This window comes from Agrobacterium leguminum (genome assembly GCF_005144435.2).
GTDB lineage: Bacteria > Pseudomonadota > Alphaproteobacteria > Rhizobiales > Rhizobiaceae > Agrobacterium > Agrobacterium leguminum.
The window spans coordinates 228,196-454,878 of the sequence record NZ_CP120211.1 but is presented as its reverse complement, the minus strand read 5'-3'; the positions used below and the strand labels follow the sequence as shown (position 1 = coordinate 454,878).

The 226,683-nt window shown below is 60.8% G+C and carries 216 protein-coding genes, 1 tRNA gene and 1 riboswitch (2 of these 218 cut by a window edge); of the genes, 95 read left to right on the top strand and 122 right to left on the bottom strand.

The annotated features are described in order from the left end of the window. The 8 genes from CFBP4996_RS02200 to coxB form a co-directional block, all read right to left on the bottom strand. Positions 1 to 480 carry the 5' portion of an SURF1 family protein gene (locus CFBP4996_RS02200; protein WP_031233477.1) on the bottom strand. The gene continues 255 nt to the left of window position 1, outside the view, so 480 of the gene's 735 nt are visible here — the first part of the coding sequence; its start codon is at positions 478 to 480; its stop codon lies off the left edge, out of view. Between the two features lie 10 nt (positions 481 to 490). Then, complete coding sequence (locus CFBP4996_RS02195; protein WP_003521108.1) at positions 491 to 877, bottom strand: DUF983 domain-containing protein; 387 nt, start codon at positions 875 to 877, stop codon at positions 491 to 493. A gap of 248 nt (positions 878 to 1,125) precedes the next feature. Then, the gene (locus CFBP4996_RS02190; protein ID WP_003521107.1) at positions 1,126 to 2,001 is read right to left on the bottom strand and encodes a cytochrome c oxidase subunit 3; all 876 of its coding nucleotides are present in this window, start codon (positions 1,999 to 2,001) and stop codon (positions 1,126 to 1,128) included. Between the two features lie 61 nt (positions 2,002 to 2,062). Continuing rightward, entirely contained in the window at positions 2,063 to 2,680 is a 618-nt protein-coding gene (locus CFBP4996_RS02185; protein WP_003521106.1) for a cytochrome c oxidase assembly protein, read from the bottom strand. 32 nt (positions 2,681 to 2,712) lie between these two features. After that, the gene (locus CFBP4996_RS02180; protein ID WP_003521105.1) at positions 2,713 to 2,844 is read right to left on the bottom strand and encodes a cytochrome c oxidase system small membrane protein; all 132 of its coding nucleotides are present in this window, start codon (positions 2,842 to 2,844) and stop codon (positions 2,713 to 2,715) included. After that, complete coding sequence (gene cyoE, locus CFBP4996_RS02175; protein WP_080852555.1) at positions 2,844 to 3,797, bottom strand: heme o synthase; 954 nt, start codon at positions 3,795 to 3,797, stop codon at positions 2,844 to 2,846. Before cyoE ends, CFBP4996_RS02180 begins: the two co-directional genes overlap by 1 nt. A gap of 386 nt (positions 3,798 to 4,183) precedes the next feature. Beyond that, positions 4,184 to 5,890: a cytochrome c oxidase subunit I gene (gene ctaD / locus CFBP4996_RS02170; protein WP_020809078.1), complete on the bottom strand. Its 1,707-nt coding sequence runs from the start codon at positions 5,888 to 5,890 to the stop codon at positions 4,184 to 4,186. Between the two features lie 16 nt (positions 5,891 to 5,906). Next, positions 5,907 to 6,770 carry a cytochrome c oxidase subunit II gene (gene coxB, locus CFBP4996_RS02165; RefSeq protein ID WP_003521102.1) on the bottom strand — a complete coding sequence of 288 codons (864 nt, stop codon included), beginning with the start codon at positions 6,768 to 6,770 and terminating at the stop codon, positions 5,907 to 5,909. A 443-nt stretch (positions 6,771 to 7,213) separates the two neighbouring features. Between coxB and CFBP4996_RS02160 the strand changes: the two genes are divergently transcribed. The 4 genes from CFBP4996_RS02160 to CFBP4996_RS02145 all read left to right on the top strand — a co-directional run bounded on the left by CFBP4996_RS02160 (position 7,214) and on the right by CFBP4996_RS02145 (position 10,565). Beyond that, a complete protein-coding gene (locus CFBP4996_RS02160; protein WP_003521101.1) occupies positions 7,214 to 7,738 on the top strand; it encodes an invasion associated locus B family protein in 525 nt (174 codons plus the stop codon). An 82-nt stretch (positions 7,739 to 7,820) separates the two neighbouring features. After that, on the top strand, positions 7,821 to 9,236 hold the full coding sequence (gene tldD / locus CFBP4996_RS02155; protein ID WP_080852556.1) for a metalloprotease TldD: 1,416 nt from the start codon (positions 7,821 to 7,823) through the stop codon (positions 9,234 to 9,236). A 204-nt stretch (positions 9,237 to 9,440) separates the two neighbouring features. Next, positions 9,441 to 9,878: a bleomycin resistance protein gene (locus CFBP4996_RS02150; RefSeq protein ID WP_080852557.1), complete on the top strand. Its 438-nt coding sequence runs from the start codon at positions 9,441 to 9,443 to the stop codon at positions 9,876 to 9,878. A gap of 3 nt (positions 9,879 to 9,881) precedes the next feature. Next, positions 9,882 to 10,565: an HAD family hydrolase gene (locus CFBP4996_RS02145; RefSeq protein WP_080852558.1), complete on the top strand. Its 684-nt coding sequence runs from the start codon at positions 9,882 to 9,884 to the stop codon at positions 10,563 to 10,565. A gap of 91 nt (positions 10,566 to 10,656) precedes the next feature. Here the strand turns inward: CFBP4996_RS02145 and CFBP4996_RS02140 are convergent, their stop codons facing one another. Then, positions 10,657 to 10,938: a tetratricopeptide repeat protein gene (locus tag CFBP4996_RS02140; RefSeq protein WP_080852559.1), complete on the bottom strand. Its 282-nt coding sequence runs from the start codon at positions 10,936 to 10,938 to the stop codon at positions 10,657 to 10,659. 119 nt (positions 10,939 to 11,057) lie between these two features. On the opposite strand from CFBP4996_RS02140, the gene CFBP4996_RS02135 reads away from it, so the two are divergent. Further along, a complete protein-coding gene (locus CFBP4996_RS02135) occupies positions 11,058 to 11,435 on the top strand; it encodes a hypothetical protein (RefSeq protein WP_080852560.1) in 378 nt (125 codons plus the stop codon). Between the two features lie 4 nt (positions 11,436 to 11,439). Here CFBP4996_RS02135 and CFBP4996_RS02130 read toward each other — a convergent pair whose 3' ends face one another. Continuing rightward, positions 11,440 to 11,745 carry a pyrophosphohydrolase domain-containing protein gene (locus CFBP4996_RS02130; protein WP_060722994.1) on the bottom strand — a complete coding sequence of 102 codons (306 nt, stop codon included), beginning with the start codon at positions 11,743 to 11,745 and terminating at the stop codon, positions 11,440 to 11,442. 154 nt (positions 11,746 to 11,899) lie between these two features. Here CFBP4996_RS02130 and CFBP4996_RS02125 point away from each other — a divergent pair, with 154 nt between their 5' ends. Beyond that, positions 11,900 to 12,679, top strand: a complete 780-nt coding sequence (locus CFBP4996_RS02125) for a sulfite exporter TauE/SafE family protein (RefSeq protein WP_162935920.1) — start codon at positions 11,900 to 11,902, stop codon at positions 12,677 to 12,679. A gap of 31 nt (positions 12,680 to 12,710) precedes the next feature. Here the strand turns inward: CFBP4996_RS02125 and pdxH are convergent, their stop codons facing one another. Further along, positions 12,711 to 13,331, bottom strand: coding sequence for a pyridoxamine 5'-phosphate oxidase (gene pdxH, locus CFBP4996_RS02120; protein ID WP_080852561.1), 621 nt, complete (start codon positions 13,329 to 13,331; stop codon positions 12,711 to 12,713). A gap of 56 nt (positions 13,332 to 13,387) precedes the next feature. On the opposite strand from pdxH, the gene CFBP4996_RS02115 reads away from it, so the two are divergent. The 4 genes from CFBP4996_RS02115 (at position 13,388) to CFBP4996_RS02100 (ending at position 16,738) form a co-directional block, all read left to right on the top strand. Continuing rightward, entirely contained in the window at positions 13,388 to 13,837 is a 450-nt protein-coding gene (locus CFBP4996_RS02115) for an RT0821/Lpp0805 family surface protein (protein WP_059760835.1), read from the top strand. Positions 13,838 to 14,048: 211 nt separating this feature from the next. After that, complete coding sequence (locus CFBP4996_RS02110) at positions 14,049 to 15,164, top strand: DnaJ C-terminal domain-containing protein (protein WP_080853235.1); 1,116 nt, start codon at positions 14,049 to 14,051, stop codon at positions 15,162 to 15,164. Positions 15,165 to 15,295: 131 nt separating this feature from the next. Beyond that, positions 15,296 to 16,114 (top strand): enoyl-ACP reductase FabI, encoded by an 819-nt coding sequence (fabI, locus tag CFBP4996_RS02105; RefSeq protein WP_003521090.1) that lies wholly within the window; start codon positions 15,296 to 15,298, stop codon positions 16,112 to 16,114. Between the two features lie 30 nt (positions 16,115 to 16,144). Then, on the top strand, positions 16,145 to 16,738 hold the full coding sequence (locus CFBP4996_RS02100) for a histidine phosphatase family protein (RefSeq protein WP_080852562.1): 594 nt from the start codon (positions 16,145 to 16,147) through the stop codon (positions 16,736 to 16,738). A gap of 251 nt (positions 16,739 to 16,989) precedes the next feature. Here CFBP4996_RS02100 and CFBP4996_RS02095 read toward each other — a convergent pair whose 3' ends face one another. Further along, entirely contained in the window at positions 16,990 to 17,250 is a 261-nt protein-coding gene (locus CFBP4996_RS02095) for a DUF1344 domain-containing protein (protein ID WP_003521088.1), read from the bottom strand. Positions 17,251 to 17,290: 40 nt separating this feature from the next. On the opposite strand from CFBP4996_RS02095, the gene CFBP4996_RS02090 reads away from it, so the two are divergent. The 3 genes from CFBP4996_RS02090 (at position 17,291) to ribB (ending at position 19,989) form a co-directional block, all read left to right on the top strand. Further along, positions 17,291 to 17,539, top strand: a complete 249-nt coding sequence (locus CFBP4996_RS02090) for a hypothetical protein (protein ID WP_162935803.1) — start codon at positions 17,291 to 17,293, stop codon at positions 17,537 to 17,539. A gap of 160 nt (positions 17,540 to 17,699) precedes the next feature. Beyond that, complete coding sequence (aroC, locus tag CFBP4996_RS02085; protein ID WP_080852563.1) at positions 17,700 to 18,794, top strand: chorismate synthase; 1,095 nt, start codon at positions 17,700 to 17,702, stop codon at positions 18,792 to 18,794. Positions 18,795 to 18,888: 94 nt separating this feature from the next. After that, entirely contained in the window at positions 18,889 to 19,989 is a 1,101-nt protein-coding gene (gene ribB / locus CFBP4996_RS02080) for a 3,4-dihydroxy-2-butanone-4-phosphate synthase (RefSeq protein WP_003521085.1), read from the top strand. A gap of 175 nt (positions 19,990 to 20,164) precedes the next feature. Here ribB and CFBP4996_RS02075 read toward each other — a convergent pair whose 3' ends face one another. Further along, on the bottom strand, positions 20,165 to 21,355 hold the full coding sequence (locus CFBP4996_RS02075) for a winged helix-turn-helix domain-containing protein (RefSeq protein WP_080852564.1): 1,191 nt from the start codon (positions 21,353 to 21,355) through the stop codon (positions 20,165 to 20,167). A 112-nt stretch (positions 21,356 to 21,467) separates the two neighbouring features. On the opposite strand from CFBP4996_RS02075, the gene CFBP4996_RS02070 reads away from it, so the two are divergent. The 7 genes from CFBP4996_RS02070 to dxs all read left to right on the top strand — a co-directional run bounded on the left by CFBP4996_RS02070 (position 21,468) and on the right by dxs (position 27,770). Further along, complete coding sequence (locus CFBP4996_RS02070; protein ID WP_080852565.1) at positions 21,468 to 22,148, top strand: energy-coupling factor ABC transporter ATP-binding protein; 681 nt, start codon at positions 21,468 to 21,470, stop codon at positions 22,146 to 22,148. Continuing rightward, on the top strand, positions 22,145 to 22,750 hold the full coding sequence (locus CFBP4996_RS02065; RefSeq protein ID WP_080852566.1) for a CbiQ family ECF transporter T component: 606 nt from the start codon (positions 22,145 to 22,147) through the stop codon (positions 22,748 to 22,750). The genes CFBP4996_RS02070 and CFBP4996_RS02065 overlap by 4 nt, the downstream gene beginning before the upstream one ends. A gap of 31 nt (positions 22,751 to 22,781) precedes the next feature. Further along, complete coding sequence (locus CFBP4996_RS02060; RefSeq protein ID WP_080852567.1) at positions 22,782 to 23,345, top strand: biotin transporter BioY; 564 nt, start codon at positions 22,782 to 22,784, stop codon at positions 23,343 to 23,345. Between the two features lie 25 nt (positions 23,346 to 23,370). Continuing rightward, positions 23,371 to 24,306, top strand: a complete 936-nt coding sequence (locus tag CFBP4996_RS02055; protein ID WP_080852568.1) for a histone deacetylase family protein — start codon at positions 23,371 to 23,373, stop codon at positions 24,304 to 24,306. A gap of 2 nt (positions 24,307 to 24,308) precedes the next feature. Next, positions 24,309 to 24,563 carry an exodeoxyribonuclease VII small subunit gene (locus tag CFBP4996_RS02050; protein WP_003503059.1) on the top strand — a complete coding sequence of 85 codons (255 nt, stop codon included), beginning with the start codon at positions 24,309 to 24,311 and terminating at the stop codon, positions 24,561 to 24,563. A gap of 264 nt (positions 24,564 to 24,827) precedes the next feature. Further along, positions 24,828 to 25,751: a pirin family protein gene (locus CFBP4996_RS02045; RefSeq protein ID WP_080852569.1), complete on the top strand. Its 924-nt coding sequence runs from the start codon at positions 24,828 to 24,830 to the stop codon at positions 25,749 to 25,751. Positions 25,752 to 25,850: 99 nt separating this feature from the next. After that, complete coding sequence (gene dxs / locus CFBP4996_RS02040) at positions 25,851 to 27,770, top strand: 1-deoxy-D-xylulose-5-phosphate synthase (protein ID WP_080852570.1); 1,920 nt, start codon at positions 25,851 to 25,853, stop codon at positions 27,768 to 27,770. 42 nt (positions 27,771 to 27,812) lie between these two features. Here the strand turns inward: dxs and CFBP4996_RS02035 are convergent, their stop codons facing one another. Then, positions 27,813 to 28,175, bottom strand: coding sequence for a nuclear transport factor 2 family protein (locus tag CFBP4996_RS02035; protein WP_080852571.1), 363 nt, complete (start codon positions 28,173 to 28,175; stop codon positions 27,813 to 27,815). Between the two features lie 106 nt (positions 28,176 to 28,281). Here CFBP4996_RS02035 and CFBP4996_RS02030 point away from each other — a divergent pair, with 106 nt between their 5' ends. Together CFBP4996_RS02030 and CFBP4996_RS02025 are read left to right on the top strand one after the other, a co-directional pair. Then, positions 28,282 to 29,076 (top strand): helix-turn-helix domain-containing protein, encoded by a 795-nt coding sequence (locus CFBP4996_RS02030; RefSeq protein ID WP_080852572.1) that lies wholly within the window; start codon positions 28,282 to 28,284, stop codon positions 29,074 to 29,076. A 5-nt stretch (positions 29,077 to 29,081) separates the two neighbouring features. Continuing rightward, the gene (locus CFBP4996_RS02025; RefSeq protein WP_059760809.1) at positions 29,082 to 29,390 is read left to right on the top strand and encodes a putative quinol monooxygenase; all 309 of its coding nucleotides are present in this window, start codon (positions 29,082 to 29,084) and stop codon (positions 29,388 to 29,390) included. Between the two features lie 45 nt (positions 29,391 to 29,435). Here the strand turns inward: CFBP4996_RS02025 and CFBP4996_RS02020 are convergent, their stop codons facing one another. Together CFBP4996_RS02020 and CFBP4996_RS02015 are read right to left on the bottom strand one after the other, a co-directional pair. Next, complete coding sequence (locus CFBP4996_RS02020; RefSeq protein WP_080852573.1) at positions 29,436 to 29,807, bottom strand: nuclear transport factor 2 family protein; 372 nt, start codon at positions 29,805 to 29,807, stop codon at positions 29,436 to 29,438. A 75-nt stretch (positions 29,808 to 29,882) separates the two neighbouring features. After that, entirely contained in the window at positions 29,883 to 30,335 is a 453-nt protein-coding gene (locus CFBP4996_RS02015) for an Lrp/AsnC family transcriptional regulator (protein WP_080853236.1), read from the bottom strand. A gap of 119 nt (positions 30,336 to 30,454) precedes the next feature. On the opposite strand from CFBP4996_RS02015, the gene CFBP4996_RS02010 reads away from it, so the two are divergent. After that, positions 30,455 to 31,417 (top strand): nucleoside recognition domain-containing protein, encoded by a 963-nt coding sequence (locus CFBP4996_RS02010; protein WP_080852574.1) that lies wholly within the window; start codon positions 30,455 to 30,457, stop codon positions 31,415 to 31,417. Between the two features lie 184 nt (positions 31,418 to 31,601). On the opposite strand, the gene CFBP4996_RS02005 is transcribed toward CFBP4996_RS02010, so the two are convergent. Beyond that, positions 31,602 to 33,623 carry a methyl-accepting chemotaxis protein gene (locus CFBP4996_RS02005; protein WP_080852575.1) on the bottom strand — a complete coding sequence of 674 codons (2,022 nt, stop codon included), beginning with the start codon at positions 33,621 to 33,623 and terminating at the stop codon, positions 31,602 to 31,604. Between the two features lie 268 nt (positions 33,624 to 33,891). On the opposite strand from CFBP4996_RS02005, the gene CFBP4996_RS02000 reads away from it, so the two are divergent. Next, positions 33,892 to 34,644, top strand: coding sequence for a TlyA family RNA methyltransferase (locus tag CFBP4996_RS02000; protein ID WP_080852576.1), 753 nt, complete (start codon positions 33,892 to 33,894; stop codon positions 34,642 to 34,644). Then, on the top strand, positions 34,641 to 35,891 hold the full coding sequence (locus CFBP4996_RS01995) for a class I SAM-dependent RNA methyltransferase (RefSeq protein WP_080852577.1): 1,251 nt from the start codon (positions 34,641 to 34,643) through the stop codon (positions 35,889 to 35,891). Before CFBP4996_RS02000 ends, CFBP4996_RS01995 begins: the two co-directional genes overlap by 4 nt. Here CFBP4996_RS01995 and CFBP4996_RS01990 read toward each other — a convergent pair whose 3' ends face one another. The 3 genes from CFBP4996_RS01990 to CFBP4996_RS01980 form a co-directional block, all read right to left on the bottom strand. After that, complete coding sequence (locus tag CFBP4996_RS01990) at positions 35,892 to 36,209, bottom strand: hypothetical protein (RefSeq protein WP_080852578.1); 318 nt, start codon at positions 36,207 to 36,209, stop codon at positions 35,892 to 35,894. A gap of 274 nt (positions 36,210 to 36,483) precedes the next feature. Next, positions 36,484 to 37,242, bottom strand: coding sequence for a crotonase/enoyl-CoA hydratase family protein (locus CFBP4996_RS01985; RefSeq protein ID WP_080852579.1), 759 nt, complete (start codon positions 37,240 to 37,242; stop codon positions 36,484 to 36,486). A gap of 10 nt (positions 37,243 to 37,252) precedes the next feature. Further along, positions 37,253 to 39,037 carry an acyl-CoA dehydrogenase gene (locus CFBP4996_RS01980; protein WP_080852580.1) on the bottom strand — a complete coding sequence of 595 codons (1,785 nt, stop codon included), beginning with the start codon at positions 39,035 to 39,037 and terminating at the stop codon, positions 37,253 to 37,255. Between the two features lie 220 nt (positions 39,038 to 39,257). On the opposite strand from CFBP4996_RS01980, the gene CFBP4996_RS01975 reads away from it, so the two are divergent. Next, entirely contained in the window at positions 39,258 to 40,253 is a 996-nt protein-coding gene (locus tag CFBP4996_RS01975; RefSeq protein WP_080852581.1) for a transporter, read from the top strand. A gap of 55 nt (positions 40,254 to 40,308) precedes the next feature. Here CFBP4996_RS01975 and CFBP4996_RS01970 read toward each other — a convergent pair whose 3' ends face one another. The 4 genes from CFBP4996_RS01970 to CFBP4996_RS01955 all read right to left on the bottom strand — a co-directional run bounded on the left by CFBP4996_RS01970 (position 40,309) and on the right by CFBP4996_RS01955 (position 44,032). Continuing rightward, positions 40,309 to 40,824 carry a BA14K family protein gene (locus tag CFBP4996_RS01970; protein WP_020808794.1) on the bottom strand — a complete coding sequence of 172 codons (516 nt, stop codon included), beginning with the start codon at positions 40,822 to 40,824 and terminating at the stop codon, positions 40,309 to 40,311. 223 nt (positions 40,825 to 41,047) lie between these two features. Next, the gene (locus CFBP4996_RS01965; protein ID WP_080852582.1) at positions 41,048 to 41,512 is read right to left on the bottom strand and encodes a BA14K family protein; all 465 of its coding nucleotides are present in this window, start codon (positions 41,510 to 41,512) and stop codon (positions 41,048 to 41,050) included. A 185-nt stretch (positions 41,513 to 41,697) separates the two neighbouring features. Further along, positions 41,698 to 42,780: an FAD-binding oxidoreductase gene (locus CFBP4996_RS01960; protein ID WP_020808792.1), complete on the bottom strand. Its 1,083-nt coding sequence runs from the start codon at positions 42,778 to 42,780 to the stop codon at positions 41,698 to 41,700. 7 nt (positions 42,781 to 42,787) lie between these two features. Then, positions 42,788 to 44,032, bottom strand: a complete 1,245-nt coding sequence (locus tag CFBP4996_RS01955) for an aromatic ring-hydroxylating oxygenase subunit alpha (RefSeq protein ID WP_059760874.1) — start codon at positions 44,030 to 44,032, stop codon at positions 42,788 to 42,790. Between the two features lie 332 nt (positions 44,033 to 44,364). Here CFBP4996_RS01955 and CFBP4996_RS01950 point away from each other — a divergent pair, with 332 nt between their 5' ends. The 3 genes from CFBP4996_RS01950 to CFBP4996_RS01940 are packed head-to-tail and all read left to right on the top strand — an operon-like array spanning position 44,365 to position 47,488. Then, positions 44,365 to 44,973 carry a DUF6656 family protein gene (locus CFBP4996_RS01950; protein ID WP_003521058.1) on the top strand — a complete coding sequence of 203 codons (609 nt, stop codon included), beginning with the start codon at positions 44,365 to 44,367 and terminating at the stop codon, positions 44,971 to 44,973. A gap of 53 nt (positions 44,974 to 45,026) precedes the next feature. Further along, positions 45,027 to 46,004 (top strand): L-threonylcarbamoyladenylate synthase, encoded by a 978-nt coding sequence (locus tag CFBP4996_RS01945; RefSeq protein ID WP_080853237.1) that lies wholly within the window; start codon positions 45,027 to 45,029, stop codon positions 46,002 to 46,004. Positions 46,005 to 46,054: 50 nt separating this feature from the next. Continuing rightward, complete coding sequence (locus tag CFBP4996_RS01940; protein WP_080852583.1) at positions 46,055 to 47,488, top strand: FAD-binding oxidoreductase; 1,434 nt, start codon at positions 46,055 to 46,057, stop codon at positions 47,486 to 47,488. A 13-nt stretch (positions 47,489 to 47,501) separates the two neighbouring features. Here CFBP4996_RS01940 and CFBP4996_RS01935 read toward each other — a convergent pair whose 3' ends face one another. After that, a complete protein-coding gene (locus CFBP4996_RS01935; protein WP_003521054.1) occupies positions 47,502 to 48,020 on the bottom strand; it encodes a glycosyltransferase family protein in 519 nt (172 codons plus the stop codon). Positions 48,021 to 48,307: 287 nt separating this feature from the next. Here CFBP4996_RS01935 and CFBP4996_RS01930 point away from each other — a divergent pair, with 287 nt between their 5' ends. Both CFBP4996_RS01930 and CFBP4996_RS01925 read left to right on the top strand, forming a co-directional pair. Next, entirely contained in the window at positions 48,308 to 49,465 is a 1,158-nt protein-coding gene (locus CFBP4996_RS01930; RefSeq protein ID WP_020810756.1) for a PA0069 family radical SAM protein, read from the top strand. Positions 49,466 to 49,801: 336 nt separating this feature from the next. Further along, the gene (locus tag CFBP4996_RS01925) at positions 49,802 to 50,455 is read left to right on the top strand and encodes a ribonuclease HII (RefSeq protein ID WP_080852584.1); all 654 of its coding nucleotides are present in this window, start codon (positions 49,802 to 49,804) and stop codon (positions 50,453 to 50,455) included. Positions 50,456 to 50,657: 202 nt separating this feature from the next. On the opposite strand, the gene CFBP4996_RS01920 is transcribed toward CFBP4996_RS01925, so the two are convergent. The 13 genes from CFBP4996_RS01920 to CFBP4996_RS01860 form a co-directional block, all read right to left on the bottom strand. Then, positions 50,658 to 52,556 (bottom strand): AAA family ATPase, encoded by a 1,899-nt coding sequence (locus tag CFBP4996_RS01920; protein ID WP_162935921.1) that lies wholly within the window; start codon positions 52,554 to 52,556, stop codon positions 50,658 to 50,660. 246 nt (positions 52,557 to 52,802) lie between these two features. Next, complete coding sequence (locus CFBP4996_RS01915; protein WP_020810758.1) at positions 52,803 to 53,288, bottom strand: F0F1 ATP synthase subunit B; 486 nt, start codon at positions 53,286 to 53,288, stop codon at positions 52,803 to 52,805. Between the two features lies 1 nt (position 53,289). After that, positions 53,290 to 53,931, bottom strand: coding sequence for a F0F1 ATP synthase subunit B (locus CFBP4996_RS01910; RefSeq protein ID WP_059760786.1), 642 nt, complete (start codon positions 53,929 to 53,931; stop codon positions 53,290 to 53,292). 79 nt (positions 53,932 to 54,010) lie between these two features. Beyond that, positions 54,011 to 54,238, bottom strand: a complete 228-nt coding sequence (locus CFBP4996_RS01905) for a F0F1 ATP synthase subunit C (protein WP_003494147.1) — start codon at positions 54,236 to 54,238, stop codon at positions 54,011 to 54,013. Positions 54,239 to 54,310: 72 nt separating this feature from the next. Continuing rightward, positions 54,311 to 55,060: a F0F1 ATP synthase subunit A gene (locus CFBP4996_RS01900; protein ID WP_003521045.1), complete on the bottom strand. Its 750-nt coding sequence runs from the start codon at positions 55,058 to 55,060 to the stop codon at positions 54,311 to 54,313. Positions 55,061 to 55,120: 60 nt separating this feature from the next. After that, positions 55,121 to 55,486: an AtpZ/AtpI family protein gene (locus CFBP4996_RS01895; protein ID WP_080852586.1), complete on the bottom strand. Its 366-nt coding sequence runs from the start codon at positions 55,484 to 55,486 to the stop codon at positions 55,121 to 55,123. A gap of 270 nt (positions 55,487 to 55,756) precedes the next feature. Then, positions 55,757 to 56,920 carry a cell wall hydrolase gene (locus tag CFBP4996_RS01890; RefSeq protein ID WP_035261814.1) on the bottom strand — a complete coding sequence of 388 codons (1,164 nt, stop codon included), beginning with the start codon at positions 56,918 to 56,920 and terminating at the stop codon, positions 55,757 to 55,759. Between the two features lie 282 nt (positions 56,921 to 57,202). Then, the gene (locus CFBP4996_RS01885; RefSeq protein ID WP_020809266.1) at positions 57,203 to 59,122 is read right to left on the bottom strand and encodes a potassium transporter Kup; all 1,920 of its coding nucleotides are present in this window, start codon (positions 59,120 to 59,122) and stop codon (positions 57,203 to 57,205) included. A 15-nt stretch (positions 59,123 to 59,137) separates the two neighbouring features. Then, positions 59,138 to 60,115 carry a magnesium transporter CorA family protein gene (locus tag CFBP4996_RS01880; protein ID WP_162935922.1) on the bottom strand — a complete coding sequence of 326 codons (978 nt, stop codon included), beginning with the start codon at positions 60,113 to 60,115 and terminating at the stop codon, positions 59,138 to 59,140. Positions 60,116 to 60,455: 340 nt separating this feature from the next. Beyond that, positions 60,456 to 61,586, bottom strand: coding sequence for an Mrp/NBP35 family ATP-binding protein (locus CFBP4996_RS01875; protein WP_080852588.1), 1,131 nt, complete (start codon positions 61,584 to 61,586; stop codon positions 60,456 to 60,458). 119 nt (positions 61,587 to 61,705) lie between these two features. Then, entirely contained in the window at positions 61,706 to 62,929 is a 1,224-nt protein-coding gene (locus tag CFBP4996_RS01870) for a CmpA/NrtA family ABC transporter substrate-binding protein (protein WP_080852589.1), read from the bottom strand. A 78-nt stretch (positions 62,930 to 63,007) separates the two neighbouring features. Continuing rightward, on the bottom strand, positions 63,008 to 63,748 hold the full coding sequence (locus CFBP4996_RS01865) for a helix-turn-helix transcriptional regulator (RefSeq protein WP_020809269.1): 741 nt from the start codon (positions 63,746 to 63,748) through the stop codon (positions 63,008 to 63,010). A gap of 211 nt (positions 63,749 to 63,959) precedes the next feature. Beyond that, positions 63,960 to 64,829 (bottom strand): IclR family transcriptional regulator, encoded by an 870-nt coding sequence (locus CFBP4996_RS01860; RefSeq protein WP_162935923.1) that lies wholly within the window; start codon positions 64,827 to 64,829, stop codon positions 63,960 to 63,962. A 71-nt stretch (positions 64,830 to 64,900) separates the two neighbouring features. Between CFBP4996_RS01860 and CFBP4996_RS01855 the strand changes: the two genes are divergently transcribed. Genes CFBP4996_RS01855 through CFBP4996_RS01840 form a run of 4 tightly spaced genes read left to right on the top strand, consistent with a single transcriptional unit; the run spans position 64,901 to position 68,134 of the window. Continuing rightward, positions 64,901 to 65,683 (top strand): SDR family NAD(P)-dependent oxidoreductase, encoded by a 783-nt coding sequence (locus CFBP4996_RS01855; RefSeq protein WP_162935924.1) that lies wholly within the window; start codon positions 64,901 to 64,903, stop codon positions 65,681 to 65,683. After that, positions 65,683 to 66,597, top strand: coding sequence for a 2-dehydro-3-deoxygalactonokinase (locus CFBP4996_RS01850; RefSeq protein WP_080852590.1), 915 nt, complete (start codon positions 65,683 to 65,685; stop codon positions 66,595 to 66,597). The genes CFBP4996_RS01855 and CFBP4996_RS01850 overlap by 1 nt, the downstream gene beginning before the upstream one ends. Positions 66,598 to 66,612: 15 nt before the next feature. Continuing rightward, positions 66,613 to 67,242: a 2-dehydro-3-deoxy-6-phosphogalactonate aldolase gene (locus CFBP4996_RS01845; protein ID WP_080852591.1), complete on the top strand. Its 630-nt coding sequence runs from the start codon at positions 66,613 to 66,615 to the stop codon at positions 67,240 to 67,242. Positions 67,243 to 67,246: 4 nt separating this feature from the next. Then, entirely contained in the window at positions 67,247 to 68,134 is an 888-nt protein-coding gene (locus tag CFBP4996_RS01840; RefSeq protein WP_080852592.1) for an SMP-30/gluconolactonase/LRE family protein, read from the top strand. Between the two features lie 268 nt (positions 68,135 to 68,402). On the opposite strand, the gene CFBP4996_RS01835 is transcribed toward CFBP4996_RS01840, so the two are convergent. Beyond that, positions 68,403 to 69,755, bottom strand: a complete 1,353-nt coding sequence (locus CFBP4996_RS01835) for a putative bifunctional diguanylate cyclase/phosphodiesterase (RefSeq protein WP_003521030.1) — start codon at positions 69,753 to 69,755, stop codon at positions 68,403 to 68,405. A gap of 86 nt (positions 69,756 to 69,841) precedes the next feature. Beyond that, positions 69,842 to 71,461, bottom strand: a complete 1,620-nt coding sequence (locus tag CFBP4996_RS01830; protein WP_162935993.1) for a response regulator — start codon at positions 71,459 to 71,461, stop codon at positions 69,842 to 69,844. A gap of 409 nt (positions 71,462 to 71,870) precedes the next feature. Here CFBP4996_RS01830 and mutL point away from each other — a divergent pair, with 409 nt between their 5' ends. Then, positions 71,871 to 73,703 (top strand): DNA mismatch repair endonuclease MutL, encoded by a 1,833-nt coding sequence (mutL, locus tag CFBP4996_RS01825; protein ID WP_080853240.1) that lies wholly within the window; start codon positions 71,871 to 71,873, stop codon positions 73,701 to 73,703. 139 nt (positions 73,704 to 73,842) lie between these two features. Further along, on the top strand, positions 73,843 to 74,064 hold the full coding sequence (locus CFBP4996_RS01820) for a DUF2093 domain-containing protein (RefSeq protein WP_080852595.1): 222 nt from the start codon (positions 73,843 to 73,845) through the stop codon (positions 74,062 to 74,064). A gap of 193 nt (positions 74,065 to 74,257) precedes the next feature. Here CFBP4996_RS01820 and lpxK read toward each other — a convergent pair whose 3' ends face one another. From lpxK to CFBP4996_RS01790, 6 genes are all read right to left on the bottom strand, one after another. Beyond that, positions 74,258 to 75,304 (bottom strand): tetraacyldisaccharide 4'-kinase, encoded by a 1,047-nt coding sequence (gene lpxK, locus CFBP4996_RS01815; RefSeq protein ID WP_080852596.1) that lies wholly within the window; start codon positions 75,302 to 75,304, stop codon positions 74,258 to 74,260. A 148-nt stretch (positions 75,305 to 75,452) separates the two neighbouring features. Then, entirely contained in the window at positions 75,453 to 76,190 is a 738-nt protein-coding gene (locus tag CFBP4996_RS01810) for an HAD family hydrolase (RefSeq protein ID WP_080852597.1), read from the bottom strand. Further along, positions 76,184 to 77,506, bottom strand: coding sequence for a lipid IV(A) 3-deoxy-D-manno-octulosonic acid transferase (gene waaA, locus CFBP4996_RS01805; RefSeq protein ID WP_003521024.1), 1,323 nt, complete (start codon positions 77,504 to 77,506; stop codon positions 76,184 to 76,186). The genes CFBP4996_RS01810 and waaA overlap by 7 nt, the downstream gene beginning before the upstream one ends. 216 nt (positions 77,507 to 77,722) lie before the next feature. Next, positions 77,723 to 77,962, bottom strand: coding sequence for a DUF4170 domain-containing protein (locus tag CFBP4996_RS01800; RefSeq protein WP_003521023.1), 240 nt, complete (start codon positions 77,960 to 77,962; stop codon positions 77,723 to 77,725). A 61-nt stretch (positions 77,963 to 78,023) separates the two neighbouring features. Next, a complete protein-coding gene (locus CFBP4996_RS01795) occupies positions 78,024 to 78,830 on the bottom strand; it encodes a 3'(2'),5'-bisphosphate nucleotidase CysQ (protein ID WP_080852598.1) in 807 nt (268 codons plus the stop codon). 93 nt (positions 78,831 to 78,923) lie between these two features. Next, the gene (locus CFBP4996_RS01790; RefSeq protein ID WP_080853241.1) at positions 78,924 to 80,270 is read right to left on the bottom strand and encodes a TldD/PmbA family protein; all 1,347 of its coding nucleotides are present in this window, start codon (positions 80,268 to 80,270) and stop codon (positions 78,924 to 78,926) included. 116 nt (positions 80,271 to 80,386) lie between these two features. On the opposite strand from CFBP4996_RS01790, the gene CFBP4996_RS01785 reads away from it, so the two are divergent. Then, positions 80,387 to 82,216, top strand: coding sequence for a monovalent cation:proton antiporter-2 (CPA2) family protein (locus CFBP4996_RS01785; protein ID WP_080852599.1), 1,830 nt, complete (start codon positions 80,387 to 80,389; stop codon positions 82,214 to 82,216). 65 nt (positions 82,217 to 82,281) lie between these two features. Here CFBP4996_RS01785 and CFBP4996_RS01780 read toward each other — a convergent pair whose 3' ends face one another. From CFBP4996_RS01780 to CFBP4996_RS01770, 3 genes are all read right to left on the bottom strand, one after another. Beyond that, positions 82,282 to 83,208 carry a patatin-like phospholipase family protein gene (locus CFBP4996_RS01780; protein ID WP_080852600.1) on the bottom strand — a complete coding sequence of 309 codons (927 nt, stop codon included), beginning with the start codon at positions 83,206 to 83,208 and terminating at the stop codon, positions 82,282 to 82,284. Between the two features lie 188 nt (positions 83,209 to 83,396). Then, entirely contained in the window at positions 83,397 to 83,954 is a 558-nt protein-coding gene (gene rsmD / locus CFBP4996_RS01775; RefSeq protein WP_035259743.1) for a 16S rRNA (guanine(966)-N(2))-methyltransferase RsmD, read from the bottom strand. Further along, positions 83,935 to 85,857 carry a pseudouridine synthase gene (locus CFBP4996_RS01770; protein ID WP_080852601.1) on the bottom strand — a complete coding sequence of 641 codons (1,923 nt, stop codon included), beginning with the start codon at positions 85,855 to 85,857 and terminating at the stop codon, positions 83,935 to 83,937. Before CFBP4996_RS01770 ends, rsmD begins: the two co-directional genes overlap by 20 nt. 71 nt (positions 85,858 to 85,928) lie before the next feature. On the opposite strand from CFBP4996_RS01770, the gene CFBP4996_RS01765 reads away from it, so the two are divergent. Next, positions 85,929 to 86,387, top strand: a complete 459-nt coding sequence (locus tag CFBP4996_RS01765) for a nucleoside deaminase (RefSeq protein ID WP_059760756.1) — start codon at positions 85,929 to 85,931, stop codon at positions 86,385 to 86,387. 50 nt (positions 86,388 to 86,437) lie between these two features. On the opposite strand, the gene CFBP4996_RS01760 is transcribed toward CFBP4996_RS01765, so the two are convergent. The 5 genes from CFBP4996_RS01760 to CFBP4996_RS01740 all read right to left on the bottom strand — a co-directional run bounded on the left by CFBP4996_RS01760 (position 86,438) and on the right by CFBP4996_RS01740 (position 92,642). Beyond that, positions 86,438 to 87,082, bottom strand: a complete 645-nt coding sequence (locus tag CFBP4996_RS01760; protein ID WP_162935925.1) for a hypothetical protein — start codon at positions 87,080 to 87,082, stop codon at positions 86,438 to 86,440. A gap of 201 nt (positions 87,083 to 87,283) precedes the next feature. Beyond that, positions 87,284 to 90,139 (bottom strand): isoleucine--tRNA ligase, encoded by a 2,856-nt coding sequence (ileS, locus tag CFBP4996_RS01755; RefSeq protein ID WP_424243865.1) that lies wholly within the window; start codon positions 90,137 to 90,139, stop codon positions 87,284 to 87,286. Positions 90,140 to 90,539: 400 nt separating this feature from the next. Then, positions 90,540 to 91,520, bottom strand: coding sequence for a bifunctional riboflavin kinase/FAD synthetase (locus tag CFBP4996_RS01750; protein WP_080852603.1), 981 nt, complete (start codon positions 91,518 to 91,520; stop codon positions 90,540 to 90,542). A 47-nt stretch (positions 91,521 to 91,567) separates the two neighbouring features. Beyond that, positions 91,568 to 92,416, bottom strand: coding sequence for a TIGR01459 family HAD-type hydrolase (locus tag CFBP4996_RS01745; protein ID WP_080852604.1), 849 nt, complete (start codon positions 92,414 to 92,416; stop codon positions 91,568 to 91,570). 34 nt (positions 92,417 to 92,450) lie between these two features. After that, positions 92,451 to 92,642, bottom strand: coding sequence for a hypothetical protein (locus tag CFBP4996_RS01740; protein ID WP_080852605.1), 192 nt, complete (start codon positions 92,640 to 92,642; stop codon positions 92,451 to 92,453). 142 nt (positions 92,643 to 92,784) lie between these two features. Between CFBP4996_RS01740 and groES the strand changes: the two genes are divergently transcribed. From groES to CFBP4996_RS01720, 4 genes are all read left to right on the top strand, one after another. Beyond that, positions 92,785 to 93,081, top strand: a complete 297-nt coding sequence (gene groES / locus CFBP4996_RS01735) for a co-chaperone GroES (protein ID WP_004440196.1) — start codon at positions 92,785 to 92,787, stop codon at positions 93,079 to 93,081. Between the two features lie 74 nt (positions 93,082 to 93,155). Next, complete coding sequence (gene groL, locus CFBP4996_RS01730) at positions 93,156 to 94,790, top strand: chaperonin GroEL (protein WP_063947704.1); 1,635 nt, start codon at positions 93,156 to 93,158, stop codon at positions 94,788 to 94,790. Positions 94,791 to 95,462: 672 nt separating this feature from the next. Next, entirely contained in the window at positions 95,463 to 95,897 is a 435-nt protein-coding gene (locus tag CFBP4996_RS01725) for a hypothetical protein (protein WP_035236127.1), read from the top strand. Positions 95,898 to 96,048: 151 nt separating this feature from the next. Next, complete coding sequence (locus CFBP4996_RS01720) at positions 96,049 to 96,495, top strand: DoxX family protein (RefSeq protein WP_003519535.1); 447 nt, start codon at positions 96,049 to 96,051, stop codon at positions 96,493 to 96,495. Between the two features lie 64 nt (positions 96,496 to 96,559). Here CFBP4996_RS01720 and hisG read toward each other — a convergent pair whose 3' ends face one another. The 4 genes from hisG to hisS are packed head-to-tail and all read right to left on the bottom strand — an operon-like array spanning position 96,560 to position 100,289. Next, a complete protein-coding gene (gene hisG / locus CFBP4996_RS01715; protein ID WP_020812640.1) occupies positions 96,560 to 97,252 on the bottom strand; it encodes an ATP phosphoribosyltransferase in 693 nt (230 codons plus the stop codon). Next, positions 97,249 to 98,376: an ATP phosphoribosyltransferase regulatory subunit gene (locus CFBP4996_RS01710; protein ID WP_080852606.1), complete on the bottom strand. Its 1,128-nt coding sequence runs from the start codon at positions 98,374 to 98,376 to the stop codon at positions 97,249 to 97,251. Before CFBP4996_RS01710 ends, hisG begins: the two co-directional genes overlap by 4 nt. Positions 98,377 to 98,392: 16 nt before the next feature. Then, positions 98,393 to 98,761, bottom strand: coding sequence for a VOC family protein (locus CFBP4996_RS01705; protein WP_080852607.1), 369 nt, complete (start codon positions 98,759 to 98,761; stop codon positions 98,393 to 98,395). Between the two features lie 4 nt (positions 98,762 to 98,765). Then, positions 98,766 to 100,289, bottom strand: a complete 1,524-nt coding sequence (gene hisS, locus CFBP4996_RS01700) for a histidine--tRNA ligase (protein ID WP_080852608.1) — start codon at positions 100,287 to 100,289, stop codon at positions 98,766 to 98,768. Between the two features lie 156 nt (positions 100,290 to 100,445). Here hisS and relB point away from each other — a divergent pair, with 156 nt between their 5' ends. The 5 genes from relB to copM are packed head-to-tail and all read left to right on the top strand — an operon-like array spanning position 100,446 to position 102,570. Continuing rightward, on the top strand, positions 100,446 to 100,673 hold the full coding sequence (relB, locus tag CFBP4996_RS01695) for a type II toxin-antitoxin system RelB family antitoxin (RefSeq protein ID WP_059760738.1): 228 nt from the start codon (positions 100,446 to 100,448) through the stop codon (positions 100,671 to 100,673). Then, positions 100,657 to 100,914 carry a type II toxin-antitoxin system RelE family toxin gene (locus CFBP4996_RS01690; protein WP_080852609.1) on the top strand — a complete coding sequence of 86 codons (258 nt, stop codon included), beginning with the start codon at positions 100,657 to 100,659 and terminating at the stop codon, positions 100,912 to 100,914. The genes relB and CFBP4996_RS01690 overlap by 17 nt, the downstream gene beginning before the upstream one ends. 18 nt (positions 100,915 to 100,932) lie before the next feature. Beyond that, the gene (locus CFBP4996_RS01685; protein ID WP_080852610.1) at positions 100,933 to 101,697 is read left to right on the top strand and encodes a hypothetical protein; all 765 of its coding nucleotides are present in this window, start codon (positions 100,933 to 100,935) and stop codon (positions 101,695 to 101,697) included. Positions 101,698 to 101,738: 41 nt separating this feature from the next. After that, positions 101,739 to 102,137 (top strand): hypothetical protein, encoded by a 399-nt coding sequence (locus CFBP4996_RS01680; RefSeq protein WP_279511025.1) that lies wholly within the window; start codon positions 101,739 to 101,741, stop codon positions 102,135 to 102,137. A gap of 58 nt (positions 102,138 to 102,195) precedes the next feature. After that, positions 102,196 to 102,570 carry a CopM family metallochaperone gene (gene copM / locus CFBP4996_RS01675; protein ID WP_035218719.1) on the top strand — a complete coding sequence of 125 codons (375 nt, stop codon included), beginning with the start codon at positions 102,196 to 102,198 and terminating at the stop codon, positions 102,568 to 102,570. 210 nt (positions 102,571 to 102,780) lie between these two features. Here the strand turns inward: copM and CFBP4996_RS01670 are convergent, their stop codons facing one another. Then, on the bottom strand, positions 102,781 to 103,698 hold the full coding sequence (locus CFBP4996_RS01670) for a LysR substrate-binding domain-containing protein (RefSeq protein WP_080852612.1): 918 nt from the start codon (positions 103,696 to 103,698) through the stop codon (positions 102,781 to 102,783). Between the two features lie 81 nt (positions 103,699 to 103,779). On the opposite strand from CFBP4996_RS01670, the gene CFBP4996_RS01665 reads away from it, so the two are divergent. Next, positions 103,780 to 104,823 carry a YeiH family protein gene (locus CFBP4996_RS01665; protein WP_121490279.1) on the top strand — a complete coding sequence of 348 codons (1,044 nt, stop codon included), beginning with the start codon at positions 103,780 to 103,782 and terminating at the stop codon, positions 104,821 to 104,823. Positions 104,824 to 104,838: 15 nt separating this feature from the next. Here the strand turns inward: CFBP4996_RS01665 and CFBP4996_RS01660 are convergent, their stop codons facing one another. Next, complete coding sequence (locus CFBP4996_RS01660; RefSeq protein ID WP_080852613.1) at positions 104,839 to 105,282, bottom strand: hypothetical protein; 444 nt, start codon at positions 105,280 to 105,282, stop codon at positions 104,839 to 104,841. Continuing rightward, positions 105,279 to 105,908 (bottom strand): DNA-3-methyladenine glycosylase I, encoded by a 630-nt coding sequence (locus CFBP4996_RS01655; RefSeq protein ID WP_080852614.1) that lies wholly within the window; start codon positions 105,906 to 105,908, stop codon positions 105,279 to 105,281. Before CFBP4996_RS01655 ends, CFBP4996_RS01660 begins: the two co-directional genes overlap by 4 nt. Before the next feature lie 236 nt (positions 105,909 to 106,144). On the opposite strand from CFBP4996_RS01655, the gene CFBP4996_RS01650 reads away from it, so the two are divergent. Together CFBP4996_RS01650 and CFBP4996_RS01645 are read left to right on the top strand one after the other, a co-directional pair. After that, a complete protein-coding gene (locus CFBP4996_RS01650; protein WP_078051213.1) occupies positions 106,145 to 106,921 on the top strand; it encodes a L,D-transpeptidase in 777 nt (258 codons plus the stop codon). Between the two features lie 263 nt (positions 106,922 to 107,184). Beyond that, complete coding sequence (locus tag CFBP4996_RS01645) at positions 107,185 to 107,844, top strand: outer membrane beta-barrel protein (RefSeq protein ID WP_080852615.1); 660 nt, start codon at positions 107,185 to 107,187, stop codon at positions 107,842 to 107,844. 210 nt (positions 107,845 to 108,054) lie between these two features. Here the strand turns inward: CFBP4996_RS01645 and glcF are convergent, their stop codons facing one another. From glcF to CFBP4996_RS01630, 3 genes are all read right to left on the bottom strand, one after another. Further along, positions 108,055 to 109,356, bottom strand: a complete 1,302-nt coding sequence (gene glcF / locus CFBP4996_RS01640) for a glycolate oxidase subunit GlcF (protein WP_080852617.1) — start codon at positions 109,354 to 109,356, stop codon at positions 108,055 to 108,057. Between the two features lie 3 nt (positions 109,357 to 109,359). Continuing rightward, the gene (locus CFBP4996_RS01635) at positions 109,360 to 110,574 is read right to left on the bottom strand and encodes an FAD-binding protein (RefSeq protein ID WP_080852618.1); all 1,215 of its coding nucleotides are present in this window, start codon (positions 110,572 to 110,574) and stop codon (positions 109,360 to 109,362) included. 241 nt (positions 110,575 to 110,815) lie between these two features. Beyond that, on the bottom strand, positions 110,816 to 112,249 hold the full coding sequence (locus CFBP4996_RS01630; protein ID WP_031234401.1) for an FAD-binding oxidoreductase: 1,434 nt from the start codon (positions 112,247 to 112,249) through the stop codon (positions 110,816 to 110,818). A 110-nt stretch (positions 112,250 to 112,359) separates the two neighbouring features. Here CFBP4996_RS01630 and CFBP4996_RS01625 point away from each other — a divergent pair, with 110 nt between their 5' ends. After that, on the top strand, positions 112,360 to 113,259 hold the full coding sequence (locus tag CFBP4996_RS01625; protein WP_080852619.1) for a LysR family transcriptional regulator: 900 nt from the start codon (positions 112,360 to 112,362) through the stop codon (positions 113,257 to 113,259). An 18-nt stretch (positions 113,260 to 113,277) separates the two neighbouring features. Here the strand turns inward: CFBP4996_RS01625 and CFBP4996_RS01620 are convergent, their stop codons facing one another. Continuing rightward, complete coding sequence (locus CFBP4996_RS01620) at positions 113,278 to 114,507, bottom strand: DUF3422 family protein (RefSeq protein WP_233283553.1); 1,230 nt, start codon at positions 114,505 to 114,507, stop codon at positions 113,278 to 113,280. After that, on the bottom strand, positions 114,429 to 114,977 hold the full coding sequence (locus tag CFBP4996_RS01615; RefSeq protein ID WP_233283516.1) for a hypothetical protein: 549 nt from the start codon (positions 114,975 to 114,977) through the stop codon (positions 114,429 to 114,431). Before CFBP4996_RS01615 ends, CFBP4996_RS01620 begins: the two co-directional genes overlap by 79 nt. Between CFBP4996_RS01615 and CFBP4996_RS01610 the strand changes: the two genes are divergently transcribed. The 7 genes from CFBP4996_RS01610 (at position 114,952) to CFBP4996_RS01580 (ending at position 122,571) form a co-directional block, all read left to right on the top strand. Beyond that, the gene (locus CFBP4996_RS01610; protein ID WP_080852620.1) at positions 114,952 to 115,725 is read left to right on the top strand and encodes a FadR/GntR family transcriptional regulator; all 774 of its coding nucleotides are present in this window, start codon (positions 114,952 to 114,954) and stop codon (positions 115,723 to 115,725) included. The two genes, CFBP4996_RS01615 and CFBP4996_RS01610, sit on opposite strands and share 26 nt — an antisense overlap. 103 nt (positions 115,726 to 115,828) lie before the next feature. Then, positions 115,829 to 117,175, top strand: a complete 1,347-nt coding sequence (locus CFBP4996_RS01605) for a glycosyltransferase family 4 protein (RefSeq protein ID WP_162935926.1) — start codon at positions 115,829 to 115,831, stop codon at positions 117,173 to 117,175. Further along, positions 117,172 to 117,942, top strand: a complete 771-nt coding sequence (locus CFBP4996_RS01600) for an HAD family hydrolase (RefSeq protein WP_080852622.1) — start codon at positions 117,172 to 117,174, stop codon at positions 117,940 to 117,942. Before CFBP4996_RS01605 ends, CFBP4996_RS01600 begins: the two co-directional genes overlap by 4 nt. 273 nt (positions 117,943 to 118,215) lie before the next feature. Then, positions 118,216 to 118,656: an NUDIX hydrolase gene (locus CFBP4996_RS01595; RefSeq protein WP_059760707.1), complete on the top strand. Its 441-nt coding sequence runs from the start codon at positions 118,216 to 118,218 to the stop codon at positions 118,654 to 118,656. 162 nt (positions 118,657 to 118,818) lie between these two features. After that, on the top strand, positions 118,819 to 120,324 hold the full coding sequence (locus CFBP4996_RS01590) for an inorganic phosphate transporter (RefSeq protein ID WP_004432803.1): 1,506 nt from the start codon (positions 118,819 to 118,821) through the stop codon (positions 120,322 to 120,324). A 17-nt stretch (positions 120,325 to 120,341) separates the two neighbouring features. Then, positions 120,342 to 121,079 (top strand): 16S rRNA (uracil(1498)-N(3))-methyltransferase, encoded by a 738-nt coding sequence (locus CFBP4996_RS01585; RefSeq protein WP_162935927.1) that lies wholly within the window; start codon positions 120,342 to 120,344, stop codon positions 121,077 to 121,079. Positions 121,080 to 121,197: 118 nt separating this feature from the next. Further along, positions 121,198 to 122,571 carry a glutamate--cysteine ligase gene (locus tag CFBP4996_RS01580; protein WP_080852624.1) on the top strand — a complete coding sequence of 458 codons (1,374 nt, stop codon included), beginning with the start codon at positions 121,198 to 121,200 and terminating at the stop codon, positions 122,569 to 122,571. Between the two features lie 223 nt (positions 122,572 to 122,794). On the opposite strand, the gene CFBP4996_RS01575 is transcribed toward CFBP4996_RS01580, so the two are convergent. Then, a complete protein-coding gene (locus tag CFBP4996_RS01575) occupies positions 122,795 to 123,088 on the bottom strand; it encodes a YjiS-like domain-containing protein (protein WP_004432794.1) in 294 nt (97 codons plus the stop codon). Between the two features lie 203 nt (positions 123,089 to 123,291). Between CFBP4996_RS01575 and CFBP4996_RS01570 the strand changes: the two genes are divergently transcribed. Then, on the top strand, positions 123,292 to 124,242 hold the full coding sequence (locus CFBP4996_RS01570) for a LysR substrate-binding domain-containing protein (RefSeq protein ID WP_004432791.1): 951 nt from the start codon (positions 123,292 to 123,294) through the stop codon (positions 124,240 to 124,242). A gap of 107 nt (positions 124,243 to 124,349) precedes the next feature. Here the strand turns inward: CFBP4996_RS01570 and CFBP4996_RS01565 are convergent, their stop codons facing one another. Then, a complete protein-coding gene (locus tag CFBP4996_RS01565; protein ID WP_080852625.1) occupies positions 124,350 to 126,788 on the bottom strand; it encodes a DUF1217 domain-containing protein in 2,439 nt (812 codons plus the stop codon). Positions 126,789 to 127,154: 366 nt separating this feature from the next. Between CFBP4996_RS01565 and CFBP4996_RS01560 the strand changes: the two genes are divergently transcribed. After that, a complete protein-coding gene (locus CFBP4996_RS01560; protein ID WP_003503226.1) occupies positions 127,155 to 127,721 on the top strand; it encodes a DUF6101 family protein in 567 nt (188 codons plus the stop codon). A 78-nt stretch (positions 127,722 to 127,799) separates the two neighbouring features. Here the strand turns inward: CFBP4996_RS01560 and ubiA are convergent, their stop codons facing one another. From ubiA to CFBP4996_RS01540, 4 genes are all read right to left on the bottom strand, one after another. Then, entirely contained in the window at positions 127,800 to 128,753 is a 954-nt protein-coding gene (gene ubiA / locus CFBP4996_RS01555; RefSeq protein WP_080852626.1) for a 4-hydroxybenzoate octaprenyltransferase, read from the bottom strand. Positions 128,754 to 128,874: 121 nt separating this feature from the next. Further along, positions 128,875 to 129,675: a MipA/OmpV family protein gene (locus CFBP4996_RS01550; protein WP_031234593.1), complete on the bottom strand. Its 801-nt coding sequence runs from the start codon at positions 129,673 to 129,675 to the stop codon at positions 128,875 to 128,877. A gap of 228 nt (positions 129,676 to 129,903) precedes the next feature. Further along, a complete protein-coding gene (locus CFBP4996_RS01545) occupies positions 129,904 to 131,160 on the bottom strand; it encodes a cyclopropane fatty acid synthase (protein ID WP_080852627.1) in 1,257 nt (418 codons plus the stop codon). A gap of 168 nt (positions 131,161 to 131,328) precedes the next feature. Beyond that, positions 131,329 to 133,653: a Tex family protein gene (locus tag CFBP4996_RS01540; RefSeq protein WP_080852628.1), complete on the bottom strand. Its 2,325-nt coding sequence runs from the start codon at positions 133,651 to 133,653 to the stop codon at positions 131,329 to 131,331. 213 nt (positions 133,654 to 133,866) lie between these two features. Here CFBP4996_RS01540 and purD point away from each other — a divergent pair, with 213 nt between their 5' ends. From purD to CFBP4996_RS01525, 3 genes are all read left to right on the top strand, one after another. Continuing rightward, on the top strand, positions 133,867 to 135,138 hold the full coding sequence (gene purD, locus CFBP4996_RS01535; RefSeq protein ID WP_080852629.1) for a phosphoribosylamine--glycine ligase: 1,272 nt from the start codon (positions 133,867 to 133,869) through the stop codon (positions 135,136 to 135,138). Positions 135,139 to 135,295: 157 nt separating this feature from the next. Then, positions 135,296 to 135,805: a plant virulence effector HPE1-like domain-containing protein gene (locus CFBP4996_RS01530; protein WP_080853245.1), complete on the top strand. Its 510-nt coding sequence runs from the start codon at positions 135,296 to 135,298 to the stop codon at positions 135,803 to 135,805. A gap of 326 nt (positions 135,806 to 136,131) precedes the next feature. Then, entirely contained in the window at positions 136,132 to 137,955 is a 1,824-nt protein-coding gene (locus CFBP4996_RS01525) for a methyl-accepting chemotaxis protein (protein ID WP_020813615.1), read from the top strand. A 57-nt stretch (positions 137,956 to 138,012) separates the two neighbouring features. Here the strand turns inward: CFBP4996_RS01525 and CFBP4996_RS01520 are convergent, their stop codons facing one another. The 13 genes from CFBP4996_RS01520 to CFBP4996_RS01460 form a co-directional block, all read right to left on the bottom strand. Next, the gene (locus tag CFBP4996_RS01520) at positions 138,013 to 138,507 is read right to left on the bottom strand and encodes a 2-thiouracil desulfurase family protein (protein ID WP_080852630.1); all 495 of its coding nucleotides are present in this window, start codon (positions 138,505 to 138,507) and stop codon (positions 138,013 to 138,015) included. Between the two features lie 231 nt (positions 138,508 to 138,738). Then, positions 138,739 to 140,892 (bottom strand): glycine--tRNA ligase subunit beta, encoded by a 2,154-nt coding sequence (glyS, locus tag CFBP4996_RS01515; RefSeq protein WP_080852631.1) that lies wholly within the window; start codon positions 140,890 to 140,892, stop codon positions 138,739 to 138,741. A gap of 100 nt (positions 140,893 to 140,992) precedes the next feature. Continuing rightward, positions 140,993 to 142,930, bottom strand: coding sequence for a DUF2207 domain-containing protein (locus tag CFBP4996_RS01510; protein WP_080852632.1), 1,938 nt, complete (start codon positions 142,928 to 142,930; stop codon positions 140,993 to 140,995). Positions 142,931 to 143,146: 216 nt separating this feature from the next. After that, entirely contained in the window at positions 143,147 to 144,424 is a 1,278-nt protein-coding gene (gene aroA, locus CFBP4996_RS01505) for a 3-phosphoshikimate 1-carboxyvinyltransferase (protein WP_080852633.1), read from the bottom strand. Positions 144,425 to 144,511: 87 nt separating this feature from the next. Beyond that, complete coding sequence (locus CFBP4996_RS01500) at positions 144,512 to 145,063, bottom strand: LemA family protein (protein ID WP_080852634.1); 552 nt, start codon at positions 145,061 to 145,063, stop codon at positions 144,512 to 144,514. A 119-nt stretch (positions 145,064 to 145,182) separates the two neighbouring features. Then, complete coding sequence (locus CFBP4996_RS01495) at positions 145,183 to 145,578, bottom strand: hypothetical protein (RefSeq protein ID WP_233283515.1); 396 nt, start codon at positions 145,576 to 145,578, stop codon at positions 145,183 to 145,185. A gap of 95 nt (positions 145,579 to 145,673) precedes the next feature. Continuing rightward, the gene (locus CFBP4996_RS01490) at positions 145,674 to 146,636 is read right to left on the bottom strand and encodes a glycine--tRNA ligase subunit alpha (RefSeq protein ID WP_020813609.1); all 963 of its coding nucleotides are present in this window, start codon (positions 146,634 to 146,636) and stop codon (positions 145,674 to 145,676) included. Positions 146,637 to 146,716: 80 nt separating this feature from the next. Continuing rightward, a complete protein-coding gene (locus tag CFBP4996_RS01485) occupies positions 146,717 to 147,133 on the bottom strand; it encodes a PIN domain-containing protein (protein ID WP_080852635.1) in 417 nt (138 codons plus the stop codon). Then, a complete protein-coding gene (locus CFBP4996_RS01480) occupies positions 147,130 to 147,360 on the bottom strand; it encodes an AbrB/MazE/SpoVT family DNA-binding domain-containing protein (RefSeq protein WP_035218801.1) in 231 nt (76 codons plus the stop codon). Before CFBP4996_RS01480 ends, CFBP4996_RS01485 begins: the two co-directional genes overlap by 4 nt. 52 nt (positions 147,361 to 147,412) lie before the next feature. After that, on the bottom strand, positions 147,413 to 147,607 hold the full coding sequence (locus CFBP4996_RS01475) for an NfeD family protein (protein ID WP_080852636.1): 195 nt from the start codon (positions 147,605 to 147,607) through the stop codon (positions 147,413 to 147,415). Positions 147,608 to 147,627: 20 nt separating this feature from the next. Continuing rightward, positions 147,628 to 148,494 (bottom strand): S49 family peptidase, encoded by an 867-nt coding sequence (locus tag CFBP4996_RS01470; RefSeq protein WP_020813605.1) that lies wholly within the window; start codon positions 148,492 to 148,494, stop codon positions 147,628 to 147,630. Positions 148,495 to 148,585: 91 nt separating this feature from the next. Beyond that, entirely contained in the window at positions 148,586 to 149,386 is an 801-nt protein-coding gene (locus CFBP4996_RS01465) for a tRNA1(Val) (adenine(37)-N6)-methyltransferase (RefSeq protein ID WP_121490280.1), read from the bottom strand. 6 nt (positions 149,387 to 149,392) lie between these two features. Beyond that, the gene (locus CFBP4996_RS01460; RefSeq protein ID WP_003503261.1) at positions 149,393 to 149,623 is read right to left on the bottom strand and encodes a putative signal transducing protein; all 231 of its coding nucleotides are present in this window, start codon (positions 149,621 to 149,623) and stop codon (positions 149,393 to 149,395) included. 111 nt (positions 149,624 to 149,734) lie between these two features. On the opposite strand from CFBP4996_RS01460, the gene CFBP4996_RS01455 reads away from it, so the two are divergent. The 4 genes from CFBP4996_RS01455 to moaB all read left to right on the top strand — a co-directional run bounded on the left by CFBP4996_RS01455 (position 149,735) and on the right by moaB (position 154,251). Continuing rightward, positions 149,735 to 150,751, top strand: coding sequence for a polyprenyl synthetase family protein (locus CFBP4996_RS01455; RefSeq protein WP_035261923.1), 1,017 nt, complete (start codon positions 149,735 to 149,737; stop codon positions 150,749 to 150,751). A gap of 141 nt (positions 150,752 to 150,892) precedes the next feature. Next, positions 150,893 to 152,788: a tetratricopeptide repeat protein gene (locus CFBP4996_RS01450; protein ID WP_162935929.1), complete on the top strand. Its 1,896-nt coding sequence runs from the start codon at positions 150,893 to 150,895 to the stop codon at positions 152,786 to 152,788. A 6-nt stretch (positions 152,789 to 152,794) separates the two neighbouring features. Next, positions 152,795 to 153,679, top strand: a complete 885-nt coding sequence (locus CFBP4996_RS01445) for a 4-(cytidine 5'-diphospho)-2-C-methyl-D-erythritol kinase (RefSeq protein WP_080852637.1) — start codon at positions 152,795 to 152,797, stop codon at positions 153,677 to 153,679. Positions 153,680 to 153,705: 26 nt separating this feature from the next. Continuing rightward, entirely contained in the window at positions 153,706 to 154,251 is a 546-nt protein-coding gene (gene moaB, locus CFBP4996_RS01440) for a molybdenum cofactor biosynthesis protein B (protein ID WP_162935930.1), read from the top strand. A gap of 234 nt (positions 154,252 to 154,485) precedes the next feature. Here moaB and CFBP4996_RS01435 read toward each other — a convergent pair whose 3' ends face one another. From CFBP4996_RS01435 to CFBP4996_RS01415, 5 genes are all read right to left on the bottom strand, one after another. Then, the gene (locus CFBP4996_RS01435) at positions 154,486 to 155,361 is read right to left on the bottom strand and encodes a dienelactone hydrolase family protein (protein WP_080852639.1); all 876 of its coding nucleotides are present in this window, start codon (positions 155,359 to 155,361) and stop codon (positions 154,486 to 154,488) included. Positions 155,362 to 155,479: 118 nt separating this feature from the next. Further along, positions 155,480 to 156,508, bottom strand: coding sequence for an alcohol dehydrogenase AdhP (adhP, locus tag CFBP4996_RS01430; RefSeq protein WP_004440101.1), 1,029 nt, complete (start codon positions 156,506 to 156,508; stop codon positions 155,480 to 155,482). Between the two features lie 150 nt (positions 156,509 to 156,658). Further along, positions 156,659 to 157,060: an MAPEG family protein gene (locus CFBP4996_RS01425; RefSeq protein ID WP_162935994.1), complete on the bottom strand. Its 402-nt coding sequence runs from the start codon at positions 157,058 to 157,060 to the stop codon at positions 156,659 to 156,661. Between the two features lie 112 nt (positions 157,061 to 157,172). After that, positions 157,173 to 158,678 carry an IMP dehydrogenase gene (gene guaB, locus CFBP4996_RS01420; protein ID WP_065654415.1) on the bottom strand — a complete coding sequence of 502 codons (1,506 nt, stop codon included), beginning with the start codon at positions 158,676 to 158,678 and terminating at the stop codon, positions 157,173 to 157,175. 179 nt (positions 158,679 to 158,857) lie between these two features. Beyond that, positions 158,858 to 159,859 (bottom strand): MBL fold metallo-hydrolase, encoded by a 1,002-nt coding sequence (locus CFBP4996_RS01415; protein ID WP_035263186.1) that lies wholly within the window; start codon positions 159,857 to 159,859, stop codon positions 158,858 to 158,860. A gap of 209 nt (positions 159,860 to 160,068) precedes the next feature. Between CFBP4996_RS01415 and CFBP4996_RS01410 the strand changes: the two genes are divergently transcribed. Next, positions 160,069 to 161,466 carry an MDR family MFS transporter gene (locus tag CFBP4996_RS01410; protein WP_035236057.1) on the top strand — a complete coding sequence of 466 codons (1,398 nt, stop codon included), beginning with the start codon at positions 160,069 to 160,071 and terminating at the stop codon, positions 161,464 to 161,466. On the opposite strand, the gene CFBP4996_RS01405 is transcribed toward CFBP4996_RS01410, so the two are convergent. The 4 genes from CFBP4996_RS01405 to CFBP4996_RS01390 form a co-directional block, all read right to left on the bottom strand. Then, positions 161,467 to 162,207 (bottom strand): RlmE family RNA methyltransferase, encoded by a 741-nt coding sequence (locus CFBP4996_RS01405; RefSeq protein ID WP_080852641.1) that lies wholly within the window; start codon positions 162,205 to 162,207, stop codon positions 161,467 to 161,469. Then, positions 162,204 to 163,832: a Ppx/GppA phosphatase family protein gene (locus tag CFBP4996_RS01400; protein ID WP_004432708.1), complete on the bottom strand. Its 1,629-nt coding sequence runs from the start codon at positions 163,830 to 163,832 to the stop codon at positions 162,204 to 162,206. The genes CFBP4996_RS01405 and CFBP4996_RS01400 overlap by 4 nt, the downstream gene beginning before the upstream one ends. A gap of 216 nt (positions 163,833 to 164,048) precedes the next feature. After that, a complete protein-coding gene (locus CFBP4996_RS01395) occupies positions 164,049 to 164,816 on the bottom strand; it encodes an SDR family oxidoreductase (protein WP_004432705.1) in 768 nt (255 codons plus the stop codon). 11 nt (positions 164,817 to 164,827) lie between these two features. Further along, positions 164,828 to 166,027 (bottom strand): mandelate racemase/muconate lactonizing enzyme family protein, encoded by a 1,200-nt coding sequence (locus CFBP4996_RS01390; protein WP_035236078.1) that lies wholly within the window; start codon positions 166,025 to 166,027, stop codon positions 164,828 to 164,830. A 216-nt stretch (positions 166,028 to 166,243) separates the two neighbouring features. Here CFBP4996_RS01390 and CFBP4996_RS01385 point away from each other — a divergent pair, with 216 nt between their 5' ends. The 8 genes from CFBP4996_RS01385 to atzF all read left to right on the top strand — a co-directional run bounded on the left by CFBP4996_RS01385 (position 166,244) and on the right by atzF (position 177,120). Continuing rightward, a complete protein-coding gene (locus tag CFBP4996_RS01385) occupies positions 166,244 to 166,963 on the top strand; it encodes a FadR/GntR family transcriptional regulator (RefSeq protein ID WP_080852642.1) in 720 nt (239 codons plus the stop codon). A gap of 265 nt (positions 166,964 to 167,228) precedes the next feature. Then, positions 167,229 to 167,338, top strand: a riboswitch (guanidine-I (ykkC/yxkD leader). Between the two features lie 73 nt (positions 167,339 to 167,411). Continuing rightward, positions 167,412 to 168,485, top strand: a complete 1,074-nt coding sequence (locus CFBP4996_RS01380) for a putative urea ABC transporter substrate-binding protein (RefSeq protein WP_080852643.1) — start codon at positions 167,412 to 167,414, stop codon at positions 168,483 to 168,485. A 60-nt stretch (positions 168,486 to 168,545) separates the two neighbouring features. Beyond that, complete coding sequence (locus CFBP4996_RS01375) at positions 168,546 to 169,364, top strand: ABC transporter permease (protein ID WP_080852644.1); 819 nt, start codon at positions 168,546 to 168,548, stop codon at positions 169,362 to 169,364. Next, on the top strand, positions 169,361 to 170,107 hold the full coding sequence (locus CFBP4996_RS01370) for an ABC transporter ATP-binding protein (protein ID WP_080852645.1): 747 nt from the start codon (positions 169,361 to 169,363) through the stop codon (positions 170,105 to 170,107). Before CFBP4996_RS01375 ends, CFBP4996_RS01370 begins: the two co-directional genes overlap by 4 nt. A 163-nt stretch (positions 170,108 to 170,270) precedes the next feature. Continuing rightward, on the top strand, positions 170,271 to 171,086 hold the full coding sequence (locus CFBP4996_RS01365; RefSeq protein WP_170988558.1) for an urea amidolyase associated protein UAAP1: 816 nt from the start codon (positions 170,271 to 170,273) through the stop codon (positions 171,084 to 171,086). 16 nt (positions 171,087 to 171,102) lie between these two features. Next, positions 171,103 to 171,753: an urea amidolyase associated protein UAAP2 gene (locus CFBP4996_RS01360; protein WP_080852647.1), complete on the top strand. Its 651-nt coding sequence runs from the start codon at positions 171,103 to 171,105 to the stop codon at positions 171,751 to 171,753. Between the two features lie 4 nt (positions 171,754 to 171,757). Continuing rightward, a complete protein-coding gene (gene uca / locus CFBP4996_RS01355) occupies positions 171,758 to 175,294 on the top strand; it encodes an urea carboxylase (protein ID WP_080852648.1) in 3,537 nt (1,178 codons plus the stop codon). Then, positions 175,294 to 177,120 (top strand): allophanate hydrolase, encoded by a 1,827-nt coding sequence (atzF, locus tag CFBP4996_RS01350; RefSeq protein WP_080852649.1) that lies wholly within the window; start codon positions 175,294 to 175,296, stop codon positions 177,118 to 177,120. Before uca ends, atzF begins: the two co-directional genes overlap by 1 nt. A gap of 232 nt (positions 177,121 to 177,352) precedes the next feature. Here atzF and CFBP4996_RS01345 read toward each other — a convergent pair whose 3' ends face one another. The 4 genes from CFBP4996_RS01345 to CFBP4996_RS01330 form a co-directional block, all read right to left on the bottom strand. After that, positions 177,353 to 178,141: a transporter substrate-binding domain-containing protein gene (locus CFBP4996_RS01345; RefSeq protein WP_035260854.1), complete on the bottom strand. Its 789-nt coding sequence runs from the start codon at positions 178,139 to 178,141 to the stop codon at positions 177,353 to 177,355. A gap of 123 nt (positions 178,142 to 178,264) precedes the next feature. Beyond that, positions 178,265 to 178,921, bottom strand: a complete 657-nt coding sequence (locus CFBP4996_RS01340; RefSeq protein ID WP_004432660.1) for an amino acid ABC transporter permease — start codon at positions 178,919 to 178,921, stop codon at positions 178,265 to 178,267. A 5-nt stretch (positions 178,922 to 178,926) separates the two neighbouring features. After that, complete coding sequence (locus CFBP4996_RS01335) at positions 178,927 to 179,730, bottom strand: amino acid ABC transporter ATP-binding protein (RefSeq protein WP_080852650.1); 804 nt, start codon at positions 179,728 to 179,730, stop codon at positions 178,927 to 178,929. After that, entirely contained in the window at positions 179,727 to 180,350 is a 624-nt protein-coding gene (locus CFBP4996_RS01330; protein ID WP_080852651.1) for a DUF1989 domain-containing protein, read from the bottom strand. Before CFBP4996_RS01330 ends, CFBP4996_RS01335 begins: the two co-directional genes overlap by 4 nt. 419 nt (positions 180,351 to 180,769) lie before the next feature. On the opposite strand from CFBP4996_RS01330, the gene CFBP4996_RS01325 reads away from it, so the two are divergent. Continuing rightward, a complete protein-coding gene (locus tag CFBP4996_RS01325; RefSeq protein WP_080853248.1) occupies positions 180,770 to 181,948 on the top strand; it encodes a M24 family metallopeptidase in 1,179 nt (392 codons plus the stop codon). An 85-nt stretch (positions 181,949 to 182,033) separates the two neighbouring features. Here CFBP4996_RS01325 and CFBP4996_RS01320 read toward each other — a convergent pair whose 3' ends face one another. The 8 genes from CFBP4996_RS01320 to pxpB form a co-directional block, all read right to left on the bottom strand. Next, a complete protein-coding gene (locus CFBP4996_RS01320; RefSeq protein WP_004432652.1) occupies positions 182,034 to 182,447 on the bottom strand; it encodes a VOC family protein in 414 nt (137 codons plus the stop codon). Between the two features lie 47 nt (positions 182,448 to 182,494). Next, positions 182,495 to 183,661 carry a M24 family metallopeptidase gene (locus tag CFBP4996_RS01315; RefSeq protein ID WP_121490303.1) on the bottom strand — a complete coding sequence of 389 codons (1,167 nt, stop codon included), beginning with the start codon at positions 183,659 to 183,661 and terminating at the stop codon, positions 182,495 to 182,497. Positions 183,662 to 183,761: 100 nt separating this feature from the next. Further along, positions 183,762 to 184,400 (bottom strand): GntR family transcriptional regulator, encoded by a 639-nt coding sequence (locus CFBP4996_RS01310; RefSeq protein ID WP_035260012.1) that lies wholly within the window; start codon positions 184,398 to 184,400, stop codon positions 183,762 to 183,764. Between the two features lie 12 nt (positions 184,401 to 184,412). Continuing rightward, positions 184,413 to 185,654: a Zn-dependent hydrolase gene (locus CFBP4996_RS01305; RefSeq protein ID WP_080852653.1), complete on the bottom strand. Its 1,242-nt coding sequence runs from the start codon at positions 185,652 to 185,654 to the stop codon at positions 184,413 to 184,415. Then, positions 185,651 to 186,598: a hydroxyacid dehydrogenase gene (locus tag CFBP4996_RS01300; RefSeq protein WP_080852654.1), complete on the bottom strand. Its 948-nt coding sequence runs from the start codon at positions 186,596 to 186,598 to the stop codon at positions 185,651 to 185,653. Before CFBP4996_RS01300 ends, CFBP4996_RS01305 begins: the two co-directional genes overlap by 4 nt. After that, positions 186,595 to 187,239 (bottom strand): GntR family transcriptional regulator, encoded by a 645-nt coding sequence (locus tag CFBP4996_RS01295; RefSeq protein WP_004432638.1) that lies wholly within the window; start codon positions 187,237 to 187,239, stop codon positions 186,595 to 186,597. The genes CFBP4996_RS01300 and CFBP4996_RS01295 overlap by 4 nt, the downstream gene beginning before the upstream one ends. After that, entirely contained in the window at positions 187,236 to 188,207 is a 972-nt protein-coding gene (locus CFBP4996_RS01290; protein WP_080852655.1) for a 5-oxoprolinase subunit C family protein, read from the bottom strand. Before CFBP4996_RS01290 ends, CFBP4996_RS01295 begins: the two co-directional genes overlap by 4 nt. Further along, positions 188,204 to 188,929, bottom strand: a complete 726-nt coding sequence (gene pxpB / locus CFBP4996_RS01285; RefSeq protein ID WP_080852656.1) for a 5-oxoprolinase subunit PxpB — start codon at positions 188,927 to 188,929, stop codon at positions 188,204 to 188,206. The genes CFBP4996_RS01290 and pxpB overlap by 4 nt, the downstream gene beginning before the upstream one ends. A 174-nt stretch (positions 188,930 to 189,103) precedes the next feature. Here pxpB and CFBP4996_RS01280 point away from each other — a divergent pair, with 174 nt between their 5' ends. The 6 genes from CFBP4996_RS01280 (at position 189,104) to CFBP4996_RS01255 (ending at position 195,040) form a co-directional block, all read left to right on the top strand. Then, positions 189,104 to 189,877 carry a LamB/YcsF family protein gene (locus CFBP4996_RS01280; RefSeq protein WP_080852657.1) on the top strand — a complete coding sequence of 258 codons (774 nt, stop codon included), beginning with the start codon at positions 189,104 to 189,106 and terminating at the stop codon, positions 189,875 to 189,877. Between the two features lie 15 nt (positions 189,878 to 189,892). Further along, the gene (locus CFBP4996_RS01275) at positions 189,893 to 190,747 is read left to right on the top strand and encodes a D-amino-acid transaminase (RefSeq protein WP_080852658.1); all 855 of its coding nucleotides are present in this window, start codon (positions 189,893 to 189,895) and stop codon (positions 190,745 to 190,747) included. A gap of 333 nt (positions 190,748 to 191,080) precedes the next feature. Beyond that, on the top strand, positions 191,081 to 192,061 hold the full coding sequence (locus CFBP4996_RS01270; protein ID WP_080852659.1) for a TRAP transporter substrate-binding protein: 981 nt from the start codon (positions 191,081 to 191,083) through the stop codon (positions 192,059 to 192,061). A gap of 82 nt (positions 192,062 to 192,143) precedes the next feature. Next, positions 192,144 to 192,677, top strand: a complete 534-nt coding sequence (locus CFBP4996_RS01265; RefSeq protein ID WP_080852660.1) for a TRAP transporter small permease subunit — start codon at positions 192,144 to 192,146, stop codon at positions 192,675 to 192,677. 3 nt (positions 192,678 to 192,680) lie between these two features. Continuing rightward, on the top strand, positions 192,681 to 193,982 hold the full coding sequence (locus CFBP4996_RS01260) for a TRAP transporter large permease (RefSeq protein WP_059760613.1): 1,302 nt from the start codon (positions 192,681 to 192,683) through the stop codon (positions 193,980 to 193,982). A 131-nt stretch (positions 193,983 to 194,113) separates the two neighbouring features. Then, a complete protein-coding gene (locus tag CFBP4996_RS01255; protein WP_080852661.1) occupies positions 194,114 to 195,040 on the top strand; it encodes a dihydrodipicolinate synthase family protein in 927 nt (308 codons plus the stop codon). Positions 195,041 to 195,213: 173 nt separating this feature from the next. Here CFBP4996_RS01255 and CFBP4996_RS01250 read toward each other — a convergent pair. After that, positions 195,214 to 195,290: transfer RNA gene (locus tag CFBP4996_RS01250), tRNA-His, on the bottom strand. Positions 195,291 to 195,606: 316 nt separating this feature from the next. On the opposite strand from CFBP4996_RS01250, the gene CFBP4996_RS01245 reads away from it, so the two are divergent. Together CFBP4996_RS01245 and CFBP4996_RS01240 are read left to right on the top strand one after the other, a co-directional pair. After that, positions 195,607 to 199,395 (top strand): ATP-binding protein, encoded by a 3,789-nt coding sequence (locus tag CFBP4996_RS01245; protein ID WP_080852662.1) that lies wholly within the window; start codon positions 195,607 to 195,609, stop codon positions 199,393 to 199,395. Positions 199,396 to 199,473: 78 nt separating this feature from the next. Continuing rightward, entirely contained in the window at positions 199,474 to 201,138 is a 1,665-nt protein-coding gene (locus CFBP4996_RS01240) for an ABC transporter permease (protein ID WP_162935931.1), read from the top strand. A gap of 310 nt (positions 201,139 to 201,448) precedes the next feature. Here CFBP4996_RS01240 and CFBP4996_RS01235 read toward each other — a convergent pair whose 3' ends face one another. The 5 genes from CFBP4996_RS01235 to CFBP4996_RS01215 form a co-directional block, all read right to left on the bottom strand. After that, the gene (locus tag CFBP4996_RS01235; RefSeq protein WP_004432617.1) at positions 201,449 to 202,261 is read right to left on the bottom strand and encodes an ABC transporter permease; all 813 of its coding nucleotides are present in this window, start codon (positions 202,259 to 202,261) and stop codon (positions 201,449 to 201,451) included. Positions 202,262 to 202,265: 4 nt separating this feature from the next. Continuing rightward, positions 202,266 to 203,174 (bottom strand): ABC transporter permease subunit, encoded by a 909-nt coding sequence (locus tag CFBP4996_RS01230; protein ID WP_004432616.1) that lies wholly within the window; start codon positions 203,172 to 203,174, stop codon positions 202,266 to 202,268. 11 nt (positions 203,175 to 203,185) lie between these two features. Further along, the gene (locus tag CFBP4996_RS01225) at positions 203,186 to 204,343 is read right to left on the bottom strand and encodes an ABC transporter ATP-binding protein (protein ID WP_080852663.1); all 1,158 of its coding nucleotides are present in this window, start codon (positions 204,341 to 204,343) and stop codon (positions 203,186 to 203,188) included. A gap of 165 nt (positions 204,344 to 204,508) precedes the next feature. Then, entirely contained in the window at positions 204,509 to 205,606 is a 1,098-nt protein-coding gene (locus tag CFBP4996_RS01220; RefSeq protein ID WP_004432613.1) for a polyamine ABC transporter substrate-binding protein, read from the bottom strand. 152 nt (positions 205,607 to 205,758) lie between these two features. After that, positions 205,759 to 207,174, bottom strand: a complete 1,416-nt coding sequence (locus CFBP4996_RS01215) for a helix-turn-helix domain-containing protein (RefSeq protein ID WP_080852664.1) — start codon at positions 207,172 to 207,174, stop codon at positions 205,759 to 205,761. Between the two features lie 256 nt (positions 207,175 to 207,430). Between CFBP4996_RS01215 and aceA the strand changes: the two genes are divergently transcribed. Then, positions 207,431 to 208,720, top strand: a complete 1,290-nt coding sequence (gene aceA / locus CFBP4996_RS01210) for an isocitrate lyase (protein WP_004432607.1) — start codon at positions 207,431 to 207,433, stop codon at positions 208,718 to 208,720. A gap of 84 nt (positions 208,721 to 208,804) precedes the next feature. Then, positions 208,805 to 209,062: an SMc00767 family acetate metabolism repressor gene (locus CFBP4996_RS01205; protein WP_004432604.1), complete on the top strand. Its 258-nt coding sequence runs from the start codon at positions 208,805 to 208,807 to the stop codon at positions 209,060 to 209,062. Positions 209,063 to 209,127: 65 nt separating this feature from the next. Here CFBP4996_RS01205 and CFBP4996_RS01200 read toward each other — a convergent pair whose 3' ends face one another. Both CFBP4996_RS01200 and CFBP4996_RS01195 read right to left on the bottom strand, forming a co-directional pair. After that, the gene (locus tag CFBP4996_RS01200) at positions 209,128 to 209,451 is read right to left on the bottom strand and encodes a hypothetical protein (protein ID WP_080852665.1); all 324 of its coding nucleotides are present in this window, start codon (positions 209,449 to 209,451) and stop codon (positions 209,128 to 209,130) included. A 142-nt stretch (positions 209,452 to 209,593) separates the two neighbouring features. Continuing rightward, complete coding sequence (locus CFBP4996_RS01195) at positions 209,594 to 210,466, bottom strand: LysR family transcriptional regulator (RefSeq protein ID WP_080852666.1); 873 nt, start codon at positions 210,464 to 210,466, stop codon at positions 209,594 to 209,596. An 85-nt stretch (positions 210,467 to 210,551) separates the two neighbouring features. On the opposite strand from CFBP4996_RS01195, the gene CFBP4996_RS01190 reads away from it, so the two are divergent. After that, positions 210,552 to 210,899 carry a hypothetical protein gene (locus CFBP4996_RS01190; protein ID WP_080852667.1) on the top strand — a complete coding sequence of 116 codons (348 nt, stop codon included), beginning with the start codon at positions 210,552 to 210,554 and terminating at the stop codon, positions 210,897 to 210,899. Positions 210,900 to 211,008: 109 nt separating this feature from the next. Here the strand turns inward: CFBP4996_RS01190 and CFBP4996_RS01185 are convergent, their stop codons facing one another. Then, complete coding sequence (locus tag CFBP4996_RS01185) at positions 211,009 to 212,193, bottom strand: BaiN/RdsA family NAD(P)/FAD-dependent oxidoreductase (protein ID WP_080852668.1); 1,185 nt, start codon at positions 212,191 to 212,193, stop codon at positions 211,009 to 211,011. A 123-nt stretch (positions 212,194 to 212,316) separates the two neighbouring features. On the opposite strand from CFBP4996_RS01185, the gene CFBP4996_RS01180 reads away from it, so the two are divergent. The 6 genes from CFBP4996_RS01180 (at position 212,317) to CFBP4996_RS01155 (ending at position 220,899) form a co-directional block, all read left to right on the top strand. Beyond that, positions 212,317 to 213,753, top strand: a complete 1,437-nt coding sequence (locus CFBP4996_RS01180) for a glutamine synthetase family protein (RefSeq protein WP_035260676.1) — start codon at positions 212,317 to 212,319, stop codon at positions 213,751 to 213,753. A 12-nt stretch (positions 213,754 to 213,765) separates the two neighbouring features. Next, the gene (locus CFBP4996_RS01175; RefSeq protein WP_080852669.1) at positions 213,766 to 215,052 is read left to right on the top strand and encodes an NAD(P)/FAD-dependent oxidoreductase; all 1,287 of its coding nucleotides are present in this window, start codon (positions 213,766 to 213,768) and stop codon (positions 215,050 to 215,052) included. 136 nt (positions 215,053 to 215,188) lie between these two features. After that, positions 215,189 to 216,664: a glucose-6-phosphate dehydrogenase gene (zwf, locus tag CFBP4996_RS01170; RefSeq protein ID WP_080852670.1), complete on the top strand. Its 1,476-nt coding sequence runs from the start codon at positions 215,189 to 215,191 to the stop codon at positions 216,662 to 216,664. A gap of 10 nt (positions 216,665 to 216,674) precedes the next feature. Further along, positions 216,675 to 217,373: a 6-phosphogluconolactonase gene (gene pgl, locus CFBP4996_RS01165; RefSeq protein WP_020812896.1), complete on the top strand. Its 699-nt coding sequence runs from the start codon at positions 216,675 to 216,677 to the stop codon at positions 217,371 to 217,373. A gap of 125 nt (positions 217,374 to 217,498) precedes the next feature. Continuing rightward, positions 217,499 to 219,319: a phosphogluconate dehydratase gene (gene edd, locus CFBP4996_RS01160; protein WP_080852671.1), complete on the top strand. Its 1,821-nt coding sequence runs from the start codon at positions 217,499 to 217,501 to the stop codon at positions 219,317 to 219,319. Positions 219,320 to 219,534: 215 nt separating this feature from the next. Then, on the top strand, positions 219,535 to 220,899 hold the full coding sequence (locus CFBP4996_RS01155; protein ID WP_080852672.1) for a metallophosphoesterase: 1,365 nt from the start codon (positions 219,535 to 219,537) through the stop codon (positions 220,897 to 220,899). A gap of 102 nt (positions 220,900 to 221,001) precedes the next feature. Here the strand turns inward: CFBP4996_RS01155 and CFBP4996_RS01150 are convergent, their stop codons facing one another. The 7 genes from CFBP4996_RS01150 to CFBP4996_RS01120 all read right to left on the bottom strand — a co-directional run. Continuing rightward, entirely contained in the window at positions 221,002 to 221,301 is a 300-nt protein-coding gene (locus CFBP4996_RS01150; protein ID WP_080852673.1) for a type II toxin-antitoxin system RelE/ParE family toxin, read from the bottom strand. After that, positions 221,298 to 221,561 (bottom strand): type II toxin-antitoxin system ParD family antitoxin, encoded by a 264-nt coding sequence (locus CFBP4996_RS01145; RefSeq protein ID WP_059760587.1) that lies wholly within the window; start codon positions 221,559 to 221,561, stop codon positions 221,298 to 221,300. The genes CFBP4996_RS01150 and CFBP4996_RS01145 overlap by 4 nt, the downstream gene beginning before the upstream one ends. A gap of 127 nt (positions 221,562 to 221,688) precedes the next feature. After that, positions 221,689 to 222,045, bottom strand: a complete 357-nt coding sequence (locus CFBP4996_RS01140; RefSeq protein ID WP_035236048.1) for a hypothetical protein — start codon at positions 222,043 to 222,045, stop codon at positions 221,689 to 221,691. A gap of 239 nt (positions 222,046 to 222,284) precedes the next feature. Then, entirely contained in the window at positions 222,285 to 223,373 is a 1,089-nt protein-coding gene (locus CFBP4996_RS01135; protein WP_080852674.1) for an ABC transporter ATP-binding protein, read from the bottom strand. 20 nt (positions 223,374 to 223,393) lie between these two features. Next, positions 223,394 to 225,049: a beta-galactosidase BglA gene (bglA, locus tag CFBP4996_RS01130; protein WP_080853250.1), complete on the bottom strand. Its 1,656-nt coding sequence runs from the start codon at positions 225,047 to 225,049 to the stop codon at positions 223,394 to 223,396. Positions 225,050 to 225,086: 37 nt separating this feature from the next. Beyond that, positions 225,087 to 226,247, bottom strand: a complete 1,161-nt coding sequence (locus CFBP4996_RS01125) for a carbohydrate ABC transporter permease (protein WP_080852675.1) — start codon at positions 226,245 to 226,247, stop codon at positions 225,087 to 225,089. Position 226,248: 1 nt separating this feature from the next. Next, positions 226,249 to 226,683, bottom strand: partial view of a carbohydrate ABC transporter permease gene (locus CFBP4996_RS01120; protein ID WP_004432574.1) — the 3' end only. It continues 579 nt past the right edge of the window; 435 of the gene's 1,014 nt are visible here — the last part of the coding sequence; its start codon lies off the right edge, out of view; it ends in the stop codon at positions 226,249 to 226,251.

The following is a 226,683-nucleotide window of genomic DNA, read 5'->3' as shown; positions in this document are numbered from 1 at the left end:
GGCGATATCGTTATCAGGCAGCAGCGAGGACGGTTTTGCAACCAGCGGCGCGCGCGAAAGGCCGGTGATCGTCACCGCACCGGCAACCTGCCCGTCGGGCCGTTTGGCCGGTTCCTTCATCTCGAAGGGGACGAAGCCGCGATTGACGAAGAGAATGCGTCCATCGGCGAGCGTCAGCGGCGTATAGATGTAATAGCCGGTTTGCCCCTGATGGGTGGCGAAGAAATGCCGCTCGCGGGCATGATCGAAGGTGCCGGAAAGACTGACCGTGCGGTATTCGATATCGCCGCCGCTTTTCGCGATCGCCTCTATGTCGGAGAGCGGCACCGGGCTCGCGCTCCGCCGCTCCTCGATATCGGCAATCAGCGCCTCTTTCCAGTAGAGACGCTTCACCTGCCAGGTGCCGAGCCCGAGAAGAATGGCAAGCGCCAGCAGCACCAGCGGCGCGGCGAACCAGACCCGCCTTTCCGCCGCCTTCATGTGGGAAACATCATTCACGATCAAGCCTGCCTTCGCTTGCATTGTTGCGGTATTGCAGCGCAATCATGATCCCTTTCAACTTGCGCAGCAGCACGAGGGAGACAATCACCGTAAACGGCAACCATAGCATGACATGCACCCAGACCGGCGGCGCAAAACGCTGATCGAACCAGAGCGCCAGCCCGACGACCAGAAAACCGACGATCAGCATGACGAAAACCGCCGGGCCATCGCCCGCATCGGCAAAACCGTAATCCAGTCCGCAGGCGCTGCAGGCGGGTTTTATGGTCAGAAAGCCGTCGAACAGCCGTCCGTTGCCGCAGCGCGGGCAGCAGCCTTTGAGCCCGACCTTGATGGGATCGACCGGCGCGAAATTGCCGTTTGATGGTTCAGACATGACGACCTCCCGCTTCCGCCTGCAAACCGCCCTGTTGGAGAGGGTTCAGGCACGAGGGCAGCAACCGCTGCCCGTGAAGTGTCGACGGAGGCCCAATCTCCCTCCTCCGTCATCCCCGGGTTTGACCCGAGGATTTGCACACTACCGATCTGGATTCCCGGGTCGAGCCCGGGAATGGCGCCGGGCGTGCGGGAAGCTCGCCCTCGACATCAGGGCGGCGATTTGCCGCCCCTCCATTATCGGTGCAATCAGCCGTGCAGCGGCGCGCCCCAGCCACCCCAGATATAGATGGCGAAGAACAGGAACAGCCAGACGACGTCAACGAAGTGCCAGTACCAGGCAGCCGCTTCGAAACCGAAATGCTGCTTGGGCGTGAAACCGCCGCCAACGGCGCGGAACAGGCAGACCAGCAGGAAGACCGTGCCGACGAAGACGTGGAAACCGTGGAAACCGGTGGCCATGAAGAAGGTCGCGCCGTAGATCGAATTCTTGAAGTCGAACGGCGCGTGCATGTATTCGTAAACCTGCACGGTGGAGAACAGGACGCCGAGCGCGACGGTGAGCAACAGACCGGTGATCAGGCCCTTGCGGTCATTATGCAGCAGGGCATGGTGCGCCCAGGTGACGCAGGTGCCCGACAGAAGCAGGATGACGGTGTTGTAGAGCGGCAGGTGCCAGGGATCGATCACCTCGATGCCCTTGGGCGGCCATTGGCCGCCGGTATATTCGAGGCGCGACGCCTGAATGGCCTCGTGCGGGAAGAGGCTGGCATCGAAATAGGCCCAGAACCACGCCACGAAGAACATCACCTCCGAGGCGATGAACATGATCATGCCGTAACGCAGGTGAAGCGAGACGACGCGGGTGTGGTTGCCCTCATGGGCTTCCTTGATCGTGTCGGACCACCATGCGTACATGGTGTAAAGAACGATGACGAGGCCGATATAGAACAGCCAGGGATTGGCCAGTTCCGCGCCGAACAGCTTGAAGGAGCCGCCCGACAGGTAACGCATGTAACAGACGCCACCGAAGGTCAGGATGAAGGCGCCGATCGAGGCCAGAAGCGGCCAGGGGCTTGGATCGATAATGTGGTAGTCGTGGTTCTTCTGATGCGTATCTGCCATTGCGACAATCCCCGAATGTCTCTTCCCTGATCCGGCCTCGGATAAAAGGCCAGATCTCCTCTCACAATTTGCTTTCGCCAGATGAAGTCTTTACCGGCAAGGACGCAACCGGTTTTTCGGTTTTGGCCGGATAAAACGTATAGGACAGCGTTAAAGTATGAATGCTCTTGGTCTCGCGCGCCGTGGCGATGTCAGGATCGACGAAGAACACCACCGGCATCTCCAGCGTTTCACCCGGCTGCAGCGTCGTTTCGGTGAAGCAGAAGCACTCCACCTTGTTGAAATAGGCGCCGGCTTCCATCGGCGTGACGTTGAAGACCGCCGTGCCCGTGGTCGCCACGGGTGAGCGGTTCGTCGCCTTGAACGTCACCTGCACCGTTTCGCCGATCTTCGGCGTGACCTTTTTGTCGACCGGCTGGAAATCCCAGTTGAGGCCGTTCGACGTATTGGCATCGAAGGTGACGTTGATGGTCTTGTCGAGGATGACGTCGGAATATTGCTCGACGCGCTGGGTGGTGCCGTTATAGCCGGTGACACGGCAGAACAGCGTATAAAGCGGCACGGCGGCATAGGCCATGCCGATCATGGCGCAGAAAAACACCAGACAAAGCACGAGGATGGAGCGATTGCTCACCCGCTGCCTGCCGGTCCCTGCCGTCTGCGCTTCCATATTCGCCATCTCCTCCTCCTCCTCTCCCCTCGATCAGCGCGTCAGTGCGAGCCGATCTTGATGATGGTGATGATGTAGAACAGCACCACCAGGCCGGCGAGCAGAACGCCGAGCGCGATGTTTCGCCCACGTCTCGATTTTTTCTGCGCCGCGCTCAGTTCCACCGTTTCCATCACAGGACTCCCGACATGACGGCCTTCAGGGCCGGCGCGAAATGATCGGCCAGAAGGCCGGAGAAAATCGCAAAAAGGTAAAGCACCGAATAGGCGAACATCTTCTTGGCCGGCAGCATCTTCTCGTCGCCCTCAGGCATGCGCCGGACATCGAGCGAACAGTAGACGAAGATCGCGCTCAGCACGGCAGCGAAAATGCCGTAGCCGGCGCTCGCAAGACCGGTGAAATAAGGTGCTACGGCCGCCGCCGCGGTCAGCACCGCATAAACGATCATCTGGTTCTTGGTGGAGCGTTCGCCGACCACGTTCGGCATCATCGGAATGCCGACGGCGTCGTAATCGCGCATCTTGAACAGCGCCAGCGCCCAGAAATGCGCCGGTGTCCACAGGAAGATGATGAGGAACAGGATGATGCTGTCCAGCGAAACGCCGCCGGTGACGCAGGCCCAGCCGAGCATGGGCGGGAAAGCGCCGGCCGCACCGCCGATGACGATGTTCTGCGGCGTCGAGCGTTTCAGCCACATCGTATAGATGACGGCGTAAAAGAAGATGGTGAAGGCGAGCAGGCCGGCCGAGAACCAGTTGACCGCAAGGCCGAGAATGACCACCGAAAAGGCCGACAGCGTCAGCCCGAAGGCCAGCGCCTCGCGCGGCGCGATGCGGCCGGACGGGATCGGCCGTCTGGCGGTACGGCTCATCACGGCGTCGATATCGGCATCGTACCACATGTTGAGCGCACCGGATGCGCCGGCGCCGACGGCGATGCAGAGAATGGCGATGATGCCGAGCACCGGGTTGATTTCACCCGGCGCCAGCACGAGGCCCGCAAAGGCCGTGAAGACGACGAGCGACATGACGCGCGGCTTCAGCAATTCGAAATAATCGCGCGCGCCGGCTTCCGAAAGTTCGGAGCCCTTCACGCCCAGCATGTCGCGATTGTCGATAATGCTCATTTCCTGTCCTGTTTCCTTCGAACGCCGCGTGAAGCGACGTCCCCTGCACCGGCCCGAAAACGAATGTGATTTCCGGCATGCGCGATGCGTCAATTCATGGGTCCCGAACGTCCTGACATGAGCGGCGCCGGGTAAAACCGATGCCATTTTCCGGCTTTTCGCCGCACCCTGCCGCCATTCGTCTGCGCTTGCATTTCATAAAGGCCAGATTTGGCATTTATCACGTCCGGGGCATGTATCACGTCGGACGGCAGGCATCGCTTGGACAAAATGTCACGCGGCAGAAGAGACTGCCCGTTCGGGAAACGGCACGGACCGAACCGCGCCGTCCCTCATTTTCAGCGCCGGGAATTCGCAGGCCCTGCCCGCGCCTTCCGGCCCGCGCATCAGCGAATGCGCGGCAGCTGTTCCCACTGGTGGTAGGGCGGCGGCGAAGACAGTTGCCATTCGAGCGTCGTCGCACCTTCACCCCAGGGGTTGTTGCCGGCGATCCGCTTCTTTGCGAAGGCTTCCCAGACGCAGAAGAGGAAGATCAGCACGCCGACGGCCGAGATGTAGGAACCGTAGGAGGATACCATGTTCCAGCCGGCATAGGCATCGGGATAATCGATGTAGCGGCGCGGCATGCCGGCAAGACCGAGGAAGTGCTGCGGGAAGAACACGAGGTTCACGCCCACGAACATGACCCAGAAATGAAGCTTGCCGAGGAATTCGCTATACATGTAGCCGGTGATCTTCGGGAACCAGTAATACCAGCCGGCAAAGATCGCGAAGACCGCGCCGAGCGACAGAACGTAGTGGAAGTGCGCCACCACGTAATAGGTGTCGTGCAGCGAACGGTCGAGACCGGCATTGGCGAGCTGGACGCCGGTGACGCCGCCGACCGTGAACAGGAAGATGAAGCCGATCGCCCAGACCATCGGGGTCGAGAAGGTCAGCGAACCGCCCCACATGGTCGCGATCCACGAGAAAATCTTGATACCCGTCGGCACCGCGATGACCATGGTGGCGAAGACGAAGTAACGCTGCGCTTCGAGCGACAGGCCGACCGTGTACATGTGGTGGGCCCAGACGATGAAGCCGACGGCGCCGATGGCGACCATGGCATAGGCCATGCCGAGGTAACCGAAGACCGGCTTCTTGGAGAAGGTGGAGACGATGTGGCTGATGATGCCGAAGCCCGGCAGGATCAGGATGTAGACTTCCGGATGGCCGAAGAACCAGAACAGGTGCTGGTAAAGGATCGGGTCACCGCCGCCTTCCGGCGAGAAGAATGCCGTGCCGAAGTTACGGTCGGTCAGAAGCATGGTGATGCCGCCCGCCAGAACCGGCAGCGACAGCAGCAGCAGGAACGCGGTGACGAGGACCGACCAGGCGAAGAGCGGCATCTTGTGCAGCGTCATGCCCGGGGCGCGCATGTTGAGGATGGTGGTGATGAAGTTGATCGCACCGAGGATCGACGACGCGCCCGAAACGTGCAGCGCGAAGATCGCCAGATCCACCGCCGGCCCCGGCATGCCGCTGGTCGATAGAGGCGGATACATGGTCCAGCCGCCACCGACACCGTAGGCGCCCGCAGGGCCCTCGACGAAGAGCGAGAGAATGAGAAGGATGAAAGCCGGAACGATCAGCCAGAAGGAGATGTTGTTCAGGCGCGGGAAAGCCATGTCCGGAGCGCCGATCATGATCGGGATCATCCAGTTGGCGAAACCGCCGATCAGCGCCGGCATGACCATGAAGAAGATCATGATCAGTGCGTGCGCGGTGGTGAACACGTTGAACATGTGCTTGCCGCCATCGATGGCGGCGTCACCCTCGAAGCCGTAAACCATGGACGCCAGACCGTGGAAAATCTGGATGCCCGGCTCCTGAAGCTCCATGCGCATGACGACGGAAAGCCCGCCGCCGACGATGCCGGCGATGATCGCGAAGATCAGGTAGAGCGTGCCGATGTCCTTGTGGTTGGTCGACAGGAACCAGCGGGCGAAGAAGCCCGGCGTATGGGAATGATGCGCATCATGCGAGTGATCGTGCCCATCATGTGCGGAATGACCATGCGAGTGATGATCGTCGTGTGCGGAAGGTCCAGCCATTGTCCTCACTCCAGAGTCAGTTGGTTTCGTTGGCGGCAACGTCGACGGTGCGCGGAGCGCCATCGACAGAGGCCATCAGCGCCCGGTTCGCGCCGCTAAGGTCAGAGGCGGCGGCGGTGAGCCAGGTGTTGTACTGCTGTTCGGAAACCACCCGAATGGCGATCGGCATGAAGGCATGGTCCTTGCCGCAAAGCTCGGAACACTGGCCGTAATAAAGGCCCTCTTTTTCCGCCTTGAACCAGGTTTCGTTCAGGCGGCCGGGAACGGCGTCGATCTTGACGCCGAAAGCCGGCATGGCGAAGGAATGGATTACATCCGTCGGCGCGGCGGTGACGAGCAGGCGAACGGTCTTGCCGACCGGAACGACCATTTCATTGTCTACCGCCAGAAGACGCGGATAGCGGGCCCTGTCTTCCTTGCCCGCGGCGGCGCGATCCTGGTCCTTCAGCATGTAGCTGTCGAAGGAAACCGGCTCGGCGCCTTCGGCGGCCGTATATTCATAGCTCCACAGCCATTGCGTGGCGGTCGCCTTCAGCGTCACGTCGGGGTTTTCCGGCTGCGTGAGCTGCGCGTTCAAGAGATTGAACGACGGGAAAGCAAGGAACAGGAGAATGAGAACCGGCGCCAGCGTCCAGACCACCTCGATTGCCGTGTTATGGCTGGTCTTGGAAGCCACCGGATTTTTCGCGGCGCGGAATTTCAGGGCGACGACGATGAGCAGCGCAAGAACGAAAAGCGTAACCGGAACAATGAACCAGAGCGTATATTGTTCAAACCAGCGTATTTCGTGCATGATCGGCGTGGCGGCCTCCTGCATGCCCATTTGCCAATGCACCGGCTGATCGGCGTGGGCGCCGACAGCCGTGAGCAGACAGGTCATCCCCGCCAGTGCTGCGTAAATCCTATTCGTCACGGTACCCTCTCCCTCACGCGTCTGATCTAGATCAATCACAGACGCAGAATCCATGCTTATGGTACTAACTTCAAACCACAGTTTGTCCTCTGCCGCAATATGCGTCGGGACACGGATGCGCCCCAATTTTGCCATTGGTCAATCCACGGCGACTTTCTCTCACCCCACGCCTCACCGGACCGGCCGAACGCGGTTTCAAACAGCCCAAATGCGACAAAGCCCCTTCTCACAGCCGGTTTTGCCGCCAGTTTCATCGCCGGATAATGAATGTCGCGCCGGGCAAATCAGACGCCCATACCGCAAGACAGGTCCTATTTCCGCCCAACTCCGCTGGAATTGAAGGCCTGAGGCTTTTTTTTCCGGATTATGGCGTCAAAATAGCCGCACTGATTCGAATCCCAGAGGTATCCATGCGTCTTTCCCCGCTCGCGCGCACTTTTCTTGCCGCCGCCGGTCTTGCCATCATCGCTCCCGCCGCTGCGGCGCTGGCGCAACAGCAGCCGCCCGGAACGCCGAAGTCGACGCACGGAGCATGGTCTGTCATCTGCGACAAGCCGGCGGGCGCGTCCGAAGAACAATGCGCACTGATGCAGAACGTGATCGCCGATGACCGCCCGGAAGTGGGGCTTTCGGTGGTGGTGCTGAAGACGGCCGACCGCAAGTCGCGCATCCTGCGCATCCTCGCGCCGCTCGGCGTGCTTTTGAAGGATGGCATGGAGCTTTATATCGACAATAATAATATCGGCCGCGCCTATTTCACCCGCTGCTTCTCCGAAGGCTGCTATGTGGAAGTGGATATCGACGACGAGCTGCTGAAGGTTCTGCGCGCCGGCAAGAATGCGGTTTTCGCGCTGCGCGAAGCCGTGGATCAGGATCGCGTCGGTATTCCGATCGAGCTTTCCGGCTTTGCCGAGGGCTACGACGCGCTTCCTTAAAGTCTGCCATTGCCGGACAGCCTTGCGTCCGTCCGCTCCAGTGCCTAAATCGGTCATTGAACGATAATGACTGGAGCCTCCCATGACCGACGATCTTGTAAAACTCTTCGATTGCGACGAAACGCAATTGCGCAAGCTCGTCGGCGAGGCGCTCGCCGGCGCTGACGATGGCGAGCTTTTCATCGAACATGCCCAGGCCGAATCGCTGACTTTCGATAATGGCCGGCTGAAGGGCGGTTCCTTCAACACCGATCAGGGTTTCGGCCTGCGCGCCGTCGCCGGCGAAACGGTGGGCTATGCCCATGCGGGCGAGCTGTCGCAGGGCGCGCTGAAACGTGCTTCCGATGCGGTGGGTGCGGTGACCAAAGGTTATTCCGGCTCCTATGCCGCAGCACCGCAGCGCACCAACAAGAAGCTCTACGGCGACGAGAACCCTATCGGCAGCCCGAGCTTCGAGGAGAAGGTGAAGCTCCTCACCGATATCGACGCCTATCTGCGCGATAAGGACGACAAGGTCCGGCAGGTGACGGCGACCATTTCCGCAAGCTGGCAGGTGGTGGACATCCTGCGGGCCGACGGCCATCGCGTCAGCGATATCCGGCCGATGACCCGCATCAATGTTTCCGTCGTGGCGGGCGAAGGCGACCGGCAGGAAAGCGGCTCCTACGGCATTGGCGGCCGCGTCGGCTTCAGCGATTTCATCACCACGGAAAACTGGCAGCACGGTGCGGATGAAGCGCTGCGCCAGGCGCTCGTCAACCTCACCGCCATCGACGCGCCGGCCGGCACCATGGATGTGGTGCTCGGTTCCGGCTGGCCGGGCGTGATGCTGCACGAGGCGGTGGGCCACGGTCTGGAAGGCGATTTCAACCGCAAGAAAACCTCGGCCTTCGCCGGCCTGATGGGCGAAATGGTCGCCGCCCCCGGCGTGACCGTGGTGGATGACGGCACCATCGACAGCCGCCGCGGCTCGCTGACGATCGACGATGAAGGTACGCCTTCCGGCTACAATGTGCTGATCGAGAACGGCAGGCTGGTCGGTTACATGCAGGACCGGCAGAACGCCCGGCTGATGGGCGCCAAGCCCACCGGCAACGGCCGCCGGCAGGGCTACGCCTATGTGCCGATGCCGCGCATGACCAATACCTACATGCTATCAGGCGACAAGACGTCGGAAGAGATCATCGCCTCCGTGAAGAAAGGCATCTATGCCGTTTCCTTCGGCGGCGGCCAGGTGGATATCACCTCCGGCAAATTCGTGTTCGGCTGCACCGAGGCTTACCTCATCGAGAACGGCAGGATCGGCGCGCCGGTAAAGGGCGCGATGCTGATTGGCAACGGGCCGGATGCGATGAAGCGCGTCTCGATGATCGGCAACGATTCCAAGCTCGATACCGGCATCGGCAATTGCGGCAAGGCCGGACAATGGGTGCCGGTCGGCGTCGGCCAGCCGCATCTGCGCATGGACCAGATCACCGTCGGCGGTACGAAGGCTTAGTTCCGCGGCACATGGCGCGGTCGCGGGAGACGTCGAACCTGCCGTGACAGTCCTCGCCCGCAGCGTCGCCATCCTGTCAGCCGAGAACCCCACACATGGCTGCCATGATGAGGTTTCCTCTGGCATGCGGCCGGTAAGACGGTAAGATCATCCCTCATGGCAGGCCCCTCCTCCCACCCCCGGGCCTGCGCGGCAAAGGAGACCATGACCATCATACGAAATGCCCTCGTTCCTGAACTTGCCGTCAGCGACTGGCAGAAAAGCCGCGCCTTTTATTGCGACCTGATCGGTTTTCATGTGGTCTATGAGCGCCCCGAGGAGGGTTTCACCTATCTGGCGCTGGGGGATGCCCAGCTGATGATCGACCAGATCGGCGCGACCCGGACATTCGTGACGGACAATGCCGCGCTCGAATTTCCGCTCGGCCGCGGCATGAACCTGCAGCTCGCCGTTCCCTCCCTGCAACCGATTCTCTCCCGGCTGGAGCGATCCTCGATCGAGCTCGTCATGCCGCTGGAGGAAAAATGGTACAGGCGCGGCACGGTCGAAGTGGGCAACCGGCAATTCATCGTCGCCGATCCGGACGGTTATCTGATCCGTCCGTTCGAGAGCCTCGGCGAACGCCCCTTCCGGTTCGGTTAAGCCATGCTGCCTTTTCTTCCGCAGGCTGTGGTTTTCGACATGGACGGATTGCTGATCGAGAGCGAGAGGCTCTATCGCGATTCATTTCTGGCGGCCTCGGATGAAGGCGGCCACGGAATGAAGGTCGAGACCTATCAGAAGGTCTGCGGCAGCCCGTGGGACGTCATCACCGGCACCATCTTTGCCGATTATGGCGCGGATTTTCCCATCGACAGCTTCCGCGACGCCTGGCTCCGGCATCTTGGTGTGATGATGGCTGAAGGAGTGGCGCTGAAGCCGGGCGTCATCGACATTCTCGATCTGCTCGACCGGCTCGATATCCGCCGCGCCATCGCCACCTCGTCGCGGCACGATTCGGTGACGCGCCATCTCGGGCCCCACGATCTTCTCAGACGTTTCGACACCATCGTCGCACGCGGCGACTATACCGAACCGAAACCCGCACCCATGCCCTATCTCACCGCAGCCCGACGGCTTTCGCTCGATCCGGGCCGCTGCCTTGCGCTGGAGGATTCCTATTCAGGCGTGCGCTCGGCGACATCGGCGGGCATGATGACGATCATGGTGCCGGACGTGGCGCCGCCGACCGAGGAAATGCGGGAGAAGTGCATTGCCGTTGCAAGCGACCTTCATGCGGTGGCAGGCCTTCTGCTGAGCGGCATCAAGAAAGGAAACTCAGTGAACTGATCCATGTTCCGAATCTAGGAGATGGATCATCCGCCTGAATTTGCCGTTAGTTAGATGAGACGTATCATATGAGAGGTCTTTCACGTTTCCTTTACACCAAATCATTTATACCGACGTGTTGAAGCCTTCTTAGACCTTCCAAAGCCGATATCCTTATCTCTGGATTTTCCTCTACGGCTCGTCCATACCAATATCTGGCTGCGTGCAAATCTCCGCTCTGCTCGTAGCACTCCCCAAGCTTTTCGCCTAAATATCCGCCATCGAGAGACGGATCTCCATCAGCCATAAACAAGTATATTTTTATCGCGTCCACAACGTTGCCAGTGTCAGTCAATTCTTTCGCACGCTGCTCCAGCCAGTTAAAATCAAACATTTGCTTTTCCGTGCATCACTTCATAGGCCATATAAAATTCATCTTTGTTTTAAAGCAAAGCAACTGGTTTCATATAAACGATCTGTAAGACAGCCGCCGCCGGAGATAAAGAAACCCCTATGGTCGACCTCCCTGCTCTCATCGCAACGCTGATACTGCTCGTCCTTTCTGCATTTCAGATTGCGCTTGCCGCAGGCGCGCCGCTCGGCCACTTTGCCTGGGGAGGGCATCATCGTGTCTTGCCTGTCAGACAAAGGACTGCAAGCGTCTCAGCCCTTGCGATATACGCCCTTGTCGTATCCTTTGTGGCGCAAAGCGCTGGTTGGACAACAATCTGGCCGGAAGGCTGGATCGAGCCCACTCTCTGGATCATCACATGCTATCTCGCCGTGAGCGTCGGATTGAATGCGATGTCGAAAAGCCGCGCAGAACGACTGGTGATGACACCGGTGGCTGCCGTGCTCACAGCTCTGTTCCTTACTCTGGTGCTTTCATAACGTGTCACGCCCCCGGCCTGAAACGCCACTTACGCTCGATCGCTCCTTCAATATCGAGACCGTTATAATGGGCCAGCAACAGCACATGGCCGAGCAGATCGGCGGTTTCGTCGGCTAGATCCCGCTTCATCTCCTCTTTGCTCCTGCCCTTGATGCGCCCCCGTCCTGTCAGCCGATTCCAGGCCTGTGTGACCTCGCCAACCTCTTCCTGAAGCTTCAGCATGTACCAGTCCGGGTCGCGGAATATTCCGTTTTCAGCGGCATATTTTTGCGAGGCCTCTTCAAACCGAGGCATCATGTCAGCAAACATTTGTTCATCCTTTGTTCATGCGCTACAACTCTAATCATGATTCTCTGACGGCGTCGACCCGTCAGGGCGTCACGCAGCCATGAACTGAAATTTCCGCGACATGTACATGCAAGCGGGATAGAGAAAAGATATTCGAACAACCGTGCCATCGCCCATGTCCCACCTCGATTTTTTCTCGTCCCTCATCACCGCGCATAGTCCGACGCTGCTCGCCATGTTTGCGGGCGCCGCCTTTCTGGCCGGCCTTGCCCGCGGCTTTTCCGGTTTCGGTGCGGCGCTCATCTTCATCCCGCTCGCAAGCGCCATCGTCGGGCCGCGTGTCGCCTCGGCAGTGCTGCTGGTGGTGGACGCCGTGCTGACGCTTGGCATGATACCGCCCGCATGGCGCATGGCGGACCGGCGCGAAGTCTTCATCATGGCGGCCGGCGCCTTTGTCGGCGTGCCGCTTGGAACCATGCTGCTTTCCAACGGCGATCCGCTGACGCTGCGCTGGATCATCTCCGCCGTGGTCGTGATGCTGCTGTTGTTTCTGCTTTCCGGCTGGCGTTACAGCGGTCGACCGAAGACGCCGCTGACCCTCTTTACCGGGTTTCTGGCCGGGCTGTTTTCGGGGGCTGCGCAACTGGGCGGTCCGCCGGTCGTCGCCTATTGGCTCGGCGGCGCCCTCAAAGGCGCCTTCGTGCGCGCCCATGTCATCTTATATTTCGCGATCTCGACCGTGATCTCCACCGGCAGCTATTTCGTCAGCGGCCTGTTCACCGCCGATGTCTTCGTCTTTTTCCTGCTCGCCCTGCCCTTTTACGGGGCCGGGCTTTATGCCGGCGCGCGACTGCACGGGCTTGCCGACGAGGCGGCGTTCCGGCGCATCTGCTATGGGCTGATCGCCATCTCCGCCGTCATCGGCCTGCCGCTGTTCGATTCGCTGCTGAAATAGGCAGGCCGTAAATGGCCTGCCCTGACCGCCCTTACGGATACATGCGGACCTTGGACCATGCACCGTCAGGCGTCTCGCGGCGGAATTCGATGCGGTCATGCAGGCGGAACTTGCGGTCGTGCCAGAATTCGATGCTGAGCGGCCGGATGCGGAAGCCTGACCAGTAGGACGGACGCGGAATATCGCCGATGGCATATCTGGCGGTATATTCCGCCACCGCCTTTTCCAGCGCGAAACGGCCTTCCAGCGGCCGAGACTGCTTGGAAGCCCAGGCGCCGATGCGGCTGCCGCGCGGACGCGAGGCGTAATAGGCATCCGCCTCCTCGTCGCTCACGATCTCCACCTCGCCGCGCAGGCGCACCTGTCGCCGCAGGCTTTTCCAGTGGAAACACATGGCCGCTTTTTTCTGGCCGAGGATCTCCTGGCCCTTCTGGCTTTCGAAATTCGTGTAGAAAACAAAGCCGCGGTCGTCGACGCCTTTCAGCAGCACCATGCGCACATTCGGCAGGCCATTTTCGTCCACGGTGGCAAGCGCTACCGCGTTCGGATCGTTGATTTCGGAAGCCGTTGCATCCTTCAGCCATTCGGCAAAAAGCGTGAACGGTTCATTTTCTTCCGTGAAGTCACTGGATGTTAACCCCGTTTCCGACATATTGACTAAAATGCTCCCGAGCTGATTTGGACCCCAGAGATGATCTCTGGTGAAAGATGGTGACCGTCATAGCAAAGTCGAACAGTCGAACAAAGAGCCTCCTTTCGTCGGTAGCGGAAGTTTCTGCCGTCGTGTCAATGCTTGTGGTGCTGAGCGGCTGCGTCAGCCTCGACCTGTTCGGCGGCGACAAGGTCGACCGCTCGCTTTCCACGGCCTCCATTCCCAACCAGCCGAACAATGCGCCGCAGACGGACGATGCGACGATCCGCAATGCGGTGACGTCGGCCGATCTCGCCAAGCTCGCCGACCAGCCGCTGCCCTGGGCCAATGCCGCCACCGGCAGCGCCGGCGTCGTCACCGCCATTCACGAAGACAAATCCAGCGGTTTCGTCTGCCGCGATTTCAGGACGACGCGCCACTCCTTCGAGGGCGTTGCGAGCTATTCGGGACAGGCCTGCCTGTCGGAAACCGGCGAATGGCTGCTGACCCGCTTCGAGCAGAAATAATCTGTTTACCCTTAAATATGGAATAGAGCCGGCCCGGGTGCGGCGCGCTTCCTCCGTAAAGGAGTGATTAGCAACTTATTGCAACAGTCGACGTTGATTAAACCGAGGGCGTGCAGGCGAATGATCGCGGGCATCCCTTTTCGGAGGGGTTAGTTTCAGGATTGCGCCATGAAGGGCGGCAGCGCCTGAGCCAACGTAACTGGTGTTTCGCATGCGCGATCCATATTCGATCCTCGGCGTAAAACGTGACGCCCGCCACGAGGAAATCAAGGCCGCCTGGCGCACGAAGGCGAAAACCGTCCATCCGGACGCCAATCGCGACGATCCCGACGCCTCGGCGCGATTCGCCGAGATCGGGCAGGCCTATGATCTTCTCAAAGACCCGAAAAAGCGCGATCTCTACGATCAGGCCCGCAGGGCGGCCGAAAAGAAACAGCGCGGCGAAACCATCATGCAGCAGCGGGAAGCCGCGCGCGAGGCCGCCGAGCGCGCCAAGGCCGCCGAAAAGCTGATGGAGGAACTGGCCCGTGCGGACGCCCGCAACCGGGCGCAGACCGGCCAGAAAACCGACGCCAAGGCGGAAACCGCCGAAGATATCGTCGAACGGATTTTTGGCGCGGAAGCACAGAACGATCCCAAGGTGCAGCAGGCGGCCGAAGCGGCAAAGGCTGCCGCGGGCACCGCAAAAAGCGATATTCCGGGTGCCGGCGAGACCGCGCAGCCCGGCGCCGCCGATGACAGGACAGCGCCCGCATCGCTCGCCGCCAATCTTTTCAGCGCTCTGGTGCGCCGTTTCCGCACGCCGCAGCCGGCTGCCGAAAAAGCGCCGGACATCACTGCGGAGGCCACCGTCACGGTCGCCGATCTGCTGGAGCACAAGTGGATTACCGTGTCGCTTGCCGACGAACGCGAGGTTCGCTTCCAGCTCGAAGCCGGCATGACCGACGGACATGTGGTGCGATTGAAGGGACAGGGGCTGAAGCTTCCCAACATGGCGCGCGGCGACCTTGCCGTGACATTGCTGACCGCCCGTGACGACGCCTTTTCCCTTCGTGGCTTCGATATTCACACGACGTTGCCGATATCGCTCAGCGACGCGGTTCTGGGGTGTGAAACGAAAGTCAGGACACCGCTCGGTGAGGAAAACATCACCATTCCGGCCTGGTCCGGCTCGGACCGTGCGCTGAGGCTTACCGGCAAGGGCCTCGCCGACGGCAAGGGCGGACAGGGCGATCTCGTCATCGAATTGCGCATCGTTCTCTTGGAAAAGCCGGATGAAAAGGTGACCGACCTGATGCGGCACATGCGCGAAGGCCTTTATTTGTGAAAGTTTTGCGAATAGCCGGGACAACGCACCCTTTGTTACGCTCCCTAACAGTTGATGATCTTTGGCAATCTTGAACAGGATTGCAGCCTATGCCATAGGCAGGACCGATCAAAAGTACTAGGGAGCATAAAATGGCTCAGGCATCCGGCCTCATGGCTGGCAAACGCGGCCTCATCATGGGTGTCGCCAATAATCGTTCCATCGCTTGGGGCATCGCCAAGGCCTGTGCCGACGCGGGCGCGGAAGTTGCGCTGACCTGGCAGGGCGACGCGCTGAAGAAGCGTGTCGAGCCGCTGGCGCAGGAACTGGGCGCCTTCATGGCCGGTCACTGCGATGTGACCGATCTCGAGACGATCGATGCGGTTTTTGCCGGGCTGGAAAAGCACTGGGGCAAGATCGACTTCGTCGTGCACGCCATCGCCTTTTCCGACAAGGACGAGCTGACCGGCCGTTACCTCGATACCAGCCGCGACAATTTCAACCGCACCATGGACATTTCCGTCTTCTCGCTGGCCGCCGTTGCCAAGCGTGCCGAGCCGGTCATGAACGACGGCGGCTCGATCATCACGCTGACCTATTACGGCGCCGAAAAGGTCATGCCGAACTATAACGTCATGGGCGTGGCCAAGGCTGCTCTCGAGGCCAGCGTGCGTTATCTCGCCGTCGACCTCGGCAATCGCGGCATCCGCGTCAACGCCGTTTCCGCCGGCCCGATCAAGACGCTTGCGGCCTCCGGCATCGGCGACTTCCGCTACATTCTGAAATGGAACGAATATAATGCGCCGCTGAAGCGCACCGTTTCCATCGAAGAAGTCGGCAAGTCGGCGCTGTACCTGCTGTCCGACCTTTCGACCGGCGTGACCGGCGAAATCCATCATGTCGATTCCGGTTACCACACCATCGGCATGAAGGCGGTGGATGCGCCTGACATTTCGGTGGTCAAGGACTAAGCCTGAAAAGTGTAAGAACGGGGTATCGCCTTGCTCGTCTATGTGATCCGGCACGGACAAACGGACTGGAATGCGATACGCCGGCTTCAGGGCCAGAAAGACATTCCGCTCAACGATTTCGGCCGCCAGCAGGCGGTCGGTAACGGCAAACTGCTTGCGCATCTGCTGGGAAAACAGGCCACGGATTTCGACTATGTGGCGAGCCCGCTCGGGCGCACGCGCGAGACCATGGAACTGATGCGCGGCGCGATGGGCCTCGATCCCAAGGCCTATCGTACCGACGATCGCCTGATCGAAGTTTCCTTCGGCGACTGGGAAGGGCAAACCCTGCCGGAGCTGAAAAAAGAGTTCCCGGACCGGGTGAAGGCGCGCAAGGCCAACAAGTGGGATTTCATTCCCCCCGGCCAGGATGCCGAAAGCTATGAAATCCTCTCCTGGCGCATCGGCGCATGGCTTTCCTCCGTCGAGGTTCCGACGATATGCGTCTGCCACGGCGGCGTCATCCGCTCGATCTTCCGGCTGGTCTCCGGCATGGACAAAGACGAGGCGTCAAGGACGCAAATTCCGCAGGACCGGATTTTGAAAGTCGAAATCGACAGGAACAGTGCGGACTGGGTTTCGTGAGGGATCATAGGGCATAACCCTCTGCGTCGTCCTACTCGAGCAGCCTGTATATTTAGCGCAAAGGCCGCCGCGTATTTCTTCTCCCCGCCGGGGAGAAGGTGGCCCGAAGGGTCGGATGAGGGGGCAACGCCAGCGATAGATCGCACCCTTGCCCCCTCATCCCGCTGCCGCGGACTTCTCCCCGACGGGGAGAAGAAACAAGAGGCATCCGCTCGTTTCACAACGGAGGTTTTCGCGTGAGGGGCTGGTGCTTACTGCACGACCTGAAGATCGTCGACCACGCGTTTCCCATCCACTTCCGTGTAGAAAACCACGACCTTCACGCCCGCTTTCAGACCTTCGAAATTGAACTCTTCCGGCACGCGATAGGTCTTGCCGTCGTTGAGCGTAATGCTCAGCCCATTCGCATCGATCTTGCTGATCGTGCCTTCCACGTCGACGCTCTGGGCGTAGCCGTTGATGGGCATCAGGAGGTTGGCGGTGGCCAGAAGGGCGGCAATCATCATACGCATCGATCTAGCTTTCGTGGATTTGCGTGAAAACCTTACATGCATGAAGAATTGCCTTTCGAATGTGGCGGAAATTGCCCGCAACCATGACATTTTCGGCCCAATTGATGAACGGATTTGGGATCGTGTTCAAGCCGTTAGTGATTTTTACACCGCATTTCCCGGCAATATTGGAAAACTCCGGATTAACGTGGAAAACGACGGCGCTTTTACATTTTCGTCATTTCGAAAAACGTCTCCGGCGGGCGCGAATCGCCCCGTTGCCCTCATCCCCGTGCTATCCCAGGAATGAGGGCACGGACATGCGCGTCTCCAGTCAGGACGCCGTGTCCTGCACTTATACCGCCGCAGCGAAAGAAAGGCTTTTGCCTTGCCCGGATTTTCCACTAAGACAAATCCGCTTGTTTTAAACGGCGCTCACCGCAGGCGCCCTGTTTTCCGGTTTTGAAAATATGTCGCATAACAGTTTCGGTCATCTTTTCCGCGTTACCACCTGGGGAGAAAGCCACGGGCCTGCACTTGGCTGCGTGGTGGATGGTTGCCCGCCCGGCATCCGCTTCACCCTTGCCGAGGTGCAGCACTGGATGGACAAACGCAAACCGGGCCAAAGCCGTTTCGTGACCCAGCGCCGCGAGGATGACATCGTCAAGGTTCTCTCCGGCGTGATGCTGGATGAGGACGGCGAGACGATGATAACCACCGGCACGCCGATTTCCATGCTGATCGAAAACACCGACCAGCGCTCCAAGGATTACGGCGAGATCGCCAAGCGTTTCCGCCCCGGCCATGCGGATTTCACCTATGACCTGAAATACGGTATTCGCGACTATCGCGGCGGCGGACGTTCTTCCGCGCGTGAGACGGCGGCGCGTGTCGCCGCCGGTGCAATCGCCCGCAAGGTGGTGCCGAGCCTCAATGTGCGCGGCGCGCTGGTGCAGATCGGCAAGCACAAAATCAACCGCAACAACTGGGATTGGGATCAGGTCGACCAGAACCCGTTCTTCTGCCCGGATGCGGCCATGGTGCCGGTGTGGGAAGAGTATCTCGACGGCATCCGCAAGGCGGGGTCCTCCATCGGGGCCGTCGTCGAAGTGGTGGCGGAAGGGGTTCCGGCCGGTATCGGCGCGCCGATCTATGCCAAGCTCGATCAGGATATCGCCTCCAGCCTGATGTCGATCAACGCCGTCAAGGGCGTGGAGATTGGCGAAGGTTTCGCCTCCGCCGAGCTTTCCGGCGAGGAAAATGCCGATGAGATGCGCATGGGCAATGATGGCAAGCCGATCTTCCTCTCCAACCATGCCGGCGGCATTCTGGGCGGCATCGCGACCGGCGAGCCTCTCATCGCCCGCTTCGCCATCAAGCCCACCTCCTCCATTCTGACGGAGCGTCTTTCCATCGATACCGATGGCAACAATGTGGATGTGCGCACCAAGGGCCGCCACGACCCCTGCGTCGGCATCCGCGCCGTGCCTATCGGCGAAGCGATGATCGCCTGCACCGTTGCCGACCATTATCTGAGGGATCGCGGCCAGACCGGCCGCCGGTAGAGAACCGAAAAGTGCGAAGCGGTTTTCGGAAAATCCGATACCGAAACAAAAACGGAGAGCAACGTGCCGTTGCTCTCAAATAAGGGATATCGCCATGGCCTATGACCAGAAACGCGTCGTGGACGCCATCCGCGCTTTCGAAGCCGGTGAAATCGTTGTCGTGACCGATGATGACGACCGTGAGAACGAAGGCGATCTGATCATTTCGGCGGTTCACTGCACACCGGAGAAAATGGCGCTGATCGTGCGCCACACCTCCGGCATCGTCTGTGCGCCCATGCCGCGCGAGGAAGCCAAGCGGCTGAACCTCAACGCCATGGTGGCGGAAAATGACAGCGCGCATACAACGGCCTTCACCGTCAGCGTCGATTTCAAGCACGGCACCACGACCGGCATTTCCGCCGACGACCGCACATTGACGGTGCGCAACCTTGCCAATCCCAATGTCGGCGCTTCCGATTTCACCCGGCCGGGCCACATCTTCCCGCTGATTTCCCGCGAGGGCGGCGTCTTGATGCGCTCCGGCCATACAGAAGCGGCGGTCGATCTCTGCCGGCTCGCCGGCCTTCCGCCCATCGGCGTCATCAGCGAGCTGGTGAATGACGACGGCACGGTGATGCGCGGACCGCAGGTGCTGGATTTCGCTGAAAAACACGGCATGAAGCACGTTTCGGTCGCCGATCTCATCGCCTATCGCCAGCGCAAGGAAACGCTGGTGGAGATGGAATCCTCCTTCACCATCGAAACGCCCTTCGGACCCGCCAAGGCGCAGACCTATTCCCTGCCCTGGGACCCGATGCAGCATATGGCGGTGATTTTCGGCGATATCAGAGACGGCATCGATATTCCCGTGCGCCTGCACCCGGAAAATGTCGCCGACGACGTGTTCGGCGACCGCCAGCCGGTGCGGCATTACATGCAGAAGATCGCCGAGGAAGGCCGAGGCGTCATCGTCTATCTGCGTGAAGGCTCGGTCGGCGTCGGCCAGGTGGCCGGACGTCGCAAGGCGCGTGATCCCGACGAGGCGCATGCGCAGGCCCGTTCGCGCGAAAACGAATGGCTGGAAATCGGCCTCGGCGCGCAGATTTTGAAGGACCTCGGCATCAGCTCCATCAAGCTGATGACCACGCGGGAGCGGCATTATGTCGGCCTTGAAGGGTTCGGCATCAAGATTTCGGCGACGGATATCGGCTGATTTAAGGCACTGAAAGTGCCGTCACCCCGGACCCGATCCGGGGTGCAGCACGATCAAGCCCTTGATCGTGAGAGACTCTTTCGCCGCACAGACGTGCGGCGGCTGGATGCCGGGTCATCCTCGGGCTTGTTCCGGGGACCGGCATGACGGAAGCAGACTTGGTGCGAATATGGCTCTAGTCCCGCCAACCCTCCAGATAGTTCACACTCTCAACCCCGGTAAACTTCGCCAGCCTCACCAGTTCCGCGTCGAGCTTCTCCAGCCGACCGGCCGAAGCACGCACGCCGGGCTCCAGCCACAGGCGGCGCACATCCAGCGTGCCGCGCTTGCGATCCGCCTTCATGTCGATGCGGCCGATCAGCCTGTCACCCTCCAGAAGCGGGAAGACATAATAGCCATATTGCCGTTTCGGCTCGGGCACGAAGACCTCGATGCGATAATAGAAGCCGAACAGCCGCTCCGTGCGGTTTCGGTCGCGCAGCAGCGGGTCGAAGGGGCTGAGAACACGGACGCGGGCGGAAGGTTCCGGCACGTCGGTCAGGTCGGCGGTGAAATCGGCAAAGGCAAAAGACGGGCGGGCATTGTCCCCGTCGCTGGAGAGAAGCGAAACCTCGCAGAGTTCATCGCGATGGTTCTTGACCCAATCCCTCGCCTCCTGCGGGGTGACGAGATCGAAAAAGGCGGCGATTTCACCGTGGGTGGCGAAACCCAGCCGTTTCAGCGCCTGCCGGCAGGCCCAGTCGACAAATTCGGCGTGTTCTACCTCGGTTTCATGATGCTCGCCGGGAATCACCCGTTCGGCGAGATCATAGACCTTCTGGAAGTTCACGCGGCCGGCAATCGCGAGCTTGCCGGTGTGCCAGAGATATTCGAGCGCGGTCTTGGAGGGATGCCAGTTCCACCAGCCGCCGGACTGGTGCCCCTCCTCCTTCAGCTCCCGCGCCAGAACCGGACCGGTGGCGGCAATGCGCTCCAGCGTTTCGCCGAAAGCCGCATCGAAGCCCTCGCCGTGCCATTTGCGCCAGCGCTCCTGAATGATCGGCTCGCGGCGGCGGAAACGGTGTTTCCAATAGGGATAAAACTCCGTCGGCAGGATAGAGGCGTCATGCGTCCAGTGTTCGAAAAGCGCCCGGTCCTTTTCCAAAAGCGTGGTCAGATGGCCGCGCCTGTAGGTCTGGTTGCGGGAGAAGATAATCTGGTGGTGGGCGCGCTCCACCGTGCCGATGCTGTCCACCTGCACGAAACCGATATCGGTGATGAGCTGCAGCAGGTCGCTCTTGGAAAGAGCCTTGCCGGGCGGAGAGGAAAGCCCCTGCCGCGCCAGAAAAATTCGTCTTGCCGCTTCGTTTGAAACCTTGATCACCATGGTGCAGAAGGTATGACGGCTTTTTCCGGATTGCAATGTTCTTTTTTTGTTCCTTGTTTCACTTCTGTTGATGACGGGGTATAGAACCGGAAAAGAGCGCGAGGATCTAAGCTTGGAAATCCGTTTTAACGCCGCCGGCGTCGCTTTCGAGGGCCGGCAGGCCCTGCAGCCGCTGTCTGTGACATTGACGGAACGGCGCATCGGCGTGATCGGCCTCAATGGCTCCGGCAAGACCACCTTTGCCCGGCTGATCAACGGGCTGAACAAACCGAGCGAGGGCAAGGTTTCGGTGAACGGTCTCGACACCGTGAGCGACGCCAAGGCGGTCTTGCAGGCGGTCGGCTTCATCTTCCAGAATCCGCAGAACCAGATCATCCTGCCAATCGTGCGCGACGATGTCGCCTTCGGTCTCAAGCGGCTCGGCCTCGGCAGGGCGGAAACCGACGCCAGGGTCAAAGCCGTCCTTGCCCGGCTCGGCATCGCTCACCTGGAAGATCGACGCGCGCACGAAATCTCGGGCGGCGAATTACAGCTTGCGGCGCTGGCGGCGCTTCTGGTCACCGAACCGCAAATCCTCATTCTCGATGAGCCGACCAACCAGCTCGATCTCAAAAACCGAGCCACCGTGGAAAAGACCATGGCGGCGCTGTCGCAGGCGCTGATCGTCATCACCCACGATCTGCCGCTGGTTGCGGGTTTCGACCGGGTGCTGGTTTTCCATGAGGGCGCGCTGGTGGCCGACGCCGCCCCCGAAGAAGCGGTAGCGCGCTATCTGGAGGTGGCATCGCGATGAAATCGCTGCATGTCGAAGGCACCGGCTGGCTCTACCGCGTCTCGCCGCGCCTCAAACTCCTGACGCTTATGGGTTTCAGCATCGTATTGTTCCTCACCCGCGATCTGCCGGTTCTCGCATGCGCGACGGTTCTGGCCGCCCTTATTCTGGGCGCTACCCGGCTGCCCTTCAAGGATATCGGCCTGCGGCTGCGGCCGGTGATGCTGACCATCTTCCTCGTCGCCGCCTTCAGCTATCTCCTGCTTCCGGCCCATGATGCCAGTGTCAATCTTTTGCGGCTGACGGCGCTGGCGCTGCTTGCCACCGCCGTCACCGTCACCGTCAGCATCTCGCAATTCATGGACGAGATCGCGCTTGCCGCCGCCCCGCTGGAAAGGCTGGGGCTGGTGAAGGCCGCCGATATCGGGCTTTCGGTCGGGCTCGTCGTGCGTTTCGTGCCTGAAATCGTCAACCGTTACCATGCGGTGCGCGATGCGCACCGGGCGCGCGGCCTGCCCGTGCGGATGGCCACCATCATCGTGCCGCTGGTGATTATGACGTTGAAGGATGCCGATGCCATTGCCGACGCCATTGACGCGCGCGGTTTCAGAGGCCAAAGCTGACGGCCAGATAACCATCCGGAGTTTCCGAGCCATGACGACCCGCGACCTTGTGCTGATTTCGCTGTTTTCCGCCATCATCATCGCACTCGGGCTTCTGCCGCCGATCACGCTCGGTTTCATCCCCGTGCCGATCACCGCGCAGTCGCTCGGCGTCATGCTGGCCGGTGTCGTGCTGGGCGCGAAACGCGGCACGCTCGCGGTTCTGCTGACGATCCTGATTGCCGCCATCGGCCTGCCGGTCCTGTCGGGCGGACGCGGTGGTCTTTCCATCTTCACCACGCCGACGACGGGCTTCCTGATCGGCTGGATCGCAGCTGTCTTCGTCACCGGCACGCTCTCGGAAAAACTCGTCAATCGCGGCCAGTCCGCTCTCACACAGGGCATCGGTTTCTTCGTCGCCAGCCTGATCGGCGGCGTGGTCGTGCTTTATGCTTTCGGCATCGCCTATCTGGCGCTGGTCGTCGGGCTTGGTTTCGAAAAGGCCTTCATGGGCTCGCTCGCCTTCATTCCGGGCGATGCGCTGAAGGCCGTGCTCGCGGCCCTTGCCGGCCGCGCCGTAATGGCCGGTTATCCGCTTCTGCCGCAGCGCGCCTGAACGGACTTTCTTCGGGAGGAAAAGAATGGCGACGCGTTTATACGAACATCCGATCTTCCTGGAGCATATCACGCCATCCGGCCACCCCGAGCGGCCGGACCGCCTGCGATCGCTGAACATCGCACTCGAACATCCGAATTTCGAGCGGCTGGAACGCAAAGAAGCCCCGCAGGCGAATGAGGATGCGGTGCTGCTGGCGCATCCGGAGGAGCATCTGCTTGCCATCATGCGGCAGATCCCCGAAGAGGATGGCGAGATCAACCGCGTCGAAGCCGACACCTACGTCTCGCCGAAAAGTCTGCAGGCGGCGCTGACCGGCATCGGTGCTGCCATGGCGGCGGTGGATGACGTGTTTACCGGCGCTGCCGACAATGTCTTCGTCGCTGCCCGCCCGCCCGGCCACCATGCGGAAACCGCAAAGGCCATGGGCTTCTGTCTTTTCAACAATGTGGCGATTGCCGCCCGCCATGCGCAGAAGGCGCACGGCGCGGAGCGCGTCGCCATCATCGACTGGGACGTGCATCACGGCAACGGCACGCAGGATATCTTCTGGAACGACACATCCGTGCTGTTCTGTTCCACCCACCAGATGCCGCTTTACCCGTGGAGCGGCGACAAAAACGAAACCGGCGTGAAGAACAATATCGTCAACGCGCCGCTTTCGCCCAACACCGGCAGCGAATATTTCCGCGAGGCCTTCAAATCCCGCGTGTTGCCGGCGATTGCCGATTTTTCGCCCGATCTCATCCTCATCTCCGCCGGTTTCGACGCGCATCACCGCGATCCGCTGGCGCAGATCAATCTGGTGGGCGAAGATTTCGACTGGGCAACCGGCCGGCTTCTGGAAATGGCCGATAAATACACATCGAACCGGGTCGTCAGCCTGCTGGAAGGCGGTTATGATCTGGAAGGGCTGGCGGAATCGGCAGCCATGCATATTTTGAGAATGATGAAGGGTTGAACATGACGGAAAATGCCAACACAGCCGATGTCAGCGGTTATTCCTTCGAAAAAGCCGTCGCCGAGCTGGAAAGCATTGTCGCTCGCCTGGAACGCGGAGACGTGGCGCTGGACGAATCCATCGCCATCTATGAGCGCGGCGAAGCCCTGAAGAAGCATTGCGAAACGCTGTTGAACGCTGCCGAAAAGCGAATCGAGAAAATTCGCCTCGACCGTGCGGGCAAGCCGCAGGGTGTGGAGCCGCTGGACGGGGAGTGATTTTCTCCCTCCTCATTCCTGTGCTTGTCACAGGAATCTAGCCAGACCAAGTCCTTGGGCTGAAAAGACTCTTATCGCCGCGCAGACGCGCGTCGGCTGGATTCCTGTGACAAGCACAGGAATGAGGGAGGCTGTAGGTCAAGCCGCGTTCAATTCTCTCCCGCGCATCCGGTGACAATGCACAAACACAGCGTTCGACATCCCGATACTCCCCCTCTCCGTCCGTTATGCTAAACTCCCGCCAGACGATACGAGGAGCTTGCGATGTCCTTTTTTCCCGGTAACGATCCCGTCGCGGGTGATGCTTTTGCCTGCGACGCCATCGAGAACCTCATCATTCCACGCACGAGCGACATTGGCGGCTTTGCCGTGCGCCGTGCGTTGCCGACCCGGCAGCGGCGTCTCGTCGGCCCCTTCATCTTTTTCGACCGCATGGGCCCGGCGATCCTGAAGGCCGGTGAGGCGCTCGACGTCAAACCGCATCCCCATATCGGGCTTTCCACCGTCACCTATCTGTTCGACGGCGAAATCAAGCATCGCGACAGCCTTGGCACCGAGCTTGTCATCCGCCCCGGCGACATCAACCTGATGACGGCCGGGCGTGGCATCGTGCATTCGGAACGCACGCCGGAAAACCTGCGTGGCCACCCGCTTTCCATGTCCGGCCTGCAGACCTGGCTTGCCCTGCCGGAGCATATGGAAGAAATCGACCCCGCCTTTGCCCATACTGCGAAGGAAGACATGCCGCTGATCGATATCAAGGGCGCTTCCGGCCGCGTTGTGATCGGCGAATTCGAGGGTCTCACCTCCCCCGTTTCGGCCTTTACCGATACGCTCTATGTCGACCTGACGCTGGAGCCGGGGATAAAATTTCCCTTCTCCGCCGATCACGAGGAGCGGGCGATCTATATTCTGTCCGGCTCGCTCGATGTGGCGGGCGATATCTTCGCCGCCGACCAGTTGCTCGTTTTCCGGCCGGGCGACGACATCACGCTGCAGGCCGGCAGCAATGGCTGTCACATCATGATCTTCGGCGGGGCGGCGCTCAATCAGCGCCGCTACATCTGGTGGAACTTCGTTTCGTCATCAAAAGAACGCATAGAGCAGGCCAAACAGGAGTGGAGAACCGGACGCTTCGATATCGTTCCCGGCGACGAAGAAGAGTTTGTCCCTTTGCCGGAAGGTTGAAATTCTATAGAAGTGTACGACATGCAGGAATGGACCGTCGGCTTTCCCGATGAAAGACGCTCCGGTGCCCCCTGCTGACCACGAGAAAAGGCCGAACGATTGACCGGAATGCCCCAGACCCCACTGCTCGACCGGGTGAATTTCCCCTCCGATCTCAAGGAGATCGACGATCGCGACCTGCCGGAACTGGCACGGGAACTGCGCGACGAGATGATCGACGCGGTGTCGAAGACCGGTGGCCATCTGGGTGCCGGCCTTGGCGTGGTGGAATTGACCATTGCCATTCACAAGGTCTTCAACACGCCCGAAGACCGGCTGATCTTCGATGTCGGCCATCAATGTTATCCGCACAAGATCCTGACCGGCCGGCGCGACCGCATTCGCACGCTGCGGCAGGAAGGCGGGCTTTCCGGTTTCACGCGTCGTGCGGAAAGCGACTATGACGATTTCGGCGCGGGCCATTCCTCCACCTCCATTTCCGCCGGTCTCGGCATGGCCGTGGCGGCGGGTCTGGATCAGAGCGACCGTAAGGTGATCGCCGTCATCGGCGACGGCTCGATGTCGGCGGGCATGGCGTTCGAAGCGCTCAACAATGCCGGCGCGCTCGATGCGCGGCTGATCGTCATCCTCAACGACAACGACATGTCGATTGCGCCGCCGACGGGCGCGATGAGCGCCTATCTGGCGCGCCTCGCCTCCGGCCGCACCTATATGGGCTTCCGCGATTTCGGCAAGAAACTGACGGCCTATCTCGGCAAGACCATCGACCGCGCCATTACCCGCGCCGTGACCCATGCGCGCGGTTACGTGACCGGCGGCACGCTGTTCGAGGAGCTTGGTTTCTATCACATCGGCCCAATCGACGGTCATTCCTTCGATCACCTGCTGCCGGTGCTGCGCAATGTGCGCGACAACCAGAAAGGCCCTGTCCTCATCCATGTGGTGACGCAGAAGGGCAAGGGTTATGCGCCGGCGGAAGCCGCGGCCGACAAATATCACGGCGTCAACAAATTCGACGTCATCACCGGCGCGCAGGCGAAAGCCAAGCCGAATGCGCCGAGCTATACCAGCGTCTTCGCCGAAGCGCTGATCCAGGAAGCAACGCTCGACGACAAGATCATCGGCGTCACCGCCGCCATGCCGAACGGCACGGGCCTCGACAAGATGGCCGAGCTTTTCCCGTCCCGCACCTTCGATGTCGGCATTGCCGAGCAACATGCCGTCACCTTTGCGGCGGGGCTTGCGGCTGATGGTTACAAGCCGTTCTGCGCGCTTTATTCCACCTTCCTGCAACGCGGTTACGACCAGCTGGTGCATGATGTGGCGATCCAGAGCCTGCCCGTGCGTTTCCCCATCGACCGCGCCGGTTTCGTCGGTGCGGATGGGCCGACCCATGCCGGCTCCTTCGATACGACCTTCCTTGCCACCCTGCCCGGCATGGTGGTGATGGCGGCGGCCGACGAGGCCGAGCTGAAACATATGGTGCGCACGGCAGCGGCCTATGACGAAGGCCCGATTTCCTTCCGTTACCCGCGCGGCGAAGGTGTGGGCATCGAGATGCCCGCACGAGGCGAGATTCTTGAGATCGGCAAGGGCCGCATCATCAAGGAAGGCACCAAGGTTGCGCTGCTCTCCTTCGGCACGCGCCTTGCGGAATGCCTGGCGGCGGCCGAAGACCTTGAAGCGGCCGGCCTTTCCACGACGGTCGCCGATGCACGCTTCGCCAAGCCGCTCGATCTCGATCTCATCCGCCAGCTGGCCAGCCATCACGAGGTGCTGGTGACCATCGAAGAAGGCTCCGTCGGCGGTTTCGGCGCACATGTTCTGCATTTCATGGCGAGCGCCGGCCTGCTCGACCATGGCCCGAAGGTCCGGACGCTGACCCTGCCCGACCAGTGGGTGGAGCAGGCAAAACCAGAGACCATGTATGCCAATGCCGGCCTCGACCGGGCCGGCATCGTTTCCACCGTGTTTAATGCGCTCGGCCAGCGTCAGGCCGGCGTCGGTTTCGCCGGCTGACACGATTGCCGGGACAGGAGGCGGGACGATCCCGCCTCTTTCTCAGGATGCAGCGCCGTCGAGAAAACCGACGACATTTTCGATCCGCCCCTCGGCATTCAGGCTGACGACGTCGGTACCACCCGCAACATCGTCCCCCTCAGGCGAAATCAGACGCCATGAGAAACGGGTGAAGTTGCCGTGGCCGTCCGGGGTGCCTGTGAGCACGAAACGATATCCCGGAAACTTCTGCCGCGCCGCCTCGATCATCGCAGCGATCCCCTGCTGCCCCTCACCCTGCATCAGCGGATCGACATAGCGCGTATTTTCTGACCACGCCTGACCGACGAGATGCCTGCGGCGTTCATTGTCCTCTTCGTTCCAGGCTGCGAGATAGGTTTCGGCGATTGCGAGATGCTGCGTCATGATTGCGCTCCTTCTGGTTGACGGCCCAAACATGCCGGCGGTCGGGAAGCGGAACAATTACCTCAGAGGTAATCGCATTGCCGCTCTCTTCTGCTAGGCTGCGGGCATGACACATCATCGAGAACATGTCGGCCAGGTGCTGAAGGAATGGCGTGCGCGCCGCAGGTTGAGCCAGCTCGATTTGGCGATGGAGGCGGATATATCCGCGCGCCATCTGAGTTTCGTGGAAAGCGGGCGATCATCCCCCAGCCGCGAGATGCTCGCGAAACTGGCGGAGCAGCTTTACATGCCCGCCCGCGCCGCCAACCGGCTGATGCTGGCGGCCGGTTATGCGCCTGTTCATTCCGAACGGCCGATGGATGCGCCTGATATGGCGGCGGCCCGGCAGGCGGTCGAAACTGTGGTGCATGGGCATATGCCCTTCCCCGCCCTTGCCGTTGACCGGCACTGGAACGTCGTTCTCGCCAATAGGGCGATCACATCGCTTCTGGCCGGCGTTTCCGAAGAGCTGCTTCGCCCGCCGCTCAACGCCTTGAGGCTGAGCCTGCATCCGCTGGGCCTGAGTTCGCGCATCGTCAATCTTGCCGAATGGCGTCATCACCTGCTGGAACGCCTGCGTCGTCAGGTCGAAGAGACGGGAGACGAGGTGCTTTCCCGGCTGCATGCGGAGCTTGCGGCCTATCCTGCGCCAAAGGTCCCGCCGCATGCGGCCGGGACCGATCCGCTGGCCATACCGCTCCAGCTTCGCGATCCGTCATCGGGCGCAGTCCTGAGCTTTATTTCAACCACCACGGTTTTCGGAACGGCCACAGACGTCACGCTGTCCGAACTGGTGCTGGAATGTTTTTACCCCGCCGACGCGGCAACCCGCGAAGCACTGATGCAAGGCACCAAGGAGTAAGACCCGTGCACACCACCTATCTCATCGGCTTTCAGGTGCGCCCCGGCCAGCGCGAGCGCTTTCTCGAATTGCTGAATGCGCTGCTCGACGCCATGCGGCACGAAAAGACCTTCGTGAACGCAACCCTGCACCGGGACGGTGAAAACGAGAACCGCTTCCTGCTGCACGAGACCTGGAGCGACCATCAGGACGTCATCGACGTTCAGATTCACCGGCCCTATCGGCAGGCATGGCACGATGCCCTGCCCGAGCTTCTCGACGCCCCGCGCGATATTTCCGTCTGGCACCCCATGCGGGCGGATCACGCCGCATAGCGACACGGACGATGGGAAAGCCGCGCGCCTATCCTTTGCGCGGCGCTAGGATTTTCGCGACAATATCCGCGGTTCGCCGATTTTGAACCAGGCCCTGGCGATCCTGTCGTTCTCAACTTCATAGATGCAGGCAACGTCGACCTCTCCCTTTCCTTCCGGAAAGTTCCGGGTGACCGTTTCATGGTCGATGACGACATTGCCAACGACAATGCGCGTCAGCAGTTTCCCATAGAGATCCGGCTCCTTGAAGCGCTCGATGTGGCGTTCTCGAATCTCTGCCGCGCTTCCTGCCAGAAGCGTCGCCGGGAAAGCGTAATACTGGCAATCATCCGCCCACCAGAGCATGAAGGCATCGATGTCACGGGCATTGTAGGCCTCAAGCTGCTTTTGTACCGGCAGTTCGATTTCACTATTCAAAACGCACCTCTTCAAAAAACGACATGGCGAAATGACTTCCTAGACGAGTGAATGTCCCGCATTGAAGGGCTCCGGTTAAAGCCTGATGGCCGTTTCCTCTTTCGCCGTCTTGATGACGACCATGGTGACAAAGCGCGCGACATTGTGCTGGTCGCGGAAGAGCCTGTCGCACAGGGCGTCGAATTCTTCCATATCCCGCAGGCGCAGCATCAGCACGACATCGGTTGCGCCGGTGACGGCATAGGCCTGCGACACGGCCTCTTCGGCACTCGCAATATCCAGAAAGCGGCGCATATGCTGCTCGCCGTGCAATTTCAGCTCCACCGTCACCAGAGCCTTGATCACCCGTCCCGCCTTTGCGGGGTTGAGGATCGCCACGATGCGGTCGATCACGCCAGACTTGTGCAGCCGCTGCAGGCGGCGCAGGCAACTGGATGGAGACAGCCCGACTTCATCGGCCATATCCACATTGGTGCGCGACGCATCGTTCTGCAAAAGGTTCAGAAGTTTTCGGTCGATCCGATCCATGCCGGCAGCATATCGCGCACCGCCATATTTGCAATAAAATTGCATGAAACTGCAATCTTTGACCGCAAATGCGAAGGGGCCGGGATTAGTGAATGGGAACAACCTTCAGGGAGTCTCACATGTCACTTTTCCTGCCCGTCTGGCAAAAAACGCGGGAAACGCTTGCAATCTATTGGGTGCTTGTGCGGATCACGGTTCCAATCGCCATTCTGACCGAGCTGTTGTCGAGGATGGGCGCGATCGAGGCGGTGGCGCCTGCCTTTGCGCCGGTCATGAACCTCGTCGGGCTGCCGCCGGAGCTTGGTCTTGCCTGGCTGACCGCAATGCTGGTCGGCATATGGGGTGCGGTGCCGCTCATCTTCACGCTTGTGCCCGCATCGTCACTCACCGTTGCGGATATCACCGTTTTTTCGGCACTCATCCTGTTCGCCCATGGCCTGCCCATCGAACAGAAGATCATTGAAAAAGCGGGACCGGGCATGATCGTCACCACGGCGCTGCGCGTCGGCGGCGGATTGTTGTATGCCTTCATGCTGCATCACGTTCTGGAGGCGATGGGATGGCTGTCCGCGCCGGTAACCCCCGCCTGGATTGCGATGAGCGCCACGCCTGAATGGACCGCCTATTTCCTCGGCCTCGGGGAAACCATGGTCTGGATGCTCGTCATCCTGCTTGCACTTTCCCTTTGCCTTGAAATCCTAAGACTGACGGGCCTGCTGGCGCTGATGATGAAAGCGCTCTCGCCCCTGCTGCGTCTTGCGGGCATTCGCGGCGAGGCCGAACATCTCACCGCCATCGGCTTGTTCCTCGGAATTTCCTACGGCGCCGGCTTCCTGATCCGTGAGGCGCAATCGGGGACGATCTCGCCGCGTCAGGTGTTTCTGTCCTGCGTGTTCATGGGTTTTGCCCATAGCGTGATCGAGGACACGCTCGTGGTGATGTCGCTTGGCGCGGATGTCTATGGCGTTCTGGCCGGGCGGCTTGTTTTCGCCATTGCCGCGACCGCCGGCATTGCCGCCCTGCTTCACCGCCTGTCGGATGAGCTGTTCTTTGCGCGGATGTTCCGACTACAGGGCACATAGAGCATTTCCAGGAAAAGTGGACCCCGGTTTTCCGTCCGGAAATGCGCCAAAACAAAGAGTTAGAGTGTTTTCGCGATTCGAAGAAAAGCGAAAAAACTCTAAGCGGCGTTTCCCGTCTGAAAAGACCGATGCAAAAAGGGGGCCTTTCGGCCCCCAATCCATAGGTTCAATCAGAAAGCCCGGCTCAGAACTCCGTCCAATCCTGATCCTTGGCAGCCGGCGCTTCGGCGGCACCGCCGAAGGCGCGGGCGAGGCTCTGGCCAAGGGCACGGGCCGGCGAGGCGACAGGCCTTGCGGCTGCGGAGGCCGATTTTACCGGCGCCTTGCGGGCCGGTGCGGCCGGCGCGGGCTGGAAAGCGGGTCTGGCGGAAGACTGGCGCGGCGCGGAATAGCCGCCGGCACTGGCAACGGCAGCGCGTGCGCCATCCATTCTGAACTGGCCGAGCAGGCTGTTCAGCGCTCCCGCTTCGCGGGCCAGCGAATGGCTGGCGGCGGTCTGCTGTTCCACCATGGCGGCATTCTGCTGGGTGCCCTGGTCCATGGTGTTCACGGCCGTGTTGATTTCCTGCAGGCCGGTCGCCTGTTCGCGGGCAGCGACGACGATGGCGCTGACATGGGCATTGATCTCTTCGACTTCCGCAACGATGAGTTCAAGAGCCTTGCCGGTCTCGTCGACCAGATTGACGCCGTTTTCCACCTGCTGGCTGGAAGCGCCGATCAGCGTCTTGATTTCCTTGGCGGCATTGGCGGAACGCTGGGCGAGTTCGCGGACTTCCTGAGCAACCACCGCAAAGCCCTTGCCAGCATCACCGGCGCGTGCTGCTTCGACGCCGGCGTTCAGCGCCAGCAGGTTGGTCTGGAAGGCAATATCGTCGATGACGCCGATGATATTGCCGATTTCGCCCGAGGACTTCTCGATTTCGCGCATGGCGGCGACCGCCTTGCGAACCACGACACCGGACTTTTCCGCACCGGCGCGGGCGCGCTGGACCAGATTGCCGGCATCTTCCGCGCCGCGGGCGCTATCGCGCACCGTGGTGGTGACTTCTTCCAGCGCTGCGGCGGTTTCCTCGATGGAGGCCGCCTGCTGCTCGGTGCGGCGCGACAGGTCGTCGGCGGCGGAGAGCATTTCCGAAGCGCCGGCATTGATCGCGGCTGCGTTCTCGCCGACCGTGCGCAGCGCCTGCTGGAGTTTTTCGACGGCGCTGTTGAAATTCACTCGAACCGGATCGATGGCGGGCGCAAAGGGCGTCTCGATGCGATAGGAAAGATCGCCATCCGCGAGAGCGGCAAGGCCCTTGCCAAGCTCGGCGCTGGCAAAAGCGCTGGCGGCTTCGTCCTTGGCCTTTTCTTCCTCGTTGCGGCGGCGTTCAGCCTCCGTCGCGGAGCGCATGCGGTCGGTCTCGCCGGCAAGGCGGGATTTTTCCAGCCCGGCTTCCTTGAAGACCAGAACGGCCTTCGCCATCTTGCCGACTTCATCGCCACGATCCGTGGCGGGAACTTCCGTCGTCAGATCGCCATCGGCAAGCCGGCTCATCGCCGCCGTCATGCCAACGATGGGCGTGACGATGGAGCGCGACAGCGCCCAGATCAGGGCAACGGCGAGAAGACCGGCAACGGCGCCGCCACCCAGAAGCGCATATTTCAGGTTCAATGCGGCTGCCTGCTGTTCTGCCGCGTAAGCGGTGGACAGGCCGTTCAGCTGCTCCTTGATCTTGGCGGCGGAGGCGCGGAAGCCATCGAGCTGGCCCTTGGCCTGATTGCGGCCGATCTCGATGATTTCGGAAATCGGCGCTTCGGTCGTCTTGCGTGCGGCGATCTGCGGTTCCGCCAGTTCCTTGAAGAACACGGTGGCGGATTTCTGCATGTCGTCGATGGATGTCAGAATGTCCGGCCGGCCGACAGCCAGCGCGCGGGCTTCGTCCAGCTTCTTCAGCATCAGGTCGCGCTGGGCGAATACATCGTTGTAGGTGCTGTCGCTGCGGAACAGCAGGAAGCCGCGCTGATTGACGGCCTGCTCCAGCATGGCTGCCGTAGCACCATCCACGGCCTGGATGATATCCTTCGTGCGGTTGTTTTCGATCGTGACACGCTCGCTCCCCAGCGTCTGCCAGAATACGACCGCGGAAGCGAGCAGGCACACGCTCATCAAGGCACAGAAGGTGGCTATGAGCTTCAGATTGATGGGGAGGTTTTTAAGCGACATCGCAAACTCTCTCGGCGACCCGATGCCTCGAAGCAAGCGTCTGCGCTGCAACGGCCGCAATTTTGTGGATGGGAGGAGATGCCGTCATGGCAGGTTCCGGTGGCCGCACGGGCCTTGTGCACAAAGTGCAATACAAGCCTTTATATTGGATTAATCGAACATTCTGACTTTGCGGTGCAACATCAATGGGCGACAGCGGGCATCGCCGGCCCGTTTCAGCGATAAATCGCTTGCATCGGCGGAGTTTGGCGGTCATTGACACGGGACCATGTCCAAAACATCTGAAAATGAACGGCTTGACCAGCTTCTCGTGTCGCTCGGCCACTTCGCCAGCCGCTCGCGTGCGCGCGACGCGGTTGCGCGCGGCACCGTGAGCGTCAACGGTAAAACCGTCACCAAACCGAGCCAGACCGTCGCCGGCGATGCCGAAATCGCCATCAGCGATCCCGCGCAGGCCTATGTCTCGCGCGCAGCGCTGAAGCTCGTGGCCGCGCTCGATCATTTCCGGCTCGACCCGTCTGGCCATGACTGTCTCGATGTCGGCGCTTCGACCGGCGGTTTCACCGAGGTGCTGCTGGAGCGCGGCGCAAAACACGTCACCGCCATCGATGTCGGCCACGGGCAGATGCATGCCAGAATCGAGAACGATCCGCGCGTGACCAATCTGGAAGGGCTGAATGCGCGCTTCCTGACGACGGATGATATCGATGACCGGCCCATCGGCTTCATCGTCTCCGATGTGTCCTTCATTTCGCTGAAGCTTGCGCTTGCGCCGGCACTCGAGCTTGCGGAAGCGGGCGCGCTGGCGGTTCTGCTGGTGAAGCCGCAATTCGAGGCGGGGCGCGACGCCATCAGCAAGGCCGGGCTGTTGAAAGAACCGGAAACGGCACCTGCCGTGGCTGCCGAGCTGGAACGCTGGCTGACCGAGGACATGGGCTGGAAAAGCCTCGGCCTCATTCCCTCGCCGATTTCCGGCGGCGACGGCAATATCGAATTTCTTCTCGGAGGCGAAAAGCCATGAGCACACAGACCGTCACCATCAAGAGCCTCGGCGCGCAGGGCGACGGCATCGCGCACTGTCCCGACGGCCCGGTCTATGTGCCCTTCGCGCTGCCCGGCGAAACGGTCGCGATTGCGAAGGTGAAGGATCACGGCACCGTCATGTCGATAACGGAAGCCTCGGCGGAGCGCCGTGAACCGGCCTGCCGCCATTTCGGCCCCGATGGCAAGAACGGCACCTGCGGCGGCTGTTCGCTGCAGCATCTGTCCGACCAGCCTTACCATGCCTACAAGCGGGAGCTGGTGGTTTCGGCACTGAAATCGAAAGGCCTGACGCCGCCGGTGGACGATCTCGTCATCTGTCGCCCCGGCGAGCGCCGCCGCGCGGTGTTCGCCGCCCGCAAAACGGAAAAGGGCCTGCTGCTCGGTTTCAGCCAGGCGAACAGCCATCACATCGTCGCCATCGAGGAATGTCCCGTCACCTCGCCCGGCATCGTCTCGCGGCTGGACGCCATCCGCGCCATCGGGCTTTCCATGGTGGCGAATGCCGAACCGTTCCGCATCACCGTTCTCGAAACGCTCTCGGGTCTCGATATTTCGGTCGAAGGCATCAAGTCGGTCAGCGACAAGCAGCGGCGCACACTCACGGAAACGGTGCTTGCCATGCGCGGCATTGCCCGTGTTTCGCTCTCAGGTGAAATCCTGATCGAACCGCAAAAGCCGATCATCGAATTCGGCGGCGTTGCGGTTTCCCCGCCGGCCGGCAGTTTCACGCAGGCGACGAAACAGGCGGAAGACGCCATGGCCGAGCTGGTGCTTGGCCATATCGGCAAATCGAAGCGCATTGCCGATCTCTTCTGCGGTTCCGGCACCTTCGCGCTGAGGCTCGCACGCATCGGCAAGGTGCATGCGGTGGAAGCGGAAGACAAGCCATTGAAGGCCGTGGACTTCGCCGCCCGCAACACACAGGGCCTGAAGCCGGTGAGCGTCGAGAAACGCGACCTCTTCCGCCGGCCGCTGATGACAAGCGAACTGAAGAATTACGATGCTGTCGTGTTCGATCCGCCGCGCGCCGGTGCGGAATTCCAGTGCAAGGAACTGGCCCGCAGCACGGTGAAGAAGATCGTTGCGGTGAGCTGCAACCCGCTGACGCTTGCGCGCGATCTTACCATCCTCACGGAAGGCGGCTATCGCATCACCCGCGTCACACCGGTCGACCAGTTCCTCTGGTCGCCGCATGTGGAAGCCGTGGCGACGCTGGAGAAATAATCACCAGGCCGTATCGACCGTGCCGTTACCGACCACGCCCGAGCAGCGGCAGGCGCCGCCCACACGGCCCCGCTCGATGGGGCAGACATAGGGCCGGCGGCGATTGGCGCTCTCCGGCGGGGTGATGACGCAGACGAAACGGGCGCGGCGCTGGCGGTCGCGGCCGGAATAATAATCCGAGCCATCGTCTTCGGTAATGACGGATTGCGCCAGAATGACATTGCTAGCGGAAGCCGCCGGAGGGCGCGTTATCGCCGCCGCTTCGGTGACAGTGGCGGCGCAGAGGAAGATGGACAGGGCGAACACGACGTGACGCATGCGGGTGGCTTTCGGGCGTAGAGCTTGTACGATCCGGTCTTGGTCGGACCGATTTGATCGACCATACATAATCCGCCTTCGCAAGCACAGTGGCTTCAAACTTTCGACGATGCCGCCGGCTTCTTCTCCCCGTCGGGGCGAAGGTGGCCCGAAGGGTCGGATGAGGGGGCTACGTTGCCGAATATCTTTACCCTCGCCCTCTCATCCCGCTGCCGCGGACTTCTCCCCGGCGGGGAGAAGAAACAAGCGGCGGGCTTCCCGATTCCCGCGGCACTCAGCGACGCATGAATGCCTCGAAGGCGGCGCGCGCTTCGGCGCTTTGCAGCTGCGCGATGAAATGGCGGCCTTCCTCTTCGATGCGGGCGAGAAGATCGTCCGGATTGCCGCGAACCAGATCGCGGGCGATCTTCAGCGCCTGCTGCGGTTTGGCTGCAAGCCGGGTGGCAAGCGCCAGCGTTTCGCTCTCCACATGTTCAGGGGCGACGACTTTCCAGATCATTCCGGCCTGCAATGCCTGCTCTGCGGAAAAACCTTCGCCCATGGCAAGCAGCGCAAAGGCGCGCTGGTGTCCCATGAGTTTCGGCACGAGCAGGCTGGAAGCCGCTTCCGGCACCAGAGCGAGATCCACGAATGGGGTCTTGAACAGGCTGCGGCTGGAGGCGACCGTCAGGTCGCAATGCAGGTTCAGCGTCGTGCCGATGCCGATGGCGAGCCCGTCGACGCCGGATACCATGGGCTTTTCGAAAGCGACGAGCGCTTTCAGAAGCTCGAGCGCGGCAAGCTTGCCCTTTCCGCCCGACATGGCGAAGGCCAGAAAATCGGCCATGTCGTTACCGGCGGAGAAGCAGCCTTCCGTGCCGAGAAAGGCGACGACGCGAATTTCCGGGTCCGCATTGGCGGCATGCAGGGCGTCTGCCATGCGCAGATACATGGCATCGGTGATGGCGTTTTTCTTGTCCGGCCGGTTGAAGCGGATGGTCAAGACTTCCGGCGCATGGCCGACGCGCTCGACGAGAATGTGTTCGTCCGACATCTGAGCCTCCTCAAGCCAATACGGTGCGGGCGGCGGCAAGGCTTGCCGCGCCTGATATAACGCGGTCCTTCAGCGCCACCGTTTCCGCCAGCAGATTTTCCGCAGCAAAACGGCAAAGGGCTGCGCGATGTCCGCCCCTGCCATCGTCGACGGCGGCCAATGCGCCCTTGGCGAGATAGGCGCCAGTGAGCGCCAGGCCGAAGAGGCGCTGATAGGGCGTCGCGCCGGCGAGCGCGGTTTCGGTTTCGCCCGCCTTGATGCGGTGCAGCAGCCAGTCGGTCGCCGTCTCCAGATCGCCAAGGCTCGCTTCGAGATAACGGCCGGTCTCGCCGAGATCGGCGCGGTTCGACGCGGCTGTACGGGCGGCGATCTCGCGCAGTTCGGCGATGAAACCACGCACCTGCGCGCCTTCGGAGAGCGGCAGCTTGCGCAGCACCAGATCGATGGCCTGAATGCCGTTGGTGCCTTCATAGATCGGCGCGATTCGGGCATCGCGCAGATAACGCGCCGCGCCGGTTTCCTCGATGAAGCCCATGCCGCCATGCACCTGAATGCCCATGGAGGCGACATCGACGCCGGCATCGGTGGAGAAGGATTTGGCGATGGGTGTCAAAAGGGCAGCGCGCTCCTGCCAGTGAGCGCGCTGCCGGGCGTCTTCAGTCGCATGCGCCATGTCGATGGCGTGCGCGCAGCTGAAGGAAATCGCCCGCGACCCTTGAGTGAGCGCCTTCATCGTCAGAAGCGTTCTGGCGATATCCGGGTGCTCGATGATCGGGCTCATGCCGGAGCCTTGCCAGCCGGGCGCCTTGCCCTGCGTGCGCTCCCTGGCATATTCGATAGCCTTCTGGGTCGCCGCTTCGCAGATCGCCACGCCCTGCATGCCGACCGCAAGGCGGGCGTTGTTCATCATGGTGAACATGCAGGCGAGACCCTTGTTCTCCTCGCCGATCAACCAGCCGAGAGCGCCCTTCCCTTCGCCGAATTTGCCGTCGCCGAAGATCATCGTGCAGGTGGGCGAGCCGTGAATACCCAGCTTGTGCTCCAGAGAGTGGCAGAACAGATCGTTGCGGCTGCCCGGCGCGCCATTGTCATCGGGCAGGAATTTCGGCACGAGGAAAAGCGAGATGCCGCGCGTGCCGGCCGGCGCATCCGGCAGGCGGGCGAGAACGAGGTGGATGATATTGTCCGCCGCATCGTGTTCGCCCCAGGTGATGAAAATCTTCTGGCCGAAAATACGGTAGGTGCCGTCTCCATTGCGCTCCGCCCGGGTCTTCAGGACGCCGAGATCCGAACCCGCATGCGGCTCGGTGAGGTTCATCGTGCCGGTCCATTCGCCGGAGACGAGTTTCGGCAGATAGGTGCGCTTGAGGTCATCGCTGCCGTGGGCAACAAGGGCTTCCACCGCGCCCATGGTCAGCGTCGGCGCCAGCGCAAAGGCCATGGAGCCGGAATTCCACATTTCGAGCGCGGCGACATTCAGCATATGCGGCAGGTTCTGGCCGCCGAATTCTTCCGGCGCCGTCAGGCTGTTCCAGCCCGCTTCCGCCCAGCGGCGGTAAAGATCGGCCCAGCCATCCGGTGTCGTCACCTTGCCGTCGGTAAGCTTTGCGCCCTGACGGTCGCCGATCTCAGCGAGCGGCGCGACCTCTGCGGTGGCGAAACGGCCGGCTTCGTGCAGAATGGCATCGACCAGATCTTCCCCAAGGTCTCCCAGCGCACCCGTCGACAGCGCGTCTTCGAGACCCGCTACATGTTTGAGTGTAAAGGCGATATCGTCCACCGGCGCGCTATACATGCTGCCTCCTCCCGAAGCTCTGGCATCTTGCTACTGCCTTCGGGCTAAATGATTTTTACGTAAACGTCAATTTGAAAATTCCCGTCATTTCGGCGGGATTGTTATAAAACTGTCATATGAATTTGCTCAGCATGCGCTGAAAGGCGCCTCGCCGCCGCCGCTCCCACACCGGAACGACGGACGCCTCCCTCCTCCCATCCAGCCGGTCAGGACTGCCACGATGGATCTCGTAACGCCCGTTATTCCCGGCCTTGTCTGGGCCTATCAATTTCATCCCGGCACGGCCCCCTGCCGGCGGCTCGCGCCCGACGCCGGCTTTCACGAAATGGCAGAGTGCGAAGGCTTCTTCTGGCTGCATCTCAACCTCGCCGATCAGCGTGTCGCGGGTTTTCTCGAGACCATCGACGGTCTCGATCAGGCAGCACGGGCAAGCCTCACCACCCATGAGACGCATCCCTCCATCGTGGTCGATGAAAAATCGCTTTACGGCACGCTTGTCGATTTCCAGCGGGAATTCGACAAGGAAACGCGCGATTTCGGCTGGCTGCATTTTGCGGTGAGCGACCGTTTCATCATTACGACCCGCCTGCAGCCGCTGCATTCGGTGGACCGGCTGAAAGCGGCGGTCGACAAGAATTCCAACCGCTACCTCACGCCGTCGCATGTGTTCGAGGGGCTGGTGGCGGAATTCCAGCGCTCGCTCATCAATCTGGTGATGGAGACGACGGAAGAACTGAACGCCATCGAGGATATGGTCTATGACAGCGAGAACCGTGACGAACGGCGGCGTCTTGCCCCACTGCGCCGCACGGTGGTTCGCCTGCACCGGCATCTGCGCACCGTGCTGACCCTGATGCGGCGGGCTTCGGCCGCCGATGATGACGAGATGCCGAATGGTTTCGAGGATGTCGCCTCGCGCCTGATGGGCCGTCTGGAGGCTGTCGACCACGATGTCTACGCCCTGCAGGAGCGGGCAAGGCTGCTGCATGAAGAAATCGATTCCAAACTCTCGTCGGAAACCAACCGACATCTTTATATCCTGTCGCTGATGACGGCATTCCTGCTGCCGCCATCGCTGGTCACCGGTTTCTTCGGCATGAATACGGATGAGCTGCCGTTTACCGTCGGCACGGGCGGCACGCTGTCGGCCAGCATCTTCATCATGATTTCGGTTGCGCTCGCCTGGTTCGTGCTGAAGCGCGCGCGGATCTTGTGACAGCAAAAAGCCGCCCGGTGGCTACCGGACGGCTCTTTCGATTGAAGCGGCTCTATCAGCCGTAAGGCGAATAGCAGGGCTGGCGCGGGCCGTGATACGGCTGGAACGTGTTGCTATAGGCATCGTAGGAACGATAGCGGCCATAGCACCAGTTCACATGCGCGCGGCTCATGCCGCCACGATAGACCGGGCGATATTCGCGATAGACCGGGCGCGGACGATATTCCGGTACCGGGCGGTAAACTTCACGCGGCTGCGAGAGTGCGCCGCCGATGATCGCACCCGTCGCAAAGGCTGCGAGCGGGAACCAGTAACCGTCATGGTGACGATAGCCCGGACGGTAATCGCGATAACCACGGTGGCCGCGATACCAGCCGCGACGATCGCCCCAGCCGTCGCGATCACGCCAATATTGCACGTTCACGATATTCTTGCTGGCATCGTTGCCTGCGGTCTCAACGCTCTTCGGCGCGATCGGCAAAGGCATTGCTGCTTCCGCCGGAACAATCGCTCCCGCAACCACAATCGCAGAAAGACCGACAGCCAGGATATTCTTCATATAGCTTCTCATCTGACTTCCTCCATTCACGACGGTCAACAGGCCGTTCTCCGTGAATAATAACACTTTTTTATTCTCATTCGGCCAGTTTTTCGGTCTGGCTGGAACATTGCAGGTTGCAGGCTAGGCGTTTTCGCCTGAACCCAGCATTAACGATCCCATCACGCTTCGTTTACCCGATCCGGCAGCGGCAAAACAAAAGCCCGGATCAAAATCCGGGCTTTCGAAAGTCCTGTCAGCGGCTGTAAGGCGATACGCATATGCGGCGCGGACCGCTGCTCGGCTGATAGCTGTTGTCGTAAGCGCGGTAGGACCGCCAGCGGTTCTGGCACCAGGAAACGTGGCTGCCGCCATAGGTCGGACGCGGCTGCTGCATGGCGCCGCCGATGATCGCACCGGCCGCGAAGGCAGCGAGCGGGAACCAATAACCATTGTGATAACGGTAACCCGGACGACGATCGCGATAGCCGCGGTGACCGTTATAATAGCCGTCACGCGGGGGGCGCGGGCGATACATGCGGTCGCCATGCCTGCGGTCGTATCGGCGATCCCATTCACGGTACTGCACCGGCACAACATTGTCGGTCGAAACCGCCGGCTTGGGCATCGGCACAGGGACCTGGAACGCCTGCGACGGCGTAAAGCTGGTGAGGAACACGATCATCGCCGTGGCGACACTCGTTGTCCGGAAATTCATCATGGTCTTCCTCCGTTTGCTTCAGCGCGTTGGACCCGCGCTTTTTACCCACTCGCTCTTGTCGGAGATATGGGGCAGCCCCGTTTCATGCCCGAAAAGAATTCGATGACGTGCAAACGAGTTTAGAGAAATTTGGTTCCAAGACAACCATCCGGTGAAAGACCGATAAAATGAAACGCCTGCTCGTGTCAGGCTTCCACCTTTACGTCGGTCAACGGGCGTGAGCAGCAGGCGAGAATATAGCCTTCCTCGATTTCCTCATCGAGAATGCCGCCATTGTGGTTCATCTCCACCTCGCCGGAAAGCTTCAGCACCCGGCAGGTGCCGCAAATTCCCGATTCGCAGGCCGCCCCGATACGGACCCCGGCGGCGCGCGCCGTCATCAGAACCGTCTGGCCGGGCTGGCAGGGCATTTCTTTACCGGAAAGGGTGAAACCCACCATAGACAGCGCTTCGCCATCCGCACCGGTAAGCACGGCTTCACCAACAGTGACCGGCGCGGCCGGCGCGAAGCTTTCCTGATGATAGCGGCTCATGTCGAAGCCGGAGGCATCGAGCATCGAGCGGACGGCGGCCATGAACGGCTCCGGCCCGCAGCAGAAGACGGTGCGCTCCATGAAATCATGCGCGAGCAGCGCGATCTTGGCCTTGTCGACCATGCCCTTCAGCCCGGACCACAGATCGGTGCGGCCGCATTTCTCGACAATGAAGCCGAGAGACAAGTTCGGCATGAAGCGGGCGAGATATTCCAGCTCGTGACGGAAAACGATATCGCCGGGGGTACGCGAACAATTGATGAAGGCAATATCGCTCTGCGGCGCGCGGTCGCTCATGTCGCGCACCATCGACATCATCGGCGTGACGCCGGAGCCTGCCGAGATGAACAGATATTTGTCGCCGGGATGCTTGACGTAGGAAAAGTCGCCGAGCGGCCCGAGCGCCCGGATTTTCATGCCGGGCTTCAGATTGTCGAACATCCAGCGCGTGCCGATGCTGTTGGCCTGCGCCTTGACCGTGACCGACAGCGCATAGGGCCGCGACGGGCTGGAGGACAATGTGTAGGTGCGGTAAAGCGGCTCCTTGCCCACCGGCAGTTCGAGCGTGACGAACTGCCCCGGCAGATAACGGAACCAGTTCTGATCCTCCGAGCGGAACAGGAACGTCATCACATCAGGCGTCTCGGGCGTCACCGAGATGCACTCCAGAAGCTGGAGCTTGTCGCTCCATGGCTTCATCTCGTCAATATGCTTATAGGTCACAACCATATTCATCTTCGCATCACGCTACAGCCGAAAGCCGGGCCTTATCGCCGGAGAGCCGGTCGACCATGAAATCGGAGTACCAGTTGACGAACTGCATCACGCCGCCCTCGTCCTCCATGGAATAGGGGCCGGGCTCGTAGGCCGGGGAACGAATGCCAAAGGCATTTTCCTCGACGATGCGGCGGTCCTGGTCGTTGGTCTCGTTCCAGACGTGGGTGAGGTCCTCGAGATCGTAATCCACGCCTTCGACGGCATCCTTGTGCACCAGCCATTTGGTGGTGACCATGGTTTCCGTGGCGCTGAGCGGCAGCACCCGGAAGGAAATGGTGTGGTCGCCGAGGAAGTGGTTCCAGGTCGTCGGGTAATGGAACAGGAGCAGCGCGCCGATATGGCTGATGCTGACATCGTCAGACAGCGGCCGGCGCACGGCGCGCTTGCCGGACATGGTGTAGCTTTCCGCCTCGCCGATCAGCGGCATGCGGGCGACGCGGAACTGGCCCTTGGGGTCGATCTTGAAACGGCTCGGCAGGCCGGCGGCCTCGCAGCGCGCCCAGTGGCCGCCGATCTCGGGATCGCTCGCACCGCCGTCCGTTCCCGTCACGCTCGGGTTTTCGGGATAGGTGCGGCAGAGTTCCGGATGGTTGGCGGCGCAATGGTAGCACTCGCGGTTATTTTCCCAGACGAGCTTCCAGTTGCCCTTTTCGATGATCGTGCTCTCATGCGCGACCTTCGCTTCCCAGATGCGGTGCGGCGCCATGTAACTTTCGACTTCCTTGCGCATGGGCTCGAAATCGGCCGGCTGATCGGCAAGGCAGATGAAGACGTAACCGGCGACGGTTTCGCAGGCGACCGGCTTCAGACCGAAATCGCCCTTGTCGAACTCTTCTCCCATGTGACGTGCAAACAGCAGCTTGCCGTCGAGATCGTAGGTCCACTGGTGATAGGGACAGACGAGGCGGGCAGACTGGCCCTTCTGCGTAGTGCAGACGCGCGAGCCGCGATGGCGGCAGGAATTGTGGAAGGCGCGGATCTGCCCGTCGCGACCGCGAACGATAACCACGGAATAGGCGCCGACCTGCACGGTGAAATAGCTGCCGGATTTCGACACTTCGCAATCATGGCCGACAAACAGCCAGTCGCGATACCAGATGGTTTCCATATCCAGCTTGAAATAATCCGGGTCCGTGTAGAAGGGCTGTTCCAGGCTGAAGCCTTCGCGGCGGTTTTTCAGCTGGCGCAATACGGTATCACGCAATTCCATGGCCAAATCCTCGATCAAACCGCCCTGCCCGACACCATTTGCGGGGTTGCGGAAGCATGTACTCATCTAAACACCGGCGCTCATTTGCGGCAGCACAAACAGCGACATTACCTTCCGCATTGGCGACAAATTGCGACATGCGCAATTCGCCCTCTCAGCCCATTCCGCTGGGAAATCCGACAGCTATTCAGTGACGGAAATGACGTCGCAATATGACGCATGATGGCGCGCGTCCTGCTCCCCACCCATTAAAAAACGGGGGGTGCGGCGCAACGGAGTATTAACGCGCCCTAAATTATCTTGCCGGATCGACAGCAACGAGGGTGTTCCCGGTGGAGAAGGCGACACGCATACGCTATTTCGATGCGAGCAGGCATTCGGTCACACCGATACGCTCGAAGACCGCGCATTCCGATTTCCTGCGGACAGGGCGCATCAGCCGTTATGAAGAACGATGGCTGCCGAAAGAACGCGTCTATTACAGCCATGACGACGTCGCTGCGCTGACCGGGCGAAAGCTGGAAGCTGCCGCCGATGCCACCCACAGCCGCCTGAACGGCTTTCACCAGTCCATCCGTTTTCCGAAGATGGTTTTTCACCATCTGCTCAATGACCGGCCGCACCTTGGCTATTGTCACGTCACGGCGGCGAAAACCAGCTTCGATGCCGAGCGCCATGTGCTCTGGTCCTTCTATTTCGCGAATTTCTTCGCCGAGCTGAGCGGGGCCGAAAACTTCTTCGAAAATATCGATGCGCGCTATTCGAGGATGTATTTCGCCGTCGCCATCAACGCGCTTCCCGATCAGGAACTCGCCGTCGATACCTCCGTGCATCGCGGCGGCCTGCTGTTTCAGACCCACGATCCGCGGGTGGCGCTGAAAAACGTGCTCATGCTCGGCGCGCGGTCCGAGGAGATGCGCAGGATCATCAAGGCGATATAAAACTTTCCATAAGCCTCTGAAATACGCTATTGACCGCCCTGAAAGGCAGCATCATGGCGCGTCATATCGATATAGACAACGAGCGGGAAACGGCCCTGCAGGCATCCGTGGCGGAGCTTGCCGCCGGCCAGCCCATCGCCCTGCCGACGGAAACCGTCTACGGCCTTGCCGCCGACGCCACCAATCCGGCGGCGATTACCCGCATTTACGAGACAAAAGGCCGGCCGCAGTTCAACCCCCTGATCTGCCACATGGCCGATATCGCCATGGCCGAACGTTACGCCGTCTTCGACCCCATACCGCTGAAGCTGGCAGAAGCCTTCTGGCCCGGCCCGCTGACGCTGGTGCTGCCGCTGAAACCGGCAAGCGACATTCATTCGCTGGCGACAGCCGGTCTCGATACGGTCGGCATTCGTGTGCCGCAGGGTTTTGCCGGCGATCTGATCCGCCGGTTCGACAGGCCGCTCGCCGCCCCCAGCGCCAATAGTTCCGGCAAGATCAGCCCGACAAGTGCCTCCCATGTGGAGGCGGATCTCGGCCAGAAGATCAATCTCATTCTCGATGGCGGGGCGGCCGCTGTCGGCGTCGAATCCACCATCGTCAAGGTGGAAGAGGATGGCCGGGTGCGGCTGCTTCGTCCCGGCGGCATCGTTACCGCGGACATAGAACGCATTGCCGGCAAACGGCTTGAACGGCCGAAAAAAGCCGCCGCCGCCATTGAAGCGCCGGGAATGCTGGCCTCGCATTACGCGCCGGGTGCTGCCGTGCGCCTTCACGCCACATCGGTTCTGCCGGGCGAAGCGCTGATCCGCTTCGGCGGCATCGCCATTGCCGGCGAAGAGACGGCGCGCACCGTGCTCGATCTCAGCCCTTCCGGCGATCTTTCCGAGGCCGCCGCCAATCTGTTCGATTATCTGAAAGCCGCCGATGCGAGCGGCGCAGACATGATCGCCATCACCACCATTCCCACCCATGGTCTCGGAGAGGCGATCAACGACCGCCTTTCCCGCGCCGCCGCGCCGCGAGGCTGACGGCACCCAATCCTTTCGCCCATGTTTCAAAAGACAGCGAGACGCCGCCCATGACGACCACCGCCATCCCCTCCTCCGACATCCTCGACCGCTTTACCGCCATTGTCGGCGAAAAGAACGCGGTCCGCGACCCGGCGGAAATGGCGCCGCGCCTCGTGGAAAATCGCGGGCTTTATCGCGGCGCCTCGCCGCTGCTCATAAAGCCCGCTTCGGTCGAAGAGGTTGCCGCCATCCTGAAGCTCGCCAGCGAGAGCGGCACCGCCATCGTGCCGCAGACTGGCAATACCGGCCTCGTGGGCGGCCAGACGCCGCGTGCCGAAGGAACGGACATCATCCTGTCGCTGGAGCGCATGAACCGCGTTCGCGATATCGATCCGGTCGCCAATATCATCGTCGCCGATGCCGGCTGCATTCTCGATGACATCCACAAGGCTGCTGATTCCGTGGAGCGGATGTTCCCGCTGTCGCTCGGCTCTCAAGGGTCCTGCCGCATCGGCGGCAATCTCGCCACCAATGCCGGCGGCACGGCGGTGCTCGCCTATGGCAATATGCGCCAGCTTTGCCTTGGGCTGGAAGTAGTGCTGCCGACCGGCGAAATCTGGAACGGGCTGCGCCGGCTGAAAAAGGACAATACGGGTTACGATCTACGCGATCTCTTCATCGGTTCCGAAGGCACGCTTGGCGTCATCACGGGTGCGGTGCTGAAGCTCTTCCCGAAACCGCTCGGCCATCAGGTGGCCTTTGCCGGTCTCAGCTCCACCGAGGACGCGCTGAAGCTGTTCGAGATGGCCTCCAATCTCTGCGGCACGGCGCTCACCGGTTTCGAACTCATGCCGCGAATCGGCGTCGAATTCACCGCCCGGCATATTCCCGGCGTGCGCGATCCCCTGGAACAGCCGCATGAGTGGTACGCGCTCATCGATATTTCCACCTCCGACTCGGCCGAAACGGCGGATAGCATGATGCAATCGCTGCTGGAGCGCGGTTTTGAGGCCGGGCTGGTTCAGGATGCGGTGATCGCCGCGTCCGAAGCGCAGCGGCAGGCGCTCTGGCACATGCGCGAAAGCATGTCGGAGGCGCAGAAACCCGAAGGCGGCTCGATCAAGCACGATGTTTCCGTTCCGGTGTCGAAAATACCCGAATTCATGGCGACGGCGGAAAAAGCGGTTCTTGCCGCCATACCCGGCGCCCGCGTCTGCGCCTTCGGGCATCTGGGCGACGGCAATATTCACTACAATATTTCCCAGCCGGTGGGTGCCGACAAGGCAGAATTCATTGGCCGCTGGCGGGACATGAACGAGATCGTGCACGGCATCGTGCTGTCGCTCGGCGGTTCCATTTCGGCCGAACACGGCATCGGGCAATTGAAGCGCGATGAACTGGCCGCCATCCGCCCCGGCATCGAAATGGAACTGATGCGACGCATCAAGCACGCTTTCGACCCCGCCGGCATCATGAACCCCGGCAAGGTTCTGGCCGGGTAAAGCGGCCCCGAGGTTAGGCCGAGGCCCGCAGCGCCCAGGCGGGCACCATTTCCGCATTCAGCCGGCGCGGTTTCTGCGCGCCGACAAATTGCGTCAGGCTCATGCCCGATTTCGCAATCGACACCGCATGCTTCTTTGGCAGAAGATACCCGTGTTCCAATGGCGGAATACGCCGCAGCATACGGCTGAAGACATTGCGCCGGTGATAGCGCGAGGGCGAGAAACGCGCCGGCTGCGCGCAGATCGCCACATATTCGAGAATCTCGTCGATCCAGCCCGCCTGCGGGCGCGCGCCCGGCTCGATCAGAAGCAGCCAGCCGCCGCGTGCGGACTTCACGACGTCTTCAATGTCCCACTGCCCATAAAAACGGCAGCCGGCGGCATCGGCGACGCGCGACGATCCATCGCGCGAACCGTGATCGAGAATCACAACATCGCTTACAAGCCCTTCCACGGCCCCGGTTACAAGCGCAGACAAGGTGTGCGCCAGTTCCGGCTCGTGATCCCGGCATTCCATTATGACTGTCAACATCTGCATAGCTCTAACGCATCGCACAATAAATTGCCACTATGCTCATTGCGGTAAAATCCAGGGCTGTCCTTGCCACAGACCGCGCAGTCTCCAGACGTGGCCGTGCCTGTCGCGCTCACATCCATCTCTGGAGAACGAGCCGAATTTGCAATTTTGTTCTTGTATTGTTCTCACTCCTGATGTAGGAATTTAATCATTCGGAAGGCGGTTGAAAGCCTGTCCGGATGGAAACGGTTTAGGGCGTTGAGCGTGCCTTGAGAGGCGTGCGGCGTCCTGGGAGCATCCAGATGAGAAACCATACGCTTTCGGGGCAGGCTGCCTTCCAGCCGAGCCATATGCCGGATATTGCCAATGCGTTGGCCGATGCATCCGGCCTGCGCATCGAGATCGACCGTCGTCGCGGCCGTGGCGCCGGGCTGAATCCGGATGGACGCTTCGAGACCCTGCAGCACGAAGTTTTCGACGATGGCTGGCAGACTCTCGAGGACATGCCGGAATTCCGCACCGAAGTGCAGGTGGAAAAGCCGCGCAGCATCATCACCCGCAATGAATCGCCCGACATCCCCTTCGACCGCTCCATCAATCCCTATCGCGGCTGCGAACATGGCTGCATCTATTGTTTTGCGCGCCCTACGCACAGCTATATGGGGCTTTCGGCCGGGCTGGATTTCGAAGCCAAGCTCTTCGCCAAGCCGGATGCGGCAAAGCTGCTTGAACGGGAACTGGCGAAGCCGGGCTACAAGCCGCGGGTGATCGCCATCGGCACCAATACCGATCCCTATCAGCCGATCGAGCGCGAATGGCGCATCATGCGGCAGATACTGGAAGTGCTGGCCAAGGCCGATCATCCCGTCGCCATCGTCACCAAATCGGCGCTGATCAAGCGGGATATCGATATTCTGGCGCCCATGGCCAAAAAGGGGCTCGCCAAGGTCGGTATTTCCGTCACCACGCTGGACCGGAAGCTCGCGCGCAACATGGAACCGCGCGCCGCCACGCCGGAGAAGCGGCTGGAAGCCGTCAAGGCGCTGACAGAGGCCGGCATTCCCGTGGCCGTGATGATGGCGCCTGTCATCCCGGCGCTCAACGATCATGAGATCGAGCGTATTCTCGAGGCCGGCAAGGCCGCCGGCGCCACCGAAGCGTCTTATGTGCTTTTGCGTCTGCCGCTGGAGGTGAGCCCGTTGTTCCGCGACTGGCTGCTGCGCAACTATCCGGACCGTTACCGTCATGTCATGTCGCTGGTGCGCTCCATGCGCGACGGCAAGGACTACGACGCGGAATTCGGAAAACGCATGAAGGGCGCCGGCCCCTATGCCTGGCAGATCGGCAGGCGTTTCGAGATGGCGACGAAAAGGCTTGGCCTCATCCGCCGCGGCATCCACCTGCGCGACGATCTCTTCGTGCCGCCGGGCGGTGCAGGCGTGCAATTGTCGCTGCTTTGAAAGACCGATGCTGAAAAGAACTCCGCCTGATCCAAGCACCATACGGAACGTGCGGCGATATCAGGCAGAATATGACAGGGAGCGGCCGCCTCTTTTTTGGACCGGCCACACTCCCACGAAATGCCCGGTGGGTTTTCCCTGGCCCGCCGGACATCGCCCCCGGAACCGCCGCCTCGCGTGCGATCGTTTTTCCTCCGCCGCCCCGTTGGAGGATCAAAGGTCATGATGACCTTCGGGGCACGGTGAGCCACGCCCCTTGACCCCGGCTCACCGCGCCTGTCATCGCCCGCTTCCGGGGGCTTGCAGGAGATCGGGTGTGTGTGCCAGTTTCGCCGCATGAAACGCACGGCCACACCCGATTCTCCTGCTCTTTTTGATCTTGCCGATACCGGTCCGGATTTTTCCTTCGAACTGGAAGCGAAAAAGAAGGGCCTCTGGCCCGTGGCCGGCACGGATGAGGCAGGCCGGGGACCTCTGGCCGGACCGGTGGTTGCGGCAGCCGTCATTCTCGATCCGGACAATATTCCCAAGGGGATGGACGATTCCAAGAAGCTGACGAAGCAGAAACGGGAAAGCCTGTTCGTACAGATCATGGAAACCTCGATCGTATCCGTCGCCTCTTCCGGCCCCGGCCTGATCGACAGCATGAATATCCTGCGCGCCAGCCTCGACGCCATGCGCCGCGCCGTGCTCGGTCTCGAAATTTCCCCTGCCCTCGTGCTGGCCGACGGCCGCGACCGTCCGCCCGGCATCGCCTGCGAGGCCAAAACCGTCATCAAGGGCGATTCCCGCTCCCTCTCCATCGCCGCCGCCTCGATCATCGCCAAGGTGACCCGCGACCGGATGATGGAACGCGCGGGTGTGGTGCATTCGTCCTACGGCTTTGAAGGCCATGCCGGTTACGGCACGCCGGCCCATCTACGCGCTATAGAAAGCCACGGGCCCTGCCCGCTGCACCGGATGAGTTTCAGGCCGCTGAAGCGGGATTGATTTTGGCGGGGTAATCAAGGTTAAGCCATAACACCCACTATGAGGCCGAGAGTAGCAAGACAACTTTGAGTAGCTAGACTAATAGCACCGGCCGCTTGGCAGATGCACGGCCTCTACAGACCGAACTCAAAGCGCATTTTTCAACTCCTCAGAACCGACGTGTTAGCTCCAGGCCTGTCACCAGCCCGGAACATCCCTGGTATCAAGATTTTTTCTCGCTCATACGATCCGTCAAAGCTTTGAGAACAGATGCTGATTTGACCGAGAAGTGCTTACCGAGGTCGACGATACTCTCACTCGCAAGAGATTCCTGGAAGAACCGCTTAATCTGCGGTTTCGTTGGACTACCCTTGGATTTTGTAAGGTCCGCAATAACCGCAACTGCTTCGCTATCCACAAGATCTTCGATTTCAGTTATGTCGCTCTGGATGTCACTGAGTGTGAGAATACGCGAAACAGGGATTCCGTACTCCAATACATATCTGTCACGCTCAGACTTGCCCTGCTTATCGCCATCAAGCAGAAAGAGAAAGTCCAGGTTCCAGCCGACGTTCATCGCAGCAAGCGCTCCGAACGTTCCTGCGCCCATGCCCGGCATCAAAGGTAGACCAGAAGTTTTTAACAGTTTTGCAGCATATCTCAAGATGTAGTAGTCCGACCTGCCCTCCAGAATCACCGCGGACTTTTTGATATCAAAGCGCGATGGAACAACCTCAAGCCTATCCAAGATCGGCTGAAAATAACTTGTTTTGCTCGGGTTCTTATTCACGAATGAACGATAGGAATTCACTTGAATGTCTAGCGATTCATCATCGAGGGATATGGCGTCGAGGACGGAGTCAGTCGGCGTATCTGCCCGGTTTGTCACAATGTAAGTCTGCTCCAGCCATTTGGGTTCTATCATGTAGTGGCTGTGGGTGGTGTATGCCAGAGCATGGGTTCCCTTCGCGATCGCCGGGAAGCAGTCGATCAGCTTTTGCTGGGCTGCCGCGTGTAGGTTAGACGCGGGTTCGTCAAACAAAAACAGTAGTGGACGCGTTGTTGAACGAGCGACGCGGAACTGAGTGAACAACATGAAGGCAAAGAACCAGCGAAAACCCAGCGACCGGTCGTTGACAGCAAAGCGCCGCGTTCCATCTCGCACCTTAAACTGAATATAAATGTCGTGCTCTTGCGTCTTTGTCAAAGCGCCTTTCGCGTCTTCTTTTTGTCCCTCGTCCAGACCGAACGTGATGACGACCTCTTTGCCTTTGGCGTCTTCCCCAAAAATCTTGTTCCAACGGCCGAAGACGGTCGACGTGACGGTTGAGCTAGCGCGGTCCATAACATGCTGAATCTTCTCACCATCATCGAGTCCAGCCCAACTTGCGAGAAAGTTTACCCAAGTGGTGATCAGGTCCTCGTGGCGCACGCGCCTGACGATGTCCTTCTCAATCGTGTAACCTTTGCCGTCATAATCAAGAATGTCCTGAAATACAGTTTTGTAGAATTTGTCGAGAGGCTTGCCGCGATCTGTGAGATAGATGCGCTCTGGGAAGTCGAAGACAAATGTCGGGAAATACGAAATATCTGGGGTGTAACCATACATCAGCAATTTGAGCTCGTGCTCTTCAGCGTCGGTCGGCCTCCGCCACTTTCGTTGGGTTTTTCCGCGAACCCAAAATGGGGTCCGAAGGCTGAAGTAGGTCTGCTGAAAATCGCCGTCTTTGAACCGTTGCTGCCGCTCAAAATTGATTTCGTCCGGAAATTGGTCGGGATCGAGATGTAAGTTTTTCTTGTTTAGGGCTTCGGCAATAATTGCCTTTTTGTCCCTCTCGTCTACCGATACTGTCGCAGCAACAGAAACGTCACCGCTGAAGTTGGAAAGTTGATGGCGGGGAACTCGGTCCTTAAAAGGAACCCCCACTCCTTTTTCTCCGCTAAGAAGCTGGCTCGTGGCACTTTCAGGTGAAAAACTGTGAATGGCTTCGAGGATGGTTGTCTTGCCGCTTTCGTTTAGGCCAACGAACGCAAAAACCGACGCGTTCGCGAAACCCTGCAGTTCCACTGTGGTGTCCTTGATACCCTTGAAGTTCTTAATTCGAAATCGTTTGTATTTCACCAGCGCGCCCCTTCACTGCAGAATTGATCGAGCCTAGAATAACTGTTGGTGCGAATACAAGACGGGCAGCGATATTGCCCACTACTGATAGTCCTTTGATCAAGCTGCTCGCACGTGAATAGCCCGACGCAAAAGGAGCTGCCAATTATGGCCCCGGCGACACATCCCAAACCAACCTCCAGAGCCCAAACAAAAAACCCCTCTCGGCTTGCGCCGGAGGGGCTTTGAACAATACCGAGATAAATCTCAGTTCAGCTTCGACTTCACTTCGCCGATGGTGGCGGTGAAAAGCTTGGCCTTTGCGGCGGCGGTGGTCTTTTCGGCAATGAGCTTCTCGGAAGCGGCAATGGCGATATCCACGGCGGCGGCGCGGACGGCGCCGATGGCGTCGTCTTCGGCCTGCTTGATCTTCTGTTCCGAAAGGGCCGTGCGGCGGGCGACGAATTCTTCCGTCTTCTGCTTGGCTTCTTCCGTCAAGGCTGCTGCCTCGCGCTCGGCGGCGGCAACGATACCTGCGGCTTCCGCCTCGGCTTCCTTACGCTTGCGCTGATATTCGGCCAGCAGGTGCTGGGCCTCTTCGCGCAGGCGCTTGGCTTCGGCCAGCTCGTCCTGAATGTTCTGCGCGCGCTCGTCCAGAGACTTGGCGAGCATGCCGGGAACCTTGAGATAGGCAACCAGAACGAAGAAGAGGACGAGACCGACGAGAGCGAAAAATGATGCATCAAATGCCATATCAGGCTCCCTTCACGTTCGAAGCGGCGGCAATCGCTGCCTTGACGTCCGTGTCCTTGACCTTGGCGCCGACCAGCTGGTCGACAATCGCGGTCGCGGTTTCTTCGGCGATTGCGCCGACATCGGCGAATGCCTGTTCCTTGATGCCGGCAATGCGCTTTTCGGCGGCGGCGAGCTTTTCGGCAAGACCGGCTTCGATAGCGGCGCGGTCGGCATCGGCCTTCGCCTTTGCGGCGTCACGGGCCGCAGCGCCGATGGAGCCTGCCTTGGCGCGGGCTGCCGCGAGTTCTTTTTCATAGGTTTCGACGGCAGCGTCGGCTTCGCTTTTCAGCCGTGCCGCTTCATCGAGATCCTGTGCGATGCGTCCGTGACGGTTTTCGAGAATGCCGCCGACGCGCGGAACGATGACCTTCTGCATGAGCAGGTAGAAAAGGCCGAACGTGATCGCCAGCCAGAGAACCTGCGATGCATAAGTAGACTGGTCGAACGGCGGGAATACGCCGGAAGCGCCGTGTTCGGCGCCGTGCGCCACACCGGTTTCCGTGTGCGTGGCTTCCGGTTGCGGCTGGCCGACAGCCGGAGTTTCCGTATGCGTTTCACCTACGGTCGGTGCTGACTGGGCATAAGCCTCGGTCACGAACATGCTCACCTCCAGGGGTACTGCAAATGCGAAGGATCACGGCACGCCATTTGCGGGCCGTGATCCAGACCTGATGCCGATATTAAACAGCGAACAGGAGAAGGAGAGCAACGAGCAGCGAGAAGATGCCCAGAGCTTCCGTAACGGCGAAGCCGAATACCAGACGGCCGAACTGGCTGTCGGCAGCAGAGGGGTTGCGCAGTGCGCCGGACAGGTAATCACCGAAGATACGGCCGAGTGCGAGGGACGTACCAGCCATGCCGAGGCATGCGAGACCTGCGCCGATGTACTTTGCTGCTTCCGCTTCCATGTGAGACTCCTTGAGATATTGGTTGTTGCGGCTGTTTTTGACGCCCGTTGCCGGGGCCAGCGACTTTACTTCTCAGTGACCACCATGCACGGCGTCGTTCAGGTACATGCAAGTCAGTACCGCGAAGACATAAGCCTGCAGGAAGGCAACGAGAAATTCGAGAGCGGTCATGGCGACCGTCATGATGAGAGGCAGGACAGCACCGCCGACACCGAGCGCGCCGAGCGCGCTCATGGAGGCGACGAAGCCTGCGAAAACCTTGAGCGTGATGTGGCCGGCCAGCATGTTCGCAAAAAGACGAACCGAAAGGCTGATCGGGCGCGACAGGAACGAGATCATTTCAATCGACGCCACAAGCGGCAAAAGCGCCTTGGGAACGCCCGAGGGGGCGAAAATGCCGAAGAAATGCAGGCCATGCTTCCAGAAACCGTAAACCAGGACCGTGCCGATGACGAGGCAGGCGAGCGCGAAGGTGACGATGATCTGGCTGGTGACCGTGAAGAAATACGGGAACATGCCGAGAAGGTTCGCCGTCAGCACGAACATGAACAGCGAGAATACGAATGGGAAGAACACCATGCCCTTCTTGCCGGCGCCTTCGCGCAGCATGGAGGCGATGAATTCATAGGACATTTCAGCGACGGACTGCATGCGGGTCGGGATCAGACCGCGGTTCGACGTTGCGAAATAAAGGAAACCGGAAGCGGCAGCCACGGTCGCGACCATGAAGAGCGACGCATTGGTGAAGGAAAAATCGACGCCGCCAATTTCGATCGGAATGATCGGCTGCACCAAGAACTGATGGGTCGGATCGTTTGCCACCGGCTGCCCTCTTTACCTGTCGCCGCCTGTCGCGGCATCTCAACTGCAAGAAAAAACAGCTTAAACGCCGCCTTTTCCACCCTCGTCTCGTCTGTCCGCCTTCTCCAGCAGCGGCGGCTTGGCCACCGCGCCGGTCGAGCGCAACACATTCAATACGCCTGCGCAGAAACCGAGAAGAAGAAGAACGATCATCCCCCACGGCGTCGTGCCGGCAAAATAGTCCAGAAGATAACCCAGCATAGCGCCGACCACGATGGCCGAAATGAACTCCGATGAGAGCTTAACCGCCATCGCAAAACCCTTTCGGGTTTCCGCAGCGTTGGTCTCCGCCCTCACTTCCGCCTCATCCTCCGCCTTCACCTTCGCCAACTCGTCAGCAAGGCGCTTGCGGCGCTCGTCCAGACTATCGTCACGGTTGCCAGTCATCTTAAAATCCCACCCATTTTCTCCGTTCCAGCCATGCCAGAACCCTTTGGAGTTGTAAACGGTGACGGATTAAGCCTGTTCCAGCCCGCTCTGAAGTCGCGCGCAACATAGTTTTAGGGGCTTCTCTAGTCAAGGCACTGCGAGCGGTTGTTTTGACACAAATTAATCATGCAAAAACAACAGCTTGACATCAAATCGCGGTTTGGCGGCGATGTTTCACCGGGGAATCGGCATTTTTGACACGCAAAATGCGATAAATCGGCGGTGGTATCAGCTCCAGCCGCCACCATAGGTACGGTAAAAGACGTGCAATCCGATTCTGCCGACCTTCTTCATCGTGCGGCCCCAGGCGGGACGCACATAAACGGCGTGATAATGGGTTGCCGAACCCACTTCCTTCATCCAGATTTTGCCGGCGGTGGTGGCCATGGCCACTTCGCGCGCCATTTTCCAGTGGCGTTCGGAATTCACCCGGTCCTTGATATTGTCGCAGGCGAAGGAAAACTGGCAGCGGTTACGCCAGTCCTTGTTCTGATAGACGACGCCGCAGATGGTTTTCGGATAGGCGGGATTGCGCACGCGATTGAGAATGACCTGCGCCACCGCCGCCTGCCCCTTCACCGATTCTCCGCGCGCCTCGAAATAGATGCCGGAGGCGAGGCATTGCTGTTCGGCTGCGGAAAACACGGTGGCGGGCAGCGGGGTGGCTGCCCAGGCGTGGTCGTCCTCGGCGATCTGCGGCACGAAACGGCCGGCCTCGGGCTTTTTGAGAATGGCGTCGAAGGGCGACTCGCGGGCGAAATCCGGTTCGGCCGGCGCATAGGCCGTGGCGAGAATATCCGGCGTGCGATTGGTGATGAGCTCGGCCAGCATCGGCGAGACGCTTCTGTCCGCCTTCTTTTCCTCACGACGGAAATAGAAGGAGGCAAGTTCCACGTCCTTGCCGCGCTTCGGCTTGACGAAAGCGGTGCGGTCCTTGCGCTTCAGCGGCTCGATATCCAGCATGCTGGTGCGTTGCAGGACGGAACCGGCGGTGAAGGCTTTGGGCGGCTGCATGATTTCGGTGGCGACGATACGGCCCTTCTTGGCGGCGCGATTGACGCGCTCGCTGTCGGGCGTCGTTGCCTCGCCCTTCTTGTTGGTGACGAAGGCGACCTTGCTGCCATTGGGCAGGGTCATGCCGCCGCCCTGCAGCGCCGCCTCCCCTGCCGCATCGTTAAAGGTGAGCGAGGCATTGTGCACCGAGCCCGCCGGAGAGGCCGTCAGCACCATGCGCCATTGCTCGCCGCCATTATCAAGACCGGCCAGAAGCGAGGCCAGATCCGCGCGCGCAGCGAGGGAGGGAAAAACGAGCCAGGCGGCAAGGCCGAAGACGACGGGCGAGGTCCATTTTGACGCCCACCCCTGAAGGGACACGGGGGACCGACGACGCATTACTCTTTTCGAACGCAAAACCAGCACTCCGAACACCGACAACCATATTTGCTACAGGTGTTCGAGAATCTCTTATTAACCTTGATGCTTGGTTAACGCCGCGCGCGGACGCGGCTTCACGTTAATGTGTAACCATCCTCTAATGCCGTGGCGTGGAGTCGCGTTCGCATGTGCCGATCATAACTGTCCCGCAGGGCATCTCCACATCCGTCATTCCGGCCCAAGGCCGGTATGACGGAAAGAAGGAGACCGCCCAGCTAAATTGAGGGCATGCCCACGTCGTCAGACGACGACGTGCGAACCCAGTTCCACCACGCGGTTGGCCGGCAGGCGGAAATAATCGGACGGGTCGGCGGCGGTTTCGGCCAGCGCGATGAACAGGCGGTTCTGCCAGCCCGGCATGCCCGATTTCGGATCCGGCACCAGCTTGCGGCGGCCGAGATAAAACGAGGTCGACATGATGTCGAACTTGTAGCCGGTGCGCCGGAGATAACCCAGCGCCTGGGTGACGTTCTGGGTTTCCATGAAGCCGAAATGCAGTTCGACCACGACAAAGCGCTCACTCATCTTCGTCAGCGTATAACGATCTGCGGGATGAACGCGGGGCTGGTCTTCGGTGCGGATCGTCAGGATGACGTTCTTGTCGTGAAGGACGTGGTTATGCTTGAGATTGTGCAGCAGTGCGGCCGGGGCTGCTTCCGGATCGCCGGTGAGGAAGATCGCCGTGCCGGGCACACGCACCGGCGCATGGGCGCTTTCCTTTTCCACCGAGGCGATGAAAGCCTTCAGCGGCACATCGATGCGGCGGGTCTTGGCGAAGAGGATTCTCGAACCGCGCTGCCAGGTGGTCATGATGACGGTGAAGGCGATTGCCAGCAGCACCGGCACATAACCGCCATCGTGAATCTTCAGGAGGTTCGCGCCGAGGAAGATCAGCTCCAGCGCCAGAAGCGGGGCCAGCACGGCAATGGCCAGCCAGACCGACCATTGCCAGCGCTTGCGCACGAATTCGAAGAACATCAGGCTGGTGACGACCATCGCGCCGGTGACGGAAATACCGTAGGCGGTGGCCAGCGCATCCGAACTCTTGAAGGTGAGCACCAGCGCCACGACGCCGAACAGCAGGATGGTGTTGACGGCCGGCAGGTAAATCTGCCCGGTATTGGTTTCCGAGGTGAAGAGGATTTCCATGCGCGGCAGGTAGCCGAGATGGATCGCCTGACGCACGAGCGAAAACGCACCTGTTATGACCGCCTGGCTGGCGATGATGGTGGCGGCGGTGGCCAGAATGACGGCCGGCAGGATCGCCCATTGCGGGAACATCAGATAGAAGGGATTGGACATCGCCGCCGGGTCTTTCAGCACCAGTGCGCCCTGCCCGAGATAATTCAGCGTCAATGCCGGGAAAACCAGACAGAACCACGCCCACTGGATGGGACGGCGGCCGAAATGGCCGAGATCGGCGTAAAGCGCTTCCGCCCCGGTGATCGTCAGGAAAACCGCACCAAGCACAACGATGCCGTAGAAGCCTTCACTGGCCAGAAACTCCACCGCATGCCACGGGTTGAAGGCGAAGAGGATGCTGAAATCATCGGCGATATGGAGGAGACCGGCCAGACCCATGACGATGAACCAGACGGCGGTGATCGGCCCGAAGAATTTCGCCACCGTGCCCGTGCCGTGGGACTGGATGGCGAAAAGGCCGATGAGAATGCCGACGGAGATCGGGATGATGAAGGCGTCCATTTCCGGCGTGACGAGCTTCAGGCCCTCCACCGCCGAAAGCACCGAAAGCGCCGGGGTAATCATGGCATCGCCCAGAAACAGCGCCGCACCGATGAGGCCGAGCACGATGAGAACGCCGCGATGGGTGCCCGCCGTCTTCATCAGCAGCGCCAGCAGCGACAGCGTGCCGCCCTCGCCGTCATTGTCGGCGCGCAGCAGCAGGGTAATGTATTTGAAGGTGACGATAATGGTCAAAGACCAGATCATCAGCGATGTGAGGCCGATGACTTCTTCCTGCGTCACGCCATCATAGGCGATGGGCCGCAGGGCCTCACGGAAGGCGTAGAGCGGGCTGGTGCCGATATCGCCATAGACGACGCCGATGGAACCAAGGATCGCGGCGTAAAGCCCCTTGTTCTTGTGCTCGTCATCCGCATCCGGTTTCTCGGCAACATCCTTGTCAGCGATCTGGGACATGATGATCCTGGCTCCTCAGAGCCAGCCCTTCCAACGAAAAAAGAGAAACGGGATGATGGCGGACATCAGCATGATGACGAGCGCGAGCGGATAACCGAATGTCCAGTTCAACTCCGGCATGAGCTGAAAGTTCATTCCGTAGACAGAGGCCACCAGCGTCGGCGGCAGGAACACCACCGAAGCGATGGAAAAAATCTTGATGATGCCGTTCTGCTCGATGTTGATGATACCAAGCGAGGCGTCCAGCAGGAAGGTCAGATTGCCGGAAACGAAGGAGGCATGTTCGTTCAGCGACTGAATATCGCGCCCGATCGACTTGCCCTGCTCCCGCGCGCCCTTGTCTTCGCGCACCTGATCGCTGGTGGACAGAAAGGTCTGAAGGCGCGCCAGAGATGCAAGGCTCACGCGGACCTTCGATATCAGCCGGTGATAGGCGGCGATGTTGCCGAGGCGGTCTTCGAGATAGCGCGGCGCCTTGCGTTTGGAACGAGCCTGGCTGCCGAGAATGTCGGCGGCGAGATTGTCGATCCCCGTAACCGAGTTTTCGAGAATTTCCGCCGTGCGGTCGACGATGGTTTCCAGCAGCTTCAGGAGCAGCGCCGCGCCGCTGCGCATCTCGTGCGGAACGCGGGTGATGGCGGCAATGAAGAGATGGAAGGATTTCGGCTCGGCGTAACGGATCGTCACCAGACGCTTGCCGGCAAGGATGAAGGCGACGTCGGTGAGACGGGGATCGTCCGAATCCGCCTTCCACACCAGGGAGGCGGTCATGAAGACATTGCCGTCTTCCATATAAAGCCGGCTGGAGGGTTCGATATCCTTCAGATCTTCGCGGGTGGGCAGATCGAGCCCCAGCAGCTTTTCCACATGCTGCTCTTCCGCCCTGTCCGGATTGACGAGATCGATCCAGACGATGTCGTCGGGAATCTGTCCGGAGCCGTCGTCTGACGACAGGCTGATCGCCTCGCAATTGGTGCGATAGGCTTTTATCAATCCGTTTCTCCGCTCCACATTGCAGGCTTCAGCCGCAATGCTGCTTAACATATCCTGTTTGCGCTCGGCAAACCCTTGGACGACACTTCAGGGAACGCCGGAACGAGCGGGATTTTCACAATCTCGCCAGCCCGATGGACCAAGAGCCAAACGGCGCAGGCGTATGCGCCCAAAGCGAGATGCAATCAAGCAATATTTTTTCTCGACAGCATTGCAGGCGAAGCATTTCTGCAGTTCAAATCCGGAAAGCCTGCCCGATACTGGCGATTAATCTTCTGTTTTCAAAGGATTATTCAAATCGGTCAGACACCTGCCCGATTTTGTGTCCATGATTGCCGCACTATTCGAAAACGATCTTCGGCGCCGCTTTTCTCTCGCCCGCACCGATGCGGGCCCAGACTTTTTCGGCAATATCGCGATAGATCGCGGCCTGCGGGCCATTGGGCTCGGCGGCGACGACCGGCGTTCCGGCGTCCGACATTTCGCGGATGGAGATGGTGAGCGGCACTTCGCCGAGGAAGGGCACGCCGATCCTTTCGGCCTCCGCCTTCGCGCCGCCATGGCCGAAAATATCGTAGCGCGCGCCGGTATCGGGCGCGATGAAATAGCTCATATTCTCGATGACGCCGAGCAGCGGAACCTCCACCTTGCGGAACATGGTGATGCCCTTGCGTGCGTCGATCAGCGCCAGATCCTGCGGCGTGGAAACGATGACGGCGCCGGCGAGCGGCACCTGCTGGGCGATGGTAAGCTGCGCATCGCCGGTGCCGGGCGGCATGTCCAGCACCAGCACATCCAGTTCGCCCCAGGCCACTTCGCGCAGCATCTGCATGAGGGCGGACTGCACCATCGGCCCGCGCCAGATCATCGCGGCTTCCTCATCCACCAGAAAGCCCATGGACATGACCTTAAGCCCGTAATTTTCCATGGGAAGGATGATGCGGTCTTCCTGCTGCTGCGGGCGGCCGGAAATTTTCAGCAGTCGCGGCAACGAGGGGCCATAAATATCGGCATCGAGCATGCCGACCTTGAGGCCGAGCGACTGGAGGCCGAGCGCCAGATTGACCGCGGTGGTCGACTTGCCCACCCCGCCCTTGCCCGAGGCGACGGCGATGATGGCCCGCACACCCGGTACGCCCACCTTCGACGAGCCGGGCTGTTGGGCCGGCCGGCCGGTTGCGGCGGCGGGGCGCGCGGGTGCGGGTTGCTGCTGGCCGGGCTTGCGGTCGGCCGTCAGCGCCACGACTGCGCCAACGATACCTTCCACGCTTTTGGCCGCCTGTTCGGCGGCAAGCCGCAACGGCTCCATCTCCGCAGCCTTGTCGGCCGGGACAGTGATCGAGAAATAGGCCTTCGCATCGGCGATGAAGATTTCCGAGACCATGCCGAGTGCGACGATGCTCTTGCCGCTGCCGGGATAGATCACCGTTTCCAGCGCCTTTTCCACCTGGCTCCTGCTGACCTCTGCCATATTCCTGCTCCGCTTCATCATCCGACCGGGTATTGCGTGCCATCCATAGACAAGCCGGAGCGCTTCGCCAATGCCAAAGCGCGACAGTCCGGCATTCGCGACGATTTAACGCTGCGGTTTCAGATTTCGTCGTCCATCTCGAGCGTTTCCGGATCGAAAACATGGCCGTCGAAAAAACAGTCGGGGCCGAGCACCAGACCCGTGCGGGATGCGCCGACATGAACAGGCTCACGCAGCGTGCCCTCGAGCTTCAGATTAGCGCCCGGCACCGGCACGAAAAGCGGCTTCATCGCCTTGCGGAAAATATCCGGCCGGTAGGCGTTGCGGGCCGCCTCCACCATGGCGGGATCGAACCGGTAATCGGCGGAAACCTCGCCCCAGCGCAACATCTGGCTGAAGAACCACAGGGCCTGGCTCTGCCAAGGGAAATTGGCGGCCTTGGCGCTGGTCACGAAAAACTCCTGAAAACGCTGCATGTCCCGCTGCGAGGTGGAAATATAGCCCGTCAGCGCCGGCAGCAGGAATTCGCCGTTCTCATCCATATATTGAGGGGCGGCGAGGATGCCGGCCAGTTCCTCGATATTGGCGGCATTGGCGCACCATTCGCCGGCACGGTAAAGGGCACGCAACAGCCCTTCGAGAAGGGCGGGATTGTCCTCCGCCCAGCGCTTCTTCGTAGCCAGTATCTTTTCCGGCGCATTATGCCAGATCAACGCCCCGGTGGTGACGATCCGGCCGGCGCCGCCGAGCACCACGGCGCTGCCCGCCGGTTCGGCGGTACAGAGCGCATCGACCTTGCCGCTTTCCAGGAGCGCCGGCATCGCCTTCGGCAGGGCCTCGACGATTTCCATATCCCGGCCGAGCAGCACGCCGCAGCTGCCGAGCAGGTAACGCAGCGCATAAAACGGCGTGGAGACGATATCCTCGACCGCAAAGACCGGCGGATTTTTCCCCGCCGCCCGGCGCGCGGCGCAGACACGGGCCATGGCGCGTCCAAAAGCCGCCGGGTCCGGCAGCTTCAGCCCTTCGCGGTAGAGTTCGTCATAAAATCCGTGAGAAACGGTCGTCGCCGATCCACCGAGGGAAAGCGTGAAAACGCCGACAATATCGGCCGGCAGATCGTCGAGGCCGACAGCGGAGCCGACCGGAACCGGGGCGGGCAGATGTGCGACGTGAACGCCATCCTCGCCAAGCGTCGCAAGCACGGCGCGGGCGGACTGTTTTCGGAAAAGTTCGAGTTCTATGCCTTCATCGGCAGCAAAGCCTTTTTCGGCAGCGGCTATCAGCACGGCGCAATCGATAGTCGGAGAAAATCCTGCTTTTACCTTATGCCGTTCCGGCAAACGATTTCTCCTTTCCGGTGATTCGAAAAGAGGATCGCCCAGGAAGCGGTTTATCACAATGATAAAATTAAGATTTCGCTATTTTATCAAGCCGACCCGCAGCGCTTTTGCGACGGCCTGGGTGCGGTTGACCGTGTCGAGTTTTTTCGTCGCGCGGTTCAGGTAATGATTGATGGTATGTTCCGACAGCATCATGATTTCAGCGATTTCGGCACTGGTCTTGCCGGCGGCGGTCCAGTTCAGGCAGTCGATCTCCCGCTCGCTCAAGGTTTCGGGAACCCTGAGATCGAGGCGACGGATTTCAGACAGCCGGGCAAAGACATGGCTGGAAATGTAAAAAAGCTCCGCAAGCCGGCTGGCGGGCACAGCCGTCTTGTTGCCGGAAAAGGATACCGCGCCCCGTCGCATGGTGATGTCGTGAACGGGAAACCAGACCGAATTGATCATCTCGAACCGTTCGAAAAGGTTGATTACGGTTTTCTTGGCGATTTCTCCGTCGCCTCTGACCAGAAAATCCATGGAGACGGAAAAGGGGACGGTCGATTTTTTCAACTGCGCCATCACCCGGCTGGTCTGGAGCATGCCCTCTTCATCGTAACGCTGCAGAAGCTCGGCCGGCCAGCTGGTGATGATCGTATATTGCGACAGTTCGCTCGCCACTTCCGAAGACAGGTCGAGCACCATGAAAGCCTTGAATTCCCAGGCCTCCGTCAGCCGTTTCAAAAACCGGAATATATCGAATTGCGTGTTGAGATCGGCGATCTCGCGAACGCAATCAACACCAATCGACTGAACGGCGGCCGTCTCTGTTTTCTGCATCAAAGCTGTTCTTCGAGAATGAGAAAATGCCGCCGCAAAGGCCCGCCCTTGCCCGGAAATTGTTGCGGATGTTACTCACCAAAACGATTCATGCAAACAAAAGTTGAAAACTTAATTCAGAATAGTCGAAAATAATATCGAACGCATAAGAATGGGTGCATGGCCGGCGGTTCGGCACGGGAAAATCCAGGGACTGCGTGCCCTGTTTTCTTCAACCATCCGCAACCGGGGATAATCTGCAGGCAAGGTCGTCGGAAATCCTGTCGGCGGTCTCGCGCACCAGGGGGGCCCATTTGCGGAGCTGTTCCACATCCACGCGATAGGCCGGACCGGTGACGGAAATCGCCGCGCGAAAATTGCGGCCGGGCGCCCGGACCGGCGCGGCGACGCAATGAATTCCGATCTCGTGCTCCTGAAGGTCGAACCCGTAGCCATTGTCGCGAATGGTCGCCACCTCCGCCATCAGCGCTTCCGGCGTCGTGACCGTGCTTTCCGTGAAGCGATGAAAATCCAGTTCCGCAGCCAACTGCGCCAGATCGTCGGCGGAGAGCAGCGACAGCGCCGCCTTGCCCACGCCGGTGCAATAGGCTGGCGAGGTTTTGCCGACCTGCGAATGCATGCGCAATGTGTGCCGGCCCTCCATCTTGTCCAGATAGGTGACCTGTCTGCCGTTCAAAACGGCAAGATGCACCGACTCCTGCGTCACCTCCTGCAAGGCCGCCAGATGGGGGGCCGCGACGCTGCGCAGGTCGTTGCCGCTCCATGCTTTCGCGGCCAGTTGCAGCAACCTCAGCCCCACGGCATAGGTCTGATCGGCAGCGTGATCGACAAGGCCTTCGGCAACGAGATGGGCGAGCTGACGGTGAACCGTGCCGCGCGGCTGGCCGCAGGCTTCGACCACATCGGTAAAGCGCATCGGTTTTTCAGCAAAGGCGATCAGCTCAAGCAGCGAGACAGCCTTGCCGAGCGTGCCCGTCTCAACTCCGGTTTTCCGTTGCGTCACCGGAACCGCATCAGGCTTTTGCCCATTGGGCTTTTTATTATCGGGCATGGCAACATCCACCATCATCTGCCTTGACATAAGCGTGACGCCAAGAGAATAATTCCATTTAGTAAAATCTAGTTCCAAATAATGGAACAATCAAGCCTTTCATGGACGAGATGACGCCGATGACGCAAGCCCAATTTCCGGACCTCAAGGATGCGGGCGTGCTCGTCACCGGCGGCGGTTCCGGCATCGGGGCATCGCTGGTGGAAGCCTTTGCGATGCAGGGCGCGAAGGTTTCGTTCATCGATATCGCCGAAGAGCCGAGCCTGGCGCTCGTCAAGCGGCTTGCGACAACGGCGCCGCATCCGGTCCACTTCTTCAAGACCGACCTTCGCGATATTGCGGCGATCGGAAAGACGGTGGAGGCGGCGGCTTCCGCCACCGGCGGCATCAAGGTGCTGGTCAACAACGCCGCCTGGGACGACCGCCACGACATAGACACGGTGACGGAAGCCTATTGGGACGCCAATCAGGCGGTCAATCTCAAGCAGATGTTTTTCACGGTTCAGGCAGCCCTGCCCTATCTGCGGCAGGCGAAGGACGCCTCCATCGTCAATTTCTCGTCCATCTCGTTTCTGCTCAACATGGGCGAGCTGCCCTCCTATGCGGCGGCCAAGGCCGGCATCATCGGGCTGACGAAAAGCCTTGCCGGACGGCTGGGGCCGGAAAATATCCGCGTCAACACGCTGCTGCCCGGCATGATCGTGACGGAGCGGCAGAAGGAACTATGGCTGACGGATGAGGGCATTGCCGCCACCACCGCGCGGCAATGTCTGAAACGCACGCTCGTCGCTGCCGATCTGGCGGGCCCGTGCCTGTTTCTCGCATCATCGGCATCGGGCGCCATCACGGCGCAATCCATAATCGTAGACGGAGGCCTCCTATAATGTCCGAACCCGCTTTCATCGCCGTCGACTGGGGCACGACCAGTTTCCGGCTCTGGCTCATGAGCCGATCGGGCGCGGTACTGGCGGAGCGCAGAAGCACGGAAGGCATGACCACCGCCATGCGGACCGGTTTTGCCGATGTGCTGCAATCGCATCTCGACGCCATCGGCGCGCCGGAAGGTTTGCCGGTTCTCGTCTGCGGCATGGCAGGCGCGCGGCAGGGCTGGGTCGAGGCGGGTTATATCGACGTGCCGGCATCGCTTTCGGCGGTTCTCGATGGGGCGGTTCGCGTGCCGGGCCAGGCGCGGGATGTGCGCATTCTGCCGGGACTGGCACAGCGGGATCAAAACGCGCCCGATGTCATGCGCGGCGAGGAAACGCAATTGCTTGGCGCTCTCGCTTCCTCGGATGCCGGTGAAAAACTCGTCTGCATGCCCGGCACCCATTCCAAATGGGTGACCGTGAAGGATGGCGGCGTGACGGGTTTCGCCACGTTCATGACCGGCGAACTTTTCGAAGTCGTCTCGAAACAGACGATCCTTTCCCATGCGGTGGCCGAGGCCGAAGCCTTTACCGGCGAGCATGCGGCTTTCACGGCGGCGGTGCGCGACATCTATGCCAATCCGCAGCTTGCGACCAATCGCTTTTTCACCCTTCGTTCCGGCCAGTTGCTGCATGGCCTCACCGCCACCGACGCCAAGGCCAAGCTTTCCGGCATCATGATCGGGCTGGAAATCGCCGGCGCGCATTCCACCGCCCGGCGCGAGACGCCGGTGGTGCTGATCGGCTCCGGTGCGCTCGGCGCGCTTTACGAAGGCGCCTTCACCGCCCTTGATATCCACTATACGGTCATCGATGCAGACGAGGCCGTGCGGCGCGGATTGCTGGCCGCTGCAAATGCCATCTGGCCATAAGAAGAAAGATCGACCATGCGTATTCCCTTCCCTTCCATCAAATATCCGCTGATCGCCATCCTGCGCGGTCTGAAGCCCGAGGAAACCGAGGGCGTCGTCGGCGCGCTGATCGAAACCGGCTTCCGCGCCATTGAAATTCCGCTCAACTCGCCCGATCCGTTCCGCTCCATCGAGATCGCCGCGAAGATGGCGCCCACCGATTGCCTGATCGGCGCTGGCACCGTGCTCAGCGTGGAAGACGTGGCCTCGCTGGATGCGGCCGGCGGCAAGCTGATGGTGAGCCCCAATGCCGACGCCGATGTGATCGTTGCCGCGCGCGTCAAGGGCATGGTGACGATGCCGGGTGTTCTCACCCCCACCGAGGCGCTGGTGGCCGCGAAGGCCGGCGCGACGGGTCTCAAATTCTTTCCCGCCAGCATCATCGGCCCCGCCGGCATCAATGCGATCCGGACGATCCTGCCGAAGGATCTGGTGATCGCCGCCGTCGGCGGCGTCTCGGACAAGAATTTCGCTGAATATACCTCGGCCGGTATCGTGGCTTTCGGGCTTGGCACCAGCCTCTACAAGCCGGGCATGACGGCGGCGGAGGTGCGCGAACGCGCCACTGTCACACTTTCAGCCTATGATGCAGCCATCGGAGGATAAGAGCTTGGCGACTGTTTTTCCCTTTGCCGGACGTGTTCTGGACGAGACGCCGATGCTGCTCGGCGAAGGCCCGACCTTCGACCCCGCGACCGGCACCGCCTGGTGGTTCAATATTCTCGAGCGGGAACTGCATGAGCTGCATCTCGCCTCCGGCCGCAAGACCGTGCACGCTTTGCCCTTCATGGGCAGTGCGCTCGCTAAGGTCAGCGACAGCAAGCAGCTGATCGCCTCCGATGACGGGCTTTTCCTGCGCGACACGGCAACCGGCGTGCTGACGCTGCATGCGGAGCTGGAAAAGGACCTGCCCGGCAACCGCTCCAATGACGGGCGCATGCATCCTTCCGGCGCGCTGTGGATCGGCACCATGGGCCGCAAGGCGGAGACCGGTGCGGGCAGCATCTATCATGTCGCGAAGGGCACCGTGACCAAGCTGTTTGCCGAGATCAGCATTCCGAATTCGATCTGCTTCTCGCCCGATGGCGCGACGGGATATTACGTCGATACCAAGGTGAACAAGCTGATGCGGGTGCCGCTCGATGCCGACACCGGCCTTCCCGCAGGCAAGGCTGAAGTCTTCATCGATTCCACCGGTATCAAAGGCGGCATCGACGGGTCGGTCTGCGATGCCGAAGGGCATATATGGAACGCCCGCTGGGGCGTGGGCGCTGTGGATCGTTACGATACGGACGGCAATCACATCGCCCGATATGAGGTGCCCGGCGGACAGACGACCTGCCCGGCCTTCATCGGCCCCGACGCATCGCGCCTTCTCGTCACCTCGGCGCGCGAACATCTCGACGACGACGCCATTGCCGCCAATCCGCAGCACGGGTTGACGTTCGAGCTGGGGGTTGAGGCGAAGGGCCGGTTCGAGCCGCTTTACAGGCTCTAAGGCGCGGCGCAGGCCGCACGCAACAAAACGTGGAGAGCCTTCTGGCAAGGGTTGTTCCCGAAACAACCTCCCTCATTCCTGTGCTTGTCACAGGAATCTAGCCAGCCCAAGTCCTTGGGCTGAAAGGAGTCGTTTCGCCGCGCAGACGCGCGTCGGCTGGATTCCTGTGACAAGCACAGGAATGAGGGTTGTGGGGATGCGCCGGCGCACACAAGCTTGGCCGAGATGCAGTTTTCTCCAACAAGCGTCACGGCCAAGCCGTACCGCCTCAGGAAATATCCGACAATATCTCGCGGTAATTCTCGTGCAGATAGCGCTGGGTCGCGGCGGCATCGGCGGGGCGGCCGTAGAAATAGCCCTGCCCCATGGCGCAGCCGAGCGCGCGCAGCTTTTCCTCTTCCGCCCGTTCTTCGATCCCTTCGGCCACGACTTCGAGATCGAGCCCTTCGCACATGGCGACGATGGCCTTGATGATATGTTCGGAAGGGCGGTCGCTGCTGATGCGCGAGACGAAGGCGCGGTCGATCTTCACCTTGTCGAAGGTGAAATCGCGCAGGCGGCCGAGGCTCGACTGGCCGGTGCCGAAATCGTCAAGAGAAATGCGAACGCCGGCGCTCTGCAACTCGCTGATGATGCGCTGGGCGGTATCGGCGGAAGTCATCACAGCCGTTTCGGTGATTTCAAGCTCCAGCCGGTGCGGATCGAGGCCGACACGCGAGAGGATGGAGAGAATATTGTCCGCCGTGCTGGGGTCCATCAATTGCGCGGAAGAGAGGTTGAAGGACAGGAAGAGTTCACGCGGCCAGAACAGGGCCGCTTCCGCCGCCTTTCGGAGCAAAGCTTCCGACAGCGCATCGATGAAACCGCGCTCTTCGGCCAGCGGCACGAAAACAGCGGGCGATACGAAGCCGAGGTCCGGATCGTTCCAGCGGGCCAACGCCTCGAAACCGATGACCTTCGCCTCTTCCAGCCTGACGATGGGCTGGAAATGCACGTCGATGGCATCGGTGATGATGGCGTTTCTGAGCGCCTGTTCGAGCTGCGTCGCCCGCTTCATCTCCTGCGCGATCTCGCGCGAATAGACCGTGATCTGGCCGCGGCCACGTCTCTTGGAGCGATAGAGCGCCGTCTCGGCGCTTTTCAGCAAATCCTCGAATTCATCGCCGGCGAAGGGATAGATGGCGAAACCGAAGGAAGAGGACAGGCGAACGTTACGGTCGCCGAGATCGTAAGGGGCCGAAAGCACGTCCTTGATCATGTTGCCGATGCGCTCCGCGCCGGTGCGCTCGAACACCAGAGGCAGCACGAAGGCGAATTCGTCGCCGTCATGGCGCGTCACGACCGCGCCATCGGGAATGCAGGCCTTCAGCCGGTGCGCGACCTGGCACAGGATTTCATCGCCCGCCTGCACGCCGAACAGATCGTTGATGGGTTTGAAGCCGTCTATATTGGCGATGCCGACCGTGAAAGGCGCCGGATCGCTGGAGCGCTCGCTGGCAAGCATGCGAATCTTGTCCCGCAGACGGTAGCGGTTGCCGAGCCCCGTCAGCGGGTCGCTGTAGGCCATCGCCTGCAGCTCGTTCTGGCTGACCTGCAACGTTTGCGGCTCTGCCCGTTTCATTCCTGCATCTCGTGAATCCTGTGTCGACCGCGCTCACAATGCAGGGCAAGTATTAAAAAAGCCATAGCCTCCCGACAAAGGCAATGTCAGGCCTGCAGCCGCAGGACATCCTTGCCGAAAAGCCGCAGGAAAACCGCCTCGACCATATCCGGGCTGACGGGTTTCAGAAGCATGTCGTCCATGCCCGACGCCCGGCATTTGTCGAGATCGCCCTCGAAAGCGTGGGTGATGACGCCGACGATGGGAATGTGCTTCTCGCCGCAAAGACCGCGCATGCGGCGCGCGACTTCGAAGCCGTCGATATCGCCCAGCGTCGTGTCGAGCAGGACGGCGGAAGGCGGCTGTTCGGCAAAGAGACGCAGCGCTTCCTCGCCCGAGGTGGCGAGCCGCCAGGAAAGCCCAAGGCCCTCGAGTATCTGCGAAAAGACGATCTGGTTGACCCTGTTATCCTCGACGAGAAGTATCTCGCAGACGCCGCCGGTCTTGAGGATTTCAGGCAGGTCCTCCGTCATGATCTCCCAGTCCTCGTCGGCGGTTTTCTCCTTCGGGGACGATTGCAGCCCGGCCGCAAGATAATGCAGCAGCGAAGCGTCAATCTCCTCTTCCTCGATGGTGACGACGGGCAGATCATGCGCGGCGGCAATATCGAGGCAAGCGACGCTCATCTGGGCGTCGACAACGACCACATCGATGCTCACACCGGCGGAGGTCGCGACGTCGATGAAGGCGCGCTGCTCGTCCTCGCTCGTCACCGCCGCATGGTCCATGCCGCCAGCCGTCAGCCGGCGACCGGCGGCTTGCGCAAAGCGTCCGTTTTCAGAGACGATCAGCACCGCCTTGCTTTTTAAAACCCCGCCGCGATTGTCCGTTTCTTCGTCCTTGCCATAGGTGGAGGCGACGAAAGGGACATGTTCGAGCGAGGGGATGACGGGCGTGCCGTTGGCGTCGATGGTGGCGAGAGCGGTCACGTCCTCCATCGTCGTCACCAGGAAATATCGGCCGGGCCTGCCCACACGCTGCTTGCGGGTGATGGTCAGCACCTCTTCGCCGTTCAGCCGCCGCACCCTTTCGGGGATGACGCTCGGCGTGCCGCTATCCAGCACCATACGATCGGCAATATCGATCCGTCCGGCGACCTTGCGCGAGTGGAGATCGAAAACGGTGCGGCCGAGAATGCTCTCGGGGCTGGTTTCGACCAAAGCGCAGGCGGATTTGTTGACGGCGGCATAGGCCATGTTCCGGTCCTTGACGAAGACGGGAAACGGCAGATTGTCGAGAATATCCTCGATGAGCTGCACGCGCTCGAGGTCGATGCGCCATTGCTCTTCACGTTTCTTCTGTTCGGAAATATCGGCAACCACGCTGATGCCGAGGCCGGACGGCAGGCGGTTCATGACGAAGCGCAGGAAGCGTTCTCCCTTCAGCCGCTCGGTTTTTTCCGATCTTTCCTTCCAGTGCAGCGCCAGCCGCTCGCCGATCCATTCCTCCCGGCCGAGCGGGCGGGCATTGGCGGAGAGGCTTTCCGCCTCGAGCAGATAACAATCGTAAAGCGCGCTCAGATAGTCGCGCAGCCGCGCGCCCGGGCCGATGACGGCCTCTTCCAGCGGAAAAAAGCTCAAGAGTTTCCGGCTTGCGAAAATAATGTGATCGTTCCGGTCGTAAACGACGATCGCCGCGCCAAGCGCGTCGCAAAGGGCATCAAGCATCACCGTATGAACGCCCGCGCCAGAGGACGCCAAATCACTCAACTGCAAACTCCCGCCTGTTTTTCAGGGGTCAGGCTTATGTTTCTAGTGGAATCGTCCAGGGCAAATGCCGGGATGAAACGAAAAATTCCGAAAAAGAGACATCAGGGTTTGCAACTTGAAGCAGTCTTGAGGGGAAGATGACGCTCACCCATATTCGACGTCACACACCGCCCGGCGAAGGCGGCCCCGTTCCTGCGGTCATTTCAAGCCGCCTCACCATAATCAAGGCCGATTAAAGGCGGATTAACGCTTAACGCCATGTTGACGGAAATGATCGAATGCCGGACAGGCCGCAAAACATGTGCAAATTTCCGCAGTTCGAGTTTTTTGCTTTCGAAGCCACGGCGAATCCGCGAAAATGACGATCATGGCCATCAAGCAGCTTTCAGAAACCCTCATCAACCAGATCGCCGCCGGCGAGGTCATCGAAAGACCCTCCAGCGCCACGAAGGAACTGGTGGAAAACGCCATCGACGCCGGCGCGACCCGGATCGAGATCGCTACGGCGGGCGGCGGCAAGGGGCTGGTGCGGATCACCGACAACGGCTCCGGCATGTCGCCCGCCGATCTTGAGCTTGCGGTTAGGCGTCACTGCACCTCGAAGATTTCCGATACGCTGGACGATATCCGCACGCTCGGGTTTCGCGGCGAGGCGCTGCCCTCCATCGGCTCGGTCGCCAAGCTGACGATTACCAGCCGCCAACAGGGCGCGGAACAGGGTTCGGTGATTTCCGTTACCGGCGGTAAGGTGTCCGATGTGCGGCCCGCCGCCTCGAATGCCGGCACCATCGTCGAGGTGCGCGACCTGTTCTTCGCCACGCCGGCGCGGCTGAAATTCCTGAAGACGGAACGCGCCGAGGCGGCGGCCATCACCGAGGTCGTCAAACGGATGGCGATCGCCTTTCCGCATATCCGTTTCGTGCTCTCCGGCACCGACCGCTCGACGCTCGAAATCCCTTCGACCGGCGACGATCACCTTGCCCGCATGGCGCAGATTCTCGGTGCCGAGTTCAAGGACAACGCCATCGAGATCGATGCCGGGCGCGAGGATGTGACGCTGACCGGTTTTGCCGGCGTGCCGACCTTCAATCGTGGTAACTCGGCGCATCAATATGTCTTCGTCAATGGCCGCCCGGTGCAGGACAAGCTGCTTTTATCCGCCATTCGCGGCGCCTATGCCGAAACCGTGCCGCATGGGCGATATCCGGTCGCGGTGCTGTCCATTACGCTCGATCCCGCCTTTGTGGACGTGAACGTGCACCCGGCAAAATCCGACGTGCGTTTCCGCGATCCCGGCCTCATTCGCGGGCTGATCGTCGGCGCGATCCGGCAGGCGCTGACGCGTGACGGCGACAGGGCCGCGACGACGGGTGCAAGCCAGATGATGAACGCCTTCCGCCCCGGCTACAGCCCGTCCGGCCTCCGGCCCTCGCCTTCCATGGCAGCCCCCGCTCCGTGGTCCGCCGCCACCTCGCCCTCCCGCCCGCTTGCGGTTTCAGGCGGGGCGCAATTTGCGGAGGCGGTGCAGTCACGCTTTTCCGACATCACCATGCCGACGGCGCGGGCCGAGCCTCGGGACACTGACGAGACCGCCGCAAGCCCCTCGCCGGAACCTGTGCTTTATCCGCTCGGAGCCGCGCGGGCGCAGCTCCACGAGAACTACATCATCGCGCAGACGGAAAACGGCCTCGTCATCGTCGACCAGCATGCCGCGCATGAGCGGCTGGTGTTCGAACAGATGCGCAATGCGCTGCATTCCAGGCGGCCGCCTTCGCAGGTGTTGCTCATCCCCGAGATCATCGACCTGCCGGAAGAGGATTGCGACCGGCTGATGGATCACGCCGCCGGTTTCGATGCGCTGGGCCTCGTCATCGAGCGTTTCGGGCCGGGCGCGGTCGCCGTTCGCGAAACGCCCGCCATGCTGGGCGAAGTCAATGTGCAGGGGCTGGTGCGCCAGCTTGCCGACGAGATTGCCGAATGGGACGCCGCCTCCACGCTTGCCAACAAGCTGGAATATGTCGCGGCCACCATGGCCTGCCACGGCTCCGTGCGTTCCGGCCGGCGCATGCGGCCGGAGGAGATGAACGCGCTTCTACGGCAGATGGAAAACACGCCGGGTTCCGGCCAGTGCAATCACGGCCGTCCGACCTATATCGAACTGAAACTTTCCGATATAGAACGGCTCTTCGGCCGTAGCTGACGCCGCAAGCAGGCGGGGCTGGCCTTGCGCCGCGCCGGGCTATATAAATTTGAGATACTGGAGCACCCAATTGTTCAGGAAAACGCTGCGCCGTTTCGGACTGGGTGCCCTGACGGGACAGAGCAGGAGACGAAAACGGATGAACAGATTTGAAGGAGGCGGCAACCGCCTCGCCGTCATCGAATATCTCGACAGTGACTTCCGCATCGTCCAGACCGGTTCGCACGTCATCTGCGCCATCACCGGCAAAAGCATCCCGCTCGATGAGCTGCGCTACTGGAGCGTGGCGCGGCAGGAGGCCTATGTGGATGCGGCGGCTTCACTGGAAGCCGAAAAGAAGGCTGGCAATTTGCCGGCGTGAGTTGGGAAGCGGCGCGTTGAGTATAGTGCGTGTGCCTCCCCTCATCCCTGTGCTTGTCACAGGGATCCAGCCAGCCCAAGTCCTTGGGCTGAGAAGACTCTTCCCGCCGCGCGGACGCGCGCCGACTGGATTCCTGTGACAAGCACAGGAATGAGGAGAAGTGGGTGCACGGGGGTTTATCTTCTTCGGTGCTCTAAACCGACGTCCGCGCATTGTCCCGCAGCAGGCGCGCACGGCAGTTCCTCACCGCCGTATCGATGATCGTCGCGGCGGCGTTAGGGTCGTCGAACACCATGTCGATTTCGATCACCAGGCTGTTCCACAGCAATTCTTCCGCCCGGCCGTGGTGCCCGTTAAGCCGCACGGCGTCCTTGGCCGTCGTCACCAGTTGCAGGTTGTCTTTGCCGGCGTCCTGTAGAAGATCGGCAATTTCGTCATCGCTGAAATGATGATGATCCGGGAAAGAGCGCTGCAGCACGATGTCGCCGCCGAGCGCCTCGACGGTTCGATAAAACTTGGCCGGATCGGCGATGCCCGCATAGGCCAGCACGCGCCTTCCCCTGAAATCCTGCGGCTCCTGCGGCGTGATCGCCGCCACGAAGACGGGTTTGGCAGCCTTTGCCGCCTGCCGGACCAAGGCATCGGCCGCATGGCCATTGCCGACCTTCAGGAGCCCGGTCATGTGCCGCATCTGTTCGGCAAGCGGCGCTCTTACCGGACCGCCCGGCACGAGATGGCCGTTGCCGATGCCGCGCATCGTATCGATGACGACAAGCGCATAATCCAGCGTCAGGCGTGCGCTCTGGAAACCGTCATCCATGATGATGAGATCGACGCCCTCCTTCACGAGCCGGTGTGCGCCTTCCACCCGCTTGCGGGAAATGACCGTGACCGCCTCTCGCGCCAGGAGCAGCGGCTCATCGCCGACATCGGCCGAGCGGTGCTGTCCGGGATCGACAAGCGTGGTAACGTCGAGCGTGCCGCCGTAACCGCGGCTGAGAAATCCGGGTTTCAGGCCCTTTGCGACGGCAGCTCTCGCAATTGCCATCGCCGTCGGCGTCTTGCCGGCGCCGCCCACGGTGAAGTTGCCGATGCAGATGACCGGAACGGCAACGCCTGCCCTCTTCGCCGTTCGCATCCGCCGGCCGGCGATCTTGCCGTAAAGAAGCGAGAAAGGAGACAGGAGCCACGCCTGCCAGCCCGCTTTCTGCCACCAGAACGGCGGCGCTTCAGAAACCATCTATTCCCGCTCCCGGCCGCGTCGCCCACGGCATTCCGTTCGCCCGTCACATATCAGGAGGTTGTTTGCCAGAAAAAACCGTAAATTGCAAAAATGGAATAAACGGGTTTCATGGAGCCACACCCGCCCCGGCGGAAATCCCACCGGTTCAGAGAGCCCGCTCCGGCAAAAGCGCTTCGAGCGCGGTGATGTCGTCGAAACAAAAATCGGCATCGGCGCCAAGGCTTTCGCGCGAGCCTGTTCCCGTCAAAACAGCGATGCGCAGACCGGCACCGGCATTCTTCGCCATATGCAGATCGTGATTATTGTCGCCGACCACCGCCACACGCTCCGGCGGAAAGCCTATCGCCTCGCAGAAACCGAGAACCATGCCGGGCTGCGGCTTGGTGCCGTAACCGCTGTCATATCCCGCGACGAAATCGACGTCCTTTTCGAAACCGAAGCGGATGGCCGTCTGGCGGATGGAATTTTCGTTGTCGCTGGAGGCGATGCCGAGCTTGTAACCGCGGGCCTTCAGCCTTGCGAAAAACGCCTTGAGATCGGTCACCGGCACGGATTTATCCGCCGCCTCGGTAAACAACCGGTCGAGGCGCGCCGTCAGTTCCCCGACATCGCAGGGCGAGCCGGCGGCAACCAGACCGGCGGCGATTTCCGCCGTATTGCCGGCGGCCAGAAGGCTGTCCGGCACCACATGACCGGTAACGGGGTCCATGCCGCAGGCGGAAAGAAGCCGGTCGGCAAGAACGGGATCGCCCTTGGCGGCAATCGCCGCAAGCTCGCGGTTCACCGGACCCCAGCTGGCGTCATAGCCGAGAAGCGTGCCGTCCTTGTCGAAAAGGACTGCGGCAATCGATTGCGCCGCGTTGAGTTCGATATCCGCTACCATGAACCGATGGCGCTCCGCGGTTGCAGCTTGGCGGAAACGGTGAGCGGATTGATATAGGGTTCCAGCGCCTTGACGGTGGAGGACAGCGCGCCGCGCATATCCTGAATGACCCGGTTGCCCGCATCGATCATCTTGTAACGCTCATTGTCGTTGACTAGCAGATAATGCACCGCCTTGGCCAGCATCTCCACATCGCGGATGATACGACCGCCGCCGGCGCGGATCAGCTTCTGATAGGCCTCGCGGAAATTCTGCACATGCGCGCCAGAAAGGACGGCGCAGCCGAGCATTGCCGGTTCCAGCGGGTTCTGCCCGCCCTCGGCAGTCAAGGAGCGACCGACGAAGGCAAGCTCGGTCAGCCGCAGGTAAAGCCCCATTTCACCGATGGAATCGCCGAGGAAAATATCGGTTTCCGGGGTGATCACGTCATTGCGGCTGCGGCGGGCGACCGAAAGATTCATGCCCTTCAGCATCGCCTCGACATCGTCGCCACGCTCGGGGTGGCGCGGCACGATGATGGTCAGTTGCCCATTGCGCGACTTGATCGCCGCATGCACGGTGGCGGCAGCCTTCTCCTCGCCGTCGAAAGTGGAGATGGCGGCCCATGTCTTGCGATTGCCGACCTGCTTGCGATAGCTCTCCAGAAGCGCCTCGTCGCAGGGCGGCGGGTCGGTGTCGCCCTTGAGGTTGCCTGAAATCACCACCGGCCAGGAGCCGAGATCGCGGAAGCGTTCGGCATCGAGATCGGACTGCGCAACTACCAGCGCCAGCTTGGAAAACAGCGATTCAGCAATGTCATGCCGGGCTTTCCAGCGGTCGAAGGAACGGTCGGAGAGGCGCGCATTGACCCGGATTTGCGGAATGTGCCGGCGCTCCAGCTCCATCATCGTCACCGGCCAGATTTCCGATTCAGCGGTGATGGCGGCATCCGGCGCCCAGTAGGTCAGGAAGCGGTTGACCGCGATCTTGATATCGAGCGGCACATATTGGTGGATCACATCGTCGCCGAGCCGCGTGCGGGTCAGTTCGGCCGAGGTGACGGTGCCGGTGGTCAAAAGCACGAAGATATCGCGCTTGCGGATTTCGCGGATCAGCGGAATAAGCGCCAGCGTTTCGCCCACGCTTGCGGCATGGAACCAGACCAGCGGCCCGCGCGGGCGCTCGGCGCTGGCATAACCGAAGCGTTCGAGCCGACGGCGCTTGTCTTCCTTGCCCTTCGCCGCCCGGTAAGAAAGATAGGGCTTCGCGAACGGATAAGCGGCGATACCGGCAATGCGGTAACCGGAAAGAGCGAAACGTGCGATACGGCTGCTCATGACATTCTGCCCTTGATCATTCCGCGCAATGCCCTTCCCCTGTTTTTGGTTGTTATCGCCGCCTACTTCTTCTCAAATTGCGTCATTTTTTGTCATCGGAAACGAAAGCGCGATCACATTTTCTCGCCCCGGTATTCCCGGCCTGCGCCGCTCGCGCAGGAATCACGGGAAAACTCGCTTTCACCCAATAGTATTACAACGCAAGGGCAAAAGGACTCAAATTTTGTCGTCCGGATTGAGAAGACGGTGCATATGCACGATAAAATAACGCATATGGGCGTTATCGACAGTCATCTGCGCCTTGGACTTCCATGCGGTGAGCGCGGAAGCATAGTCCGGATAGATACCGACGATATCGAGCGCCTTCAAATCCCGGAACTGAACATCCTGAAGGTTTTCCAGTTCGCCGCCGAATACGAGGTGCAGCAGCTGTTTCTGTTTGCCAGATTCCGTCATGTCTTTGTCTCTTTCTTAAACTCTGAGAGAGGCATTCATCTGCGGGATTTCCCGGCAAACGTCAACTGTCAGACAGATGTGAAAACGCTTTCAAAAGTGCAGGCAGCGCATAATCTGCTGCGGCGCACAATGCGGGGTGGTTCACCTGCTGGCGATTATACATCAGAGGTTTTCCATCGAGCCCGACCAGCCGGCCGCCGGCCTTCTCCAGAATGAGGTCGGCGGCGGCGAGATCCCACTCGTGCGAGTTCGCCTTGACCAGCGTTCCGTCGATACGGCCATCCGCTACCATGGCCAGCCGGTAGGCGAGCGAAGGCACGTGCGGAATGCGCTTGACGCCGCCCCGCACCTCTTCCGGCAGATGCGCGATCACGTCTTCGGGCGCCGCCAGATGGAAGATGCCGGCGTTTTCGCGCGCGGCAAAAACGGGCGCCCCGTTTTTCAGCGCTTCGCCGCCTTCAAATGCGGTGAACTCCTCAGCAAGCGCCGGGGCGACAAGGGCCGCGACCACCGGCCGGCCCTCATGCACCACCGCGACGCTGACGCACCAGGTATCCCGGCCGCCGATGAAGGCGCGGGTGCCATCGATGGGGTCGACGACGAAGACGGTGGAACGGGAAAGCCTGTCCGTATCGTCATCCGTCTCTTCGGAAAGCCAGCCGTAATCCGGCCGGGCGGAGCGCAGGATGGTTTCGAGGATTTCATTGGCGGCGTAGTCTGCCGCGCTGACTGGCGAAAGCCCGCCATTCTTCCACCAGACCTCGGGATCCTTGCGGAAGAAACTAAGGGCCGTCTCGCCCGCCTTGCGGGCGGCTTCGAGGACCAGCCTCAGATCGGAGGCCCAGCGGGCCTCAGCCATATCGTTCATTTTGCCGTCTTTTCCGCGCGCCTCACACGGCGCGCCCGTTTTTCTCTTCGCACTTGCACACAAAGTGCCGGCGAAAACAACCCGCAGGCCGTCTCACTTGCCCGCGATCGTCATGCCTTCGATGGCGAGCGTCGGGGCGGCGATGCCGTATTTGCGGTCGATATCGTTAGCCGGCGTGACCCGCATGAACATGTCCTTCAGGTTCGAGGCGATGGTGACCTCGGAAACCGCGAAGGTCTTTTCACCATTCTCGATCCAGAAACCGCTCGCCCCGCAGCTATATTCACCCGTGATCATATTGGCGCCGTGGCCGATCAGCTCGGTGACGTAGAAGCCGGTTCCGACCTGTCTCAGCAGGTCATCCGGCGAGAGATCGCCCGGCTCCAGCGCCAGATTGGTGGAAGCCGGCGAAACCGCCGTGCCGCCACGCACGCCGCGACCGTTGGTTTCAAGGCCGAGTTCCCGCGCCGCCGAGGTGGACAGGAACCAGTGCTTGAGAACACCGTCCTCGATCATCGTCATCTTCTCGCCGCGCACGCCCTCGCCATCGAAGGGACGCGAGGACGGGCCGCGCACGATCTGAGGATCGTCGGTGAGATAAAGGCCCTTTTTCAGAACCTGCTGGCCCATTTTATCGCGCAGGAAGCTGGTCTTGCGGGCAACCGAAGCGCCGTTGATGGCGCCGGCAATCGCACCGACAAAACCGCGGGCGATGCGGGGATCGAAGACCACGGTGATGTTGCTGCCGGTATCGACCTGACGCGGGCCGACACGGCGCACCACTTTTTCACCGGCGCGACGGCCGATTTCTTCGGCGGCATCGAGATCGGCATAATAAAGGCGGCTGTCGAAATCGTAGTCGCGCTCCATCTTCGTGCCTTCGCCGGCGATGACGCTGACGGAGCGGCTGAAGCGGCTGCCCATATAGCTGCCGGAAAAACCGTGCGAGGTGGCAAGCACGAGGCCGCCCATGCCGCTCGATGCGCCGGCGCCGGAGGAATTGCTGACGCCCTTGACGGCCAGCGCCGCCTCTTCCGAAGCAAGGGCCGCCTCACGTAGCTGATCCGCCGATACTTCCGTCGCATCGAAAAGCTGAAGATCGTCATAGGAAGTGGCCAGCCGTTCCTGGTCCGCAAGGCAGGCAAAGGGGTCTTCCGGCGAAACCTTCGCCATGGCCACGGCCCGCTCCGCCAAGGTCTTCAGGTCGAAACCCGGATTAGCCGAAACGCTCGCCACCCGGCGGCCAACGAAGACGCGCAGGGAAAAATCGTCGCTTTCGGAGGATTCGGTGCTTTCCACCTTGCCGAGCCGTACGCCGACCGATTGCGAGCGGGAGCGGACGACAACGGCATCCGCCTCATCCGCACCGGCGGCTCGGGCAAGATCGACAAGCTGGCTGGCGCGATCGAGAAGTTTGGAAGAATCTATTTCTGAGGACATGAGTTGGCCTTTCATTCCTGTTCCATTTATTGTGCCAGCAACCCCGCATCAAGGGCGAAACGCCGGTTTCTCCATTCGGACGGTATTGTCGCCACCCTATTCGAAAGTCCGCCCGCATGACCGAGCACGACGCTCTCTTTTCCGAACCCCTGCTGCTTCTGGCCGGCGCGGTCATCGCGGCCTCGGTTTTCCGCAAGCTCGGGCTTGGCACCGTGCTCGGTTATCTGGTGGCGGGCATCATCATCGGGCCGTTCCTGCATCTGGTCACAGATGCGAAGGACATCTTCAACGTCTCGGAACTGGGCGTGGTTTTCCTGCTCTTCATCATCGGTCTCGAACTGAAGCCGTCGCGCATCTGGCAGATGCGGCGCGATATTTTAGGGCTGGGGATGGCGCAGGTGCTGGTGACGGGCAGCGTGCTGGCGGCGATTGCCTGGTGGGCAGGGCTGATCGACTGGCGCGGCAGCCTCGTCGCCGGTTTCGGCCTTGCGCTTTCCTCCACCGCCTTTGCGCTGCAAATCCTTGCCGATGACGGCGACATGAACACCCGGCACGGCAACCGGTCCTTTTCGATCCTGCTGTTTCAGGACCTCGCCATCGTGCCGCTTCTTGCTCTCGTCACCATTCTTTCCAACCGGCCGGATGTGCCGACGGATTCGATGGTGTCCGATCTCATCGCCTCCGTCGTTGCCGTGGCCGGCATGGTGCTGGCCGGGCGGTATCTTCTGACGCCGATGTTCCAGATCATCGCCCGCACTGGTGCGAGGGAGGTGATGATCGCCGCCGCCCTCTTCGTCGTCATCGGCGCCGCCGCCATCATGGAGGCGGTGGGCTTGTCGATGGGCATGGGGGCGCTGCTGGCGGGGCTGATGCTGTCGGAATCCTCCTACCGGCATGAGCTGGAAGCCGATATCGAGCCGTTTCGCGGCCTGTTTCTGGCGCTGTTCTTCATGGCAGTCGGCATGTCGCTGCATATCCATATCGTCTATGAGCATATTCTGCTCATCCTGATCGCCGTGCCGGCGATGATGGCGGTGAAGGCGGCGCTGATCTATGGCCTCTGCCGCATCGCCGGCTCGTCGCGTTATGCATCGAGCCGCATCGCGCTGCTTCTGGCGCAGGGCGGCGAATTCGGCTTCGTGCTCTTCACCACCGCTGCCGCCTCCGGGCTGTTTCCGCAGGCGACGGCCTCGATCCTCGTTGCCGTCGTCACGCTTTCCATGGCGCTGACGCCGCTTCTGGCGGTGATTTCACGCCGGCTGACGGCGGAGGATGCGGAAGAGGACAAACTGGAAGAGGATTTCGACGGGGCGGGCGCGGATGTGCTGATGATCGGCTTTTCCCGCTTCGGCCAGATCGCCTCGCAGATCCTGCTCGCCGGCGGGCGCGACGTGACCGTCATCGATAGCTCGGCCGACCGCGTGCGCCAGGCCGCCCGTTTCGGCTTCCGCATCTTTTTCGGGGACGGCACCCGCAAGGACGTGCTGATCGCCGCCGGCATCGAGCGGGCCGATCTCGTTGCGGTCTGCACCCACAAGAAGGAGGTGACCGACCGCATCATCGATATGATCCAGTCGGAATTTCCGAGCGTGCGCATCTATGCCCGCTCCTATGACCGCGTGCATTCCCTCGACCTCAGGAAAAAGGGCGTGGAATATGAAATCCGCGAGACGCTGGAATCCGGCCTCCTGTTCGGCAGGCGCATTCTGGAGGGGCTGGATATGGACGGCGAAAGGGCGCTGGCGATTGCCGACGACATTCGCGAACGCGATGAGGAGCGGTTGCAGCTACAGGCCGTGGAAGGCCTCGCCGCCGGCCGGCAGATGCTGCACAACAAGCCGGTGCGCGAGGTGAAGCCCGAACCGCTGATGAAGCCGAAGACCAAGGCGGAAAAGTGGGAAGAAGAAGAGGATGCGGAGGACAGCGAGACGGAAGTTTCGCTTTGAGACGAGTTAAAATACTGACTGGGAGCGCACCGCTTGTTCCATAGTGTACACTCAAGCGGTACCGCTCACGCCTCCACGCCCTGCCCGCGATGAAACAGTTCCACCTGCATGTCGATCTGCCGTTTCAGATCGTCCTTGATGCCGGCCGATGCGCTCAGCACCTCTTCGGACTTCAGGAAATCCAGCACACCGAAACGGTGCACCGGCGGGCGTAGGAAAATATGCGGCGGGCGTAACCTCAGTTTCAGGGCAATCGCCGCCTGCATCATCAGCTGGCTGGCGCCGAACAGGCTGTCCAGCCGGTTCGGCATGGTGGTTCCGTCGCCTTCCGGACCGCCGACGACATCGACGCCGATGACGATATCGGCGTGGTCCAGCAGATGCTCATAGGGCACCGGATTAAAAATGCCGCCGTCGATCATGATGCGGCCATCGATACGCACCGGCATGAACAATGCGGGAATGGCGGCAGATGCGGCCAGCGCCTGGATGATCTCGCCGCGTTCCACCACCACTTCGGTCTGGGCGTAATAATCCGTGGCTATCACTTTGAGCGGAATGGCAAGCTCGGAAAAATCCTTCGGCAGAGCCTGCGGCATCAAGGCGTGCAGGATGAGTTCGAGGTTGAACTGCCCGAGGCGAAAACCGTCCACCGCATGGCGCATCGATGCCGGGCCGAGGCTCCAGAGCCGGTTGGCGACCGAGCCTTTTCGTCCCATCAGTTCAAGCGTGTATTCACGGATTTCCCGGCCGGTCATGCCGGCCGCCATGCCCGCGCCGATGATGGAGCCGATGGACGAACCGGAAATCGCAACAGGTCGGATGCCGAGTTCGTCCAGCGCCTCGATGACGTTGATGTGGCAGATGCCGCGTGCGCCGCCGCCGCCGAGCGCCAGCCCGAAAGTCGGCTCATGGCCGCCCGCGCCGTCACCTTCGAGAACCTCTTCCCCGGCGCGGACGATCGTTATGCTCTCGTTTACACCCTGCTCCATGCGAATACCCAAATTCTTTCCACGGCAAAGACTCTGCCTATTGCGCAAACAAGACAAGACCGTGGCGTGACGGGAAGGTGTTCCTGTTAGAGCGTTTTCGCTTTTCTTCGAATCGCGAAAACACTCTAACTCTTTGTTATGTCGCATTTCCGGACGGAAAACCGGGCTCCACTTTTCCTGAAAATGCTTTAGGGCTCGTAACGGTAGAAATGCATTTTCGTATCGCCGAAGATGCGGCTTTCGAGCGGTTTGAAAACCGGATCGACCTTGACCGTCACATCGCCGCGCTCTTCGAGAATGGCGAGCGCGCCGGGGTTCAGCCAGCCGCCGCCATGGGCGGCCGCGAAAGCCTTCTCACCATGACCGTAGCCATAGGGCGGATCGGCGAAGAGAAGATCGAAGGGCTCGATATTGTTGACGCCGCCGAGCTTGGTGGCGTCACGCCGCAGGATACGGGCGCGGCCATGCAGACCCAGCGCATCGATATTTTCCCAGAGCAGCCCCCTGCCCTCCACGCCGTTTTCGACGAAGAGCGCGACGCGACAGCCGCGCGAAAGCGCCTCCAGACCGACCGCACCGGTTCCGGCGAAAACATCCAGAACGCGCGTGCCATCCAGACTTTCCGGATAGGCATGGCTCAGAATATTGAAGAGGCTTTCCCGCGTCCTGTCGATGGTCGGACGAATGGAATTCGATTTCGGCGCGGCCAGACTCCGGCCGCGGAACTCACCGCCTACGATCCGCATTACGTGTCATTCCCCTGCCTCCAGAAGGTTTGCCACCCGGGCCTTTGCCGCCCGGCTTGCCGCCGCCGGGACCACCGGGGCCTTTGCTCTTGCCTGAGAAACCCGAGCGTTCGCCACGCTCGCCCGATTTTCCGAAAGATGGCTTGCCGAATCCGGGTTTACCGGCCGGCTTGCCGCCACGGGGCTTGTCTCCCGCCGGGCGCTCGCCGCGTGGGCGGTCACCGTCTTCACGGGGCCTGTCGCGGAACGGACGATCACCGAAAGGTTTTTCGCCACGTGGGCGGTCGCTGCGCGGGCGGTCACCCTCTTCGCGCGGCTTGTCACGGAACGGACGGTCGCCGAAAGGTTTGCCGCCGCGTGCCGGGCGGTCACCGAAGCTCTTTTCGCCGCGCGGACGGTCGCCACGCGGGCGATCACCTTCTTCACGCGGCTTGTCGCGGAATGGCCGGTCGCCGAACGGCTTTCCGCTACGTCCACCGCGATCACCAAAACTCTTTTCGCCACGCGGACGGTCGCCGCGTCCGCGACCACCTTCTTCTTCGCGGGGGGAATCCGAACGGATCCACTCGCCCTCGGCATCCGCATGCCGCACGACGTTGCGCCGCGCTTCGTCTTGGGCGGAAGGCTTCTTGAAGAGGTTTTCGGCTTCCGCGCGGGCGGAAGACTTGCGCTCCTTGCCGTCACGGGTGGGCCTCGCACCGGGCGCCATCCAGACATTGGCCGTGCGGCTGGTGCCGGCAGCCTGGCGTGGGCGGCGGTCGTCGCCTTCATCCTCGCTGCGGCCCTTGGCGCCAAATTTCCCGGCGGGCTTGGAGCCGAACTTGCCGGCAGGCTTGTCGCCGCGCTTGGTGTCGAGCCTTCCGAGCGCCTTTTCACGACGGTCCTCGGACTTGCCACTCTTTTCGAAGCGCGGCTTGCCTTCCGGCGCATCGCTCTTCGCCCATTCGGATTTTACGGGCCGCTTCGGCGCGTCGTCTTCTTCATCCTCAACGGGCGCATTGTAGATCGGCGCGTCAAAATTCGCGCCGGCCTGTTCGATCAGACGCGGGCCGAGCTGGTCGCGCAGCATACGGCCGCGCACTTCCAGCACCTTGCCTTCAGCGAGATCGCCGAGCTGGAACGGACCGTAGGAAACGCGGATCAGGCGGTTGACCTCGAGACCGAGCGCGCCGAGCACGTTCTTGATTTCGCGGTTCTTGCCTTCACGCAGGCCCATGCTGATCCAGACATTGTGGCCCTGGGTGCGGTCGAGCGTGGCATCGATTGCGCCGTAGAGCACGCCGTCGACGGCAATGCCTTCCTTCAGCTTGTCGAGCGCTGCCTGATCGACCTCGCCATGGGCGCGCACGCGGTAGCGGCGCAGCCAGCCGGTGGTCGGCAGTTCCAGCACGCGGGAAAGTCCACCATCGTTGGTGAGCAGCAGCAGGCCTTCGGTATTGATATCGAGGCGGCCAATGGACAGAACGCGCGGCAGTTCACCGGGCAGATTGTCGAAAACGGTCGGGCGGCCTTCCGGGTCGGAATTGGTCGTCACCAGACCGGCGGGCTTGTGGTAAAGCCACAGGCGCGTGCGCTCGGCGCCGCGAATCGGCATGCCGTCAACTTCGATCTTGTCGGACAGCGTGGCGTTCACCACCGGCGTATCCAGCTTGACGCCGTTCAGCGACACGCGGCCTTCCATGATCATGCGCTCGACATCGCGGCGCGAGGCGACGCCTGCGCGCGCCATGATCTTGGAAATGCGCTCGGGCTTGGAAGCGCCAACGGTTTCCGGCACCGCGGCGGCCTTTGCCTCGGTCGGTTTCTTTTCGCGCTCTGCGGCGGGCTTGCCGGGGCCTTTCGGCTTCCTGTCGCGGCTAAATGTCTTGCCGCCGTCACGCTTCGGCTTGTCTTTAAAAGTCATTTGCTGTTTGCCTGTTGTTTGGGCTGTCCTATCAGGTCCAAGCACAAGGGTTAAGAGGAAATTGAAACGCAATGGCCGAAAGGACGCATTTCATGGAGCTGGCGCTTTCGGAGGCCCGTGCCGCGGCTAAGCGGCAGGAGGTTCCGATCGGCGCGGTATTGGTTATGGACGGCCGCGTCATCGCCCGTTCCGGCAACCGCACCCGTGAATTGAACGATGTGACGGCTCACGCCGAAATCGCCGTGATCCGCATGGCCTGCGAAGCGCTGGAGCAGGAACGCCTGCCCGGCGCCGATCTCTACGTGACACTGGAGCCCTGCACCATGTGCGCGGCGGCGATTTCATTCGCCCGTATCCGCCGACTCTATTACGGCGCGCGAGACCCGAAGGGCGGCGCAGTGGAGAGTGGCGTGCGTTTCTTCAGCCAACCGACATGCCACCATGCGCCGGATGTCTATTCGGGACTGGCGGAAAGCGAAAGTGCGGAGATCCTGCGGCAATTTTTTCGCGAGAAACGTCTCGACGATTGAGCGACCGGCGGGAGGCGCAAGCTTTCCCGCGGGCCATCAGCCATTCGTTATTACTGGAAGGGATTCCACCAGCTCTTGCCGGTATTTGCCACGGCCGCTTCTTTCTTGCGGCGCTTTTCCTTCTTCTGCTCCGGTTCGCCGAGATCGGTCAGCTGATCCTGCGGAACGCTGCGATATTCAGCCGGCGGATCGGTGAGGAACTTGCGCTGGGCGTTGACGACGGAACCGCCCTGGGCATCGGCCTTGGCCTTGCGGAAGGCTTCCCATTTCTGGGTTTCGGTCATCTGGCCGGCCGTGCCGTTGCCGGCGAGCAGCGGCGAACGATAATGCGGGTTGTTCTTGTTGGCGTCCGCCTCTTCGCGCAGGCGTTCGCGGGTTTCTTCCGGCGATTCGACCCATTGCGGATTGTTTTCACGGCTCGCCATGTTCTGCTGCGGCGTGGCCAGCTGTTCGGCACGGGCCTGGGCGGGAACGACGAGGCCCGGGCGGGGGCTGTATTTCAGGTTACGCTTTTCCTGGTCATTGCCGGTGATCGAGGTCGCGTTGCCAAGATCGTCGACAAGCTGTTCCGCCGCCGTCTTGCCCGTGCCGTAGGTCGGGCTCGTGCACGCGCCGAGCAACACGCCTATCGTCGTGATGCCAACAACCGTGCGAAACATGCCCAAACCCTGCGCATTACCCTGCATCGTCTTCATTGAAACCCTTCCAGCCGTCCGTCCCACTTCGCCAGACATCGTCTTTCGGCAGGCGGCAGCCCGCATTGCCGTGCAAATCCGGCCATTTTCAGGCAGGTGTACCGGATGAAGAGGCAAAGCGCAATTCATCCGGTCATTTTCATCGCACATCGGCCCGAAACCCGGAATCGGGTTTCGACAGGAACGATGCGCAGTTTCGGATCATCCGAGAGCTGCAAGCTCTCGCAGCGCGGCCGCATCGCGAGCGGAAACCTCCGGATAGGCCGGATCGGAACCGACATCGATGGTGATGCGCCAGGAACGGGCGCATTTTGCGCCTTCCGCCAGCTTCTGCTCGACCACGACCTTTGCCACTTCCGGCAGGCGGAAGCCATCTGCCGGGCCTTCATCGCCCACCACCGAGATGGCCGAGGTGATGCAGATTTCGGCGAAATCCTGCCCCTTCAGCGCCGCCAGAAGATCGGCGTCGGCGATGTGCACGACAGGGGCTGCCTCAAGCGAAGAGCCGATACGCTTTTCACGACGTTCCACTTCCAGCGCGCCGGTGACGACCGTGCGGACCTTGCGGATTTTTTCCCACTTCGCTTCCAGCGCATCGTTTTTCCATTCCGCCGGGATTTCCGGGAACTGGACGAGATGCACCGATTCCGCATCCGGGTAGCGCGAAAGCCACGCCTCTTCGGTGGTGAAGGGCAGCATGGGCGCGAGCCACGAGACGAGGCAATCGAACAGCTTCGCGATGACCGACAGGGCCGCCCGGCGCTTCAGCGACGACGGCGCGTCGCAATAAAGCGTGTCCTTGCGGATATCGAAATAGAAGGCCGAAAGCTCGACATTGGCGAAATCTACCAGCGCGCGGGCGATCTTCTTGAACTCGAACCCGTCATAGCCTTCACGCACGACACCATCCAGTTCGGACAGGCGGTGCAGCACCAGCTTTTCCAGCTCCGGCAGATCGTCATAGGCGATCTCCTCGCCCTTGTAATGGGCAAGGGTGCCGAGCATCCAGCGGATGGTGTTGCGCAGCTTGCGATAGGCATCGACATTGGTCTGGATGATGGCCTTGCCGAGGCGCTGGTCTTCCCAATAATCCGTGGTCATGACCCACAGGCGCAGGATATCCGCGCCGGCGTCCTTCATGACTTCCTGCGGCGAGACCACGTTGCCCTTGGACTTCGACATCTTCTCGCCCTTCTCATCCATGGTGAAACCATGGGTGACAACGGCGTTATAGGGCGCACGGCCGCGCGTCGCGCAGCTTTCGAGCAGCGACGAGTGGAACCAGCCGCGATGCTGGTCGGAACCTTCCAGATAGACATCCGCCGGCCATTTCATGTCCGGGCGGTCCTCCAGCGTGAAGGTGTGGGTGCAGCCGCTGTCGAACCACACGTCGAGAATGTCCATGACCTGCTGCCACCGGGCATGGTCGTGGTCATTGCCGAGGAAACGTTCCTTGGCGCCTTCGGCGAACCAGGCGTCCGCACCTTCGGCCTCGAAGGCCTCGAGGATGCGGGCGTTGACGGCCTCATCGATCAGGACTTCACCCTTCTCATCGGCGAAGACGGCGATCGGCACGCCCCAGCTGCGCTGGCGCGACAGGACCCAGTCGGGCCGGCCTTCGATCATGGCGCGCAGGCGGTTCTGGCCGGAAGCCGGAACGAAGCGGGTGTCGTCGATGGCGCTCAGCGAACGCGAACGCAGCGTCGTGCCGTCGCCCAGTTCCTTGTCCATATAGACGAACCATTGCGGCGTATTGCGGAAGATGACCGGCTTCTTGGAGCGCCAGCTATGCGGATAGCTGTGCTTCAGACGGCCGCGGGCAAACAAATTGTTTTCCGCGATCAGCGCCTTGATGACGCGGTCATTGGCATCGCCCTTCTTGCCGTTATCGTCCATGACGCGGGCAGCGCCGCCTTCGGCGGACGGGCCGAAACCGGGGGCATCTTCGGTGTAGAAACCGTCATCGCCAACCGGGAACGGGATGGCCGACGAAACGCCGCGCGCTTCCAGCTCACGCTGATGCGCGGTCCAGACGTCAAAGTCCTCGCGGCCGTGGCTCGGCGCGGTGTGCACGAAGCCCGTACCGGCATCGTCGGTGACGTGATCGCCTTCGAGAAGCGGAACCGGGAAATCGTAGCCGAGCGACGCCAAAGGATGGGCGCAGGTGATGGCGGCCAGCTCTTCGGTTTTCACGTCGCGAACGAGCTTGAAGGTCAGCTTCGCCTTGGCTGCGGCCTCATCGGCGAGCTTCTTGGCGAAGATCAGCTTTTCACCTGGCTGCGGACCGAAATCGTTCTGCGCGCTTTCGACTTCGTAGAGGCCATATTCGACCCGCGACGAAAACGCGATGGCGCGGTTGCCGGGGATGGTCCACGGCGTGGTCGTCCAGATGACGATAGAAACTTTTTCATTTGGCCAAGTGAGAGTGGCAGCTAGACGCCCCGCCATTTCTTCTGCGGATATTCCATGAACCTCAGCCTGTTTGGGTCTTGCAACACTGACAACCGGGAACTTCACCCAGATCATGTCGCTCTCGACATCGGCATATTCGACTTCGGCTTCCGCCAGCGCCGTGCGTTCGACCACCGACCACATGATCGGCTTCGAGCCGCGATAGAGCTGGCCGGTGCGGGCGATCTTCAGCAGTTCGCCGGCGATGCGGGCTTCGGCGTGGAAGTTCATCGTGGTGTAGGGGTTTTCAAAGTCGCCCTCGATGCCGAGGCGCTTGAACTCTTCTGACTGAACCTTGATCCAGCCGGCCGCGAAGTCACGGCATTCCTTGCGGAATTCGTTGACCGGAACCTCGTCCTTGTTCTTGCCCCTGGCGCGATAGGCTTCCTCGATCTTCCATTCGATCGGCAGGCCGTGGCAGTCCCAGCCGGGAACGTAATTGGCGTCGTAACCGCGCATCTGGAACGAGCGGGTGATGACGTCTTTCAGGATCTTGTTCAGCGCATGGCCGATATGGATGTTGCCGTTGGCATAGGGCGGGCCGTCATGCAGCACGAATTTTTCGCGGCCGGCGGCGGAGGCGCGCAGGCGTTTGTAGAGGCCCATTTCCTGCCAGCGCTTCACCGTTTCCGGTTCCTTCTGCGGCAGGCCGGCGCGCATCGGAAAATCCGTCTGCGGCAGATAGAGGGTGGCGGAGTAATCCAGTTTTTCTGCGGTGTCGCTCATAATCGTACCGTTGTTGCGCGCCGTGTCGGTCGCGCCGTCTCAATTTCAAAGAGGGCAAATACGGAAAGCGCCATGACCAAAGTCATGACAAGCGCCAAAATCCCGGACCTTCCGGCTCGTCAGAGCGGGCGGAAGGCCGGGCCAATAATTCGGCCAATCTGAGTTTTGAACATCAACCGGTATTGGGACATGGCCGGTTGTTTATGCGGTTTTCCGGCAAAAAGGAAGAGAAAAGCGACGGCAATATCGGCCGGAACAGAGGCTGACCGGCCTTACCCGGTCAGAACGCGATCCTGGCGTCCAGTTCGCTGAGCGGGCGCACGCCCGATAACATCGCCCTCGCCTCTTCTTCATCGCGCCTGATCTGGGCGACGAGCGGATCGAGACCGTCGAATTTCAGCTCGTCGCGCAGGTGCCCGAAGAAGGAGACCGAACAGACCTCGCCATAAAGATCGCCGGAAAAATCGAAGACGAATGTTTCGAGCAGCGCCGCACCGTTTTCGGTGACGGTCGGGCGGTAACCGAAGCTTGCCACGCCATCGCGGATCGAACCGTCCGGGCGGCGGAACCGCACGGCATAGATGCCCGCCTTCAGTTCCGTTTCCGGCGCCAGCGCCATGTTGGCGGTGGGATAACCCAGCGTGCGGCCGAGCTTCTGGCCACCGATGACTTCGCTTTCCACCGTGAAGCGATAACCGAGCAGGCCTGCGGCACCCGCCACATCGCCTTCGCACAGAAGCGAGCGGATCCGGCTGGAGGAGACGACATCCGCGCCCTCGTCGCGGAAGGCGTCCACCAGCGTCACGTCGAAGCCATGGCGTTTGCCGGCCTCCATCAGAAATGCCGGGCCGCCTTCGCGGCCTTTGCCGAAATGAAAATCGAAGCCGGTGACGACAGCGCTGGCGTGAAGCCAGTCGACCAGAATGGACTGGACGAACTCCTCCGCCGAGCGCTGCGAAAATTCCCGGTCGAAGGGATATTCGATGACGGAGCGGAAACCGATGGCCTCAAGAATGCGCGCCTTCAGCGGCGCGGGCGTGAGGCGAAAGACCGGCGTATCGGGACGGAAGACGGAACGGGGATGCGGCTCGAAGGTCAGCACCAGCGCGGGAACGCCGCGGGCTTCCGCCAGCTCCAGGGCACGATCCAGCACAGCCCGGTGGCCGCGATGCACGCCGTCGAAATTGCCGATGGCGATGACGCCGCCGCGAAGAGCTTCCGGCAGCGGCTCCTTTTTTTCATTGCGGTGAAAGACGGTCATGGCAATCGATCCATTCCTGCGCCAGCTATTCCTTAGGCAAGACGTCCTCAGGCGAGACGGGGCATCCACCAGCCGGGAGCAGCACCCTGCCCCTTGAGATAGGCGTTGAGAAGCGCCTCGTCCGTCTGGCCGTTCAGCGTATATTCGGCAGCGTGAATGCCGCCGCTGATATAAAGAAGGTTGAGACCGCTCGCAATCGCGCCCTTCACATCCGTCGGCATGCCGTCGCCGATGGCGAGCACGCGATCCTTGGCGAAGGCGCCGCGCACTTCTTTGGCCGCCGCAAGGCAGGCTTCATAGATCGGCGCATGCGGCTTGCCGGCAATGCGGACCTCGCCGCCGAGCTGTTCATAGTAAGCGGCCATGGCACCGGCGCAGGGAATGATGCGCTCGCCGCGCTCCACCACCAGATCGGGATTGGCGCAGATCATCGGCACGTTGCGGGCAATGAAGCCCTTGAGCATTTCGGTATAATCTTCGGGCGTTTCCGTCTCGTCGTCAAAGAAACCGGTGCAGACCACGGACTGCGCTTCCGCCTCGCCGACGCGCTCGACATCGAGACCGTCCAGCAGCGGCAGATCCCGCTCCGGGCCGAGCAGGAAGACTTTTTTCGGACCTTCCGCGATCAGGCCGCGGGTGACGTCACCGGACGTGATGATACGGTCATAGGCCTCATCCGGCACGCCGAGAACGCGAAGCTGGGCGATGACGCCGGGAGCGGGGCGCGGCGAATTGGTGATGAGCACCACCGTCTTGCCGGCCTTGCGCGCTTCCCGCAGCGCAACCGCCGCATCCGGAAAGGCGTTGACGCCATTGTGCAGCACGCCCCAGACATCCGAAAGAATAACGTCGAACCCAGCCGTAATTTCGCCGAGAGTGAGAATGCGATGGGCCATGAGATGCTTTCCGGATGCGAGAAGAGGGTGAGCGTCACATCGCAAAGCAGGACGCCGATGGCAAGGAAAAAAGCGCCGCCAGACCGGTCTTTGGCCCGCCTGACGCAGCATGAACACAAATGCCCCTTAGATGCGATGCGGCCGCAACGGGCAAAAAGAACGACGTCGCCGCGCGCATCCGCGCATGGGAAATTTCTGTCATGGAACGCTGATAACCATAAGCCATGAAATTTTTCAGACAGGGCGTTCTTGACTCCGGCAGAAGCCCTCCTTATCTCGGTTCCGCTGGCACTCGATAAAGGAGAGTGCTAACACCCATCAGGCGAGTTCCAAAAGCTCGCGCAGTCATTTGATCGAGGGATTAGACAATGACAAGCACCAATTTCCGCCCGCTTCACGATCGCGTCGTCGTTCGTCGCGTTGAGTCCGAAGAAAAGACCAAGGGCGGCATCATCATTCCCGATACCGCCAAGGAAAAGCCGCAGGAAGGCGAAATCGTCGCCGTCGGTTCCGGCGCACGTGACGAGGCCGGCAAGGTCGTCGCTCTCGACGTCAAGGTTGGCGATCGCGTTCTGTTCGGCAAGTGGTCGGGCACCGAAGTCAAGCTCAACGGCGAAGACCTTCTGATCATGAAGGAAGCCGACATCATGGGCATCATCGGCTGATTTCAGTCGACCCATCGTTTCCTTAAATTCCAAGCCGGACCCGATCCGGCCATTCGAAACCAGGAGTTTTGAAAATGGCAGCCAAAGAAGTAAAATTCGGCCGCACAGCACGCGAAAAGATGCTCAAGGGCGTCGACGTTCTTGCTGATGCAGTAAAGGTCACCCTCGGCCCGAAGGGTCGTAACGTCGTTATCGACAAGTCCTTCGGCGCTCCGCGCATCACCAAGGACGGCGTTTCCGTCGCCAAGGAAATCGAACTGGAAGACAAGTTCGAGAACATGGGCGCACAGCTCGTTCGCGAAGTTGCCTCCAAAACCAACGACATCGCCGGTGACGGCACCACCACCGCGACCGTTCTGGCCCAGGCCATCGTTCGCGAAGGTTCCAAGGCAGTTGCTGCCGGCATGAACCCGATGGACCTGAAGCGCGGTATCGATCTGGCCGTTGCTGAAGTCGTCAAGGACCTTCAGGCCAAGGCCAAGAAGATCAACACGTCTGAAGAAGTTGCGCAGGTCGGCACGATCTCCGCAAACGGCGAGCGTCAGATCGGTCTCGACATTGCTGAAGCAATGCAGAAGGTCGGCAACGAAGGCGTCATCACCGTTGAAGAAGCCAAGACCGCTGAAACCGAACTCGAAGTCGTCGAAGGCATGCAGTTCGACCGCGGCTACCTGTCGCCCTACTTCGTGACCAACCCGGAAAAGATGGTTGCGGACCTCGAAGACGCCTACATCCTTCTGCACGAAAAGAAGCTCTCGAACCTTCAGGCCATGCTGCCGGTTCTCGAAGCCGTCGTTCAGACCGGCAAGCCGCTCGTCATCATCGCTGAAGACGTCGAAGGCGAAGCCCTTGCAACGCTCGTCGTCAACAAGCTGCGTGGCGGCCTCAAGATCGCTGCCGTCAAGGCTCCTGGCTTCGGCGACCGCCGCAAGGCCATGCTGGAAGACATCGCCATCCTGACCGGTGGTACCGTCATTTCCGAAGACCTCGGCATCAAGCTCGAAAACGTTACCCTCGACATGCTCGGCAAGTCGAAGAAGGTTTCGATCTCCAAGGAAAACACCACGATCGTTGACGGCGCCGGCCAGAAGTCCGACATCGAAGGCCGTGTTGCCCAGATCAAGGCCCAGATCGAGGAAACCACCTCCGACTACGACCGCGAAAAGCTGCAGGAACGTCTTGCCAAGCTCGCTGGCGGCGTTGCCGTTATCCGCGTCGGCGGTTCGACGGAAGTCGAAGTGAAGGAAAAGAAGGACCGCATCGACGACGCTCTCAACGCGACGCGCGCTGCCGTTCAGGAAGGCATCGTACCGGGCGGCGGCGTTGCCCTGCTGCGTTCGTCCACGAAGATCACCGCAAAGGGTGAAAACGACGACCAGGAAGCCGGTATCAACATCATCCGCCGCGCTCTGCAGGCTCTGGTTCGCCAGATCGCAGACAACGCAGGTGACGAAGCTTCCATCGTTGTCGGCAAGATCCTCGAGAAGAACGAAGACAACTACGGCTACAACGCCCAGACCGGCGAATATGGCGACCTGATCCAGCTCGGCATCGTCGACCCGGTCAAGGTTGTTCGTACGGCTCTGCAGAACGCAGCTTCGGTTGCTTCGCTGCTGATCACCACCGAAGCCATGATCGCAGAGCTTCCGAAGAAGGACGCTCCGATGCCGGCAATGCCGGGCGGCGGCATGGGCGGCATGGACTTCTAATCAGTCCTGTCACCGGAATAAGGAAAGGGCGGTCTTCGGATCGCCCTTTTTCTTTGCCGCCCATGCCCTTTAAGGGGTCCGGCGTCGCAAGCGCGCCCGACGGGCGGCATGGACTTCTATTCAGTCCTGTCACCGGAATTAAGAAAGGGCGGTCTTCGGACTGCCCTTTTTCTTTGTCGTGCCTGTGTGATTGACGAAAAGCGGCGCATCTTATCCTCGCTCTTGCGAGAGATGCCTCATGAAATCAACAGGTTGCATAATTCTGAAGGCCGAAAGCGGAAAGGTTCGTGTATTGTCCCGTTTTGGAACAGGCATGATTTTATCCGGCTATTTTTTGCAGCCCTATGCAATAATGGGGCACATTCAAGAGCGAATCACCGCCCCATACGGGGCCGATTTCCACTCGGACCGGCTTATAAGTGCGCTATTTAGTTGTGCTTTTTCGCATGTCTCGCGATTTTGAAGAAGAAATACATAATATTTTTGATTTTCTCACTGGCTGGTTGTTGTAGGTAGGGGAAAATAAACTATAAGTCACCCCCCGTAAGGGTTCCGCGACGGGGCGGCCAGCATTGAAGGGGTTTCGATGCCTGGCAAACACGTTCGACTGCGGGTGGCGGTAAAGGTTCAACCTGGCAGTGGCGCTTGAAGTGGCGGCGCTGGCACGTGTTCATGCGGGGGCGCGATTTGTTTGAAATATCAAGACGCAACGATGCTCTGCCTGCGGCGGTAACAACCACGCCCGATCCCCGGACCCTGTCACATTTCTTCATGTCGGAGGAGTGGAGCAGCGATCTTTCCAGTGGCGTCATCCGGCTCGGCGAACACGCATCGTTCATGCACGGGCTGCCGCCGGGCGAGTGCGGATTGCTCAGCCTTGTCCGCTGTTACGACCGCGCTGACCACGCCCGCGTTCTGGAACTTTTCGAGCAGGTTTCCACCGCACCCTCACGTTTCTGTTTTTCAACCGGCCTCTCCATCTTGCCGGCGATGCGGCAGCCGGTCATCTGCATGGGTGAATCTTCCGGCTTCGAAGACGGCCAGCAAGGGCGCATATCAGGGCTTTTCCTGTTTCCGCGCTTTGAGGATATTCGCTTCGCCGCCTGAACATAGCGGGACAGACGCTCAGTACCGTTCACAAAATGAAGACGATTTGTCTTCTATTGTTCATCTTTATGGGCGGATGATTTTCGGTCATTGATATCTCCAGACATTGCAGTTCAACCGGCGACACGCCGACTATTTACCGGAGATATCCATGTCCAGCAGCCAGAACGTTCTCGTTCTCATCGCCCGTATTCTGCTTTCCTTCATCTTCATCACCTCGGGCTTCAGCAAGCTCGTCGATCCGGCCGGTACGGCCGGCATGATCACGGGTGCCGGCCTGCCCGCCGCAACCGCACTTGCCTATATTGCAGGCCTGTTCGAACTCGTTGCCGGTCTTGCCATTCTCGCTGGTTTCCAGACCAAAATCGCTGCCTGGGCGCTTGCCGTCTTCTGCGTCTTCACCGGTCTGGTGTTCCACAGCGGCACCGTTGCCGTTCCCGGCTGGCCTGAGCCGGCTCTTGGCTGGATCAACACGCTGAACGGCATCATGATGGTGAAGAACATCACCCTTGCCGGCGCTTACATCCTGCTTGCCGCCTTCGGCCCCGGCGCCTATTCCGTCGACGCTAAGCGTGGCGCGGCTGTGGCTCACGCCTGAGCCAGACAGATCGACCAATAAAAAAGCCGCCGGATCGCTCCGGCGGCTTTTTTGTTTTACGTCGTCAGACCGCAGCCCTGATGCGCGAGGCGATTTCCTGAACCGCCGCATCGCCCTCATGTTCCGGCTTGCGGGCACGCACGAAGCAGGCTTCCGACCGGACGATGATGCCGTCCGAGAGGATTTTCAGGTGGTTGGCCTTCAGCGTCGAGCCGGTCGAGGTGATATCGACGATGATATCCGCCTGCCCCGCCGCCGGCGCACCCTCGGTCGCGCCAAGGCTTTCGACGATGCGATAAAGCTGAATGCCGTGCTGGCGCGAAAAGAACTGCTGCGTCAGACGCCAATATTTGGTGGCGATGGCGAGCCTGCGGCCATGACGGGCGCGGAATTCCGAAGCGACATCGCCGAGATCAGCCATGCTGTCCACATCCAGCCAGATTTCAGGCACGGCGACCACGACGTCCGCATGGCCGAAACCGAGTCGGGCGCAGAACTCCACCTGTGCATCGGCATTGGTCAGCCCTTCGCGCACGAGGTCCTCTCCCGTCACGCCGAAATCCACGGTGCCGGCGCCGATTTCGCGGGCGATCTCGGAGGCCGAGAGATAGGCGATCTCGATATCGTCGCGCCCTTCAATGCGGCCGCGATAGGAGCGGTCATTGCCGACGGCCGCGACTTTCAGCCCGGCGCGTTCCAGAACAGCGGAGGCGTCTTCCTTCATCCGGCCCTTGGAGGGCAATGCGATGGTGATCATGGCTTGTCGCTCCCGCGCACCGTTTCGATGCGATCCAGCCAGAGCGAGAAGCCCACGGCCGGGATTTTTTCCTGTGCGCCGAGCAGGGTCAGCAGCCGGTCGAAACGGCCGCCGCCGGCCAGAACGCTGTCTCCGCCCGCTTCCACCACCTCGAAAACGAGGCCGGTGTAATAATCGAGCGGACGACCGAAGGCCGCGCCATAAGTGACGGTTTCGAGATCGACGCCGGCATTGGCAAGCGCTGCGACGCGTTTATCGAAAGCGGAAAGCGCGCTATCCAGTTTCAGTTTCGCCTTGGCGGCAAAATCCGCCAGAACCTGCGAGGCCTGCGGCAACGGCGCCTTCAGGGCCAGGAACTGTTTGAGCAGCGCGAAGCTTTCATCCGGCAGGCGCGTGGCGGCAAGCGCCAGTTTTTCCCGCAGGCGGCGGGCGATTTCCTGCGGCGCGCGGCTGGCATTGGTGGAATAGCCGGTTTCCTGCATCACCGTATCGAGATAATCGACCAGCACCGTCTCGTCGCCCGTTGCCAGAAGGCCGGCGACCCGGGCATCGAGGCCGGTCATCGGCTTGGGATGCACAAGGCTTTCCAGCAGCGCGTCGAGCTGCGCCATATCGCCGAATGCCTGCACCAGCCGCTTCTGCCAGCCGAGCGGCAGGCCAAGGGCGGCAACCACCGCCTCGAACACCTGCTGGTCGCCCAGCGTGACGGCAAGCGCCCGGCCCGGCAGCAGGCGCTGCAGAATGCCGGTGGCGTCAATGACGGCACGGGCATCGGCGGCGGCGATATCGGTATCGCCGAGATCCTCGATGCCGGCCTGATAAAACTCGTTCGCGCCCTCGCGGCGCTGGCGGAAGACTTCGCCGAGATAGGAATAACGCTTCGGCGTGCCGGTCGCCGTCTCGATATGGCGCAGACAGACCGGGATGGTGAATTCGGGGCGCAGACACAGGCTCTCGCCCGTTTCACTCTCGGTCATGAAGATACGGCGGCGCAAATCCTCGCCGGCCATATCCAGAAACGGTTCGGCGGGCTGGATGACGGGCGTGTTCACACGGCTCGTGCGGCGCGCGGCGAATTCTTCCAGTAGCTCTCCGGAAAATTCCGGCATGTCGATCAGGGGCATGGAACGGTACTTTTCGTCACGGTTCGAGCGGCTGCATCATTTCGATGCGGTTTCCGAAGGGATCATGGACATAAAACCGGTGATACCCTTCAAGCGGCTCATCCTCAACCACATGGCAGCCTGCTGTTTCAAGTGTTTTTCGCAAGGTTGCCATATCATCGACCAGAAAGGCCGGATGGGCTTTCTTCGCCGGGCGGAAATCCTGCTCGGCGCCGAGATGCAGTTTTATCGAACCCCGGCTGAACCAGCACCCGCCGCGCACGGCCAGATTGGCGGGCTTGGCCTGCTCCGCAAAGCCGAGCAGGCCGCCATAGAAAGAGCGCGCCTCATCTTCACGGCCCGCCGGCATCGCCAGTTGAACATGGTCGAGCGCGAGGATCGCCATCGCCTTAACGCCCTTCGGCGGCGCGGCGAACGTCCTCTGCCTGATGCTCCAGAATCTCGCGGACCTTCGCCACCAGATCCGCCTCCAGTACGGTGACCTGCGCCACACGCGCCTCGCGCCAGCTGGCATTGTCCTCGATCTCGCCGGACAGGCGCTTGCCTTCGATCAGATCCTTGATCTGCACTACACCTTCGGCGCGCTCGTCACCACCCTGGATGATGGCGATGGGGGAGCCGAGACGGTCGGCATATTTCAGCTGGTTCCCGAATTTCTTCCAGTTGCCCTGATACATTTCGGCGCGGATGCCCTCGGCGCGCAACGCCTGCGTGAAGCGCTGGTAACGGCCCATGCTTTGCACATCACCGTCCATGACGGTGATCAGGACAGGTGCGAGCGGCTTGACCTGACCGAGCTTGCCGAGGTTCTTCAGCGCCGTCATCAGGCGCGAAACGCCGATGGAGAAGCCTGTGGCCGGAACCGGCTGGCCCATGAAGCGCGAAACGAGGCCGTCATAACGGCCGCCGCCGCCGACAGAGCCGAATACGACCTTTTCACCCTTTTCATTGGTGACGTCGAAGCTCAGTTCGGCCTCATAGACGGGGCCGGTATAATATTCGAGGCCGCGAACGACCGAGGGGTCGATCTTGATGCGCGTCGCATCGTAACCGGCACTGGTGACCAGAGCGCCGATGATGTTCAGCTCCTCAACGCCTTCCTCACCTTTCGAGGTGCCCGCGACCAGTTTGGCCAGATCATCGGCGCTTGCCGCATAATCCTTGATACCGACGAAAAACAGCACCTTTTCGATCTGCTCCTCGCCAAGACCAGCACCCTTGGTGAAATCACCGGACTCATCCTTGCGGCCCGGGCCGAGCAGCAGCTTCACGCCTTCCGGACCGAACTTGTCGAGCTTGTCGATGGCGCGCAGCACGTTCAGCCGACGACCGGCATTGTCCTCGCCGCCGAGGCCGATGGCTTCCATGACGCCGTCGAGCACTTTGCGGTTGTTGACGCGGACGACATAGTCGCCGCGCTGAATTCCGAGCGCTTCCAGTGTATCGGCCATCATCATGCACATTTCGGCATCGGCCTGCACACCGGCGGCGCCCACCGTATCGGCATCGAACTGCATGAACTGCCGGAAGCGGCCGGGGCCGGGCTTTTCATTGCGGAAGACATAACCGGCGCGATAGGTGCGGTAGGGCAGCTGGATTTCGTTGAAATTTTCCGCGACATGGCGGGCGAGCGGCGCGGTCAGATCGTAGCGCAGGCTCATCCATTGGTCGTCATCGTCCTGCAGCGAAAACACGCCTTCGTTCGGACGGTCGCTATCGGGCAGGAACTTGCCGAGCGCGTCGGTATATTCGAACAGCGGGGTTTCCACCGGATCGAAACCGTAAAGCTCATAGACCCTGCGGATCTTCTCGATCATCTCATTGGTGGCATGAATATCGGCAACCGAGCGATCCACGAAGCCGCGCGGCAGGCGGGCTTTCAGTTTCTGAGGCTTTTTTGCTTTTTCGCTCATGGGGCCGATCCGATATTTTCCTGAAATCAAGCCGGTGTATTAGAGGATGAAGCCCGGTGCGGCAAGCCGCAAAGGCTCCGGTTTTACTGGCTCACGCAGCCAAGCGGGCTATATGGGATACATGTATCCCAATTCGGATCGGGAAGGACGCGACCCATGAGCAAACAGACGGCCATCCGCCTGCCTGATGAGACCTATGAGCGGCTGAAGGCGCTGTCCGAGCGCACCGGCCGCACATCCGCCTATTACATCCGCGAGGCGATCGAGAAACATATCGAGGATATGGAAGATCTCCATCTCGCCGAGGAAGCGACGCGGCGCATCCAGCGTGGAGAATCGAAGGTTGTAAGCGCCGAGGAGTTCTGGCGTGATCTGGACAATTGAATATCACGCGCTTGTCCAGAAAGAGATGCGCAAGATAAATCCGGAAACGCGCCAGCGAATCCGGAGTTTTCTGCACGAACGATTGGCGGCACTGGATGATCCACGCCAGACCGGCACCGCCCTGCAAGACTCCGAGCGTGGAAATTTCTGGCGCTACCGGGTGGGCGATTACCGCATCATCTGCGATATACAGGATCACAAGCTCGTCGTGCTGGTGGTCGAAATCGGCCATCGCCGTTAAATCTACCGTTAGGCATTCATGATCCTCGAAGCCCTGCAATATGCCGCCACGCGCGCGGTCACGCCGAAAGAATTCCGGCCGCATATCCATTATTCCGTGAACCTCTGGGCGCGCGCCAACCGCTGCGCCAAAGCCTGGGCGGAGCATGAAAACAACAGCCGGCAATTCGTGCTGCAATCGGCCCGAAAGCTGAAGCAGCGGCGAACGGCGGTCGTGCTGGGGTCTGGCCTGCTGCGCGATGTGCCCTATGATGCGCTGGTGGCGATGTTCGATACCGTCGTGCTGGTCGATCTGGTGCATCTCGCCAGCGTGCAGGCGAAGCTGCGCCTCAATGCCAAAAAGAATGTCCGCATCGCCAACCGCGATCTTTCCGGCTTTGACGATGTTCTTGCCGGCCGGCCGGCGGAACCGCTCGATTTCCTGCGGCGGGTGCCCTATCTCGATCTCGTGGTATCGGCCAATCTCCTGTCACAGATCGGCACCGGCGCACGCCACCGGCTGGAGCGGGAAAAGATCGCAAATGCCCCGGGCGATCTTCTGCCGAAGCTCATTCACACCCATCTGGAAGCGCTGGCTGGCCTGCCCTGCAAGGCCTGCCTGATAACGGACACCTCCTTCGACGTCATCGGCAAAGACGGCAACCTGCACCAGCACGAAGACCTGCTGCATGGCATCGTTCCTCCTGCCCCCGCCGCCGCATGGGAATGGCCGCTCGCCCCGTTTGGCGAGGAAAGCAGGGATTACCGCATCGTGCATCACGTCATCGCGTGTGAACTGACCTGATCGTCATGCTTATTCCATAATTCCAGCGGTAAATTCACGCCATGTCCCAGGTGGTCCGTACATTGATGTTTCTTGCCTGCCTGCTATACGGCGCAATGCCGGCGCAGATGGCGATGAGCATGCCGATGGCCACGGGCATGGCAGCTTCCTCGCAGTCGCCGATGAAACATGACGATGTCCATTCGCATCGAGCCACGGATCGGGACCAAGTGTCTCAGGCGCATGCGGAAAATGGGGCTCATGGAGCGGGCACGGGCGGTTGCTGCCCGCATGGTGGCGATGCCGCACATCCCGGTTCCTGCGCCGCCTGCCTGATCGTGGTTCCGCGAACGATCTTCGCCGATAGCGGCCGGATGGCATTCGCCTATCCGAAGCCGCAGCGCGGCATCGTCTTTGACGGCAAGGCTTCCGCGCCGCCGCTGCCGCCTCCCCGCGCCTGACCCCAGATTTTTTCAGACCCATCTTCGAAAAATCCGTCAGACACAGGAAGGATAATCCATGTCTATCAAGACCATCACGCTCGCCGCCGCTTTCGCAACCGTCTTCGCCATGCCGCTTTTCGCACAGGAAGCGGGCGGCCATGCCGGACACGACATGTCAAAAGGCACTATGAGCGACAGCGCTTCCACCAAGGCCTTCATGGAAGCCAGCAAGAAAATGCATGGCGATATGGCCATCGATTATAGCGGCGATGCCGATGTCGATTTCGTGCGCGGCATGATCCCACACCATCAGGGCGCAATCGATATGGCCAAGGTGCAGCTGGAATACGGCAAGGACCCGGAAATCCGCAAGCTGGCCGAAGAGGTCATCAAGGCGCAGGAAGGCGAGATCGCCATGATGAAGGCCTGGCTGAAGTCCAAGGGCAAGTGATTGATGCTGACGGAGGCGGAACGCCGGTTGCGGCGCTCCCCTTTCTTCTCCCCGCCGGGGAGAAGGTGGCCCGAATGGTCGGATGAGGGGGGCAAGCTCTCGGTCTATCTCTACCCTCGCCCCCTCATCCCGCTGCCGCGGACTTCTCCCCCTCGGGGAGAAGAAACAAGCGGCGGCCTTCCCATGCCAACGGTGCCACTCGCAACTCTGCTACAACCCCGCGAGACCGGACTTGTAGTCCTCCGAGGCCGCACGGCTGAGGCGCTCCAATTCCATGGCCGCCCGGCTGGTATGGCGCTCCTTGTGACGCAGCAAAGCGAAGTTTCGGGCAGGCAGATCGATGCCGGCACGGACCAGCAGCCCCTGCCGCAGAAACAGCGAGGCGACGGAGGCGGAAACTGCCGTAGCCGCACCGCCGGAGCGTGCCGCCATCACCACCGCCTCGTTGGACGGCAGTTCGAGCATGACCGAAAGCTCGCCGGGGTCCACGCCCATCTGCCGCACCGCCGCCTCGAAGGCGGAGCGGGTGCCGGAGCCCTGTTCGCGCAGAACCCATGAGGTGCCGTAGAGCATATCGAGCGCGGTGAGATAACGGCCATCCGCGAAAGGATGCGCCGAACCGGTGACGACCAGCAGCTTGTCTGACACGACGGGCTGCACCATCAAAGCCGGCTCATCGATCCTGCCTTCGATGAAACCAACCTCGGCCAGACCGTCGAGCACGGCCTGGGTAACCGTCTTGGTATTCCCGATATCGAGCCGCACGGTCACGCCCGGATAAAGTTTTTTGAACTGCATCAGGATCGGCGGCAGCCAGTAGCTTGCAATGGTCTGGCTGGCGCAGACGGTAATTTCGCCGCGCGTCAGCCCGCCCATTTCGGAGAGAATTAATTCCGCATTGCGCACACGCGCCAGCGTCGCCTTCGCTTCACCCAGAAACGCCCGGCCGCTTTCGGTCAACTCGATGTTGCGGCCAACCCGGTGAAAAAGCTCGACATTGTAAAAGGCCTCGAGATTCTTGATGGCGGAGCTGACGGCGGAGGCGGTCAAACCGATGGCTTCGGCGGCCCTTGTGAGGTGCTCCCGTTCGGCAACGGCGATGAAAATGCGGAGCTGTTCGAAGGTCATGGCTTTTCATTCGATTTTATCGAATAATATATGCCATATTATTTGATAGAATAAAACAGGCCGCTGCGGCATTGTCTGGCCATGGCACAACATCGCACCCTCGCTCATCCCTTTCAGTTCTCGCTTCGCTGGCTCACCCCGCTTCTACCGGGCATTCTCATCTGCGCGGCGGTCAGCTGCGCCGCCATTCTGGCGGAGCGCTTTCAGGTGCGGCTTGCAGGTCATGCATGGCTCGGCGATCTCGTGCTCGCCATTCTGATCGGCACGCTGCTACGCTCACTGGTGTCTCTGCCCGCGGTCGCCTCAGCCGGCATCAAATTCAGCGCCAAGACCCTGCTCGAAATTGCAGTGGCGCTTCTCGGCGCATCCTTGAGCCTTTCCATCCTCAAAGGTGCCGGCGGTTTGCTGATCGGCGGCATTGCGCTGATCGTCGCGCTGTCGCTGATCGTCAGCTATGCCGCCGGGCGGATGCTTGGTCTGCCGCCCAAGCTTGCGACGCTGATCGCCTGCGGCAACTCCATCTGCGGCAATTCTGCCATCGCCGCTGCCGCGCCCGCCATCGGCGCCAAGCCGGAAGATGTCGCCGCCTCGATTGCCTTTACCGCGGTTCTCGGCGTCGCCGCCGTGCTGCTGATGCCGTTTCTGCCGCAGCTTCTGGGTCTCGACGCCACCCAATATGGCATTTTCGCCGGCCTGACGGTCTATGCCGTGCCGCAGGTTCTGGCCGCAACCGCCCCGCTCGGCGCAATCGCCGTGCAGACTGGCACTATCGTCAAGCTCATCCGTGTGCTGATGCTGGGACCTGTGATCGCCGCCCTCTCCGTCATCCATGGCCAGTCCGGCACGGAGCGCCTGAGATTGCAGCAGATGGTTCCGTGGTTCATCATCGCCTTCGTGCTGATGATCATGGCCCGGTCCTTCGGCCTCATTCCCGAGGCTCTGATCGGCCCTGTCGCCTCACTCTCCAACATTCTCACCATCATGTCGATGGCGGCGCTGGGCCTTTCGGTCGATATTCGCAGCCTTCGCCATGCCGGCGGCAAGGTCATCGTCGCCGCCAGCCTGTCGCTGGTGCTGCTGGGCGTTCTGAGCTTCGGCCTGATTGTGCTGACCCAGGCGGCTTAAACAAAAGGCGGGCTGTTATTTCCCGGTGCTGACCGTCAGCGTGTAATGTGCGCCAAGACCGCGGCGCGGCGATCCCAGGATGAGCGTCGGGCGGATCAGCCATTCCGTATCCGCCTTCGGCGTCAGGGTTGCGACCTTGCCTTCGGAATCGCTGAAGAAGATCGCGTCCTCATCCGGCGTCGAAAAATCGAAGACCGCCATCAGCACGAATTCGCTGGAGGCGGCAAGCTCGATCTTCACCGTCTGCCCGGCCTTCACCTTCAGGCGATAGACATCGCCGCGCCCGCGCCGTGTCCAGCCGTCAAGCTTCAGCGGCCCGGCTGGCGGCAGCGCCACCTGCTTCAGCCTTTCGCCGTCATCGAGCCAGATACCGTCGACATTGCGGCCCTCCGCGAAGGAAGCATGCGGCACGGCGGCCACGGCCATGGTGAGAGCCAGAAGAAGGGAGATTACCTTCATGGACGTACAAACTCCCGCCGCATGGCCTCTATCGGCTGGCGGCAATGACAGCCTTCGATATGGTCGTTGACCATACCCATGGCCTGCATGAATGCATAGACGGTCGTCGGGCCGACGAAACTCCAGCCCCGCTTCTTCAGGTCCTTCGAAAGACGGATGGAGGCGGCGCTGGTGGGGTTGGCCCTTAACGTCGCATAGTCCAGCTTTTGCGGCCTTTCTGCGGCGGCCGGTTCGAAACCCCAGAAATAACGGGCGAGCGAACCGAATTCATCGCGCAACTCCATGGCGCGGCGGGCATTGTTGATGGTCGAGACGATCTTGCCGCGATGGCGGATGATGCCCTTGTCGGCCAGGCAACGCTCGATATCGGCCTCACCGAATTCCGCCACTTTTTCGAATTCGAAATTGGCGAAAGCGAGACGGAACGCCTCGCGCTTGCGCAGAACCGTCAGCCAGGAAAGGCCGGACTGGAAACCTTCCAGACAGATCTTCTCGAAAAGGCGGCGATCGTCGGTGACCGGATAACCCCATTCCTCGTCGTGATAACGGCTGTAATCCGCAAGCCCCTGCTGCCAGAAACACCGCACAAGGCCATCCGCGCCCGTTTCAAGTCCCGCTTCATTCATTCCGCAACCACCCTTTTCCGCTCCCGCCCGTGACCGGTTCAGACCGGGCACTTACCACTCATTCACCACGTTTCAAAACCGGGTGCTAACCTTAAATCCAGCTTTCCCTAATCAAGCGCTTTTTAATGAACAGCCATTTACGATTCGCTGGCGTCAAGGTGCGAACGTGTCCGGCAAAGCGGGCGAACAGTCCCGCAAATCCATAGTTGCGACATCCCGCAGAGAGAGTCCACCCGATGACGATGAAGTCCGTTTTTCTGGCGCTGAGCCTCGTTTCCACCTTTGCCGCCCCGGCCGCCATGGCCAATGAGCGTTATCGCGAGCGCCCGCCCGTCGTCGTCAGCCCGGACCTTTCGGCCCCCTGGGTCACCCAGCTCGGCGGTCGCGGCAATGTGCGGCCCGTGGTTTATCCGCGCGCGCCTGCCGCACGCCAGCCGTTCTTCCAGCAGCGCCAGGCCGCCATGCCGCAGCGCCCCAGCTCCGGCGTCACATCGCAGCGCCCGGCCCGGGTGCAGAATGCCGCCGTCCGCCCCAACGCGCCGGTGCGCACCCAGATCGCGCCGCAATTCCTGCCGCAGATCGTCACCTATCCGACCGATGAGAAACCCGGCACCATCGTCATCGATACGCCGAACCGCTTCCTCTATCTCGTTCTCGCGGATGGCAAGGCCCGGCGGTACGGCGTCGGCGTCGGCAAGCCCGGTTTCGAATGGGCCGGCACCCACAAGGTAACCCGCAAGGCGGAATGGCCGAGCTGGACCCCGCCGAAGGAAATGATCAGCCGCGAGGCGAGGAAGGGACACTACCTGCCGGCCTTCATGGAAGGCGGCCCGGCGAACCCGATGGGCGCGCGCGCCATGTATCTCGGCTCGACGCTTTATCGCATCCACGGCACCAACCAGCCGTGGACGATCGGCAGCAACAATTCCTCCGGCTGCATCCGCATGCGCAACGAGGATGTCACCGATCTTTACGAGCGCGTCAACGTCGGAACGAAGGTCATTGTGATATGACAGCAACGGTTCAGCCTTTCCGGCCGCTTCAGGGCCGGTGTGGCGGCATATCCGCTTGAATTGCCGCCTTGCGGCGGTACAATCCGGCTCACTTCATTGGAATGAAACTTGGCGGGGGACGCCAGGAGCCGGACCTCTCTCAGGGGGATGATGGAACGGCCTTAAAACGGGTGGTCAACTGACCGCCCGTTTTTCGTTTCTGTCATTCAAATGTTATCAAAAAACGGTTTGGTGAATTACTGATATCAATCTGGATTCACTTCATGCCGCGCCATAGTTTATTTGTTTGCGCCCTGCTGTTCAGCGGCGTTTCCTTCTCTGCCGCAATCGCGGGCGAATTTGAAATTTCCGGTTATGGCGGCTGGCAAAGCGCGCCGCACAGCGATGTGAAGGTTTCCGATGGGCCGGATTTCCGGGCCGGATGGGAAGGCAAGTCGTTTTCCAATCCGCCCTATTGGGGCGTGCGCGGCACCTACTGGTTCGATGAGGGCCAGCTGCGGAATTTCGGCATCTCGCTCGATTTCACCCATGACAAGGTCTATGCCGACGACCAGACGCTTGCCCGCTCGGGCTGGTCGCATTTCGAATTCACCGACGGCCTGAACCTTCTGACGCTCAACGCGCTCTACCGTTTTCCGCTGGAATCGCTGCCGATCACCCCTTATGTGGGCGCCGGCGTCGGCATCAACGTGCCGCATGTGGAAGTATATCGCCCGTCAGGCAAGACCTTCGAATACCAGTTCGGCGGCGCAACCCTGCAGGCGCAGGCCGGCCTCAGCTACCGCATCACCGACAACTGGTCGACCTTCGTGGAATATAAGGGCACCTACTCCTTCGTCGACGTCGATATCGACAATGGCGGCTCGTTGAAGACCGATATCATTACCAATGCGGTGAATTTCGGCGTGGCGTATAAGTTCTAACTCTCTTCCCTCATTCCTGTGCTTGTCACAGGAATCCAGCCGACGTGCGTCTGCACGGCGGGGAGAGTCTCTTCAGCCCAAGGACTTGGGCTGGCTGGATCCCTGTGACAAGCACAGGGATGAGGAGGGGACAAAGAAAACCCTCACGACCCAATCTTTGCGGCACACGTTGTGGCGTGCTTGATCAGTGCGTTATGAAACCACCACGCTCTAAACCGAAAGCCTCGCCGGTTTCGGCCCGCCATAGGCCCAGTCCAGCAGCTCCACCGTGTGCAGGATAGGCATATCCGTGCCGGTTCCGATCTGCGTGATGCAGCCGATATTGCCGGTGGCGATGACATCCGCCCGGGTGGCCTCGATATTCTTCACCTTGCGCGCCTTGAGTCTGGCGGAAATCTCCGGCTGCAGGATGTTGTAGGTTCCGGCCGAGCCGCAGCAGAGATGCCCTTCCGCCGGATCGCGCACGGTAAAACCCGCCGCCTTCAGGAGTTGTTTCGGCGCAAGCGTGATCTTCTGGCCATGCTGCATGGAGCAAGCGGAATGATAGGCGACCGTCAGACCCTGGCTTTGCCCTTGCGGCAGATCGAGGGTGGCGAGATATTCGGTGATGTCCTTTGCGAGCGTCGAAACCCGCGCGGCTTTTTCGGCATAGGCCGGATCGAGCCGCAGCATGTGGCCGTAGTCCTTGATGGTGGTGCCGCAGCCGGAAGCGGTGATGATAATGGCGTCGAGACCGCCACTTTCCATCTCGCGCGTCCAGACATCGACATTGCGCCTTGCCGAGGCGAGCGCCTCTTCCTCGCGCCCCATATGATGCACCAGCGAACCGCAGCAGCCCTCCCCCTTCGGCACGACGACCTCGATGCCGAGCCGCGCCAGCAGGCGCAACGTCGCCTCGTTGATACCGGGATCGAGCACCGGCTGAGCGCAGCCGGTGAGGATCGCAACGCGCCCACGCTTCTCGCCTTCGGCCGGCCGCTCTCCCGGACGGGCTGACGCGGAGGCCGCAGGCACGGCGGCGGGAGCGAGAGCGAGCATGGATTGCAGCGGCGTCAGCGCCGGAACTTTGGCAAGCAGACCGGAGAAAGGCCGCGCCAGCCGGGCCAGATGCAGGGCCAGCCGGAAACGGGCGGGATGGGGCAGGACGGCAACCAGAAGATTGCGGATCAGCCGATCCATGAAGGGGCGCTTGTAGGTCTGTTCGATATGGGCGCGGGCATGATCGACCAGATGCATGTAATCCACGCCGGAGGGACAGGTGGTGGTGCAGGCAAGGCAGGAAAGACAGCGGTCGATATGGGTGACGACCTCGCGGTCTGCCGGGCGGCTGTTTTCCAGCATATCCTTGATGAGGTAGATGCGGCCCCGCGGGCTGTCCAGCTCGTTGCCGAGCGTGACATAGGTGGGACAGGTGGCGGTGCAGAAGCCGCAATGCACACATTTGCGCAGGATTTTTTCGGATTCCGCCACATGCGGATCGGCCAGTTGTTCGGGCGTGAAGGATGTTTGCATGGTTCAGACGGCCCTTTCCATCGTTACGGCCATCTTGCCGGGATTGAAGATGCCCGCCGGATCGAGCTTCTCCCTGATACGCGCAGAAAGCAGCGCTTCCGCCGCTGGGCGCGGCTCGAAGGCAGCAACCTTAGCGCGCACCGCATCGCTTGCCCTCACCAAAGTTGCGTGGCCGCCGCCGAGCGCCCGGATCGCGCCGCGCAGCAAATCCGCCTCGGGATCCGCCTCCATCTGCATCCAGACGAGGCCGCCCTGCCAGTCGTAAAAGGCGTCGATGCCCGCTTCCATGCGCAGCGCCGCGACAAGCTGATGACCCACCGAAGGCGCGACCGATACTTTCCACAAAGGCTTTGCCGCCTGTCCGGCATAGGGCGCGACATCGCGCACCTGCCGCCATAAAAGCCTGCTTTCCTCACCCTCCAGCAGCGCCCACGGCCCGACCCGGTCCATGACGGAAAGGAGTTTGGCCGTGCGCGCCTCCACCGAGGCGGAGAGCCCTTCCAGCCGCAGGATAGTCGCCGGGCCGTCCGGCAATCCGCCATCGATGAAACGGGAACGAACGCTTTCCGGCAGATGCGCCGCGCCGGAAACCTCGACGCTCATCGCCATCGCCGCCGCCATGATGCGCGTCGCCGCTTCATCGTCGAGACCGGAAACGACCACGGTTTTTTCCGCAGGCGGTTTCGGCAGCACGCGGAAGGTGACTTCGGTGAGGAAACCGAGCGTGCCGAAAGACCCGGCGAGGAATTTCGACAGATCGAGCCCGGTGACATTCTTCATCACCCGGCCGCCGGCCTTTATGACCTCACCGCTGCCATTGACGAAACGGATACCCAGCAGGCTGTCACGAGCCGCACCGGCCACATAACGGCGAGGGCCGGAAACATTGGCGGCGAAGACGCCGCCAATGGTCGGTTCACCTTCGGTGCCCATGATCGGGCGGTGATCCATCGGCTCGAAGGCCATCATCTGGCGGTTTTCAGTGAGAGCCGCTTCGACGGTGGCGAGCGGGGTGCCGGCCTTGACGGTCATCACCATTTCGGCGGGCAGGTAGGAGACGATGCCGTTCATGGCGCGGGAAGAGAGTGCTTCATCTGCTGCGACAGCATTGCCGAAACCGGAGCGGGTGTTGCCGCCGATGATTTTCAGCGCAGCTTTTCGGGCGGCGTGGTCGCGGATGATGTCGGCGACCTGGGTTTCTGCGTAGGGGGTCAGCATGGGGCGGCGGGCTCCGGGCATGGGACAGCGACGTTTGCGCGAGGGATACCCCCCTCTGCCCTGCCGGGCATCTCCCCCACAAGGGGGGAGATCGGCAAGAGGCTGGCGCATCGTTTCAATCGCACCGTTCGAGAATTGAGCGGGAAGTCGCGGCGAGTCGATCTCCCCCCTTGAGGGGGAGATGCCCGGCAGGGCAGAGGGGGGTAAACCACACCCACCATCGTCACAAAACTTACACCCATCATCCCCTCCCCTCCAGCGGAAACACCTTGGAAGGGTTCATCAGCCAGCCCTCATCGAAAGCCGCGCGCACCGCCATCTGCTGGGCAAGATCGGCCTCGCCATACTGGTGGCGCATCAAATCCCGTTTTTCGATGCCCACACCATGTTCGCCGGTCAGACAGCCGCCGGCATCGACGCAGAGCTTCAATATTTCATTGCCTGCCTCTTCAGCGCGGGCCGCATCCTCCGGATCGTTGGCGTTGAACAGGATAAGCGGGTGCATGTTGCCATCGCCGGCATGGAAGACATTGGCGACGCGCAGGCCGAGGCGGTCGGTGATTTCGCTCGTCTTTTTCAGCACATAAGAAAGCTGGGAGAGCGGCACGGTGCCATCCATGCAGATATAATCAGCGATGCGGCCGGTTGCGCCGAAGGCGGATTTGCGGCCTTTCCAGATCGCCGCCGCCTCCATGGCCGACTGGCATTCCTTCACCGTCTTCACGCCATGTTTTCGGGCAATCGCCACGATGTCGGCCAGCATGGCGTCCATTTCCGCCTCGGAGCCTTCGACCTCGACAATCAGCAGCGCGCCGACATCCAGCGGATAGCCCGCTTTGGCAAAAGCCTCGCAAATTTCGATGGCTGGCTTGTCCATGAATTCGATGGCGACCGGGATGATGCCCGCGCCGATAATATCGGCCACGCAGGAGCCGGCCTCCTCCGACGTCTCGAAGCCGAACAGCACCGGTCGCGCACCTTCCGGCCTGGCGATCAGCCGCACCGTCGCTTCCGTCACGATACCGAGCTGGCCTTCCGAGCCGCAGACGAGGGCGAGCAGATCGTAGCCGGCGGCATCGAGGTGCTTGCCGCCCAGCTCCAGCACTGTGCCATCCACCAGCACCATTTTCACGCCAAGCAGATTATTGGTGGTGACGCCGTATTTCAGGCAATGCGCGCCGCCGGAATTCATGCCGATATTGCCGCCGATGGTGCAGGCAAGCTGCGAGCTGGGGTCCGGTGCATAAAAGAAACCTTCCGCGCCGGCCGCATCGGAAATGGAAAGATTGGTGACGCCCGCCTGCACCCGCGCCGTACGGTTATAAAAATCCAGTTCGAGGATCGAAGCCATCTTGGAAAGGCCGATCACCACCGCATCCTCCTGCGGGATCGCGCCGCCCGACAGGGAGGTGCCGGCGCCGCGCGGCACGACCGGAATACCGTAACGGTGGCAATATTTCATCACCGCCGCCACTTCTTCCGTCGTTTTCGGCAACGCCACGGCCAGCGGCAGGCGGCGATAGGAAACGAAGGCATCGGTTTCGAAAGGCACAAGTTCGCGCGGTTCGTGCACAAGACAGTCCGCCGGCAAAATATCCTTGAGGTCCGCTATGATGCGGTCGCGGCCTGCGACGACTTTCGCGCGCGGCTCCAGAAACTTGATCGGCTGCGTCACCGCCCCTCCTCCATGCCATCTCACCAACTGGTATTCTTTCTTTACCACTTTGAAACGACGCAATCAAATGTTATGGATTTTTTCCATTCCGGAAACAATCGAGGGCAACTATGACAAATCTGGGCGATCTAGAAGTCTTCGCAAGCGTTGCCGCCTCCGGCAGCATGTCGCTGGCCGCAAGGGAGCTTGGTTATTCGCCCGCCGTCATTTCCAAGCGCATCAAGCGGCTGGAAGAAAAGCTCGGCGCGCGGCTTTTCCAGCGCACCACACGGCAAATCTCGCTGACCGAAGCGGGACAGGGCTTTTACGAGCGGGTGCTTGCCGTGCTGGAAGGGCTGGAGGAGGCCGAGGATTTCGTGTCCGGCCGGGCCAACACCGTCAACGGCACGCTGAAGGTTTCCGCGCCGACCTCCTTCGGGCGCATGCATATCGCGCCGCATCTGAAGGGTTTCATGGAGCGGCATCCTGATCTTTCGGTCAATCTGGTGCTGAGCGACGAATTCATCGACATCATCGAGGGTGGTTACGATCTGGCCATCCGTATCGCCGATCTCAATTCCTCCAGCCTCGTGGCTCGCAGGCTGGCGCCAGTGCGCCGCGTACTCTGCGCTTCGGCGGAATACGTTGCTACCCATGGTATGCCCGCGACAATCGAGGATTTGAAAAAGCACCGCTGCCTGCCGGCTCATAATAACGATGTCTGGCGGCTGGAAGGACCGGGCGGCGCGATGAGCATTCGCCCGGAAGGGATGCTCATTACCAATTCCAGCGAGGTGATCCGCGAGGCGGTGATATCGGGGCTCGGCATTGCGCTGCGCTCCACCTGGGATATCAGCCATGAATTGCGCAGCGGCAAGCTGGTGCAGGTTCTGCCGGGTTATGAGGGATCACGAAACGTCACTCTCTCGGCGGTTTATCCGAGCCGGCAGTTCCTGCCTGCGAAAGTGCGGCTGTTCATCGATTATCTGGCCGGGCTCTATGGGCCTTCACCCTATTGGGAGCAGGGTTGAGGGAAATGGTATTACCCCTCAGTGCCCGCCCTCGGCATGGGAGCGGCGGATGCGGCGCACCACCCACCAGACGCCGAGAACCGCGAAAGGAACGGAGATGCCCGTGACGACGGCAGGGTCGAGCGGCAGCACATCATGGCTGATCGCCTTGGTGAGATAACCGATCAGACCGACGACATAATAGGAGATGGCGGCGACCGAGAGGCCTTCGACCGTCTGCTGCAGGCGAAGCTGCATGGCGGCGCGCTTGTTCATCGTGTTCAAGAGCACCGTATTCTGCCGTTCCAGCTCCACGTCGATCCAGCTTCGGACGAGCGCCGTGGCGCGATAGAGCTTGCGCGACAGGTTGGCCTGCCGCTCCTCCACCGACTGGCAGGTGCGCATGGCCGGCGCCATGCGCCGTTCCAGAAAGCTGCCCATGGTCTCGTGGCCCTGCACCGGGGTTTCCGCAAGCGCCCGGATGCGTTCGCGCACGATGCCGTCATAAGCGCGGCTGGCGCCGAAACGATAGAGGCTGAGCGCGGCATTCGCTTCCAGTTCGGCCGCAAGCCGGGTCATTTCCGCCAGCAGCGCATCGGCCTCGTCGCGCGCGCCGTTTTTCATGCGCTGGGTAATACCCGTCAAACCATCTTCGATGCGGCGGATTTCCGGCGAGAGCGTCTGCGCCATCGGCAGACCGAGCATGGCAAGGGTGCGATAGGTCTCGATATCCAACAGCCGCTGCACCAGCGCGCCGCGGCTGTAATCGCTCAAGCCCCGGTCGATCACCAATATCTGCGTCAGCCCGTCGCGATCCTGCCGGAAATCGGTGAGGATCGCCGCCTGACCGTCGCGCACGTCGCTGTGACAGAGGCTGGTCGGCTCGAAGATCGTCTCCGCCTGAGACGCCACGCCATTTTCCGGGCGGATTTCCAGCCGCACGCCCGAGATCAGCGAGCCGGGCGGCGAAAAGCCGTCGCCGAAGGGATCGCCGGCAATCTCGCCGCCAAATTTTTCCGGCGCGGGGCCATCCCAGAACCAGGTCGAGAATTCAGTATGCCGCTCCCAGCGCAAGGTCCCCTGCCCCCAGGGCATGGCATGGTGGCGGGCATCGCGCTCCGGCGGCGCAACACCGCGGCTGCGCGACATTTCCGCGATGACCGAGTGGTGCACGGCCGAACCGCCATCCATCATGAAGGCGAGCTGGACGATGATGCGCGAGGGTGCGAGAAGCACCGTCGGCCGCGCATGAACCTCCCCGAGCGCCAGCGATCTTTCCGGCGCGCTTGCGAAAGCAAATCTACCCTTGGCCATTGCAATATCGTCCCCGCCTGTTGCGCCGGTTTCATTAGAGCATTTCCAGGAAAAGTGGACCCCGGTTTTCCGTCCGGAAATGCGCTAAAATAAAGAGTTAGAGTGTTTTCGCGATTCGAAGAAAAGCGAAAAAACTTTAAAACATCGATCACGATGAAAACACCGCAATCGAAGCCGCTGTCATTGTTTTGATCCACCTGGCGGAAAAATCCGCCATCGTCACCCTGTCCTGCTGCTGCTGCTTTAACAAAAGCCAATTCGAAATGGCAGATGCCGTGTTGCCGCAGGCATGGCACGGATGAGGCGTGGAACTGGATAGAATATTTGACCAGTGCGATGCTTCGCTGATAATTTGCCCCCATCGAAATACGGGGCGGGATTTCGCCGGAGACTTCTGCGATGGACGAAACGCTTTTTGCGCGCATCGAGCACAGCCGCACATCGCAGGAGGTGATCTTACGTTTCGAGGAACTGATTCTCGACGGTATATTGCGCGATGGCGACAGGCTGCCCGGCGAGCGCGAACTGGCGCAACGCCTCGATGTCTCGCGGCCTATCCTGCGGGAAGCGCTGAAGGAGCTTGAGACCCGCGGCCTTCTTACCAGCCGGCATGGCGGCGGCACCTACGTCGCCGATATTGTCGGCCCGGTCTTTTCCGATCCCTTGAGCGCGCTGATCACCCGCCACAGCCGGGCGACACGGGATTTCCTCGAATATCGCCGCTATATCGAAGGCATGACCGCCGAACTTGCCGCACAGCGGGCGACGGAACCGGACAGGCACAACCTCGCCGCCATCGTGGACAGAATGCGGGAAGCGCATGAGGCGGGCCGTTTCGAAGAGGAGCTTGCGGGCGATGTGGAATTTCACAACGCCATTGGCGAGGCGGCGCATAATATCGTGCTGATGCACACGTTGCGCTCCTGCTATCGGCTTCTGAGCGACGACATCTTCTACAATCGCCATCTCATCTTCACTATCGCGGGCGCCCATGACGAGGTGCTGAGACAGCATATCGCCATCCACGATGCGATTGCCGCCGGCGATCCGGCCGCGGCAAGGGCGGCGGCGGAGGCCCATATCGACTTCATCGTGGAGACGACAACCAAGGCCCACCAGGCGCGGGAATGGGACCGGATTTCGCGCCTGAGGCAGCAGCAGCGCAGCAGCTGAAAACGCCCTCCGGCGAAATGCGGCACCCGGTTTTTTCATGTTTTGATGGAACCTTTTGTGCTCTTTGGTCTTTTTATCGGGTTAATTGGAAAAATTTACCAAGATGGGACCCATGACGACCACGAGCGAAACTGAACGCTATCCGCGGATAGCTCTCATATCGACGCATGGCTATGTCGCCGCGCACCCGCCGCTGGGTGCTGCGGACACCGGTGGACAGGTGGTTTATGTGCTTGAGCTTGCACGCAAACTCGGCCAGCTCGGTTATACTGTCGATCTTTACACCCGCCGCTTCGAAGACCAGCCGGAATTCGATGAGGTTGATGAGCGCGTCCGCGTGGTGCGCGTTCCCTGCGGCGGGCGGGATTTCATTCCCAAGGAATATCTGCACCGCCACCTGATGGAATGGTGCGAAAATGCGCTGCGTTTCATCAAGAAAAACGACCTGAATTATTCTTTCATCAACAGCCATTATTGGGATGCGGGCGTCGCCGGGCAGCGGCTGTCCGAAGCACTGAAAATCCCGCATCTGCACACGCCGCATTCGCTCGGCATCTGGAAAAAGCGCCAGATGGAGACAGACTATCCGGAAAAGGCCGATACGTTCGAACTGGAATTCAACTTCAGGGAACGTATCCAGCACGAGCTTATCATCTATCGCAGTTGCGATATGGTGATCGCCACGACGCCGGTGCAGCTCGACGTTCTGATCGAGGATTACGGTCTGAAGCGCAAGCACATCCACATGATCCCGCCGGGTTATGACGACAACCGTTTCTTCCCGGTTTCCGATGCGACGCGGCAGATGATCCGGCAGCGTTTCGGTTTCGAGGGCAAGACGGTGCTGGCGCTCGGACGCCTTGCGACCAACAAGGGTTATGACCTGCTGATCGACGGTTTCTCCGTGCTTGCCGAGCGCGAACCGGAAGCCCGGCTGCATCTGGCCGTCGGCGGCGAGAATATGGACGAGCAGGAAACCACGATCCTCAACCAACTGAAGGAGCGGGTTAAAGCGCTCGGTCTGGAAGACAAGGTGGCCTTTTCCGGTTACGTCACGGACGAGGATCTGCCGGACATCTATCGCGCCGCCGATCTCTTCGTTCTCTCAAGCCGCTATGAACCCTTCGGTATGACAGCGATCGAGGCGATGGCGAGCGGTACGCCCACCGTCGTCACCACCCATGGCGGGTTGTTCCGGGCCATCAGCTATGGCCGCCATGCGCTGTTTGCCGATCCTTTCGACAAGGAAGACCTCGGCATCACCATGATGAAGCCGTTCAAACATGAGCGGCTTTACGGTCGGCTTTCGCGCATGGGGGCGCACAAGGCGCGCAGCCTGTTCACATGGACCGGCATTGCCCAGCAGCTTCTCGCCCTTGTGGAAGGCAGGACCATGATGCCGGTTCTGGAAGAAGCCGATTGGGCCGAACCATGGAACGACGGCGATTGAGACCGCTTCGCCTTTTTTCCACCGATCTCGACGGAACCGTCGTCGGCGATAACGACGCCACGCGCCGGTTCCGTGATTTCTGGCACTCGTTGCCGGAGGGTCAACGTCCCCTTCTGGTTTTCAACAGCGGCAGGCTGATCGACGACCAGCTTGCGCTTCTCGAAGAGGTGCCGCTGCCGCAGCCGGACTACATCATCGGCGGGGTCGGCACCATGCTTCACGCGAAAGAGCGCAGCGAACTCGAAAGCGCCTATAAAACTTCTCTCGGAACCGGTTTCGATCCGCAGAGGATCGGTGACGTGATGGCCGGCGTGCCGGGCGTGACGATGCAGGAGGAGCGCTATCAGCACGGCCTTAAATCCAGTTGGTTCCTGCATGGTGCTGATGATGCCGCGCTTGGCGAGATCGAAGCAGCGCTTGTGGCCGCCGATATCGATGCCCGCATCGTCTATTCCAGCGACCGCGATCTCGACATATTGCCGAAGGCCGCTGACAAGGGTGCCGCGCTTGCATGGTTATGTGGACAATTGCGCATCGGCCTCGACGAATCAGCGGTCGCGGGCGATACTGGCAACGATCGGGCGATGTTCGAATTGAATGATATTCGCGGCGTGATCGTGGGCAATGCATTGCCGGAGCTTGTCTCACTGGCGGGTCTCGACAATCGTTTTTTCCAGGCGCGTGCGACGGAAGCCGACGGCGTTATCGAAGGCCTCCGGCATTGGGGATTAAATCCCGACAGACGCAATACCGGCAATTATTCATAGCGGTTTTGCGTTTCAGGACGTGAAAGCAGACAGAGACGGTATTGCCGCAATCGGCTGTTTGGCCGGGAAGCCGCCCGGTCGAAGCCCTGTTCGCACATCTTCCGCATTTTCCGGGCTTACAGGCTTCATCCGCATGAAGACAGTAGTGGGTTATGGGTCATGAGGGATTGGCGGAATTTACGGGATATCTATATTAGCAATTATCATTAGCGGGCAAAGAAGGACCTATTCGGATTGAAGATTTTGAATCGATTGGCGACAGATGTTGGCTTGATGTTGCGCAGACCGCCGCGACAGCAATATGCGGCGCTGTGCTATCGATTGTCCAAGAAGAATCCGGAGCCGGAAGTATTGCTGCTGACCAGCCGGGATACGGGACGCTGGGTCATTCCCAAGGGCTGGCCCATGGCCAACAAGAAGGCCCATGCGGTGGCCGAGCAGGAAGCCTATGAGGAAGCCGGTGTCAGAGGCACGGTGGAAAAGGCGCCCTTCGGTTATTACGAATACGAGAAAAAGCTGAACAGCGGCGTCAACGTGCCGTGCAGGGTTCAGGTGCATCTGCTCGAAGTTTCGGAGATGCAGGAAAGCTTTCCCGAAAAACAATCCAGACGGCTGGAATGGGTCAGCCCCCAGGAGGCGGGAAAACGCGTCAACGAGCCGGAATTGAAAGCGCTGATGCTCGCTTTCGACAAACGGATGACGCATTCGAAATAGCGCGCCCGCCCCGAACGTGGCAATGTGCAGTTTGTTTTTCCAACATGGCTTTTATCGTCTTTCCTTTTGGAAAGATGTGCGAGATGTAACAGTCTTTCTGTAAAATTGCCTTCAACCTGCGACACTGCCGGACGAAAGGGAATGCTGGCAAACGAGGTCTGAATGGCAATCAAGCCGCCATCGAATATGAAACCGACGCTCGACAAGGATCTCGACAAGATTACCCGTGTCGAAGAGGCGACGCTGCATGTCACGCAGCAGCTTGCCGGCCTTGGCGCGGGGTTCATGTTCGTTGTCCTGGCGGCCATCTTCGCCGGCGTCTTCGTCACCGGCACCGCGGGCTCGGTCATCATCATCGCCGCCGTCGCCATCGGCGCCTATATGGCGATCAATATCGGCGCGAACGACGTTACGAACAATGTCGGCCCGGCGGTTGGGGCCAAAGCCATGCCGCTTGCCGCCGCCCTCATCGTCGCCGCCATCTGCGAGATTGCCGGCGCGCTGATCACCGGCGGCAATGTGGTCGAGACCATTTCCAGCGGCATCATCAACATCGAGACCATTCCCGACAGGACCGCCTTTTCATGGGCGATGCTGTCGGCGCTTCTCGCCGCCGGCCTTCTCGTCAATATCTCGACATGGACGAAGGCACCGATTTCCACCACCCATACGGTGGTGGGCGGGGTTGCGGGTGCGGGAATGGCCGCCTATGGGGCGAAGGCGGTCGACTGGCTTTCGCTCGGCAGCATTGCCTTCGCATGGGTACTGGCGCCCTTCATCAGCGCCATCATCGCCGTCGCCATCCTTGCTTTCATCAAGGAATTCATCATCTACCGCGAGGACAAGCTTACCTCCGCCCGGCTGTGGGTTCCGGTTCTCATCGGTTTGATGGCGGGCGTCTTCACGGCCTATCTTATCTGGGTCGGATTGCGGCAGCTCATGCATGTGTCGCTTGGCCATGCTAGCCTCACAGGGCTGGTGACCGGGCTCGTGGTCTGGCGGCTCTGCGTGCCGATCATCCGCAAACAATCGGAAGGATTGGAAAACCGCAACCAGTCGCTTCGAATCCTGTTCCAGTGGCCGCTGGTTCTCGCCGCCGGCCTGATGTCCTTCGCCCATGGGGCGAATGACGTTTCGAACGCCATCGGGCCAGTCGTTGCCATCGTGCGGGCCCTGCATGACGAGGCGGTGAGCACGTCCGCCCGCGCACCGATGTGGGTGATGCTGGTCGGCGCCTTCGGGCTTTCCTGCGGTATTCTTCTTTATGGCCCGCGCCTTATCCGCCTCGTCGGTGAGCAGATCACCAAGCTCAATCCGATGCGCGCCTTCTGCGTTTCCGTGGCCACGGCGCTCACCGTGCTCGTTGCCTCACGCTTCGGCCTGCCGGTCAGCACCACCCACACGGCAATCGGCGCGGTGTTCGGCGTCGGTTTCTTCCGCGAATGGTACACGCAATCGTCGCGGCGGCGGCAGGAGCTCGTTCAGGCTGGTGACGGCAGGCCCCGCCGGTCCGAAAGATATGCCGACAATCCTTCCGAGATACGCCGCCGTTATCTCGTCCGCCGCTCCCACTTCATGACGATCATCGCCGCCTGGCTGGTCACCGTTCCCTCCAGTGCAGCGCTTGCGGCGCTGCTTTACTGGCTCATGTCCTCCCTCTTTCTCTGAACCTGAAACAGAATCCCATGCGCGCCAATTTCCGGATGCAACGCCTGTATATCGAAGCCAGCCTTGCCGAAGGCGTCGCGCAGGAGGCGACGGGCGAACAGTTCAATTATCTCGCCAACGTGCTGCGCATGGCCGACGGTGCGGAAATCCTGCTGTTCAACGGTCGCGATGGCGAATGGAAAGCGAAACTTGCCTTTCCGAGCCGCAAGAAGATCGTGCTCGTCCCCCTCGAGCAGACACGGCCCCAGCCGAACGCCCCGGACCTGCATTATCTTTTTGCGCCGCTGAAAGTCGGGCGCATGGATTATCTGGTACAAAAGGCGGTGGAGATGGGCGCCGGCCTGTTGCAGCCGGTGATGACGCAGCATGTTCAGGGCAAGATTCACAACACCGAAAAACTGCGCGCCAACGCCATCGAAGCCGCCGAGCAGTGCGGCATACTGTCTCTGCCCGAGGTGGCCCAGCCGGTGAAACTGAAGGACATGCTCGAGAGCTGGCCCCACGACAGGCGCATCATCTATTGCGACGAAGGCGATGCGGGGCAAAATCCGCTGCCGATCCTGCAAGCCGTCACGGAGCGCAAACTTGCCCTGCTAGTCGGCCCGGAAGGCGGATTTTCCGAGGAAGAAAGGGAGCTTCTGCGCAGCCTTGCTTTCGTTACCGCCATTCCGCTCGGGCCGCGTATCCTGAGGGCCGATACGGCCGCCGTCGCCGCGCTCGCGGTCATTCAGGCGGCGATCGGCGACTGGAATTGAATGGCCCCATTGCGCTTCATGCATCTTTAAAAGAAATTCATTTGCCTCCGGATACGATCCGGCCCTATCTGCCAATCATATGCCTCGCCGCAACAGAGACGTCATAACAAGGTAAGCCATGGCACGCGACACGACCGACCAGACCCCCCTCTCCTCCGTCACGGAGCTTACAGATTATCTGGCGGGCGGTTGCAAAGCTGAAGCCGACTTCCGCATCGGCACCGAACATGAAAAATTCGCGTTTTTCCGCGAGGATAACAGTCCCGTTCCCTATTTCGGCGAAGCCAGCATTTCCGCGCTTTTGAAGGGCATGCAGGAAAAGCTCGGCTGGGAGCCGATCATGGACGGCGGAAACATCATCGGCCTTGGCGAGCAGCACGGCATGGGCGCCATCTCCATCGAGCCGGGCGGCCAGTTCGAACTATCGGGCGCGCCGCTCGAAAACCTGCACCAGACTTGCAAGGAATCCAACCAGCATCTGGCGACGCTGCGCGAAGTGGCCGAGCCGATGGGCATCCGTTTCCTCGGCATCGGCGGCAGCCCGCTGTGGAGCTACGACGAAACGCCGCGCATGCCGAAATCGCGTTACGCGATCATGACGCGCTATATGCCGAAGGTCGGGACCAAGGGTCTCGACATGATGTACCGCACCTGCACCATTCAGGTTAATCTCGATTTCTCCTCCGAAGCGGACATGCGCCGGAAGATGCGCGTTTCCATGAAGCTGCAATCGCTGGCGACAGCGCTCTTCGCCTCCTCGCCCTTCACCGAAGGCAAGCCGAACGGTCTTCTTTCGTGGCGCGGCGATATCTGGCGCGACACCGACAATCGCCGCTCGGGCGTGCTGCCCTTCACCTTCAGCGATGACTTCGGCTTCAAGGACTATGTGGAATGGGCGCTCGACGTGCCGATGTATTTCATCGTGCGCGACGGCAAATATCATGATTGCACCCATGTCACCTTCCGCCAGTTCATGAACGGGGCGCTGAAGGGTGAAATCGCCGACTGGCAGCCGACCATGGGCGACTGGACGAACCATCTTTCCACCCTGTTCCCGGATGTGCGCCTGAAGCGCTTTCTGGAAATGCGCGGTGCGGATGGCGGCCCGTGGAGACGCATCTGCGCCCTTCCCGCTTTCTGGGTCGGCCTTCTTTACGATGACGAGGCGCTGACCGCTGCCGATGCGCTGACCGCCGGCTGGAGCTTCGACGAGGTCATCGCCCTTCGCAATGCCGTTCCGGCCAAGGGTCTTTCCGCCGAGATCGCCGGCAAGCCGCTTCTCGGTCTCGCCCGCCAGGTGCTCGACATTTCCCGCACCGGCCTCAAAAACCGCAAGCGCCTGAACGGCGAAGGTCAGGACGAAACCGTGTTCCTGTCGTCGCTGGATGAAGTTCTTGCCAAGAAGACCACGCTCGCCGAAGACCTGCTTGCGCTTTACAACGGTCGCTGGGGCGGCTCCGTGCTGCCGGTGTTCGAAGAATATCAGTATTGAGGCAGTGCCGCTAAAATTGCGCCGCCATTAAAAAAGCCCGGCGCGGCCGAGGGGCCTGACACCGGGCAAAGGCAGGGCTATTGGCAAATCACCCTGCGGGGAAAACTTTTCCGTTCGAAAGCAATTCCGGCGGCTGGAGGTCTGCCGGAATTGCCCGAACATTCTGGAACGTTTTGGCGCATTTCCGGACGGAAAACCGGGGTCCACTTTTCCTGGAAATGCTTTAAACGGTCTTGAACCGGGTCACCGCGCGGTTGCGTGCGGCGCGGGTCAGATGGGCGGTCGGATCCTCGAGCAGGCCGGTATTGAGCGCATCCCTCACATCCGAGCGCGCCAGACCGATATCGGCCAGAAGGCGGTCATCAAGTTCCGTGAGACCATTGGCCACGATACGATTGTAGATGCGCTGCAAGAACGTTTTGACGCGGAAAGCAAAGAGGCCGGCGACACGACGAAGCGTATCGTTCTGCCTGGAGGTTGCGAGTTCCAGTTCCATTCTCCGTTCTGCCGTGCGCATGACACTTATCCTTTCGTAACGGCACGATGCGGCACCGCCCCCGGCGCACCACGCGCGAGAAGCTGCCTCGGGTTGGGGGCCTGACATTTTGCCGGCCCGGGGTTGATATTGATTTGCTGGGTGTCAAAATGTCGCAAGACTATTGATCAGTCCAACGAATGTTTCTAATGTGAGGCATCAATCATTCTGATGGATGGCCATCCATGTCCGCACCTCTCGACATAGACCAGCTGCATACCTTCATCGCCATCGTCGATACGGGCAGCTTCACCAAGGCCGCAGACCGCGTTTTCAAGACGCAATCCGCCGTTTCCATGCAGATGCGACGGCTGGAAGAACGGATCGGCAAGCAGCTTTTCGCCAAGGACGGGCGCGGCAACCGCCTGACGGCGGAGGGTGAAAAGCTGATGAATTACGCCCGCCGCATCATCCGCCTCAATAATGAGGCGATCGCCGCCTTCGACGACAACCGGCTGGAGGGCATGCTGCGCATCGGCACACCCGATGACTATGCCGACCGCTACATGCCGGAGATTATCGGGCGCTTCGCCAAGACCCATCCCAATGTCGAGCTTTATATCGTCTGCGAACCTTCGGTCAGCCTCGCCGAAAAAATGGCGCGCGGCGAGCTGGATATCGCGCTCGTCACCCATAATCCGCGCGCGCGCTCCTCGGATGTGGTGCGCACCGAGCCGCTCTGCTGGGTCGCTTCCGCCAACCATCCGCTGAAGGACGATGCACCCGTGCCGCTCGCCGTTGGGCGGCGCGATTGCCACTGGCGCCAGCTTGCCTGTTCGGCGCTCGACGCCGATGGGCGGGACTATCAGGTCCTGTTCACGAGCTGGTCTTCCACCGTGGTCGCCGCCGCCGTTCTGGCGGGCATGGCCGTCTCGGTGCTGCCGGAATCGGCGCTGCGCACCGGCATGAAGGTTCTGACCGCCGCGGACGGCTTCCCGCCCCTGCCGCCAGTGCAGATCGGCCTGATGAAACGGCCGGGCCTCTCCCCCTCGCTGGTGAACGCCATCACCGACCACATCACCGCCTGCCTCGACAATATTTCGCCGATGAGCGTTGCCGACGAAATGGACAGCGATGTGAAGACCTACCCCAAGATGCCGCGCCTGCGCGCCGGGCACATGCTGCCGGGGTGGTAAGAGGATAGTACAAATCCCGGGGATGACGTCGCGTATGCGGAAGGCTTTGTCATCAGCCTCAAGCCGGCTAACCCCGCTCCTCCCGTCGCTCGTTCGCGCTTTCTCTGCTACCGCGCCCGCAGCGTGGCAACCGCCAGCAGCGTATCGGCGCTGATGCCCACCGAACCGCTGCCGTTGAAGAGCGTCATGATCGGATCGGTGGTGTTCTGCTGATTATCGTACATGATGGTGAAACGGGCGACCATCTTCTTGACCTTTTCCGGATCCTGAAAATCCTCAATGTCGAAGTATTTCTTCATCATCGTCACCTGCGTATCGACCTCGGCATTGGCGAGTTCGTCCGGAATCCCGAAAGTGGTGTTGATGAAGCTCTGGAGCGCCGTGTCGGCGAGGATCGAGTAATAGGACGTCGTTCCGGCCGCCATGCGCTGGAAATAGAGCGCCAGGCGCACACCGGCATTTTCTTCGCCCGCCTGCGTTTCCAGCGTCTGGGTGAGATAATTGTCCAGCGTCTCGTAAAGGCCGCGCCGGGTCTGGATCAGGCTGCGGTCCTCGTGAAGAAGCGTACCGTCGGTATTGAAGTTGAAGGCGGTGACGAGGCGGCGGAAGACCGGATCCATCTCCTTGTTGACGTAGCTGTCCTTGTCATCGAGCTTCGAGGTGAAGGCCTTTTCGAGCTGTTCCTTCGTCACGCTTTCGGGATCGATCCCGAGCGATTCCATCGCGAATTTCGTCAGGCGATCGTTGCTCAGGAATTCCTTGAGCGTCTTGATCTTCTGCATCTCGGCGGTGAAATATTCCGATTCCTTCGTCGCCGTTTCCTTGTCCTTTTCCGTGCCGAAAGCCGATTTTTTCTTGATGTAGTCGGCCGACATGGTCTGCATCTCGATTTCCGACTGCGCCAGAACCGGTGTGCCGACGCTGCCATCGGAGGCGAAGTTGAACAGCTCCGCCAGCTTGACATAACGCTCGTCTTTCAGCGTGTAGACGAAGCTCTTTTTATCCTGCAGATCGCTGGTGAGGACCTTGCGGATATCGGCGGAATTCACCTTGGTCGGATCGAGGCCGACGGCTTTCAGCGCATAGGTATAGACCGCGCTGCTGTCGATGAAATCCTTGACGGATGTGACGCTGGCTATATCGCTCTTGAACAGCTTCAGCGCCTTCTCGTCGGCGGCATCATCCTTGTCGTTATAATAGGTCATATAACCGCTGGTGGTGGTCGCGGTCTGTGCCGTCGTCTGGGGTGTCGTGCCGTCTGCCAGCGTTCCGTCGGTCTGGAAATTGAAGGCATTTCTCAAGGCGATATAACGCTTGTCGTTCTTGCCGACGGTCGCGATGTAGTTGCTCGGATCGCTCAGATCGCTGGTCAGGATATTCTGGATCGTTGCCGTGACGACTGTGAGGTCGTCAAGGTCGAATGCGGTCCTGATATAGTTGAGAAGCCGGGTATCCGAGGTCAGTTCGGTTACGGTCTTGATCGAACCGATCTTCGATTCGAAATAATCCCGGTTCAGCGTGGCGACGGTCGGCGTCACACGCGGGGCGCTGCCGATATAGGCATCCGTCAGGGCCTTGAGATTATCCGCCGTCTGCGCCTGACCGGCGGTCACCGTGCCGTCGTTCTTGAACTCGAAGGCGGTGGCGAGCTGCGCCATCTTGTTATATTGCGTGACGGTGCTGGTGAGCGTCGTCTGCTCGGCCTTGATGGCGGCGAGCTTCGCTTCCCACTCACCCTGCGGCGGCAATACCGCCTCAAGCTGGGTCAGCTGGTCCTGGCGCGTCACCTTTTCCGCCTCCAGCTCCGTGCGCTCCTCGGCCGTCAAACCGGTGTCGGCGAGTTCGGTATCGATTGCGGTAATTCGGGCAGTGACCTGCGCGTGCAGCTCGATATTGCCCTTCATCGTCAGTTTTTCGACCGCGTCATTATAGGCCGTGCCGTATTTCTGGTTGATGTAGCTGTCGGGATCGTTGATGTCGCTCGTCATCAATCCCTTGATATGGGCATAGGAATAGGTCTTCTCATCGATGCCGAAGACCTGAAAGATATAGGCGCGGGTGCGGTCGTTGCGCAGCAGCTGATCGACATTGGTTACCGTGCCGACAATCGCCTTGTAATACCGGGTCTCTTCCGCAAGGCTGTCATCGAGATCGGTTATCGACGTATCGTAAAGCCCGATCATCTTGTCGAGCTGCGCTTCCGTCTGAACCGTCTTCGTCGATGTGGTGAAGTTGAAGGCTGCGGCGAATTCCCGATACCGCTCGTCGGTGAGCTTGTTGGCGAAGCTGTTCTGGTCGTTCAGATCGCTTTCCAGCACCTTTTTCATGAAGGCTTTGGCATAGGTCATCTCGCCGAGACCGAAGGCATCCATGGCATAGGAATAGAGCTGGTAATTGTCGAGGAACTCATCGACGCTTTTCACATTGCCGATGTTTTCCTTGTAATATGTCGTCTGCCGCTCGATGAGCCCCTGCTGCGACACGCGCGACAGGCTTGCCTTCATATCGCGGTTGATGAGGTCGTAGCTGAGATAAGTCGATACCATCCGAATGCCCCCTGGAGACCCGCGCGTCGCTTCAGACGCCGAATGCTCCGGTTTTCAATCCACCCATCGCGCCTCCATCGGGACGCACGGCAAGCCTTTGCCTGACTATGCGGGAGACGCCTTGCCCGGAGCTTGAAAGAGCACAATTTCGGCCGGGATAAAAACCGCATTGTCCCGATCTCTTTTACCTAAGCGAAACCATGCCACAGTGTGTTTTGCTAACCATTTGGGAATGCAAAGTTTTCTTAACCGCGATTTTTAAGCAGTCTCGAACATGCGGCGGATATTCTCCCGACATCAGAGGACGAAAAGTCCCGATGAGAAGACCGGAAACCGGCTCTCAGGTAAAACAAGGGTAGAATAAACATGACCAAGACCGTTCTGAAGCCCGACTGGGCCGTCGCCACTCTCAGACTCGACCCGGCACGTTTTCCGCAACAGGTCACTTATGGAAAAGGCAATGGCGCGACCGATGTCGCCGTCACTCTCGATGAACGGGGCGCCGTTCTGAGAAAGGTTCTGTCCTCTTCCGGCCTGCCTTTGTCCTTCGCTTTGCCAGCCCGCGCCTTCAAGGGCGTCGCCGCCCGCGCCATCGACCATGGCGACGGACAGGTAACGGTGACGCTGGAGCTGCACCACGACGATCCGGACCTCTGCGTTCCGCTTCTCGTCGCCCACGATCTCTGCGATATCGCCGCCGACTGGCGCAGCTGGTCCGAGGCCTACCGTATTCCCATGCTGATGGTGGAAGCAGATGGCGTCGCCCGTCCGCTGGAAGAACATCTCGGCAAGGTGCGCACCCAGAATACCCGCCCGCGCCGCCGCCATTCCTATTTCGCGGAACGCCGTCCCCGCTTCCTCGTTCGCCGCTCCACCGGTTCGCTGGGCATGAGCATGAAGATCGAGGGCAAGGAAATCATCGCCCGCAGCTGATAATCTTCAGCCAGACAAATCAAAAAAGCCCGGCGCGGATGACGCGGCCGGGCTTTTTCATTTCGTGTTTTCACAGGTTTACGCCAGCAGGAGCGGCAGGATGAGGCCCGCGAAAATCAGCACGCCGACGCGGTTGTTGGATTTGAACAGCACGAGGCACTGATCGACATCGTCGATATTCAGCACCCAGACCTGCCGGAACAGCATGATGGCCGCGGCGGCAAGGCCGCTATAGGCAATGACGTTAACACCCGCGATCCAGAACGACAGGAACATCATGGCAAGGGCTGTGCCATAAAGGAAAACCAGCCAGCGATGTGTGTTCTCTCCAAACAGCAGGGCGGTTGAACCGATGCCCACGGCAGTGTCGTCTTCCTTGTCCTGATGGGCGTAGATTGTATCATAACCGATCGTCCAGGCGATGGAGCCGACATAAAGCAGGACAGCCGGCCAGGCGATCGATCCGAACTGTCCCGCCCAGCCCATCGGCGCACCCCAGGAAAAGGCAAGGCCGAGGAAAAATTGCGGCCAGTTGGTGAAGCGCTTGGCGAAGGGATAGATCGCCACGAAGATCAACGAGAATATGCCGGTGGCGATGGCGAAACTGTTGAACTGCAGGAGCACGACAAGCCCCGCAAGCGCCTGCAGGACGATGAAGAGCTTGGCCTGCGACCGGCTCACGCGGCCTGAAGGCAGCGGCCGCGAACGTGTGCGCGCCACGGCCATGTCGATCTTGTGGTCAGCCAGATCATTATAGGTGCAACCCGCGCCGCGCATCGCCACCGATCCGATGAAGAACAGCACCAGATGCCAGATCAGCGTCGCCCAGGAAAAGCCGCCGCTCGCCATCGCGACATTTGCCGCAAGGGCTGCGGACCAGAAACATGGCCACATCAGCAATTGCCAGCCGATGGGGCGATCCCACCGGGCCAGCTGCGCATAGGGCCAGAGGGGCCTCGGCAAAATCCGATAGACCCAATTATTGGATGGCGCGTCGGAGACGCGATCTGACAAATCGCTGTGGTGAACCATGGGATGGTTCTACAGCATCGGCGGGAAAATCGGAATGGATTTCAGCACCCGGCCGCACACGCAGAAAAGCCCCGCAGCGGTTTCGCGACGGGGCTTTGCAGGACGATATCTCGGCTATTTGTCAGGGTAGCGAGAAATTGAACTTGTAGCTCGCCTGAACGCCGATGATGAACTGGTTCTTCGAGCCGCGCTCGCGCACCAGCGAACTGTCGGCGGCATCGCCGGTCAGGCGGCGATATTCCGCAAACGAGCCGACTTCGGCGTTTTCGGTGACTTTCCAGGTGATCGCGGCGCCGATGCCGGCGGAATGCAGGCCGCCGCCCGGGCTATAGGGCGATGGCGCGCCGGCAGCCGTCTGCGCGGCACTTACACCGTAATAACGCTCATTGTATTTGCTGCTCACCCACGTCGCGCGCGGCCCGGCGGAAATCTGGATGCCGGGGGCGATATCGGTGAAGGCATCGACGGCAACGTCGCCGACCACGCCGCTATGGCTGCGGATGCCCTGACGGACTTCGCCGCGAACGCGCAGCCAGTCGGTCGGATAGGCCTCGGCGAAACCGCCGAGCTCGCCGCCGCGCTTGATACGGGTCATGCCCTTCAGATCGGACGAGTCGCCCTCGTCGCGCGGGGATACCAGCTTTCCGGCAAGACCCATACTGATCGGGCCATTGTCCAGAAGCGAAATCGAGGCGCTGTCGTTGCGCGAGGTGAAACGCGCGCCCTGGCCCTGACGGCCAAGCGAAATGATGGGCGAGAAGCCGAATTCATTCTTGTTGTCGCCCTGATATTTCGGCGCGGTGAAACCCGCGCCGCCGAGCTTCAGATACCAGTCGCCGGAAAACCAGCCTTCCGCATGGGCATTGCCCACGGCAAAAAGCGACAGAACACAGGCGGCGGCGGCCGCTGATGGCTTGAACATGAAAGAACCCCAGAAACGCAATACAGACAGGTGTCCGTAGAATTAGAGGGATTGTCTTTCCATTCCATTAACCAGCGCGGCATGAAAACAGGCGACGAATTCCCCGTCGTTCCGACCCTGAACCGGAAGCCAGTCAACGCGGCTTTCCCGCGGCGGGAGGAGTCCTTTCAGCCCAAGGACTTGGGCTGGCTGGATGCCGGATCAGGTCCGGCATGACGGAGAAATACCTTAGAACGTCACCTTCTCCAGCGGCGCGCGCGTCTTCTCGAATTCCAGCAGCTTCGCCTCGTTCCGCGCAATGTAGTCGCGACTATGCGGCACGGCATCGCGATCCTTGGCGAGCTGGATTTGGAGAATGTGGAAATTTTCATGGGTGAAGGCCATTTCCGAGCCCGCCAGATAAAACTCCCACATGCGGAAGAAACGCTCATCATAAAGCGCTACCGCTTCCGCCCTGCGCGCCACGAAACGCTCGCGCCAGTGGCGAAGCGTATGGGCGTAATGCATGGGCAGGATTTCGATATCCTTCACCAGCAGCCGCGATTTTTCGATGGCCGGCAGCACCTCGGCAAGCGAGGGAATATACCCGCCGGGGAAAATATACTTTTCGATGAAGGGATTGGTCGCCAGCGCCGGATAGGGCTGGCCGATGGAATGCAGCACCATCACGCCCTTGTCGTCCAGCACCTCCGCCACCTTGTCGAAATAATCGCGATAATGGGTCGGCCCGACATGTTCGAACATGCCGACGGAGACGATGCGATCGTATTTCTTCGAGGCCGGCAGGTAGCGATAGTCCTGCAATTCGAAACGGACATTTGCCGCAAGGCCGCGTTTGGCGGCGCGGTCGCGGGAAACGCGCAGCTGTTCTTCGCTGAGCGTGATGCCGGTCACATCCGCACCGGCGCTTTCGGCAATATACATCGCCATGCCGCCCCAGCCGGAGCCGATTTCCAGCACGCTCTGGCCCGGCTCGGTCATCAGCTTGGCGGCGATGTGCCGTTTTTTGGCAACCTGTGCCTCGTAGAGACTGATGCCCGGCGGATTGAAATAGGCGCAGGAATATTGCCAGTCCTCATCGAGGAAGAGATCGAACAGCTTGGCGCTCAGATCGTAATGATGGGCGACGTTGCTCTTGTTGTGGTTGACCGGCAGATGCATCTTGATGCGGGCGGCGATGATGCGCGCCATGCCGCGCCAGATCATGCCGAAGGATAGGGCCTCGCTCAGCGTATTGCCTTTGACCAGCGCCAGAAAATCGTAGATGTCGCCTTCCGCGACCTTCGCCCGGCCTTCCATATACATTTCAGCCAGCTTCAGCGCCGGATCGGCGGCGATCTCCTGCATGGCGGCTTCGTCGGTGAAGTCCAGAACCACCTTTTTTCCCGCGCCGTTGCCGAATGTGCGGCTGCCGCCCGGGCTGTTGACGGTGAGATCACCGGTCTTGATTATCTTTTCGAGAAGAACGTGCAGAGACGACGCCATGGCACCCCCAATTGCTAAGTCTCACTTATCAATTTCGCTGACCGTATTCCTTTCGGCACAAGTTTCAAGATAGTCTTATTTCAAAAAAATTGAACGATTTCATCAAGCAAAAAGCCCCGCCGGGGTGTGCGGCGGGGCTTTTTGGTAAAAAATCATTTCAACCGCAGGTCAGCGTCGCTTCATGGCTTCAGCCAGAGCGGCGGCAAGCGCACCACCGGTTTGCGACCCCTCGTTGCGCTCTTTCGGCTTGGATGTCGCGTGCCGCATGGCGCTGGCATTGCCCTTCTCGCGCATCGGCTGCGGCGCTGCCTCGCCGCCATCCTTGCGCATGGTGAGACCGATGCGCTTGCGCTTCACATCCACTTCCACGACACGCACCTTGACGACATCGCCCGCCTTCACGACCTCATGCGGGTCCTTCACGAAACGGTCGGCGAGTTGCGAGACATGCACCAACCCGTCCTGATGCACGCCGATATCCACGAAGGCACCAAAGGCAGCGACATTGGTGACGGTGCCTTCCAGCAGCATGCCCGGTTTCAGATCGGTGATCTCGTCCACCCCCTCGGCGAAGGTCGCGGTCTTGAAGCTCGGGCGCGGGTCGCGGCCGGGCTTTTCCAGTTCGGCGATGATGTCTTTCACGGTCGGCAGGCCGAATTGCTCGTCGATGAACTTCTTCGGATCGAGCGCCTTCAACGCGGCGCTGTCGCCCATCAGCGAGCGCAGATCGCGACCGCAGGCGGCGACGATCTTTTTTGCTACGCCATAGGCTTCCGGGTGAACCGAGGAAGCATCCAGCGGTTCCTTGCCGTTCGGGATGCGCAGGAAGCCGGCGCATTGCTCGAAGGTGCGCTGGCCGAGGCGCGGCACCTTCAGCAGTTCCTTGCGGCTGGCGAAGGGGCCGGTCTGGTCGCGATGGGCGACGATGGCATCGGCAATCGAGCTGCCAAGGCCGGACACCCGCGCCAGAAGCGGTGAAGAGGCGGTGTTGAGATCGACGCCGACGGCATTCACCGCATCTTCCACCACGGCATCGAGCGAGCGGCTGAGACGGCCCTGATCGACATCGTGCTGGTACTGACCGACCCCGATGGATTTCGGCTCGATCTTCACCAGTTCCGCCAGCGGATCCTGAAGGCGGCGGGCGATGGAGACGGCGCCGCGGAGCGAAACATCGAGATTGGGGAATTCGGCGGCTGCCCGTTCAGAAGCGGAATAGACCGAAGCACCCGCCTCCGAGACGATGACCTTGGTGGGCTTTGCGCCTGAAGCCGAAGCCGGCATCTGCGCCAGAAGGTCGGCGACCAGCTTTTCCGTCTCGCGGCTGCCGGTGCCATTGCCGATGGCGATCAGTTCGACATTGTGCTTGCGGATAAGCAAGGCGAGTTCCGCCTGCGTGCCGCGCACATCGTTCTTCGGCGGGAAGGGATAAACCGTTGTGGTGTCCAACAATTTGCCGGTGCCATCCACCACTGCCACCTTGACGCCGGTGCGGATGCCCGGATCGAGACCCATGGTGGCGCGGGAGCCGGCCGGTGCGGCCAGCAGCAGATCCTTGAGATTGCGGGCGAAAACATGGATCGCCTCTTCTTCGGCACGCTCGCGCAATTCGCGCATCAGATCGAGCGAGAGCGACATGGAAAGCTTCACCCGCCAGGTCCAGCCTGCCACTTCCATCAGCCATTGGTCGGCGGGGCCGGCATTGCGGATATCGAAGGCGGCGGCGATGGTGCGCTGTGCGGGTTTCACCGGTGAGGGATCGTCCGCATCGACATCGATTGTCAGCGTCAGCACTTCCTCGTTCCAGCCGCGCAGCATGGCCAGCGCCCGGTGGCCCGGCACCGTCGCCCAACGCTCGAAATGATCGAAATAGTCGGAGAACTTCTCGCCCGACGCCTGCTTGCCATCCACCACCTTGGCGCGGAAGGTGGCGTTCTGGCGCATGTAATCGCGCAGGCGGCCGAGAAGATCGGCATTTTCCGTCATGGTTTCCGCCACGATGTCGCGCGCGCCCTCCAGTGCCGCCTTCACATCGGCCACCTCGCCCTGAACATAAGCTTCCGCCAGTTTCGCCGGATCGGCGGCGCGGTTATCCCAGATGGCTTCTGCGAGCGGGCCGAGACCGCGTTCGCGGGCGATTTCCGCGCGGGTGCGGCGCTTCGGCTTATAGGGCAGATAGAGGTCTTCCAGCTCCGCCTTGGTGCCTGCCTGCATGATCTTGACCATCAGTTCATCGGTCATCTTGCCCTGACCGGTGATGGAATCGACGATGGAGGCGCGGCGCGCATTAAGTTCGCGCAGATAGACAAGACGTTCCGAAAGCGTGCGAAGCTGGGTGTCGTCCAGTCCTCCCGTCACTTCCTTGCGGTAACGGGCGATGAAGGGAACGGTCGCACCCTCGTCCAGCAGCGCCACCGCCGCCTTTACCTGATCGGGGCGGGCGTTGATTTCGGTGGCGATGAGCGAGGCGAGGCGGGCATTGTCTGCGGTCATAGGGGACTCTTGGGGGTTCTCTGATGTCACGTCTGGAGCGGCGAACATAATGTCTGATTGTGGCGTGACAACAAGAGGCGGCAACGATTCCACAGGAAAGGCGGCGTTCAAGGGAAAGACGGGCATTTGCGGCGCTTTCTCCTTGACCTTTCGCCCCCCTGCCCTTAACGCCCGTCCCACAAGGTTACTGGCGAATTTGCAGGGGTATTGACCATGAAAGTTCTGTTGATCGGTTCCGGCGGACGCGAACATGCGCTGGCGTGGAAAATCGCCCAGTCTCCCCTGCTCGATGAGCTTTATGCCGCCCCCGGCAATCCCGGCATTGCCGACCATGCGACGCTGGTGGCGCTGAAGGTGGAAGACCATGCGGCCGTCATCGCCTTTGCGAAGGAAAAGGCAATCGACTTCGTCGTGGTCGGCCCGGAAGCGCCGCTGGTTGCCGGTCTTGCGGATGATCTGCGCGCCGCCGGCATCGCCACTTTCGGACCCTCGAAGGCAGCCGCCCAGCTTGAGGGCTCCAAGGGCTTCACCAAGGATCTCTGCGCGCGCTACGATATTCCGACCGGCGCTTATCAGCGTTTCAAGACCTCTGAACCGGCCAAGGATTATGTTCGTCAACAGGGCGCGCCGATTGTCATCAAGGCGGACGGGCTTGCCGCCGGCAAGGGCGTGACCGTGGCGATGACAGAAGCGGAAGCGCTTGCCGCCATCGACGACTGTTTCGACGGCGCTTTCGGCGCGGCCGGCGCCGAAGTGGTGGTAGAGGCCTTCCTCGATGGCGAGGAAGCGAGCTTCTTCTGCCTTTCGGACGGCAAGACCGCGTTGGCGCTCGCCACCGCGCAGGATCACAAGCGCGTCGGCGATGGCGATACCGGCCCGAATACCGGCGGCATGGGTGCCTATTCCCCCGCTCCTGTCATGACACCGGCCATGGTGGAGCGCACCATGAAGGAGATCATCGAGCCGACGATCTCGGGCATGGCCAAGGATGGCAATCCCTTTTCCGGCGTGTTTTTTGCGGGATTGATGATCACCGCCAAGGGCCCGGAACTGATCGAATATAACGTCCGCTTCGGCGATCCCGAATGCCAGGTGCTGATGATGCGCCTGAAAAGCGATCTGCTGCCGATCCTCTACGCCACCGCCACCGGCACGCTGGACAAGGTTGAGGCGGAATGGCGCGACGACGCGGCGCTGACCGTCGTTCTCGCCTCGAAGGGTTATCCCGGCGCTTACGACAAGAACACGCCGATCGCCCATATTCCCGAGGCCAGCGAAGAGGCGAAGGTGTTCCATGCCGGGACGGCGCTGAAGGACGGCGGGCTGGTGGCGACGGGCGGACGCGTGCTGAACGTTACCGCCCTTGGAAAGACCGTCACGGAAGCGCAGGTACGCGCCTATGCGCTGGCCGACAAGGTGGAGTGGGAAAACGGCTTCTGCCGCCGCGATATCGGCTGGCAGGCCGTTGCGCGCGAGAAGGCCTGATCCTTAAGGCAAACGGGATTGGATGCGAATATTTCGTTCAATTTTTACCAAGTTTGCTGACCCGATGGAAACGAAACAGCGGTAATACTTGCCGGAACATTGAATGGCGCATTGTGTCTCGATCACGAGGCCGCGCCGTCATTTCGGGGGTTTTTCGATGCGTCGTCTTTTTCTGACAGCGATTGTCGCGCTGACCGGCGGGTCGGCGATGGCGTCTTCCATCGAATATATAAACGGCGTTCATGTGGCCAATGGCAGCTTCATTCGTCGCGATTGCGCGGGCTGCAAGCCCATGAAGGGCAAGGCCGTGGCGCAGGGTTATGCCGTTCCCTCCATTGAGCCGGGCACGCAGCACACGGAAATGCGCGAAGTCGACGGCAAGCGCACCCTGCTGCGCACCGAAGCCTGGCTTGGCGGCGCGCCCGTCACCTTCGTCAGCACCAATCCCGCATGGATGGCGGAAACCTCCAGCACCGCCATCGCGACCTATGACGACGCAGAACCCGTGGCACATCCCGCTGAGACGGTTTCGACACCGGCCGGCATCGACGTGACGACGACCACGGCAGCCGTCAAGGAAATCTCCACCGAAAACTCAGCCGAACCGGCCAGCGCCTCGGTGATCGGCGCCCCCCAGTTCCCGGATTTCAAATTGCGCGGCAATTGACCGGCCGATGACGCATTTCATGACGAACGTCAAATAATCGCGTCTTCGCTGCATTCCCGAAATGGCACCGCAACCATGTGGGGAATATTGCTTTTCCCCCCGCCTATTCTGCCTGTCGGGCCTGATAAAGCTTTCGCTAATTAAATATTTATTCAAATTTTTAGCCGCTAAGTGCGTCTATAGTGCGATGCAGCACAGGATGAGGCCACGGCGCGGACACGCGCTTTTCGGCCCTTTTATCGCGCATCATGCGCCTCTCCCTTCTCCGAAACATCGGTACCGCGCGGCGTTTTCAGGCGCGCGATCCCAAACGCTTGTGAGCGCCCATGAAGAACCTTTCCATTTCCCGTCAGTTGATCGTTCTCGTGGTGGCCCTGATGGCCGCCTTCGCCGTGGCGACGTTTTACCAGCTGAAATCCGCCACCGACGCTATCTATGAGGAGCGCTACGGCATGCTGCGGACGCAGGTGCAATCGGCGATCTCCATCCTGCAATCCTTCCACGACAAGGAAAAGGCCGGAACGCTTTCGCGCGACGAGGCCATGAAACAGGCTTACGCCACCGTCAGCGCCATGCGCTTCACGCCGGACGGCTATCTGTTCGGTTACGACTACGACGTGACGATGAAGTTCCACCCCGATGCCAAGCGCGTCGGCGAAAGCTTCAAGGGCAAGCCGGACAGCAAGGGTTTCGCCTATCGCGACGAGCTGGTGCGGCTTGGCCGCAATGGCGGCGGCCAGACGGATTTTTACGGTCCGAAGCCCGGCATGGAAGGCAATGACTACGCCAAGAGCTCCTATGCGCTTGCCTTCGAACCATGGCAGGTGGTGGTCGTGACCGGCGTTTATATCGACGATCTGAACGCACAGGTGCGCGGCGAGGTGATGAAGGCGCTGTCCATCGGTGCCGCCATCTTCGTGCTGGCGCTTGCCGCCGCCTTTTACGTCATCCGTGGCATTTCGAAGCCGCTTGGCGATATTCACCGTGCGCTCGGTGAAGTGGCCAATGAGAACGTCTCGCTCGCCATTCCCCATACCGGCCTGACGAACGAAGTGGGCATGATGGCGAAGGCCACCGCCTCGCTTCAGGACAAGGTGCGCGAGCGCCATGCCATGCAGCGCCGTGAGGAAGAACAGCAGCGGCAGCTCAATGCGGAGCGCCAGAACAATCTCGACATGCAGCGTGACGAGGCGGAATTGCAGGCGCGTGTCGTCACCACCATCGGCGAGGCGCTGGAAAAGCTGGCGGGCGGCGATCTGACCGTACGTTGCGGCGATCTCGGCAACCGCTACGCGGCGCTGCGCGACAATTTCAACGAGGCCCTGATCCATCTCGACGCCGCCATGGCCAAGGTGAACTCCAAGAGCATCGACATCGGCGGCTCCAAGGAGGAAATCCGCAAGGCCTCCAACGAGCTTTCGCAGCGCACCGAACGGCAGGCTGCCAATCTGGAAGAAACCTCGGCCGCTCTCGATGAATTGACGGTTGCGGTGCGCCAGACGGCGGAAGGGGCGGCCGACGCCGCCAAGCGCGTCACCACCGTCAGCTCCGAAGCCATGCGCAGCGACCGGGTGGTGGAAGAGGCGATCACCGCGATGAGCGGTATCGAGCAATCTTCCGACCAGATTTCCAACATCATCGGCGTGATCGACGACATCGCTTTCCAGACCAACCTTCTGGCGCTGAATGCCGGTGTGGAAGCGGCGCGCGCCGGTGAGGCTGGCAAGGGCTTTGCCGTGGTGGCGCAGGAAGTGCGCGAACTGGCACAGAAATCCGCCGCCGCCGCCAAGGAGATCAAGGACCAGATCGCCCGCTCTTCCGCCCAGGTGGAAAACGGCGTGCGCCTTGTCGGCGAGGCCGGCGATGCGCTGAAACGCATCTCGGATCAGATCAAATCGGCAAACGAAATCGTCAGCAAGATCGCCCATTCGGCCGCCGAACAGGATACGACGCTGCGCTCGATCTCCTCGTCGCTCAACCAGCTCGATGTCGCCACCCAGCACAATGCGGCGATGGCGGAAGAAACCACGGCTTCGGCGGAAGCGCTCGCCGTCGACACCGAGGAACTGCTGAACCTCATCCGCGGCTTCCGCGTCTCTTCCGGCCACCAGCTTCATGGTATGGCAGAGCAGATGCGTATGGCGGGGTGATATGCCTCAGGGCTATCGATGGAAACCGGCGCCGGGGGAAACTCCGGCGCTTTTCTTTTAACGGGTCAGCGCATCCAGCCGGTCGATATCGGCAGGTGAAAATACGGCAATACCGGCTTTTTCGAATAGCGCCGCCGTCACACCATTGCCCGCGTGTTTGACGCCGGAAAACGAACCGTCATAGATCGCAACCGAGCCACAGGACGGGCTGCCATCGATCAGAAGCGCGTATGTGCAGCCATTGGCCCTGGCGAAGGCCAGCGCCCTTTCCGCGCCGGCGATAAATTGCGCCGTGACATCGCCGCCGGTCACTTCCAGCACGCGGGCGCGGCCTTCCAGCACATCGACACCGGAGGCACCCTTCTCGATTTCCGCCGGCGGGCGCGGTACGGACATACCGCCCGCCATTTCCGGACAGATCGTCACCATCCTGCCCTCCTGCCGCCAGCGGTCTATCGCCGGGTGGGAGAAGGGTTTGCCTCTGCCGTCGTAACGGACCGGCTGGCCGAGGAGGCAGGCGCTGATGAGGATTTTGGGGGTCATGTCGGTCAATCTAAAACGATCCCGGCAAGCGTGGAAGCCGAAAATACCCCCCTCTGCCCTGCCGGGCATCTCCCCCTCAAGGGGGGAGATCGGCAAAAGGAAGGCTCCCCGCTAAAATCGCGACATTAGAGGTGATCGAGAGGCTGCCGCGATTCGATCTCCCCCTTGAGGGGGAGATGTCCGGCAGGACAGAGGGGGGTGAACCGCGCACACTGACATGTACGGCTACCCCAACGCCCCTCACCCCGTGATCTTCGAGAAATCCGCAACCGTTCCGGTCGCCTCGCGAATAGCCTTCAGCAGCGCCAGACGGTTTGCACGGATGGCCGCATCCTCGTCATTGACGAGCACATCCTCAAAGAACTTGTCGACCGGTGCGCGAAGTGTGGAGAGCGCCTGCATGGCGGAGCGGAAATCCTCGCCCGCAACAGCCTTCGCAGCGTCGGCAGAAGCCGTCCTGATCGCCGCATAAAGCGCCTTTTCGGCATCGAGCTTCAACAGCTCTTCCGAGACGCCATCGGCCACCACGGTGCCCTTCTTTTCTTCCGCAGCCAGAAGCTGGGTTGCACGCTTGGCGCCTGCCAGAAGGTTACGGCCATCCTCGCCGGTGATGAAGGCGGTGAGCGCCTCGACACGGCGGGCGATCATCAGGAGATCGTCGGATTCCGGCGTCAGGACGGCGTCGATCAGATCGTAACGCGCGCCGAGGTCGCGCAGATAGACTTTCAGGCGGTCATGGAAGAAGGAGAGAAGGTCCGGGTCCTTCGCAACGCTCAGCAGCGGAAGCCGCACGTTTTTCTCAAGCAGAATACGTACCACGCCCAGCGCCGCACGGCGCAGCGCGAAGGGATCCTTGGAGCCGGTCGGCTTCTCGTCGATGGCCCAGAAACCAACGAGTGTATCGAGCTTGTCGGCCAGAGCGACCGTGATCGCCACCTTGTCGGCTGGCAGGCGGTCAGAGGGACCCTGCGGCTTGTAGTGGTCTTCGATGGCGGCGGCAACGCTTTCGTTTTCGCCCTGCAGCGCCGCATATTTGCGGCCCATCAGGCCCTGAAGCTCGGGGAATTCGCCGACGGCTTCTGTGCGCAGGTCCGCCTTGGCCAGCACCACGGCGCGGTCCACCAGATCGGCATCGGCACCGACAACCGGGGCCAGCGCCTTCGCCAGTTCGCGGATGCGGGCGACGCGCTCACCCTGCGTCCCGAGCTTGGCATGGAAGGTAACGTTGAGCGCATCGAGCTTCGCCATGCGCTGATCGAGCGGCTTCTTGAGATCGAGGCCGAATTTCGCAGCCGAATCTTTCAGCGTTTCCAGATCGGGCAGATCGCCCTGGTCGCGGTTCCAGAAGTGGCGGGCATCCGACAGGCGGGCGCGCACGACCTTGCCATTGCCGTGGATGATTTCCTTGCCGCCATCGCTCGCCTCGATGTTCGAGATCAGGATGAAGCGATTGGATAGACCCTCTTCCGCACCCTGATTGCGGGTGACGAAACACTTCTGATTGGTCTTGATCGTGAGGCGAATGATTTCCGCCGGGATCTGCAGGTAATCTTCCTCGAAGGTGCCCATCAGAACCTGCGGCCATTCGACGAGGCCAGAGACTTCTTCCAGCAGGCCTTCATCCTCCACCAGTTCCAGACCGTTGGCGAAAGCGAGATCCTTGGCGTCGTGCAGGATGATATCCTTGCGGCGTTCGGCATCGAGAATGACCTTCGCCTTTTCGAGGCTCGAGACATAATCCTCGAAACGGCGCACGGTGATCGGGCCGGGTGCATGGAAACGATGGCCATAGGTGACGTTGCCGGCGACGATGCCGTCGATAGCGAAAGGAATGACCTGGGTTTCGTCATGTTCGGGGCCGAACAGGCAGACGATGGATTGCAGCGGCCGCACCCAGCGCAGGCTTTCCGAGCCCTTGCCTTCTATACCGGCATAGCTCGAACCCTTCGGCATGGAGGCCGGGCCGGAGCGCATGGATTTCGGCCAGGGAAAGGAGCGGATGATGCCGGGCATCACTTCCGCGATGATCTCTTCCGCCGGGCGGCCGGGCTTGTTGATAATGGCGATGTAGAAATCGCCCTTCTTCGGGTCGGAAACGACCTGCGCTTCCGAAATGTCGTTGAGGCCAGCGCCGCGCAGAAAGCCCTCGATGGCCTTTTCATTGGCGTCGGTGCGCGGGCCCTTCTTTTCCTCGCGCACATCGGCGGAGCGGGCGTTGAGGCCGCGAATATCCAGCGTCAGGCGGCGCGGCGTCCAATATTCGCGCGCACCCTCATAGGTCAGCCCTCTCTCCACCAAGGCATCGGTGACGAGTTTCTTCAGATCGCCCGCCGCCTTGCGCTGCATGCGGGCGGGGATTTCCTCGGAGCGGAGTTCAAGCAGAAGATCGGGCATGGGATCAGGACTTTATCTGTTGTCGGACGTTTGCGGTCGGCTTAGCAAGCAACGCGGCAAAAGTCACCAAGGCATTCGGTTAAATTACCGCCGGCGGGCGTTACCAGCCGCCACCACCACCACCGCCGCCGCCGGAGCCGGAAAAACCGCCGCCGCCACCGCCCGAAAAGCTGGAGCCGGACGAGCTGACAGGCTGGGGAATGGTCGAGGCGATAGTGTTCGCCATGGAGGTGGAAAAGCCGCCGATCCTGTCGCCAAAGGTTCCGTAATTGCTGCCCGCATACCAGCCGGGCGCATAACTTGCAGCAGCGGCACCGGCGGCAGCCGTGGCAAGCCAGGCCTCGAAGGTGCGGCTCCACGGTTTTTCGACGCCGAGCGCCACGGCATAGGGCAGCAACGTCTCGAAATGCTGCGGCGACATGGCGGGCGCGCCGGCCATGTTCATCCGGTCTTTTTCCGCCAGCGTCAGATAGGTTCTAAGCCCTTCGATGCCATCCATCAGCTTGCGGCCGAGCGGCGTCGGCGCGCCCATCAGGAACAGGAACAGCGCGTTGGTGAGCACGATGCCGCCAATGGCGGCCAGCGCCAGCGACTTGGTGTCATGCGTCACATCCAGCAGGATTTGCGTGGCGATGCCGCCGATGGCGGAAAAGGCCACGAAACCGGCAAAGGCCAGCATGACGATGCCGCCGATCCGCTTGCGCAACGGTGCGCCGCGCGAGAATTGGCGGCCGATGCCGATCGACAGGATGCTGAAGAAGAAGGCGAAAAAGCCGAAGACCAGCACGGCGGCAATGGCGCTTTCATCCAGATCGCCGAAGATCAACGTCGCGACGATGAGGGCGATACTGAGGAAGATGCCGAAGACGATGTAGCCGGCATTGCTGCGGTAATATTTGCCGCGATGTTCTTTCTCTATCGCTGCGCGGAACTGTTTTCCGACCTTTTCGACTTCCGCACCATGGGCCTTGTCGATGGTCAAAGTCTCGCCCGGACTGCCGATGGAGGCAAGCAACGTTTTCTGGCCGGTCGGCAGATCGGTAGCGGCTGCCTTTTCCGTGCGGCGAATGACGATGGCGTTCTTGAGGTCTTCCAGAACGACATAGCCTTTGACCGCAAGATCAAGGGCCGAGGCAGAGAGCGCTGTCCAGCCGGCACCCGAAAAACCGCGATTATCGACATAGTTGACCAGAGCGGGCGAAAGCCCCTCCGGCGCATCCCAGCGCGGCACGACCACACCCTTCGCCGGATCGCGGCCGACGGCGAACCACGCCCGCAGGTAATAGAGCAGCACGGCGAAAAGCCCGCCGCCCGAAAGCAGGATGGCGAGATTATCCCGCAGCCACCAGCCCGCCTCCTGCGAGGTGTCAGGCGCGGCAATCGCACCCTTGGGAAGCTTGACGGCGACCGTCATGCCCTCGCCAACCGTAAACGGGCGGGTGGAGGCGAAGAACACCTCGTTGCCTTCGTTCAGAATGCGCGCATCCTTGCCCTTCGCGCCAAGCGGACCGGTGAAGACGGCCGTATCGGTGGCCCTGACGCCCTGCGGCAGCGTGATGGTGGCGGAAATCTCGCCCATCGGGAATTGCCAGCTATTGCCGGTGACATTCCAGGTCAGCTCGTCATAATCGCTGAAATAGCGAATCTGCCGGGCGGTGGTATAGGTGATCTGGAAGATATGCTCGCCGGTCGGCAGAAAGCGGTCGGCGCTGCCGGTATAGATGCGGATGCCGCCATCGATAGTTTCGGTGCGCCAGTTTTCCGGCGCGCCATCGCGCTCCACCGAAACGACGTTGAAATCCACCTTGGTGCGGCGGTTATTCGCATCCAGCGCATAAAGCGGGAAATCGCGGAAGATGCCGCGTTTGATGTTCTGGCCTTCGGCGCGGGCGGTGATGGTTTCCGTCACCGTCAGCTTGCCATCCGCCGCCACCTCGACAACGGAATGGTAGGAGCGGATGAATTCCTCCGCGAAGGCCGGGAAGGCCGCGCCCAGGAAGACGAACAACGCGAGAAGTCTTGCGGCGATGGTCTTCACGGGCGGTTCTCCTTAAGGGAATGGAGCGTTTCCGGTTTCAAGTGATGATGCGCAGCACGGACATTCCGTCATACCGGTCCCCGGATCAAGTCCGAGGATGACCCGGTATCCAGCAGCTGCGCGTCTGCGCGGCTTGAAGAGTCTTTCGCGATCAAGGACTTGATCGCGCTGGATTCCGGCTCAAGGCCGGAATGACGGAAAACCAATACCGTTCTTCTAATGTTGCGGCTCGGCAGCGCTTTCCTTTTCCGTGTACTCGACGCCGAGCGAGGCGAGCTCTTTCCAGTAAGCCGGGTAGGTCTTGCCGACGCAGGCCGGATTCTGGATGGCAATGCCGCCGATCTTCAGCGCCGCCAGCGCAAAGCTCATGGCGATGCGGTGGTCGGCGAAGGTATCGATGGAGGCCTTGACCGTCTGGCCCGCAAGAGCCGGATCGGCATGCACGATCAGGTCGTCGCCTTCCTCATGTGCCAGACCGTTACGGATTTCGTTGAGGCCGAGCGACACGGCGCGGATACGGTCGCATTCCTTGACGCGCAGATTGGCGATGCCGACGAAACGCACCGGTGTCTCGTTGAAGGCGGCGAGAACCGCGATGGTCGGAATGGCGTCCTGCATCTGCGAACCGTCGATTTCGGCAGGCAAATGCGGAAACTTCGCCATGACCTCATAGGCCTTGGCATCCGGCTGGGTGAATTTATCGGCCGGCGTGCCGATATCGATTGCGCCGCCGGTCAGAAGCTCGGCACCCCAGAGATAGGTGGCGGCGGAGGCATCCGGCTCGATGTGGAAATCGGTCGCCGTGTAACCCGTCGGATGCACGCGCCAGATGGCGTTACTCACCCGCTCCACCTTCGCGCCAAAAGCTTCCATAGCCGATGTGGTGAGATCGATATAGCCCTTGGCGCCGATTTCCTCGCCCTTGAGAATGATATCGACAGGCTTGTCGCCGCAAGCGGCCGCCATCAGAAGTGCCGACACATATTGGCTGGAGAGGTTGGCATCGATGGTGACGCTGCCCTTCGGGAACCCTGTGCCCTTGCCGCAGACGGTGACGGGCGGGCAACCGGTGGGCGCTTCCGCCTCGACACCGAGGGAGCGCAGGGCTTCCACCAGCGGCATGATCGGGCGTTTGCGCATGTGCTCGTCGCCATCGATGATGACGGCGCCATCCACAAGTGCTGCGGCAGCGGTGAGGAAGCGCGTGGCGGTGCCGGCATTGCCGAGGAAAAGCGGCTTTTCCGGCTGCTGTAATACACCTGTGCCTTCCACCACGAAGGTGGTGGCATCAGGCTCGGTTACCTTGACGCCCATCTCGCGCAGGGCTTCGGCCATATAAAGCGTGTCGTCGCTTTTCAGTGCGCCGGTCAACCGGCTTTTGCCCCTGGCAAGACCAGCCAGGAGAAGCGCACGATTGGTGATGGACTTGGAGCCGGGCGGCTCGACCTTGCCGGAAAGCGGGTGGTCGGGCGGGGTGATGGTCAGTTCGATCATGATTGTCGTCTTGTCAAAGAATGCGGCGCGGGGCCGGATTATCGGAATTTGAACGGAAGGTTTTAAGCCGCCGGGGGAACAGTGCGCTTAGAATTTCACTGTCGGCACGGCGCGGTCGGCCGGGTTGTCGATCTCGAAATAGGGCGCCTTGGCAAAACCGAACTGGCCTGCGACCAGATTGGAGGGGAAGCTTTCCACCTTGACGTTGAGATCGCGGGCGGCGCCATTGTAATAACGGCGCGACATCTGGATTTCGCCTTCGATGGTTTCCAGCGAACGCTGCAATTCCAGAAAGTTCGTATTGGCCTTGAGATCGGGATAGGCTTCGGCAAGTGCAAAGAGTTTACCGAGCGCCTGCGACAGCAGCCCTTCCGCCTGGGCGCGACCTTCGACATCGCCGGCCGGCACGGCCTGCGCCCGGTTACGCAGGTTGATCACCTCCTCGAAGGTGCTCTTTTCATGCGCCGCGTAACCCTTCACGGTCTCGATGAGGTTAGGAATGAGATCGGCGCGGCGCTTCAGCTGCACGTCGATGCCCGACCACGCCTCTTCCTTCATCTGCCGCGCCTTGACAAGGCCGTTATAGATGAAGACGACATAAAGCGCGATTGCCGCGATGATTGCCAGCGTGATGAACATGAATTGCGATTCCCAGCTTCGATGCGCGCACGATAGCCGCTCATCGCCGCAAAGTCATGGGGCTTCGCTCATTCTGTCGGTTTTTGCCGGGAGGATAAAACCGCGACCAGTGCTGCGCGTCATTTATTGTAGACGGTGCAGTATAATCGCAGACCGGATGTTTTCCTTACAAAAACGGTGTGTGAGGCAAGCCTGTAGCCGCGTTCGGCCCAATAGTCCTTGTTCTCACCCAGATGATTCCAGCCGTCTATTCTCCAGTCGAGCATTTTCGAGTTTTGCGTGTAGTGCATGCGGACAAGCGCGCTACCGACATCGAGCGTCCGTTGGCCGCTGTCCTTGCAATCCATGCGGGTGACGATCATTCCGAAACTACGCAGCTTGTCTGCTCGGCGAAAGGCATCATTGCCGCTCATCCATTCAGTCGTTTCGGCAGCCGCAGCGTTGCCGAGGAAACATGCAAGCATCAATACAGGCAAAAAAACTAAGCTTCTAATATTCATAATCAAATCCATCACGATGTTTCACATAACCAATCAACACAAAATAAAAGGCCGTCAAGAACGGCCTTTCAAATTCATTAGAAGCTTCGGCTTGAATCTGCCTTCAAAAATCAGGCGGCCCTGTTCCAGTTCAGCCCGCCCGCATCCGTCAGCAGGAAGGCTTCGCCGCAGGCTTTCGCCAGCGTGCGCACGCGCAGGATATAGCTCTGGCGTTCCGTGACCGAAATTACGCCGCGTGCATCCAGAAGGTTGAAGACGTGGCTGGCCTTGATGCACTGGTCATAGGCCGGAAACACGCATTTGTGCAGGCGCTGATTGTCGTTATCACCGGGCGCACCGGCGGCGAGAAGCGCCTGGCATTCCTTTTCGGCGTCGATGAAATGGCGATGCAGCATGGCGGTGTCGGCAAATTCGAAATTATGGCGGGAATATTCCTGCTCGGCCTGCAGGAAAACGTCGCCATAGGAAATCTTCTCTTCGCCTTCGCGGCCGTTGAAGTTCAGGTCATAGACATTGTCGACGCCCTGAACATACATGGCGAGACGCTCCAGACCATAGGTCAGCTCACCCGCGACCGGCGAGCACTCGATGCCGCAAACCTGCTGGAAGTAGGTGAACTGCGAGACTTCCATGCCATCGCACCAGCATTCCCAGCCGAGACCCCAGGCGCCGAGCGTCGGGCTTTCCCAGTCGTCTTCGACGAAGCGCACGTCATGCAGCAGCGGATCGAGGCCGATTGCCTTCAGCGAACCGAGATAGAGTTCCTGAAGGTTGGAAGGGTTGGGCTTCAGGATGACCTGATACTGGTAATAATGCTGCAGGCGGTTGGGGTTTTCGCCGTAACGGCCGTCGGACGGGCGGCGCGAGGGCTGCACATAAGCGGCCTTCCAAGGCTTGGGCCCAAGCGCGCGCAGCGTCGTCGCCGGATGAAACGTGCCCGCGCCCACTTCCATATCGTAGGGCTGCAGCACCGCGCAGCCCTTGTCGGCCCAGTAATTATGCAGCGTCAGGATCAGCGCCTGAAAGGAACGCTTCGGGTTCATATGGTCGGGAACATCGGTCATTGCAGTCATCGCGGCGTTAGGAGGACAAGTAAGCATTGACTTACTTCGGATGCGGACACGTGCCACGGCATGGCGTGAGGGTCAAGGTTTTATGCGTGGAGACGGGCGGTGAACGGGTTGACGATCTTCATCCGCCCGTCAACGGTAAGACCGTCATGCATGTCTTCCGAGAGGAATACGGTGCTTTCAGCCTCCAGGGCTGCTGCTACCATCAATGCATCATAGAAGGCGAAGTTATATTTATCGACAAGATCGACGGCGCTCGCATTTAACTGCACATCGAGTTCAACGACTGTCACAGCCATTCGACGGAGACCATCCAGCGATCTGCGGATTTCGCCCCATTTTTGAGGCCACTTCCGCCGGACTACACTGGCAAACTCATTGAATGCCTGAACGCTCGTCACATAAGGTTTCGAAACGATCTCTTGGACCTTGGATGACCGTTCGTCATCCAGAAAGGCGTAAATGAAGATATTCGTATCGAGAAAGGGCAAATGGCTCAACGCTCATTTGCCTCTTCGCGGTCGAATTTCCAGCCGGGTGGAAGCTGCCAACGCTGAGCGCGAATATAAGACAGTATCTTTTCGCGCTCCTCCTGCGAAATAGAAGCAGGCGGTTCCTGTGTCGGCACAGAAACATCCACCTCGTCGCCTTCCTTGATGTGCAAGGCTTCCGCGACATCCGCCGGAATGCGGACCGCAAGACTATCGCCCCATTTCGTGACACGCATGACGGTCTCCTTACTCGAAAGCGACTATCGCAAATTCTGCGTTACAGAAAAATTATGTCTCATCCTCGCGCTTCACCCGGTATTCGCCGGTTTCCGGGTCCTTGATCAGCGTGCCGATGGCGCCGGTCTCGCGTTCCTTCTCGCGCTGTTTCGATTTCGCCGAGAGCTTTTCCGCATCGCGGACGAAGCGGCGGTATAGGATGACGGATCCCACCACCAGAAGAAAAATTGTAATGAGCTGCGCCATAAGGCTTTATTCCCGAGACATCATAGACCGAAACGCGACCACAATGCCTTTTCTTCGGCAACTTCCGCAAGCCCCGAGACGGCGCCTGCGGCCAGCCTTTCGGCATTCACGTCCAGCGCCGCATTCACGCCCGGCACCTTTTTGCCGAACAAAGTGCGCCCGCCGCTGACGAGCTGGAGCTTGACCTTCTCACCGTAACGGCGGCGCAGAACCTCGCGCATGTCGCCCAGCCCGTCGATCAGGCCGAGGTCGAGACCGCGCATGCCGGTCCAGAACAGGCCGGAGAAGATCGCCTCGTCGCCCTTCAGTTTCGAGCCGCGACGCATCTTGACCATATCAATGAAAACATTGTGGATTTCGACCTGAAGCGACTTCAGGTAATCGATATCGCCTTCCTTTTCCGGCTGGAAGGGATCGAGGATGACCTTGTTCTCGCCGGCCGTATAGACACGGCGCTCCACGCCGATCTTCTTCAGCATTTCCGGAAAACCGAAACCGCCGGAAACGACGCCGATGGAACCGACGATGGAGGTAGGATCGGCAATAATCTCGTCGCCGGCAAGCGCGATCATGTAGCCGCCGGAGGCCGCAACGTCCTCCACGAAGATCAGGACTTTCTTTTCCTTTTCCTCGGCGAGCTGGCGGATGCGGTTATAGATCATCCGCGCCTGCACCGGCGAACCGCCGGGCGAGTTGAGCGAAATGGCGACGGCCGGAGCATCCTTGACGGCGAAGGCCTTTTCCAGAAGCGGCGCATAGGAGGCGAGATTGAGGGCGGGGCGGAACTGGTTGCCGCCGGCCATGATCGCGCCATGCATGCGCACCACCGGGATGACGAGCTCTTTTTTACGAAAGCGTTTCGGCACCAGATACTTCAGAAAACCCACGACTCAATCCTCGCAGCATTTATCCGTTCGTCAGGGATGTATGTATCGCCCCGGAAAACACAATGGTTTGCGACCGGCGGAACGGCGATATTTATGACGCGGGCCGGATTGCCCTTACATTACGCGAATAGGCGGCGCGGCCATTGTTCAGGTCATCCACGAAGGGGGTGAAGGCATGGCTGCCGGTCTCATGCATGATGAGCGGCGCGCGAAAGGACAGCCGCGCCCGCGAACCCTTGATGGCGGTGACGAGCATGCGCACCGCATCCTCGCCAGGGCGCGGATGAATGAGGGTGATTTCGAGACCGCCGAAACGGCTGCCGCAGGCGGCGATGATCTCCGCCACCGATTGCGGCCTTGAAATCAGGGAAAGCTGCCCGCCCGGCACCATGATCGCGCCCGCGGTCCTGATCCAGTCTTCGAACAGGCCATCCGTCATGGCATGCGCTTCGGCCTTCAGGGCATCCGGCGTGCGGCGGTCGCCCGCATCGTTATAGGGCGGGTTCATGATGACATGATGGAAATGCTCGTCGGGCAAACCCGCTTCGGCGCGTGCTTTCGCCCGCAGGGTCACATCGGCTTCGCGCACGCTGACGCGGGCAGAAAAAGCAGCATTCTCAGGCAGTTCGAGGCTGCGGCGGGCAAATTGCGCCATTTCCGGCGAGCGTTCGTACAGCGTCACCTCGGCCTTTGCGAGCCGCGCCGCAACCGCCATGCCCGCAGCTCCCGCGCCCGCGCCGAGATCGGCTATCCGGCAGGCACGCTCATCCGCCACCAATGACGCCAGAAGCATGGCGTCCATGCCGGCCCGGTGCCCCCTGCCCTTCGGCTGGAGGATGTGAAACCGGCCCCGGTGAAAGGCGTCGATCGTTTCGGAAATGCCGTCGCCCACCGCCGTTCAAGCCTCTTCGTTGCGCAACTCGTCGCCGAGTCCGGCATCGATGAGAATGCGGCGGGCCTGATCGGCCCGATCTTCCTCCACCAGAAACCTTCGCGGCAAAAGACCGAGCGATCCTTCCAGAATGCTCATCGCCTGATCGGCGATGAGGCAATGGATGCCGGCATCCTTCATCAGGCTTTCGGCGAAGGAGAGCAGCACGGCATCGTTGGTACGGATCAGTTCACGCATGGATAGACCTTAAATTCCCATCTTTTTGAATGGCTAGCGGCAATTCGCCCCTTGCCGCGCAAGGCGTCAGTTTTTATTGTCGAATTCAAATTCGAACTGGAGTCCTGTCCCTTGGGCGTCGTCATACCGCTTGAAGAAAGCAAAAACAAACTCGCATCCGTCAAGCCGCTTGTCGACCTGACCCGCCCCGACATGGAACGGGTGAACCAGCTTATCCTTTCCAAGGCCGGTTCCGATGTCCAGATGATACCCGAGGTGGCCAACCACCTCATCTCTTCCGGCGGCAAGCGCCTGCGGCCGATGCTGACGCTCGCCTCGGCCTCGATGTTCGGTTACGAGGGCGACAACCACATCAAGCTCGCCACCAGCGTCGAATTCATGCACACGGCAACGCTTCTGCATGACGATGTGGTGGATGAAAGCGATCTGCGCCGCGGCAAATCCACTGCCCGCACCATCTGGGGCAACCAGGCGAGCGTTCTCGTCGGCGACTTCCTGCTCGGCCAGGCCTTCCGCATGATGGTGGATGTGGGCTCTCTCGATGCGCTCGACGTGCTGTCCACCGCCGCCTCGGTGATCGCCGAGGGCGAGGTACTGCAGCTTTCGGTCGCCAAGAACATGGAAACGACCGAAGACGATTATCTGCAGGTGATTCGCGCCAAGACGGCCGCCCTTTTTGCGGCGGCGGCGGAAGTCGGCCCGATCGTCGCCAAGACCGACAAGGCGACCCGCAGCGCGCTGAAATCCTACGGCATGAATCTCGGCCTCGCCTTCCAGCTCGTCGACGATGTGCTGGACTACGGCGGCAAATCCGCCGATCTCGGCAAGAATACCGGCGACGATTTCCGCGAAGGCAAGATCACGCTGCCAGTCATCCTCTCCTATCGTCGCGGCACGCAGGATGAGCGCGCCTTCTGGCGCAACGCCATCGAAAAGGGTGAAAGCAGCGATGAGAACCTTGAAAAGGCGCTGGGCCTGATCACCAAATACAACGGTCTTGGCGATACGATCGGCCGCGCCACGCACTACGGCACCATCGCCCGCGATGCGCTCGCACCGCTGCCGCAGAGCCCCTGGAAAGATGCGCTTCTGGAAGTGATCGACTTCTGCATCGAGCGTCTGAACTGACGCCGCAGGCCGGGCGAACGGCGGATGGAAAAGACCATCCGCCCAGGGTTCCGGGCCAGCTTCTCCGCAAGGTGTGATTGTGGCCGGGGCCATAATTTCTTGCGGCGTTGCTTCAAAAAAGCCATTCTATCGTGACCAACAATGGAAACTGATTTTTCCGTGCTTCTGCACAAAGGCAAAGGTTCCCTCATGCGGCGTAAACCAGCACTCCGTCTTCTCTGCAGCGCGGCTCTTGCCGCTGCTCTCGCAATCGGCGCGGCTGCAAGCCCCGGCTTTGCGGAGACGAAGGCGACACCGGAAGACAAGGCCGTTACGTTCGATCCCGGCAAGGTGAACACCTTCTCCGGCGCCTTCCTCGCCGGGCGCAATGCCGATGTCGATCAGGATTATCCCACCGCGATTTCGCTTTACAAAAAGGCGCTGGAATTCGACCCGGCCAATACGGAAATCCGCCAGCGGCTGATGATCGCCGAACTTCTGAGCGGCAATTTCGAGGCCGGCGCCAAGATCGCCGATTCGATGAAGGACGATACCTCGGTGGAGCGCGTGACGACCATCGTGCGCGGTCTCGACGCCATCAAGGACAAGGAATTCGCCAAGGCCGAGAAGATCCTGAAATATACCGGTCCGAACGATCTCGACCGCATGGTCAACACGCTGTTGACCGCTTGGGCGCGCGCCGGCTCCGGCAAGCCGAAGGAAGCGCTGGCGCTGGTCAACAATATGAAGGGCCCGGGCTGGATTTCGATCTTCCAGAAATACAATGCGGCGGCCATCGCCCTTGTTTCCGGCAACAACGAGGCCGCCCGCAAGAGCCTGAACGAAGCGGTGACGGACCGCGAAGGCGGGGCAACCGCCTCCGATACCTATATGCGCGCTGTGATGGCGCTTGCCCGGCTGGAGGCTTCCGCCGGCAACAAGCAGAAGGCGCTGGATGCGATTGCGGTCGGAGACACTTTCGCGCCGAATTACGCGCCGCTGAAAGCGCTTCGCCAGTCCATCGAAAACGGTGAAAAGCCGGAGCAGCAGATCACCAATGCGGTGGAAGGCGCCGCCAGCGTCATGTTCTCCATCGCCGGCGCGCTGAACCGCGAAGGCGCCGAAGAGATCGTGACGCTTTATCTGCAGACGTCGCGCGCACTCGATCCGAAGAGCCCGGATACGCTCATCCTTCTCGGCGGCCTTTCCGAAGCGCTGAAACAGCCTGACCGCGCCATTGCCTTCTATCGCGAAGTGCCGAAGGATTCGCCGATGTATCGCATCTCCGAGCTGCAGCTCGGACTGACGCTTGCGCAGACCGGCAAGGTGGATGAGGCGCGCAAGCATCTCAAATCCCTGCTCGAATCCGATCCGAAGGACATTCGTTCCTATCTCGCCTATGGCAGCGTGCTTTCGGACGCCAAGGACTACAAGGCGATGGCCGAGAACTACGACAAAGCCATCGAGGTAATCGGCTCCGTGCCGCAGAAATCCGACTGGTCCGTCTTCTTCCAGCGCGGCATCGCCTATGAGCGGCTGAAAGAATGGGACAAGGCCGAACCGAATTTCAAGCGGGCGCTGGAGCTGAACCCGGAACAGCCGCAGGTTCTGAACTATCTGGGTTATTCCTGGGTGGACAAGGGCATCAATCTCGATGAAGGCATGAAGATGATCAGCCGCGCCGTCGAGCTTCGGCCGAATGACGGTTATATCGTCGATTCGCTCGGCTGGGCGCATTATCGCCTCGGCGCATTCGATGAAGCCGTGACCGAACTGGAGCGGGCGATCGAACTGAAAGCCGGCGATCCGACCATCAACGACCATCTGGGCGACGCCTATTGGCGGGTCGGCCGCAAGATCGAGGCGGTCTATCAGTGGAACCGCGCATTGATCGGCGACAGCGACGACGTGGACAAGGCCAAGGTGAAGGAAAAGATCGCCAACGGCCTGCCGCCGGTGGAAAAGGATGCCGAAAATACCGCCAAGAAGGACGTCGCGCCGGTGCCGCCGGCTCCTCCGGCACCGGCACCGGCTGCCACTCCGGACAAGAAATCCTGACGCCGCATGCGCGGGCATGACGTATCCGGGGCCACCGAGACCATCGAGGCGGCCCCGGCCAAGATCAATCTGGCGCTGCATGTGACCGGCCAGCGAGCGGATGGGTATCACCTGCTCGAAACGCTGGTGACCTTTACCGAAGCCGGCGACACGATCCATATTCGCGACGCCGATGCCGACAGTTTCTCCATCTCAGGCCCTTTCGGCAATCTTTTGCGCGCGGGCGATGGCGGCGATAACCTCGTCACCCGCGCCAGGGACCTGTTGCGCGATGCGCTTGCATCGACAGGTCAACCTGTACCCCCGGTCGCCATTCATCTTGAAAAGAACCTGCCGGTGGCTTCCGGTATCGGCGGCGGCTCGGCGGATGCGGCGGCGACGCTGCGGGGGCTTTTGCGGCACTGGCGTGCCGGGATCGCACCGGATACGCTTGCATCCACGGCGCTGACGCTCGGGGCGGATGTGCCGATGTGCCTTGAAAGCCGATCCCTGATCGCGCGCGGCATCGGCGAGGACATCGAACCGCTCACCGATCTGCCGGAACTGGCGATGGTTCTGGCCAATCCGCTGAAGGCGGTCTCGACGCCGGAGATTTTCCGGCGATTGCAGAACAAGACCAATCCGCCCCTGCCTGCCTCTGCGACAATCGGCTGGATGGATTTTCTCGCGCAAAGCCGTAACGATCTGCAACCACCGGCCCAGGCGCTTCTGCCGGAGATCGGAGAAATCATTGGGTTGCTGTCGCAGGAGGGTGCTGCGCTTGTGCGCATGTCCGGTTCGGGGGCAACCTGTTTCGGGATTTTTCATTCCCTTGAAGCGGCCAGGAAAGCGGAAACATCGCTTCGAAAGAAACGCCCCGGCTGGTATTTTCAGGCGACGCGGACCATTTGAAAACCAGACACTTCGAGGATAAGGCCATGGCAGGCGAAAGACCCTTCATTCCCCTTGGCATTGCGGTTTTGACCGTTTCGGACAGCCGCACGCTGGAGAACGACAAATCCGGCGATACGCTCGTCGCAAGGCTGGAGGAAGCGGGCCACAGGCTCGCGGCCCGCGCCATCGTGCCCGATGACAAAGCAGCGATTGCCGGCACCGTGCGCGACTGGACGCTCGCTGAAAGCGTGGATGTGGTCATCACCACCGGCGGCACCGGTTTTACCGGCCGCGACGTGACGCCCGAAGCGCTGGAGCCGCTGTTCGAAAAGCGCATGGATGGGTTTTCCGCCCTTTTCCACCGCATCTCCTATGACAAGATCGGCACCGCCACCATCCAGTCACGCGCGACCGGCGGCGTGGCGAATGCAACCTTCATCTTCGTGCTGCCCGGCTCGCCGGGTGCGTGCAAGGATGCGTGGGACGGCATTCTGAAAGCCCAGCTCGATTATCGCCACCTGCCCTGCAATTTCGTGGAGATCATGCCGAGGCTCGACGAGCATTTGAAGCGTGGGGCTGGGGGCGTTTAGATCAGCGGACCGGAGGTGCGTGGGGCTTCACCCCCTCTGCCCTGCCGGGCATCTCCCCCTCAAGGGGGGAGATCGGCAAGAGGCCCGCTTGTCGCTTCATTCTCAAGCTTCAAGATGGACGAGACATCGCCGCAGATCGATCTCCCCCCTTGAGGGGGAGATGCCCGGCAGGGCAGAGGGGGGTGAAGCCCCACGCACCTCCGGTTCGCAGACAATGCCCGCCCAAAACCCCCATCACGCCAGATATTTCTTGAAGAACTCCGTCGTCCGGCCCCAGGCGAGATCGGCAGCCGCCTTGTCGTAGCGCGCCGAGGACGTGTCATTGTTGAAGGCGTGGTTGACGCCGTCATAGACGAAGATTTCAAAGGTCTTGCCGTTTTCCTCCAGCGCCTTCTTATAGGCGTCGATGCCGGCATTGATGCGCTCGTCGAGACCCGCATAATGCAAAAGGAGCGGCGCCTTGATGGCCGGTACATCGGCCGCCGGGGCCTGCTGGCCGTAATAGGCGACGCCGGCATTCAAACCTGCCGATTTGGTGGCGAAACGGTTGACCAGCCCGCCGCCCCAGCAGAAACCGACAGCACCGACCTTGCCATTCGCCCCCTGCCGGGCCGCAAGCCATACCCGGCCCGCTTCGGCATTGGCGACGGTCGCGTCCATGTCGAGACCGCTAAACATCTGCCGCGCCTTCTCCTCATCGGCGGGCGTGCCGCCCTGCGGTGAGAGGAAATCGACCGCAAGCGCCCGGAAACCGGCGAGCGCCACCCGTCTTGCCACGTCACGAATATGGTCGTTCAGACCACGGTTCTCGTGGATGACGATAACCGAGCCGATGGGGCCGGAAACGGATTTCGGTGTAACGAGGTAACCCTTCATCTCGCCGCCGGGGGCGGGATAGGTCACCTCCTCGGCGACGATCCTGTCGTCATCGGCCGCGATGACAGCCGCACGGGCGCTGTTGGCCGAAAGAAGCGGGGCGATGGCGGCCGCCGCCGCGCCCGACCCGGCCAGCACGGTGAGCTTTTCCATGAATTTGCGGCGATCGAGGCTGAGATGGGTATATTCATCGTAAGCGTCGATCATGGCCTGCGTGATCTTGGGCTTGTCCATCGCTCTATCCTCCTTGAACGCACGGATGCGGAAGGATAGCGCAGATCGCCCCGCGGGGAACGCGGCGGGGGCAAGCGGCGCCACACATTTACGTGAGCGCCGCCAGCCAGTTTTCACATCAGGCGGCGAGGTCCACGACGATACGGCCGTCGATCTTGCCTTCTTCCATGCGGTGGAAAATATCGTTGATGTTTTCGAGCTTGTCCCAGGAGAAGTGGGCCGCCACCTTGCCTTCGCCGGCGAAGGTCAGCGCTTCCTCCAGATCCTGTCGCGTGCCGACGATGGAGCCGCGCACCGTGATGCGCTTCAGCACCGTGTCGAACACCGGAATGGAGATGAAGCCCGGCGGCAGGCCGACAAGCGCCATGGTGCCCTTGGAGCGCAGGAAACCGTAAGCCTGCTCCATGGCCTTGGGCGACACCGCCGTCACCAGCGCGCCGTGGACACCGCCGGTCGCCTTCTGCACCTGCTCCACCGCGTCAGGCGCGCGACCATTGACGACGACATCGGCTCCGAGTTTTTTCGCAAGCGCCAGCTTGTCGTCAAAAATATCGGCGGCAACGACATGCATGCCCATGGCCTTGGCATATTGCACGGCCATGTGGCCAAGCCCGCCAATGCCTGAAATGACCACCCACTCACCGGGCCTGACTTCGGTTTCCTTGAGACCCTTATAGACGGTGACGCCGGCGCAGAGCACCGGTGCGGCTGGGCCGAAGTCGAGATTATCCGGCAGGCGGCCGACGAATTTCGGATCGGCGAGACCGTATTCGGCAAAGCTGCCATTGACGGAATAGCCGGAATTCTTCTGGCTCGGGCACAGCGTTTCCCAGCCGGTGCGGCAGGGAATGCAGCATCCGCAGGCGGTGTAGAGCCAGGGCGTGCCGGCGCGGTCGCCTTCCTTGATGCCTGTGACGCCAGCGCCGATCTTGGCGACATAACCGACGCCTTCATGGCCGGGGATGAAAGGCGGATTGGGCTTGACCGGCCAGTCGCCGGTTGCGGCGTGCAGGTCGGTGTGGCAAATGCCCGTCGCCTTGTAATTGATGAGAATTTCACCGGGGCCGGGATCCGGTATCGCCACTTCCTCGATGGTCAGCGGTTTTCCAAACGCGCGGACGACGGCTGCCTTCATTGTCTTAGCCATGACATACTCCCTAATCTCTGCTCGCCTGAAATCCTCGACGGCGAGGCAGAGATTAACGGGGATGGGGTGTCATGGAATTGACCCATCGCAAATCGGAGCATTTTGCAAGGCGGGATTGTCTCACTTATGAGGCAACCTCACGGTGCTGATTTACTCCAGCGCCAACCATATGGCGAGCCATGCCCACAGGCAGACGACCAGCGCAAAGCCGATGCCGAACAATGCGCCACGCTGACGCAGGCGGTTGCTGGTGACGTGGATATAGGAATGGGCATAACGCGAGAGCACGAACAGCCATGCCAGAACGACGGTGACGATATTGTCCGCATCCGTGATGTAGAGCAGCAGGCAAGCGATGTGAAACAGCACCGGCAGTTCGAACTGATTGGCGATGTTGCGGTTCACCAGATGGCTTTCGCGCGCCTCCTCGCCCCGGTCGCGCAGCTTGATCGCCGATTCGCGGTCCTTGAAGGTGTATTTGTTGCGCCGGACGATCAGAAGCCCGTAAAGCCAGAAGACCAGAAAGACATGGGCGATCATCGGCCAGAACATTGCGGTCGTGGGTGACATGCTTTCTTCTCCAATCATGAAAACGCTCCCCGATCCGGCATGAATCGGGGAGCGCCAAATACTCAGTATCCTTTTACGGATTCGCCTCGAAAGATCAAACCGCGCCGGGGTAGTTCGGGCTTTCGCGGGTGATCGTCACGTCATGGGCGTGGCTTTCGCGCAGGCCCGCGCTGGAGATGCGAACGAAGGTGGCGCGCTCCTGGAATTCCTTGATGTTGCTGCCGCCGACATAACCCATGGCAGCCTTGAGGCCACCTGCCAGCTGGTGCAGGACGCCGGAAACCGGGCCCTTATAGGGAACCTGACCTTCGATGCCTTCCGGAACGAGCTTCAGCGTGTCGCGCACTTCCGCCTGGAAATAACGGTCGGCGGAACCGCGCGCCATGGCGCCAACGGAGCCCATGCCGCGATAGGCCTTGAAGGAACGACCCTGATAAAGGAACACTTCGCCCGGGCTTTCATCCGTGCCGGCCAGCAGCGAGCCGATCATGACGGCGGAAGCGCCGGCGGCGATTGCCTTGGCCAGATCGCCCGAGAACTTGATACCGCCATCGGCGATGACGGGGATATCAGCCGCATTGGCCACTTCGACCGACGACATGATGGCCGCAAGCTGCGGAACGCCGACGCCGGCGACGATGCGGGTGGTGCAGATGGAGCCGGGGCCGATACCGACCTTGACGCCATCGGCGCCGGCATCGATCAGCGCCTTGGTGCCGTCGGCGGTGGCGACATTGCCGGCGATGATGCGAACCGAGTTCGACATCTTCTTGACCTGCGAGACGGCATCCAGCACGCGCTGCGAGTGGCCATGCGCGGTATCGACGACCAGAAGGTCGACGCCGGCATCGATGAGACGCTCGGCGCGCTCGATGGCGTCAGCACCGACGCTGATGGCGGCAGCGGCGCGAAGGCGGCCCTGCGCATCCTTGGTGGCGTTGGGGTTCAGCTGCGACTTCTCGATATCCTTGACGGTGATGAGGCCGACGCAATTGCCCTTGGCGTCCACAACCAGCAGCTTTTCGATGCGGTGCTTGTGCAGCAGGCGGCGCGCTTCCTGCTGATCGACGCTGCTTTCCTTGACCGTGACCAGATTTTCGCGGGTCATCAGTTCGTAGATTTTCTGCTGCGGATCGGAGGCGAAGCGCACGTCGCGATTGGTGAGAATGCCAACGAGACGGCCGTTCTTGTGGCCGCCAGAACCGCCGTTTTCAACGACCGGAATACCGGAAATGCCATGCGCCTTCATCAAGGCCTGTGCTTCCGCAAGCGTCGCATCCGGGCCAATGGTGACCGGGTTGACGACCATGCCGCTTTCGAACTTCTTCACCTGCCGTACTTCTTCGGCCTGTTCGATGGGGGTGAGGTTGCGGTGGATGACGCCGATGCCGCCGGCCTGGGCCATGGCGATGGCAAGGCGGCCTTCGGTAACCGTATCCATGGCGGAAGAGAGGATCGGCAGGTTGAGATCGATATCGCGGGCGATGCGGGTGGCGATATTCGTCTGTCCCGGCATGACTTCGGAATGTCCGGGTTGCAGCAACACATCGTCAAATGTGAGAGCGTCCAAACCAGTGGGTGTTTGAATGATGCGTGCCATGACCAAATTCCTTCATACTGAAAATGCGTGGCCGTTCCGGAACGAAAAGTTCACCCCGGCGCCCTGCAAGGATTGCTTGGAAGTTGGCGAGGGCTGGTAACACGTTCATGACAGGAAGGGAATAGAAAAAACCCGGAATTGCCTTCCGGGCTTTTTCTGTTGCTGCATTGCAGCAGATATCAGATGTCGAACTGATAGGATTTCGGCACGAAACGATAGCCGGTATCCAGCTTTTCGGCGTAACCGACCGCCGGGAAAGGCATGTGATAGCCAAGGAAAGGCAAACGGTCGGTGGCGATCATGTCATAGACCTTCTTGCGGGTCGCGGCGGCTGCCGCCTTGTCCATGTCGAACTTCACCTCCCAGTCTGGCTTTTGCAGGGAAAGGACGAAATGGTTGGCCGTATCCGCCGTCAGGATGAGTTGTTTGCCTTCCGATTCGACACGGAAGATCATGTGCCCCGGCGAATGACCGAAGGCCGCCACGCCGGTGATCCCGGATACGACACTGGCGCCGTCGCCAATGAAGGTCGCCTTTTCCGCCAGCGGCTTGACGTTCGTGAGAACGCCCTTGTGACCGCCTTCGGCAGGCGTGCCGACGCGCTTCTCATCCGTCCAGAAATCATACTCCGCCTGGCCGAACACGTAGCGCGCCTTGGAAAAAGCCGGAGCGCCCTTTTCCATCAGGCCGCCAATATGGTCGCCATGCATATGGGTCAGCACCACCACGGTCACATCTTCCGGCGTATAACCGGCGGCCGCCATGCCTTCGATTAACCGGCCATTGCCCGCACCGCGCCCGGCCTCACCGAAACCGGTATCGAACAGCACGAGATCGGTGCCGGTATTGACGAGGACCGGCGAGAAGGAATTGACGAATTGCTCCTTCGGCAGAAAATTGTCTTCCAGCAATTTTCCGACCGTCTCGGCCGACTGGTCGGTGCCGAAGGTCTCGCCGGGATTGGGGGCCGCGCGCGCGCCATCCTTCACCACCAGCACTTCGAAATTGCCGAGCTTGAAGCGATTGGTTTCAGGCGGCATCGCGTGTTCTATCTCCATGGAGGTTTGCGGCTGGTTGGTCTGGGCCGTTGCCGTGCGCGCCATCAACAGCGGCGCACCGAGAACGCTTGCGCCCGCCGCACCGATGAGGCCGCGTCTGCTCATGCTCAAGGATTGGGTCATTATCTTTCTCCCGATATCGCCAACTGGCCGTGATCGCCAACTGAACCATGCCAACGGACAATAGAGCGAGAAAGTTGCAAGAAAACCGGCCTCACGCAGGTTTGATCGGAACTTGAGAAATTGATAATTAACGTGTTGGCAAGCCCGCTTATCAGGCGTAGGAGGAACGGCGATATCCTTTGTCGCAGCGGAAAGCCGCAGGCAGCCTCATGAACCGCATCATTCCCCTCATCCTGGCAGTCGCTCTCTTCATGGAGCAGATGGACTCCACCGTCATCGCCACCTCGCTGCCGGCAATTGCCGCCGACCTTCATGTCGGCCCGATCACGCTCAAGCTCGCATTGACGGCCTATATGGTGGCGCTGGCGATCTTCATTCCGATCAGCGGCTGGATGGCCGACAAATACGGCGCGAAGAAAATCTTCCGTTTCGCCATCGGCGTCTTCGTGGTGGGGTCGATCTGCTGCGCGGTCTCGTCCTCGGTGTTCGAATTCGTGCTTTCGCGGTTCCTGCAGGGCATGGGCGGGGCGATGATGACGCCCGTCGGCCGCCTCGTGCTTTTGCGCACGACCAAGCGCAGCGAACTCGTCTCCGCCATGGCGCTGCTGACAATTCCGGGGCTGGTGGGACCGCTGACCGGCCCGCCCATCGGCGGTTTCATCACCACCTATTTTTCATGGCACTGGATTTTCCTGATCAATGTACCGATCGGCGTCATCGGCATCTGGCTCTCGACGATCTTCCTGCCGGAAATCGAAACCACCAACCCGCCACCCATGGATGGCAAGGGCTTCGTGCTGTCAGGCATCGCCGCCTCCGGCGTGGTGTTCGGCCTCTCCGTCGTCAGCCTGCCCGCGCTGCCGCCCGCCATCGGCATTGCCTCGACGATCATCGGTTTTATCTGCGGTTTTCTTTATCTGCGCCACGCCGCGCGCCACCCTGCCCCCATTCTGGATTTTCGCATATTCCAGAACGCGACCTTCCGGGCGGCTTCCGTCGGCGGCACCGTTTTCCGCATTTCCACGGGCGCCATACCCTTCCTGATGCCGCTGATGCTGCAGATCGGTTTCGGGCTTAACCCGTTCCAGTCGGGCATGATCACCTTTGCCGGCGCAATCGGTGCGATCACCACGAAATTCATGGCCAAGCGGGTGTTTGCGGCAACCGGATTCCGCTCGACACTGATCGGGGCCGGCATCGTCGGCGCCTGCACCACGCTCGCCAACAGCTTCTTCACCCCGGAAACGCCCTATCCGCTGATCATGATCTTCCTTGTGACAGCGGGATTTGCCCGGTCCTTCTTCTTCACCGGATCGAACGCGCTCAGCTATTCCGATATCGAGGACAGTCAGGCCAGCCAGGCGACCTCGATGGCGTCGGTGCTGCAGCAGATCAGCCTGGCGCTGGGCGTGGCTTTCGCCGCCTCCATTCTGGAAGTCAGCAGCATGATGTCGGGTACGCATCTGCAGCTCGCCGATTTCCACATCGCCTTCACCATCGTGGCGCTGGTATCGCTGTTCGCCATCGTGCCGATCATCCGCATGGACGGCAATGCCGGGGCGGCCGTCTCCGGCCACCGCGGCAAGGTCTCACAACCGGCGGAGTGATCAGTCTTCGGAAGCCTCTTCGGCTTCCGCATCGACGTGCGGCTCGCTCTTGCGGCCCTTGAAGTGCTTGGCAAGCAGGAACATTTCCACCGATTCCGAGCGTGAGGACGCCGGCTTGATGTGCAGAACCTGCTTGAAGTTCTTCTTCAGCATATCCAGCAATGCCTTTTCCGTGCCGCCCTGGAAGGTCTTGGCAAGGAAGTGACCGCCTTCTGCCAGCACCTGAACGGCGAAATCGGCCGCGACTTCGCACAGATGCATGGTGCGGATATGATCGGTCTTCTGGTGCCCGGTGGTGGGCGCGGCCATGTCCGACAGCACCAGATCGGGCGTGCCGCCAACGGCCTCCATCAGCTTTTCCGGCGCGCTCGGATCGAGGAAGTCGAGCTGCAGGATTTTTACGCCGGGGATGGGATCGATCTCGAGAAAATCGATAGCCGCGACGCGGATATCGTCCTCGGTGGAATCCGTCACCTTCGACGCGATCTGCGACCAGCTGCCGGGGGCGGCGCCAAGGTCGATGATGCGGCGCGCGCCTTTGAGGATCTGGTGCTTGTCGTTGATTTCCAAAAGCTTGAAGGCGGCGCGGGCGCGATAGCCTTCAAGCCTGGCGCGCTGCACATAGGGGTCGTTGATATGACGTTCCAGCCAGCGGCGCGACGAGGCCTTGAGCTTGGTCTTCTTGACCTTCTGGCCGATCTTGCGGCCGGTGCGGTTGTTGCTTGTCGGCGCCTTGCTCATGTCAAACCTTCCGTCCTGTCCTGCCGTGTCATCTGCATGCGCCTTATGCGGTTGCGCCGCCATGCGCCGTCATCCGCCATCATATCCGTCAGCAGGCCTTCGCGAAGACCGCGATCCGCCACGCGCATGCGGCGTGCCGGCCAGCGGCGGCGAATGGCCTCGAGAATGGCGCAGCCGGCCAGAACCAGATCGGCCCTGTCAGGCCCGATGCAGGCATTGGCGGCGCGGCCCGCGAAATCCCAGGCCAGAAGCTTGTCCTGCATCGCCGTCACCTCGGCATCGGAAAGCCAGAGGCCATCCACCTTGCGGCGATCGTATCGTGGCAGATCGAGATGGACGCCGGCAAGCGTCGTGACCGTGCCCGAGGTCCCGATCAGATGAAAATCCTCGTGATGGGTTTGCGGCGCGAGAGGCGGGCAATGGAAGGCATCGAGCAGCCCTTCGACTTCCCGCACCATGGCGGCGAAGACGTCCGGCGTCACATCGCGCCCGCCATGACGTTCCGAAAGCGTGACGACGCCGACCGGCAACGAGGTCCAGTGGGTGATGTGATTGGCGAGCCGGTTCGAGCGGTTTTCCCCGACCTTGATGACAGCGATTTCCGACGATCCGCCACCGATATCGAACAGCACGACCGAACGCGCCTCGCGCCCAACGAGAGAGGCGCAGCCAGACACCGCAAGGCGGGCTTCCGTCTCGCGGCTGATGATTTCGAGCTTCAGTCCCGTTTCCCGCGTAACCCGCGCCAGAAACTCTTCGCCATTCGACGCAGCGCGGCAGGCCTCGGTCGCGATGAGCCGCATGCGCCTGATCGGACGACCGGAGAGTTTCGCGGAGCAGACTTTCAGCGCCTCGACAGCTCGATCCATGGCGTCGTCAGAAAGCCGGCCGCTCGACACCAGCCCCTCGCCCAACCGAACGATGCGCGAAAAGGCATCGACGACCCGGAACTGGCCGGGCCGCGTCGGCTGCGCAATCAATAGGCGGCAATTATTGGTGCCGAGATCGAGCGCGGCATACATATCCGCCGGCGGCTCCTGGCCATGCTCATGCTGGCGGCCTGCATGGCGCGCGGATATTTCAGATTGCCGGTGCGGTTCCTGTCCGGCCCCATTGGCGCGACCATTCTGCTTGCCGACGTGTTTCGGCGCATGGGTGGGAACCAGCGGACGGCCCTGTGGATCGCGGCTGCGCGGATCGCGGTGACCACGCTTGCGGTGGCGCGACTTTCGCCCTGCGCCCGGCGGCACGGAGGATGGATTGGCAGCGTCTGTTGCGGCTGGAGCCTGCGTCTGCACGGTGGAAGCTGGGGCAGCCTGCTGAGACGCACCCTTGCCGCGAGAGCGCCTGCGGCGCTTTCTCTTGCGCGGCTCGGCATCCGGCTCAAGAGCCGATACGTAGGAGGAACCGGCCGGAACATCCGCGGCAACATCATGCGACAGCACAGCAGCGTCACGGGGCTGACCGTCACGCTTGTGTTTCTTGCCACGGCGGGATCGCTTCGCTTTCCCTTTGTTCGCCACCGACGCCCCTTGTTCCGACGGCTTTGGGCCGTTTCCGGGGTCGATCACTGTCTTGTCCATTTCGCCGCGCACAAGCGTAGACGCTATGCTGCTGGCTTTCATAAGGTTTCGTTGGGCGGACAATACCAGCGCAAGCGATTTTAGCCAAATGGTTTTTGCCGGGCGGCGTGTGGCAAAGGCTCACACGTCACCAAGGTTGCGTGACGCCCGCGCCGAATGCACGCTTCATCGATAGGAGTTTCATGTTGCTCCTCCGCTCGTTTGCTTGAGCCCGTCACGCTCTCCCCAAGCGTGACGAAACCAATTGCGGGCGCTCGCCTACAACACGGAGATCATGCCGCCATCGGCATAGACGATCTGGCCATTGACGTAGTCGGACGCGGCGGACGCAAAATAGATGACGGTTCCCGCCAGTTCTTCCGGACGCCCCCAGCGCCGCGCCGGCGTACGCGCCTTGACCCAGGCGTCGAATTCCGGGTTGGCGAGCAGGGCCTCGTTCATATCGGTGATCATGTAGCCGGGGCCGATCGCATTGGCCTGAATGCCCTTTTCGGCCCACTCAGCCGCCATGGCCTTGGTCAGCATCTTGATGCCGCCTTTCGCCACGGTATAAGGCGCAACCGTTGCCCGGGCGAGTTCGGAGGTCAGCGATCCGATATTGATGATCTTGCCGGAACCGCGCTCCGCCATTCGCCTGGCCGCCTCCCGGCCGACGAGGAAGGCCGACGTCAGATTGGTGTCGATCACCCTTCGCCAGTCGGCGCTCTCCAGCTCCAGCATAGGCTTGCGGAACTGGATGCCGGCATTGTTGACGAGGATATCCACCCGGATACCGTCCCGGTCGAACCGCTCGAAGGCTGCGATGACAGCGGCTTCGTCGGTCACGTCGAACGCCGCGGTCAGCACCTCACGACCTGTCGACCGCATCGCCGCAGCCGCCTCTTCCAGTCGGGTGGCGTCGACGCCATTGAGGATCACCCGGGCGCCGGCATTCGCCAGCCCCTCGGCAAAGGCCCGCCCCAAACCACGGGACGAACCGGTGATCAGCGCCGTCTTGCCGCTCAGATCGAATAGTGAAACGCTCATGACGATTCCCCTCAGAGTTCAGAGACGCGGACGGAGAGATCCGAGCGTTCGAAGAAGGACGGTTGCAGTTCAGTGCCGAGACCGGGGCCTTCCATCGGATAAACGAAGCCGCCCTCGATACGCGGAACCTCCGTCACCAGTTCGCGATACCAGCCCTTGTAAAAAGCGCGCACGCTTTCCTGGATAAGCGTGTTGGGCTGCGAAAAGCTCATGTGGATGGCGGCGGCGAACCCGACCGGGCCGATGCAGTCATGCGGGGCAAAAGGCCGGTGATAGGTTTCCGCCATGGCCGCGATCTTGCGGCCCTCGGTCAGGCCGCCCGTCCAGCACAGGTCGGCCATGACGACATGGGCGGCGTCGCGGTCGAGATAGTCCTTATAGGCAAAACGGGTGCCGAGCGTTTCGGAGGCGCAGGTCCACACATCGGTGGAATGCGCGTATTCGGCAAGCGCCTGCGGCGAATTCATCCGTATCGGATCTTCGTACCATGTGGGCTTGAACGGCTCGAGCGCCCGCGCGATCTGCTTGGCAACCGGCAGGTTCCACAGCGAATGGAACTCGACCATGATATCCATCTTGTCGCCGACGGCCTTGCGGATCAGCTCGAACGGCTTGATCGCCGTCTTCATCTGTTCCGCCGTGATGAACAGGCCGCGGTTTTCCATCGCCGGAGGATCGAACGGCCAGATCTTCATGGCCGTGATCCCGTTCGACAAAAGGTCTTCCGCCAGTTCGCCCGCCCGGTTCATGAAACCGTCGAGGTCTTCGTAAGGACCGGCTTCCTCACCCAAATTCCAGGTATCGACCGGCTTGATCTTCTTCGTCCGCACATAGCGGCTTCCGGCGCAGGTATTGTAGACACGCATCTTCTCCACGCAGAGCCCGCCTAGCATCTGGTGGACAGGCTGCCCACATACCTTGCCGAAAATATCCCACAGCGCGATGTCGACTGCGGAAGCCGCACGGTGTTCCGCCCCCGTCGAGGCATGGGCCATCGGCAGGTTGAGCATTTCCCGGTGAAGGGCTTCTATATGAAGCGGGTTACGGCCCACCAGCCGGCTTGCCAGCGTATCGTGGATGTGGGCTTCGACGGCCGCCGCCCCATAAAAGGTTTCGCCGAGGCCGGTAACGCCCTGATCGGTCTCCACATGCACCCAGAGAACATTGGAGAACTCTTCTGCTCGAAAAGTCTTGATCGCAGTTATTTTCATCATTGCTTCCGTTCAATCCGCCCGACTTTCGCCAAGCCGCCATTTCAGCGGGAAAACCGCAGAGACAAAGGAAATCCATCGATCGCATACGAAGCATGCGGCCCTGTTTCTCCATCGAAGTCTGACTGACGTTTCTTTCCGCCCAATTTTTATGGCAGAATTTCTGCCAGTCTCGTATAATCCTGTCAACCAAAAATGCGAAAGTAATGTTCCGAAATGACAAAAGCTGTAGGACAGGTTTACGAAGAAGATATAGGCCTCGTTGAACGGGCCATTGTCGATGTGCGCGCCTATATGCGCGAAAACCAGCTTCGGCCGGGCAGCCCCATGCCCAGCGAAACGGCCATGGCCGCCAAGCTCGATGTTTCCCGATCCGTGACGCGGGAGGCCTTCCGTGCCCTTGCCGCACTCGGGATCCTCGAGGTCAGCTCCGGCCGCCGGGCGCGGGTTGCGGCACCGGATGCGATACCGCTCAGCATGATTCTCGACCATACCGTGGCAACGAAGCAGCTCAGCATTCAGCAGGTTCTGGACGTGCGGCGCACGCTTGAGCTGCGCATGGCAAGCCTTGCATCGCTGCGCCGTACGGACGCCCAGGCGCGGGAGCTTCTCCAGATCGTGGAAGACATGTTCAACGCGCTCGAAACACCGGAGGCGTTGATGGAGCTCGACATTCGCTTCCACGAACTGATCGCCCAGGCTTCGGGCAACTCTCTTTATGGAATCATCGTCGGCTCTTTCCGTGTCGTAACGCAGCAGACCTGGCATATCGGCTGGCGCAGCCGCGCCACTCTGGAGAACCGCACGGAAAACATCCGTTGCCACCAGAGGATCGCTGAAGCGATCAGCCTCCAGAATATGGAGATGGCGGAGGCCGCCATGACCGAACATTTCGACTCGGCCGTCGGCGTCCTGCTTCGGGCGGGCGTCAACTGACGAAGCCATGTGATGGGCATCGCCTGTCGCCGCAACCGGACGCCGTCCAGTCATTGCTCGCATCTGCGCGATCTAAACAGGCGTTACCATCCGACGAGACTGCCATCGTGATGACGCCAGAGCGGATTGCGCCAAGCTGCGCCTAAAAAATATGCTTGGAAGCCCATCGGCAAGAACACAAATCAGGCACTCTTCTTCGCATTTTGGCGAAATCGCGCGGCAAAGCCCGAAATCCAATCTGGCACGCGGTTTGCTTCGTTTATTCCGAGTTGGCCGCTAGGGTTCCGGTGCAGGTTTGCATGACTGGTCCGAGAGCAGCCACTGTGCGAGGAGAAATCTCGCACGGATGCACGGCGGGACAAAAGCCCGGGAGACCTCGTTAGCCAAGGGATTGGCGGCGTTGGTCTATGCCGATCCCTTTTTGAGAACAAGCAAAAGGGGAATACCAATGCAGACTTTCAGAACAATCATCTCCATTTCCGCGCTGGGGGGCCTTCTTGCGCTCCCGCTGGTTTCGACAGCGGATGCTGCGCCCAAAAAGGATTTCAAGGTCGCCTGGTCGATCTATGTCGGCTGGATGCCCTGGGGCTATGCCGCCGACCATGGCATCGTCAAGAAATGGGCCGACAAATACGGCATCAATATCGAGGTCACGCAGTTCAACGACTATGTGGAATCGATGAACCAGTATACGGCGGGCGCCTATGACGCCGTGACCCTGACCAACATGGACGGCCTGTCGATTCCCGCTGCCGGCGGCGTCGATACAACCGCCGTCATCGTCGGCGACTTCTCCAACGGAAACGATGCCGTCATCCTCAAGGACAAAAAAGACCTTGCCGAGATCAAGGGCCAGAACATCAATCTCGTGGAGTTCTCCGTGTCGCATTATCTGCTTGCACGGGCGCTCGAAACCATCGGCTCATCCGAACGCGATGTGAAAGTCGTCAATACGTCCGACGCGGACATGGTCGCCGCTTACCAGACACCGGAGGTTTCCGCTGTCGTAACGTGGAATCCACTGGTTTCGACCATTCTCCAGAATTCCTCGGCCAACAAGGTTTTCGACAGTTCCAAAGTCCCCGGCGAGATCATCGATCTGATGGTCGCCCATACCGATGTGCTGAAGGATAATCCCGATTTCGGCAAGGCGCTCGCGGGCATCTGGTACGATACGATGAAGGTGATGACCGCCGAGAGCGCGGAAGGCAAGGCGGCGCGCAAGGCGATGGGCAAGGCATCCGGCACGGATCTTGCCGGTTTCGAAGCCCAGATGGCGGCCACCAAGCTGTTCGACAAGCCGGCGGACGCGGTCGCCTTCACGGCTTCGCCGGACCTGCCGAAGACCATGGACCGGGTGCGGCACTTCCTGTTCGACAAGGGCCTGCTTGGCAACGGCGCGTCATCGGCGGACGCAATCGGCATCGCGTTTCCGGATGGGGCCGTCCGAGGTGACGCGTCCAACGTCAAGTTCCGCTTTACGACGGACTACATGGCCGAAGCGGCCAAGGGAATGCTCTGAGGACCAGCCGCACCGCGCCCAGGCGCGGTCTTCCACCCTGCCATCACCCCGGAGTTTCCCATGCGCTGGATCAATTCGCGTCCTTCGAACGGCGCCCGTCTTGGACTTGCCGTCCTGCCCTTTGCGGCCGTGCTGATCGCTTACACGGTCGGCTCGGCGGCACGGCTTGCCGAAAACGCCAATGACAAGCTTCTGCCGGGCTTTGCCGGCCTTGCCGACGCCATCAACCGGCTGGCCGTCATCCCCGATGCCCGCACGGGTGATATTCTTCTATGGACGGATACGGCCGCAAGCCTCGTCCGCCTGTTTTCGGGACTGGGGATAGCGACCGCGATGGCGTTGGCCATCGGCATGCTGATCGGCATGCTGCCTTACGCACGATCGCTGCTTTCGCCTTTCGTCGGCGCCATTTCCATGGTGCCGCCGCTGGCGCTTTTGCCCATCCTTTTCATCCTGCTCGGCCTTGGCGAAATTTCCAAGATCGCACTCATCGTCATCGGTGTGGCGCCCGTGATGATCCGCGATCTGGCGCTCAGGGCCATCGAACTGCCGCGCGAGCAGATCATCAAGGCCGAGACGCTCGGGGCAAACTCATGGCAGATCGCGCTGCGCGTGGTGCTGCCGCAGGTCCTGCCGCGGCTCATCACCTGTCTGCGTCTCCAGCTCGGACCGGCCTGGCTTTTCCTGATCGCGGCGGAAGCGATTTCGTCCGATGCGGGGCTCGGTTATCGCATCTTCCTCGTTCGTCGCTATCTCGCGATGGATGTGATTTTTCCCTATGTCATCTGGATCACGCTTATCGCCGTGCTGACCGACTGGCTGCTGGACCGGCTGCGGCTTGCCGTCTTTCCCTGGTCGGCAACGGAGAACAAGGCATGAGCACGCTCACCATCGACAATGTCTGGAAGGAATATGGCGACCAGATCGTGCTCGAGAATGTTTCGCTCGAGATCGAATCCCGCGCGTTTGTCGCGCTTGTCGGTCCGTCCGGCTGCGGCAAGACCACCTTCCTGCGCATGATCCTCGGCCAGGAGCGGCCGAGCCGCGGCACGATTCTTCTCGACGGCAAACCGCTGCCCGACGAACCGGGACCGGACCGCGGCGTCGTGTTCCAGAAATATTCGGTGTTTCCGCATCTGACCGTGCTCGGTAACGTCCTGATCGGCAAGGAACTTGCCGCGTCGCCCGTCAGCGGCAGGCTGTTCGGCGCCGCCCGCCGGGCCGCGACCGACGAGGCCCGCACCATGATCGCCGATGTCGGCCTTTCAGGGTCGGAAGACAAATATCCTGCCCAGCTTTCCGGTGGCATGCAGCAGCGCCTGGCGCTTGCCCAGACGCTGCTGATGCGGCCGAAAATCCTGCTGCTCGACGAACCCTTCGGCGCACTTGATCCGGGCATTCGCGCCGAAATCCACCAGCTGATGAAACGGCTGTGGAACGAAGCGCAGATGACGGTGGTGATGGTGACGCACGACATGCGCGAGGCCTTCACGCTTGCCACCCGCGTCATCGCTTTCGAGCGCCCACGCGACCGCCCGGAGGAAAAGCTGCGCTATGGCGCAACGGTCACCCGCGACATTTCGATCTGGCCGCCGCGCCGGGCCGGCGGCGTCGCCGCCTGAAACGATATGCATCAGGGCCAAGCCCTGATGTCGACTGCGCAGTTGCGGATAGAGGGGCGGCTCAAAACCCCTGCCGGAATTGCTTCCGACGGCCCGCCGGGACGACCCGGCAAACAAGGGCAGACACCGGGACGACCCGAACTCAACCGCCATGGAGCACCTTATGCACCAAAGACGTTCGCCCGAAGAAATCGCCGCCAACCGCGCCCGTTATGAAGATCATCAGAAAAAGGGGCTGGAATTTGCGCCCAAGGCACTGCCCGGCTTCAGCCTCCTGCCCGAACCCACGCTCGACGAAACGAAAATCCTTGACCGCGAAATCATTCCCGGCGGCTGGTACTGGACGACCAGGCTGCGCAGGGAAGAGGTGCTGCGCATCAGCCTCAACCACGGCTTCTCTTCGATTGCGCTCATCGCCTGGAATGCCGCCGACACCTCGGAACGCATCAATCTGCCCGACACGATCAAGGTGCAGTGGACCACGGGGCTTTCCAAAGGCCGCGTCATCTTTTCCGACATGGGGCGTGTGATGTTTTCGATTACCGAGGACAGTTCCGGCGCGCATGATTGCCTTGTCGGCGGCTCGAACGCGCAGAGCAACGCTCGTTATGAGGGCGAACATCTGCGTGACACCCGCGATAACTTCATCAAGCTGGCGATGAAGCTCGGCCTCGACCGCCGTGACATTCCGGCCGCGCTGACGCTTTTCGCACCCGTGCGTGTTGATGCCGAAGGCCGGTTTTTCTGGAACCCGGCCCTCCTCAATGGCGGGGACTATGTTGAGCTGCGTGCGGAAATGGACATGCTGGTCGGTTTTTCCAATTGCCCGCATCCGCTTGATCCCAACCCGGCCTATGCGCCGAACCCGGTGACGGTCACCCGCCTTGCGGCCGCTCCGGTTGCCGCCGACGACCTGTGCCGGACCGCCACCGCCGAGGCCGTGCGCGGTTTCGAGAACAACGCGCTTTCCAACCTTTGAGCCGGGAGAAACGAACATGACCGATTTCATTGAAACCGTTTCGTCGCGCACATGTGAAAATGCAGCGCAAAACCACTACGTCCCGGCTGAAAAACCCTTCTCCACCTTCATCAGCAAGGGCGCCACGGTTCGTATCGAAGACACTTACGGCCAGCAGGCCATCGATACGCTGTTTTACAACGCTCGAGACTTTTCGGAACGCTATTCCAGTCAGGATACGGTGCGGGCGCAGGGCGCGGCCTATATTTCGACCGGCACGAAAATCATGTCGAGCGAGGGTCGGGTAATGCTGACCGTGACCGCCGACAGCTGCGGCCGTCACGATACCTCCGCCGGCGCCTGCTCCTGCGAAAGCAACACGGTGCGTTTCGGCCACGGGACGAAATATCTTCATGCCTGCCGGGACAATTTCGTCGCCGAGGTCGCCAGATACGGCATGGGCAAACGCGATGTCGTTTCCAATATCAACCTTTTCATGAATGTGCCCATTTCGCCCAATGGCGGCATGACCATCGTGGACGGCATTTCCTCGCCCGGCGACTACGTCGAACTGGTGGCCGAGATGGATGTGTTGCTGGTCATTTCCAACTGCCCGCAGATCAACAATCCCTGCAATGGTTTCGATCCGACGCCGATCCGGGTGCTCGTTTGGAACGGGAAGGATTGAGCCGATGTTCAAGAAAGTCCTCATCGCCAATCGTGGCGAAATCGCCGTCCGCGTCATCAGGACGCTGCGGGACATGGGTATTGCCTCCGTGGCGGTCTATTCCGATGCCGACCGCTTCGCCAGGGCGGCATTGACGGCCGACGAAGCGATACGCCTCGGGCCAGCGCCCTCCGCAGAAAGTTATCTCGATGTCGAAGCGGTGATTGCCGCCTGCAAAAAGACGGGCGCGGAAGCAGTCCATCCCGGTTATGGCTTTCTTTCCGAAAATATCGGCTTTGCCGAAAGGCTGGCGGCTGAAGGCATCGTCTTCATCGGCCCGACACCGGAAAACATCGCCGATTTCGGCCTGAAGCACACCGCCCGGGAACTGGCGCAGAAAAGCGGTGTGCCGCTGCTTCCGGGCTCCGGTCTGCTTGGCTCGGTCAAAGAAGCGCTCGCCGCCGCGGAAGCCGTCGGTTATCCGGTCATGCTGAAATCCACCGCCGGCGGCGGCGGCATCGGCATGCAGCTCTGCGCCGACGACGCCGCACTGAGAGCGGCCTTCGAGAGCGTGCAGCGCACGGCGAAAGCGAGTTTTGGCGACGCCCGCGTCTATCTGGAACGGTTCGTGGCGAAGGCTCGCCATGTCGAAGTGCAGATATTCGGCGACGGCAAGGGACGGGTGATTGCGCTTGGCGAACGCGACTGCTCGCTTCAGCGCCGCAACCAGAAGGTCATCGAGGAGACACCCGCCCCTGGGCTTTCCGATGAGGTTCAGGCGCGCCTGCACGCGGCCGCCGTCTCGCTGGGAAAACAGGTGAATTATCGCTCCGCCGGCACGGTCGAGTTCATTTACGATCCGGCCCGCGAGGAATTCTATTTCCTGGAGGTCAATACGAGGCTGCAGGTGGAGCACCCGGTGACCGAAGCCGTCTTCGGCATCGATCTGGTGGAATGGATGATCCGTCAGGCCGCCGGCGACGATGTCCTGACCGGCGCAGAGGAGCTGATACCCAAGGGGGCGGCCATTGAGGCGCGTGTCTATGCGGAAATGCCGCATGCCGATTTTCGCCCGAGCGCCGGTCTTCTGACCGAGGTGGTTTTTCCCGAAGATGTCCGGGTCGACGGCTGGATAGAGACCGGCACGGAGGTAACGCCTTCTTACGATCCCATGCTGGCCAAGATCATCGTCACGGGGGCGGATCGCAACGCGGCGATCGCCAGTCTCGACGACGCCCTGTCGCACACCGCGATTTCAGGCATCGAGACCAACCTCGACTATCTCAGGGCGATTGCCGGCTCCAGCCTTTTCCGGACCGGCAATGTCGCGACCACGGCGCTGAAGGATTTTCCCTTCGTGCCAGATGTCGTCGAGGTCATTGCACCGGGAGCGCAATCGAGCCTTCAGGAACTGCCCGGCCGTCTCGGCCTGTGGCATGTCGGGGTGCCGCCGAGCGGACCGATGGACGAACGTTCCTTCCGTCATGCGAACCGGCTGGTCGGCAATCACGACCACACCGCGGCTCTGGAAATCACCGTTTCCGGTCCCGTGCTCAAGTTCTTTGCGGATGTGACGGTGGCGCTTGCCGGCGCGGAAATGCCGATGAAGTGCGACGGCGAACCCGTTCCGCATAACACCCCGATCACGGTCAAGGCCGGGCAGACGCTTACCATCGGCCAGATCGGCGGGGCGGGGCAGCGGGCCTATCTGGCGGTGGCCGGCGGTTTTGACGCGCCGGTCGTGCTCGGCTCGCGCGCCACATTCGGGCTTGGTCAGTTCGGCGGCAACGCCACCGGCACCTTGCGCGCCGGCCACGTTCTTCGCCTCGCCCGCGTCCCCCAGGCCGATGCGAAAGCCGCCTCCGAACCTGCCGACCTGACCCGCGAATGGTCGGTGGGCGTGCTCTATGGGCCCCATGGCGCGCCGGATTTTTTCCTTGAGGACGATATAGAGACCCTGTTTGCGACCGAATATGAGGTGCATTTCAATTCCGCCCGCACGGGTATACGCCTCATCGGCCCTGCGCCGAAATGGGCGCGCGAGGACGGCGGGGAAGCCGGGCTTCACCCCTCAAACCTCCATGACAATGCCTATGCCATCGGCGCCATCGATTTTACGGGCGACATGCCGATCATTCTCGGGCCGGATGGCCCGTCCCTCGGCGGCTTCGTTTGCCCGGCGGTGATTGCCGCGGATGAGCAATGGAAGATGGGACAGTTCAAACCGGGCGACAAAATCCGCTTTCATCCGGTCGCGCGGGCGGAAGATCCCATTGCCGGTCCCGTCGTCAAACGCATCGGCGAAGATGCCGGCTCCCCCATTCTCGGCCATCGCGACGATGGCGAGGTTCCGGTGGTTTATCGTCGGCAGGGCGATGACAACCTGCTGGTCGAATATGGGCCGATGCAGCTCGATGTCAGCCTGCGCCTTCGCAGCCATCTTTTGATGCAGGCGGTGCGGGAGGCCGGCGTTCCCGGCCTGATAGACCTGACCCCCGGCATCCGCTCGCTGCAAATTCACTACGATGGATCGCATGTGACGCGTGGCCGGTTGCTCGGCCTTCTTTCCGAAATCGAAAGCGGCATGCCTTCCGTTCACTCGGTGAAGGTGCCGAGCCGCACCGTCTGGTTGCCGCTGTCGTGGGACGATCCGGATGCGGCGCTGGCGATGCGCAAATATCAGGAGCTGGTGCGCCCCAATGCGCCCTGGTGCCCCTCGAACATTGAATTCATCCGCCGCATCAACGGTCTGGATGACGAACAGGCCGTAAAAGACAAAATCTTCGACGCATCCTATCTCGTCATGGGGCTTGGCGATGTCTATCTCGGCGCCCCGGTTGCCACGCCTCTCGACCCGCGCCACCGCCTCGTCACGACAAAATATAATCCGGCGCGCACGTGGACGCCGGAAAACGCCGTCGGCATCGGCGGCGCCTATATGTGCATCTACGGCATGGAGGGACCGGGCGGTTATCAGCTCTTCGGGCGCACCATCCAGATGTGGAATACGTGGCGGCAAACCCCGGTCTTCGGCAAGGACAAACCCTGGCTGCTCGATTTCTTCGATCAGGTCCGTTTCTTTCCCGTCAGCCACGGCGAATTGACCGAAGCCCGCGCCGCCTTTCCCCATGGGGGTTATCCCGTCCGTATCGAAGAGGGCGAGTTTTCCTATGCGGATTACGAGGCGGAGCTTCAGAAGAATGCCGCCGCAATCGGCGCATTCAAGGCAGGCCAGCAGGCCGCCTTCGAGGCGGAACGCCAACGCTGGAAAGATCAGGGGCTCGACAGTTTCGTTGTCGATGAAGGTGTCGGTCCCGGCCTCGGGGGCGATATTCCCGACGGCTGCTTCGGCATTGAAAGTGCCGTGCCGGGCAATGTCTGGAAGGTGCTGGTGGAAAAAGGGCAGAAGGTGGCAGCCGGAGAAACGCTCGCCATCATCGAATCCATGAAGATGGAAATCACCGTCAACGCGCACGCCGCGGGCAAGGTGCGCGATCTCCGCGCCGGGCCGGGCCGCAATGTCAGGGCCGGCGACGTGCTGGTCGTTCTGGAGGCCATGTAATGTTGCCGATCATTCTCGATATCGCCTCGCTGAAAGCCGCCTATGCAAAGGGGCTGAGCCCGCTCGATCTCGTCGAGGAGATAATTCTTCGCATCGAGGCGTCGGACGATCCGGCGATCTTCATAACGAAGACGCCGGACGAGGATCTGCGCGCCGCCGCCCGCGACCTCCTAGCCCGCGCGCCCATGGCCAACAGCCTGCCGCTGTGGGGCGTGCCTTTTGCCGTCAAGGACAATATCGACGTGGCCAACCTGCCGACGACGGCCGCCTGCCCGGCCTTTGCCTACCGGCCGCAACAGGATGCGACCGTCATCGCCCGGCTGAAGGCCGCAGGCGCAATCGTTATCGGCAAGACCAATCTCGACCAGTTCGCCACCGGGCTGAACGGCACACGCTCGCCTCACGGCGCGCCGCGGTCGGTGTTCGACAAGTCTTATGTGTCGGGAGGCTCGTCCTCCGGCTCCGCCGTGGCGGTGGCGTCTGGCCTTGCCAGTTTCGCGCTCGGCACGGATACGGCCGGTTCCGGCCGCGTGCCTGCGGCCTTCAACAATATTGTCGGCATCAAACCAACACCCGGATTGGTGCCGAATGTCGGCGTCGTACCCGCATGCCGCTCGGTGGACGTCGTGACCATTTTTTCCGCCACGGTGGGCGACGGCGTGGAGGTGCGCAGGGTCATGGAGGGTTATGACCCCGCCGATCCCTTCTCGCGCAGGGCAAAGCCGGCCGCCCTGCCGGCTGCCGGGCTGCGCATTGGTGTGCTTGAGCCCGGGGAACGGGAATTTTTCGGCAATGCCGCTTTCGAGGCGCTTTATGACGCGGCTATCGAAAAAGCGAAAATGCTCGGCGCAGACATAGTCCCCTTCGACTATGCGCCGTTCCGTCAGGCCGCCGAGCTGCTCTATAACGGCCCGTGGGTGGCCGAGCGTCTGGCGGCGGTGAAACATTTCCTGGCGACCAATGCCGACGATTTTGACCCCACCGTAAGGGCAATCATCGAGGGGGCAAGGCGATACGATGCCGTCGACGCCTTCGAGGGACTATACGGGCTTGAGACGCTTCGCCAGAAGGCATCGGCGGAATGGGCGAAAGCCGACGTGTTGATGCTGCCGACATCGCCAACCACCTACACGGTGGAGGAGATGCGCGCAGATCCGATCGCGAAGAACGGCCATTTCGGACGATATACCAATTTCGCCAATCTGTTCGGTTATGCGGCCATCGCTGTTCCCGCGGGCTTCGATGCCGCGGATCATTTGCCGGCGGGTGTCACCCTGTTCGGCCCGGCCTTTTCCGACGATGCGCTGGCGCCATTTGCCGATATGCTGCACCGCGCATTGCAGCCCGGCATGGGCAGGGACCGCAAGGCTGCCCTGCCGGAAGCTTCGAAAGTGGCGGATACCGATGACGGGCTGGTGCCGATTGTCGTCGTCGGCGCCCATCTCACCGGCATGCCGCTCAATCACGAACTCACAGGCCCCGGCGGTCGGCTGATGAAATCCTGCCGCACGGCCGGCGACTACCGGCTGTTCGTCTTGCCGAATACCGTTCCACCGAAACCTGGCCTGCTGCGGGAGCCCGGCTTTAAAGGCGCGGGGCTGGAGGTAGAGGTGTGGAGGGTGACGCCCGAAGCCTTCGGACGTTTCGTGCAGAACATTCCCGCTCCCCTTGGCATCGGCAAGGTAACGCTGGACGACGGATCACAAATCTCCGGCTTCCTGTGCGAACCCTATGCGCTCAAGGGTGCTGTGGAAGTGACAGGCCTTGGCGGGTGGCGCGCCTATATCCGGTCGATCAAACAAGAAGAAAGGAAAAGCCATGCGTGACATTTTCTCAAAATATATGGGTATCCTCCGGCGAGCAACGGTGATGCTTTTGACTGCGAGAGCCGGAATGTATTGGGGCCGAGGACGTCGAAACGGCTAAGTCCGGTTTCATCGCAATCGCCGTTCCGGGCATCGGAGACGCCACATCGAACAGGCGACACTATCTTCGCCTGTTCGACCCTGAACGCCCCTCGCCCCGGCCAACCGGGAGGCGGCCTTAGCGACCGGGCGCTTATTCGAGGCTCTTGATCGGGTCTTTCGGCGCCGGATCGAAACCCACGAGTTCGACGGTCAGCTTCGCATAGGTGCCGTCGGCCACGATGTCGGCGAGCGCCTTGTTCACCGCCTTCACCAGCTCGGGCTTGCCCTTCTTGATGGCGAAACCTTTCTGGACGTGGCTGACGAAATCCGGCGTCATTTCGAGGGGAAGGCCGGAGTTCTTGATCGCCCATGCACCGGCGATCGCATCGGTAATGGTCGCGTCGATATTGCCGTTGACGAGGTCCTGCATCGCGTCCGATTCAGCCTTGTATCCTTTGACGACCGCACCCTTTTCCTCGGCGATTTTTGCGAAGGTGGAAGAGACGAGCGCACCGACGGTCTTGCCTTTGAGATCAGCGGCGCTTTTGATGGCCGAGCCCTTCTGGACGACGATGCGACCGCCCGATTCCAGCCAGCCATTGGCAAAGGTAACGCGCTTCTGCCGCTCTTCGGTTATATCCATGGAAGCGCTGATGATATCGTACTGATCCGCCTGAAGACCGACCAGCAGAGAGTCCCATTTGATCAGAACCGGCGTGTAGGTGAGGTCGAGGCGCTTTGCAACTTCCTTCATCACACGGATTTCCAGACCGTCGAGCGTTCCATCCGGGGCACGCATGCTGAAGGGCGAAAAGGTTCCTTCCGTTGCGACCTGCAGCTTCCCCGGCTCCAGCAATTCAAGCTCTGCGGCAAAGACCGGAGCGTTGGTGATGGTCGCAGCGAGTGCGGCGACGGCAAATGCGATAGATTTGAATTTCATGACTCGTTCCCTTATTGATTTTTTGCATTTTCCTGTTCGTCAGGCGGCATTGGCGTCACCCGCAGTCGATCCTGCGGATCGCTCCGCCGGATATTTCAGGCACCGCTGAGAACCGTCGGGGCCTCAGCTTGAAAGGGCATAACGGCGTTCCAGCAAGGCTGCGAGCTGTGTCAGCACCGTCGTAAGCAGGAGATAAATGACGGCCACGGCGATGTAGAACTCGAAAGGCCTGAATGTTGCGGCAATCAGCGTCTGGGCATAGAGCGTCAGCTCCACGACAGTGATCGTCGACAGCAGCGATGTATTTTTCAACGTCGAAATGGCTTCATTCGTGACCGAAGGCAGGATGATGCGGAATACCTGCGGCAGGATAATGCTGCGCATGGTTTCCGCCGGGCTGAACCCCAGCGCCAGAGCCGATTCCGTCTGCCCGCGCGGGATGGCCGACAGGCCTCCCCGGATGATTTCCGCGACATAGGCGCCGCTATTGACGCCGAGCGCCAGCACGCCGGCAGTAAAGGGCGAGAGCTTCACGCCGAATTGCGGCAGGCCGAAATAGATGATGAAGACCTGGATCAGGGTTGGCGTGCCGCGAACGAACCAGACATAGAAGGCGGAGGCGGCACGCACCGCGCGCCATGGCGAACGATGGCCGAGCGCCGCAAGCAGGCCGCAGCCCCAGCTGACGATAATGGTCAGGATCGTCAACCAGAACACCGTCCAGGCAGCCAGCAGAAAGCCCGGACCGTAAAGCTGCACTTCGTCGATAAAATTCGCCATTGTCGTCACGCTCCCCCGGCGCCATCTGTTGCGCCGCTGGGGGCAAGCTGGTCATGCAAAATGCGGTGAAGAAATTGCCGCAGGCGATCGCTCTGCGGATTGCGAAGAATGTCGGGCGCGCCGGTTTCAGCGATGACACCCTTGTCGAAAAAGAGCACACGCGATGAAACGTCACGGGCAAAGGCAATTTCATGGGTCACCAGCAGCATGGTCATGCCGTCCGCGGCCAGCGAAGCCATCAGCACCAGCACCTCATGGACAAGTTCGGGATCGAGCGCGGAGGTCACCTCATCGAAAAGCATCAGGCGCGGTTTCATGGCGAGCGCCCGGGCGATGGCGACGCGCTGCTGCTGGCCGCCGGACAGGCGTGCCGGATAGCTGTGGCGTTTCTCATAAAGGCCGATGCGGGAAAGCAGGGCCTCCGCCTCTTCGACAGCCTGGTTTTTGGGTCGTTTCAGCAGCCGGACCGGAGCATGGATGACATTTTCCAGAACCGTCATATGCGGCCAGAGATTGTAGCTCTGAAACACCATGCCGACGCGGGCGCGCAGGGCCTGCAGCTGCGAGGGCGTCGGGAAAAATCGCGATTCCGGCCGAAAATCGAAAGACAGGTTCTCGAATTCGAGATAACCCGACTGGGGCATTTCCAGACCGTTTATCGAACGCAGGAAGGTGCTCTTGCCCGAACCGCTCGCGCCGATGATGGATACGACCTCACCCGGTTCGACACTAAGCGAGACGCCTTTCAGAACCTCGTTTTCCCCGAAGCTCTTGCGGATATCCCGCAGGTTCAAAACCGGTCCGGTCATGGGGTCGTCTCCTTGTATTCATCGACGATCTGCACCGCGACATCCCTCGGTGTGCGGTCCACACCGTTGATCTCCGTAATATCCTGGGGACAGGCGGACAGCACGAGCAGCAGATCCATCTCGGCCCTCAACGCCACATGGTCACCCGCCGCGGACGCCGGCGGGCGTCGGTCGAGACTGCCATCGGCGTTCACCGCCACATTCATGAAAAGGTTGAGAGATGCCGGCGTCTGGGCGACGGCAAGGCCCTTCTCCGCCAGCGCCTCATGGAAATTTCCGGAACAGCTGCGATGAAACCCCTCGCATCCCAGTTGCTGGTAAAGATCCGCATTGCACGGGCAGAGCAGCGTATCATGCCGCAGGGCGGCACTGTCGCTCACCAGCGTCATCATGGCTCTTCTGCGGTTGCTAAAGACACCCATGCCGCGCTCGATGAAGATATTGCTGTTTACCGAGCGGGTATGATCCATCGAGCTGATCTCAGATGGATCACCTGTCGCAACAGCCCACGCATCCACGACCTGGTTTCCGTGGGAATTCGTAACGATGGCGACCTCGCCGGCCAGCATGCGATAGGCTGCGCCATGACCTGCCAATAAATTCTGCACATTTTCAGTCATCGGACACCGTTGGAAGGAATGCTGAAACCGGTGAGACGGCGGCAAGCAGGCGATAGACCCGGATCGATACCGCTCGGTCGAAACAATTTATATTCAGTATACCAACGGAATTCAATAAAGATTTTCAAATATTTATAGCAAATATATTGAGCTAAACGGCGATAAATCGAGCAGCAAAATGCACAAAATTTCGTCATTTACCCCTCCCGCATCATTCGCTTGCACTGCCATCAATCACGGGATACGTTTGGTGTACCTAAAGATCCGACCCCGCAGTCTTTCGGTCGTAATCCGCAAATGCGGGCTTCTCCGGGAGGACCACGCATTGATGGAAATGCTATCCGAGTTTGCCGCAGGTCCCGGTGGATCGGCGCGCGAGGACTGCCCGGCAGAACAGCAGATTGAATGGAGTGGAACGCGTGATCCGGTATTTTGCGATCGAGGAATATGAAAGCCGCTGGCAGCGGGTTTTGCGGGAAATGCAGCGCCGTGGCTATGAAACTGCGGTGGTCTTCGGCCGGGGCGGCGGCACCACGGACAATTGCGGTGACATACTCTATCTTTCCAACCACTACGCCATCAGCGGCGGCATGGATTCCCTGATATGGACCGCCCGGTCCTTTTCCGGGATCATTCTACAGCAGGGCCAAGAGCCGCAGCTTCATATCGATGAGCCGGAAGTGCGCACCGATCTCGTCTCTATCCGCGATACGCATTGTTCCAGCCATCCTTTCCGAAGCGTGGCGAAAGCCCTAGTCGAAAGGGGCATCAAAGGGCGTGTCGCAATCGTCGGCACGCAGTTCATCCCCGTCAAATATTACCAGCAATTGCTTCAGGACGCTCCAGACATAGAGTGGGTAGCCGAGGACGATCTGATCCGCTCCGTCCGGCGCATCAAAAGCCTGAAGGAACTGGAGTGCTATCGCGTTGCCGGCGAAGGCGCGACGGCTGGCCTCAACAGGTTGATGGAAGGCCTGACCGGCGGCCTTTCCGAGCAGGAAGCGGCGGGAGAAGCGGCCCGTGAAGTGGTGCGGCGCGGCGGCCGGCTGCAGATGATCGGTTGCAACCATGGCGAAACGCTGGGTTTCGACCAGCGTTTTCCCCTGACCGGCTATAGCGCGGACACACCAAAGCCCGGCGACATCGTCACGGGCACCATCCATGCGGCATTTTTTCAGGGCTACTATCTCGACCCCGGCCGCACAGGCATATGCGGCAAACCGACAGCGGACCAGCGACGGCTGATCGAAGCTGCGGCCAATATCGTTCATCGTCTTTCCGACATGATGCGGCCGGGCGCGAAGCTCATCGATATTGCCGCCGAAGGCGACCGTCTGACGCAGGCCTTCGGCGGCTCGGTATCCGCCATCATGAAGAACTTCCCGTTTTATGGCCACAGCATCGGTCTCGGCTTCGAACAGCCGAGAATTTCAACCAGCATGTCGCAGCCTGAAGATATTGCCGAGGAAAACATGGTGTTCGGTATCGAATCCTTCCTTTCGCTCGACGGTGTCGGCGCGGCTTTTTATGAGGATATCATCATCGTCGGGCGCGACGGCAACGAGCTTCTGACCCGTTCGCCCAGCCACTGGTGGTAATGTTTCCGGCAAGGCGACCGCCGGTATGCGGGCACAGAGTCCATTGGGGGGGGCGACCAACAACAGCCGCCCTTGTTTTTTTATTTTAGTGGGCGAAAACGCCGTCGAAATCCTTGAAGCCTTTCACCTCGATCGGATTGCCGCTCGGATCGAAGAAGAACATGGTGCGCTGTTCTCCCGGCTCGCCTTCAAAGCGGACGACCGGTGGAATATCGAAGGCCACACCGGCATCTTCCAGACGCTTGGAAAGCGCGAACCAGTCATCGAGAGGCAGGACCACACCGAGATGCGGCATCATCACCATGTGATTGCCGACCTTGCCGGTCCGGGTAACCTCGAACGGTTTGCCCAGATGCATCGATATCTGGTGGCCGAAAAAGTCGAAATCCACCCAGGTATCGGTGGAACGGCCTTCCTCGCACCCGAGAACGCCGCCATAGAAGCGACGCGTTTCGTCGAGGTCGGTGACGTGATAGGCAAGGTGAAAAAGTGAACGCATTTCGGACTCCTTTCAATTTTTAAAGGGAAATGGCCGCTATCGGGCCATCAGCGGATGGTCAGTTCACGCGGCAGGCTGGAAAGAGGTTCGGCCCCCGTCTCTGTCACGATGACCGTTTCGGATGCGCCAACCGTCCACACGCCATAGCTGCGCAGGGTGGCTGGCAGGTGGAACACCATGCCGGGTTCGATTATCCTGTCGACGCCGGTAAACAGGCTCAACAGCGCGCCTTCGCCCCAGTCCGGCGCGAAAGCGGTTCCCATGGAATAACCGATGCGTTTGCGGAAGGCGGCATTGTAACCTGCCGCGTCGATCACACGTTGCGCGGCCTCATGGGGTTCGGCGCATGAAACACCGGGCCGAATGGCGGCCAGCGCCGCATCGAGAGCTTTCAACGCGCAATCCATCATTCGCCGGGCTTCGGCGGGCGGAGAACCGATCCACACGGTACGCATCAGCGCGGCGTGATAGCGCGCATGGCAGGCGGCGAGTTCCAGAAAAACCGCATCGCCATTCTCAAGCTTGCGGCGTCTCCAGGTCATGTGGGGCAAACCGCTGCGCGGCCCGGAAGATACGAGCGGTTCCATGGCCATGACTTCCGAGCCCGCCCTTGTGGCGGCGTCCAGCATGGCGGCGGCTATCGCGTTTTCGTCGGTTCCGGCGGCGCAGGCGGCAATACCGGCCGAAAGCCCCGCCTCGGTGTAACTCGCCGCCAGCCGAATGGCCTCCAGCTCGGCTGCGGACTTTATCGTCCGCAGCGGCGAAAGAATGGAGGAACCGTCCGGTATCGACGCAACACCCATCTGCTCCGCGATTTTTGCGGCAAGTACCGGAGAAACAAACCAGCCGTCCAATTCTATGGCCGGCCGCTCGATATGCCGCTTTTTCAAGAGATCGACCAGGGCCACCGCCGGGTTTCCGCCATCCTGATAGGCGACGACGTCGTCCAGCCAGGTATTGGCGATCGATCCTGCCAGTTCAAGCTGCCGGACGAGAAGCGTCGGCGGACCATTCACCGGCATGATCAGCGCCTGGAAAGCAAAATATCCGGCCGTCTGCCGCCCGGTCAGCCAGTAGATGTTTTCAGGACCGGTGACGACGAGCGCTTCATGACCCGCATTGCGGATAGCGGCGCGCGCACGATCTTGCCTCGCGGCGAACTCCTCCCTGGGGAAAGAGGCGTCACACCCCTGCAAATCGGCGAATTCCTGCATGAAACTGTCCATATCGTCGTGCTCGGCTTTTGCATGAGAAGCCGGCAAAAGCGTCTCAAGACCGGAATGAAGAAAGAAAAAGCGCTGGCGGCTGCCGGTTTCAGGGGCGGCTCAGCCACCCCAGAAAACGGCTTTTCACGCTTTCGAAATGCGCCTCCATGGCGGCGGAAGCCCTCTGCGGATCCTGCGCCTCGATGGCGTCGATAACCGCAATATGTTCGCGTGCCTGCTCGGCAAAACGGTCATGCGTGCGTGTGATGGTGCAACGTCGGGCGATACTGCGCATTTCGGTTAGCATGGCAGGCAAAAGCTCAAGCCCGGCGGCAGCGGCCACGGCCTCGTGAAACTGGTCGTCGTCCAGCCAGAACTGATCGAAGGCCACGTTCCTGCCATCCGCATAAGCCTGCATGATTTGCCGCGAATGTTCGAGCGCCTCGGGAAAGGGACGCTCAGCGGCGCGTGCCGCCGCAGCGCTCTCCAGCAAGCGCCGTATCTGCACGATTTCCAGCAACTGCTCCACCGTGACGGGCCGAACCATCAATGCGCCATTGGCCAGCCGCGAAATCACGCCCTCTTTTTCAAGCCGGGAGATTGCCGCCCTCAACGGCGTGCGGGAAATGCCGGATTCAAGCGCCAGGGCTCTCTCCGTCAAAACGTCACCGGCTTTGAACTTGCCCTCCAGAATGCGTTGTTTGACATCCGTATAGGCCTGCTGGGTCAAAGTTTCCTTTTCGCTCATGTTCTCTCCCCTTTACCGAGCCGACCAGGTCTGTTGCAGAATATCAACGGCATGCGCCAGATCGGCCGGATCCATGGCCTCATCCGGGTTATGGCTGCCGTTCCAGTTCCGCAGAAAGACCATCACCGATTCCCATCCCGCCTGGGCAAATGCCGCCGCATCATGCCCGCCGCCCGATAACATCTGCCGGGGCGAGATGCCGGTCCGTTCGGCCGCAACGACTATCTGCCGGCCAAGCGCGGAGGACAGACGGGTGGGCTTGCTGCGGGACTGAACGCCGGTGACGACGCGCACACCCCTTCGTTTTTCGATCTTCTCAATTTCCTGTCGGAAAATGCCATCCACCCGGTCCAGCACCGCATCGTCGGCGCTGCGGATATCGATGCAGAAATCCACCCGGCCCGGAACCTTGGCGAAAGCATGTTCACTGCTTGCCGCATCCACCCGGCCGAAGGTAACGGCAAGATCGTGCCCTTCCGCCAGAATTCCTTCCCAAGCCCTGTCCATGGAGACGATGAGATCCGCAAGGGCAAAAACGGCATCCGAGCGGGCATCACGCGGCGCGCCGCCGGAATGGGCCCACACCCCTTCAATCCGCGCTTCACGGTAACGCAGGCCGCCGCGCACGCCATCGACGACGCCGAAAGCCTCACCGGCATTGTCAAGCACCGGCCCCTGCTCGATATGTAATTCCACGAAACGCGCCGGCGGCAATCCCGGCCCGCGCAGGACGGCGTCCGGGTCGCCCCCAAGTTCCTTCATGTGCTCGGCGAGTGTTCTGCCGCTGTCGGCGCGACGCGCCTGCATTTCCGGCGCCGTGAGCCGGCCAAGCGCCGCACGCGACCCGATATAGGAGACTGGAAACCAGACGCTCTCCTCCGCTCTCGTCACCGTCACGACAATATCTGCCGGCGGGGCCTGCCCGCTTTTCACGAATGCGGTGACGAGTGCCATGGCGCCCACCACACCCGCCGTGCCATCATAGGCGCCGCCCATCGGCACCGTATCGAGATGCGAGCCGATATAGAGCGGGGTGGCCTGCCGGTCTCTGCCGGGCAACCGGGCAAACAGGTTCAGTGCGGCATCCCGCGTAACAGTGAGGCCAAGGGCTTCACATTCTTCGGCAATCACCTGATGCGCTTCGCTTTCCAGCGCACTGTAGGAAGGCCGGGTAAAACCGGGGCCTTCCGCTGAAATGGCATTGATGCGGTCCAGCAGACGGTTGACCGTCTCTGCGATCACGGCTTGCGTCATGCCATTATCTCCTGCGGCGCGTTGAGCGCGGTGACCGGGCGTTCGCCCGCAAGCGCCGTCAAAACATGCCTTGCAGAGCCGAGAGCCACGCGGCGAAGCGCTTCCAGCGTCGTGCCGCCGAGATGCGGTGTGAAAATCACCCGGCCGCCGGCGGCCAGAGGTCCGGTCGGCGCGCCAGATGAATAAACATCCAGCCCGGCTGCGGCTATACGGCCGGTTTCGATGGCGCGGGCAAGGGCCGCCTCATCCACCAGTCCCGCCCGTGCCGTGTTGATAAGTATCGCGCCCGGTTTCACCGCTGAAATGGCCTGCTCTCCGAACAGGCCGCGTGTTTCCGCACGGAGCGGCGTATGCAGGGAAATCAGATCGGCCTGCCTCAGCCCGTCTTCAAGACTGTCAGCCCGTTCGAAGCCATCGAGATCGGCCACCCGCGGCGAATAGACCAGCACCCGCATATCCAGAGCGGCCTTCAGCATCCGGCCGAGCCCGGCGCCAATCGCCCCCCAGCCGACGATAAGGGCGGTCTTGCCGGACAATTCGGAAAAACTCTCCGTCTCGCGAAAGCCATGGACCCCGGCCCTTTCGCTGCGGTCGGCAGCGGGAATACGTCTTGCGGCGGCCAGTGCCAGACCGAGCGCCAGCTCGGAAACCGAGCGGGCATTGGCGCCGGGGGTGTTGCAGACCAGAACGCCCTTCGCCGTCGCCGCTTCCTTGTCGACAGCATCATGGCCCGTGCCGTGAACGGCGATGACCCGCAGCCTGTCGCCAGCCTCGATGGCCGATGCGGACAAGCCCGCATCGCGCGTGATGACGGCATCGCAACCCTTGATCATTGCGGCCACGGTCGCCATGTCCGGTTTTGGACACAAAACCGGTTCAACTCCCGCCTCACGCAGAAGGGCGAGGCCGTCGGCATGAATAGGCTGGACAATAAGGCATTTCATGCGTCCCTGTTCCTTTCGGGAAATTGTTCCAGTTTTTCAAGAATGGCGTCGCGGGCGTGAACGATATGGCGGGCCATGAGCGAGCCTGCCCGTTCACCGTCGCCGGCGCGCAGGGCGGCAATCATCTCCAGATGTTCGTCGCAGCTTTTCAGAAAACGATCCGGCACCTGGGCATGGTCGAACATGCAGGTACGGCGGCGCAAATCCTCGATCGTGCTCACCATCATCTCACTGCCCGTGGAAAGGGCAAGCGTCCGGTGGAAAGCATCGTCCACGCGGCGCTGCTCGTCGTCCTCGCCGGGGCCATGCTGTTGCAAATGCCGTATCCGGGCTTCCAGCTCGCCAAGCTCCGGCCGGGCCATCGCCGCCTGTCTGGCGCAATGGGTCTCCAGCACCTGACGAAGGAAGAAAATCTCCTCGACCTCTTCCGCCTTCAGCCGGCGGATCTTGAGAAACCGTCCTTCCTGCGTGGCAAGACCCTCGGCCTCGATCCGCTTGATCGCCTCACGCACGGGCGTCCGGGACATGTCCAGCAGATCACCCAGTTTCGCTTCCTGCAAAGCGTCACCCGGCGTCAGCGCACCGGACAGGATCATTTCGATGATCTTCCCATAAGCCTGCTTGGCGAGCGGCTGATTCATGATGGCTTACCTCCTGAAACATCATCCGTTTCCGGCTTTTCTACCAGATTTGCCAGGCGTTCGCGCAAGGCCGTGCGTTCCGCAATCAGAAGCTCTTCGGCTTTTTCCCGTGAAATGGCCGCAAAAGAGACATGTCGGCCGCTCGGAACCTGCGCAAGCCGGGGCAGATCGACGGTGGCGACCGTTGCGATTTTCGGATAGCCGCCCGTCGTCTGGCGTTCCGCCATCAGCACGATGGGCCGTCCCGACGCCGGGACCTGTATCGATCCCGCGCAGGTTCCGTCGGAGACGATATCGTGCCCGCCTTCGGCATGAACGGCGTGTCCGTCCAGCATCTGCGCCATGCGATCCCGGGCGGGCGAAACGATGAAGGAGGCTTTCAGGAAAGCCCGCTGGGTTTCGGCAGAGAAATAGTCGTCCTGTGGGCCGGGAACAATACGGACGGGACCGCCGGACCGCCGCCAGAGTTGCCGGAGCGCCAGATTGACGCCGGGATTATCCCGGCCGAGCGGCAGGCGGTCACCCGCCTGCAAACGACGCCCTTCGTAACCGCCGAGACCCGTTCGCACATGGGTGGCACGCGAACCGAGCACAGGCACGGTATCCACGCCGCCGGAAACGGCGAGATAACCCCAGACGCAATCGCGCAGGGCGCCGATCGAAAGCACCTCATCGGGCAAAAGAGTATAGCTCTCCCAGGGCGACAGCTTTCGTTTACCGAGGCGGATATCGACGGCGCCTCCGGTCACGGCGATGCGTGCCGGCCGCAAAACGGAGAAGCTGCCCCCGGTGCCGCCAAATTCTATTGCCGCGCTGTTTTCGACATTGCCGACCAGCGCGTTCGCAATACGAAAAGAAGGCATATCCATCGGGCCTGAACCCGAAACACCGGCATGGCTCAATTCCCTGCGGCCGAGATCCTGAACGGTGGCCATCGGCCCTATCTGCTGGATGACTAGAAAACTCATGAAAGCTGCGCCTCCATGACGGGCTGGCCGGCGGCGACCGCCCGGTCAAGCTCTGCGGCCTCGTCTTCGCTCACCGGCCGAAAACGGACCCGGTCTCCCGCCTGCAACAGAAACGGCTCCGGACGATACGGGTCGAAAAGCCGAAGCGGCGTGCGGCCGATGAAGCGCCATCCGCTTGGTCCCGGCACGGAATTGATGCTTGCCTGCTTGCCGCCGATTCCAATCGCACTTGCCTCGATCCGCTGGCGCGGCGTGGCAAGACGCGGCGTATGCAATTGTTCTGGCAGGCCGCCGAGATAGGCAAAACCCGGCGCGAAACCGATCATATAGACACGATATTCAGCGGATGCGTGCAGCTCGATCAGGGCGGCAGGCGTCATTTCCTTCATGTCCGCCAGTTCCTCGAGATCAAGCCCGACCGATCCGCCATAAACCACAGGAACATCGAAGCGTCTGGCCGGAACGCTGTTCACCGTCAGCGCCATCAGGCGCCGGTGCAACTCCCGGTCAAGCGCATGGCCGCGAATGACGGATGGGTCATAGATGACCATGAGGGACCGGTAGGTCGGCACCAGTTCCTCGATGCCCTCCACGGGCGTTGCAGCGAGATTTGCCGCAAGCGCGATGATGCGCTCGCTCACCGTTTCATCGATGGTATCGGCGAGTTCAACGGACAGAGCGCTGTCACCACAAGCAAGAATGCGCGGAAATTTGCCGCCCATCGATTACACTCCCTCACGTCCACGCATGCGAATTCGATTCTCCCGCTAATCCTTCCTTGCTATTTCAGTATACCAATTGTATGTCAATGAAAAGATGCAATGAATGCGTGCTGCCTGATATCACGCGTATGAACTGGACGAGGCCGGGCAATATCTCGCCCGGAAAGAGGGGCTATGGCGACGATCGATCTGAACTGCGACATGGGAGAAAGCTTCGGGGCCTGGACCATGGGCGAAGACGAAGCGATGATGGAGCTGATTACCACGGCAAACATCGCCTGCGGCTTTCATGCCGGCGATCCGGTTGTCATGCGCGACACTATCCTCGCCGCCAAGGCAAGGGGCATCGCGGTTGGCGCCCACCCGTCTTTCATGGATATTTACGGCTTCGGCCGCCGCCGTATATCCGGCGAACGCCCCGAGGATGTGGAGGCCCAGCTGATCTACCAGATCGCCGCAATGCAGGGCATGGCGGCTGCGCTTTCCTGGCCCATCACCCATGTCAAAACCCATGGGGCGCTGGGCAACATGGCTGCCGTCGATCAAGATCTCGCGCAGGTCTGCATCCGGGCCATCAAGGCGGTGGATCCGTCGCTGGTCTTCATTACGCTGCCCTATTCGGAAACCATGAAGGCCGCCGAAAAAGTGGGGCTGCGCGTTGCCTGCGAAGTCTATGCCGACCGCACCTATGACGATGCGGGAATGCTCACCTCCCGGCAGATGCAGGGTGCAGTGATCCACGATCCCAACCAGAGTGTGGATCAGGTTCTGTCCATGGTCTGCGACGGCGTAATCCCGACAACGGGCGGGAAAAAACTACCGGTGGAAGCCGCCACCATCTGCGTTCACGGCGATACGCGCGGCGCCGTGGATATGGCGCGCGCCCTTCGTTCATCGCTCGCCCGACACGGGCTGCAATTTGCTCCTTTCGCCACACCAAACACCTGATCCGGGGACGTTCCATTGACACGCATTGTATATCTGAACGGCGACTGGCTTGCCGAAGCCGACGCCAAGGTTTCCGTTTTCGACCGCGGCTTTCTGTTCGCGGACGCCATTTATGAAGTCACCGCCGTGATCGGCGGGAAGCTGATCGATTATGCCGGCCACAGCGCCCGCCTTCAGCGCTCGCTCGCCGAACTCGGCTTGACCTGCCCGCTCGAAGCGGAGGAACTTCTGGCCGTTCACCGTGAAATCGTGCGCCTCAACCACATGGACGAAGGCCTGATCTATCTGCAGATCTCCCGCGGTGTGGCGGATCGCGATTTCGCTTTTCCCGCCAATGCCACGCCGACGATAACCCTGTTCACCCAGGCAAAACCCGTGCTGGACAATCCGCGCACGGAAACCGGCATTGCCATCGCCACCATGCCGGACTGGCGCTGGGAGCGGCGCGACATCAAGACGGTACAGCTTCTCTACCCCTCAATGGCCAAGATGGAAGCGCTGAAACGCGGCGCGGACGATGCATGGCTGGTGGAGGATGGTTTCGTGACCGAAGGCAGCGCCGCCAATGCGCATATCGTCAAAAAGGACGGCACGCTGGTCACGCGCGAACTTTCCAACGCACTTCTGCACGGCATCACCCGCGGAAGCATTCTCGATCTTGCGCAGGGCGCCGGAATTGCCGTCGAACAGCGCGCCTTTACGGTGGACGAGGCAAAGGACGCAGCCGAAGCCTTCATCACATCGGCGACAAATTTTGCCATGCCGGTCGTCAAGATCGACGAAGCCGTCATCGGTGACGGCAAGCCCGGCCCGGTCTCGAAGACACTGCGCGAGCTTTACATAAAAACCCGCCTCGCATCGGCGATCTGATTTTCAGCCCGCATTCAGCGAGCCGCCGCACCCCCGGCGGCTCCGCGCACTTGGCCCCCTATTCGGCACACAGCGGCAACCCCTTGCCTGCCGATCCGCTCCTTTTCGATAATTTCCCTGAAATGCAATCCACTGACGCCAGCACCGCAAAGGCTGGTGGGCAAGGGAATCCGCTCGAAATCGAACAAAGATTAATCACCTTATTGCGCCGCTCAAAAAACGCCCATATAGTCCCCTTCATTCGGAGTACGTGCTGTATACCGAAAATAATCGCGCCGTCCTGTCGCCAAGGGACAGGGCGAGCCGGAAACAATAAGTGAGGGGATCACAACCATGAAAAACGCAATTCTCGCCGGGCTGGCTTTGACGATTGCCGGCTTTGCAACCTCCGCGACCGCCGAAACGGCCTGGGACATGTCGGTCGTTTGGCCGGAAGGTAATTTTCACACCAAGAACGCGGTAAAATTCGCTGAAACCGTAAAGACCGTCACGAATGGCGAGGTCGCCATCACCGTGCATTCCGGCGGGTCACTTGGCATCAAGGGCCCGGAAGGCATGACCGCCGTGCGCGACGGCATCGTTCCCATCGCCGATATTCTGATGAGCCAGCAGGTGGGTGAAGCGCCGGTACTGGGTGTCGAGACGCTGCCATATCTGGCCCCGACGATGCCTGACCTTGCGCTGCTGCACAAATTCTTCCGCCCCAAGATCGAGGAAGTCGCAACCTCGATGAACCAGAAGCTGCTTTACATGGTGCCGTGGCCGGGACAGGCCGTCTATGCGCCGAAACCGATCGAAAAAATTGAAGACGTCAACGGCCTCAAGATCCGCGTCGTCGATGCGAACGGTCATAATTTCTTCCACGCCCTTGGCGCTCTTCCCGTTCAGATGCCATGGGGCGAAGTCGTGCCGTCGCTTGCCGCAGGCACCATCAACGGTGTCACGACCTCCTCTTCGTCCGGTGTCGACGGCGCTTTCTGGGAGTTCATGAAAAACATGAGCACCTTCAACTGGCAGGCATCTTCCAACATCGTCACCGTCAATCTCGATGCCTGGAATGCCCTGTCGCCTGAAAATCAGGCGGCGATCGAACAGGCATCGAAGAAACTCGAAGGCGAATTCTGGCTGGTCAGCCGGGCCGAGGACGAAACCAAGCTCGCCACCCTGAAGGAAAAGGGCATTAACGTCACCTCGCCTTCTCCCGAACTCAAGGCCGCCCTCATCGAGCGCGCCAAGCCGTTGTGGGACGATTTTCTCAAGCGCGTGCCCGATGCCGCGCCCTATGTCGAAGCCTATCTGAAGGCGCGTAACTGACTTTCTCCCGTCGGAAATGAAAGGGCAGCCGGCAATCCCGGCCGGCTTGTCCGCCTCCTTCTGCGCACTCCGGAGAAACATCATGAGAAATCCAGCCAGTCCAGCATTCGCTGCCATCATAACGCCGATCGACCGGTTGACGGAGGCTGCAAACCTGCTCGCAGCCCTGTCTCTCCTCGGCATTTTCATTCTCATCGCCTGCGAAATCCTTCTCAGAAACCTTGCCGGCTACTCCCTGCCATTCGCCTGGGATGTCGCCGCTTACCTGATGGCCACGAGCTTCATGCTCGCCGGCGCCAGCGCGCTGAAATCCGGTTCGCATGTCCGCGTCACCGCAATAGGCGAGACGCTTTCTTCAACCGGCGCAAGGCGGCTGGATATGGTGGCGTGCCTTGTCGGCCTTGTTATCTGCATTGCGCTTTCGGTCGCATTGACGGACATGGCCATCCTGTCCGCGCTGCGCGGTTCAACCTCCTCGTCGGTCATCCGCATTCCGCTCGTCTATCCGCAGAGCGCGCTCGCAATCGGCGCGATCATCCTGAATTTGCAGATGCTGGCGCAGTTCCTGCGGCTTCTTCGCGGCGAAACACTTTCAACCGGCCCGGGACTGGAATAAATCATGGGAAAGATCACCTTCAGCCTGCTCGGCCTGATGACGCTCATTCTGGGTACGGGGGTCTGGATCGGCCTTGGCCTCGTCGGCACGGGGGCGGCGCTGGCCGCACTCTATCGCCCCGCTTTGCCGCTTTTCAAGCTGCTGGCCCAGCAAACCTGGAACACGCTGGTTTCGCCGGAAATGCTGGCCCTGCCGCTCTTCATCTTCATGGCGGAAATCCTGTTCCGAACGAAGATTTCAGAGGCGCTTTTCTCCGGTCTCGCCCCCTGGCTTCGGCATGTGCCCGGCCGGCTTGCCCATATCACCGTTCTCGGCTGCACGCTCTTTGCCTCCGTCTGCGGCTCATCCGCGGCCACCACGGCAACGGTCGGGCGCATCACCGCAAAGGAGCTTATTTCGCGCGGTTATAACCGCGACCTCATCACCGGCAGCCTTGCGGGGGCGGGAACGTTGGGCTTTCTCATCCCGCCATCGACGATCATGATCATCTATGGGGTCATGGCGGAGGAATCTATCCTGAAGCTGTTCATGGCGGGCATCCTGCCGGGCCTGCTGATGGCCGCATCCTATATGGGCTATATCGGCATTCGGGCGCTGATGAACCCGGCCCTTGTCGGGGAGGCCCTCGCGCCCACCACCTTCATCGAAAAGCTGGTGGCGTTGAAGGATCTGGGACCGTTGCTGCTGCTCATCATCGGCGTGGTCGGCTCGATGTATGGCGGGATCGCGTCACCGACGGAAGCAGCCGCAGTCGGCGTCGGCGGCGCAATCCTTATCGGCGCGTTTCAGAAGACGCTGAACCTTTCGAACCTCATGCAGGCGGCGAAACAGGCGGCCGATTCCTGCGCCATGATCGGCCTCATCATGGTCGGCGCGATGTTCCTGTCGACCGTCATCGGTTATCTCGGCATGCCGCGCTATATCGCCGGCATCATCGAGGGCTGGGGCCTTTCGCCATTCATGCTCATCATCGTGCTCCTGATCTTCTACATCATCCTCGGCACGGTGATGGAAGGGCTGGGCTGCATCGTCATGACGCTGCCGATCACCCTGCCGCTGGTCATGGCGGCCGGTTACAGCAAGGTCTGGTTCGGCATATTCATCGTCATCGTGGTGGAGATGGCGCAGGTCTCGCCGCCCGTCGGTTTCAACCTCACCGTCATCCAGCGCCTGACCGGTGACAGCATGGCCCGCATTACCCGGGCGACCATGCCGTTCTTCTTCATCATGTGCGCTTTTGTCCTGCTCATCGCCGTCTTCCCGGAAATCGTTTCGATCGTTCCGGACATGCTGGCGAATAATTGACGCAAACGGCTTGCCGGCCAAAGCGCTCCCATGCGCAGGGCCGGCATCCCCCAGACCCGACTCCGCTGCGGTCAATTCCACGGGTTGGAACAGAACCCTTGCAACACAGGCGGCTCAAATAGGAACATGTCATGTCGCTCATAAATTCCAGTACCAAGGGTGTGTTCGTCATTGCCTGCACACCGTTTGCCGAAGACGGTTCGCTCGATGGCGAAAGCATCGGCCGCATGGTCGACTTCTATTATGAAAAAGGCGCGGACGGGCTGACGATCCTCGGCATGATGGGGGAAGCACCCAAGCTCACCCAGGCGGAATCGATCGAAGTCACGAAGCTGACGCTGAAGCGTTCCGAAGGAAAACCCGTGGTGGTTGGCGTCTCCGCACCCGGCCTTGCCGCCATCGGCGAACTGACCAAGGCAGCCATGGATCTGGGTGCCGCCGGCGTCATGGTCGCTCCGCCACCCGCGCTGCGGACCGATGAGCAGATCGTCGTCTATTATCGCAACGTCGTCGAGACTGTCGGCGCCGACGTGCCTGTGGTGCTGCAGGACTTCCCGCTCTCCACCGGCGTTCAGATAAGCGCAAAAACCCTGGGCGTCATCTTCGAGGCCCATCCCAGCATCGTCATGCTCAAGCATGAGGATTGGCCGGGCCTGCAAAAGATCACCGACCTGCGCGAAGCGGAGGCCAAAGGCCGTCGCCGCACCTCCATCCTGTGCGGCAATGCCGGTGTTTTCCTGACCGAGGAAATGCAGCGCGGCGCCGATGGCGCCATGACCGGTTTCGCCTATCCGGAAATGATGGTGGATGTCGTCCGTCTCAGCAATGAGGGCAGATACGAGGCAGCGCAGGACTTGTTCGATGCCTATCTACCGCTGATGCGCTATGAACAGCAGCCCGGTCTCGGCCTTGCCGTGCGAAAACATGTTCTGGCAAAACGCGGCGCCATCGCCAGCGCGACCCAGCGCCGCCCAGGCGCACCGCTGAGCGCGCTCGCCGTGAAGGAAGTCGAGACGCTGATCGAACGCCAGATGCGCCGATTGGACTTGTTGCGTTGACAGAGATGAATTCAGTACCGTTGTGACGGACTCGATCAGCGAGGCAATGCGGGAACGGCATTTCTGCTCGCTTCGCGATGAGCCCAACGAAGCTCATGGACAACAGATATATAGGGAAAACTCCCCTCTCCCGGTAAGTCACTGTGACATATAGACTTATCGGGAGAGGGGAATGGTACGGTTGAGTGGGGTCGAACCACCGACCTCAGGTGCCACAAACCTGCGCTCTAACCAACTGAGCTACAACCGCACATGAAACGCCGAAGCGGCGTCACGGGGGGTGACATAAAAGGTGTTTTCCCCATTTGCAAGTGCCTCTTCGAATTTTGCGAAAAAAGGCTGAGAAAGGCAAGTGCTTTTCAATGGGCCGGGCTGACATAAAGAGGCCGCAGCGGCCTGTTGATGTTAACTCTATTTGGCGATTCATCCGGCGGATGGTGGACCGGACCGCGCTGTGAAGTTATTTAAAATTCTGTTAACGTGATGCCTCGGCGGGTTTACGTTTAGAGCTTCATGAGGAAGCCGAAAAGCCCGCAAGGTCCGGTAGTGCCAGAATAGGTTTCGACATGCCCGCCGTCCAGTATCCCTTTATCGATATCGCAGTGCATGAACGGGTGCGTGAAGGTTTCGGGCGCGGCGCGGCCATGGCGTTGTTCTCGCTCGACCTTAAAAACGCCCTTTGGGCCAATGGCCGGGGTGCGGCGCTGTTCGGCACGCCGATGGTCTATGATTTTCTGGAACAGGGCCCGAAACCGCAGGACGTGACCTTCCGGCAATTGGCGGCCACGGCAGCGCGGCTTTCCAACGCGGGCGACAGCCTGCCGTTTACCATTCGCATCACGTCGGGTTTCCGCAGCCTTGCCGTCACCGCGCGCGCGGAAATCATCGAGGCCGAACCCGGCCAGCCGGCCATCCTGTTTTCCGCCCTCACCGACCAAGTCGCACCCGACACGGCGGAATGCGCCCGGCGCATGATCGAAGGTTTTGACGACCCCGATATCCATATGGCGGTTCTGAACGGCGAGAACGAGATTGTTGCCGCCTCGCCCGGCTTTTCGTCGCTCGGCATCACGCCGCATACCGCACGGACACTGGTGAAAATGGCAGCCGGACAGTCCGGCCATCTCGTCAAGCGGCCAGTGCCGACCGGCAAGGGTTATTTGCCCGCCGCCACCGGCCAGATCGCGGCATCGCCCGAACTGAACCTGATGTTCGTGGTCGAAACCGCGCTGGGCACACTCGATCCCGTCAATGGTTTCGCAGAAGACAGGCCGCAGGAAACGCCAGCCGCCGCCGAGCCCGCCCTGCCGGTTGCGGAGGTCGCGCCTGTTGCCGCTGCAACCTCCTTCGATTCCGTGCTCGATGCCGTCGCTGGCATCGAGGATGTGGAAGAGGTGCAGGAACTGCCGGCCGATCCCGAAGAGGAAGAGGCAGCGCAGCAGGATGAGAACAGCCTTCTGTCATTGCCGGAAAACGGAGCGGAGACCCCGGCGGCGCTTTCCGTGCAAGACGCCGACGCGGCTGCGCATGTGGCGATGACCGACGACATCGCCGATCTTTTCGAACTCGATGAGGATGAAGCAGACGCCCCCTTAACCGAGCGAGCAATCACCGATGCCCCTGCCGAAGAGGCCCGGGCCGAAGAAAACGCAGTCGTGGACGATGAAATCGTCGAAACGGCACCGTCAGACGCTGCTCCTGCCGCGGATGAGGAGATAACGGCGGAGGCGGAGACCGAGGAGACGGACATCGGCGCTGGCGCAGAAGCGCAGCCTTTTGTTTTCAATGCCGGTGCGCGCGCTTCCCGTTTCGTCTGGAAAATCGATGCGGAAGGACGCTTCAGCTCGATCTCGCATGAATTTGCGGAGGCTGTGGGCGCCAAGGCGGCGGCTGTGGAAGGCATGGGCTTTGCCGATGTCGCGGCCCTGTTCAATCTCGATCCCGACGGCAAGATCCGCGAGCTTCTCGGCCGTCGCGACACATGGTCGGGCAAGACGATCTACTGGCCGGTGGAAGGCACATCGCTGATGGTGCCGATCGATCTTGCCGCCCTGCCCACCTATACGCGCTCACGCGAATTCGACGGTTTCCGCGGTTTCGGCATCGTGCGGCTTGCCGATGCCGCCGACGACCCGCATGCCACGGGCCTGACCTTCCTCAACGGCGAAGAGGCCGATCCGGCGAAAGCCCTGCCGCAGCCCACTATTGAGGATGAAAGCCACGAATTGCTGGCCTTTATCGATGAAGATGACGACGCGGCGCAAGACGCCGGTTCCATCGCTGAGGATGAGGTCCCGGCAACGGAGGCCGATGCGACTGATGATGCACCGGACGTGGTTTCGGCTGAAGAACAGCACCATGATTATACTCCGCCGGAATTCGAAGCGCCGGTTGCGGCGCCCGCGCTGGAGCCGGCCTATTCCGACAAGGTCGTCCATCTGGAGGAGCGCCGCTCACGCTCCCGCGAGGGGCTGACCGCAGGCGAGCAGGCCGCCTTCCGCGAAATCGGCCGGGCCCTGGCGCCGGCGGATGCTGCTTCCGAAGAAGACCGGGAAACGGAAGCGGAGGCCATTTCCGCTGAGCCGACCATGCAGGATATTCAGCAGGATATCGATGCGGATGCTTCGGAAAGCGCGCCTTCCGATACGGAAAATGACGACAGGAAAACCGAACCGGCGGAGGAAGACGATCTTTTCGCCGACTATGTTCGCGGCGAGCAGCCTGCGGCCATTCGCGCACCCGTAGATGAAAGCGGTTCCGACGAAAAACAGGAGCCTGCGACCGACGAGCGGCCGGCTGCCGATATTGCCGCCGCCATGGTCAGCCCGTCCGTTCGTCCCACAAATACCTTGACGGCCGAGACGCTGGACCAGATGCCCGTGGCGCTTCTGGTGCATGCCGGCGACAGGCTGATCCACGCCAATCCGGATTTCCTGCGATTGACGGGCTATAACTCTCTCGCCGAACTCGAAGAGGTGGGCGGTCTGGAAGCGCTGCTGCAGCGGCAGGAGCTGGAGGACATGCCGGACAACGAAGGCGGCATGGTGGTCGTCAGCTCTGACAACGACATCATTCCCGTCAAGGCGCGGCTGCAATCCATCCGCTGGGAAGAAACCAAGGCGCTGATGCTGTCTCTGGTGCCGCTTGAGGAAAAGCAGACGCCGGTTGCGGCGGCCAACGAAAATATTGCTGCCGGCGATGCCGAAAATGCGGAAGCAGGCAGCCTCTCCCTGTTGCAGGGCGAAGTGGAGGAGCTGCATTCCATTCTGGAAACGGCCACCGACGGTGTGGTGCTTCTGGGAGACGAAGGCGAAATCCGCTCGCTCAACCGTTCCGCCAGCGCGCTGTTCAACTATGACAATGGTGAAATCGCCGGCAAGCCTTTCGTCATGCTTTTTGCCCATGAGAGCCAGCGCGCCGTGCTGGACTATCTTTCCGGCCTTGCCAATAACGGTGTCGCCAGCGTGCTGAATGACGGCCGCGAAGTGATCGGCCGCGAAGCATCCGGCGGCTTCCTGCCGCTGTTCATGACCATCGGCCGGCTTAAATCCTCGCATGGCTATTGCGCGGTGATCCGCGACATTACCCAATGGAAGCGCACGGAAGAAGAACTGCGCAACGCCAAGCGGGCTGCGGAAACCGCCAATGCCCACAAGACCGACTTCCTGGCGCGCGTCAGCCATGAAATCCGCACGCCGCTCAATGCCATCATCGGCTTTGCCGACATGATGGCGACCGAGCGTTTCGGGCCGATCGGCCATCCGCGTTATGTGGAATATGCCAATGATATCGGCCGCTCCGGCCGGCATGTGCTCGACATCGTCAACGATCTGCTCGATATCTCCAAGATCGAGGCCGGGCAGATGGATGTGGATTTCGTCGCCGTGCCGCTCAACGAAACGGTGGCCGAGGCGGTCTCGCTAGTGCAGCCGCAGGCCAACAACCAGCGCGTCATCATCCGCACCGCACTTGCGCAATCCGTGCCGCAGATCGTCGCCGACCTGCGCTCGATCAAGCAGATCGTGCTGAACATCCTGTCGAACGCCATCCGCTTCACGCCGTCCGGCGGCCAGATCGTCGTGTCCACCGCCTATGAGGCCAATGGCAGCGTCTCGCTGCGCATTCGCGACACCGGCATCGGCATGACCCGGGCGGAACTGGAACAGGCCATGAAGCCGTTCCGGCAGGTGGCCTCCTCCGGCAAGCGCGTGCGCGGCGACGGCACCGGGCTCGGCCTGCCGCTGACCAAGGCCATGGTGGACGCCAACCGGGCGAATTTCTCCATCACCTCCACGCCGAATGAAGGCACGCTGGTGGAAATCACCTTTCCGTCGCAGCGGGTTCTTGCCAACTGAGGCCATGCGGGCGTAGCAATGCGGAAGCCGCCGGCACGATGGTCGCCGGTTGAGGCCTTTGCACGACAGTAGACTGGCATGTCCATGACGGTTTCCCTTCCGGCAACAAGACGCTTCTCGGTGTTGCCCATCACGGCGGTCATCGTCGCGGCCATTGCCGCCATGCCCATTCTGGCAATTTTCTGGCTGGCCCTGACGGGCAGCACGGAAGGATGGCAACATCTTCTCGCCAATGTCCTGCCGCGTGCCGGGTTTCGCACCTTCCTGCTCTTGGGGATGACGGCCGCAACGACGGCTTTCTTCGGCATCGTCTGCGCCTGGCTTGTCACCACATTCGAATTTCCGCTGCGGCGGTTATTGTCCGCGGCGCTTGTCCTGCCGCTCGCCATCCCCTCCTATCTCGCCGCCTATGCGTTCGGCGAGTTTCTCGACTTTACCGGCCCGGTGCAAAGCGCGTTGCGCGCCGCTTTCGGTTATCACAGCATCCGCGATTACTGGTTTCCGGACATACGCTCGCTCGGCGGTGCGGTGATCGTTCTAAGTTCGGTCCTCTATCCTTACGTTTATCTCTCGGCCCGCGCCGCCTTCTCCATGCAAGGGCGGTTTGCGGCCGAAGCGGCCCGCACGCTTGGCGCAAAACCGCTGAACGTGTTTTTCTCCGTGCAATTGCCGATGGCCCGGCCGGCCATCGCCATCGGGCTTTCTCTGGTCCTGATGGAGACGCTGAACGATATCGGCGCGGTTGAATATCTCGGCGTCCAGACGCTGACCTTCACCATTTACGAAACCTGGCTCAATCGCGGCAATCTCGCCAATGCGACGCAGATCGCCGCCGTCATTCTCGTCGTCGTCGGTGCGCTGATCGTCATCGAACGCAATGCGCGGGAAAAGCAACGCTTCGGCGCGCCGAAAGCAACAAGCATGGCGCAGCGTCACCGGCTGAAGGCGCTCACCGGCTGGCGGCGCTGGGGCGCGAGCCTCTTCTGCTTCGTTCCCGTGGCGAGCGGTTTTTTCATTCCCGTCATCGTACTGGGTGGTTACGCCGCCAGGAGGCTCGATGCGCTGTTTGCGCCGAAGCTTCTGAAAGCGCTCGGACACAGTCTCGAAGTCTCGCTTTCCGCCGCCTTCGTGACGCTGATAGCCGCTTTCGTGTTTTCCTATGCCATCCGCACCGAGCGCTCGCGCACCTCGAAGGTGGCCGCCCGCTTCGGTTCCATGGGATATGGCGTACCGGGAACCGTGCTCGCCATCGGGGTGCTCATTCCACTGGCCAGTCTCGACAATGGCGTCGATGGCTTCATCCGCGCACATTTCGGCTTTTCCACCGGGCTGCTGCTCTCCGGCACCGCCTTCGCCATCATCTATGCCCACGCCGTGCGCTTCATGACCATGGCGGAAGGCACGCTCGATGCCGGTTTTCAGAAGCTTTCGCCGCATATCGACATGGCCTCGCGAACGCTTGGGCGCAACCGGGCGCAGACGCTGTTCAAGGTGCTGTTGCCCAACATGCGGCCAGCGGCGCTGACGGCTTTTCTGCTCGTCCTGATCGAATCCATGAAGGAACTTCCGGCCACCATCCTGCTCCGGCCTTTCGGTTTCAACACGCTGGCCACGCTGGTTTATGAGGATGCGTCCCGCTCAAGGGTGCAGGATGCGGCCGTGCCGGCGATCATCATCATCATTGCCGGGCTTATTCCCGTGCTGCTTGTCTCGAAATCGATGGATCATCCGGAAAACCGCTGAATGGCACGGGCCTTTGCGGCAAAAAGAAAGGCGGCCTTGCGGCCGCCTGGATGAGTTGTGCTTTTCAACGAGAGAAAGGGGGACAATCTCGCCAGATGGAAATTATCAGTCCCGGCTATCAAAAATTTGACGGCCCTGCGTTGGGTTTACTTTCCGCCAACTCCTATTAACAAGCGGTTAAAACCAAAATCGATCAATTACCGACGAAAATTCCTATTCTGAGACCGTAAAGCGCCGAAACTAAATTAACAGTTTCTACTTTTCTCGCGATTTCAACAGTAACGCGTAAAAATCGACGCAGGATATTCGATCAGTTCCGCGCCGCCGCATGTTCGTCGCGCATCCGCTGCAATTCGGTGCGTTTGGAAGCGATGGAGGCAACAATCACGCCGATGGTGACAAGCCCGATCAGGATCGTGCAGATGGCGTTGATTTCCGGCGTCACACCGAGGCGAACCTGCGAATAAATCTTGATCGGCAACGTGGTTGCGCCGGGGCCGGTGGCGAAGCTGGCGATCACCAGATCATCAAGCGACAGGGTGAAGGCCAGCATCCAGCCGGCAATGACGGCGGGGAAGATGAGCGGCAGGGTAATGCGAAAGAAGGTCTTGACCGGCGGGCAACCGAGATCGAGCGCGGCTTCCTCGAGACTGCGATCGAAGGTCAGGAGCCGCGACTGCACGACGATCGCCACGTAACACATGGTGAAAGTCGTATGGGCGATAACCACCGTCCAGAAACCGCGATCCACGCCGACGGCCACGAAGAGCAGCAGCAGCGACAGGCCGGTAATCACTTCCGGCATGACGAGCGGCGCATAGATCATGCCCGAAAACAGCACCCGGCCCGGAAACCGCGCGAACCGTGTCAGCGACAGCGCCGCCAGCGTTCCGAGAATGGTGCCGATGGTGGCGCTGAGGATACCGACGCGCAGCGTCACCCAGGCCGCATCCATCAGCCCCTGATTGGACCACATGGAGCGGTACCATTGCAGCGAGAAACCGCCCCAGACGGTAACGAGCTTCGAGGCATTGAAGGAATAAACGATCAGGATGATGATCGGGATATAGAGAAAGGCAAAACCGAGGGTGAGGACGGTGATGTCGAATTTTCCGCGCTTCATGGCGTCACCCCACCTTCTTCTGCTGGTTCTGGAAGATGGCGATGGGTACCACCAGCAACAGCAGAAGCAACACGGCGACGGCGGATGCCAAGGGCCAGTCGCGGTTGCCGAAGAATTCCGTCCACAGCGTCTTGCCGATCATCAGCGTCTGGGCGCCGCCAAGCAGATCGGGGATGACGAATTCGCCTGTTATCGGAATGAAGCAGATCATCGAGCCGGCGACGACGCCCGGCAGCGACAGCGGGAAAGTGATCTTCCAGAAGGCCTTCCATGGCGGGCAGCCGAGATCGGCCGCCGCTTCCAGCAGCGTATTGTCGAGCTTTTCCAGCGCCGAATAGAGCGGCAGCACCATGAAGGGCAGATAGGAATAAACGATGCCGATGAAGATCGCCGTTTCCGTACGGAAGATATTGACCTGCTGGTCCGGCCCGAGAAAACCGAGCCACTGAAACAGCACCGTCAGCAGGCCTTCCGGCTTCAGAATGCCGATCCAGGCATAAACGCGGATCAGGAACGAGGTCCAGAACGGCAGGATCACCAGCATCACCAGCGTCGGACGAATGGAAGACGGCGCGCGCGCCATGGCGAGCGCCATGGGATAACCGATCAGCAAAAGCAGAAAGGTGGAGATGAAGGCGATGCGCAGCGATGACAGATAGGCGTCGATGTAGAGCGGGTCTTCCGTCAGGAAGAGGTAATTTTCGAAATCCAGTTCGGAGAAGAACGCGCCGAGCTTCGAAAACCCTTCGAAGACCGGCGTATAGGGCGGCATCGAGATCGCCGTATCCGACAGCGAGATTTTGAAGATGATGAAAAACGGTGCTGCGAAGAATAACAGCAGCCAGAAATAGGGAACCGCGACGACCAGCCAGCGCCAGGGGCTTTGCCGGTTTTCAGGAGTGGTGATCGCCATGAAAGCCTCCCTCAGCGCGTCAGGACGAGGCCGGAATCCGGCTTCCAGTTCAGCCACACCATATCGCCGAAGGTGATCGGGCGATCGACGAGACGCGAAACATTCGCCTGCGCGGCGCGAATGACGCGGCCATCGGCAAGCTTGACGATGAAGACCGAGAAGTCGCCGAGATAGCCGATATCCCAGACCTCGCCATAGGCGGAATTGATGCTGCTATCGGCGGGCTGGTCGAGCGAGATGCGGACCTTTTCCGGGCGGATGGCGAAAGCCACCTGGCTGCCCGTTGCAGCGGCGCATTCCTGCTCCACCGCCACCTTCAGCCCTTCGCAATCCAGCGTCACCAGACCGGGCTTGCCGATATCGGAAGCATTGGCGACGACATTGGCGTCGAAAATATTGATATCGCCGATGAAGTCCGCCACGTAGCGGCTGTTCGGCGCTTCATAGATCTCAGCCGGCGTCGCCACCTGCACGACATTGCCCTTGTCCATGACAGCGATGCGGTCGGAGACCGTCATCGCTTCTTCCTGGTCGTGGGTGACGATGAGGAAGGTAAGGCCGAGATTGGTCTGGATGTCCATCAGTTCGAATTGCGTTTCCTCGCGCAGCTTCTTGTCGAGCGCGCCGAGCGGTTCATCCAGCAGAAGCACCTTGGGTCGCTTGGCAAGCGAGCGGGCGAGCGCCACGCGCTGCCGCTGACCGCCGGAAAGCTGGCTTGGCTTGCGCCTTGCGAATTCCGTGAGCTTTACGAGCCGCAGCATTTCTTCGACGCGGGCGGCGATATCCGCCTTGGGCAGACCGTCCTGCTCCAGACCGAAAGCGACGTTCTTTTCCACCGACATATGCGGGAAAAGCGCGTAGGACTGGAACATCATGTTGGTGGGGCGCTTATAGGGCGGCACGCCGGAAATATCCTTGCCCTGCAGCAGGATGCGCCCTTCGGTCGGCTCCTCGAAACCGGCCAGCATGCGCATCAGCGTGGTCTTGCCACAGCCGGAAGGGCCGAGCAGCGAAAAGAACTCGCGCTCGTAAATATCGAGCGTCAGATTGTTGACGGCGACGAAATCGCCAAAACGTTTGGTGACGTTTTCAAAGCGGATGAAGGGCACCGCATCGGGATTGTCCCAAGGGCTAAATTTGCGTTTGACCGGCCCCAGAGTTTTCGCCATTCACCCTACCCTCAAATCCCGTTGGTCGTGTAGATTTGAGCATCGGATTTTCCGACTTTCGGTCCGATGCTTTGAGGCGGGCAGCGCCGGCAGGTAAAGGAACCTGCCGGCAAAGGATCAGAGAAACAGGCCCGCCGGCCGTTCCTCAACCAGCGGGCGGAAGTGTCAGCTGCCGGTCTTTATCTGCGTCCAGACGCGGTTCAGGACGCGCTGTTCCTTCGGTCCGTAGGGCGAGATGGTGAAGAGCTTCTTCAGCGTCTCGGCATCGGGATAAACCGCCGGGTTCTTGGCGACGGACTCATCCATCAGCGCCTGCGAAGCAAGGTTGCCATTCGCATACTGAACATAGTTGGAGGCCTTGGCGATGACTTCCGGCCGCATCAGATAGTTGATGAAAGCGTGGGCTTCCTCGACATTCTTGGCATCCGCCGGGATGGCAAGGTTGTCGAACCACATATAGGTGCCTTCCTTCGGAATGACGTAGTTCACCTCGACGCCGTTCTTGGCTTCCTCGGCACGGCTCTTCGCCTGCAGGATATCGCCAGACCAGCCGATGGTGATGCAGCTGTCGCCGTTCGCCAGTTCATCGATATAGGCGGAGGAGTTGAAGGTCTTCACATAGGGGCGGATCTTCATGTAGACGTCGCCGCCCGCCTCGAGATCGGCGGTTTCCTTGCTATCCGGATTCTTGCCGAGATAGTTCATGGCGATGGCGAAGGTCTCGTCCGACGCATCGAGAATATTGATGCCGCAGGATTTCAGCTTTTCGGCATTTTCCGGCTTGAAGAGAATATCCCAGCTGTCGACCGGAACATCGCCGAGCGCCGCCTTCACCTTGGCGACGTTGTAACCGATGCCGGTGGTGCCCCACATGTAATTCACGGCATATTCGTTGCCGGGGTCGTATTTCGCCAGACGCTCGGAAACCTCGGGCCACATATTCTTCAGATTCGGCAACTTGGACTTGTCGAGTTTCTGGAACACGCCGGCATTGATCTGGCGGGCGAGGAAGGGCCCGGTCGGCACCACGACATCATAACCGGAGCTGCCGGCCAGAAGCTTGGTTTCCACAAGCTCGTTGCTGTCGAAAACGTCATAGACGACCTTGATGCCGGTTTCCTTGGTGAAATCGGCAAGGATCGATTCGTCGATATAATCCGACCAGTTATAGACGTGGACGACCTTCTCCTGGGCCATTGCCGAGCCTGCTGCAACGAGCGCGGTGGTGAGAGCCAAGGTCAGGCGGAGAGAACGGTTTTTCATGATGTCTCCTGTTAACGCATCCTCACGATGGGAGCGTGATCCCCTTTTTTGGGAGAGACTAGAAAGGAAAACAAAAGGGAGCAAGCGGGAAATGTGCAGCACAGCATTTTCAACCAAATGTGTTCCGGCCACAAAAAAGCGAATGGAAACACCTACTGGAAGTCGAAAACACTGAGGCCGGTGACCATTTCATCGAGCCCCAGCGGCCGCGTCAGCGGCGCTTCCGCCCGCGACAGACAGCCCTGCCTTTCGCACAGCCGGCACGAAGGACCGACGGCGACGGGCGCAGCACCCGAAGCGGCGGGGCCATAGACGGTGTCTCCGCTCTGTGCGAGATCGCAGCCGAGAAGCACGGCCGTTCGCCGCACCCTTTCGCCGAAACCCGCCTGCGGACCTTCCAGCGTGCGCGAAACGGTCAGGAAAGCGTCGCCATCCGGCATCTCCACCGCCTCCACCAGCACCTGTCCCGGCTGGGCGAAAGCGGCATGAATATTGAGCCGCGGACAGAGGCCGCCGAAACGCGCCCTTGGAAAACCGCTGGCCCCGGCAAGACGGAAACGGTTGCCGGCATTGTCGATCTCCATCAGAAAAAACGGGATCGCCGCGGCTGACGGCCGTTGCAGGCTGACGAGGCGGTTGGCAGCCTGTTCGAAAGAAACGTTGAAGCGCGACCGCAAAACCTCGAGATCGTATTTCGCCCGCTGGGCGGCGCTCAGGAATGCGCCATAGGGCATCATCAACGCATGGGCGGCGTAACGCGCCAGTTCGAAGCGGGCGATGCGCCTCGCCTCCTCCCCTCTCAGGCCAAGCCCTTCGAGCTCCGTGCCGATTTCTTCGCGAAGCGCCAGAAGACAGGTCTCCATCGCCATTTCCCTGAGCTGGTCCGGTTGCGACAGGCGTTCGGATAAAAACAGCCGCATGGAATGGCGGTCGTAACGCCGCCTGAGGTTTGGCATGGCATGAACCGGCAGGGTGCGAACCACGATGCCGTGGTTTTTCTGAAGCCATGCACGAAGGCCGGAGGCGAGATCGTCGCCCGCCGACAGGTGTTTGTGGAGTTCTTCCGCCGCCGCATCGATGGCATGGAAATAGGCCGGCCGGTTTTCGAAGACATGGCGCACCTCGTCAATCGGCAGGCGGGTGGAGGAGAGCGCCGTCTCATGCCCTTCCCGCGCCAGAAGATCGGAGAGGTCGGAAAGGCGCTGCGCCTGTTCCCTATAGGCCCGGTAAAGTTTGAGGACACCGCTCGCCGCATTGGGCGCGGCATCGGCAACCTCGATCAGTTCCTGCGGCGACGGCACTTCCCCCGCCAGCAACGGATCGGCGAAGACCTCACGCAGCTGCCCGGCGGAACCGGCGCTTTCACCCTGCAGGTCATCCAGATCGACCTTGTAGACGGAGGCCAGCTTCAAAAGCAGCTGCACCGTCAGCGGCCGCTGGTTGCGCTCTATGAGATTGAGATAGGACGGCGAAATCGCCAGCGCCTCGGCCATGGCCGTCTGGGTCAGCGCCAGGCCGTTGCGAATGCGGCGCACGCGCGGGCCTGCAAAAATCTTGTTTTCCGACACCGCCTCACCTCCCCGTGCCTGCGAACTCATACAAACCTGTTACAAACTTTGCAGGCGAAAGACTTTTACAAAATTTACAATTTTACAGCTCCCACCTGTCACGCACACTACAGGATAACCTCTTTCAAGTCACTGTTTTTATGTTTGTTCTGGCGCTCAAATCTCGAAAAATGTAAATGTAGTCACATCAAACAGCGCCATATGATGTTGAAGATGGCCTGTTACGGAAACCGCATTTATCATGGGAGAGAGAAGTATGACGGATTTTTACAAACTTGTTCCGGGCGCACCGCAGGGACGTTTCGACGGCATCGAGCGCACCTACACCGCCGCCGACGTGGAACGGCTGCGCGGCTCCGTCGACATCCGCCATTCGCTGGCCGAGATGGGCGCGAACCGGCTGTGGAAGCTGATCAACGAGGAAAACTTCGTCAACGCGCTTGGCGCGCTTTCCGGCAACCAGGCCATGCAAATGGTTCGCGCCGGGCTGAAGGCGATCTATCTTTCCGGCTGGCAGGTTGCGGCGGATGCCAATACGGCGTCGGCCATGTATCCGGATCAGTCGCTTTATCCCGCCAATGCGGCGCCGGAGCTTGCAAAGCGTATCAACCGCACCCTGCAGCGCGCCGACCAGATTGAGACGGCGGAGGGCAAGGGTCTTTCGGTCGACACCTGGTTCGCGCCGATCGTTGCCGATGCGGAGGCCGGCTTCGGCGGGCCGCTCAACGCCTTCGAAATCATGAAGGCCTTTATCGAGGCAGGTGCTGCCGGTGTTCATTATGAAGACCAGCTGGCATCGGAAAAGAAATGCGGCCATCTCGGCGGCAAGGTTCTGATACCGACGGCGGCGCATATCCGCAACCTGACGGCGGCGCGGCTTGCAGCCGATGTCATGGGTGTGCCGACGCTGGTTATCGCCCGCACGGATGCGGAGGCCGCGAAGCTCCTGACCTCGGATATCGACGAGCGCGACCGTCCATTCGTGGATTACGATGCCGGCCGCACCGTCGAGGGCTTCTATCAGGTCAAGAACGGTCTTGAGCCCTGCATTGCCCGCGCCGTTGCCTATGCGCCCTATTGCGACCTGATCTGGTGCGAGACCTCCAAGCCGGATCTCGAGCAGGCGCGCAGGTTTGCGGAAGGCGTGCACAAGGTGCATCCGGGCAAGAAGCTCGCCTACAATTGCTCGCCGTCGTTCAACTGGAAAAAGAACCTCGACGACGCGACGATTGCCAAGTTCCAGCGCGAGCTGGGCGCGATGGGCTACAAGTTCCAGTTCATCACGCTTGCCGGTTTCCACCAGCTGAATTTCGGCATGTTCGAACTGGCGCGCGGTTACAAGGACCGGCAAATGGCGGCCTACTCCGAGCTTCAGGAAGCGGAATTCGCAGCCGAGGCCAATGGTTACACCGCCACCAAGCACCAGCGCGAAGTCGGCACCGGCTATTTCGACGCGGTGTCTCTGGCAATCTCTGGCGGCACGTCGTCGACCACCGCCATGAAGGAATCCACCGAGCACGACCAGTTCCGCCCGGCCGCCGAATAAAATCGAAAAACTGCCCTTCCCGGTGACGGGAAGGGCTTGCAAACCGGATCAAGAACCCCAACCAATAATGAGAGGAGAAATGCCATGAATGCCCATAACCCCATCAAGACCCACGTCAAGGAACGCGCCGAGGAGCAGTCCTCCGCCATGACGCAGGATCAGCAGGCCGCCATCCGCATGCTGGCCAACGATCTGCACCGCCTCAACCAGGCCGTCATGAAAGCCGTCGAGGCCGGCGTTTCCGTCGAGCTGGTCCGCTCGGCCCGCCACCATGGCGGCGGCGGCAACTGGGGGGATCTGCTTATCCCCGTCATCGTCGCGCAGGGACGTGACGCCGCCTGAAACGAAAGACCGGAACATCATAATCGATGCTCCGGTCTTCAATGCAAACGTCCGAGGTGGCAGCCTCAGAAGCTCGCCGATACGGAAACGCCGATGCTTACATTGACGCCCATCGCCTCGACGTTACCCTGGAGTTGAGGCGCATAGGGAGCGAAGCAGGCAAGCTGCGTCAGAGGAATCGGGTTCAGAACGGCCGGCGATTCCCACGCCAGATGCATCGCCACGCCGCCCACGAGCTTTTCCCAGCCTGCGATCTTGGTGCCTGCGGCTGCCGGCGCAATTGCCGTGACAGATTGGGAAAGAGCATCGGCAACGACTGCCGCGAGACCCTTGCTGACTGCTGCATAAAAGAGCTTTGCTGCTTCTTCCGGCGTTCCTGCTGCGGACATCGCATTTACATATGATGCTGAAACTATCATGGTGGCCTCAACCTAAAGGGGTTAAACTTACAAAAGGCAACCTATGGATATTTTGACGCACACGCAACTATAAATTATTTAAAGTTATTTATACAACTAAAAGTAATTTCACCTATGCGGGGCGGCTCTTACGTCCGGCATATAGATCGGAATGGCTCTTGATCAGACGGGTCATCCGATCCGCCACCGCCCTGATATCGCGGCGGTGGCGGTCGTCATTGTTCATGACGATCCATTGATTGTGGCGAAGGCTCTCCAGCTCTTCGCCTTCCCGAGCGAGCCGCACATCGGCATCGCCCACGAAACAGGGAAGCACCGCGACCCCCGCCCCGGCCAGCACCAGATCGAGAAGAGCCGTCGGCCGGTTCACTGTCACCACGATCCCGTTGTTACGATTTTCATGCGGCCAGCGCAGATAGGCTGAAATAGCGTTTTCCTCCGCCACCGCCAGCCACCGATCAGCAACGGTAGTGGCGGCGTTGCGCAGCCTGTAGGGCGCATAGGCCACCTCCCCCGTCCTGATGGCGGCAAGGTTCTTTTCCTGCGGTTCGAAAGCGCGAATGCCGATATCGTTTTCGCGATGGGCCAGAGACGCCCTCTGTTCGGCAATGAAAAGGTCGATGCGGAAGTCGTCGCGGTCGGTGCAGATGGCGGAAAAATTCCCGGTCAGCAGCCAGGCGTTCCAGGTGCCGACGGCGATGCGCACGACCGACGAGGCCGACGACGCCTTCTGCCATCCCTCGATGTCCCTTGCCGCATTCTCCATCGCCTGAAGCCGGTCGAACAGCGTACGGCCGTCTGCGGTCAGGGCGTATCCCGTCTGGCTGCGCTGGAACAGCGCCTTGCCGATACGCTCCTCCAGCTCGACCATGCGCCGCCCCACCGTCGCGGGGCTCAAGGCCGTCAGCGCCGCAGCACCCGTCAGGCCGCCGCTGCGTGACACATCGAGGAAAAGCTGATAGGAATCCCAAGTGACGTTTTTCATCGGTGAAAAACGTAGCGCATTTTCTTGCGCAGATAAATCAAAAAACGGCGCGCATCATGGCCCTCCGCGTTAGAAGGAGAGCGACATGCACGCGATTTTTGCAGCCCGCATTATCATCGAAAACCAGCAGCCGCGCACACGGCGCGAAGCCATTCTGCAGGAAGATAAATTTTATGCTGACATGGCCGAGGCATCTCGACCATGGCGGCTTTTCAGCGCGCTTGTGAGCTGGATGAAGGTAAAGAGCCGCGGATCAGTAAAAGAGGGCGATCAGGGCTGCCAGAGCACCGGCTGCGATGAGGCTCAGGCGAAAGGCCAGCTGACGGCTCTCGTTGTCGGTGCGGGCGATGGCAATGGCGCGAGGGCGGCGATGTGCAGATCTGTTCATGCGCGGGTTCCTGACGAAAAACTCAACCGACCCATGCCCTGTTAAGGCCTCCAGCACGACTTCATGTGCAGCGGGATCATTGGGCGATCCGGCCTTGCTGGCATTTGGTCAGGATGACTCCGCGCCCGTTAACAAGGCATTAACGGGCGCGGCCTCACGCGAATTCACCGGCCGCCTGGCCGGACGCCCAGGCCCACTGGAAATTATAACCACCGAGCCAGCCGGTCACATCAACACATTCGCCGATGAAATAAAGGCCGGGCACGGATTTCGCCGCCATACTGCGGGAATCGAGGCCGGTCGTGTCCACGCCGCCGAGTGTGACTTCCGCCGTGCGATAACCTTCAGAACCGGCGGGCTTGATCTGCCAATCCTGCACCTCGCCCGCCAGCTTTGCCAAAGCCTTGTCGGACATATCCGCCAGATGACCGGTGAGGCCGGATTGTTCGACAACGTGCTGGGCAAGACGCTTCGGCAGGATTTCCGACAAGGCGGTCTGGGCCGACTGGCGGCCGTTCTTCTGTTTCGCCTGCTTCAGCAGTGCGGCTATATCGCAATGCGGCTCGAGCTTCAGGCGGACCACCTCACCCTCGCGCCAGTAGGATGAGATTTGCAGGATGGAAGGGCCGCTCAAACCGCGATGGGTGAAGAGCAGCGCTTCCTCAAACGAGGTCTTGCCGTGGAAAACCTCGGCCGGAACCGCGACGCCGGCAAGCGGGCTCAGCTTTTCCAGCGAGGCGGGATCGAGTGTCAGCGGCACGAGGCCCGGACGCGTCTCGATGAGCTTGAGGCCGAATTGTTCGGCGATCTGGTAGGCAAAACCGGTCGCGCCCATTTTCGGGATCGACTTGCCGCCCGTCGCAACGACAAGGCTTTCGGCCTCGATGACGCCGCCGGATGTCGTGACGCGGAAACGGGCGCCATCATGGGTGACGGCCGAGACTGACGTTTCGAGCCGCAGCTTCGCATTCACCGCCTGCATTTCGCCAAGCAGCATGCGAATGATGTCCTTGGCGCTGTCATCGCAAAAGAGTTGGCCGAGCGTTTTTTCATGCCAGCCGATGCGGTGTTTTTCGACAAGGGCAATGAAATCGCGCGGCGTATAACGGGCGAGCGCGGATTTGGCGAAATGCGGGTTGGCGGAGAGATAATTCTTCGGCCCGGCATGGATATTGGTGAAGTTGCAGCGGCCGCCGCCGGAGATGCGGATCTTTTCGCCCGGCGCCTTCGCATGGTCGAGAATGACGACGGAGCGGCCGCGCTGGCCGGCGCGGATGGCGCACATCATGCCGGCGGCGCCCGCCCCCAAAATCAGCACGTCACATTTCTCTGTCATCATTCCATCCGATCCGTTTCCTTTCCTCTTTTCGAAGTGCCGCCGCTTGTCAATGGCGCTTTCCCCCTCGCCAATTGCCAAACTACGGTTATGATGGCGCCAGTCGAAACACAGACCCGGTGATACATGCCCGCCAAGAAAACCATGCTCCGCCCGAAGAAACAGGCAACCATGGCAAAGACACCTCCCCTCGACCTTTCCTCCCCCCGTGGCGTTTCCTCCTGGCGCGAAGCCGCGCAATGGCTGCGGGCGCGCGGGATCGAAGACATAGAATGCATCACGCCCGACCTTGCCGGCGTTCCGCGCGGCAAGATGATGCCGACGGCGAAATTCACGGGCGATACCTCGCTTGCCCTGCCATCCGCGCTCTACCGCCATACGATCTCCGGCGAATATCCCGATGAGACCGCGAATTTCCGTTACGAGCCGCGCGACAGCGACCTGAAGCTGGTGCCCGATCTTTCCACCCTTTCCGTCGTGCCGTGGGAAACGGACCCGACCGCGCAGGTGATCTGCGACGTGGTGGATGCCGAAGGCAATTTCGTGCCCTACACACCGCGCAACGTGCTGAAGAATGTGCTTTCGCTCTATACCGAAAAGGGCTGGAAGCCGGTCGTGGCGCCGGAGATCGAATTTTACCTCGTCGCCATGAATGACGACCCGGATTATCCGCTGCATCCGCCGAAGGGCCGGTCCGGCCGCTCCATCGTCGGCGGGCAGAGCTATTCCATCGCCGGCATCAACGAATTCGACGAGCTGATCGACGACATCTACCATTTCTCCGAAAAACAGGGCCTCGAGATCGACACGCTGATCCACGAGGAAGGCCCGGCGCAACTTGAGATCAACCTGCGCCATGGCGACCCGATCGAGCTTGCCGACCAGGTGTTCCTGTTCAAGCGCACAATCCGCGAAGCGGCGCTGAAACACGGCATCTACGCCACCTTCATGGCCAAGCCCATGCAGGGCCAGCCGGGTTCGGCCATGCACATCCACCAGTCGGTGGTGGAGATCGACAGCGGCCGCAATATCTTCTCCAATGCCGATGGCAGCCCTTCGAAAGAATTCTTCTCCTTCGTGGGCGGCATGCAGCGTTATGTTCCGAACGCGCTCGTCATGCTGGCGCCCTATGTGAATTCCTATCGCCGCCTGACGCCCGACATGGCCTGCCCGGTCAACAATGCCTGGGGTTACGACAACCGCACGACCGCCTTCCGCGTGCCGATTTCCGGCCCGCAGGCGCGGCGCGTCGAAAACCGCCTGCCGAGTTCGGACGCCAATCCCTATCTCGCGCTTGCCGCCTCGCTCGGCTGCGGCTGGCTTGGCATCGTCAACAATATCGAGCCGACCGAACCCACCGCCGATACGGCCAATGAAGGCTCCATCGAATTGCCGCGCGGTCTTCTGGAAGCCGTGGCGCTGCTGGAAGGCGAAGAGCAGTTCGACCGGGTGTTCGGCCATGAATTCGTGGGCCTCTATGCCGGTCTGAAACGCGGGGAGTTCGAGACCTTCATGCAGGTCATCAGCCCCTGGGAGCGGGAATTCCTGCTTCTCAACGTGTGAGGAACCCCGAGCATGACATGGCAAAGCCCGATTGCGCCGGGAATTTCCTGGTATCAGGCAACCGTTGGCGAGCGGCCGGACTATCCTGCTCTCGACGGGTCGAAAGAGGTGGACGTCGCGATTATCGGCGGCGGTTATACCGGCCTTCAGGCTGCCTGTAACCTCGCCGAAAACGGCGTCTCCGTCGCCCTCATCGAAGCACATCGCTTCGGCGATGGCGCTTCCGGCCGCAATGGCGGGCAATTCGGTACCGGCCAGCGTTCCTTCCCCGACGAGATGGAAGAAGAGATCGGTTTCGAGCAATCGAAGCTGCTGTTCGACATTGCCGAGGACGCCAAAAACTACCTGCGCGGCTTCGCCGTCAGCCGCGGCATCGACATGGAATATCTTCCCGGGCAGCTCTATGTGGCGCACAAGGCCGCTTACGAGGACGACTATCGCCGAAGCGTCGATGCGATGAACAACCGTTATGGCTATCCGCATATTTCCTATATGGAACGCGCAGAAGCACGCAAACGTGTCGGCTCCACCCATTATTTCGGCGGCACGCGCGATACCGGCACCGGCCATATCCACCCGTTGAAGCTGCTGGTCGGGCTGGCGAAGGCGGCGAAAGCGGCGGGTGCCGGCATTTATGAAATGACGCCGGCGAAATCCATCCGCCAGACGGGCGGCAAGACCATCATCGACACGCCTTTCGGCACGATCACTGCGCCGCGGGTGCTGACCGCCACCAATGCCTATATTGGCAATCTGGAACCGGTGACCGCCGCCCATATCATGCCGATCCGTTCCTTCATCGGCGCCACCGTGCCGCTGGATGCGTTTCCCGACATCATTCCCGACCGGGAGGCGGTGGCGGATTCGCGGTTCGTGGTGCGCTATTTCCGCAAGACGGCCGATAACCGGCTGCTGTTCGGCGGCCGCGAAGCCTATACGGCCGATACGCCGCGCGATATTTCCAGCCACATCCGCCGGCAGATCGCAGAAATCTATCCTGCGCTGAAAGATATAGAGATTAGCCATTCCTGGGGCGGCTCCGTCGGCATTACCCTGCCGCGCAAAGTCTTCGTGCGCGAGGTCATGCCCGGCGTCACCTCCATCGGCGGTTATTCCGGCCATGGGGTGATGCTGTCGAACTATTGCGGCAAGCTCTATGCCGATCTCGTTCTCGGCAAAAAGGACATGCTGGCGCCCTTCGCGCAGCTGAAGGTGCCCTCTTTCCCCGGCGGGGCGTCGATGCGCGCGCCGCTGCTTTTCCTCGCACTCTCCTGGTACGCGTTGCGAGACAGGTTTTAGGCCAATGTTTACAGACTGTTGCCGGCGGCGGACGAGTTGCCGGAAGCAAAATTCATAATTTCACATAACTGAGTCTGGCATTTTTAAATCGATTAGATTATTGATGCCCCAACCTTTGAAGATCGAGAGAATCGATATGAGCAGTCAGATCATTCCTGTTGAACCTTTTGATTGTGTCGTTTTCGGCGGCACGGGCGATCTTGCCGAGCGCAAGCTTCTGCCGGCCCTTTATCACCGGCAGGTCGAAGGCCAGTTCACGGAGCCGACCCGCATCATCGGCGCGTCGCGCTCGGTCATGACCCACGAGGAATATCGCAAATTCGCGCAGGACGCACTGAAGGAGCACCTGAAGGCCGGCGAATATGACGACGCGCAGGTCGCCATCTTCCTGAACAGGCTTTTCTACGTGCCAGTCGATGCCAAGGGCAATAATGGCTGGGACGTGCTGAAGAAGCTGCTGGACGAGGGCAAGGAGCGTGTGCGCGCCTTCTATCTGGCTGTTGCACCCGGCATTTTCGGCGATATTGCCGACAAGATCCGCGAGCACAAGCTCATCACCCGCTCGACCCGCATCGTCGTTGAAAAGCCGATTGGCCGCGATCTGGCTTCCGCGCAGGAACTGAACGACACCATCGGCCACGTCTTCAAGGAAGAGCAGATCTTCCGCATCGACCACTATCTCGGCAAGGAGACGGTGCAGAACCTGATGGCGCTGCGTTTCGCCAATGCGCTTTATGAGCCGCTGTGGAATTCCGCCCATATCGACCACGTTCAGATCACCGTTGCCGAAGCGGTCGGCCTTGAAGGCCGCGCCGGTTATTACGACAAGGCCGGTGCGCTGCGTGACATGGTTCAGAACCATATCCTTCAGCTGCTTTGCCTTGTCGCCATGGAGCCGCCCGCATCCATGAATGCGGAAGCCGTGCGTGACGAAAAGCTCAAGGTTCTGCGCTCGCTGAAGCCCATCGACACCAGCAATGTCGAGAAGCAGACGGTTCGCGGCCAGTACCGCGCCGGCGCTTCCGCCGGTGGCCCGGTCAAGGGTTATCTGGAAGAGCTGGAAGGCGGCGTTTCCAACACCGAAACCTTCGTCGCCATCAAGGCTGAAATCGCCAACTGGCGCTGGGCCGGCGTTCCTTTCTACATCCGCACGGGAAAACGCCTCGCGACGCGCGTTTCGGAAATCGTCGTCACCTTCAAGCAGATCCCGCATTCGATCTTCGACGATGCGGCCGGCAAGATCGAAGCCAACAAGCTGGTCATTCGCCTGCAGCCGGATGAAGGCGTCAAGCAGTCTCTGCTCATCAAGGACCCCGGCCCGGGCGGCATGCGCCTGCGTCAGGTCTCGCTGGACATGAGCTTCGCCGAAGCTTTCAACGTGCGCAGCCCGGATGCCTATGAGCGGCTTTTGATGGACACGATCCGCTCCAACCAGACGCTGTTCATGCGCCGCGACGAAGTGGAAGCGGCGTGGGATTGGGTCGATCCCATTCTCAAGAGCTGGGAAGATCTGGCACAGGGCGTGCAGGGTTACACTGCCGGAACCTGGGGCCCGAGCGGTTCCATCGCGCTGATCGAGCGCGACGGCCGCACCTGGCACGATGCCGATTGAGGGCCCGGCGATGAGCGAAACGATCCACGTCTTCGACACCGCCGCCGAACTGGCAACCGCTCTTTCGGCGGAGGTTGCCAAGCGCCTTGATGCGGCAACGAAGGATCGCGGTGCGGCAAGCATTGCTGTCTCCGGCGGTTCGACGCCCAAGCTGTTCTTTCAGGCGCTTTCCAAGCACGATCTCGACTGGCCCAATATCAGCGTGACGCTGGTGGACGAGCGGTTCGTGCCGCCGGAAAGCGACCGTTCGAACCACCGCCTCGTTGCCGAGAACCTTTTGCAGGACAAGGCGAAGTCGGCTTATTTCGTGCCGTTGTTCCAGCCGGCGGCCTCGCCGGAAGATGCCGCGACGCTTGCGACCGTCAAGACCGAGGCGATCTGCGATCCCTTCGATGTCGTCATTCTCGGCATGGGAACGGATGGCCACACGGCATCGTTTTTCCCCGGTGGAGACAATCTCTACGAAGCGCTGGACCTCGATGAACCGCGCGGCGTTTTGACCATGGCGGCGGAGAATGCGGGAGAGGAGCGGTTGACCTTCAACTTCTCCAGCCTGCACGATGCCGAGTTTCTGGTGCTGCATATCGAAGGTGCTGCCAAGAAGGCGACGCTGGAAAAAGCGCAGTCGGGCGAGGATGAGGATGAAATGCCGATCCGCGCCGTGCTGAATCGCGCTGAAACGCCCGTGGATATATACTGGGCGCCATAAGCCAACGCGGTTGCAGCCTCTGCGGCCCGCGAAAAGCGCCCCGAAGACATGAAGACTGAAACACGACAACCGGCCGTTCACCTCCCGGAACGCCGGTTGCCGACCAACGAACAGGATGAACGCCCATGTCCGCCGATTCCCGCATTCAGGCCATCACCGCCCGCATCGTCGAACGTTCCAAGCCCTATCGCGAGACCTATCTCGAGCGGCTGCGGCTGCAGGTCTCAAAGGGTGTTCACCGCTCCGTGCTTTCCTGCGGCAATCTCGCGCATGGATTTGCGGTCTGTTCCCCCGCCGACAAGGACATCCTTGCCGGCGACCGGGTCCCCAATCTCGGCATCATCACCGCCTATAACGACATGCTCTCGGCGCACCAGCCCTATGAGACTTTTCCGGCGATCATCCGCGATGCGGCAAAAGAAGCGGGCGGTATAGCGCAGGTGGCAGGCGCGGTTCCCGCCATGTGCGATGGCGTGACGCAAGGCCAGCCGGGCATGGAGCTTTCGCTGTTTTCCCGCGACGCCATCGCCATGGCGGCCGGCATCGGCCTGTCGCACAACATGTTCGACGCCGCCGTCTATCTCGGCGTCTGTGACAAGATCGTGCCCGGCCTCGTCATCGCAGCCCTCGCCTTCGGCCATCTGCCCGCCGTCTTCGTTCCCGCCGGCCCGATGACATCCGGCCTGCCGAATGACGAGAAATCCCGCATCCGTCAGCTTTATGCCGAAGGCAAGGTCGGCCGCGCCGAGCTTCTGGAAGCGGAATCGAAATCCTATCACGGCCCCGGCACCTGCACCTTCTACGGCACCGCCAATTCCAACCAGATGCTGATGGAAATCATGGGTTTCCACATGCCCGGTTCCTCCTTCATCAATCCCGGCACGCCGCTGCGCGATGCGCTGACGCGCGAGGCAACGAAGCGGGCGCTGGCGATTACCGCGCAGGGCAACGAGTTCACGCCGGCAGGCGAGATGATCGATGAAAGATCCGTGGTCAACGGCGTCGTCGGCCTGCATGCGACGGGCGGTTCCACCAACCACACCATGCATCTGATCGCCATGGCGCGCGCCGCCGGTATCATCCTCACCTGGCAGGATATTTCCGATCTTTCCGACATCGTGCCGCTGCTCGCCCGCGTTTACCCCAACGGTCTTGCGGATGTGAACCATTTCCACGCCGCCGGCGGCATGGGTTTCCTCATCAAGCAGCTTTTGAAACAGGGCTTCGTGCATGACGATGTGCGCACTGTCTTCGGACAGGGCCTCGAGGCTTATACCGTGGATGCCATGCTTGACGAGAAGGGCGCGGTTGTACGCCAGCCCTCCCCCGAGCAGAGCCACGACCCGAAGGTGCTTTCCAGCATCGAGACCCCGTTCCAGCCGACCGGCGGTCTGAAGATGCTGACCGGCAATCTCGGCAAATCGGTCATCAAGATTTCCGCCGTCAAGCCGGAACGCCACATCATCGAAGCGCCGGCAATCGTGTTCCACGACCAGCAGGAGCTTCAGGACGCGTTCAAGAACGGCAAGCTCGACCGCGACTTCATCGCCGTTGTCCGCTTCCAGGGACCGAAGGCCAATGGCATGCCTGAGCTGCACCGTCTGACACCGCCGCTCGGCGTGCTGCAGGATCGCGGCTTCAAGGTGGCCCTGGTGACGGACGGGCGCATGTCCGGCGCTTCCGGCAAGGTGCCGGCCGCCATCCATGTCACGCCGGAAGCTTCCGATTGCGGCCCGATCTCGCTTATCCGCGATGGCGACATCATCCGTCTCGACGCAATCTCAGGCACGCTGGAAGTACTCGTTTCCGCCGCCGAACTCGCGAAACGCGAACCGGCGCGCGCCGATCTTTCCGGCAATGAATGGGGCATGGGCCGCGAGCTTTTCGCCCCCTTCCGCCGCAATGCCGGTCCTGCCGATCAGGGCGCCAGCGTCCTGTTTCATTGATTTTTGATGGGCGAAGGCCGGATGCGGCTTTCGCCTTTCAACCCCACTTTGCGGCATCGCCTGAATGCACCTCTCATCGCCGAGAGCTGACGCAGAAACCGCTTTATTTCCCATGTCTTAAACGTCAGACTTGTCATGCGGCTGTGATGATCGCCCTTTAGGGCCTTCTCAGCCGGCCGCGGGACGGCGGCGCAGTTCGGATGATGGGGCCTGACATGACGATATTCTCAAGCAAACGCCGCGATGTGCTGAAGCTTATGGCGGGCACCGCCCTGCTGCCACTGATGGTGGCGGCAACGCCGGCTATGGCGCAGGACGTGGCGCTGCGTGCAATCGTCATCTCCGACCTGCATTCGGCCTATGAGCGCATCGGCCAGCTTCTCGCGGCCGTTGAAACGCGCATCGCCGCCGACAAGGCGCCCCATATCATCTTGCTGAACGGCGACCTGTTCGAGATCGGCAACGCGGTGGCCGCACGTTCGGCCGGCGAAATCGAATGGACCTTCCTGGCGGCGCTCGCAAAGCTCGCCCCCACCGTTATCAATATCGGCAATCATGAGCCCGATATCGACAATGATCTCGCCAATTTCGTCACCCGCGCGCAGGCCCTCGGCATCACCGTGCTTTCCAACATCATCGACAAGCGCAACGGAAAACCCTATGCGGCGGCCAGCGCCGAAGTAAGCGTCGGCGGAGGGAAGGTCGTTGTGGCTGGTCTCGCCACCAATGCGATCAACACCTATCCGAAGGCCACACGCGAGATGCTGGACATTCCGCAGCCGATCGAATGGGCGAAGGCCAATCTGCCTGAGATCGTCAAACCGGATACGATCAACATCGTTCTCAGCCACGCCGGCGTCGTCGCTGATCGCGATATACTGCCACTCCTGCCGGACGGCACCCTCTTGGTCGGCGGCCATGACCATCTGAACTTCGTGCATGAACAGGGCGCTACCCGCTATGTCCATACCGGCTCATGGTGCACCTCCATGACGGTCGCGACGATTACGGCTCCCGGCAAGGCTGCTGCCATCGAGACCGTCATGATCGATCGCAGCGCTCCCGCCTCCCCGGCTCTCAGGACGCTGATCGAACAGACACTCGAAAAGCACCTGACCGCAGAGGAACGGGCAATCGTCGGCAAATCCGCGAAGGCAATGACCGTCGACGAAGCCGGCCGCCGCGTGGCGCAACTCATCGTCGCAAAAACCGGTGCGGATGTCGGCTTCATTGGCCACACCTCCTTCGGCGCCGGCCTGCCCGAGGGCGATATTCGCCGCTACGATTTCAACGCCTCGCTGCGTTTCGACGGCAAGCTGATGGTGGCGGAAGTCGATGGCGAGGCTCTCGCCCAAATCCTCAAGCGCTGCAATCAGGATGGCGACATTCCGCTCGCCGCGCGCACCGGCGACTATCTTTACGCCATGCCGGAGAAGCCGGAAAACAAAGAGCGCTACAAGCTGGTCTGCAACGACTGGTCCGCCACCAATCAGAAATCCTATTTCGGCCGCAGCGACCTTGCGTTCACCGAGGTCCCGGATGTGAAGCTAAAGCAGACGGTTCTGGCTGGGTTTTCTTAAGGTCGCATATGCCGCAGGCGGTGACAGTGCTCCTCACTGTTCCACAGACGACTGATTCATTGCCGCGTGCGGTTATGCCACGATTTGAGGGTACGGCACGAATTAGGACTGCGGGAAGAGAATGGATTCGTAGTCCTGAGCACCATTCAGAATGTGCAATATCTCCACACGCATTTGGGTGACGCGATAGAAAACAAGATAGTTTTCATAGGGACGACGGCGAATGCCGCTTTGCTCATAACGGGGTACCAGGGGATAGGCTTGCGGCATTTCCGCCAGTCTCAAACAGCGGTCCAGCAGTTCGGCGATGAATGTTTCCGCCCGTCGCGGATTATCGGCCGCGATAAAATCGCCGATACGCTCCAGGTCTGCCTTGGCTTCGTTGGTCAGAACAACGATCACAGTCCGCGTTCTTCCGCCATCTTCCGGTATTTGGCGCTGAGTTGAGAGGCAACATCGTCTATTGGTGTAGTCCGTCCGGCATCTGCATCGGCGATACCGCGCGCAATCGCTAAATCGAGAGCCGCCAGCCTCTTTTCACGCTCTTCAACCAGCCGAACGCCCTCCCGCAGTACTTCACTGCGTGAGTTGTAGCGTCCCGACTTCACAAGATCGGAAACATAGCCTTCAAGGTGACGGCCGAGATTTGCACTGCTTGCCATGCCGATATCCCTTCTGCCTCCACCTATACCATCCGATGATAATAGTTAGCAACGACAGGAGACGGCCACAACAACGCAAGCCGTTAAAACACCGGTCAGACCATTTTCGCCAATGGTCGAGAGGACTTCAGAACGACCGGATATCGAGCTTCCGGTCTCTATGCGCCGGATGCGTGCTGAACACGAAAATGCGGTCCAGTTCCTTCTGCGTCAGCATGCGCAGGAAGCGGACGTGGATGGTGTTGTTGGCGTTGACGCGCAACATCACGCAGCCGATCTTGGTGATGCGGGCGTCGGGAATATCGAGATAGAACTGGTTCGGCAGGTTATATTTCGTCAGCAGCGCCAGCACCGCTTCGGTCTGGGAGATGCGGATGACATCGCAGCGGCGCGCCGCCATGTGCATCACGGCCTTTTCGGTATATTCGATACGTGCGGCGTTCATGGTATCTTCCATGCGAAACCGGCTTTCGCGGTCATACATGAAGGATTCTTCCTTGCTCAGGTAATGGTTCCTGATGACACCCGTACCGCTCTGCACGCCCTGACTCCCATGCTCGATCAATGGATTGAGACTAGGTCATAGTCTTTAACAATTCATATCAGCGCAGGCTTAAACAGACCGGAAGCGGGACATTTCCGACATTTTTCCACAGCGGTAAAAAGGTCAGCAAAAACCCCGGAACGAGAAGGTTCCGGGGCATCGTTCGGCATCGACGGCGATTAGCTGCGATAGGTCTTGCCCTCGGCGTCGAAGAGATGAAGCTTTTCCTGCGGCGCGGCAAAACGCAGGGTTTCGCCCTTGCCGACGGAAACGATGCCCGGCACCTTGACGATGATCGGCTCCTGCCCCTTGGGCGCTTCGAGATAAAGCAGCGTCACTTCGCCGAGCGCCTCGACGATCGCGACTTTTCCCTCGAAAAGATAATCGTCCCCGGTGACGATGCTCAGATCTTCCGGCCGCACACCGAAGCTCGCCGCCTTGCCCTTTTCTGTTGCGGGCGTGGGAACATAAACGGCGAGCGCCTTGCCGCCGGCAAGTTCGATGGAGGTCCGCTCACCCGTTCCGGTGATTTTTGCAGCGATGATGTTCATGGCCGGCGAGCCGATGAAGCGCGCCACGAAAAGATTGGCCGGCCTTTCGTAAAGTTCGAGCGGCGCACCCACCTGCTCCACACGACCGGCATTCAGAACGACGATACGGTCCGCCAGCGTCATCGCCTCCACCTGGTCGTGGGTGACGTAGATCATCGTCGTATCGGCCATCTGCTCGTTGAGCTTGGCGATCTCGATGCGGGTGGCGACACGCAGCGCCGCATCGAGGTTCGACAAGGGCTCATCGAACAGGAAGACTTTCGGATTGCGGCAGATGGCGCGGCCGATGGCGACGCGCTGGCGCTGGCCGCCGGAGAGCGCCTTGGGCAGTCGCTCCAGATATTGCGTCAGTTGCAGGATTTCGGCGGCGGCGCGAACGCGGCGGTCGATCTCCTGTTTGTTCTCTTTCGCGATCTTCATGCCGAAGGCCATGTTATCGTAAACCGTCATATGCGGATAAAGCGCATAGGACTGGAACACCATGGCGATACCCCGCCGCGAGGGCGGGATTTCGTTGACGAGCTGGCCGTCAATATACATCTCGCCACCGGTGATTTCCTCCAGACCGGCGATCATGCGCAGCAGCGTCGATTTTCCGCAGCCCGAGGGGCCTACGAAAACGATGAATTCGCCCTGTTCGATCTGAAGATCGATGCCGTGCAGCACCTTCACCTGCCCGTATGATTTGCGGATATCCTTGAGAACGAGACTTGTCATGGGTGTTCCTCCCTCATCTGTCAGGCGTAACGGGCGAAGAATGCGCCCCATGCCGGAAGTTCTACGCTTCTGCCTTCAAGACCGCCTGCAAAGCCGTGGCCTTCGAGAACCTCCCAGTTCCCTTCCGGCAGCGTGGCCTTTGCCGGCGTTGCGGACAGATTGAAGAGGCACAGAACGGTTTCATTGCCGAGCGTGCGGGTGTAGCTCAGCACTTCACCCTCAACTGGCTGGAATTCGATGCCGCCTTTGGCAAAAGCGGGGTGCTTTTTGCGGAAGCTCAGGAAGCGGCGATAATGTTCCAGCACCGAGGCCTCGTTGCCCTGCTGGGCGCTGACGGCGCGCTTCTTGTGATCGGCCGGAATGGGCAGCCACGTCTTTTCCGACGTCGAGAAGCCCGCCTGTGCATGACCGGCATCCCACACCATCGGCGTGCGGCAACCGTCGCGGCCCTTGAATTCCGGCCAGAACTGGATGCCGTAGGGATCCTGCAAATCTTCGAAAGCAATATCCGCTTCGGTGAGGCCGAGTTCTTCACCCTCATAAATGCAGACGGAGCCACGCTGCGTCATCAAGAGCGCCGAAAGCACCTTGGCGAAGGCGTCCTTGTCTTCGACATGCTCGCCCCAGCGGCTGACGTGGCGCACGACATCGTGGTTGGAGAAGGCCCAGCAGGCCCAGCCTTCCGGTGCGGCTTTGGCAAAATCCGCCTGCACATCGGCGACGCGCTGCGGAGTGAGCGCATCGGGGGCGAGGAATTCGAAGGCGTAGCACATCTGCATCTTGTCATCGCCGGAGGTATATTCACCGACGATTTCGAGGCCGCGCTGGCTGTCACCGACTTCGCCGACGGCGGCGATATCCGGGAACTCGTCCAGCACCGCGCGGAAGCGCTTCAGGAAGGCGATGTTTTCCGGGCGGTTCTTGTCGTAGAGATGCTCCTGGAAGTTATAGGGATTGACCGCCGGAGCCGTGGAGGCGTTGCGGCGCTCCGGCGCGAGCGCCGGGTTGTCGCGCAGCTCGAGGTCGTGGAAATAGAAGTTGATGGTGTCGAGGCGGAAACCATCGACGCCGCGCTTCAGCCAGAAACGGGTGATGTTTAGCAGCTCTTCCTGAACTTCCGGATTATGCAGGTTGAGGTCCGGCTGCGAGGTCAGGAAGTTGTGCATGTAATATTGCATGCGGGTCGGATCCCACTGCCAGGCGGAACCGCCGAAGATCGACAGCCAGTTATTGGGCGGCGTGCCATCCGGCTTGCTATCCGACCAGACATACCAGTTCGATTTCGGATTGCTGCGGCTGGCGCGGCTTTCCACGAACCATGGGTGCTGGTCCGAGGTATGCGACATCACAAGGTCGATCATGACGCGGATGCCAAGGCGATGGGCCTCGGCGATCAGGCCGTCGAAATCGGCAAGCGTACCGAACATCGGATCGACATCGACATAATTCGAGACGTCGTAACCGAAATCCTTCATCGGCGAGGTGAAGAAGGGCGAAATCCAGATGGCATCGGCGCCGAGGCCGGCGATATGCGCCAGACGGTCGGTAATGCCCTTGAGGTCGCCGATGCCGTCGCCATTGGAGTCCTGATAGGAGCGCGGGTAAATCTGATAGATAACAGCGCCGCGCCACCAGTCCTTGTTGGGCGTCAAAGCGGAAGTCACCGAAGCGGTCATGGAAGTGTCCTGTCTGGTATGGGCGTTCATGGAATGATCAGCCTCCCTTGACGGAGCCTGCGAGCAGGCCACGCACGAGATAACGTTGAAGGGCGAAGAAAACGCAGAGCGGCACGACGATGGTGACGAAGGCCGAGGCGGTGAGGATTTCCCAGTTGCCGCCGCGCGAACCAAGCAGCGCGTTCAAGGCGCCGGTCAGCACCAGCTCGTCCTTCTGCGTGCCGAGGAAGACCATGGCGACGAGCAGGTCGTTCCAGGTCCACAGAAACTGGAAGATGGCGAAGGAGGCGAGCGCCGGGAAGGAGAGTGGCAGGATGATCTTGACGAAGATTTCAAAATCGCTCGCACCATCCACACGGGCGCTTTCGATGATCTCTTTCGGCAGGCCGGAAATATAGTTGCGCAGCAGATAGATGGCGAGCGGCAGGCCGAAGGCGGTGTGCGCCAGCCAGATGCCGGCATAGGTCTTGGACGGAACGCCGAAGATGGTGCCGATTTCATTATAGAGCCTGAGAAGCGGGATCAGCGACATCTGCAGCGGCACGACGATCAGGCCCACCACCATGGCAATCAGCAGATTGCGGCCAGAAAAGCTCATCCATGACAGCGCATAGGCGGCGAAGGCGGCAATCAGGATCGGGATGACGGTTGCCGGCACGGCGACGGTCAGCGAGTTAACGAAGGACTGGCCGATACCTTCCGAGGTCAGAACCGTGCGATAGTTGTCGAGCGTGAAGACGGGCGGCGTCGCGACGGAAATATAGACGCGCTTGCCGCGAGAGCCTTCAAAGCTCGCGGCCTTGCTATATTCGTAGCTGCCGTCCGTATTGACGAGCAGCGTTTCGCCGTCACCGATATCGGCCGCCTCGCCGGCTTTGAACGCCGTGGGCTCCTGTACGCGAACGCCGAAGGCTGCGACCTTGCCGCCCTGTCCGCTTTCGAAAACATTGCCTGATATCACGTAGCGGCTGCCGTCCTGCTTCTGCACCGAAGCATCGGCGAGGCGAACCGCCGAGGTCTGTTCGGAACTGGAGAAGGCCGTCCACCAGCCGGAGACCGTGATCTGGTCCTTGTCACGCAGCGAGCTGACGAGAATACCGAGCGTTGGCAGGAGCCAGAGCAACACGACGACCAGAACGCTGGCATGGACGATGAGGCGCGGCAGGCCGACGCGGCGGAGGCGTTTGAAAATATTCATCTCAGCGGCCCTCCATCTCGCGGTTCGCCTGGCGGATGTTCCAGACCATGATGGGGGTGACGGCCGCCATGATGATGAGCGCGATGACCGCACTTCGGCCGCTGTCGCCGCCACCGCGGAACATCCAGTCGAACATGAGATTGGCGAGAACCATGGTGTTCCATTGGCCGTTGGTCATGGTCAGCACGATATCGAAGACCTTGAGCACGAGAATGGTGATCGTCGTCCAGACGACGGCGATGGTGCCCCAGATTTGCGGAACCATGATCTTCCAGAAGATCTGCCAGCCGTTGGCCCCGTCGATGACGGCCGCCTCGATGGTTTCTTCCGGAATGCCGCGCAGCGCCGCCGACAGGATGACCATGGCAAAACCGGTCTGGATCCAGATGAGGATGATCATCAGGAAGAAATTGTTCCAGAAGGGCATGGAAATCCA

Bases quoted from the DNA above. Each gene is read 5' to 3' on its own strand.
- CFBP4996_RS02195 (WP_003521108.1), bottom strand. From the start codon at position 877: ATGTCTGAACCATCAAACGGCAATTTCGCGCCGGTCGATCCCATCAAG.
- CFBP4996_RS02190 (WP_003521107.1), bottom strand. From the start codon at position 2,001: ATGGCAGATACGCATCAGAAGAACCACGACTACCACATTATCGATCCA.
- CFBP4996_RS02185 (WP_003521106.1), bottom strand. From the start codon at position 2,680: ATGGCGAATATGGAAGCGCAGACGGCAGGGACCGGCAGGCAGCGGGTG.
- CFBP4996_RS02180 (WP_003521105.1), bottom strand. From the start codon at position 2,844: ATGGAAACGGTGGAACTGAGCGCGGCGCAGAAAAAATCGAGACGTGGG.
- cyoE (WP_080852555.1), bottom strand. From the start codon at position 3,797: ATGAGCATTATCGACAATCGCGACATGCTGGGCGTGAAGGGCTCCGAA.
- ctaD (WP_020809078.1), bottom strand. From the start codon at position 5,890: ATGGCTGGACCTTCCGCACACGACGATCATCACTCGCATGGTCATTCC.
- coxB (WP_003521102.1), bottom strand. From the start codon at position 6,770: ATGACCTGTCTGCTCACGGCTGTCGGCGCCCACGCCGATCAGCCGGTG.
- CFBP4996_RS02160 (WP_003521101.1), top strand. From the start codon at position 7,214: ATGCGTCTTTCCCCGCTCGCGCGCACTTTTCTTGCCGCCGCCGGTCTT.
- tldD (WP_080852556.1), top strand. From the start codon at position 7,821: ATGACCGACGATCTTGTAAAACTCTTCGATTGCGACGAAACGCAATTG.
- CFBP4996_RS02150 (WP_080852557.1), top strand. From the start codon at position 9,441: ATGACCATCATACGAAATGCCCTCGTTCCTGAACTTGCCGTCAGCGAC.
- CFBP4996_RS02145 (WP_080852558.1), top strand. From the start codon at position 9,882: ATGCTGCCTTTTCTTCCGCAGGCTGTGGTTTTCGACATGGACGGATTG.
- CFBP4996_RS02140 (WP_080852559.1), bottom strand. From the start codon at position 10,938: ATGTTTGATTTTAACTGGCTGGAGCAGCGTGCGAAAGAATTGACTGAC.
- CFBP4996_RS02135 (WP_080852560.1), top strand. From the start codon at position 11,058: ATGGTCGACCTCCCTGCTCTCATCGCAACGCTGATACTGCTCGTCCTT.
- CFBP4996_RS02130 (WP_060722994.1), bottom strand. From the start codon at position 11,745: ATGTTTGCTGACATGATGCCTCGGTTTGAAGAGGCCTCGCAAAAATAT.
- CFBP4996_RS02125 (WP_162935920.1), top strand. From the start codon at position 11,900: ATGTCCCACCTCGATTTTTTCTCGTCCCTCATCACCGCGCATAGTCCG.
- pdxH (WP_080852561.1), bottom strand. From the start codon at position 13,331: ATGTCGGAAACGGGGTTAACATCCAGTGACTTCACGGAAGAAAATGAA.
- CFBP4996_RS02115 (WP_059760835.1), top strand. From the start codon at position 13,388: ATGGTGACCGTCATAGCAAAGTCGAACAGTCGAACAAAGAGCCTCCTT.
- CFBP4996_RS02110 (WP_080853235.1), top strand. From the start codon at position 14,049: ATGCGCGATCCATATTCGATCCTCGGCGTAAAACGTGACGCCCGCCAC.
- fabI (WP_003521090.1), top strand. From the start codon at position 15,296: ATGGCTCAGGCATCCGGCCTCATGGCTGGCAAACGCGGCCTCATCATG.
- CFBP4996_RS02095 (WP_003521088.1), bottom strand. From the start codon at position 17,250: ATGCGTATGATGATTGCCGCCCTTCTGGCCACCGCCAACCTCCTGATG.
- CFBP4996_RS02090 (WP_162935803.1), top strand. From the start codon at position 17,291: ATGAAGAATTGCCTTTCGAATGTGGCGGAAATTGCCCGCAACCATGAC.
- aroC (WP_080852563.1), top strand. From the start codon at position 17,700: ATGTCGCATAACAGTTTCGGTCATCTTTTCCGCGTTACCACCTGGGGA.
- ribB (WP_003521085.1), top strand. From the start codon at position 18,889: ATGGCCTATGACCAGAAACGCGTCGTGGACGCCATCCGCGCTTTCGAA.
- CFBP4996_RS02075 (WP_080852564.1), bottom strand. From the start codon at position 21,355: ATGGTGATCAAGGTTTCAAACGAAGCGGCAAGACGAATTTTTCTGGCG.
- CFBP4996_RS02065 (WP_080852566.1), top strand. From the start codon at position 22,145: ATGAAATCGCTGCATGTCGAAGGCACCGGCTGGCTCTACCGCGTCTCG.
- CFBP4996_RS02060 (WP_080852567.1), top strand. From the start codon at position 22,782: ATGACGACCCGCGACCTTGTGCTGATTTCGCTGTTTTCCGCCATCATC.
- CFBP4996_RS02055 (WP_080852568.1), top strand. From the start codon at position 23,371: ATGGCGACGCGTTTATACGAACATCCGATCTTCCTGGAGCATATCACG.
- CFBP4996_RS02050 (WP_003503059.1), top strand. From the start codon at position 24,309: ATGACGGAAAATGCCAACACAGCCGATGTCAGCGGTTATTCCTTCGAA.
- CFBP4996_RS02045 (WP_080852569.1), top strand. From the start codon at position 24,828: ATGTCCTTTTTTCCCGGTAACGATCCCGTCGCGGGTGATGCTTTTGCC.
- CFBP4996_RS02035 (WP_080852571.1), bottom strand. From the start codon at position 28,175: ATGACGCAGCATCTCGCAATCGCCGAAACCTATCTCGCAGCCTGGAAC.
- CFBP4996_RS02030 (WP_080852572.1), top strand. From the start codon at position 28,282: ATGACACATCATCGAGAACATGTCGGCCAGGTGCTGAAGGAATGGCGT.
- CFBP4996_RS02015 (WP_080853236.1), bottom strand. From the start codon at position 30,335: ATGGATCGGATCGACCGAAAACTTCTGAACCTTTTGCAGAACGATGCG.
- CFBP4996_RS02010 (WP_080852574.1), top strand. From the start codon at position 30,455: ATGTCACTTTTCCTGCCCGTCTGGCAAAAAACGCGGGAAACGCTTGCA.
- CFBP4996_RS02005 (WP_080852575.1), bottom strand. From the start codon at position 33,623: ATGTCGCTTAAAAACCTCCCCATCAATCTGAAGCTCATAGCCACCTTC.
- CFBP4996_RS02000 (WP_080852576.1), top strand. From the start codon at position 33,892: ATGTCCAAAACATCTGAAAATGAACGGCTTGACCAGCTTCTCGTGTCG.
- CFBP4996_RS01995 (WP_080852577.1), top strand. From the start codon at position 34,641: ATGAGCACACAGACCGTCACCATCAAGAGCCTCGGCGCGCAGGGCGAC.
- CFBP4996_RS01990 (WP_080852578.1), bottom strand. From the start codon at position 36,209: ATGCGTCACGTCGTGTTCGCCCTGTCCATCTTCCTCTGCGCCGCCACT.
- CFBP4996_RS01985 (WP_080852579.1), bottom strand. From the start codon at position 37,242: ATGTCGGACGAACACATTCTCGTCGAGCGCGTCGGCCATGCGCCGGAA.
- CFBP4996_RS01980 (WP_080852580.1), bottom strand. From the start codon at position 39,037: ATGTATAGCGCGCCGGTGGACGATATCGCCTTTACACTCAAACATGTA.
- CFBP4996_RS01975 (WP_080852581.1), top strand. From the start codon at position 39,258: ATGGATCTCGTAACGCCCGTTATTCCCGGCCTTGTCTGGGCCTATCAA.
- CFBP4996_RS01970 (WP_020808794.1), bottom strand. From the start codon at position 40,824: ATGAGAAGCTATATGAAGAATATCCTGGCTGTCGGTCTTTCTGCGATT.
- CFBP4996_RS01965 (WP_080852582.1), bottom strand. From the start codon at position 41,512: ATGATGAATTTCCGGACAACGAGTGTCGCCACGGCGATGATCGTGTTC.
- CFBP4996_RS01960 (WP_020808792.1), bottom strand. From the start codon at position 42,780: ATGAATATGGTTGTGACCTATAAGCATATTGACGAGATGAAGCCATGG.
- CFBP4996_RS01955 (WP_059760874.1), bottom strand. From the start codon at position 44,032: ATGGAATTGCGTGATACCGTATTGCGCCAGCTGAAAAACCGCCGCGAA.
- CFBP4996_RS01945 (WP_080853237.1), top strand. From the start codon at position 45,027: ATGGCGCGTCATATCGATATAGACAACGAGCGGGAAACGGCCCTGCAG.
- CFBP4996_RS01940 (WP_080852583.1), top strand. From the start codon at position 46,055: ATGACGACCACCGCCATCCCCTCCTCCGACATCCTCGACCGCTTTACC.
- CFBP4996_RS01935 (WP_003521054.1), bottom strand. From the start codon at position 48,020: ATGTTGACAGTCATAATGGAATGCCGGGATCACGAGCCGGAACTGGCG.
- CFBP4996_RS01930 (WP_020810756.1), top strand. From the start codon at position 48,308: ATGAGAAACCATACGCTTTCGGGGCAGGCTGCCTTCCAGCCGAGCCAT.
- CFBP4996_RS01925 (WP_080852584.1), top strand. From the start codon at position 49,802: ATGAAACGCACGGCCACACCCGATTCTCCTGCTCTTTTTGATCTTGCC.
- CFBP4996_RS01915 (WP_020810758.1), bottom strand. From the start codon at position 53,288: ATGGCATTTGATGCATCATTTTTCGCTCTCGTCGGTCTCGTCCTCTTC.
- CFBP4996_RS01910 (WP_059760786.1), bottom strand. From the start codon at position 53,931: ATGTTCGTGACCGAGGCTTATGCCCAGTCAGCACCGACCGTAGGTGAA.
- CFBP4996_RS01905 (WP_003494147.1), bottom strand. From the start codon at position 54,238: ATGGAAGCGGAAGCAGCAAAGTACATCGGCGCAGGTCTCGCATGCCTC.
- CFBP4996_RS01895 (WP_080852586.1), bottom strand. From the start codon at position 55,486: ATGACTGGCAACCGTGACGATAGTCTGGACGAGCGCCGCAAGCGCCTT.
- CFBP4996_RS01890 (WP_035261814.1), bottom strand. From the start codon at position 56,920: ATGCGTCGTCGGTCCCCCGTGTCCCTTCAGGGGTGGGCGTCAAAATGG.
- CFBP4996_RS01885 (WP_020809266.1), bottom strand. From the start codon at position 59,122: ATGTCCCAGATCGCTGACAAGGATGTTGCCGAGAAACCGGATGCGGAT.
- CFBP4996_RS01875 (WP_080852588.1), bottom strand. From the start codon at position 61,586: ATGGCAGAGGTCAGCAGGAGCCAGGTGGAAAAGGCGCTGGAAACGGTG.
- CFBP4996_RS01865 (WP_020809269.1), bottom strand. From the start codon at position 63,748: ATGCAGAAAACAGAGACGGCCGCCGTTCAGTCGATTGGTGTTGATTGC.
- CFBP4996_RS01860 (WP_162935923.1), bottom strand. From the start codon at position 64,829: ATGTCAAGGCAGATGATGGTGGATGTTGCCATGCCCGATAATAAAAAG.
- CFBP4996_RS01855 (WP_162935924.1), top strand. From the start codon at position 64,901: ATGGACGAGATGACGCCGATGACGCAAGCCCAATTTCCGGACCTCAAG.
- CFBP4996_RS01850 (WP_080852590.1), top strand. From the start codon at position 65,683: ATGTCCGAACCCGCTTTCATCGCCGTCGACTGGGGCACGACCAGTTTC.
- CFBP4996_RS01845 (WP_080852591.1), top strand. From the start codon at position 66,613: ATGCGTATTCCCTTCCCTTCCATCAAATATCCGCTGATCGCCATCCTG.
- CFBP4996_RS01835 (WP_003521030.1), bottom strand. From the start codon at position 69,755: ATGAAACGGGCAGAGCCGCAAACGTTGCAGGTCAGCCAGAACGAGCTG.
- CFBP4996_RS01830 (WP_162935993.1), bottom strand. From the start codon at position 71,461: ATGCTTGATGCCCTTTGCGACGCGCTTGGCGCGGCGATCGTCGTTTAC.
- mutL (WP_080853240.1), top strand. From the start codon at position 71,871: ATGGCCATCAAGCAGCTTTCAGAAACCCTCATCAACCAGATCGCCGCC.
- CFBP4996_RS01820 (WP_080852595.1), top strand. From the start codon at position 73,843: ATGAACAGATTTGAAGGAGGCGGCAACCGCCTCGCCGTCATCGAATAT.
- lpxK (WP_080852596.1), bottom strand. From the start codon at position 75,304: ATGGTTTCTGAAGCGCCGCCGTTCTGGTGGCAGAAAGCGGGCTGGCAG.
- CFBP4996_RS01810 (WP_080852597.1), bottom strand. From the start codon at position 76,190: ATGGTAGCGGATATCGAACTCAACGCGGCGCAATCGATTGCCGCAGTC.
- waaA (WP_003521024.1), bottom strand. From the start codon at position 77,506: ATGAGCAGCCGTATCGCACGTTTCGCTCTTTCCGGTTACCGCATTGCC.
- CFBP4996_RS01800 (WP_003521023.1), bottom strand. From the start codon at position 77,962: ATGACGGAATCTGGCAAACAGAAACAGCTGCTGCACCTCGTATTCGGC.
- CFBP4996_RS01795 (WP_080852598.1), bottom strand. From the start codon at position 78,830: ATGAACGATATGGCTGAGGCCCGCTGGGCCTCCGATCTGAGGCTGGTC.
- CFBP4996_RS01790 (WP_080853241.1), bottom strand. From the start codon at position 80,270: ATGTCCTCAGAAATAGATTCTTCCAAACTTCTCGATCGCGCCAGCCAG.
- CFBP4996_RS01785 (WP_080852599.1), top strand. From the start codon at position 80,387: ATGACCGAGCACGACGCTCTCTTTTCCGAACCCCTGCTGCTTCTGGCC.
- CFBP4996_RS01780 (WP_080852600.1), bottom strand. From the start codon at position 83,208: ATGGAGCAGGGTGTAAACGAGAGCATAACGATCGTCCGCGCCGGGGAA.
- rsmD (WP_035259743.1), bottom strand. From the start codon at position 83,954: ATGCGGATCGTAGGCGGTGAGTTCCGCGGCCGGAGTCTGGCCGCGCCG.
- CFBP4996_RS01770 (WP_080852601.1), bottom strand. From the start codon at position 85,857: ATGACTTTTAAAGACAAGCCGAAGCGTGACGGCGGCAAGACATTTAGC.
- CFBP4996_RS01765 (WP_059760756.1), top strand. From the start codon at position 85,929: ATGGCCGAAAGGACGCATTTCATGGAGCTGGCGCTTTCGGAGGCCCGT.
- CFBP4996_RS01760 (WP_162935925.1), bottom strand. From the start codon at position 87,082: ATGAAGACGATGCAGGGTAATGCGCAGGGTTTGGGCATGTTTCGCACG.
- ileS (WP_424243865.1), bottom strand. From the start codon at position 90,139: ATGGGCCTCTACAAACGCCTGCGCGCCTCCGCCGCCGGCCGCGAAAAA.
- CFBP4996_RS01750 (WP_080852603.1), bottom strand. From the start codon at position 91,520: ATGACCGTCTTTCACCGCAATGAAAAAAAGGAGCCGCTGCCGGAAGCT.
- CFBP4996_RS01745 (WP_080852604.1), bottom strand. From the start codon at position 92,416: ATGGCCCATCGCATTCTCACTCTCGGCGAAATTACGGCTGGGTTCGAC.
- CFBP4996_RS01740 (WP_080852605.1), bottom strand. From the start codon at position 92,642: ATGGCTTATGGTTATCAGCGTTCCATGACAGAAATTTCCCATGCGCGG.
- groES (WP_004440196.1), top strand. From the start codon at position 92,785: ATGACAAGCACCAATTTCCGCCCGCTTCACGATCGCGTCGTCGTTCGT.
- groL (WP_063947704.1), top strand. From the start codon at position 93,156: ATGGCAGCCAAAGAAGTAAAATTCGGCCGCACAGCACGCGAAAAGATG.
- CFBP4996_RS01725 (WP_035236127.1), top strand. From the start codon at position 95,463: ATGCGGGGGCGCGATTTGTTTGAAATATCAAGACGCAACGATGCTCTG.
- CFBP4996_RS01720 (WP_003519535.1), top strand. From the start codon at position 96,049: ATGTCCAGCAGCCAGAACGTTCTCGTTCTCATCGCCCGTATTCTGCTT.
- hisG (WP_020812640.1), bottom strand. From the start codon at position 97,252: ATGATCACCATCGCATTGCCCTCCAAGGGCCGGATGAAGGAAGACGCC.
- CFBP4996_RS01710 (WP_080852606.1), bottom strand. From the start codon at position 98,376: ATGCCCCTGATCGACATGCCGGAATTTTCCGGAGAGCTACTGGAAGAA.
- CFBP4996_RS01705 (WP_080852607.1), bottom strand. From the start codon at position 98,761: ATGGCGATCCTCGCGCTCGACCATGTTCAACTGGCGATGCCGGCGGGC.
- hisS (WP_080852608.1), bottom strand. From the start codon at position 100,289: ATGAGCGAAAAAGCAAAAAAGCCTCAGAAACTGAAAGCCCGCCTGCCG.
- relB (WP_059760738.1), top strand. From the start codon at position 100,446: ATGAGCAAACAGACGGCCATCCGCCTGCCTGATGAGACCTATGAGCGG.
- CFBP4996_RS01685 (WP_080852610.1), top strand. From the start codon at position 100,933: ATGATCCTCGAAGCCCTGCAATATGCCGCCACGCGCGCGGTCACGCCG.
- CFBP4996_RS01680 (WP_279511025.1), top strand. From the start codon at position 101,739: ATGTCCCAGGTGGTCCGTACATTGATGTTTCTTGCCTGCCTGCTATAC.
- copM (WP_035218719.1), top strand. From the start codon at position 102,196: ATGTCTATCAAGACCATCACGCTCGCCGCCGCTTTCGCAACCGTCTTC.
- CFBP4996_RS01670 (WP_080852612.1), bottom strand. From the start codon at position 103,698: ATGACCTTCGAACAGCTCCGCATTTTCATCGCCGTTGCCGAACGGGAG.
- CFBP4996_RS01665 (WP_121490279.1), top strand. From the start codon at position 103,780: ATGGCACAACATCGCACCCTCGCTCATCCCTTTCAGTTCTCGCTTCGC.
- CFBP4996_RS01660 (WP_080852613.1), bottom strand. From the start codon at position 105,282: ATGAAGGTAATCTCCCTTCTTCTGGCTCTCACCATGGCCGTGGCCGCC.
- CFBP4996_RS01655 (WP_080852614.1), bottom strand. From the start codon at position 105,908: ATGAATGAAGCGGGACTTGAAACGGGCGCGGATGGCCTTGTGCGGTGT.
- CFBP4996_RS01650 (WP_078051213.1), top strand. From the start codon at position 106,145: ATGACGATGAAGTCCGTTTTTCTGGCGCTGAGCCTCGTTTCCACCTTT.
- CFBP4996_RS01645 (WP_080852615.1), top strand. From the start codon at position 107,185: ATGCCGCGCCATAGTTTATTTGTTTGCGCCCTGCTGTTCAGCGGCGTT.
- glcF (WP_080852617.1), bottom strand. From the start codon at position 109,356: ATGCAAACATCCTTCACGCCCGAACAACTGGCCGATCCGCATGTGGCG.
- CFBP4996_RS01635 (WP_080852618.1), bottom strand. From the start codon at position 110,574: ATGCTGACCCCCTACGCAGAAACCCAGGTCGCCGACATCATCCGCGAC.
- CFBP4996_RS01625 (WP_080852619.1), top strand. From the start codon at position 112,360: ATGACAAATCTGGGCGATCTAGAAGTCTTCGCAAGCGTTGCCGCCTCC.
- CFBP4996_RS01610 (WP_080852620.1), top strand. From the start codon at position 114,952: ATGGACGAAACGCTTTTTGCGCGCATCGAGCACAGCCGCACATCGCAG.
- CFBP4996_RS01615 (WP_233283516.1), bottom strand. From the start codon at position 114,977: ATGCGCGCAAAAAGCGTTTCGTCCATCGCAGAAGTCTCCGGCGAAATC.
- CFBP4996_RS01605 (WP_162935926.1), top strand. From the start codon at position 115,829: ATGGGACCCATGACGACCACGAGCGAAACTGAACGCTATCCGCGGATA.
- CFBP4996_RS01595 (WP_059760707.1), top strand. From the start codon at position 118,216: ATGTTGCGCAGACCGCCGCGACAGCAATATGCGGCGCTGTGCTATCGA.
- CFBP4996_RS01590 (WP_004432803.1), top strand. From the start codon at position 118,819: ATGGCAATCAAGCCGCCATCGAATATGAAACCGACGCTCGACAAGGAT.
- CFBP4996_RS01585 (WP_162935927.1), top strand. From the start codon at position 120,342: ATGCGCGCCAATTTCCGGATGCAACGCCTGTATATCGAAGCCAGCCTT.
- CFBP4996_RS01580 (WP_080852624.1), top strand. From the start codon at position 121,198: ATGGCACGCGACACGACCGACCAGACCCCCCTCTCCTCCGTCACGGAG.
- CFBP4996_RS01575 (WP_004432794.1), bottom strand. From the start codon at position 123,088: ATGCGCACGGCAGAACGGAGAATGGAACTGGAACTCGCAACCTCCAGG.
- CFBP4996_RS01570 (WP_004432791.1), top strand. From the start codon at position 123,292: ATGTCCGCACCTCTCGACATAGACCAGCTGCATACCTTCATCGCCATC.
- CFBP4996_RS01565 (WP_080852625.1), bottom strand. From the start codon at position 126,788: ATGGTATCGACTTATCTCAGCTACGACCTCATCAACCGCGATATGAAG.
- CFBP4996_RS01560 (WP_003503226.1), top strand. From the start codon at position 127,155: ATGACCAAGACCGTTCTGAAGCCCGACTGGGCCGTCGCCACTCTCAGA.
- ubiA (WP_080852626.1), bottom strand. From the start codon at position 128,753: ATGGTTCACCACAGCGATTTGTCAGATCGCGTCTCCGACGCGCCATCC.
- CFBP4996_RS01550 (WP_031234593.1), bottom strand. From the start codon at position 129,675: ATGTTCAAGCCATCAGCGGCCGCCGCCGCCTGTGTTCTGTCGCTTTTT.
- CFBP4996_RS01545 (WP_080852627.1), bottom strand. From the start codon at position 131,160: ATGGCGTCGTCTCTGCACGTTCTTCTCGAAAAGATAATCAAGACCGGT.
- CFBP4996_RS01540 (WP_080852628.1), bottom strand. From the start codon at position 133,653: ATGACCGCAGACAATGCCCGCCTCGCCTCGCTCATCGCCACCGAAATC.
- purD (WP_080852629.1), top strand. From the start codon at position 133,867: ATGAAAGTTCTGTTGATCGGTTCCGGCGGACGCGAACATGCGCTGGCG.
- CFBP4996_RS01530 (WP_080853245.1), top strand. From the start codon at position 135,296: ATGCGTCGTCTTTTTCTGACAGCGATTGTCGCGCTGACCGGCGGGTCG.
- CFBP4996_RS01525 (WP_020813615.1), top strand. From the start codon at position 136,132: ATGAAGAACCTTTCCATTTCCCGTCAGTTGATCGTTCTCGTGGTGGCC.
- glyS (WP_080852631.1), bottom strand. From the start codon at position 140,892: ATGCCCGATCTTCTGCTTGAACTCCGCTCCGAGGAAATCCCCGCCCGC.
- aroA (WP_080852633.1), bottom strand. From the start codon at position 144,424: ATGATCGAACTGACCATCACCCCGCCCGACCACCCGCTTTCCGGCAAG.
- CFBP4996_RS01500 (WP_080852634.1), bottom strand. From the start codon at position 145,063: ATGTTCATCACGCTGGCAATCATCGCGGCAATCGCGCTTTATGTCGTC.
- CFBP4996_RS01490 (WP_020813609.1), bottom strand. From the start codon at position 146,636: ATGACTGCAATGACCGATGTTCCCGACCATATGAACCCGAAGCGTTCC.
- CFBP4996_RS01480 (WP_035218801.1), bottom strand. From the start codon at position 147,360: ATGCGTGTCACGAAATGGGGCGATAGTCTTGCGGTCCGCATTCCGGCG.
- CFBP4996_RS01475 (WP_080852636.1), bottom strand. From the start codon at position 147,607: ATGGCGCAGCTCATTACAATTTTTCTTCTGGTGGTGGGATCCGTCATC.
- CFBP4996_RS01460 (WP_003503261.1), bottom strand. From the start codon at position 149,623: ATGCGTGAACTGATCCGTACCAACGATGCCGTGCTGCTCTCCTTCGCC.
- CFBP4996_RS01450 (WP_162935929.1), top strand. From the start codon at position 150,893: ATGGAAACTGATTTTTCCGTGCTTCTGCACAAAGGCAAAGGTTCCCTC.
- CFBP4996_RS01445 (WP_080852637.1), top strand. From the start codon at position 152,795: ATGCGCGGGCATGACGTATCCGGGGCCACCGAGACCATCGAGGCGGCC.
- moaB (WP_162935930.1), top strand. From the start codon at position 153,706: ATGGCAGGCGAAAGACCCTTCATTCCCCTTGGCATTGCGGTTTTGACC.
- CFBP4996_RS01435 (WP_080852639.1), bottom strand. From the start codon at position 155,361: ATGGACAAGCCCAAGATCACGCAGGCCATGATCGACGCTTACGATGAA.
- adhP (WP_004440101.1), bottom strand. From the start codon at position 156,508: ATGGCTAAGACAATGAAGGCAGCCGTCGTCCGCGCGTTTGGAAAACCG.
- CFBP4996_RS01425 (WP_162935994.1), bottom strand. From the start codon at position 157,060: ATGTTCTGGCCGATGATCGCCCATGTCTTTCTGGTCTTCTGGCTTTAC.
- guaB (WP_065654415.1), bottom strand. From the start codon at position 158,678: ATGGCACGCATCATTCAAACACCCACTGGTTTGGACGCTCTCACATTT.
- CFBP4996_RS01415 (WP_035263186.1), bottom strand. From the start codon at position 159,859: ATGACCCAATCCTTGAGCATGAGCAGACGCGGCCTCATCGGTGCGGCG.
- CFBP4996_RS01410 (WP_035236057.1), top strand. From the start codon at position 160,069: ATGAACCGCATCATTCCCCTCATCCTGGCAGTCGCTCTCTTCATGGAG.
- CFBP4996_RS01405 (WP_080852641.1), bottom strand. From the start codon at position 162,207: ATGAGCAAGGCGCCGACAAGCAACAACCGCACCGGCCGCAAGATCGGC.
- CFBP4996_RS01400 (WP_004432708.1), bottom strand. From the start codon at position 163,832: ATGAAAGCCAGCAGCATAGCGTCTACGCTTGTGCGCGGCGAAATGGAC.
- CFBP4996_RS01395 (WP_004432705.1), bottom strand. From the start codon at position 164,816: ATGAGCGTTTCACTATTCGATCTGAGCGGCAAGACGGCGCTGATCACC.
- CFBP4996_RS01390 (WP_035236078.1), bottom strand. From the start codon at position 166,027: ATGAAAATAACTGCGATCAAGACTTTTCGAGCAGAAGAGTTCTCCAAT.
- CFBP4996_RS01385 (WP_080852642.1), top strand. From the start codon at position 166,244: ATGACAAAAGCTGTAGGACAGGTTTACGAAGAAGATATAGGCCTCGTT.
- CFBP4996_RS01380 (WP_080852643.1), top strand. From the start codon at position 167,412: ATGCAGACTTTCAGAACAATCATCTCCATTTCCGCGCTGGGGGGCCTT.
- CFBP4996_RS01375 (WP_080852644.1), top strand. From the start codon at position 168,546: ATGCGCTGGATCAATTCGCGTCCTTCGAACGGCGCCCGTCTTGGACTT.
- CFBP4996_RS01370 (WP_080852645.1), top strand. From the start codon at position 169,361: ATGAGCACGCTCACCATCGACAATGTCTGGAAGGAATATGGCGACCAG.
- CFBP4996_RS01365 (WP_170988558.1), top strand. From the start codon at position 170,271: ATGCACCAAAGACGTTCGCCCGAAGAAATCGCCGCCAACCGCGCCCGT.
- CFBP4996_RS01360 (WP_080852647.1), top strand. From the start codon at position 171,103: ATGACCGATTTCATTGAAACCGTTTCGTCGCGCACATGTGAAAATGCA.
- uca (WP_080852648.1), top strand. From the start codon at position 171,758: ATGTTCAAGAAAGTCCTCATCGCCAATCGTGGCGAAATCGCCGTCCGC.
- atzF (WP_080852649.1), top strand. From the start codon at position 175,294: ATGTTGCCGATCATTCTCGATATCGCCTCGCTGAAAGCCGCCTATGCA.
- CFBP4996_RS01345 (WP_035260854.1), bottom strand. From the start codon at position 178,141: ATGAAATTCAAATCTATCGCATTTGCCGTCGCCGCACTCGCTGCGACC.
- CFBP4996_RS01340 (WP_004432660.1), bottom strand. From the start codon at position 178,921: ATGGCGAATTTTATCGACGAAGTGCAGCTTTACGGTCCGGGCTTTCTG.
- CFBP4996_RS01335 (WP_080852650.1), bottom strand. From the start codon at position 179,730: ATGACCGGACCGGTTTTGAACCTGCGGGATATCCGCAAGAGCTTCGGG.
- CFBP4996_RS01330 (WP_080852651.1), bottom strand. From the start codon at position 180,350: ATGACTGAAAATGTGCAGAATTTATTGGCAGGTCATGGCGCAGCCTAT.
- CFBP4996_RS01320 (WP_004432652.1), bottom strand. From the start codon at position 182,447: ATGCGTTCACTTTTTCACCTTGCCTATCACGTCACCGACCTCGACGAA.
- CFBP4996_RS01315 (WP_121490303.1), bottom strand. From the start codon at position 183,661: ATGCAGGAATTCGCCGATTTGCAGGGGTGTGACGCCTCTTTCCCCAGG.
- CFBP4996_RS01310 (WP_035260012.1), bottom strand. From the start codon at position 184,400: ATGAGCGAAAAGGAAACTTTGACCCAGCAGGCCTATACGGATGTCAAA.
- CFBP4996_RS01305 (WP_080852653.1), bottom strand. From the start codon at position 185,654: ATGACGCAAGCCGTGATCGCAGAGACGGTCAACCGTCTGCTGGACCGC.
- CFBP4996_RS01300 (WP_080852654.1), bottom strand. From the start codon at position 186,598: ATGAAATGCCTTATTGTCCAGCCTATTCATGCCGACGGCCTCGCCCTT.
- CFBP4996_RS01295 (WP_004432638.1), bottom strand. From the start codon at position 187,239: ATGAATCAGCCGCTCGCCAAGCAGGCTTATGGGAAGATCATCGAAATG.
- CFBP4996_RS01290 (WP_080852655.1), bottom strand. From the start codon at position 188,207: ATGAGTTTTCTAGTCATCCAGCAGATAGGGCCGATGGCCACCGTTCAG.
- pxpB (WP_080852656.1), bottom strand. From the start codon at position 188,929: ATGGGCGGCAAATTTCCGCGCATTCTTGCTTGTGGTGACAGCGCTCTG.
- CFBP4996_RS01280 (WP_080852657.1), top strand. From the start codon at position 189,104: ATGGCGACGATCGATCTGAACTGCGACATGGGAGAAAGCTTCGGGGCC.
- CFBP4996_RS01270 (WP_080852659.1), top strand. From the start codon at position 191,081: ATGAAAAACGCAATTCTCGCCGGGCTGGCTTTGACGATTGCCGGCTTT.
- CFBP4996_RS01265 (WP_080852660.1), top strand. From the start codon at position 192,144: ATGAGAAATCCAGCCAGTCCAGCATTCGCTGCCATCATAACGCCGATC.
- CFBP4996_RS01260 (WP_059760613.1), top strand. From the start codon at position 192,681: ATGGGAAAGATCACCTTCAGCCTGCTCGGCCTGATGACGCTCATTCTG.
- CFBP4996_RS01255 (WP_080852661.1), top strand. From the start codon at position 194,114: ATGTCGCTCATAAATTCCAGTACCAAGGGTGTGTTCGTCATTGCCTGC.
- CFBP4996_RS01245 (WP_080852662.1), top strand. From the start codon at position 195,607: ATGCCCGCCGTCCAGTATCCCTTTATCGATATCGCAGTGCATGAACGG.
- CFBP4996_RS01240 (WP_162935931.1), top strand. From the start codon at position 199,474: ATGTCCATGACGGTTTCCCTTCCGGCAACAAGACGCTTCTCGGTGTTG.
- CFBP4996_RS01235 (WP_004432617.1), bottom strand. From the start codon at position 202,261: ATGAAGCGCGGAAAATTCGACATCACCGTCCTCACCCTCGGTTTTGCC.
- CFBP4996_RS01230 (WP_004432616.1), bottom strand. From the start codon at position 203,174: ATGGCGATCACCACTCCTGAAAACCGGCAAAGCCCCTGGCGCTGGCTG.
- CFBP4996_RS01225 (WP_080852663.1), bottom strand. From the start codon at position 204,343: ATGGCGAAAACTCTGGGGCCGGTCAAACGCAAATTTAGCCCTTGGGAC.
- CFBP4996_RS01220 (WP_004432613.1), bottom strand. From the start codon at position 205,606: ATGAAAAACCGTTCTCTCCGCCTGACCTTGGCTCTCACCACCGCGCTC.
- aceA (WP_004432607.1), top strand. From the start codon at position 207,431: ATGACGGATTTTTACAAACTTGTTCCGGGCGCACCGCAGGGACGTTTC.
- CFBP4996_RS01205 (WP_004432604.1), top strand. From the start codon at position 208,805: ATGAATGCCCATAACCCCATCAAGACCCACGTCAAGGAACGCGCCGAG.
- CFBP4996_RS01200 (WP_080852665.1), bottom strand. From the start codon at position 209,451: ATGTCCGCAGCAGGAACGCCGGAAGAAGCAGCAAAGCTCTTTTATGCA.
- CFBP4996_RS01195 (WP_080852666.1), bottom strand. From the start codon at position 210,466: ATGAAAAACGTCACTTGGGATTCCTATCAGCTTTTCCTCGATGTGTCA.
- CFBP4996_RS01190 (WP_080852667.1), top strand. From the start codon at position 210,552: ATGCACGCGATTTTTGCAGCCCGCATTATCATCGAAAACCAGCAGCCG.
- CFBP4996_RS01185 (WP_080852668.1), bottom strand. From the start codon at position 212,193: ATGATGACAGAGAAATGTGACGTGCTGATTTTGGGGGCGGGCGCCGCC.
- CFBP4996_RS01180 (WP_035260676.1), top strand. From the start codon at position 212,317: ATGCCCGCCAAGAAAACCATGCTCCGCCCGAAGAAACAGGCAACCATG.
- CFBP4996_RS01175 (WP_080852669.1), top strand. From the start codon at position 213,766: ATGACATGGCAAAGCCCGATTGCGCCGGGAATTTCCTGGTATCAGGCA.
- zwf (WP_080852670.1), top strand. From the start codon at position 215,189: ATGAGCAGTCAGATCATTCCTGTTGAACCTTTTGATTGTGTCGTTTTC.
- pgl (WP_020812896.1), top strand. From the start codon at position 216,675: ATGAGCGAAACGATCCACGTCTTCGACACCGCCGCCGAACTGGCAACC.
- edd (WP_080852671.1), top strand. From the start codon at position 217,499: ATGTCCGCCGATTCCCGCATTCAGGCCATCACCGCCCGCATCGTCGAA.
- CFBP4996_RS01155 (WP_080852672.1), top strand. From the start codon at position 219,535: ATGACGATATTCTCAAGCAAACGCCGCGATGTGCTGAAGCTTATGGCG.
- CFBP4996_RS01145 (WP_059760587.1), bottom strand. From the start codon at position 221,561: ATGGCAAGCAGTGCAAATCTCGGCCGTCACCTTGAAGGCTATGTTTCC.
- CFBP4996_RS01140 (WP_035236048.1), bottom strand. From the start codon at position 222,045: ATGTATGACCGCGAAAGCCGGTTTCGCATGGAAGATACCATGAACGCC.
- CFBP4996_RS01135 (WP_080852674.1), bottom strand. From the start codon at position 223,373: ATGACAAGTCTCGTTCTCAAGGATATCCGCAAATCATACGGGCAGGTG.
- bglA (WP_080853250.1), bottom strand. From the start codon at position 225,049: ATGACCGCTTCGGTGACTTCCGCTTTGACGCCCAACAAGGACTGGTGG.
- CFBP4996_RS01125 (WP_080852675.1), bottom strand. From the start codon at position 226,247: ATGAATATTTTCAAACGCCTCCGCCGCGTCGGCCTGCCGCGCCTCATC.